Origin of the sequence: Chitinophaga rupis (assembly GCF_900109685.1) — a bacterium.
Taxonomy (GTDB): domain Bacteria; phylum Bacteroidota; class Bacteroidia; order Chitinophagales; family Chitinophagaceae; genus Chitinophaga; species Chitinophaga rupis.
Genome location: NZ_FOBB01000003.1, coordinates 1 through 230,686 on the forward strand (window position 1 = coordinate 1; position 230,686 = coordinate 230,686).

The following is a 230,686-nucleotide window of genomic DNA, read 5'->3' on the forward strand; positions in this document are numbered from 1 at the left end:
TTCCTTTAATTGTTTTTCCTTATCTGTATTGGAGGCTCCTGCTTTTAGGTCCGGTGAGCCAACTGCTGGAGCATTTTTAACTACTGGCAGCTGATCCTGGCTGTAATGCCTTTCGTACCAGGACACCATACTCCTAACGACCTCTCTGTTTTTAAGGCCGTACTTCTTTGCCAACTCCCCATAGCTTTGATCTGTCGATAGATATTCCCGGGCAACGCTGATTTTCAAGGTCTCGGCGTAGATAGGAGGTGGTCCTAATGATTTTCCTTTCATGTTAGTAATTTAATTAATCCTTAATTAACCCCCAACATGTAAAGTCAATTCTGAATCAATACAGATCCATCACCAGCAGGCAGCCAGGAGATCAGCTCTTTATGCAGCATCAGGAGGCACCCTTTTCAGTTAATGCCGGCATTCTGCGCAGCTCCATCTTCAGCCATTCTATGGCCTGGTTCTGTAAAGTGTTACCGGCCTGGCCCTGCATGAGCTTTAGCCCCAGCTTTTTACCCGCATGTTCAAACAGGGGCTTATCGCTGGTAATGCGCCATAAAACATGCGGTTTGGTGCAGATCAGGAACTGGCAGTCCCAGGTAAGATAAAACGGCTGATAGGCGTGGTTGGCAAGGGCGCCGGAGCTATCCGGTTCCTGGGGCAGATCTTCTTTCTTTTGCAGGGGCTCTGCAAATAACCAGTACCAGATATTCTGCAGCTCATGAATGTATTCCACCACCCGCACCTTGTCGTACCCTGTGAATTGCAGTATATAGCGGTTATTGGCAGCAGCTTTCAGGAAAACGGGCAGGCCATGGTGTACTTTGGTCCAGTTATTAAAATCCTGGGGCCGTACCAGGTTAAAACCCAGCTTGCTCAGGCGGGGAGCCTGTAAGCGTAAAGGTTGCAGCTGATCACACAATGCCGTCAGTATAGGATAGTGATGTTCTGAGATCCTGATCACCTCCTTTCCCAGGGCAAAATAATTGCCCATTCTAACCTCCTCTAATTCAACTGGCATAGCCCTTCTTTTTCTGTAAAGCTAATATTTTTAGCAAAAAACTAAAAAATATAGTTTCAAGGTATGATGGGCGCTGCTCCAGCGGAGCTTAAACAAATAAAAAACGGGAAGCTTTTGAAGGCTTCCCGTTTTGGTGGATGAAGCGTGTTCATCCTTTATTCAGCATTATCAGAATCCATATCTTACACCTATCTGTACCTGGTAAGGATTACCACTTAAAGCAGAAACACCTGCATTGGTATTAACCGCATACTTGTAGGTATTTGTAGTGGCATCAAAGCTCTTGATCGTGTATAAGCTGGTTGCGCCAACATTATGGTTTACACCCCAGTCCCTGTTCAGCGCATTAGCCACGTTAAACATGTCCATAGATACCTCCAGGTATTGTTTTCTGAAGGTCTTTATCTTTTTTGCCAGCCTTATATCAAACACACCATAGAAAGGATTTACGCCGCCATTCCGCTCAGCTATCTTGCCAAAGCTTTTCCGGATATAATCTTTTGTGCCCTTTTCTACAGTGGGATTTGCCAGAATAGCATTTATACCATCCTTCAGGTATTGCGGCGTACTGGCGGAATTGGGATCGTATACATAAGCCAGGTCGTTAGTGGCAACAAAGTCGCCGTTCACATTCCCGTTAACTACCAGGGAATAACGGGTGCCGCCAATGCCGGAGAAACGAACACCGGCGCTGATACCCCAGAAGGTAGGCGCTGTTCCGTAAACCACTATCTTATTTCTGAACTGGTTATCGGAATAGGTTGTTTTGCTCAGATCGCGCGGATCGTCTTTTATGTACTGTACCAGCGTTGCGGTATTTGCTACGTTACCGTTATAGGAAGTATTGTCCTTGGTCTGGTTCCAGGTGTAGGAAAAAGCAATTTCCCCATCTCTGAAATAACGATAGCTACCGTCTACTACAAATGCCATCTGGTTTACCTTTCCGGTGCTTACCAGCTCCAGCACACGGCCTACCTGTGTTGTTTTACGGCTCTGGGTCCAGTCGGCAGAACCATTTATAGTATTGATAGTAGATGCGGGTACATATACCCCGCGGTTATCTTCTGCAGCAATACGGAAGTAAGGCTGCTCCACCATGTTACGGTCTACATACGTGTAATTGTTACGGCCAAAGGTCAGGTAACCGTTCACACTCATCCTGAAGTTTTCATTAAAGAAATGCGAATAGGACGCGTTAGCCTTATAAACGGTAGGTACTTTAGCATCTTTACCATTCATATTGATGGTGGCCAGTTTTGGAATATTGGGATTATTCAGCAGATCCATACCGGGGGCAGATGCAGGATCCTTACGGTAGGATACAAAATTCGGGCTGGGCACCATTGCGCCGGTAAGATCAACGCCAACGATATGTGAGCCATCGAACAGCATATTGTTGATCATGGAATAAGGGTTCAGCGCAGAGCCTAAGATACCACCACCTACTCTGATGATATCACGTTTGTTCTGTCCTACATCCCAGGTGGCCTGGATACGGGGCTGTACCTGCAAAGTCCTCAGCTTATTAGCGGTATTTAGACCAAGTGTATTGAACACGGTTTCGTTATAGTTCGCCTGGTTCAGGTATGCGGTATAATCCACCCGTACACCGGCAGTGATATCAAAGCCGGGGAACAGGCTGGTTTGCATTTGCGCATAGATATTCGGCGCCAGGATATTAAACTTGACGTTATGATCATCTGTTAAATAAATATCCCTTGCAAAACGGTAAGGCGTAAGGTTATCAAAATTATTCAGGCCGGTAAAATAAAAGCGGCCATTGGTTTCGCTTCCGTAAATGGAATTCTGATTGGTAAACGTAACGCCACCTCCAAAGGTAAAGCGGGTCTTATCTGTATTCCAGTATACATTATCTATCAGCTGTACCAGGTTATTATTGAAATAGTCGCCACCATAACGCTGACCGCCTAACTGAATGGCAGTGGTTACCGTTGAGCTGTCGCTGGCCTTGGATTGAATATTCTGTACAATGGCCCTGGGAATGTTAGCTGCCGGCAGCTGATCGTTGGCAAACAATTTATTGTATTCCCAATAGTGCTGCAGTTTCAGCTCATTGGTCAGGTTAGAGCTGATGGAAGTACGCAGGGAGGCGATCAAACTATTGTTTAAGCTTTTGCGGGAGCTGTACACCTCATAGATGTTAATAGCAGTATTATCCCCATCTGACTGGTTATCCATATCATAAATAAAGTTGTCCCTGACAGTCAGCAGGTTCTTCTGGTTTAACTGCCAGTCGATCCTTCCGAAAACAGCATGGGTATTTTTCTTTTTATCAAACTGGCCAAACTGGGGGGTGGCGGCAACGCCATATTTGGCCCTTGCAATAGTCAGGAACTGATCCAGCGTAGCCTGCGTTACATTAAATCTTTTTTCATCGGCCGCTGACTGGATGTTGGCTATATATAAAGGATGAGAATCTTCCTGGTGATCCCAGGCAAAAAAGAAATGCGCTTTATCTTTAATAATAGGCCCACCTATTGAGAAGCCATACTGATAGGTAGAAAAGGGCTGATTACGTTTCTGTCCGTTCAGGCCGTACTGGCTGGATAGCCAATCCGTACGCAGAAAGGTAAAGGCGCTTCCTGTTAACGTGTTGGTACCTGATTTGGTAACCGTACTTACAGTACCGCCGCCTGCATTCCCATACGTAACATCATATTGGTTGGTAACCACCTGAAACTCGCGCACAGCTTCCATAGTAATGGAGTAAGCCCCGGTAGGCTGCCCGCCGGAAATGGTACCCCTGGCCGCCATACCGTCAATGGTAAAGTTGGTGGCGGATGCCAGCTGCCCGGATAAGTTGGTGCCGCTGCTTAAAGGAGAAAGATCCATGAGCGAGGTAAAATTACGGCCGTTCACCGGCAGCTTTGCTATATCCCTTGCCGTTACAGCAGTGGATGCACCTATATTTTCAATCTTATTTTTAAGGGATCCTGCGGTAACAACAACGGCCTGCAGGTCGGTCAGTTTCTCCGCCATGCTGAAAGTAACCTTCAGCAGATCGCCCTGGTTCAATGCATAACCGGTTTGTTTCTGGGACACCATTCCCATTGCTTCCACCGTAATGGAATAGGGAGCGCCCAATGGCAGCTCTTTCAAAAAAAACTCACCTTTATCATTGGATACAGCTCTTGTCTGAAATCCTGTTGACTCATTTTTTACCAGTATGAATGCACCTGGTAATGGTGTGTTGTTTGTTCCGCTTACTTTACCGGAAATGCCTGCCAGGTTGGTTTGTGCTATTGAATAAATAGCAAACAGACACAGAATAATACTAAAGAATGATCCTCTTAAAAGATTCATCATGACGGTTTTAAATTTGCATTTAGGAAGGTGCAAATATTAAAACCGTATGTTAAGGCCGCTTTAACAAAGTATTAACGTTGTATAAAGGATTTGCTACTGGAATGAGTATTTACTCCGCCCGCAAACTATTTACCGGGTTAGCAATGGCTGCTTTTATTGTTTGGAAAATCACAGTCAGTAAAGTTATAAGAATGATGGAGGCTCCTGTTACGATGAACAGGACCCCATTTATGGTGATATGATAGGCAAAGTTCTGCAGCCATTGATCAGCAGCCCACCAGGATATAGGTATAGCTATTAAAAATGCCAGCAGCACCAGCTTGAAGAAGTCTGCTGATAACATTGTTGCAATATTAAGAACAGAGGCACCGATCACCTTGCGGATGCCAATTTCCTTTTGCCGTTTTTGAGCAGAGAAGGCAACCAAACCAAACAAACCAAGACATGAAATAACAATAGCAATTCCTGCGAAGTAGCGTGATAGTATGGCAACCCGTTCCTCAGAGGCGTATAACACGTGATAATCATTATTCAGGGTGCTATACTCAAAAGGAAGTCCCGGGTTAAATTTATTATATACCCGCCCGATCCGGGTGAGCGTTTCTTTTTCAGCTCCTGCTTTGACCTTAACAAGAATATTGCCGGCACCCGTTTGATAGCTTAAAAAGAAAGGGCCCAGCTTTTTGTGCAACGATTCAAAATGAAAGTCTTTTACCACGCCAATGATATGCTTCTCATTTCCCCAGAGCTTTACGGTTTGGCCTACAGGATTCTTCAGCTTCATAGCGGCAATGGCTGTTTCATTAAAAATAACGCCGGTACTGTCGGAACTGATTTTCCTGGAAAACATACGCCCTTCTTTCATGCTCAAACCAATGGTTTCCATCAGATCATAATCAACATACAGGCCGCTAAATTCAATACGTCCTGTTTTCCCCGGCCAGTCTATACCGCCACCGCCGCTGTGATTGCCCAGCATATCCCCCTCTACATCCGATGCATTTATAACACCCGGTGTATTTTTAAGCTCCGAAAGAAAGGAAGAGAGATCCTCCTGGATCTTTCCCTCATTTGTAATACGGATGATATTATCTTTATTATACCCCAGATTTTTAGTTTGTATGAGCTTCATTTGCCAATAAACAACCAGCACCGATACGATCAGCACAACAGAAATAGTGAATTGGAACACCACTAATCCTTTTCTTATCCAGGATTCACCTGCAGCGGTATTTGATCCGCCTTTTAATACCCTTAAAGGTTTGAAGCCGGAGAGGTACAAAGCAGGATAGCTGCCTGCTATAAAACCGGTAGCCAGGGTAATGCCTGTAAGCGAAAGAATAAAGCTGGCATCGAAATGCAGGGTAAGATCCTTTCCTGTAATGCCTTTAAATGCAGGTAAGGAAATAATAACCAGCAGCAGGGCTATGACAAGTGATAAAAGAGCCATCAGTGCAGATTCACCCAGGTACTGGAGAATAAGGGATCTCCGGCTGGCGCCAACCACTTTTTTTATTCCCACTTCTTTTAATCTTTGAGAAGCTTTGGCAGTGGAAAGGTTCATAAAATTAATACAAGCTATGATCAGTATAAAAAAGGCTATGATGGAAAATAGCTTTACATATTCTATTCTGCCGCCTGAGACCTTACCATTTTCATAATGGTTATATAAATATTTACCGGAATAATGCTGGAGAAATAAAGTGCCATCCGATTCAGCACCATTTTTTGACCTAATAAAATCCTTTATCTTTTTATCGACCTGCTGCGGATCGATCCCTTTTTTCAGGACAACATAAGTGGATGGATCGCTGCTATACCAGTTTATATCCTGCCGGGTGGTTGCAACATATAATGGATGGCTGAACAAAATATCAAACTGAAGGGTTGAGTTGGAAGGGGGTGCTTCAAAAATACCGGAAACCATATATGTTCCATTTACAGGATCTCCTTTACCCCTGTACCAGGTTATTGTTTTACCTGTTATATTCCTGAAGTCATGAAATAATTTTATTGCTATATCTTTTGATAAAAGCACATCAGACTTGTTTGAAAAAGCCTGCTCTTTATTTCCTTCAATGAGATGATAGGAAAAAATATTGAAAAAATTGCCGGTTACAAACAGGCCTCTTGCTTTGATGCCCGTGTTACTTACAGAAAGTAATCCTTTAGGGTTCTCCGTTTCATCAGGCGACTGTGTCATTGCTACGTCTTCGATTCCGGGTACTTCCTCCTTCAGTGCTTCAGCTAAAAGGTCTGGTGTATGTTCAGTGGTCATAATACCGCCATCGGCCAGCGGTACGTTTTGCATTACCTGGTAAAGGCGGCTATCTTTCTCATGAAAATTATCGACCTGTAATTCATCATTGACCCACAAATAGATCAGCACAGCACAAGCCAGGCCCGTAGAAAGTCCTAATAGATTAAGGAAACTGAACTGACGGTCTTTTACAAGGTTGCGCCAAATGAGTTTGAAGTAAATTTTAGACATAAGGAGCTCTTTTTCTTATGGACTAAGACTGTTGTTGGAACGAGACCTGTTCCGGGTAGTTTTTACATGCAAAACAATGAGGGGGCAAGGATGATGCCGGTTCCTATAGTAATTGATTATGAATTGGTTGTATAGAATTATCCTTCTTAACTGTCCGAATATGCACATTAAGTGTGCATTTTTAAGTAAGCCGGATCTATCTGCCATTGCCCATACCCTTTGGTGAGGTAAGCCAATTTTCGCGCGCAATACAGTGAAATAAAAGAAAAAGGGCCTCTGTTACCAGAAGCCCTCTCAAATTTCGGGTGGATGATGGGGTTCGAACCCACGACCCCTAGAACCACAATCTAGTGCTCTAACCAGCTGAGCTACAACCACCGTTTCATTTTGCGGACTGCAAAGATAAGTGAAATCATTCTCAATTTCCAAATAGCTGCCTAAAAAAATTCTATCCTGCCAGTCCACCTTAACAATCCGCCGCTATTTGCTCATTTTTCCCTTTCTTTGCGCTCTTTAAAACTGTGAGTTTACAATGTCTATCTACCTGATTCCGTTCATCTCCGCTTTCATAGGATGGTTCACTAACTGGATCGCCATTAAAATGCTGTTCCATCCCCGGCAGCCTATGAACCTGGGTTTTATGACCCTGCAGGGCATCTTTCCCAAACGGCAGCAGCAGTTTGCCCAAAAGCTGGGCAAGCTGGTAGCAGATGAGCTGCTATCCTTTGAAGACATCCGCGAAAAGCTCACCGATCCCGAAAAGATCAAAAATATTATCCCCCTGGTTGAAGATCACCTGGAACATTTCCTGCGTGTAAAACTGCCGGATGCTATGCCCGTGCTTTCCATGTTCATTGGCGACAGCACCATTAAACAGATCAAGGATGTGCTGGTAAAAGAGCTGGATACCCTTTTCCCCATGATGATAGCCCAATACCTGGACAATGTAAAAGACGAGCTGGACCTGGAACGTATTGTGACCGACAAGGTAGCTGCTTTTTCTTCTGATAAGCTGGAACAGATCCTGCAGGGAATTATGTCGCGCGAGTTCCGTTTCGTAGAGATCATTGGCGGTGTGCTGGGTTTCCTGATCGGGTTGCTGCAGCTGCTAATGGCGTAAGCATATCAATACCGCGCATTACAGCGCTTATCCCTATTTAAATACTGCGGGATGGCTGCTTCCGGCAGCCCGGCACCAGCTGATTGTTAATTACTGTTAAGACCTTTTACCGCTGTTTTTATTGGTTTCCTCGGCTAAAATACCCCATTCGTCATATTAGGCAAAGCGGCATATAAATTACCAATAATTTTGTGCCCGGCATCGAACCCAAATCACCTGTTAATATTTTCACACTACAATTAAGATCAACGAATATAAGAGCGATGAAACAATGGTACGTTTTACTGGCCGCGGCCCTGTTAGGGCACGCATCCTTACATGCGCAAATACCAATTATGCCCGCTACCGGCGGCAAACAGGGAGCAGCAGCAGGCGCCCGTGGCGGCGCTAACGGCCAGCGGCAAATGCCCCAGATCGGACATGTTTATGGTAAGCTGGTAGATGCTGACACCAAAAAGCCTATTGGTTATGCGGCAGTAGCCCTGCTGAAACTGCGCGATTCCAGCGTGGTAACCGGTATGCTCACCAAAGAGAACGGCGAATTTAACTTTGAGAACCTGCCTTTTGGCACCTTTAATATGCGCATTACCTTTATGGGTTATGGCAGCATTTATAAAAAGGTGGCCATCAGCCCCCAGACCATGGACCAGGACCTGGGCAACCTGAAAATGCGGCCGGATTCCAAACTACTGGGCACCGTGGAAGTTACCGGGCAAAAAAGCGCCTTTACCATGGGTATTGATAAAAAGGTGTTTAACGTAGACCGTAACCTGGTAAGCGTGGGCGGCACCGCGCAGGATGTGCTGAAGAACGTGCCTGCCGTGAATGTGGATATTGACGGGAATGTAACCGTACGTAATGCCTCCCCCACCATTTTTGTGGATGGTAAACCCTCTACCCTTACCCTGGACCAGATACCGGCAGACGCTATTGAAAGCGTGGAGCTGATCACCAACCCCTCTGCCCGGTATGATGCGGAAGGCATGTCCGGCATCCTGAACATTGTGCTGAAAAAGAACCGGCGTGCAGGCATTAACGGTATGGTAACCGCAGGTATTGGCACCGGCGATAAATACAACGGCGGCGGCAACATTAATGTGCGCCAGGGAAAGGTGAATGTATTTGCCAACTACATGGTGAATGCCAACCGCAACTGGGGCGATGGTACTACGGACCGTACCAACTACCTGAATGGCGATACCAGCTTCCTGCACCAGCAAAGCAACAGCCGCAGCACCCCTACTTTCCAGTTTGGCCGGGTAGGTTTGGATTATTATCTGGATAACCGCAACACCATCTCTGTTTCACAGAATATTGTAGACGGTAATTTTAAGAACTACGAGGACCTGCGCAGCACCTTTAATAAAGGCGATTCCCTGAGCAACCGTATTAATAACAACAAGTTCGGTTTCCGCAACTACACTACTGCGCTGGATTTCAAACATACTTTTGCAGAACCTAACCGGGAATTGTCGGCCAGTGTTAACTATAACTACAGCACCAATAACCGCAACGGTGATTTTAATACACAGCCGCTTACGCCGGACGGGTTGCCTACCGGGCAGGCTGCTTTGCAGAACAACCACTCCGACGGTAAAACCACCTTTATTACCGCACAAACGGATTATACCGATCCTATTGGTAAGAATGGCAAGCTGGAGCTGGGCTTAAAGACCACCCTCCGTAATTACAGCAGCATTTACAATGTGTATGACCAGGATTCCATCACAAAGGGTTACACGTTTAACGATCTGCTGTCTAACGACTATAAATACAAAGAACAGATCTATGCAGGATATGTCAACTACTCCGGCACCGTTGGTAACTTTGGCTACCAGGGTGGCTTACGTGTGGAGCAGTATGTTTACTCCGGTGAGATCCCCAGCGAAGGAATGAAGTTCAAGCCTACCAAAGCCACGCCGGGTTTCTTCCCCAGCATATACCTGTCGCAGAAGTTCAAGAACGACCAGGAGCTGCAGCTGAACTACAGCCGCCGCGTAACCCGTCCCAACTTTTTTCAGCTGATACCTTACCGCGATTATACTGACCCGCTGAACCAGCGCGAGGGTAACCCGAACCTGAAACCGGAGTATACCAACAGCCTGGAATTTTCTTATGCCAAGAACTGGAAGAACAGCAATTTCCTGGGCTCCATTTACTACCGGAATACCAATAACCTGCTGTCTACCATCAGCGTGCCTTTAGGGAAAGATACCCTGCTCACCACCTTTGTGAATGCGGATAAGAATAACTCTTACGGCGCGGAGCTGACCGGTAAAAAAACCTTCTTTGGTATCTGGGATGTAACGGCCAACGTTAACCTGTACCGCACGGAAATTTCTGTAACACAGGATAAAGAAGTATTTAAGAACAGCAACTTTAGCTGGAATGCAAAGCTCAATTCAGAGACCAAGCTTCCGGCTAACTTTACACTGCAGATCAGTGGTAACTACCAGGCGCCAACCATAGCCCTGCCTAACAACAGCGCCGGTGGCGGTGGTGGTGGACGCGGCGGCGGAGGCGGTGGTTTTATGATGGTGCCCACCTCTGCCCAGGGTACTATTAAAGGCTTCAGCAGTATGGATATAGGTTTGAAAAAGGATTTCCTGAAGAACAAAACAGCCTCCCTTACCCTGGCCCTTTCCGATGTATTTAATACCCGCCAGTATGAGCTGAACCAGGTAGCGCCGGCTTTCTCGCAGGACTATATCCGTAAGCGTGAGTCGCGCATACTGCGCCTTACTTTTGCTTACCGCTTTGGCAAGTTCGATGCACAGATCTTCAAACGTAAGAACACAAAAGCAGAGCGCGAGAATATGCAGAATATACAGGGCGAGCAATCGTTCTAATTACGAATTATTCAATTACGAATTACGAATTGGGTACTTCATAAAGGAAGTCCTGCACCAGGTGCAGGACTTTTCTATTTATAAACGGGCTCCTGTTTGTTGAACTGGGATACGCGCTATAGTTATATTTATTTGATCCCGTTTTTACTCCGCTGCATTCAATTATTCATAACCGTAATTATTTTCAATGGCATTCATGTCCCACTTCGGCGGGATCGTAATTCGTAATTGAATAATTCGTAATTCTCCACCCCATCCACCGCTCATCATAAATCACTCCCGGTTCCCCCTTAGATGAATATTTTTACGGTATTAATGCTATCATTCCACCTGATCATGAACAGTCGCTTACTACTCGTATGCGTATTGTTGTGCGGCTATTACCATGCTTTAGCGCAGGACAATACCCCCAATGCAACCATTAAAGTTTCCGGCAAGGCGCTGGACGGGGCCACCGGCAAACCGGTAGAGTATGCGTCTGTAGTACTCCTGCATAAAGCCGATTCCACCGTAGCTTATGGCATGTACACCCAGCCTACCGGCAACTTCAGCTTTACAGCTGTAAAACCCGGCGACTACGTGCTGCGCATTACCTTCATGGGATATGAGAAAATGGAGAAAGAGGTACGTGTTACAGCGCTGAAACCATCCACCACAGTAGGTACCCTGCGTTTGCATACAGCCGGCAAAGTATTATCTGCCGTGGAAATAAAAGCAGAAAAACCGGCTTTCAGCATGCAGATAGACCGGCAGGTATTTGACGCCGGCAGCATGGTAACCGCAGACGGCGGCACCGGTACCGACCTGTTAAAGAACGTGCCCGGCGTTGATGTGGATATTGACGATAATGTAACCCTGCGTGGCAAAAGCGTAACCATTTATGTGGATGGTAAACCCTCTCCCTTTGGCGACGCCAAAACAGCCCTGCAAATGATACCCGCAGAAACGGTAGATCATGTGGAAGTGATCAGCAACCCATCCGCCAAGTTTGAAGCCCAGGGCGGCGGCGGCATCATTAACATTGTGCTTAAAAAAGATAAGGCTGTTGGTTATAACGTGATGTTCAACGGCGGGGTAGCCACCCGCGGGCAGCTGAACGGCAGCGTGAACGGCAGCCTGCGCATACGGCGCTTTAACTTTTTTGCCAATTACTATGGCCGCTACGGCTCACAGGCAGGCAGTGGTTTCAGCAACCGCCATAACCTGGTGCCGGATAGCTCCAACACCGCCTACTTTACACAGGCTAACAACAGCCATAACAGCGATGGCTCGCATGGCGGACGCCTGGGCCTGGATTATTACCTGGATAAATACAATACCGTATCCATTTCTGAAGGTATTAACTTCAGCAACGGAAATAATGAAAATCATATCCTGCTTAATTACCTGGATGCAGATAAACAAAACCTGCGCTCCGGCGACCGTAATAACAGCAGCCATTATTATAACCCGAACAATAATACCAACTTTAACTTCCGGCACACCACCAATAAGGAGAACGAGGAGCTGACCGCTTATGTAAGCTACAGCAACAACAAGGGCAATAGTAACAGTGACTACTATACGCTGTACCAGAAACCCGGCGGTGCCGAAGATCCGGACCGGCAATCCAACACCGGCCTTAATCACAACCAGTTCTGGAATGCACAATCGGACTATACCACGCCAATGGGTAAAAAAGGTAAGTTTGAAGCGGGTGTAAAAGGTACTTTCCGGAAAATAGATAATGATTACACAGCCCTGCTGTTTAATTATGATACGGACCAGTTTGAGAAAAGCAACAGCCTCTCCAACACATACTCTTACAAACAAAATATCTATGCGGGTTATGTGAATGTGTCCAGCGCTATTGGTAACCTGGGTTACCAGGTAGGCGCCCGTATAGAGCAGGCGCAGTTAAAAGGATTCTCTTACAGCCAGAATGCTGCAGTGGATAACAGCTTCTTTAACGTATTTCCCAGTGTGTTCCTGAAGTATAATCTACCCCATAACCAGGACCAGAGCCTGGTGTTCAACTACGCTACCCGCGTGGACCGGCCGGATTTTAATGACCTGCTGCCTTATATTAATAACTCCGACCCGCAGAACATACGTACCGGTAACCCGGACCTGCAACCTTCGCTCACGCATAAGTTTGAAGTAAACTATTCGCAATACTATCCCAAATCGCACGACTTCCTGAACACGGGTGTATATTATTCACAAGCTAATGATGATATAGACCGCCTTAGCATACTGGATACCATTACCGGCATTACCACCACCAAACCCATGAACCTGGCCAAAGACCAGGACTGGGGCGGCAACTTCACCTACCAGCTGCACCTTTTCCGCTGGTGGGATGTAACCAGTAACCTGAACCTGGAATATAGCAAGCTTACAGGATCCGGCAGCTTCAGCACCCTTACCAATGAATACCTGACCTACGGCGTGAATGTAAACAGCACGCTTCGTTTACCATCCCACTTTAATGTACAGCTGCAGGGGCACTACCGCTCTCCCCGCGTATCGCCGCAGGGCACTACCAAAGCTATGAACGGTATAGACCTGGGCCTGCGTAAGGAGTTCCTGAAGAATAATGCGCTGGCTATTTCCCTGAATATTTCCGACCTCTTAAATACACAGCAATTCAGCAACCACTACGAAACGGAGGCTTTTATACAGGACTATGAGCGCAAACGCACCACACGTTTCATTCGCCTGAACCTGCGTTACCGGTTTGGAAAGATGGACCCGAATATGTTTAAGAAAAAGAAGCAGGTTGAAGAACCGGAAGAGCCCATCATTCACAATTAGGATCTTTTTCCGGAGAGCATCGGTACAAAAGAGAAGTTATCAAAGGTTTCCTGCTCATAATCATTATCGCCTGTTTTGGTGATGCGGATCATGCGCTGGATCTCGCTGCCGCCTACCGGCACCACCATCTTACCCCCGATCTTCATTTGCTGCAGCAGCTTGGGAGGTGTCTGCGGCGCCGCCGCAGTGATCAGTACCTTATCAAAAGGGGCAAAAGTGGGTAATCCTTCATAACCATCCCCATAAAAGAAGCGGATGGTGGGGTAACGGGATTTAAAAGGGAATTGTTTTACCTGGTCAAACAGCTTTTTTTGCCGCTCTATGGTGAACAGGTTGGCCTTTAGCTCGCCTAATACGCAAGCCTGGTAGGCACTGCCTGTACCTATTTCAAGTACTTTTTCAAAAGGTTTTACTTCCAGCAATTGGGTCTGGTAAGCCACCGTATAAGGCTGGGAAATGGTTTGCCCCTCGCCTATCGGGAATGCCCGGTCCTCATAAGCAATGCCTTCAAACGCGGTGTCTAGGAAATAATGCCTGGGAATGTTGTTGATAGCCGCTAGTACATTTTCGTCTGTGATGCCTTTCTGCCGAAGTGTGTCTACCAATTGTTTCCGCAATCCTTTTTGCTTGTAGGAATCGTCGTACCGCCTCATAGCCGCAAAATTAACCAAACCGGTCAATTTTCAATGCGGTGTGGATTACTTGTTTGAGCCGAAAGCAGAAAGCAGAAGGCAGAAAGCTAGTGCAGCGGAGTGTTTGGACTGCTTTTTGCTTTCTGCTTTCGGCTTTCAGCTTTTTTACTAACATAAGGAATGTCCACAGCAGGGGAAATACGTTTTTTCCTCTTTATATTTGGACCTCAAATAAAACAGGAACATGGATACTAATATCGAGAACAAGGTAAACCAGTGGCTGCAAGGCGGTTTTGATGCCGAAACCGTGGCCGCCGTTCAGCAACTGCAGCGCGGCAACCCCGATGAGCTGGCCGACGCTTTTTACCGTAACCTGGAGTTTGGCACCGGCGGCTTACGCGGCATTATGGGCGTAGGCACCAACCGGATGAACAAATATACCGTAGGTATGGCCACCCAGGGTTTTGCCAACTACCTGAAAAAAGCTGTAAAAGGTGAGATCAAAATAGCCATTGCCCATGACAGCCGTAACAACAGCCGTTATTTTGCGGAGGTAACAGCCAATGTAATGGCCGCCAACGGCATTAAAGTGTTCCTGTTTGAAGCCTTGCGTCCCACCCCGGAGCTTTCTTTCACCATCCGCCACCTGAAATGCCAGGGCGGCATAGTGCTAACCGCCTCCCACAACCCCAAGGAATACAATGGTTATAAAGCCTATTGGGACGATGGCGGCCAGCTGGTGCCCCCGCACGATAAAAATGTAATTGCAGAAGTAGAGAAAATAGCCGGTATAGATGAAGTGAAGTGGAGCGGCGGCGAAGCCAATATTACCGCTATTGGTAAAGACCTGGACGAAGCCTACCTGCAAATGCTGAAAAGCCTGTCCATTAACCCGGACATTATAGCGGCCCAGCATGATATGAAGATCGTGTACACGCCCATTCACGGTACCGGTATAACCCTGGTGCCTGAAATACTGAAACGCTTTGGCTTTACCAATGTACAGGTGGTACAGGAGCAGGCCACGCCGGATGGTAACTTCCCTACCGTGGTATATCCTAACCCGGAAGAGTCAGAAGCCATGAGCATGGGCCTTAAAAAAGCCAAAGAGCTGGATGCAGCTATCTTATTAGGTACGGATCCTGACGCAGATCGTGTAGGCATTGCCGTAAAAGACCTGAAAGGGGAATGGATCCTGCTGAACGGGAACCAAACTGCCGTGCTGCTGTTCAACTATATTATTGAAGGCCGTAAAAAGAAAGGCCTGAGCGGACCTACTGACTATGTGGGTAAAACCGTGGTAACCTCTGACCTGATAGATGTATTTGCTGCTAAGAACGGCGTACGCTGCTACAATGTGCTCACCGGCTTTAAGTGGATTGCCGACATGATCCGCGAAAAAGAAGGTAAGGAAAAGTTCATTTGCGGCGGGGAAGAGTCTTACGGATATATGATAGGCGACAACGTGCGCGACAAGGATGCCATTGCATCTGTAGCCATGATCTGCGAAATGGCGGCCTATGCCCGTAATGAAGGCCGCTCCCTGTACGAGCAGCTGATAGACATTTACGTGAAATACGGTTTCTATAAAGAGCAGCTGATCTCCATCACCAAAAAAGGTATGAAAGGCGCTGATGAAATTGCCGAAATGATGCGCAGCTACCGGGATGCACCGCCGGCTACCATTAACGGCTCGCCCGTGGTAAAGCTGTACGATTACCAGTTGCAGCAGGTAAAAGACCTGAAAACCGGCGCCACAGAGGCTATCAATCTGCCTAAGTCTAACGTACTGCAGTTTATACTGGAAGATGGCAGCAAGATCTCTGCACGTCCTTCCGGTACGGAACCTAAGATCAAGTTCTACTTCAGTGTGCAGCAGCCTTTGGCAGCTGCTAAAGACTTTGACCAGGTGAATACCCAGCTGGATGAGCGGGTGCAGAAGATAATAAAGGATATGAAGCTGAAATAAGCTGAAAGGTAAAAGCAAAAAGCATAAAGCTATGTGCGCGGTTCGCTGCATTGGCTTTATGCTTTTTGCTTTATGCTTTTACCCTACACCAGGTACGCAGAAAGGATCTCCTCCCCTTCCACATCTACCATGATCATATCCTGCAGGCTGGTGGAAAGTAAATAACCGGTAAAATCCACGGTTAATGGATAAGATTTATGCTTGCGGTCTACCAGCACCGCGGTCTGGATCTTACGCGGCAGGTATTGCAGAAAGGGTTTCAGGGCATATAACATGGTGCGGCCGGAGTTGGCCACATCATCTATTAATATAATTACCTTATCGTTCAGGTCTATATTTTCAGACAGCTTCACCTCCAGCGGGTGTTGTTTATCCAGGCGCAGCTCTATCAGCTTGATCTTAAACGGCGCGATCTTTTGCAGGATCCCGGCTATTTTTTGTGCCAGTATCATACCCCGGTCCCATATACCTACCAGTATCACTTCCTGCTCCGTGCTGTTGTGCTCATATATTTCATAAGCAATACGTTCCAGTTTCTTTTGAATAATGTCCTGGGTAAGGATCACATTTTTTGTTGCCATATGGATGCTTTGATGAGTGCAAAAGTAATAAAAATTGGGGTCCATGGTCGATGGTCCATAATCCATGGCGTTTAGCGCAAAAATATGCATTACGTGCTTAGGCAGCTGGCAAATCACGAAGTACTACCAAATGGTAAAGGCCACGGACCATCGACTATGGACCATCGACCATGGATCATCGACTATCAAAAAATTACTTACATTGCCAATAAACCGTAAATTAGAAAGTCAAATCTGGAATATGCATTTAGTACAGCAGCTTTTATTTGTAATGGTATTAGCAGCAGCCGTATACCTGTTTGCCCGTAAAGTGCGGGAGATCAGGCGTAATATACTGCTGGGGCGCGATGTATCCTTAAATGATAACCCCGGGGAACGCTGGCGTAATGTATTATTACTGGCCTTTGGACAAAAGAAAATGTTCCGCAACCCGCTGGTAGCTGTACTACACTTTTTCGTATATGCGGGCTTTATTATTATTAATGCAGAGATCCTGGAGATCATCCTGGATGGGGCAATAGGCACACACCGACTGTTTGCATCACCCCTAGGCAGCTTATACCCGGTGCTGATAGGCTGTTTTGAGATCCTGGCCGTGCTGGTGCTTAGCGGCTGCGCCATCTTTTTAATACGCCGTAATATCCTGAAACTGAAACGTTTTATTGGTCATGACCTGGACGGGTGGCCCCGCTCCGATGCCAATTATATCCTGATCACGGAAATAGTGCTGATGGTATTATTCCTTACCATGAACACCGCCGACCAGGTGCTGCAAAGCCGTGGCTCAGAGCACTATATAGCTACCGGCAATTTCTGGATCAGCGGCCTGCTAACGCCTTTATTGAACGGCCTGTCTGACAGCAGCTTAATGGCGCTGGAACGCGGTTGCTGGTGGCTGCATATTTTAGGCGTGCTGGCTTTTCTGAACTACCTGCCTTTTTCAAAACATTTACATATCATCCTGGCATTTCCCAACGCCTATTACGCCGATCTGCGGCCGAAGGGTAAAATGGAGAACATGCCTGCTGTACAAAAAGAAGTACAATTAATGCTGCAACCGGAGCTGGCCGCCAGCGAGCCGCCGGCAGAGGGTATTCCTAAGTTTGGCGCCAAAGACGTGCAGGACCTTACCTGGAAAAACCTGCTGGATGCCTATAGCTGTACAGAATGCGGACGTTGTACCGCCGCCTGCCCCGCTAATATTACCGGCAAAAAGCTCTCGCCCCGTAAGATCATGATGGATACCCGCGACCGGGCAGAAGAAGTTGGCCGCGCGCTTAATAAGCAAGGTACTTTCCAGGAAGATGGCAAAGCGCTGCTGCGCGATTATATTTCTGAAGAAGAGCTGCGCGCCTGCACTACCTGTAACGCCTGTGTGCAGGAATGCCCGGTAAGCATTAACCCGCTGCATATTATTTTACAGCTGCGCCGCCATTTGGTGATGGAAGAATCCAGCGCACCGGCAGAATGGAACATGATGTTCGGCAATATTGAAAATAATATGGCGCCCTGGAAGTTCTCACCGGACGACCGGGACCAGTGGGTAGTTGGCAGTTAGTAGTTGGCAGTGGGCAGTTATTGAAGCAAAGAATATTTATTATTTAAAGTACGTTTCATCCAATGGGTAGCCACAAAGACCTGATTGTTTATCAAAAGGCATTTGATGTAGCGATGAGGATATTTGAGATGACCAAACAATTCCCCAAAGAGGAAAAGTATAGTCTTATTGATCAGATCAGAAGATCTTCCAGGGCTATTTGCGTAAACCTGGCAGAAGCTTATAGAAAAAGAATATATAAAGCGCATTTTATTGCCAAATTAACGGATGCTGATATGGAAAGTACAGAAACACAAACCTGGTTGGATTTTGCTTTGAATTGTAATTATCTCAGCAGGCAGGATTATGAATATTGCATGCAACAGATGTCAGAAATTGGCAGGTTATTACATTATATGCAAACCTATCCTGAAAAATATCAACCTAAATAATAAACTATTACAATAGGTTGCAGTTTTGCATGGCGACTGCCAACTGCAAACTGCCAACTGCAAACTAGTATGGCATGACGATTAAAACAATGGCCGAATACGCCGCCAGCGGTGAAACACCAGAAGTGCTCTTTTGGGTGGGATGCGCAGGCAGCTTTGATCAGCGGGCACAAAAGATCACCAAAGCTTTTGCAACCATCCTGGATAAAGCAGGCATCCGCTTTGCCATCCTGGGTAAGGAAGAAAGCTGTACCGGCGATCCAGCCCGCAGGGCAGGCAATGAGTTCATATTCCAGATGATGGCGCAGAACAATATCCAGGTGCTGAATGGCTATGGCGTAAAGAAGATTGTTACGGCCTGTCCGCACTGCTTCAACATTTTCAAAAATGAATACCCGGAGCTGGGCGGTAACTATGAAGTGCTGCACCACACCTCTTTTTTACAACAGTTAATAGACGAAGGCAAAATAAAAATGACAGAAGGCGGCACCTTCAAAGGCCGCCGTATCACCTACCATGACTCCTGCTACCTGGGCCGGGCCAATAACATTTACGAAGCTCCGCGCAAAGTGCTGGAAGCGCTGGATGCCGAGCTGGTGGAAATGAAACGCTGCCGCAGCAAGGGACTCTGTTGCGGCGCCGGTGGTGCGCAAATGTTCAAGGAAGAAGAAAAAGGCATTACCCGTGTGAACTTTGAACGTGGCCGCGAAGCCGTGGACACCGGCGCTACCGTAATTGCCGCCAACTGCCCCTTTTGTATGACCATGCTTACGGATGGCGTAAAAGAGCAGGGCAAGGAAGACAGCGTACAGGTGCTGGACATTGCCGAGATAGTAGCCAAACAGCTGGGCGATTAATGTGAATATCGTAGCTTTGCAGTATTATGACGATAGCAGCAATAAAACAATTATTACCCGCGGATTTTGCACCCGACTCCCGCGTATGGATATACCAGAGCAACCGCCCGTTCAATGAACGGGAAACCCTTGAAATTAATGAACAGCTACACCAGTTTGCCACACAATGGCAATCGCATGGCACGCCGGTAAAGGGTTTTGGACAACTGTTCTTTAACCAGGTGATCGTGCTCATGGCCGATGAAAATGCCACTGGTGTAAGTGGCTGCAGTACCGATAGCTCTGTGCGGGTTATCAAAAGCCTGGAACGCCAATACGAAGTGAATCTGTTTGACCGGCTGCTGCTGGGGTTTGTGGTGAAAGATCAGCTGCAATTATTGCCCATGGCACAATTGCCCTATGCTTTTGAAAAAGGCTTCATTGATGAGAACACCCTGTACCTGAATAATACAGTGCTTACCAAACAGGAGCTGGAAGAAAAGTGGCTGCTCCCGGTAAAAGACAGCTGGGTAATGAAGAAAGTAGCCAGCGTTTCAAAATAATCTTTACATTTGACACCCGGTTTATTCTTTGGATAAACCGATAAGCGGGAATAGCTCATTTGGTAGAGCGACGGCTTCCCAAGCCGTAGGTGGCGGGTTCGAGCCCCGTTTCCCGCTCCTCTCTCTTACTGATTTATAGAACGGGGTAGGCGCCCGATATTTGTTGCCCTGGCAAATAGAAAAAATCTATGAGCCGTTAACAAATTTTTCCACGCATTAATTATATTTTTATCCGGTAAATCCACGCTCATGTTCACATTTAAATCAAGCCCATTCAAAATACAGGAGGAATTACTTTTATCCTCCAAGGCTTTTGTACGGCTATTTGAAAGGAACAGATCGGCTATAATATCTGCACGCTTTGTTCCCGCAAAGCTGGGTAGCCGCGAAATCGGAGGATACGTACGGGTAAAATTAAGACCTGGTACATCTTATGCCTCAAAACCCAATTCCGCAACCAAATAACAAGAATGCTTCTTTAACCGAACAATCCGTCCGGGATTTCATTGATCTTCAAAAAGAAGAATTACGGCTCCGGCACCAGGAGAATACCCTCAGACAGCTGGAGCTGCAGCATAGTTATGAGCTCTCCAAAGAAAGCCTTAAACAGCAAGGTGAATATTTAAAAGCAGCGCCGAGGCACGATTTTAAAAATCGTACTATCCTGATCGCATTTTTCATTATCATCTTCCTGATAGTGGCAGGTGTACTGGTGTACTGCATTAAATTAGGCAAGGAAGAAATTGCTTTACGCATACTGGAAATCGTATCCACAGCTATTATCAGCGCAGGCGGCGGATATGCATGGGGAAAAAATAAGGGCCAGCAAAAAGAACAGTCAAAAGTAGAAGTGGTGGAGTAACCCAACGCCCAAATTCATCCTCGAACATATATAACCACAACATAACCTTTCTGCTGCTGCCATTCTGTCATTTTTCCATTTAATTTATTACTTTTGCTATTCTAAAATTTTCTGACAGAACGATGCTGGAACAGGTTACAAAAGTGCATGATGAAAGCCGCCAGGGTGAAGCCTTCGCCCCGCAACCGGCTGTTGACCAAACGTATCACAAGAAATTCTACATAGAAAGTTACGGTTGCCAGATGAACTTTAACGATAGTGAGATCGTGGCTTCCATCATGAACCAGGAAGGTTTTGGGGCTACCCGTAACTATGAGGAGGCCGATTTGATACTGCTCAATACCTGCTCTATCCGCGAGAAGGCAGAACAAACCGTGCGTAAGCGCCTGCAGGAGTTCCGCAAGCTAAAGCAGAGCAATCCCGGTATGCTGGTAGGCGTATTAGGCTGTATGGCTGAACGCCTGAAAGCCAAGCTGCTGGAAGAGGAGAAGCTGGTGGACCTGGTAGTGGGACCGGATGCCTATCGTACCCTGCCGGCACTGGTGGAAGAAGCAGAAACCGGCCAGAAAGCAGTGAATGTGCTTTTAAGCCGGGAGGAAACCTATGCAGACATTAACCCTGTAAGGCTGGACAGTAACGGCGTAACTGCCTTTGTATCCATCATGCGGGGCTGTAATAATATGTGCACTTTTTGCGTGGTGCCCTTTACCCGTGGCCGGGAACGCAGCCGCGATCCCTATTCCGTTATCCAGGAAGCAGCGGCCCTGTTCAACAATGGCTACCGTGAGGTAACCCTGCTGGGGCAGAACGTGGATTCCTATTACTGGGTGGGCGTTTCACCGGAAAGCGCACAGGAAGAGATCATTACCTTTGCCGGCCTGCTGGAAAAGGTAGCGCAGATCAGTCCCCTGCTGCGCGTACGTTTCAGCACCTCTCATCCCAAAGACATTACGGATGAGGTGCTGCACACCATGGCTAAGTACGAGAACATCTGCAATTATATTCACCTGCCCGTGCAAAGCGGCAGTACCCGTGTGCTGCAGCTCATGAACCGCACCTATACTCGGGAATGGTACATGAAAAAAGTAACGCGCATCCGTGAAATACTGCCGGACTGCGGCCTTTCAACCGATATTATCACCGGGTTCTGTACTGAAACGGAGGAGGACCACCAGGACACCCTGAGCATGATGAAGTTTGCGAAGTATGACCTGGCCTACATGTTCTTTTACTCCGAGCGCCCGGGTACCCTGGCCGCCCGCCGTTACCAGGATGATGTACCGGAAGAGGTGAAAAAACGCCGGCTGGCCGAAGTAGTGGAGCTGCACCGCAGGCAGGCCCTGGAAAGCATGCAAAAAGACCTGGGCAAAACGTTTAAGGTGCTGATAGAAGGCACTTCCAAACGCTCAGAAAATGATCTCTTTGGAAGAAATGATCAGAACAAGGTGATCGTTTTCCCCAGGGGCAATTACGAAAAAGGACAGTATGTGCAGGTAAAGGTGGTAGATTGTACCGCCGCTACCTTAATAGGCAAGGTAGTATAGCCCATACCTGTTGATATAAAAAACATTAAGCCGGAGGCAGATGCTATGGAAATACAGTCGATAAAGAACAGATTTGGCATTATTGGAAATTCACCTGCACTGAACTATGCGCTGCAGGTGGCGGCGCAAGTGGCCAACACCGACCTCACAGTGATGATCTTCGGGGAAAGCGGTGTAGGTAAGGAAGTATTTTCTACCATCATCCATGCATTAAGCGCACGTAAGCATAACCCGTTCATAGCGGTGAACTGTGGCGCTATCCCGGAAGGCACTATTGATTCGGAACTGTTCGGCCACGAAAAAGGCTCTTTCACCGGCGCGGTAGACAGCCGTAAAGGATATTTTGAAACCGTGAGCGGCGGCACTATTTTCCTGGATGAAATTGGCGAAATGCCACTAGGCACCCAGGCCCGCCTGCTGCGGGTGTTGGAAACCGGGGAGTTCATCCGCGTAGGTTCTTCCAAAGTACAGAAAACAGATGTACGGGTAATAGCCGCCACTAACCGCGATCTGCTGGAACAAACGCAGCACGGCAAGTTCCGCGAGGATCTCTATTACCGTTTAAATACAGTGCCCATTCGCGTGCCCTCCCTGCGGGATCGTAAGGAAGATATTCCCCTGCTGTTCCGTAAGTTCAGCGTGGATTTTTCAGAGCGGTATAAAACCCCCTCTATTCAGCTGGATGATGAGGCGCGCAATATACTGGTTAATTATCCCTGGCGGGGTAATGTGCGGGAGCTGAAGAACATGGCAGAACAGATCTCTGTACTGGCGAATGATAAGCTGGTGACCGCACAGGAGCTGCAACGCTTTTTACCGGAAGTGCCCCAAACCTCGCGCCTGCCTATGCTGGCCTTGCCACAACAGGGCAGCAGCGATTTTGCAAGTGAAAGGGACATTCTTTACAAACTGTTCTTTGACATGAAAAAAGATGTTACAGAACTGAAGAAAATGTTCTTTGATATCCTGCAAAATCCAAACATAGCGCATGCTGCAGCTTACCAGGAAAATAATCATGAGCATGTGCTGCATAATTTTGCACCCGCAGAAAATAATAATGTGCTGCCGGCGCCCTCACGTATTATTTTGCAGGATCATGATATAGACCATCATGAGGAAGTGGAGGAAACCCTTTCTATTGCCGATAAGGAAAAAGAGCTGATCGTAAAAGCGCTCAAAAAACACAAAGGGAAAAGAAAAGATGCGGCCCTGGACCTGGGCATTTCAGAGCGGACCTTATACCGTAAACTGAAAGAGTATAACATTGGTGATTGATTACCTTTGTGAACACCATCCATTAAATCATACATTCTTATAGAGAGATGATCAGATTATTGAAAGTGAGCATAACCGCCGTAGTCCTGTTAGTTTTGGGCGGATGCTCTGTAAAATATTCCACCTCCGGCGCCAGCATAGACCAGGGAGCAAAAACCGTAAATGTGCGTTTTGTGGAGAACAGGGCGCCTATTAACAACCCAACCCTGAGTCAGCGGGTATCGGAAAAAATACGCAACAAGATCCAGGCCCAAACCAAGCTAACGCAGATCAACGAGGATAATGCGGACTATGAATTTAAAGCCACTATTACCGGTTATAACTTCTCCAATGCCGCGGTAACCAATGTGGATAAGGCGGCCACCTCCCGCTTAACCGTAACCATTAACGTAGTGTTTATTAAACGGGTAGGCGATAAAAAAGGCTGGACACAACCTTTTTCACAATCGGCCGACTTCCAGGCAGATCAGCTGCCAAGCCAGGTGGAAAACCGTTTGCTGGATGAAACCATCATTCCGCAGATCACGGACGCCATCTTTAACAGGGCTTTTGCAAACTGGTAGGATACAGATATAAATAATATTCATATATTAGCAGCAATATGACCGCAAACAGGATCATTCAGCATATTTTCCAGGAACCGTCACTGCCGCAGGTGTCTGAAGCTGCATTGGAGCAGATGGTGACGGACTACCCGTATTTTACCGCCGCCCGCCTGTTGCTGGCGCAGAAAAGTTACGACCGGTACCTGAACCTGCATGCACCTGCTATTAAAAAGGCACAGCTATACAGCAATAACCCGCACTACTTTTTCCAGTTTGTAACGGGTGAGCTGGAAAAAAGTATTACGCCATCGGTTACGTCCCTGATAGATTCGGCATTTACGCCTACTACCTATACACCGGCAGATCCAACGCCCCTGGCCAATCTGGAGCTGCCGGAAGTGGAAGCGCCGGCAGCAATTGCACCGGCAGATGAAACGACCGAGGTACCTACTGAAATAGTGGCCGGTACAGGCATTACGCCCGGCGTGGCCGATGAAATTGAAACCGTGGTGGATGAGTGGGCTGAAGAACCGGCTGCAGGTACAGCCACCCCTGCCCCATCGGAATTTGAATCGGTGGTGGATGAATGGGGTAAACCGGTAGAGCTGGATACCACCCCGCCGCCCGATGCGGTATTGGAGGAAGAGTGGGCAGAAGAGGAGGACGAGATTGAAGCGCCGCCCACCAAACCATCAGATGCCCTGTGGGCAACCTCAGAGCAGCAGCAGCTGGATATTTTAACTGAAAATGACGATACAGAGGCGCCGGCAGCCGCTCCGGAAGCAGCTGCGCCTGAAACATATGCCGCACCTGCCGCTGAAAATGAGCCGGCTCCTGCAGCCGCAGCGCATACGCCGGCCTCACCTGAAGAAGAGCCGCTGAAGATCTTTCCTTTTGAAAGACAGGAGGGAACGGAAACCACGCTCACCTTCCAGCCTTTATACACCGATGATTATTTTGCCTATAAAAAGCTGAAAGAGCCCGAGCAGGCAGATGATCTCAATGAAAAAGGCGCCGCAGAAATGCGCAGCTTTACCGACTGGCTGCGGGAAATGAAACAGGGTTTTGCGCAAAAAGCCAATAAAGACTGGTATCATGAGCAGCTGACCCGCAGCTATACGGACACAGACCCGGAAGTATCTGAAACAGTGGAGAAAATGGCCATGGAATCCATTACCCTGAATGATGATATTGTTTCCGAAACGCTGGCAGAGATCTGGGCGCGCCAACGCCAGTACCAGACGGCCATCCAGATATATCAAAAATTAAGTTTGCTTAATCCCAACAAAAGCACTTATTTTGCGCAAAAGATCCAGGAACTGCAATTACAGCAAATGCAAATGCAGTCCGGCTCAAATAAAAATTAACAGGAAATACTGATATACTTATGTTATTACTCTTTGGTATTGTGATCATTCTGGCTTGTGTGCTGCTGGGTTTCTTTGTACTGATACAAAACCCCAAGGGTGGCGGTTTATCCGGCTCTTTCGGCGGTTTTGGTAACCAGGTAATGGGCGTACGCCAAACAACAGATGTGCTGGAAAAAGGTACGTGGGTGCTGGCTGCCATCATTGCAGTACTGTGTCTGACCTCTTCTTTCTTCGTTGACAAGAACGCAGCCGTACAGCAGCAGTCAAAAACCATTATGGAACAGAATGCAGGCCGTCCTGTACCACAGCCTACTGCACCGCCGGCTACCTTGCCTGCTACGCCGCAACAGCAACCGGCTCCTAACAAAAAATAAACGTTTGTTTATAAATCCATTTCCGGACCTCGCCGTTAAAACGCGAGGTTTTTTTATGTAAAACCACTATGGCAACTACTAAGAGAAACAACGCTTCTAAAAAGACAAAAACAAAAAAGGCTTCCTGGATCCGGCGGGCAGTAGTGATTGTTTGTGCAATCATTGCAGGCGTGCTGGTATTTATAGCCTATCGTGTATTTGGCCCAAATACCAGTGCTTTTGCCGATAAAAAATACTTTTATATACGTACCGGCAGCACCTACGCCAATGTACTGGAAGGGCTGGAAGAGCAGAATATTGTAAGCAGCCGTAACAGCTTTGACTTTGTAGCGCGGCGGCTGGGCTACCCTTCCCGCGTAAAAGCCGGCCGCTATCAGATCAAGTGGGGCATGAGCAATTTTGAGATCGTAAAGCTGCTGCGCTCCGGCAAACAAGCGCCGGTGCAGCTGGTTATTACCAAGCTACGCACCAAGGATGATTTTGTAAGAAAGATCTCCAACAACCTGGAGGCCGATTCTACTGCCCTGCGTTTGCTGCTGCACGACCAGGTATACCTGCGCCAATTCGGTCTGGACTCCAATACCGTGATGTGCGCAGTAGTGCCTAATACGTATGAATATTACTGGAACACCTCTGCCGAAACCGCCTTTGAAAAGCTGGAAAAAGAAAGGGAAGAATTCTGGAATGCAGAACGGAAGGCCAAAGCCCGCAACCTGGGACTGAGCATGAATGAAGTGACCATACTGGCGGCCATTGTGGAGGAAGAGACTAATAAAAATGATGAAAAACCGCTGATCTCCAGCGTGTATCTGAACCGTTATAAAAAAGGCATGCGCCTGCAGGCCGATCCTACCGTGAAATTTGCCCTGCAGGACTTTGGGCTGAAGCGCATCCGTGAAGGACATACCCAGTTCGATTCTCCGTATAACACTTACCGTTATGGCGGGTTGCCACCGGGCCCTATTTGCACCCCCTCTGTGAAAACGCTGGATGCCGTGCTGAACACGCCGGAAACAGATTATATCTATTTCTGCGCGCGGTCTGATTTTTCCGGTTACCATGCCTTTGCAGCCACTTACCAGGAACATTTGGAAAATGCACATAAATACCAGGCAGCGCTGAACAAGGCGGGATACTAAACGCATTTCGGGTATGCTCAATCTCAAAAAACTGTTACGCAATACAAGGCCTTACCGCAAGCTGATAGGCATTAGCCAAAGGCTGGTGCTGCCCGGTTTCCAGGGTTTGCCGTTGTATGATGTGCTGAAGTTTTTTCTGAAAGAAACCAGGAGCAAAAGCCTGGGCGATCGTGCGGCGGCTATTTCCTTCAACTTCCTGCTGGCTATTCCTCCCTTTTTTATTTTCCTGTTCACGCTGGTGCCGTTCATTCCTATGAAAAACATAGAACCCACGCTGTACCGGCTTGCGGAGGATGTTACACCCAACTACAACACGTATATGATCGTGCGGAACATGATCCATGATTTCCTGTACACCAACCGCACGGGCCTGTTGTCTATCTCATTTTTAATGGGCTTCTTTTATTCATCTAACGGGTTAATGGGCATCATGCGCTCTTTTAACAAAGAGCAGCCGGGCTTCCGGCGGCGCAAGTGGTGGCGTACCAGGCTGCTGGCTTTACAGCTAACAGCGGTGCTGGTGCTGCTGCTGTTAATTACAGTAGTGCTGATCATTGCGCAGGGCACCATTTTACGTTACGTTTTTAACCTGCTGAATATTCACAGTACATTCATCCGTTCCAGTATCGATGTTATCCGCTGGCTGCTGATCATCCTGTTGTTCTTTTCCATCCTGGCGGTTATTTACCGTTTTGCGCCGGCCAGAACCAAACGCTGGAAGTTCATTACCGCCGGCTCTACCTTTGCCACGGTGCTGATGATACTGGTAACGCTGGGGTTCTCTTATTTTGTGAACAATTTTGCCAATTACAACAAGATCTACGGCTCCATTGGCACCATCCTGATACTGATGCTGTTCATTTATTTTAACTCCTTTATATTGCTGGTAGGCTTTGAGCTGAATGCCAGTATCAGTACCCTGAAAGAACTGGCTGCCGAGCCAGGGGAAGATTAACCTGTTGAAATACAGCGGCTTTTATGACCGGGTAATTTGATCGTTGCTATTTAATTGATATCATCCTGATTTGCAAGCTGTTAACGGCAACCTCTTTACAACCATCTGCACATCCCCCATTGACCCACCGCCGATCAAATAAATTAATAAATTCATACATATTACATTACCTTTATATTAAATATCAGACCCTATAACTGACGACCGAATACCGAATACCCAAATCCTGTAACATGAAAAGCACCTGTCTTTTTCTTGTGCTCTATACCTTACTGGCATTCCGTTCCGGCGATAACAACCTGGAAATAGGCGCACCTATTCCCAAAGCGGAGGTACAACTGCGAGACATCAGTGGCCGGGAAGTTACGCTGAATGCCGCCCGTGGCAGCAACGGCTTACTGGTAATGTTCTCCGCTAATCATTGTCCGTATGTAATGCGTAACCAGGACAGAACCAACAGCGTTTGTGCCTATGCGTTAAAGAACAGCATAGGTGTAATACTGGTAAATTCCAATGTTGCGCTGCAGAATGATGAAGAATCGCTGGATGCCATGAAGGCCTATGCAGCCTCACAGCAATACAATTGGTTTTATGTGATCGATAAGAAGGCGGAGATTGCCGATGCCTTTGATGCCGGCCATACACCGGAGTGTTACCTTTTTGATAAGAACGGCCGCCTCTCCTACAAAGGCGCTATTGATGATAACCCGGGTAATGCTGATGCCGTGAAGGTACGGCACCTGTATAATGCCATCAATGAAATGCTGGCTGGGAGCGCTGTTAAGATGAGCAGCACTGCTTCAATGGGATGCAATATCAAAAGATATTAGATTTTAGATTTACGATTTTAGATTTGGGAAAGTCCCCGCTTCGACCAAATCTAAAATCTAAAATCGTAAATCTAAAATACCAGGAATACGGCATTACTGAATAACAGCTTACCATTTTCCCAGAAGCTGCGGAACAGCGGATCATCTGCCAGCATGATCAGCTTACCATTCCCAATATCCTTTACGCCGAATAACAGGCCATCTTTCAGGTGGGCACGGGTATCTACGCCTACAAAGCCACTCAGGTAATTATCCTTTTTCAGTACGCCTACATTCCAGCCGTTATCATCATCATCCATAAATTCATAGATATGATCATCCTGCTTCAGGGTGTAGTAAGTATCAGGATAGCCTAACGCTAACGGATGTGTGTTATCCAGCTGTACTTTGTAAATGGCGCCGGGTATGAACTGCTTTACGCTCTCCCGCTCGCGGTTGGCGTATGATTTCAGGGGGGCATAAATATCTTTATCAGTGGTGGTATCGCTTTCTTTCTTCAGGTGAATGCCCCAGTCGCCGCCTGCCAGCTGGGCCAACGCACCCTGCAGTGCAATAAGGCGGCCTCCGGCGCTCACCCAATCTTTGAGGCGGGCTACCTGCGTTTTGTCTTCCAGGAAACTGTAATCTCCATCCGGTAAAATGAGCACATTAATATTCTTCCAGTTTATCCGGCTGAGGTTCTTCTCATTAACCAGGCTAACGGGATAGCCTATCTGCTGTTCAAAGAAATGCCAGATCTCGCCGGCGTTCAGGGATGATACATTATCTCCCACCACCATGGCCACTTCTGTGGGTTGAATGTAGCGCACTTTATCAGAACCAAAGTCGGTACCCTTTTCCACAAACCCGGTTGCTACGGCGTCCAGGTTCACTTTCACCTCATTGGCCAGGGAAGTGATATAGGTATCAAAGCGGCTGCCAATGTGCTCATTCCCGGAACGGGGAATAATGAGCGTACCGGCAGGGAAGGTACGTCCGCCGGTGGTAAAGGGCGCTCCTGCATAACGCACTTTTACCTGTTGCCGCAGCAGGGCTGTCAGCAAACGTACATCTTTAACGCTGTTCCAGCGGGCCAGGTAAGCATATGGATGCGTGGCGGCCAGGTAACTATTGTTATCTGCTGCCACTGAATCGGTGGCAGGGCTTAACTGCTGGCGTATGGCATAAGCCGGTAAGCCGTAAGCATATGGAATAGCCCAGGCAGTAATATCGTAAGTAACGGAATCGCTTAAACGGGATTGTGGTTCAAACAATACCTGCAACAGGTTGGAGCGTGGCTGGAAGGCGCTGATGACCATATCTTCCCGGGTTATGTCCACATTCTCTGTTTTGCCCGTAAAATAATTAAGGCCGCTGGCCTTTGGTGTTTTTGAGCCATAGCCGAACGTAATATTGTTCCGCTTCAGCAAAGCGGCCAGGTTAGCCAGCTTTTCTGCATTACCGGCTGCCTTTATCACATAGCTCTTATACACCCCTTCCGGTGCGGTGGCTGCATTATGAAAATACCGGCTGAACTCTTCTGTGATCCTTTGCGCCTGCTGGGAGGCTATTTCAATGGTAGACAATCCCGTAGTAACATGATGGGCTATACGATCTGTGAGGGTAAGCGTATCATTATCCTCTTTCAGCACGGCCAGCCCGCCGCGGCCGCCCCCACCCTGCTCGTAGGTCATGCCGATGGCGCCGTTATAGGTTGGGTAGGTATCGCCGTAGCTGGGATAGAACAGGTCAAATACTTCTTTGGTGAAGTATAGCCATCCCTGTTCATCAAAATATTTTGCGTTATTCTTTCCAATGAGCACCTGCATTTCCCGCTGCCAGGGTTTTATTACTTCATGCAGGGGTTCTGCTGCCGGGGCAAAGTAATAAGGCGCATCAATACCCTGTTCATGAAAATCTACATGGATCTGCGGCATCCACTTGTTGTACATGGCTACCCGCTGCTGCGATTCGGTTTGCGTTTGCCAGGCCCAGTCACGGTTCAGGTCAAAATAGTAATGGTTGGCGCGCCCGCCGGGCCAGGGTTCATTATGCTCCCGGGAATAACGCTGCACGTCGGGTACCAGGTTATGCACCTGGTTATAAAAGCTTACATAACGTTCACGTCCGTCGGGGTTCAGGCAGGGGTCTATGATCACCACCAGGTTGCGCAGCCAGAGCTGCGTTTGCGCGTTACCTTTATCGGCCAGCAGGTATAAAGTGCGCATAGCGGCTTCTGTAGATACGGCTTCATTACCATGCACATTATAACTTAACCACACAATTACCGGCTGGTCTGCGCTGCCGCGGCCTTTATCATTTGCCCTGTCCAGGTTCTGCTGCTGTATATCCTGCAGCCGGCCAAAATTCTCCGGCGATGCGATGATGGCCATCATCAGCGGCCTTCCCTCATAGGTAGTACCGTATTGCTGCAGCTGCATATTGGGCGTAGCTGCGGCCACGGCTTTGAAATACTCCAGCACCTTATAGTGCGGGGTAAACCGGGTACCCAGGGGGTAGCCCAGGAACTGGTCTGGTGTTAGGAGGGTTTGTGAAAAGCCGTGCTGAAATATTAATAAAAGGCATATAACCGGCAACAAGCATTTGCGCATACTGTATGTAAGGATTTATATGCCTAAGATAGTGAATTCAGTTGCTATAAGATACAGCCTGCTCCATTATCTACGTAATATTCAATACTCTGGCTCCCATCAGACCAACGCCAAACGTAGTAACATCTCCATATATGCGTGGTCTCGTTCAATACGCTTCTGGTCCAGACCTGCACCCCTGTTTCACAGATACCGTTCACTACTTTTTTATTCACACCGGTACATTGAGCAGTGGGTACCAGCTCCTGCCACAGGGGCATACGCCCGTTTGTTGGTAGCTTGGTCTCATCGAGGGTAAGCCAGGCCTTTGCTTCTGCTACGGTAATACAAAGATTGTCGTCCGGCACAGTAACCGATACTTTTTTTATAAAAAAGCCTTCCTGGATCTTCTGCAGGATCTCATGATGTGATACCAGGTAGTTGGTGGTTACCAGCCTGGGGCTAATTACATTGCCCGTTGATAACTGCTTTATACCTTCAGCAGTTATCACATAATTATTGCCGGTTAGCTTTGCAGATAAAATTCCCTGCGCAGGCAGCGACTGATAAAATAATATCGCTGCTATCAATAAAAAAAACTGTTTCATTTAGTTGTTCCTGGTTTATTGTTGCTCAGCTTTTGACTTCAGCTGCTGCTTCATTTCGTTCACTTCTTTCTGTAAGGCTTTGTTCTGTTCCATTAGTTCCTGTACGGCTTTTACCAGCAGAGCCACGGTGCTGGCCTGGTCTACCCCGTTGCGTTTGGGGGTGGCCATTTCATCCGGTACTTCATCTGCAATGAAACCGATGTTGGTTTTAGCTTCAGGATCGGCTTTGAACTTAAACGTACGCACCTGTACTTTTTCAAATACGGCTAATGCAGATCTGTCAAAGGGCTGAATATCCTTTTTCAGGCTTCTTAAAGATGACTGGAAAAAAGAGGTTGCCTGTACCTGGCCGGCTAATGTTAAATTACCAGTTCCATCCAAGCGGGCAATCTGGGTGGTACCGCCATACCATTTGAAGCCGTTGGCTGTTGTATTTTGCGGCACACTGCTCCATATATGGGAATTTTCTATACCTATGTCCCATCCCCCAACTGTAGACGACAGTGCTGAATTCCACAGGGAGATCTTAGCGCCTATACTGCGGGTTGTAAAGGTAGGAGCGCCTGAACCAACTGCATTTATGCTTAGCAGGTTGGAGGTTGTATTGTTTAACAACAACTGACCACCGTTATAATCCATAGAGGTACCCTGCACATTCAGGTTACCGGTGGTACCATTCAACGGCACCAGCCTTACCCCACCGGCATCAGAAGTAAGATACATATCGCTGTTGCCGGTACTGGCATCACCTACATATCCTTTACGGGTAACACCGTCGCTTTCTGTAAATCTCATGTAAGAGGAAGTAGCAGCACCGGTGCCATCTCCCCTAATAAGGGAAGTATTTGCGAAGTCTGCTATTCCCTGTATGCGTGCGGTACCCACTACATGCAATGTATTGGCAGGTGTGGTTGTGCCTATACCAACGTTACCTGCGGCAGTGATCCGCATTCTTTCTGCCAGGGCAGCACTGCCTGACGGAACGGTAAAGAAGTTAATGTAGGCCGGGTGAGAGGTACCATCTGTCCAGGCGCCTTCGCTGCTGGATTCTATCTGTGCTCCGGTACGGAAAGTAGCGCCGCTTGTATTTGCACCCATTAAAATGCCTCCCAAGCGCTGGCCGGCAGCAGTTGGAACACCGCTATTATAAAAACGGGCAAAACCACCTGATGTAGCACTTAATGTTCCGATGTTCTGCACGGCAAATCCGGAAGTATTTGCTGTCACAATATGCATCAGGTGTTGCGGACTGGTAGTACCTATGCCCACGTTACCATTAGTCAGCAGCCTTATTTTAGGAGTGGGTGTAGTACCTGCGCTAAGGTTTAATGCAGCAGCATCTGCATACATCCGGCCATATTCTGTATTGTCAGCGGCTTTGAACACAACATCCCCGGGATCAGTGGTGGCGCTTTTCATAGTAAGGTCGGCGCTGCCATTCACTACTACAGTTCCGTTCACTTCCAGCTTAGCGCCGGGTGTAGCGGTGCCGATACCTACTTCACCGGTAGCATCAATCCGCATTCTTTCCGGCTGTGCGGTGCCACCGCCGCCGTTACCTGTTCTGAATAAAATTTCACCGGGTGTGGTTGCATTGGCACCTCCTAATAATACAATCTCCCCCCCTCTCGCACTGTTCACGGTTGTTGCACCACCAAAAAGGTTCAGTTGCCCTGCAGAATTATTCGTGTACACAACAGGTGTTTGAATGATGTTGGCCCTTCCTTCTCCATTGATCCAGAAGTTACCGGTTTGCGCTGCGGTTAGCTGATTCTGTATATAGTTACCTGCGCCTGCTTTGGTGGCGTAAGTAGTATCCGCGTAGTCTTTGAATAACAGCTCCCGCCAATTGCTCCAACCGGATTGTGTATCATCCCTTGTTCTTACAAATACGCCGTTGGGACCACGCAGCTCGCCATCCCAGTTCACTGCCAGATCAAAAGCAGTGCTTTCATGCCGCACTACCAGACCATCATAATAAAGTTTGCTTCCTGCTTTACCTGGCGCTGCCTGGTTAGAAAGCGGCGGCATATCCGGGTTATCATAAGCGTAATACCCTACTACCTTTCTTAAAGGCCAGCTTGCCAATGGGAAAGTGGTAGTTGGCACTACTACAAAGTTCGTTGACAACAGATCATAACGGGTATCGCCAAACGAACCAAAGTTCAGATCTACCGTATCCTGGCCGGGTATGGCCAGCTGGCTGGCGCCAATCCTGCTCAGTTGCAGCTTTCGGAATTCTGTACGTCCTCTTCCCTTGTTAAACAAAAAGCCTAACGTATCCTGTGTGCGGTTCTCCAGGATCAATTCTGCGGTATCGCAGGTATTATAGATGCGTACACTATCTGCACGGATCTGGTATACGTGCTGGGCAAAACAAAAATTGGCAATCAGCAATAATGCAACGGCACTCACCAGTGCTTTCATGGTATAGATATTTAGTATTAATTATTCTATTTAAGGCTTATAATATTTATCCGAAATTCCAATATTCCAAAAAGCCCTTTCCTGTAAACTGAAATTGTATAACCAGGAGGCAAATTGTAATAATGAAGCTTACAAAAACCAGTATTATAACATGATAATACCGAACTCTCTTTTTCCTTATTTTGAATATAAGCAACATGAGTAGATACATTACTGAAAATACTATACTGGTCAAAGCCAAATAGACCAGGAAAATAGTCATTAAAGCACTTGTTGTTATACCGGTAAGGAGTGTCATATTATTTCTTTTTTACATTTAAAAAGTAGGTGGTTTTAGTTCCGCCTGATTTCTTTTCTTCTATGGAAAAGGTTTCATACTTCACACCTAGTTTATCAAAATATCCAGCTAATAACTTAATCTGATCTTCTGAAATTGATTGAAAACTTCCATTCCCTGTTTTATAGTGAATAAAAGATTGCAATAGAAAAATATTATTATCCTTTGTCTTGCCAAACCGCTGCACATAAGCAAAAATCATCTTATCCGGGTTATTAACCAATACTTCAGAATTATAAGCAAATCTTGGATCATTAAATACTGATTGTAAATCATCCACATAATTTGCATAAGCAACCCGACGGTCCGCAATATTATCAGCAATTTTACCATGTTCAGGTCCGCCTTGTGCATGTTCAAAAGTAATATCGCCCAGTGCAACACGTGCGCCGATACGTACAAAATCATTGGGATTATTCCTGTTCTTCTTACCATACATTACACGCACTCCTCTCTCGTCTACATAACTGTGCGCCCAGGAATCGCCTAATGTGTGCAAATAGTTCAGGTCTTTATCCTCTAAAATACTATTCTTGGCATTCCTGTTAACATACATTTGCAATCCGCCAGTTAAGCCATGCCATTTCCCCTGTAATTTTGGATCTGCCCATGTTCCCAAACCACCATCTTTTCCCCATGCAAGCCCTGATTTATGAGGATGGATGTGCATACTTAAATCCATGTGCACAAAGTGATCAAAGTATTCTGCTTTGATCGCTATTTCAAAAGCCCTCAGCTTCGTTAATCCCATTGCCACTCCCATTGCATACACGGTCCAAAAATGGCCATCTTCTTCCCAGTTCCCATCCCGGTCAACCACCCTCATCGGGTTATTGAAGGCGAACCGGTAAGGTGTCCAACCAGCAGCCTCTTTCTTAAACTTATCTGCACTTAAGAACCTGCCGACGCGGGGATCATAAACCCTGGCTCCAAAATCCAAACTATTCCCTTCGCCCTTTACCTCATTATCATTCTCCTTCCCATTAAAACCATATCTATAGTTCTCTATATTCCAGTTCCGTCCCGGCTGCAACATACCAAACGGATAATAATCCTGTGCAGAGGTCACTTTAGCCTCATAATGCTCAACAGTATTGCCATCTACAGACATTGCTTTTTTACTATCTGCTACGGTAACCAGCACATTACCCAGATGGTTACTTAATTCAAACAACTTATTACCTCTTATGAAACTGACATTCCTGCCTCTTTCAAAATTGCCTAAACCGGGGCCCTGTGGTATAGTGAGATCCAGTACATCAATAGCCCGGTTACTTATACCTATACGGCTGCTGCCATATAAGTGCACTTCCGTCTGGCTCAACAGGCCTCCATTTATATTATTATCCCCATTCACATAAACACTCATTACACTACCATTTCCATCACGTACGTACCAAGTTTCGATACCGTTCACTGTTTTGCAGATGCGGTTACCAGCAGCATCATAAGTGTAATTAATAGTAGTACCATTTTTCCTGGTGATATTCCGTATCTTACCATAAACGTTCCATTCAATATTAGCGATATCAGCTGCGGAGTCAAACACCATGTTACCAATTGCATCATACCTATAGTTACCAGGCAGCTGACTATCAATATCCGTATCATAATTTCCCGCCCCTACTGAATCATTGATAGCACTTAACCGGTTGGTACCAGGCTCGTAATGATAAGTAAGACTGTCCATTTCTCTGGGTTTGCCCGTCAATGCAGGGCTGCCATTACGTTTGTAGCGTAAGATGTTACCATTAGGATCATAGCTTATACGCTCACCAAAATCGGGTATTGCTACCGGCGTCCAGGTGTTGGCATCAACATTCATTGTATGTAAGGCATCCATACCAACCAGCCTATTTAAGGCATCATACTTATAGGTATATAAGAGCGGTTCCCCTGCTTTGGGTATGTTTATGCTTATGGCAGCAATGTTACCATTGTACACTGGTTTAAAAGAATTACCGGCGGCTGTGATATTTGCAAATGCATTCACCATTGCATTAACCGGTTTATAATCATTATCCCCGAAGTAATGCAATGAGAATCCAAATACATCCTTTGCGGTTATATTACCGGCAGTACCGTCATGGCCCATATCAAATCCGGTTGTTAAGGCTGTACTGTTTATTCCTTTCAGCCACCCTTGCAGGGTATAGGCATAATCAAGTCCTTGCAGCTGCTGCTGGCCAATTACGGCCCTTGCCAGCGGAGCATGTTTATAGTACTGGTAAAAAGCATCATTTTCCCAGTATATACTATCATGGCTGGTTAATACGTTGGTGATGCGGTTCTCTGCATCATAGCTAAAGCGATGATAAAATGCGTCTTTCAGACCGGGTTCATAGCTGACCATATTCACATTTCCGCTGATCAGGTCATAGTTGTACACCAACTTTTTCCAACGGTTATTTTTATTGCGCATGGTGCCCAGCTTAAAGTCCTGCAGCAATGTGTCCACATCTCCATGAATATTATAGCTGTAGAATGTACCTGCTGTATAGCCATTCGTATCTAGCCTGGCTGCATTTTCATATACAGCCATCCATGCTATGCGGTTACGAAGGTTGGTGGCATCCAGTACTCCCTTCCCTTTAAATGCTTCATACGGCAGATCATATACTGTGCGGGTGATCTGTGTTTTGGTTCCGGCTACATTACTGATCCATTGCGACATATTGTTTGCGTTCCTGCTAATATTATCAGACATAGGCACTCCACTGGTAACCTCACCTACTTCAGAAATACGGCCTATATCATCATATAAGGTATAGCTATATTTATTTGTAAGGGCCTGCTGCGCGCTTTGGGAAGCGGCTAACCTCCCCAGGCGATCATACCAGAACAAACTTTTACCGGCATCTAAAGTTTTTTGGCTTATTATCTGATTTAAGGTATTATACCTATAACTGCTCACCATTGTATGCACAGGTATCTTCTGCTGCCCCGCAGCCCTCGCTGCTCTTACCTGCGCCAGCCAGCTGTCTGAACGGTCTTTTACCACACCTGCAGGTGGTACTGTTTTAACCAGGTTACCTGCCTGATCGTAGTAATATAACGTATAGTGATACTCGCTGCTGTTATACGTTACCGCAAACTTTTCCAGTACACCAGCCTGCAGGGCAGTGCGTACATAATTTTGCTCAAAATCATTCCGGAGTGAATCGCGGAGCGCATTATATAATACGGTGCCTGCGCTTACTGCAAAATAGGTACTGTCTGAACAGCTGCTGATATCATCCGGTTCTATTCCCGGGAATACAGCTGCTGCGTTACCACAAAGCAGCGGCCCGTCGGAAACGGTGTAACAGCTATCCAAACCCGGACAGCCTACAATACTGCGGGTGGGGATACAAACGGTTTCTCCGATCACTACCGTGCTGATACGGTCTGTACCCAGCAGGCTGTCTGTCTGCAGCTGCGGATAGAGATCGGTTACATTCACAGTACTTTGTACCGGCAATGTCACAGTGGTATCATTACACCCGGTTTTGCCATTTATGTTTGCCAGCATCAGCATGGCTGACTGGCCATTATAAATACCGCTGCCTGCAAGAGTGCCATCCGGGTTAACGGAGATCCTGCCCAAACGTTCATTGGCCGCTATCCTTACATGGCTGGACCATTGTAAAGCATTCTCATTATTAAACTTATGCCAGTACACATCCTGCTGAGGACTGGATACAGACTGTGTTGCATAGGAACCTTCGTCTGCCGCAGGAATAGCGGTCCAGGTTTGCGGCACCAGGGTTCCGGGGCTATTCAGCCTCATGGGGCTTAAACCAGCATAATCAAAGTTCAGGTCCATTAACATGCCGGCGCCATTACTTTCTATTGCCACGCGGTTAGTGGTGCGCGTTGCTTTAAAGATGCTTGTTACAGCATTGTCTAAATGGTCCAGGTCAAACTGTCTTTTTTCTATCACATCACCTGTCTGGCTCACGATCTCAAATACCAGTGCATCATAAGTATCCTGCGTTTTAACGGATGTACCGGCTAAAAGCAGGGAAGTACTTACTTCATCACTATAAAAGTTTTTAACCTCAGTTAAAACGACCGGTTTTTTATCCCCGGTTATATTAAGCTGCTTCATCCAGCTCATTTCACCTTCTTCTGACAGCACCCCTATTACCCAATCTGTATTATTGCCTGCCATGGTACGAAGGCCGGCAAAGCCATACCGGTGATCCTGCGTTTGAATAACATCCGTGCCTTTACCGCCATGATCCGCAAAGTCTATCACCTTATTCCAGGTTACGGCGCCTGCTGCATCCAGCTTCACGATCATGATGGCTCCCCGGTCATAACAATAAGAGGAGGTGGTACCGATCCCAATGTAACCGCTATCTGCTGTGGGCACCAGGCGGGTAAACTCATCATCCTGCTCTGCACCATAGGTTTTAGCCCACACAACTTCGCCTGCACTATTTGTTTTAATTACATAAGCATCTTTGCCTCCTTTGCTGCATCCGGTAGTAGCGCCGGCCAGCACATAACCATTATCAGTGGTACGGTGAATATCAGTGATAAAATCTGTTCCGCCGTTGGTATAGCTGCTTACCATTTGTTTTGACTGCTCTCCACCGGGCTTGCACACCACTACGCCATTACCCGGCGCGGGCGCCTGGCCGCAATCATTCATAAAGCTGAGATACTCCCAGGCCTGTTTATTGAATCCTAAATGGTTGTTCATGTATTTGGCGAACAGGTCGTTCTTCATTTGCTGAACGGAGTCCACATCACCGGTTAACGGTTCTACACCCGGGTAAGTGCTGAGGAATGTATTATATAAACCGGTTACTTCTGCACAGCTGGCGCAGGCTGCACCAACATTACACTGTATTAAGGCAGGGATAGTTATGGGTTTAGGCAGCCAGGAACAGCTGGCAGTGCCGGTTGTATTACATGCATCCAGCAGCACATCCAGGTCTGTTTGTGAAATATCCACGCCTCTTGTGCGGTGCAGGTAAGCTGATAAATTAGCATCCCCTGGCTTTTTTATGGCCAGGTATTCACGTTGCAGATCTTTCAGCTTGTTACATTCACACTCGTCCGGTTTGGTGTAACTTTTCTTATCAACGAAAGCGGATTGCTTATCGTAAGGCTGGGGAATAGTGATTAGCTGTGTATTACAGGTAAGCGGGTCTGTAATATGATGCTGTTCATTGTATTCGGCCAATACCTGCTCAAAGCTCTTGTAAGCATAGGTGCTGCCCGGCTTTACTGTGCTGGATCCCTGCTGGTGATTAATATCCGCTCCCTGTTTACATATTTCCAACAGCTTGGGCACAATATCATTCTGTACAGATGCTGAGTCGTATTTACAGGGCGCCAGCTGCTGGATCCAGTATTTCACATAAGCGTTACAGTTATCAGCATACAACTGCGCTTCTGCAGCGGAGGCATTATTTTCCGCCTGCTGCTGGTTAGGATTAGGATTGGTTAGATCGCCCAAACCACCCTGTGCAAGGGCATCGGACCCGGTGTTAAACCGCGCTGTTTTTCCGGCTTGTGACAGTACTGCTGGGGTAGGGCTCTTTTTACCGGCGCAGGTGGCATTTGCCAGTGCTGCGTTAATAATATCTTTCTTGATGTTCAGGTATAGCTGGCGGAAACTGCGCCAGGCCATATCACGGTCGCCATCGCATAAATTGATTTCATCAAATGCTTTTGCAGGGCTGTTATACTTAACCGGACATCCTGTTTCATTCTTACCACATTTTACAGAGGCTGTTGCCAGGCTCCATAATGAATAATTACCCTGGTAGTTATTTAACTTGCTATCCAGCGCCGCTTTTTGCGTTTGCGCCAGCGGATCTGTATTTCCCGGAGGGAAAGGTAGACCAGCGATGTTCGTTGGGTTCAGATACCCACCTGCCTTTGCCTGTGCATAATTATCTATTGATTCAAACGTGCGGTCCCAGGTATTGCTGGCCTGATATTTCAGGTACTCCTGCAGCTTGCAATATTCAGGATGGAAGGGCAGCAATACCGAGGCCCAGGAAGATTTAAATTTGGCGGCAAACTGTTCTGCTGTAAGCGCCTGCGGTTTTACATACGTGTTGCTGTTCTCATCATACACCAGGTCCGGCTTACCGGCTTCATCCAGGTAAACCAGATCGTCACGTTTATAAACAGGCACTGTATTTTCATTAGGCCTGTAATAGATAGAATATGTGTTGCTGCTGTCGCTTAGCTGAGCGTATTGCCCGGAGGGCGCAGATACGTCCATCAGCATGGTCTTTTTAATATCATCCGCTTCAGTGGATTCTCCGCATAAAGCCTGGCAGGCTGCTACTGCGGCCTGGTAAGCTGTCCAGGCTTCACCGGCATACAGCGCGGTATCTGCAATATTATTGCCCGCACTTATCACATAACTTACCCGGAAATCATCCCAGGTACCTATACCGGCTTTACAGCTCTGGCAATCAGGGTAACACTGCGTGGTACGTTGTATTGCCTTCTGCTCCTCTATCACTTTTTCCAGCGTGGTACAAACATTGTTCTTCAGGAAAATGCTGTCACGATAGTAATCCATTCCCTGTTTGCTAAGAGAAAGCGACTTGGTAATTTCATAACTGCCTTTTACCAGATAAATATCAAACTCCACTGCAATGGGTGTGGGTGTGCTGCAGGTAGCGATAATGGAATCGGCTTTATAATTATGAATAATGGTATCAAACGGATGGCCTCCTAAATGCAGGTTATAGGCATCGTCGGTTATTTTGATCTCCAGGTCATATAATCCCGGGTAACAAACGTTATTGCTGTCACAATCCTTCTTCTTCATAACCGGCGGCGTAAGCACATATTTAAAGTGGTAGTTACCATCCTGTGCCACCAGCTGCGTTTGTTTGCTTTCCATTACCAGGTCCTTTACGGTATTGGTTCCCGGACCGGAAAGACTATCTGTAACTTCTATTGATTCTTTATTGGGGAGGTCAGAAAGGCTGCTGTTCAACGGTGAACCTGCCAGGGCAGTTGCGATGGTACGGCCATGCATATCCCTATAAGACACTGCATACTGCCCATTCGCATCGCTTACCATGTTCTTGAAGTAGTGCGTTCTGTCACCTGCTTCAGTTCCAAACAGGGCGTCCAGATCCTCCTGGGCCGGCGTTCCATAGAAATATTTAGTTTCATGGTTGCTACCGATCTTAAAAGTTTCTCCTACTTCGCTCTGCTTGCTGATACGGCCGGTATTGTCCTGTGTGTATTGTGTTTCTGTAAAAGCGTACCCTTTTGCAGCCGGTATGTACTGGTTAATGCCGCTATTCTTTTCCGGGTTCAGTGCAGAATAATACTGGTTGGCGCCGCTGGTGCTATCCATTGGCGGAGCACTGGCTGTTAAATAGTCTGCCGGTTTTTCAATGTAGTCGTAATGATCTTTATCATATTCTGCTCCATTGATCTTATTAAGGTTACTCGTATATTTCAGCACATTGCTGAGGGTGGGCGCCGGTAATACTTGTATGGCAGGGCGTCCCTGGTAATCATATTTTGCTTCTGCTACAACGGTGGTATTGGTAATATTATCCTTTGTTACGGTTTGCCGGCTTCTTAAGCTGCCATCAAAGTATTGTACTACTACCTTACGCTTACCATCTTCTGCAAAGCTAATAGATGACTGCCAGTTAAGACTGCGCTGATGCCCGCGGAATCCATATTTGCCTAAACCTGCAGCACCGGCATCAGAGCTCCAGGCAGTTTCCATACGGTTGTAATTCTTTTTTTCCTGAACGGCTCTTACCCGGTAAAATAGCACACCACCATCATCATACAGCAGGGGAATGGCATAAGTATTACCGGTAATGGTTACACGCGTGGTGTTATAGGCAAAAATAAGCTGAGGACTTAAGGGGTTGTCATACCGGTTCAGCGCAGTGGAATCTACATAGGCCCATTCCAGGTCGTACACATCTGCACCGATAGCCGTCGGCCAGGTTACAATAATCTCATCTGTTGAATCCGTGTTGGCAGGATTGTTACTGCTGATCGACTTAACTGCATCGCCAGTACAGGATAATTTATAGGCGGGATGCAGCTCCATTTCATTTTCTACCATCAACGCTTTCAGCACATTAGCAGGGGCTGTAAGGTTCAGGATCTTAACATTTACCCGGTGTGCATTATTAAACACAAAGCTGTTACGCATAGTGTAGGTATGCGCCGTATCGTAATTGATGATAAGATCCTGGTCTATTGAATCAACCGACAGATCCGGTTTGGTATAGTAGATACGTACCCCGGCGGTTGCGCTGAATGTAGCCGGGAGATATACGTTGGAATATTCGTTGATCTTAAACGTAATAATATTCCTTACAGCATAAGGGGTATCCAGCTTGCTCTGGAGGGATGCATCAAAATAAATGCTGTCCTGCACCATCACGGTGGCACCTTTTATTAGCTGTCCGGTGTTACCATCCAGCACTTTTTTGAGCACAATACCTGATCCGGTTTGTGCCTGTGATCTATTTATTATTATCAGCAAGAACGCCAGTAAAAGCCATTTACCAGTCTGTTGCAGCAAAGATGGGTTCATATATTTCTATAGGTTAGGCGATCCTGTAAATATTTTATATTCATTATAGGCAGGGGTTGTTTTGAATTCATTCCCTTCTTTACGAAAGAACTGATCCTCACTAAACGTTCTGCTATCTATTTTGATCTGCTTGTAATGGTCAAAGGAGGTTTGTATCACCGCATATTCTCCGTAGCCGGCATCTGTTGCGGATACACCAGGGTCCATTAGCAGGGCTGTTTTTACTATATAGCGCGTAGCAGTGATATACCCGGAGCTTTTGTCTATGAGCATTTCCATTTGCCGGCAGGCGCCGCCGGGCTGAAAATAGATACGCAATGTTTTAAGATCACCTTGCTCTGCCACACTGCATTGCTTTACGCCGGCCCTTTCCAGCATATCCCTCAGCTGTGCTACCGGATCGCCGGTTACAAAATCGGCGGGTTTGGTGAGATAGATCATTTTCTCCTGCTGGAACAGCGTAATATTATAGCGCTCATTTACTACTGTTTCCATATTGGTCATCCAGTAATGATAACGCTTGCCGGAGAGCTCCATTTTACCCTGTAATGAGTCCAGTACCAGCTCCGGCTGATGTTCGCTCGTATAGGTATATTTAATATCAAATGAAAGCTCATGCGCCTGGTATACCGACTGCAGCCGTTTCATTTCAGCAAACAGCCTGGTAGTGTCGTTTACTGTCTGGGCTTTTGCCTGTACCTGCAGCAGCAATGTTATTGCTGCCATGATCAAAAATATCCTGCGTGTTTGCATATCAGTTACCGGTGTTTGCAGCGTCGTCTTTAATGAAAGCGTTTCTTGTTTCCTTAATTGTTTTCACGCCTCTTTCTGTTTCCTTTTTCACACGTGTCAGCGTACCATCATCATCATATTCATAAAAAGTTGCGTAGTTATTTTCATCCAGCTCCGCCATCAGCCGCATGTTTTTCGGATCATAGACATAGGACTTCATATTAGCGTTATAGGGATGAATGCGGATATCATCAAAATAGGCGGTAGCATCGCCAGTGGCCTGCAGTATTAGCGACAGTGTATCTGTACCTGCCGGTAAGTCTACCACCTGCTCATAACGCTGCCAGCCATCTATAATACTACCGGATGGTTTGGCTATAACGGTTGTATTACCGGCGCCACTTACTATCAGTGTGATCTGGTTGCCGGTATAGGCGGTACATTTGCAATCCTGCGATTCTTTTACCCATGCGCTGAGCAATATCTTTTTGCCTGCGAGCGGCGAGAAAGAAGGCAGCAGCACACTGGTATTGGCACGCACACTTTTTAATACCGGTGAAGGACTACAGGTATTACCGCCCTGGTTAAAGGATGGATTGGTTAACGCCATATCTGTAGCGGACACCGGCACCTTTATGCCGATGCTGTCGCCATCCTGTTTGCGGATGCGCAGGCTATAGCGGCCTGTATGCCATTGTGTACTATCCAGACGGACTTCCGTACCTGGCAGATAAAACCGGCGGCCGGTAGCACAGCCCTGATCACAGCTGCTGCCGTAACCATAATCTTCAAAACCATCAAATGCAATTTCCCGGTAATGACTATTCTGTGCGATGGCTACCGGTGCAGCGTCATCATAACCGTATAAACCACTGTTGTAACGGCCAAATGCATCCCTATTTTCCAGCTCAAAGCCTTTTTTATTAAATATGGTAACTTCTGAGTTCCATACCCAGCGAGTGGTGTCTACCGGCTGGGAGGTCCATCGACTGGTTTGTTTTTTCCAGAAAGCAGAAAAGTCATTAAAGGCACCGTCATGGCGTATGTCTGTTGCCGATGGTGCGGGATCCGACTGTTCACGCAGGCCATAGTAATCATAAGAGCGTACCGGGCGCCAGTTGCCTAACAAGCCGTATGCATAAGGGTTTACACTGGTATCGGTTATAGCGCTGTAGCAGGTTATTACGTAAGGCGCCAGCACAATGGTTATATCGTCTTCAATAGGCTGATGACAGATGTCTGCGCTGATCTTCACATGGTAGTTACCTCCAGTACCACTGGTTACCGGCTTCAGCACCGGGTTTTGGGTGGTATCGAAAATATTACCGTCCGGGTCCTTCCATTCATACCTGATGGCTGTTGTGGGCAGGTTAATTACTTTAAAGTGGATCTCATCTCCCAGGCAGTATTGCGGTTTATCTGAAGAGGCTACCTGCGCGGTGGCAAAATCTATTACCTTGATGGTTTGCACTGCTGCTGCACCACATTCATCTTCTACCCTTACATCGTAATTAAGATTTTTCTTTAGCGTATAGGTGCCACCGGATGATGCCGTACTGAACTTACCAGTGGTGTTAGTGGCGAGGAAAGGCCCTGTGGCACCCTGGCCGGCAGCTGCCAACCTGTAGGTATACACACCGGTGGCTGCTTTACTGCCGTTAATGGCTACTGCGGTTATGTTACCGGAGTCTTCCGGCAGGCCCGGACATACCCACCCCAGGGAATGGTTAACGTCTATGGCTAATGGACGGTATATGAACGTAGCTGATTGCATATTCACATCATTACCCGGATAAGAATAATCATACACACCGGATCCGTTAGCGCCAATTGCAATTTTATATTCTCCTTCCAAAGGCAAGAGCAGTGAAGCGCCTTCTGCTATTATTCTGCCATCAAATGCGCCGGGGCCCTGGGTTATTTTGAAATAAACCGGCAGGCTTTCATCCTGGTACATAGCGGTGCCGGAGGGCGTTATTTTCAGGCCGGTACAGGTTTGCTCTTCTGTAAAACTCCAGGTATAGCGGTAAACATCTCTTTCCTCCACGAGAACGGGCAGGTCATAAGTTCCACATTCGTCTGTGATCCTGAAAGTATAATTACCCGGATAGAAATTATATCCGTTAGACGGTTTGAGCGCAAAATAATAGTCGTTGGGATACCCCTCCGATACTATCTCAGAAAAGATATAATTAGAGGGTGTAAGCAATTGTACATGGGTACCTCCGCTAAAATTGCCAGTAGTCTTATTGAGCTGGAAATAAATCGCGCCATCATTACCATAAGCACCAGCGTTATTATATTTATAAACCGTATATGGATTAGCGTTATTGGGGGCAGATACCTGCCAGTTAGGATTATTTACTATCTGGTAACCATCTTTTGTTGTAATAGTAACAGTATAGCTGCCATAGGGAAGGCCTTTAATGATACGGCTTTGATTTATAACGCCTACTGTATCATACCAAATAGCATTGGTGCTGTTATTCTTTATTGTTGTATAAACCGGGAGGCAAATATTCAGGTTTGGGTCAGGATAAATATAATAGGTAGCATCAAAATTCAGGGCACAATGTGGGGTATATCCCAGGGGTGCATAGGGTGCTGGCAGTACAAGCGAAACCGGCGTTTCCTGCCCGCAGGGCGTTTGTATGTAAAACGTAAGCGCTTTGCCGTAGCTATCCTTAAAAGTTTGTCCTGCAGGCAATGTAATGGCATCCGTGTTAGAGGAGATCATTTGCTTATATGGTTGTTTGGCGCCGCCGTTATAAGCTATTGTATATTTTAATGGTGTATCAAAGTTTGTATATGTAGAATAAAAGGGACTGTTAGAATAGAAAGCCGGTACGCTTACAATAAACTGGTTACAGCCTATCATCGTTAGAGAACCAGTGTATACATCTCCTGCCGGTAACACCGGCAGCTCTTCAATAACCACTGTTTGCGTGGCTGCTGTAGCGCCGCAGGCGTCCGTAATGACCATCGTATAACTTCCCTTTGGTAAGCTGTCAATGGTCAGGTTACCATTTACTGTAAAGGCGGTACGCCCTGTATAAGCGGATGGTTTGGCGGTGATGCTTATGCTGTAAGGCAGCTTACCATTTGCCAGGGATACCAGCACCTGCCCGGTGCTGCAGCTGTTAAGCGTAAGGCGTTGCTGCGTGGCTGCTGCCGTAAAAGGGATATAATTGCCCGGCACTGTAATGGTATAGGAAACCGATACTGCGGCACCATTACATACACCTTCTGCGATGGCCCGGTATTGCCCGGCCGGTACGTTTTCAAATACTGCAGAAGTATTAGGCGATACAGAATAACCACCCCCGCTAAGTGGCTGCAGGCTGTATAGTATATTAGTAATGGAGCCTGCATCCGCACCGGTAAGGGAAGTTGTGATACTTCCGTTTGCCGCACAGGTGGAGGCAGTGGCGGTGGCTGTAAGCCCCCAGCTACACTGGGCCCGCAAACCGGTGGCTGATAGTGTAAGCACCAGCACTGCTACCAGGAAAGCTATATACCTATTGTTACTATGAAAGTTCTGTGTCATTGGATCCTATGATTTTTTCCGGTAGTAACAGGTATATACCTGTTTTACAGCCTGATTCCTGTTATTGTCTTTATAAAAAGATGCCGGCAACAGCAGCACCAGCTCCGATGTTTCCTGTAAACGGTAAGTGTAGGTAATTCCCGGCGCAGGTGGCTGCGCAGCTGATTGCTGCTGCGGAACTGCGCGCTGGAATACCAGCACTCCCTTGCCCTGCAACATATATTTTCCCGATTCTGTACTGTTCTTCCGCTTTATAACAAAATCATGCTCCAGCAGCTGCAGCTGTTGTGGCACCAAACCGCTTACCTTATCTGCATCAGCCGGTAAAGTGATAGTTTTTTCTTCCAGCAGCTGGTTACCCTGCTGACTGAATACCTGCATCTCCACCTTTATAAGCTGCCACTCTCCTTTTAAGCCGGCGGCATCTGATGCCTGCTGTGCATACAGGCTGCCACAGCTCAGCACTGCTACCAGCGCCATTACTATCTTTTGTAAACGCATATATCTGAGTTTTTCCATTTTACAGTTTATTGTTCGTACGCGCAGGTGATCTTTTGCTTTTTACGGTCCTGCACCTGCCAGTTCTGCTTGTACTCTGTAACCGTTGCGTTAATGATCTTTGAGTTCTTATCAATGACCAGGTTGTACTTTCCACCTGTTTTCACCAGCGGATTTACCAGCATATTAACAGAGCCTACCGCTGCAGCCGGCATGTTCTTTCTGCCAGAGCGTACTACCTTCAACGTTACATCGTTACCGGTGAACGGCGCTCCTTCCTGATCCATAAAGAACAGGTTGGGCGTATTGCCATTCAGGGCATTGGCATCTACCACCCATATTTTACCGGTACCCGGGAAAGTGGCCAGGTCAGGAGCACAGGCGCTGCCGCTTACCTTATTTTTTGTGTAAATGAGTATTTCATCGCCGGAAGCAAAATAATCCGCCACCGGAACATCACTGGTGATCTTACCTTCCAGGATGTTCACATGGTCCAGGGAAACGTTAATATTCTTATAGGCCCCGCTCATACCGTCATATACCCAGCCTGCCGGGTAGTTGAATGCGTAAATGGGATCCCCGTATTCATTCTGGGCAGATGTTAACAGCACATCTCCTGTTTCTCCATCATACAGCAGGTTATGGGTAGTTACTTTACTGCCTTTGTCTGAGGTAAGCACACTATCCAGTATACCATGGCGGGTAATAACTTTAGTAGCTGCTGCTGAGCGGAACAGGGTTTCCTCTGACTGGGGAAGGCCCAGGAAAGATACCGCACCTAATACCGGTGGAATGGCAAAAGAGAAAATATCTCCATTGGCGCTGGCATTGGCGCCAATGCTCAGAAAATACTGTTCCCGCATATCCATCATCAGCTCCATATCCTTCCCTATCTGCGCGAGGGTATCTATCTCGCCCTGCGCATTCATAGTAAGTACAGTGTTATTCAGGTGTTTTATTTCGTCATTCAGGTTATCTACGTGGTAGTAATTCTCCGTGTAAGAAATAGGGTTTATACTGTCTGTTTCAGGGTACACAGCATGTGATTTAGGTTTGCCGTGCATATCATTCAGCTCCACTTTAAACCCCTGGCTCATTACCAGGTAATTGGCTGCATTAAAACGCAGGAAGGTGGCCAGCTTGGGTTTATACGTCAGCTTGGTTTGCTTATCCAGCAAAGAGTGTTCTGTAATAACGGGAAAATCGTACGCGGTAAAAAAGCAGGTTTCTTCAAAGCCGCTGGCTGAGCGGGTATTCTTTGAATGAATAGACTTTGTGCGTACTTTACTATACCCCACTGATGCGCCGGGGAAAAATGCTTCGCCCAAAGGCTGCTCTACATATCCCATGTTAGTGGGCGCCAGCGGTGCTGCCTGGTCTTTATATTCTATAGGCAGGTGCCAGGGGTTTTCCTCTCCGCCCATAATAGGCTCATAAGCCGCTACGCCGCTGCTGATCTCTGTATTCACACCATTGATCTTTTTGCTGGTGGTGTATTTATATTCTGTGCCGTATACGGATTCTTTTTCTTTCTGCCCGGTCATGTTCTTCCAGTTGTCATAGATCATAATACGTTTTACGCGCAGGCCACCTCCATACTTTTTATAACCAGGGCTGTTTAATCTTACGAAGCTGCGGCTCAGATCCGCATCCCGCGCCCATCCATTATTGCGGGCAGTACCATCGTAGCTGCTTAAGGCATTTTTAATATTATCTGCAAGGGAGAACAATACTTTTATACCATCTGCAAGGTCCAGGTTATCACCTACATCAGATCCCGGATAGGCTTTGGATGGCAGGTTTAAGCGCAGGAACTGTATTGCTGCTTTGGCAAGCGGGCTTAAGCTGCCACCGGGACTACCCTTGGTATCAATGCCCTGCAGCTTTACCCAGATGGTGTTACTATTAATAATGCCATATGCATCTTTCTCCAGCCGTGCATAACAGGGTACAAACTCGTTCCCTTTACCAAATTTATCTGCAGGCATTCTTACATTCAGCCGGAAATACATGGTATCATTACCTTCCAGGTACTTGCGGTATACTTCTGCTTTAGAGCTAACCGGCTGCGGCACATGAATGGCTACATACAGGTTATCATTATTTCCGCTGTACAAGCGATTACTAATATTTCCTGCAGAAGGCACCCCTGATGAAAAACCGGCTATGCTTAACATCTGCGTTGCACGTTTATTCTGCACATAGGCATAGTCGTCGCTTTCATAAGTGATCTTCATACGTCCGCCCGAAGGCAGCACAATGGAATCCAGTGTCCAGGCTGCGGCGTTCTTGGCTGCTGCTGTACTATCCTGCAAAGCATAGGGATACTCTGCATTGGTAATAAGGTTAGACGCTGAAGATCCGGGATTCTGCAATGGGTCTTTATAAGTACCCCAACGGTCATATGATTTGGTATTATAACCGGGATTGTTGCTGTTGTAGTTAAATACGTAAGCATTCTTACGTCCTTTATTATTACCGTTATAAGTAAACCATACGCGCTTCAGCGTGAGCTTGCCACCGTTGTTCTTGGGTGCATTTATGCCCTGGCATAGCTCATAGGTATAGTCAAAGTGTACGGTTTTTACCGGCCTGGCATTAGTTCCATACCGCAGAAAATCGGCTTTTGTGTACAGGTTAATTTCTTCCAGCCTTTTAGCTACATGGCTGGCGGTATCCTTGTTGCCATTTTCATCAATCGGCACCAGGTCGTTCCGGTCGGCTACCTTGAAGGTGGCGATCATATTTTTGGATTCAATGGAGTTCAGGTACCACAGCTCCTTTTCACCATACACATAACTGCCTTTATCATCGCGCGTGTCTGTTTTCAGGCCTTCATTAAAATTAGCAGTGCTGGCATAAGGCGTCCGCCATTTAAAGGGATTGCCCACCCCGGCTATTTTTGTATAATTGAATTTAATGGCGTCTCCCAGGTCATCACCGGAGATACCATTCCCAGTTACATCTACATAATCCGGGGAAACAATACCTGTTAGCAGGAAAGAGTGTGCATAAGCGGGTATTTCCTCACTGTTAAAATAGTTGTCGTTCCCATTGGTGTTACCGGTGGTATTATCTGATCCCGGGTTATAGGTAACTGTACCTTCTGCTGCATTTCCATTCTCATGTTTAACAGAGAAGGTGGTTTCCTTTTGTTTCAGGTTATATACCGGTAAGCCATACACGTACCTTTTTCCATCGGCATTTAACACATCTATTTCAGATATGTGGTTGCTTTTGCGGAAACTGTTCACTCTTTTTTCCCGGTACAGTATATTGCTTATTACGCTGAAGGTATCTGCTTTTGGCATTTCATACAGGTACTCTGTGGGTATGAACTGCCTGGGCTGCCCGGGATATTCCCAGGCCAGTGTCATCATCACATGACCGCCGTTCTGGTAATACTCCAGCTTCACATCATACATTTGCCCGGCTTCCAGGTACACTGCTTCACCATTATTGGTATAGTTGGAATGATCGTCCCAGTATGCAAGCAGGGGTTTATTATTCAGGAACAGCCTTACACCATCATCACTTTCTGTGGAAAATATATATTTGCCGCTTACGGGGGCTTTAATACGGCCGGTCCAGCGTACAGAAAATTCCGTATTCAGCTGTGCGGCACCGGAGGGCAGGTTCAGGTTGATGTTATAAGGGGAGCCTCCGTCCTTATTAAAACGGATCGAGGGATCTACCCGGCTAAACATGTAGTTCCTTAGCTCCTTCCCGTTGAAATAATCTCCGCGTAATCCTTTACCAGGGCCGCTATTCTCACCATCCGGCAAAGTATTATCACAATTCTGTAATGCGTACTGGTTGGTCCTGTAATTTTCAATATACTTATTCAACCCTACAGTGCCGGCTTCTGCTGCTGAGAGGTAAGAAATAACCTGGGTCCTTTTATCACGTACCTGCCGCGTGGCTGCATTGGCGGTGAGCTTCACATCTCCCAGCTTCTGACCATTTGCATATTTTGTTAAATAGTTAGTGGTACTGATAAAGGGTGAGTTATTGCCCGACTGGTAAAGCTTTGGTATCACCGTGTAGTCGCCGCCGATAGAGTCATAAAAAGCCCTTGTATTAATGGCTTTTTCACCGGGATTCCTGAAATAAACCGCCTCATAATTCTTACTGTTCCCTTTAAATGCAATGGTAGCTGCCAGCGGATTGGAGCCTTGCCAGGGACCGGTTAATGTGTTGGCATAAGTGTAATTAATGTCTATACCACCATGAAAAATATCCCCAAAACCGGCGTCTGCGCTAACACTCCCGGACTGGTCGTTGGTTTTCATGCGATGATCGTATACAAAACCTATATCGCCCCGGTAAGCCCGGAAAGAGCCACCGGTACCTTCCCCGGACATGGTAAAGATATCATACGTGTAGGCCGGTACTGCAATGTTGGGCACTTCCGGTTTGTTGCGGTAAGGAATTTCTTTTTCGCGGTTAAAGTCCAGCAGCGCGCCGGGGTTCCTTGATCCATTCTGATAGTTCAGGTAACCATATGCGGGCAGGTACAGGGTTCTGTCGCCTGCTGCAATCCACTGTTTGGAAATATAACCGCTGATAGACAAGCTAGGGTGCACTATTTTAGTTTCTGCGCCTGCTTTTAACGTTACCGTGTACATACGGCTGGTATAAGGCAGGTTGATAGTGGGCGTAAATGTTGGATAAGCGTAAGAAATATAACTTGAGAATACAGTGCTGGCGCCGGTTTGCCCTACCCAGGGCGCTACGGGGATACCATCTTCCGCGGATTCTTTTTTTGCATTCTTTATAGTATTCTCGTCTTTTACATATTGGGTGATGCCTGCTGAATATTGCAGGGCCTTCATTCCTGAGCGGGTGTTATAGGAAAGACTGGTAGAAACGCTGCCGCCATAACCGCCTTCTTCCTTCACATTTTTTTCCTGCAACGAATAGGATAAACTGGGTGATATTGTAAGCCCATCCTGTGAGCTGTTAGTGAGGGATAGCCCTGCACCTAAACTGCCCGCTGTACCGGAAGCTGCATTAATGCTGGCGCTGATGCCGGATTCAAGGCCAATACCCCTGTAAGAGTTATGCCGGATGCCTAATGAAGCGCCCAGGCTGAGCGGGAAACCCAGGATCTCTATATCACCGGCTGCTGTTACACCAATGGTTTTATTTTCCTTAACCGTGGCTGTTTTCACAATAGAGTCAACGCCGTTGAAATCATCCGGCAGGCCCCGCATGTTACGGGTAATGGTACCGGGGTTAATGTTCCAGCCCAGACCCACCCAACTGGCTTCCTGGTCCATAGAAATACCGCTGCTGTAACCTAAGGCCACCGGGTAACCACCCACATCCAGCAAAGGGATATTGTAGGAAAAATCCCCGCTGAACAGGTCTACCATATTATCGTTACCCACGGAATGGAACGACTGGCTTTCGGGTTGTGTTGGCCCACCGATGCTCACTGCTTTGGCGGCTACCGGCACAACAGGCGGTGTAACAACCGGAGCGGTATTGAACAATACTCTTTCACTTCCTGTTCTTACATTGTTATGAAAAGCAGTATGGTCCGCACCCAGCGCACAGGAGGGGATCACCATTTCCAGGTAGATGAGGGCCAGCATGCCACACGCAATCGTTTTCTTCCCTTTTGCAACAAGAGCCAGTATCATTTCAGCGTTATTTTATAGGTATAAGGCGTTGCGCCAAATTTCTTTTTGTAATGATTAGTTTTCCCGGGTGTAAATGAATTTCATTTGCCAGTATTCATTGCGGGTATTGCGCAAGCGGAACAGGTAACTTTTACCGCTATCCAATCCTTTTCTTTTACTGAGCGGCACTTCCAGGCGGTTATCACCTGGTTTAATGGCTAACGTACCTTTATAAATGATGTTATTATTGTCTTCCAGAGCTACCAGCTCATACTGCACGGTACTGTCGCCGGTTTCATTCTTATACCCGCATTGCAGGCTGCTGCAGCTTACTACGTTACCATCCAGCTCCTTTCTCAGCTGTATATAGGCGCTGTTGTTATCCGTTGCCTTTTTCTGTATACCCTGTACGCGAAAGGTCCAAACCTCCGTTTGCGCGGAGAACAAATTACCATTGCGCGCTATTACGGACCAGGCATACTGTTTAGTGGTATCCAATGCTATAGCGCCTGCAGGATAATTCACAAACATATTCTTTAACCGGGGCGCCCTGTAAATGGCAATATTCTGCTGGATGGCTTCTGCTGCAGACTGCCCTTTGTGCACCTCTGTGAGGATCATCTCATAGTTCAGGTCATTGAACAGGTTTACCGGTGCAGGCGGCAGCCAGGTGAACTGCGGCAGCTTTGTTTCCACAACGCTTTGGTTAACCGGCGTATTTAACATAGGCGGACTTACCGGTTCTACGGTGAAGGGGATGCAGTCTTCACCCGGCTGATTACCGGTTTTATCATTTTCAACTATTAAAGTATAACAAGCCAGGTAATTGCCGGGGGGCAGCATACCATTCACACTCCTGTCTACTACGGCAGACAGGTATTCATACTGCACGGGCATTACATCCTTTACCTGCAGCTGCCGGCCGCCTTTGTTTAAGGCTATGCTGCGGGTAATACCGGTAAGCACCGGCTGATTGGTAGTGGCATCCATTAAACGCAGGGTTATCCTGGCATAGGCTATTTTGTCGGAAGCTGATACCAGCACTATATTCCATAGCTGCGCTTTCAACAGCACGCCTGCCGGTGGCAGCTGCACGGTCATGCTCACCTGGGCGCTTACACGTAGTGACAGCAAGAATAATATCAGGCATAGGGATCGTTTCATAGTATCCTGTTTAAAATATCTTGGTATAGGTTAATCGTCCTGTTTTATTGGCTACCAGCTGCCGGTTAACACCTGGTACAAATCCTTTGTCCGCCATCAATGCTATCTCTCCAACCTTAGGCACATTCACTCTTGCATTTGCAGTATAGCCAGTTTGCTGCAGGTTATATTGCGTTTGATAATTGTATTTTATTCCGCCGCCTACTTCCAGCCAGGAAGTGATCCTGTACTGAAGATTGCCGTCTGCGCCATACAATGCATAATCCTGGTTGGTGGCGGATGACAGGCTTCCATTCACCGTAAACTTTCCCAGGAACACCGTATGGTTCAGCATCAAATTGGTACTGTTGAAATACACAAAGCTGCTATCTGTCTGGTGGTTATAGAACCGGGTACCGGAGAAGATAGTGTTCATGCTAATGCCCCTGTATTCGTAGAAATAGCTGGCTGTTCCAACCATTGTGTAGAACAGGTTCTCTATGAACTTACCTTCTCCCAGCTTCATGAGCTGAGAGCTGGGAAAATAGCCAACAGACACTACGGGCCAGCGCCGGCGGCGGAAAGTGGCCTGCACGCTTTTGAAAACGGTGCTGCTCCTGTAGCTGGCGTTATCCAATATGCTGGTGTACACATTTTGACGCAGGGAAGCGGTGATCATTAACTGCTGTTTAAAAAAGGGCTGATCTGCCTTTAGCAGCCACCCGGTTTGCGACGCCCCGGTGGAGTACAGGCTGAAGGACTGGAAATTAGCCCCCATCCGCTTATACATAGCGCTGAGGCGTGTGCCCGTAACCGGTATGAACGAGTTTGCGGTTACTGCAAATGCTTCATTGGAATGATCATTAAAAGACAGCATGCTGTTGCCTGCTCCCTGATCATGCGTACTACGCATGTAGTAAGGCATGGAGGACTTGGCTACCTCCCCGGTCATATAATGATCTTTGTTCAGCTGCCAGCGGCCTTCCAATGCCAGCCCCATGATGTGATAATCCGGTTTGGTGGTATTACTGCTGTCTGTATTAAAGTTATAGACCTGTTTTTTACCTGTGTAAAAAGAGAGGATAATGTTATTACCTTCCTTCATGCCGGTACCTACCCGCACCATATTCAGGTACTGGCTGATGCGGTTATCATTCACTACAAAATCCCGGAAGCGGTAATCTACCGCGCCTGTAGCTACCGCTACATAATATGAAGGATTATACTCTGCCTGGAAACCGGTAATGCTAATGTTCTTAGCGGTAAGCTCAGAATAATCTACCATTGTTCTGCCAACGCCTACTGATCTTACCGCCAGTAAAGTGCGGTATCCTTTAGGCAGAATAGTGTCCGGCAGATTAAGGGCTTCCAGGTTATTGGCCAACTCCCTGTTATTACGGCTATTTATGAGCACATCTGTAAGCTGTTGCCTGCGTGTTGCAAAGAGCTGCTGTTTTTCCCGGTACAGCTGCTGCCATTTAGCCAGCTGCTGCTGCAGAGAGTCAATACGTTTTGCATTTTCTGTATACCCGTCCTTTATGCGCTGTAGAGCAGTATCTGCCTTTCCAGGCTGCAGGCTATCTGACGGCAGCTTCCCATGTAATGAATCTTTTGCACGGCCATACAATTCCCTTTCCCTGGCCTCTACCAGCTGTTGGATCCGGGAAGGCCCTACAGACCAATCTTTCAGGCGGTTTATTTCATTCACCTTATCTGCTATACGCTTTTTGATAGTATCCAGCTCCCCCCACTGCTGCAGCTGCCCGGCATCCCACTTTTGCGCTTTTTGCAGCAGGGCGTTCTTAAAATCACGGTTGGTGTACTGCAGGTTCATACCGGTAATATTCCTGAACAGGGAAGAATTTCCCTGCTGGGTGCTAAACGCTACCCGTAAAGGATACTGGTCCTTTACTGTAATATCCAGGTACGTTTGCAGCGTATGCTGGTACAGGTCTTTCTCCAGGTAAGGCGTATCTGCATTTGACTGGTAATACAGATCATACATTACGTTGCCATGCACTACCAGAAAGGGTTTGCGCTGCGGCGGAATGCTTACCTGCGTGGGTATAACCCAGCCGTGCATACGAATTCCCTTAACGCCGTTGTAAGGTAACGGGTATGGAGGAATGGGCACCACCAACATTGATTTACATCCTGTACGTGTGAGAAAATAAGTACTGTCCACCATTTGCGGTCCTTTTTCAGGCACCGTATCGTAGGCGGTTATGTAAGCTTCCCCGGGGGGAGCCTGGGCTATTGTATGTTTACTTATTACAACCAGGTAACAAAAACAAAGTAATAGCGTTTTCGCACATAGGCATTGTACTCCAGTATCAAACACTTGTATAGGGACGTTATTATGGTTAACGGGGCGCAATATAAAACGGCCTAAACAATAATTTTTATTTTTTTCTTGCGGGAAAAAATCATATAAAATACGTATTATAATTATTTAATATGATGGTTTATACAAAGGTTAGGTTTATGTTTTATTATGGGGTGTGGATCTCCTTACCAATACACCACTCCCCCACTTAACAAATACCACTTCCCCGTTTTTTTATCCTGCAACACCCTTACTTCGTTCTGGAAATCATGCTGTAACCGGAAAGTATCTATAGCGCCATCTTTTATATTCATAGAAACAGCCTTGTCATTTTCTGCAAAAAAGTAAAACCTGTTATTCAACCTGAAGTACCGTTCTGAAGCCGTTTTAAGACTGTCTATAGTGTATTTAACTGAATCATTCTGCGGATTGTAACACAGCAGCGTTTTATAATCAGTGCTCATGGACATCGCTAACCTTGAGAGAGTAGGATTTGATGATAAGATCACCAATACATTTGCATCATCTATCTTGCAAATGTCATACACCTTAGTGTTGAATGTGTGATAAAACAGGCGGCGGCCACCGGCTTTGCTGATCACTTCAAAAACACTATCATGCTTTACCAGGAAACGGTCTTTAAAATTCAGGCTGGCGATCTGGTCATACATTGTGCCTGCAGCGGCTATCCTCTTTTTCCATAACACGTTCATAGCCGTATCTATGCAATAAAGCTCACTGCTGTCTGGTGTTACTTTTACAGATGCCACCAGGTTGGATGAATAAGATACCGGAAGGGATATGTTGTTCTGGATGTACAAACTGTTACCTGTTTCATGTGGCCGGTAAAGCAGCTTCGTGCTATCTTTCATACTAAGCACTGAAAAACCGTTGCCGCTGTAAGTGGAGTAGGCTATATCATTTATTACCACCATACTTGTCCAGTCGCCGCTGTATATAAATCTTTCATTGTATACAGTATCCAGCTTTTTTGTAAAGATGTTTACCCTCTTGAAATAGTCGTTTTCGAAATATAACAGGTAATCATTGCAGTGATCTATTCCAAAATAAAAACTGCCATCTTTATTCGGCCAGGGGAAATAACCATAATCCTTTTTAGTGTTTAAATCGTGTAAATGGAATCTCGCATTCTGCCGTGTGATCTTATCAAAAACTTCACTGATCAAAAATCCGTTTGATACTTCAATAGCTCCATAATGTACATTGTGAAAATCGTCCAGTATCATAGAGTCGCGCACATCGGACAGGAACTCCTGCTGTAGCGGGTGTGAAGGCATTTCCTTTGTTAGGTACATGCAGCCTGAAAGCAGGCAGGAAATAAGCAGGCAGGAAATAGAAAATAGTTTCATAGGTGATTGGCGGCCGATGCCACAATTTACAGTAAAATTATAATAATATATATCCCGGGAGCCGCCGCGGTTTGTGCCTGCATCATGCATAGTAAACAAAAACACGGATCATAAAGACATTATCATCTTTACGATCCGTGTTAAATTATTCTTTCTTCTTATCTTCTACAAATTCAGCTCCAGCCTCGCAAACAAAAACCTCCCATTATACCCAAACTGTGTAGCGCGGCGGCTATACAGGAACTGGCCATTGGTAGTATTGGCAGGGTTTTCCACTTTCTCCGGGTAAATATCAAACACATTATTAGAACCGATGCTGAGCTTTATAGCCGGTGTGAATTTATACCCTACGGCTACATCTGTTACCACACGCGGATCAAATGTCTGGAAAAAAGCGGGATCATTAGTGGCTTCTTCTACGCTGCCAAAGTATACATTGCGCACAAATACATTAAAACGTTTAATGTTGTACGTTAGGGTAAGGTTGATCTTTTCACGCGGCACACTTCTTTCCAGGTAAATGCGGCTGGCGCGGCTGAAGTAAATATTTTCCTTGCCTGCCAGCTTTGCGGATGCTTTGATATCGCCCACCTGCTGGGTGTAAGAATAAGTACCGGCTAAGTCTGCACGGAAGCTGCCGGCGCCTAAACGGGTACCGTAGGTCAGCACCAGGTCCACCCCTCTTGTTTCAGAGTTGATAGCGTTGGCAAAAAATGCAGCACGGTTGGCGTTAGCGAGTGAAAGCAGCTGGTAGATCTCTTTATCAACCGGCGAAGCGCCGGGTGCATTGCTTCCGGAGAACTGATCGGTATATACAATGCGGTCGTTGATGCGGGTGTAATAACCATCTACTGTTAAGTTAAACTTCCCAAAAGCGCCAGTAAAACCAGCGCTCAGGCTTTTGGATTTCTCCGGTTTCAGCTGTGGAATGCCCAGCAGCTGTGCGGGACGGCTATCATTGGTGAAGGTGCCTACTTCATACGGCAGCCCATCTACGAAAAGTGTAGAGGTGCTGGAATAAAAACGCTGGTGCAAGGATGGTGCACGGAAACCGGTACTGCCGGATGCGCGCAACGCAGTTTTCTCACTCAGCTTGTAACGGGCTGTCAGCTTGCCATTCAGCGTAGAGCCGAAATCGTTATAGTTCTCAAAACGTAAGGCGCCGCCTAACAGGAATGCGCTGCTGAAATTGGCTTCTACATCCGCATAACCTGCAATGGAGCTGCGGGAAGTATTCACTGCATTCTCCGGGCGGAAGCCGGGAAACACCTGCGCGCCACCGGCTCTCGCAGTGCCATCGGGCCCGAATTTAGTATTTATTGCGCCCTTCGGATCAGGTACCAGGATATCCTTACCATCTGCACCCACGCCTATTTTAGTAGCACGGCCATAATCGGTGTAGGAATTTTCTGCGCCTGCTTCCAGCTTGTAATTTTCAAAACGGTATTCTCCGCCAAAGGCTACATCCAGGCCTGCCAGCACATCAAAACGCTGAGAGAAATCCAGGTTGGTGGTGTTCTGCGTGAACACAGGTCCGCCGGCGCTAAAGCGTGTAGGCGATGCTTTTTCCAGCGAAGCGTTCAGGGAGTTCTCCACGCTGAAAATAAACTGGTTCTGCCCAAAGGTATTACTTACATCTACTTTCCACTTACCCAGGTTACCCCGGATGCCAAAGGCCAGCGACTTATCATAAATATCAGAATGGATCTCCGGTAAAAATCCCAGCGGGTAAATGTCCAGCACATTGCGGCTATCGCTGGGCAGGCGGTACACACCGGCTGCCTGGCCATTGCGGTAGCCCAGGCCGCCGAACAAATAAAACTCCGCTTCATTTTCCATGGGTACGCTGGCATTTACAAATAATTGCCCGCTGCGTAATTTGGACTGGCCTACCCGCATGCGGATATCATCGCGGGTAATGTTATTGGCTACCAGAAAGGAATCTGTTTTGTCTACTGCTCCGGGATAGGTGCGGTATATAGGGCCCTGCCAGGGGCCGGAGCGGTTGGTGTAGTTGCGGTAATCATAAGAACCGCCAAAGTTAATGAAGCCGCCACGCTCCCCTACCGGTATACCATAGTTTACGGCAGTTTGCACCGTTTGCCCGTCAATGTTATCAACCGATTTATCCGTTACATTGGCGCCGGTGGTAACGCTTACGTTTAAACGATTTACGCTGTTCTTAAGAATGATGTTGATAACGCCGGCAATAGCATCAGAGCCATATTGCGCAGCGGCGCCATCGCGCAGTATTTCAATACGGTCAATGGCGGCTGTGGGAATGGCATTCATATCCGTGCCTACAGCGCCGCGGCCGAATGTTCCATTTACATTCACCAGCGCGGTATTATAGCGGCGCTTGCCATTTACCAGCACCAGCACCTGGTCCGGACCAAGGCCGCGCAGGGATGCGGGATCAATATGATCTGTGCCATCTGCTACTGTTTGTGTACCGGAGCTAAATGAGGGCGCCACATAGTTCAGGATCTGGTTAATGGATACCTGTGGCGCATCGGCGGCTACCCGTTTAATGTCTATTACATCTACGGGCACCGGGGTTTCTGTTTGCGTGCGCGGTAAAGTGCGGTTGCCCAGTACTACCAGCTCATTCATAGTTGTGCTGGCCGGCAGCTTAAAATCCAGCTGCGTTGTTTGTCCTGCAGTTACCGTAACAGGCTGCCGCTGTGTAGCATAACCTACATAACTAACAATAACGGTGTAACTGCCGGGGGTGATGCTCAGCGTATAAGCACCGGATGCATTCGTATATCCGCCTTTGTTAGTACGTTCTACCTGAACGGTAGCACCTGCTAATGGTGCGCGGCCGTCTGTGACAGTACCCTGGATAGTGCCGGTTTGCGCCTTTACGATCATAATATGAGTGAGCAGGCAGGTTAACAGCAATAAAGTGGGTTTCAACCTAAGAGTGGTCAGTGGGTTTTTCATATGCTACAGATTTTGGTTACTTTAAAATACGAATAAAAACGTTTAGTGGTTGCCGGAACAGGCAGTTCCTCATGATAAGATGCTTTCATTTAAACATGATGCGCGCTGTATGCACCACTACTTGCTACTAACTACTGTAAGTAGTACCTTAGTTCTATAAAATCAAAGCTTTGCCATGCGTTTATTGTTATTACCACTCCTGTTACTATCCGTTGCCGCATGCACCTCTGCACAGTCGCCCACTAAGATCGATCCGTATCATTACAGCATACAAAAACAGGTAGTGGCGGCGCATGGCGCCGTGGTATCCGCACACCCGCTGGCCAGCCAGGCCGGTGCGCTGATATTGCAGCAGGGCGGCAATGCGGTAGATGCAGCTATTGCTACCCAGCTGGCGCTGGCCGTGGTGTACCCTGCTGCAGGCAACCTGGGCGGCGGCGGTTTCCTGGTGGCACATTTAAGCAATGGAAAGAATGTTACTATTGACTACCGTGAAAAAGCGCCGGCCAAAGCGCAACGCGATATGTATCTGGATGCCAGTGGCGCAGCCAACACACAGCTTAGCCAGGATGGTCATTTGGCGGCCGGTGTGCCCGGTTCAGTGGCTGGCCTTTTTGCATCTCTGCGTTATGCCAAACTGCCTATGACCAAATTGATAGCGCCTGCTATTATGCTGGCAGAAAAAGGATTTGTAATAACGGCGTTAGAAGCCCGTAAACTGAATAAATACGCAGCTGATTTCCGTAAGCTGAACACCCGCCCCAACACCTTTGAAAAGGATACGCCCTGGCAGGCCGGCGATACGCTGGTACAGCATGACCTGGCCCAGACCCTGAAAAGGATTCGCGATAAAGGGCAAGCCGGCTTTTATGAAGGGCCTACCGCCAAATTGATCACAGACGAAATGCAGCGCGGCCATGGCCTGATAACACTTGCCGACCTGAAAGCTTATAAAGCCCGGGAAAGAACACCCATGGTTTTTAACTATAAAGGTTATACGATCTTAACCATGCCGCTGCCATCCAGCGGTGGTGTAGGATTACAGCAGATGATGGGCATGGTGGAAAATTACCCGCTCGCTGCCTGGGGTTTTCATTCACCACAGGCTGTTCAACTGATGATAGAAGTAGAGCGCCGCGCTTATGCCGACCGGGCGCAGTTCCTGGGCGATCCTGATTTTGTAAAAGTACCTGTACAACAGCTTACGTCTAAAAAATACCTGCAGGAAAGGATGAAAGATTATGATCCGCACAAAGCCGGTAGCAGCGAAATCGTAAAAGCCGGCAATGTAGCGGCAGAGAGCATGGAAACCACCCACCTCTCCGTTATGGATGACCAGGGCAATGCCGTAGCGGTAACCACTACCTTAAATGGCAACTATGGCAGTAAAGTAGTAACCGGCGGCGCCGGCTTTTTTTTGAATAATGAAATGGATGATTTCAGTGTAAAACCAGGTGTACCGAATATGTACGGACTGCTAGGCACGGAAGCCAATGCCATAGCGCCGGGTAAACGCATGCTCAGCGCCATGACACCTACGATCGTATTAAAGAATAACAAACCTTATGTGGTAACAGGTACGCCGGGCGGATCTACCATTATTACATCTGTGTTTCAAACGCTGATGAATATACTGGAATTTAACCTGCCTGCTGACCGGGTGGTGTTTGAAAGTAAATTCCATCACCAGTGGCTGCCGGACCAGGTGGATGTGGAGCCGGACTTCCCTGCAGATGTGGTCTCCTCCCTGGAGCAGATGGGTTATAAAGTTGTGCGTGGCGATGTTATTGGCCGCACAGAGTTAATCAGGGTAAATGAAAAGGGCCTGCTGGAAGCAGTGGGTGATAAGCGGGGAGATGATAGTGCAGAAGGATATTAGATGTGCAGATGGCTTGGAATGTGCTAATGTACTGATATGCTAATGTGCTGGTGAGATTGATGATGTGATGCAGTACAAAAATGAAGTACCCAATTCGTAATTTGTAATTAAATAATTCGTAATTGATAATTTTATGTCATTCGCTAATATTTATCTGGATAGCGTAAAGAAACGCTTCATCACTCACCGCCTGCTGGGTGAGAAAACGCTGGAACGGCTAAACGAAGCTCAGCTGAACTGGCAGCCGGATGATGGCTCCAACAGCATTTACCTGATCATTAAACACATAAGCGGTAACATGCTTTCCCGCTGGACCGATTTCCTGACCAGCGACGGCGAAAAGCCCTGGCGCAACCGGGATGCAGAATTTGAGAACAGCCAGGCATCCAAAGCAACCATATTGGAGCTATGGAACAAAGGCTGGGATTGTATGATGGGCGCCCTGGACAGCCTGCAGGAGGCCGACCTGGAAAAAACGGTGTACATCCGCACGGAACCGCATGCTGTAGTGGATGCCATTAACCGGCAGCTGGCACATATCCCGTATCATGTGGGACAGATCGTGTATATTGGCAAAATGTTGCTGCAGGAGCATTGGGAAAGCCTGTCTATTCCCAAAGGGAAGTCGGATGATTTTAACAAACATATGTCGGAGCGTAAATAAAATGTTATGATAAAAAGAAGCTGTTACCTGTTATTATTCCTATTCCTTACCACGCTGGCCTGCAACAGCAACAAGGCCAACCGCCTGCTGCTGCATAAAAAGTGGCGGGTATATGATGTGCAGGTACCTGCCGGCGATCCGTATGACAATACACAGATCACACAGGCTACTGATCTTAAAAGAGGCTACTACAGCAACGTATATTACCAGTTCCTGGATAATAATGTATTTATTGCCACTATTGATAATAAACCGGATTCGGGTAAATATTCGCTGCTCAGCAACGGCAGCATTATCAGTGTAACAGCCAGCAATGGCCTGCGCAGTGCGGAAAACCTGGTTACCATTGTACACCTGGATGATCAGCTTTTTGATATGAAGGTAAAATCCGGGGAGTATTATTTTGTGTTGAGGACGAAAGCAGAGTAGGATCCGGATTCAATTACGAATTAGTCAATTACGAATTACGAATTGAGTTGTTCGTGAAGGATATAGATCTAATCATGAATTAGTCAAATACGGATACGAATCGAATAATTACGAATTGGATAACTACTAGAATATAAGCAGATAGGAATTATTTATTAAATCATAAATTAATTCTCAATGATAAATTACTGAATTACGAATTAGATCACCACGAAGAGCTACATTCGTAATTCGTAATTAAATAATTCGTAATTAACTCATGTTCCCCCTTCATACCGATACCACACCTGGCAGAACCGCAATCATTGATGGCAAAAGTCATCTTTTCTTCTCCGGCTTTTCTTACCTGGGCGCGCATGCAAAAACGGCTTTCCGGGAAGTATTTGAAGCTGGCCTCGACCTGTTTGGGCCGGTATTTATTTCCTCTCGGGTTGCCAATATACGCTTAAGTATATACGAAGAGCTGGAGCATGCCCTGGCGGTATTGTTCCGGCAGCAGGCAGCTGCTGCTTTCTCATCCGGGTACCTGGCTGCGCAGGCGGCCATTCATTATGCACAAACCAAAGGAGAAGTATTATATGCGCCCGGCACACATCCGGCGCTGCGCCTGTATAATGCTGTATTGCCGGCAATGGCCCACGAACAATGGGTTCAGCAAACCATTACACTCATCAACAGCAAACCAGATCATACATTTGTAATTGCCGCAGATGGGGTGAATCCCTTAACCAGCACTATTCATGACTTCAGCTGGCTATCGGCCATTGAGCGTAAAGTGATGGTGGTAATTGATGATTCACATGGCGCCGGTATACTGGGGCCGGAAGGGGAAGGCATTGTACATACTTTGCCCCTGCATCCGCCGGTGCGGTACCTGATCACGGCTTCCCTTGCAAAGGCTTACAGTGTAGAAGGCGGGCTGGTGGCAGGGCATGCGGCCGATATTTCCGCCATGAAAAAACTACCCTTTTTTACCGGCAGCACACCCATTATGCCAGCCAACGCTTACGCCTTTTTGCAAAGTAAACCCCTGTACGCTGCAGGGCGTAATAAACTGCAGCTTAACATCCACTATCTACAACAGCAGGTTGCCAAAAGCACGCTTGTACACAACCCTTTCCATTTGCCCGTTTTCCTGTTACAGCCGGCGCCTCATCACCCCTATATTGATCAATACCTGCTGGAACACGATATCATTATTTCCTCTTTTGCGTATCCTAATCCTGACAGCCCTGCTATTCACCGGGTGGTGGTTTCTGCGTTGCATGAAGCATTTGATCTGGAAAGACTTGGCGGGTTAATTACGAATTATTCAATTACGAATTACGAATTATAATGCAGCGAATATTTACAATTACTGTCCGTTATTACTTTCTGTTGATCCTTTAAGCCATTCTATAAAAGGAACCATTGCTATACGGAACCTTTATTCCAAATTCTTTTTTGCCTACCATCTTTTTTGCCTACCATCTTTTTTGACCAATGTATTAGTAATGCTATATCTTCAAAATCTTTGCTACTGCACTTACACGCACTACTACCCCATTGCACAACCCAATTCGTAATTCGTAATTGAATAATTCGTAATTATTCCTTGTCTTTCGCTATTGCTGCTTCTTCATTATCTATGCGCTCGCCGTTATGGTTCATAAGGCGCATGTCGTTCCTTTCTACTGCCAGGTATTCACGGATATGATCTTCATTTGCTTTCAGCAGGGCCTGATCCCAGGCTATTCGTTTGTCGAGGCGGTTGGCTTTTGCGATCTTGCCGTTTGCTTCCGCGCGCTGCTGCCTGGCTTCTATCGTCATGATATCGTCCTCTAAGCTTGTTTTCACCTGTACCAGGTCATAGATCGCCTGCTGCTGATCTGCAATATTTGACTGCAGATCATCATTCTGTTGCTTCTGCTGCTGGATCTCCATTTTATTCAATGCAATATCGTCTGCGTTACCGTTGCCTGCACTCGCAAAAGCACCGGTTGTCATCATGGCTGTTATAGCCATTAAGCTCATCCCGTTCATAAAATCTGATTTGTGGGTCACTTAAAAAAGTTATCGGGTATAAGACGGACGTTTATTTTTTGCGTTTAATACAAAAGTGTATTTTAAGCTCTTCTTAAGTTGTGTTAAAGGAATGCAAATGCCTTATCTTTCCGTAAATTTTGTACATGCGTAAATGGATCACGCTGCTGTTATGCCTGCCCTGGCTGCAGCCACAGGCGCAGCCGGCCCCTGATAAGCCCAGCTCTTCCCTGCTCTGGAAGATCTCTGGCAAAGGCATGATGCAGCCATCTTTCCTGTATGGCACCATGCACCTGCTTTGTGAAAAGGATTTTAGTTTCCCGGCCAGCGTTACCACCGCATTACAGGCCAGCCAGCAGCTGTACCTGGAAATTAATATGGACGATTCCCTGATGCTGCAGCAAATGCAGCAGCTGCTGCTAATGCCCGAAGGATACTCCCTGAAAAAGTTGTTTAAACCTGCCGATTATCAAAAATTAAATGATTACTGTAAAAAGGAAGTGGGATTGGATATGGCGATGTTTGACCGCATGAAACCCATGGCCTTAACCTCTTTGCTGACCATTAAACTGTTCCTGTTCTGCAACGAGCCTTTTTCTGTTGAGAACGAACTGCTGAAAATAGCCAGGGAACAGCAAAAAAGTATTGCCGGGCTGGAAACCCTGCAGGACCAGGTAGCGGTATTTGACAGCATACCTGATAAGGATGAAGCTGCCATGTTAGTGGAAATGCTGGATCATGTTGCTGAAGAACGCGCGCAGTTCGACACCATGCTAAATGCCTATAAGAAACAGGACATTCAACAGCTGTATACTCTTACACAATCGTCTAAAGACATTGGCCCTTTCCAGGATATTTTGCTGGATCAACGGAATGCAAGGTGGATCCCCATCATCACACAGCAGATACAGGCTACTCCCAGCTTTTTTGCTTTTGGTGCGGGGCATTTGGGTGGGCCTAATGGAGTGATTGCGTTACTGAGAAAGGAAGGGTATAATGTAGAGGCGGTGAGATAGTTGGCAGTTAGCAGTTGGCAGTCCGCTGAAGTATTACGCACAATATTAGTAGTGCGTTAGTGTAGTGGGCAGTTTTGGAAGTAGCTATTAGGTGGTAATGCGCACATTAGTCAATTGCATTTATTGTAAGCTATTCAGTTAATATTTTTTGAGCCGGATAAGCGGGTTATGAGCAAAAAAACGTAGCCCTGCCCCAGACTGCCAACTGCCAACTAACGACTGCAAACTGCCAACTTTTTTACTCTTTATAGATCGCTACTTCAATTCTCCCATCCTCCGTTACACTGCCGCGGTACATGCCAGCCGTATTAAAAGGCATAGCAATGTTCCCGTTCTTATCAATAGCTATTAATCCGCCATCGCCGCCCAGGGCAGGCACTTTGTTCATAATAAGCTCGTTGGCGGCCTGCTGCACGGTTTCATTCCTATACTCCATCAGGTCACTAACGGTTTTGGCTACACATAAACGGATGAAGAACTCGCCCCAGCCCGTGCAGGAAATAGCGCAGGTGGCATTATTGGCATAGGTACCGGCGCCAATGACAGGTGCATCACCTACACGGCCATACTTTTTGTTGGTCATGCCGCCGGTGGAGGTAGCTGCGGCCAGGTTACCCTGCTTATCCAGCGCTACTGCGCCTACGGTACCAAACTTATTATCTTTATTTTCTATGCCTAAGCGGGAGGTTTTGCGTGTGGTATCGGCATCATGGTCCAGCTGCGTTTTATTTTCATCTGCCGCCTTTACTTTCTGCAGAGCTTTCCAGCGTTCTTCCGTATAAAAGTAAGAGGGGTCTACGATCTCAAGCCCGGCCTCTTTGGCAAACTTTTCCGCCCCCGGTCCGGTGAGCATTACATGCTGCGACTTTTCCATTACGGCCCTTGCAGCGGTAATAGGATTGCGGATCACGGTTACGCCGGCTACAGAACCGGCGGCCAGTGTTTTGCCATTCATAATAGCGGCATCCATTTCATTTTTTCCTTCATGGGTGAACACCGCGCCTTTTCCGGCATTAAAGAGAGGCGAATCTTCCATTACGCGTATGGCCGCTTCCACAGCATCCAGGCTGCTGCCGCCTTTTTGCAGAATGGTATAGCCGCTGCGCAAAGCCAGCTCCAGGGCCGTTTTATAGGCCTGCTCCTTTTCCGGCGTCATTTGCGACTTCAGAATGGTGCCGGCGCCGCCGTGTATCACCATTACATATTTAGGTTTGGCCGTAACTGTGTCATTAACAGGCAGCGTGCCTGCGGAATGTATACCGGTGGTCATAAGCAAAGCAGTAGCAAGAAAGGTGGAAAGCATGGCTGGAAATTATTGAAGATTGTCCATTAAATCTACAATCATAAATCTAAAATCTAAAATCCGGTTCGGTCTGGCTGAAAATGGTATTTTTGCCGGATAAATGCAGATCGCTGAAAAAAGTACGTAAAATATTAACGATTGTCCTGCTATCACTGCTGGGCATTATTATATTGATAGGCATATTGGTGAACATTCCTGCGGTGCAGCGTTGGCTGGTGCAGGAAACGGCCCGGCGGCTATCAGAACAGCTGCATACAAAAGTGGAGGTGAAAGGGGTGAGCCTGCGGCTGTTTAACAGTGCGCGCCTGGAAGGCACTTATATTGAAGACCGCCATCACGATACCCTGCTGTATGCCGGCGCCATGCAGGTGCGCATTACCGACTGGTTCTTTTTCCAGGAAAAACCCGTGCTGAAGTTCATAGGCCTGGAAAACGCCCAGGTGAACCTGGTGCGCCACCGCAATGATTCGGCCTGGAACTATCAGTTTATTGTAGATGCCTTCTCATCCGGCCCGGATACCAGCACCACGCCCAAAAGCAGCGGCGGGGTGGCCCTGGACCTGCGCCGCATAGACCTGCGTAACATACGCATTAACCAGATAGATGCATGGGTGGGTGAAGATATGCGCATAGCAGCCAAACAGATCTACCTGGATGCCCAGAACCTGGACCTGCAAAAACATAATATAGATATCCAGCAGCTGCTGCTGGATCAACCTTCGTTTATTATTAGCCGTTACCCCGCCTCTCCCCTGCGGCATAAAAAGAGCAAAAGCACCAATTCGTCCTTACCGGCTATAGACAGCACCGGGCAGCTGCGCTGGAACAGCAGTAACTGGAAGCTGCTGGTAAGGGAACTGGCGGTACGCAACGGGGTGTTTGGACTGGAGGACCTGGAAGATACCAGGCCCCTGGGTGCCGGGGCCTTTGATCCGGACCACATCCGCTTTGCGGATATAAACCTGACCCTGCTGAACACCAGCCTTATAAAAGACAGTATTATCGGCGACCTGACCCTGCGCACGAAAGAACGCAGCGGGTTTGAAGTAAAAAAGCTGACAGCGCGTTTTAAAATGTCGCCGGTGGAAATGGAGTTCTCCCAAATGGACCTCATTACCAACCGCAGCCACCTGCGCAACTATTACACCATGCAGTACTCTGATCTTGGCGACATGAGTGATTACGTGGACCTGGTGTTTATGAAAGCGCGTTTTGTGAACAGCACCTTATCTTCTGACGATATTGCCTACTTTGCCCCGCCCCTTGCCAGCTGGAAAAGGGAAATATCCCTGAATGGCGTGGTAGAAGGCCCGGTGAGCAACCTGGATGCAGACAGCGTAAGCCTGCAGGCCGGCAACACCACCCGCCTGAAAGGGCATTTTAAAATGCGCGGCCTGCCGGAGATCAACGAAACCTTTATCGACTTCCAGGCATCGGACCTGGTAACTACCGGTGAGGATGTACAGCGCATTTTCCCTACTATTAAAGATGTGCCGCAGCTGCATATAGACCGCCTTTCCAACATTGCCTTCCAGGGTAGCTTTACCGGTTTTGTGAATGACTTTGTGGCCTACGGTAAATTTCAGACCAACCTGGGGAATGTAAGCTCGGATCTGAACTTTAAGACCAGCAGCGATGTACCGGTGTACTCCGGTAGCCTTACCACCAATAATTTTAACCTGGGCTCCCTGCTGGATGTGCCGCAGCTTTCCACTATTTCCCTCAGCGCAAAAGTGAACGGCGCAGGCTTTAATATAAGAACACTGAAGGCTAACCTGGATGCGGATGTGCAGGCAATAGCCCTCTACGATTATACCTATACGAATATTAAGACCCAGGGCGAAATGAACCGCAAGTTCTTTAACGGCTCCCTGACAGTAAAGGATCCTAACCTGGATATGGACTTTGCCGGTACCATTGACTTTAATGACTCTGTACCAGTGTTCAAATTCAACTCAGAGATCCGCAAAAGCAATCTGAAAGCGCTGCGCCTTACACCGGACTCCATTACCCTGCAAACCAAGCTGGATCTGAATTTTGCCGGTGACAACATTGATAACTTTGATGGTACCGCACGTATATACGACGTATCCCTGTACAAGAACCAGAGCCGAGTGGATTTTGATTCCCTCAACATCAGCACCCATATGGAAAACAATGCCAAGGTGCTGGGCATTGTGGGCAGCGAGATAACCGGCTATGTAAAAGGCACCTATAGTTTTGTGGAGCTGCCGGATGCCTTCCGTCTGTTCCTGAATAAGTATTATCCCAGCTTCTTTTCTTCCCCACCTACAGCTAATATTAAAGAGGATTTTACGTTTGCCTTCCAGTTTGGACAGGTGGATAAGCTGATACATGCCTTTACAAAAGATATTTCCGGGTTTGACCAGGCCCGGATAAGCGGTGGCTTAAATACCATGCAGGGCAGCATTTCCCTGAATGCCTTTGTGCCGCAGGCCGCCTACCAGGGCTACAGTGTGCAGGATCTGCAAGTAAAAGGCAACGGCAATTTTAATAAGATCAATGTAAGCACCAGCATTGGCAAGGTGTACTCCGGTAGCCGTGTATGGCTGCAAAACCCGCTGATACTGGCCAGCTCAGGCCACGATACTTCTTTTATAAAGATGGATGTGCAGGCCAGCCAGGACTCCACCAACATGGATGGTTTTTATGCCCGGGTAGTTACTGTGAATGATGGGGTAAAGATCAACTTCCTGAACAGCTCCTTTACAGTAAATGAGCGGCAGTGGAATGTTACAGCCGGGAATGAAATTTATTGGAGCAAGCATTTCCTTACCGTTAACAACCTGCGCATTACCCGCAATGATCAAAGCGTTACGGTAGAAACCAATGAGTTTAACCCAGATGAATCGCGCTTTATGATCACGCTTAAAAACCTGAACCTGGCCGATGCTATTCCCGCACAGCTGCTGCCCATGCCGGTTGAGGGGCAGGCCAATGGTGTGATCAACATATCTGACCCTACGCGCAACCTGGATATTGATGCAGACATTACGGCCAGCAACTTAAAGCTGAACAATGATTCACTGGGCCTGGTGACCATCAGGGGCGGTTACCGGCAGCAAACCGGCGAATCCAACGTTGAGATAGAATCCAAAAATGCAGGCCGCAACTTTACCATAAAAGGCATTGCCGGCCTTACCAAAGAAAATAACCAGCTTAGCGGCACTGTAGACCTGAACGGCACTTCCATTGACCCGCTGAACCAATACCTGGGCGATTATGTGGACCGCCTTTCCGGCCTGGCCACCGGCAAGCTTACTATTAGCGGCACTACGGATCAGCCATCTGTAAAAGGCAAAGTGCAGCTGGATAGTGTAGGCATCCGTGTATTATACCTGGGTACCTATTATAAAATACCGCGGCTGAATATTAATGTGGATGATAACCTGATAGAGTTCGGCAACTTTAGTATTGTTGATAAGTACAATAACCGGGCAAGCGCCAGCGGTTATATTTCCCACGATCATTTCTCCAAGCTGAATTTTGACTTTGACGTTACCGGCCGCAAGTTCATGTTCATGAACACTACCGGGGCAGACAGCGACCTGTTTTACGGGGATGTGATCGCAGACGGTAAAGTATATTTCTCCGGCCCGCTGAATGATATGCAGCTGCACATACTGGCCCGCCCGGTGAAAGGCACGCACTTTTACCTGCCGATGTCTGACACAAAGGATATTGGTAAATACGACTACATTACCTTTAAGACCTACGGCACAGAAATGGAGCAGCCTAAAAAGAAAAAGAAGGATAATGTGAACCTGAACATACGCCTGGATATTGCCGCCAACCCGGATGCACAGATAGATGTGATCCTGGATGCCACTACCGGCGATGTGATCTCCGCCAACGGTAACGGGAACCTGCAGATCAATGTGAATACCGATGGCGACTTCTCCATGTTCGGGGATTACGAGATCAACAACGGATCTTACAACTTTACCTTTCAGCGCCTTACCAGCTGGAAATTTGATATTACCAAGAACAGCACCATTACCTGGAATGGCGATCCGCGGGAAGCCCGCATGAACATTACCGCCAAATACAGCGTACCCAAAGTAAGCTTATATAACCTGGTAGGCCAGTATAACGCCAACGCCTCTGCGGCCATTAGCAGCGATAAGCTGGCTACCCGCCAGGAAAGGGTGGATGTAGTGATAAACCTGCGCGGTGAAATGATGAAACCGGATATTGCCTACGAGATACAGCTGCCGGATGTAGGCTCGCTTTCCTATGAAAGCGGCGTGGCTGCACGTATACGGGAAATTAACCAGGACCAGAACAAGGCGCTGCTGCAGGTGTATGGCCTGCTGCTGTTTAACCAGTTCATACCAGATGATAATGCGGCTACCGGCAGCGCAGGCATAGTGGGTAAGAACAGTGTGGGCCAGGCTTTATCGGCCCAGGCATCTGCCATCCTGAATAATATTACCGGCGTTATCCTGAAGAACAGCGGTATTGGCGTGAATGTGAATTACCGGGCCTATAACATAGGCAACCAGGATAATACCAACATGGACCGTAACCAGCTAAGCGCTGGTATCACCAGTAACCTGTTCAATAATCGTGTACGCTTATACGTTGGTGGTGATTACGACTGGGGAAGAACGGCTACCAGCGCAACCTCCAACCGCTTTGCCGGTGACTTCCGGGTTGAATACCTGCTGACCCAGGACGGCCGTATCCGTATCAATGCCTTTAGTAAAACAGATTATGACGTATATAACCTGGTGAACCGTAATAAGGCCGGTTTGGGTATTTCCTATGTACGTGAGTACAACCGGCTACGGGAGCTGTTTGAAAGCAGGCGCCCCTCCCGGCGCTTACTGGATTCTATGAGGCGCACGGAAGCGTTGAAGCCGGAGGATACGCTGAAAAGGAAAACGGGGGAAGAGTAATTATCAATTACGAATTAATCAATTACGAATTACGAATGGAATGCAGCAGATGATTGAGTTTGTTGGTTGATTAGTATCGAAGATAATAAGGCATTAAACTATTAAAAAGAACATAAATGAAAAGGCCTGCACATATGTGCAGGCCTTTTTTTATGTAGTACTCAATTCGTAATTCGTAATTGATTAATTCGTAATTCTCCCAAGAATTTCGTGTCCCAACTTATCCCGCTTGGTTTGCAGGTAAAACTCGTTGTGCGGGTTGGGATGGATCTCGATGGGTACATTCTCAACGATCTCCAGTCCATAACCTTTCAGGCCGGCGCGCTTGCGGGGGTTGTTGGTCATGAGACGGATCTTGCTGATGTTCAGGTGGCGCAGGATCTGCGCGCCAATACCATAATCACGTTCATCCATATTAAAGCCCAGCTCCAGGTTGGCTTCCACGGTGTCGCGGCCTTCTTCCTGCAGCTTGTAGGCTTTTAGTTTATTCAGCAGGCCAATACCACGGCCTTCCTGGTTCATATATAATATAAGGCCTTTGCCTTCTTTTTCTACCATGGTCATGGCAGCGTGCAGCTGCTCACCACAGTCGCAGCGCAGGGAGTGCAGGATATCGCCGGTAAAACAGGAGGAGTGTACGCGCAGCAGCACGGGCTCGCCGTTTTCCCAATCTCCTTTTTTCAGGGCCATGTGCATATCGCCGGAGTTCAGCTGCTTAAAAGCTATCAGCTCAAAGTTGCCGTATTTGGTGGGCATTTGCACACGTACTTCTTCTTCTATCAAAGTTTCTGTACGCAGGCGGTAAGCGATAAGGTCTTTTATGGAGATGAGCTTCAGGTCAAACTTAGTGGCTATCTCGCGCAGCTGCGGCAGACGGGCCATAGAGCCATCTTCGTTCATGATCTCTACCAGCACGCCGGCGGGTTCAAAACCAGCTAAACGGGCCAGGTCAATGGTGGCTTCTGTGTGGCCGGCGCGGCGCAGCACTCCGCCTTTTTTGGCTTTCAGCGGGAAAATGTGTCCGGGTTTGCCCAGGTATTCGGGGCGGGTATTGGGATCAATGAGCGCCTGTACGGTCTTGGCCCTGTCGTGGGCAGAGATGCCGGTGGTACAGCCATGTCCTAACAGGTCTACACTTACGGTAAAGGGAGTTTGGTGCAGGGCGGTATTGTCACGCACCATCATTTCCAGGCCCAGCTCCTCGCAGCGCTCCTCTACCAGGGGCGCGCATATAAGGCCGCGGCCATGTATGCTCATGAAGTTGATGATCTCAGGTGTTACGTTGTGAGCGGCCGTCACAAAATCGCCTTCGTTTTCACGGTCTTCATCATCCACTACTATGACCAGCTTTCCTTTTTTAATGTCGTCCAGGGCTGCTTCAATTGTGTCTAGCATATATAAAGATCAGTCAGTTGAAATAATGGGCAAAGTTAGCACAAATTAGGTTGCTATGGGCAGGTAAGGTACCGGGAGGTAAGTGCCTCCCTGCACGTATGAATTGCGGATCCTTATTCCTAAGATGTTGATCCAGGTACAGTTAAAGAAAAACCAGGTGCAGGGGCCCCTGGTTGATGGCATAGTTGTGATTGTCATGAAAAAGCAAAATTAAAATGCGGAACGCTTAACGCGAAACGCTTAACGCTTAATGCGCAGCGCGAAACGCAGCACGTTTGCGCTACTGCTATTTATACGCAGGAAAGGGGGAATAAGTTGCCTGGGGATGGGGAGGCTACGAGGGACTTTCGTGGAAGCCATGAGGTTGCGGTGCGTGGACCAGTGTTTTACGGCCCGGGGCCGCGGCAACGGCCTCCGGCACACGTGGCTTTTTGCGGGTAATGGCTACCGGCTGTTTACCCGGCAAGGCTGCCGGGGGGCGTGACGAGGGCCGCTTTTCCAGCGCCGGTTTGAGCTTTTTCTCCGGCAGCAATACTTCTATTATACAGGACAGCATCCCTGTTTTTTCTGCAGAGGAATAGATCTGACCATTTGCTTCTTCTTTAATAAAACGCAGCTGCAGCACCACTACGGTGGTAAGCCTCTGATCCGGGGGCGATTGCAGCAGGGGTAAAACACCGCTGTGGGAAGCATCCAGCGCTACGCAATCCGTTACGGTAGCCACTTTGCGGCAGGCGCCGGTGGTGGCATCCATAGCCAGGGCAGCTACCTGCACCTGCACATGGGAGGCATAACGGGGGCATTTTAACCGCTGTACCCAATGCTCGGGCAAAAGGATCCGCAGCTGCCCCTTTTCCCGGGTGCAGCTAACCTGGATGTTAGGGACTGCTTTATTATTAAACCGGAAATTCTTCAGGGCCTCCTTTAAAGCAAGGGGCGTAATAACCCGCTGGCCTCTCGGATGCGGATCGGACCGCAGGGCGCTGTACATCGTTTTATTCAGGCGGTTCACCATACCGCTATCCTGTGGTATGGGCCACAGGCCGATGAGCGCCTGGCGGAATAATTTCCCTGCCTTGCTGGCCTGGCCAAACTCGCCGGCGCTTTGCTTACTGGCAGTGGTCATGCTGCCGGGTTTGTAGGCAGGCATGCTGCGGCAGCAGGTTTTATTACCGCGGCGGTAAAAGATCAGGTCTCCTACCCTGCCCTCCAGCTTCATAGGACCTTTTAAGATAGCCATAGGATGAGCTTTTCCTTAATTAACAACGGGTATTTCACTTTGTTCACACGGAGACTACATTAATAATAATAGAGAAACAGGTGGACTTGACGTGGACTTGATCCGGGAGTGAGGCGGGGTTGAGGTGGCATTTTTATTGAAAAAATGAGCGGAAAACGGGCTTATAAAAGCTGATCTCTATACCGAAAATCAGGCTTATGAGCCCGGGCACTGCAAAAACACCGCCACTTTTCCACATTTTTTACATATTAAAAACAAATAGATTTGAAGAATGTTAATTTCTGTGAACAGTCCTTGAATAAATAGAAACGTACAGGCATAGAATTAAATAACCTCCAAGCAGCCTGTAGCGCCTAATAAAAACCATCACACCTTAACAATTTGTTAATTTACCGTTAAAATTTTAATATGATTATTTCTCAATTTTGCGGGGTAAATCAAACTTGCTAGAATTATGGGATTTCACAAATTTCTACTCACTGTTACCCTCGTGCTGAGTACTATTTTTTCCTATGCTCAGGTTACGACGAGTAGCCTTACCGGTGTTGTAAAGGACAATAAGAATGAAGGACTTATCGGGGCTACCGTAAAAGCCACCCACGTACCTACGGGAACCGTTTACGGAACCATTTCCCAGGCAGAAGGACGGTTCAACATCCCTAACATGAAGGTTGGCGGCCCCTATAAAATAGAAGTAACCTTTATAGGATATGTAACCCGTACCTACCAGGATATTTCCCTGCAGCTGGGTGTACCCGCCAAGCTGAATGTTCAGCTGGAGGACAACTCCAAATCGCTGAACGAAGTAGAGGTGATCTATAACAGGAACGCCCTTATTTCCCCCGAAAGACAGGGTACCCAAACCAACTTGTCGCAGCAGCAGCTGCAAACCCTCCCTACTACCAGCCGTAACATTAACGATTTTGTGCGTCTGGTACCACAGGCACAGGCCAGAAGGGACGCCTCTGACGGCTCTACCATGGGTATTTCCTTTGCCGGCGCAAGTAATAAATATAACCAGTTCACTATTGACGGCGCCAATGCTACGGACGTATTTGGCCTTGCAGCCAGCGGCACCAACGGCGGACAGGCCAGCATCAACCCTATACCTTTTGACGCTATTGAGCAGGTACAGGTAGTGCTGTCTCCCTACGATGTAACACTGGGCGGTTTTACCGGTGGTGGTGTGAATGCAGTAACCCGTTCCGGCTCCAACCAGATGCACGGATCTGCCTACACTTTTAACCAGAACCAGTCTTTTGTAGGTAAAAGTGCCGATACCCGTGATAAATATGGTGATTTCCATGACTGGACCTTTGGCGCCCGTTTAGGTGGCCCGATCATTAAAGACAAGCTGTTCTTCTTCGTTAACTATGAAGGACAAAGACGCAGCCGTCCGCTGGACTTCCAGCCCGGCAGCGGCGCTTCTTCCATTGACGCAAATGTGGTAAAGGACCTGAGCGATTTCCTGAAAGATGAGACCAAACACCCCGGCTGGAGCTATGATCCGGGTGCTTACAACAATATTAGCATTCCGAAAGAAGCCAACTCCGTTTTTGCGCGTGTTGACTGGAACATCAATGAAAAGAACAAGCTGACCCTCCGCCACAGCTTTGTAAAAGGCAGCAACCTGATCATCAGCGACTCCCGCACAGCTATGAGCTTCCTGAATAACGGTTACAAGTTCAACTCTACCAACAACTCTACTGTACTGGAGCTGAACTCCAATATATCCAGCAGGTTTTCCAATATGCTGCGTGTAACGTATAATGCTACCCGTGATAACCGCGCTACTCCCGGCGATCCGTTCCCGGCTGTAAGCATTTCAGATAATGGCGCTACTTACCGTTTTGGTACAGAGAACAGCTCACAAGCCAACAAACTGGACCAGAACAACTATACCATTACTGATAACTTAACCATTTATTACGGCAAGCATACGTTCACCGTTGGTACGGACAACCAGTTCTATAATACCAACAACGTATTTATGCAGGGTATATTAGGTAACTATAGCTATAACAGCATAGATTCCTTTAAGGCGAATGTTGCCCTGAACAGCTACACCACCAACTACTCTACCAAAGGTGGTAACGACCTGGCAGCTTCTGTAATGCATGCCGCTCAGTTTGGCCTGTATGTACAGGATGTTTTTGATGTTACTGATAACTTTAAGCTGACCTACGGTATCAGGGCAGACATGCCGGTGTTCTTCAATAAACCGGCTGCCAATGATTTCTTCAATAATTCAGCAATAGCCAAAGCAAATAATGTGGCTACCAATCAAATGCCTAAGTCGCAGATACTGCTGGCTCCAAGAGCTGGTTTTAACTGGGATGTTAAAAAAGACGGTACTACCCAGCTGCGTGGCGGTGTAGGTTTATTTACCGGCCGTGTTCCTTTTGTATGGATCTCTAACCAATACGCAGGTACCGGTGTGACCAGGATCAGCTATTCTGCCAACAATGCCGCTGCGGTAAAAGCTGCAGGTATCACCTTCAATCCTAACAATCCTTACCGTCCGGCCCCCAGCACCGGCGGTACGCCAGCGCCTACTGAAATTGACGTAACAGAACGTGATTTCAAATTCCCGCGGGTGCTGCGTGCTAACCTGGCCATTGACCAGAAGCTGCCTTTCGGCATTGTGGGTACCTTAGAAGGTATTTATACCAAAACCATCCAGGACATCCTGTATCATGATCTGAACCTGGCGCCTTCTACCGGCACTATTAACCTGGGCGATACCAAGCGTCCTTTTTATGGTTCCCTGGTAGACCCGAACTTTACCAAGATCCTGTCACTGGGTAATACCACTGAAGGTTACTCTTATAACATTACCGCACAGCTGCAGAAATCATTCAGCCAGGGTTGGACGGCCAGCCTGTCTTACAGCCTGGGCCACTCTTACGGTGTGAATGATGGTACTTCTTCTACCGCTACTTCCAACTACCGTTTTGCCTATAACATCAATGGCCTTAACAACCTGGACCTGGCCCGTAACAACTACGACCAGGGTTCACGCATTGTGGGTTATGTTGGCAAACGCTTCAGGTATGGTAAGTTCTCTACCAACATTGGTTTAGTGTACACCGGCCAGTCTGGCCAGCCGCTTTCCTATGTTTATTTTGGTGATGTGAATGGTGATGATGGTACCACCCGTACCTCCGCCAACACCAGCAACAGCGCTGACCTGATGTATATACCCAACAGCGCAGCCCAGTTCAGCACCTTAGTAGTAGGTACCGGCGCCAGTGCAGTAACCTATACTCCGGAGCAGCAGTATGCTATGTTCCAGGAATATGTGAATTCCAACAAATACCTGCGCGATCACGTGGGTAAGAATACCGAAAGGAATGGCGCACGCCTGCCCTGGGAAAACCACTTTGACCTGAAAGTGGCCGAAGATTTTGCTGTAATTAAGGATCATACACTGAGCCTTACTTTCGATATTTTTAACGTAAGCAACCTGCTGAACAAGAACTGGGGACGTGCTTACTACCCGGGTAATACTAACCAGGAGCTGCAACCGCTTAACCTGGCTAAAACCACTGCCTGGATAGATCCCAACACGCCTACCTTTACCTTTAACCCGCAATTCGGCACTAACCAGTACACGAAGGAGCCCTGGGCTTATTCCAACTTCCTTTCCCGCTGGAACATGCAGGTAGGTTTGCGTTATAGCTTCTAAGCACAATATTTTCTTCCTGATAAAGAAGGGTGTCTCATATATTGAGACACCCTTCTTGTTTTACAATTACGAATTTTTCAATTACGAATTACGATCCCGCCGAAGCGGAACATAACCTGCCCCGCCCAGCGGGGAATGCCATTGAAAATAATTATGGTTATGAATAATTGGAATGCAGCGGATGCAGAGATGTGCAGTGCAGCGGTAACAAAATCCCACCATTTTTCGCTATTTTTAGTAAGTGACGGAAAACTATTACAAATGGCATTCGCCCTACCTGGGCAAAGATTTTGAAATGCTGGTGTTCGGTGATGAGGGATACCCGCTGATACTGTTCCCCACCTCAATGGGCCGGCATTACGAAAGCAAAGACAGGGGCCTGATTGAATCCCTGCGCTGGTTTGTGGATCAGCAGCTGGTACGCATTTACTGCCCCGATAGCATAGATCATCACAGCTGGTATAACCGGCACATTCCCCCTGCAGCGCGGGCCTATAACCATACCCGTTATGACCAGGCGCTGCTGCACGAGGTGCTGGAACGCGCCGTGCAGGAAACCGGCATTCAGCGTGTAGCCGTGGCAGGGTGCAGCTTTGGCGGGTACCATGCGGCAAACTTTGCCTTCCGCTACCCGGAGAAAGTATCTTACCTGTTTAGCCTGAGCGGTACGTTTGATGTACGTTTCCGCCTGGACGGGCATTATGATGACAACGTTTATTTTAATAACCCGGTGGATTATATGCCGGGCAATAAAGCTGCTGCGCTCTGGCGCATGGGCATCATATTAGGTGTGGCGGAGCATGATGTGGCCCGTGCGCAGAACGAACATTTATCGGCCATACTGGCCAGCAAGCAGATCTCCCACTGGCTGGATGTACGCCCCAATGCAGTGCATGACTGGTCCTGGTGGAAGGAGATGCTGCCGTACTATTTATCCCTGATCAAGTAAGATTGAAACCATGCAAGATCATCATACAAAAAAAATTCAACCATGAAAAAAATAGGTGTGCTCTTTGGCCAGGAAACTATTTTTCCGCAGGCATTAATTGACAGAATAAACCAGCAAAACAATAAAGGCATTCAGGCGGAAGCTGTGGTAATAGATAAGGTGATACAGGGGCAGGATACCGGTTATGCTGTGATCCTGGACCGTATATCCCACCACGTGCCCTTTTACCGTTCCTGGGTAAAGCATGCTGCATTAAACGGCGCGGTGGTGCTTAACAACCCTTTCTGGTGGAGCGCCGATGAAAAATTTGTGAACAATGAGCTGGCCCTGAAGGCTGGGTTGCAGGTACCTAAAACCGTGCTGCTGCCTACTTTTGAGCATCCTGCGCATACTACTTCAGATAGTTTCCGTAACCTGGCTTACCCGTTTGACTGGGATGCCATTTTTGCCTATACTGGTTTTCCCGCTTACCTGAAACCTTTATCGGACGGAGGCTGGCGTAATGTGCACCGCGTAACTTCTGCCGAAGAATGCTTTCACCGCCATGCCGCCACCGGCCACCAGGTAATGCTGCTGCAGGAAGAAATTCACTTTGAAAGCTACTACCGCTGCTTTTATATTGGCGGGCAGGTACGTATTATGCCCTATGATCCGCGCCGCCTGCACCAGCACCGTTATGAAGCTGATTTTACGCCGGATGAGCAGCTGCAGCAAACACTGGTGAAACAGGTAACCAAGCTGAATCAATATCTTGGGTATGATTTTAATACTGTGGAAATAGCTGTGCACCAGGGCGTGCCCTATGCCATTGATTTCTTTAACCCGGCCCCGGAAGCGGATATACATACCATTGGCGAAGCCAATTTTGAATGGATAGTAGCTACCAGCGCTGCTTTTTTAATTGAAAAGGCCCAAGCGGCGGCAGCTAAGAAGGGTACAGCAAAGCTTAGCTGGGGCGGCTTTTTGCAGGAGAATACGCAGGTAGTTGCGGAGAAGAAAGTAACGGAGAAAAAAGCGGTAGAGAAGAAGAGCGTGGAAAAGAAGACGGCGGAGAAGAAAGCGCCGGTTAAGAAAAAAGAGGATGAGCCAGTGAAAGCGAAGAAGGCGAAGGCAAAGGAAGCGTAGGAAGAATTACGAATTGTCAGTTACGAATTACGGCCCCGCAAGACGGGCCATAGCCTGCCTCGCGGGGCGGGGCAGGCTATGGAAAGCAATTACGATATGAGTAATTACGAATTGGAATGCAGTGAAAGCATCACACATATCAAATATTCAGACATTAAATCAGACTGTATAACCCAACATTTACTATAAACCGCGCTGATCCATTCGTAATCCGTAATTTCGTCATTCGTAACTAAACCTTATGCAATTCACGCTTGGCATTGAAGAAGAATACATGGTGATGGACCCGAAAACCCGGGAACTCTGCTCCCATGAGCAAAAGATCGTAGAACAGGCCCATAAGCTGATCCGCGATAAAGTAAAAGCAGAGTTTCACCAGGCCGTAGTGGAAGTAGGTACACAGATCTGCACCAATATTGAAGAAGCCCGGCAGGATGTGGCCCTGCTACGCAAAACCATCTGGACCATTGCCGGCGACCTGGGTTACAGTATTGGCGCATCCGGCACCCATCCTTTTTCTGAATGGGCGCTGCAGCTGATCACCGACCATCCCCGCTATTTTGAGATCGTGAATGAAATGCAGGATGCTGCGCGCTCCAACCTTATTTTCGGTTTACACGTGCACGTTGGCATGGAGAACCGGGAAATGGCCCTGCACATAGCCAACTCCGTACGTTATTTTTTGCCGCATATTTTTGCACTAAGCACTAACTCCCCTTTTTGGGAGGGCCGCAATACCGGCTTCAAATCCTTTCGCACCAAGGTGTTCGACAAATTTCCACGCACCGGCATTCCCGATTATTTTGGCAGCATAGAGGAATATGATAATTATGTGAAGCTGCTTATTAAAACCAACTGTATTGATAATGCCAAAAAGATCTGGTGGGACCTGCGCGTGCATCCGTTCTTTAATACCGTAGAGTTCCGCATTTGCGATATTCCGCTCACGACTGATGAAACCTGTACCCTGGCGGCGCTGTTCCAGGCCGTATGCGCCAAGATCTACAAGCTGCGCGCGCAAAACCTGAACTTCATTATTTATAACCGTGCCCTGGTAAATGAAAATAAATGGCGGGCTTCCCGTTATGGCATTGATGGCAACCTGATTGATTTTGGAAAGGAAATGGAAGTGAATGCCCGCGCTCTTATTTATGAGCTGCTGGATTTTGTGGATGATGTGGTAGATGATCTTGGCTCCCGCCCGTTCATTGAAAATACCAGCCGGATCCTGGAACAGGGCACCGGCGCAGACAAACAGCTGCGTATTTATGAACAGACCAATGACCTGGTAGCAGTGGCAGATTTTATACAGGAGCAGTTTTTAAAAGGGGTATAAAGGCTGGTGAAATAAATCAGCGTGACATTTGAAGAGGATGCTTCTATTGCTGCTATGAATGCTGTAAATGAAGAAGATCCTAATGCCCTTTACCAGCCTATATAATAAAAAGATGTTGCTTAACTTTGCAACATGATGTTACCCGTTAAACAGCAGTGGAAAGTAGCTGTGTTGGATATGTACGAAGGTGTGGCCAATGAGGGCATGCGCTGTATCCGGGAAATACTGGCGGATTATAGCGCCACGCACGGTTTACAGCTGCAGGCAGATGAGTTTGAAATACGTCTTGCAAACGAGGTACCTGATCTTTCCTACGATATTTACATCTCTACCGGCGGGCCTGGCAGCCCGGTAGACAGTGCTGGCAGCGATTGGGAAAAGGCCTACTTTGGCCTGGTGCAGGACCTGATAAAGTGGAATGAAAGCGCGGAGGTAAAGAAGCCCATGCTGTTCATATGCCACTCTTTTCAGCTCATGTGCCGCTATTTTGAGCTGGGGCAGGTATGCCGGCGCCGGTCGCCTGCATTTGGGGTGTTCCCGGTGCATAAGACCCATGCCGGCGAGCTGGAGCCCTTATTGCAGCAGCTGCCGGAACCGTTTTACGTGGTAGACAGCCGCAACTGGCAGGTGATAGGTTTGCAGCCCGCAAAACTGCAGGCTATGGGTGCGCAGGTGCTGGCCATAGAAAAGGAACGCCCACATGTGCCGCTGGAAAGGGCCGTGATGGCCATCCGTTTTAACGCGCACTTCCTGGGCACACAATTTCACCCGGAGGCTGATGCAGCAGGTATGCGCAAATACTTATTACAGGACGATAAAAGGCAGCATGTAGCAGCTACCTACGGGGCAGAGAAATATGAAAGCATGCTGGAACAGCTGACCGATCCGGGAAAGATAACGCTGACGCATAACCGCTTTATTCCTACCCTCCTGAACGATATTATTTTGGGGCCACTGTCCCAGGTTCACACACCGCTGATGACCAAATTATGATACCCTCCTTACGCACATATTATAACGAGCATTTTACTACCGGTAAATACCAGGCTTTCCTGGACAGCCTGGCTGCTGAAGCCGGGGAAGCGCCTGCCTTCCGGGTAGCAGAAACGCCGGTGTTTGTACCGGCCGCCCTTACCAGCAAGCTGGTGCAGGCTTGTGAAGAGGTAGTGGAGGTAATATTACGTCCTGATTTCAAAGACATAACCCGCGACGCTATTCCCAATGCGCTGAAGGTACCGGCAGAAAATACGCATCCGCATTTCCTGATCATTGATTTTGCAGTATGCCGGCAGGAAAACGGGGAACTGGCGCCGCAGCTGATAGAGCTGCAGGGCTTCCCTACCCTGTTTGCTTTCCAGGAAGTAATGGCCCGGCAGTTCAAACATCATTTTAATATACCCGGTACTGTTACTAATTTCTTTAACGGGCTGGATGGAGATAGTTATTTTAAATTACTGCAGCAGCTGATCGTTGGGGACAATGACCCGCAGGAGGTAATATTGCTGGAAGTAGCGCCCCAGCTGCAAAAAACCAGGGTGGATTTTTACTGTACGCAAAAACGCCTGGGCATAAACCCGGTATGCGTAACGGAGCTTATACAGGATGGCTCCAATCTTTATTATAATAACAACGGCAAGCAAACGCCGGTAAAACGTATATACAACCGGGTTATATTTGATGACCTGATCAAACAGCAGGCTACGCTGGGCAGCTATCCCAACCTGTTCCAGCACCTGGATGTGGAATGGATCACACACCCTAACTGGTTTTACCGCATCAGCAAATTCATGCTGCCGCTTATACAAAGCCCCTTTGCGCCTAAAAGCTGGTACCTGCACACCTTGCCGGTAATACCTGCCGACCTGGAAAATTATGTGCTGAAACCCCTGTTCTCCTTTGCAGGGCAGGGCGTGATCATAGATGTAACGCCGGCGGATATTGATAATATTAAAGACCCTGAAAACTGGATACTGCAGCACAAAGTGCAGTACGCCCCGGTAATTTATACGCCCAGCGGCCCGGCCCATTGTGAAATACGGATGATGTATATATGGCCGGACGACAGCCCGCGCCCGCTGCTGGTGCATAACCTGGCGCGTATCAGTAAAGGAAAGATGATTGGCGTGAGCAATAATGCCCAGGATACCTGGGTGGGCGGCAGCTGCTGCTTTTTTGAGCAGTAGCTTAGTCAGAGAGCGGTGTAGTGATCCCCGCTTCTTCTGTAATATCCTGTATCATGAAAATATAACCATTACCGGTCATGCCGTACAAATCAAATATTTCAATCAATATTTCCTTTAATTGATCCTTGCGCGATAATTCCAGGAAGGCTGCGTTCACTTCAAAAACATCATCGTCATTAATACTGAGGAGCGAATCGCTGGTTACCTTGCGTACGGTAACGTCACCTGAAATAAATCTTTTAGCTGCCCTGAATTTATTTGCCACTCCCCGTACCTGAACAATATCGTTTAATGTTGGATAGCTGCCTTCCACAGGTTCCGTAATCTTTAATTCTTCGCTGGCTGCTTTTGCTATATCAAAATAATAACCTGTTTTCCATCCTTCCGTTCTTGCAGTACTCATTCTGTCGTACAGCCCTTCCAGGTCCTGCACCGTTACGCCCAGGCTTTTTTCGGCTATGGCCACACAATATTTTACGGCCATCAGCTGTTCGCCTGGTGTACTTTCAAATCCCTCATACTGGTCAGCAGCCACTTGCCGGACAGCTATCGTATCCTTTCCTAACAGGGAACGCACAAACAATACATAGCTATCTGCATTGGCTATCTTTTCTTCATTAATAATGAAATCCAACATCCGGTCGTCCATGTAGGCATAGTCTTCAGATTTAATGTCCGGCGTGCCGTGGGTAGCTTCATGCAACAAGGTATCCAGGCGGTCCGGCAGCCCTTTTTCCAGGAACCTGGGACGTATGGTAATAATTGCTTCTGCTCCGAATCCCTCGTTCTTAGCCAGGCCGGTACCTGCCTTAGGATCTTTTGCTGTGGTGAATTTATAACGTTCTGCTCCGCGCATTAGTATTAACTGGGCTTCTAACGCAGCCAGGTTATGTATCACCCCCTCTGCTACATCTGCCGTACCAAAGTATTGCCGCAGGGCCTCCTGGTACGTATGGTGGTTTGCCTGCAAACGTTCATGGGCCAGATGCACATCTGTAATGGCTGCTTCCAGCGCTTCCTCATATATTCTCTTTGCCGCTTCTATTTTAGACGGATCTACCAGCTCTACTGTTTCCGGTTCTACGGTCGCCTCTTCTTCCGGCTCAATGGTTACGGAACGCATTAACCTATAGTCGGACCTGCCCAGCATGCCATTGATATTGGCTGATTTTTTCTCTTTTTCGCCGGTATGGCCTTTCATTGTCAGTTCATGTTCCACCGCTTCGCTACGGTCATCTGCAATTGTTTTCAAGGATTCAAGATCATATGTTTCCGGATCTGCTGCTTCCTCTTCGTCCACGGCTACATCTTCCTCCTCATCATCGCTACTATCTTTCTTCTCTACTTTTGCTCTTTTCTTTACACTTTCTTCTCCTGTGAGCTTGCGCTTGGCGCCACTTTCCTCCGTGTCCTCCTCTTTCTTAAGGGCTTCGTCTTCACTGGCATAACCGGTCAGCACTAACTTCGCCTCAGTATCACTGGTAGCAATAGTGGTTATCTTAGGTATTTCTGTGTTCTCAATGGTAACCTCTCCCCGCTCAAAAAACACCCGGTCGGGTTCATTCTCATCATGTAACCCGCTAATAGGATATTGCGTATCCACTACTCTTTGTATAACAGGGACCGGTGGTGGAATATGCGGTATTGGCAGATATGAAGAAAAAAGTTGTACCGGTGGCTTCAGGGCACGTCCGTTACCGTTAGTATTATTGGCAACGGCTTTACCCGGCTCCGTAGCAGGGGTATGGGGATGAGGGAAATGCATATTCCTAATATAGCATTTTTCCGGCGTATTTTGTTATGTAACATATACACTGCGTACTACCCCGCTACCTTTATATCGGAATATTTTTTATAATTTAACCGCAAATCCTGAGAACCCTTATGTTTGGAAATACAGCCCTGGATGTAGCCATTAGCCTGATATTTATTTACCTGCTTTATAGTTTGCTGGCTTCTATTATACAGGAAATAATAGCCCGCATTTTTAACCTGCGCGCCCGCTTTCTGACCAAAGCCCTTCGCCGTATACTGGATAATGATCCCCGTGGTAACCCGCTGGGGTGGCTGGGACAGTTCACCTTTTTTACCTGGTTCTATGAGCTGGGATGGAGTGTGATCTATTTTTTTGCGCCCTTTAAGAACAGCCCTTTCCTGAAAAAGTTCTATACTGAACCGGGCATTCACTCGCTGGGGGAAAGCAAATCGTCCAGCCGCCCTTCTTACATTAGCCCGCAGCTGTTTTCCCAAACCCTTATGCACCTGCTGCGCGGCCCGGGCTATGACAGCAGCACCCAGCAGGAGGCAGCCCTGGTAAAACAAAACCTGGAAAGCGGCCTGCCGCACCTGGGGCAGCCTACACGCAACCATTTGCTTAACCTGCTGGAAGATGCCCAGCGGGATGCAGAACGCTTCCGCAATAAAGTGGAACAATGGTTTGATGAAGTAATGGCCCGCACCAGCGGCTGGTACCGTAAACAGATACAGTTGCTGCTGATCATTATTGGGTTTATTATTGCCTGGCAGTTTAACGTGGATTCCATTGCCATTGCCCGCATACTTACCAAAGACAAAAAAGCAAGGGAGCAGATGGTAACCCTGGCTACCCAACGTTATGAGCTGTACGGCCAGTGGAAAGACAGCCTGAAACGCACCCTGGTAATTAAACAGGACACCATACGCATTGGAGATAGTATCTTTGTAAAGCCGGATACGGTGTACCAGGTAAGCCTGGAAGATGCCATGCTGGATAGCCTGTACCGCAGCCTGACCACCGATGCGGCGGATATACAGAATATATTAGGCATTAACCGTGGTAATTGTAAGGATACTGCTACTACCGATACCGCCTATACGCAAATTCACCAGCGGCTGGATTCTATTGCAGGCAAGCTGCTATCGGGCCCGGAGCTGCAAAAGTACAAGCAGGCCATGCAAACTGTGGCTAAACGGAATGTGGGCTGTTATACGCACCCCTATCAGCAGAACGGCTGGCTGGTATTCCTGGGATGGGTGATCACTGCACTGGCGGTTTCACTGGGCGCCCCCTTCTGGTTTGACCTGCTGAACCGCATAGTTAAGGTACGAACAGGAGGGCCGCAGGTAAGCACTACTACTGTACAGCAAACCAAATAAATATACCGCTTATGCAACGCACTAACTTTTCGTCCGGCGCCCCCTGGGAAAACAAAGTAGGCTACTCACGTGCCGTCAGGATGGGTAATGTGGTAGAAGTATCCGGCACAGTAGCGGCTGATGGTGATAAAGTGATGGGTGAGGGTAACGCCTATGCACAAACCAAATACATACTGGCCCGCATAGAAGCGGCGCTGGTAGCTGCCGGCGCCAGCCTGCACGATGTAGTACGCACCCGTATGTTTGTAACTGATATTTCTAAATGGGAAGAGATCGGACGGGCGCATGGAGAGTTTTTCCAGAGCATAAAACCCGTGACCACCATGGTGGAGGTGAGCCGTTTAATAGATAAACGGTTTTTGGTGGAGATTGAAGCAACAGCGATCGTGAGTTAATTACGAATCATGCTGAACGCGGAACGCGGAACGCTTAATGCTGACCGCCTGCAAAGCGCAACAACAGGTACTGCTACTTAATTACATTACCCTTGACCCTTTAAGTGCTTAATTATAGTAATGCCATTGAACGTAATTATTCATAGTCATAATTACATTCAATGGCATTCCCCGCTGGGCGGGGCAGGCTATGCCCCGCTTTGGCGTGGCTGTAATTAAATAATCCGTAATTAATCCGGCGTTATGCGCCGAATTTCTCCTGCCAGCTTAGCATGCCGCCGGTGAGGTTCTTTACGTTCTCAAAGCCCATGGTTTCCAGCACCATGGCGGCCTGACCGCTGCGGTTACCGCTACGGCAGTATACAATTACTTCTTTATCTTTCAGACCTTCTATTTCGTCTATCTGCATAGCGCGGATATCGCCCAGAGGTACTAAAGTACCGCCTATGTTAAATTCAGCGTTTTCATGCGGCTCCCGTACATCTACTAAATTCAGCTGTTCGCCGCTGTCTAAACGTTTTTTTACTTCTTCTGGTGTTATATTTTCCATGGTTGTAATGTTTTTTTAAGCTGAAAGCGGAAAGCAGAAAGCAAAAAGCTTTGGCAGTGTTTGAAGACCTTTGGCTTTATACTTTTATGCTTGCGCCTTATATTTTATGATTTGTTTTTTAAGGTGAAAGCGGAAAGCGGAAAGCAGAAAGCAAAAAGCGCTTACAGTGATTGAAGACCCTTTTACTTTACGCTTTGTGCTTTATGCTTTATGCTTTACGCTTTTATGCTTTTTGCTTTGTGCTTTATGCTTTGTGCTTTACGCTACTTCGAACTATCTGCCGTAGCAGTATCTTTTACCGGCCGGGTGGCGGCCAGCCATATATCAATGGTTTCGCCGGCCCGTACCCTATTCAGGTCGCCGATGCTATTATGGCGGGGCGGTACCTGCTTGGTTACGAAAGCATTGGCGGTATCTGTTACAGAGGCATCTATCAGCACGGTACCCAGGTTCAGGTTACTGGCGCTCAGGATCTCCCGCGCTTCCAGGTAAGTAAGACCGGATAGATCCGGTACCGGATTCTCTATGCTACCGGTGCCACTGCTCAGCACCAGGGTAATGTTACTGCCTTCGGGGATCATTTTACCTGCCTTTATGAGCTTACCGTTCAGTAATTGCTGTAATACGGTATTGGTGGCAAAATCCGGTTTATAAATAGTGTCTCCTACGTTCAGGCGGCGGCTGTGCAGCGTCATTTCAGCACTGCGGAAGGTAAGTCCTTCCAGGTCGGGCATGGCCACCATAGGGGGTACCACCTTATTTACGGTCAGGTAAATGGTACGGCCTACCTTTACTTCAGCGCCGGTTTCAGGCTGCTGCTCCCATACGCTTAGCGGGGGAATGCTGTCTAAATAAATAGAGTCCCGCACATCTGCTTCAAAGCCGGCTTTTTCCAGCAGCATGATAGCTTCCTTCACATTCTTACGGCGTACATCCGGTACTTTTAAGGTTTCATTATGCCGGGTTATAATGCCCAGCATTGAAAAGAACAGGATACCCAGTACCACCAGCAATCCTATTGCTATTAATAAGTTAAATCTAAAAGAGCGTCTGGTAATTTTTTCAAACACGATTTTTTGTTTTATGTTTTGCTGAAAGCTCAAAGCTGAAAGCATAAAGCACAAAGCACCTACAATAGCTGAAGCCTTTATGCTTTATGCTTTGCGCTTTATGCTTTTCTCAGGCTTTCTTCAATTAACATGCCGTAAAATTCCTGCAAGGTGCGGCCGGAAGCCCTTACCTGCTGCGGAACCAGGCTGTTTTCAGACTGGCCGGGCATGGTGTTCACTTCCAGGAAGAACAGCTTACCGGTGGCCTCTTCCCAAATGAAATCTATACGCACAATACCGCGGCAATTCAGCTTGTCATACAGGACGCCGGCGGTTTGCTGCACGCGCTGCGTGATCTCATCCGGTACCTGCGCGGGCGTAATTTCCTGGGATACGCCGGGTGTATACTTGGCTTCGTAATCAAAGAATTCCTTGCTGCTGATCACCTCTGTAATGGGCAGCACGGTGAGCTGGCCATTTACCTTAAATAAGCCGCAGGTAAGCTCACGGCCTTTAATGAACTCTTCTATCAGCACCTGGCTATCTTCCTTAAAAGCCTTTTCTATGGCGGCGGGCAGCTCCTCTGCCTTTGTTACTTTAGACATGCCAATGCTGCTGCCTCCTTCTGCCGGTTTTACAAATACGGGCAGGCGCAGCTGCTGTAACAGCGCGGCGGCATCATAAGGCTGATCCTTAAAAATATGTGCGGACTTAGATACGTTCACCACAGCCAGCGCGGCAACGATCTTATTGCAATAGCTTTTGTTAAATGTAAGGGCGGAGGTTACCATGCCGCAGCTGGTGTAAGGTATGCCCAGCATTTCAAAATAGCCCTGCAGGCGGCCATCTTCCCCGGGAGTACCGTGTATGCCTATAAAAACAGCGTCAAAAGTAACCTTGCTGCCGTTGAGGGTAAGGCTGAAATCATTTTTATCGATCTCCGCCGTTTTACCATCGGCGCCGGTATAGGTCCAGCTATTGCGGCTGATGGCGATCTTGTATACATTATACTTACTGCTGTCCAGCTGTTTTTCTATTACGGCTGCGCTTTGTACAGATATTACGGCTTCACCGGAATATCCGCCGGCTACCAATGCAATATTTTTTTTCATCTGTTAATGATTCGTCTTTTTATTGGTCTGCTGGAGCTTTGTATTATCCCCCGTGGCGCTCCAATGAAAGCGGCCCGGTTACATAAATACCTTTCCTATAAGCGGGTAAAGATAAAAGAAAAAACCCTTATTTCCCCAAACCTTCGTTACCGCTGTCCAGCACGTATTTCCAGCCGCCGGAGGCACTCTTTTTCCAGATAGTAACGTAGGTTCCCCGGGAGCTGGTATCTGCGGTGGTAAAGGTATAGGTACCATAGGTATATCCCAAGTCCCCTGAGGCTGCCACCTCAACAAAGGTGGGTTCCCAGGTAAGGGTAATACCGCTATCGTTCATACGCTCTATGTACTTCACGGCTTCCGGCCCTACAATAGGGTAATGGTGCTGGCGTAATAATACGGCGGTACTATCTGCATAAGCCAGGAAAGCCAGGCGCATGCCTTTTTCTTTGGAAACACGGGAAAAAGCAATGTCGGCATGCCGTAAGGACTCCTCTGCGCCTGCTTTGTCGCCGGCGGCCGGTGTTTGGCAGGCGGCCAGCCCTAACAGGAATATACTGAATGCTAACAGGGTACGCTGCATATAAACGGTGATTTTCACATGTAAATAAAAGAAAAAAGGAGAAAAGGCATACGCCTCTCTCCTTTTTATTAATTATAAGCTTCCTGTAATAATATATTAAATATGCAGTTTCTCTTTCTTGGCTAACAGCTCATCTACTGTTTCCTGGTACATTTCGTCCGGTACGCAACAATCTACCGGGCAAACGGCAGCACATTGCGGCTCTTCATGAAAGCCCTGACACTCTGTACATTTATTGGGTACAATATAATAAGTATCCACGCTTATCGGAGCATTGGCCTGATCTGCATCTATTGTTGTACCTTCCTTCAGGGTATAGGAGCCCTTTACCGTAGTACCATCTGCAATACGCCATTCAACGCCACCTTCATAAATTGCATTGTTGGGGCATTCTGGTTCGCAGGCGCCACAATTAATACATTCATCTGTTATCTTAATTGCCATAGTATAAACTTTTTGTTTAAGTGGTAAGCCATTAATTTTGTGAACAAAAATAGAACTTCCCGGATTAAAAGTTTAAATATTTCTTACCGTTTCATGAACAACACGCAAAAAACAGCCGCTTTATTACGTTTACGCGAATACCTGACCAGTAATGATGAAGCCCTGCAACAGGTTAAAATACAGGCTTCCCAGGTCAATGGCTGGTTTACGCCTGCTTTCATAGATACTGCCATTCAAAATATCTGCCAATATTACCTGGATGAGACTTTGCTGAATAACTGGCTGGCAGCTTACCCCCAGCCTGCAGGGCAGCTTCCCAAAACCGTGGGCATTACGACTGCCGGTAACATTCCACTGGTGGGCTTTCACGACTGGCTCTGCGGTTTTGTGAGCGGGCACCATGTAAAGCTGAAATTATCGTCTAAGGATACCTTGCTGTTGCAGCACCTGCTGCAAGTGATGAGTAGCTGGTACCCCGAAACTGCCCAACAGACCACAATCAGTGAAATGCTGAAGGATTGTGATGCCTATATTGCTACGGGCAGCAACAACTCTGCCCGGTACTTTGAATATTATTTTTCCCGCTTTCCGCATATTATACGCCGTAACCGTACCTCCGCGGCCCTGCTTACAGGGAACGAAACGGACGCGGAGCTGGAAGCCCTGGCGGATGATATGATGCTGTATTTTGGGCTGGGCTGCCGCAATGTAACCAAGATATTTGTTCCGGAGGGCTACGACTTTACGCCCCTGTTGCAGGCGCATGAAAGAAAGTATGCGTACCTGATGGAACATCATAAGTACCGGAATAATTACGATTATAACCTGGCGCTGTTTCTGTTGAACAGCAGCCCTTACCTGACCAATGGCAGCCTGCTGGTGCAGGAGCATGAATCTTTGTTCTCCGCCATCAGCGTGCTGCATTACGGCTATTACGAGGATGCTGCTACGCTGGCAACCGGCCTGTTAGCCAACCCTGACCTGCAATGCCTGGTGGGCCAGGACTTTACGCCTTTTGGACTGGCGCAGCAACCTTCCCTAACGGATTATGCAGATGGAATTGATACGCTTGCATTTTTGCGGGCCCTATAGGCCGCGCAAAAATGCAAGCGGTCCATGGTCAATGGTCCATAGTCCATTGCCTACTGCAAAATAGATGATTAGCAAGTTATGCTACTTGCAGAATGGCCGAACGAAGTATGCTATGGACTATGGACCATGGACTATGGACAACTAAAACCGAACAGAATGGCGGTTTTAGTTGTTATTATGACAGGAAAAAGCGACACTTTTAACCCAAGCTGGCAGTTTTTTAAACCCCTCAGGGCTATGCCTTTAACTATTCATTAATGATTCATATAAAAATGTGTTAAAGTGATATTTCCCAAAATGCTTTGATTAAACAGGAGCCTTAAATTTGTATCAAAGGCATGTAAATTGATACATACCCTAAGGAAACAATGTCTACTTTAACAATAAATACTCACTTATATGAAATTTCGACAAATTGCTGCGACTGTGCTTATTAGTACGGCCACTGCCTTTGCCAGCATATTTGTTTACAGCAAATACATGCAACCCCGGCAGGCAGGTCCCTATCAAAATGGCTCCAACAACATTCCTGTGAACTACACCAGCTACATGCCTGGTACCGATGCCAAGAACATAGCCCCGCCCACTGATTTTCAGTCGGCTGCAAAGATTGCGCTGCCGGGCGTAGTACACATCAAAACAAAGATCAATCCCAAACAGGTGACCAATAACCTGCAAAAAAGAAGAAGCATTCTGCAGGACCTTTTTGGCGATGATTTCTTTGGCGATGAATTCCAGGGTGAAGGCGGCGGACGCCGTTATTATGTGCCCGGGCAAATGGCTTCCGGCTCCGGTGTGCTGATCTCCGACGATGGTTATATTGTTACCAACAACCACGTGGTAGACCAGGCGGATGAAATTGATGTAACACTGAACAACAACCGTAATTACAAGGCCAAGGTAGTGGGCGTTGATCCCAACACTGACCTGGCGGTAATTAAAATAGATACTAAAAACGCTCCTTACTTATTATACGGTAACTCTGACGATGTACAGATCGGTCAGTGGGTGCTGGCAGTTGGTTACCCCTTAAACCTGGAAACCACCGTAACTGCCGGTATTGTGAGCGCCAAAGCCCGTACTATTGGTATTAACAAACGTAACCGCCGTTCTGCCATTGAATCCTTTATTCAAACAGATGCTGCGGTGAACCAGGGTAACAGTGGCGGTGCGCTGATAAACACGGCTGGTGAGCTGATAGGCATTAACTCTGCCATTGCCTCCCCCACGGGCGCTTACGCCGGTTACTCCTACGCCATACCCGTGAACCTGGTAAAGAAAGTAGTGAATGACCTGATGAAGTACGGCAATGTACAACGCGCTTACCTGGGTATTAACTACATTGATCCCATGGGCCTTTCTGAAGATGAGCTGCGCGAGCGCGGTTTACGCCGGGATATTGACGGTGTGCTGGTACAGGATGTGCCTACCAGCGGCGCTGCGGCTACTGCCGGTATTCACAAAGGCGATATTATTACGAAGATAAATGGTATTGCTACGCCTTCCATCCCGGAAATGACCGAGCAGATCGCCCGCTACAAACCCGGTGATAAGATCAGCATCAGCTACCTGCGTAACGAGAAGGAATATACGGTGAATAACGTGCTGCTGAAAAATGAGGATGGCACCACTGAGATCATTAAAACCAGCGTGCTGGATAAATTGGGCGCTGACCTTATTTCCCTGCAAAAAACCGATGCGGCCCGTTTAGGCATACGTGGCGGGGTGTTTGTAAATGATGTGGGCAACGGCCTGCTGAAAAAACAAACCAATATGAAAGCAGGTTTTGTGATCCTGAAGGCCGGCGGCCAGCCTGTAGCTTCTGTAGATGACCTGAAGAAGGCGCTGCAGAAACAAGGTAAGCTGCAGCTGGAAGGTATGTACCCTGACTATACCGGCGTGTATTATTACAATGTAGACCTGGCTGGCGGGGAAGAATTCTAATGGATCGTTTTTATTGTTCTATATAGGTTTTATAGGTTAAGGAAAAACCCGGCATTGCTGCCGGGTTTTTTAGTTGGCAGTGAAATAGTTGGCAGTCTGCAGTGGGCAGTTGGCAGTCGGGGGCAAGTACGTACACAGCATGTGTGCGTACAGGCAATAAGTTTAAGTTATTGAGGTTTTGTTTGTTAAATGTATTGCGAGGTGGAGGTATATGCAAAAAAAATGCAGCCCTGCCAAGGACTGCCAACTGCCAACTAACGACTGCCAACTTATAGGTTAATCACCCCTTTCAGCTGGGCAAAGAATTCGTCCTTTTTACGGGAGGAGATGGGAATATTCTTCTGATCGCTCATGACCACGGCGGTACCCAGGCCTTTGATGATCTTTACAATGTGGTGAATATTAATGAGAAAGGATTTATGCACGCGGTAAAATCCTTTGTCGGACAGCATTTCCTCATACTCCTTCAGGGATTTGGAGATCAGGTGCGATACATTGTTGATCAGCTGGATCTTGGTGTAGCTGTCAAAGGCTTCGCAGTAAATAATGTCTTTCAGGTCAATTACGTTATACCCGTCGTTCACCGGTATTACGATCTTGGAGAAGGCATTATCATTATTCTTCACATAATCTTTCAGGATGGATGCCAGCTCATTGAGCCTGCCTTTTTTGCTTTTTTTCACTTTTTCCAGCGCATCTTCCACCTCGCTTACCTTAATAGGTTTCAGCAGGTAGTCCAGCGCAGCAAACTTTATGGCTTGCAGGGCATATTCCTGGAAGGCGGTGATAAAGATGACTTCAAAGTTCAGTATCGGAAACATTTCCAGCAACTGGAAACCATTGTGAGGGGGCATTTCAATATCCAGGAACAGCACGTCAATGGGGTTGTTCTTGATCATTTCAGCCGCTTCATGTATATTCTGTGCTTCCCCGACCACTGTAACATCCTTACAGTAATTCTCTAAAATATTGCGTAAAATATGGATGTTGCGGACTTCATCGTCTACAATCGCAGCTTTTATATTACTCATAACATCTTAACAATGGGAATCAGAATTTCTACCAGCGTACCTTCCTTGTTTCCAAACCCAGACTTAAATTTATCAATTATTTCTAACTTTCCAACACTTCCATTAAAAGATTTTATAATCTGCAACCGCTCCTTAATGACGCTCAAAGCAGTGGATTCGTGCTTTACCAGGCGTCCTGTTTTAATACTATTGGAGTGTTCCCAGCCTATTCCATCATCGTCTACGGCGCAGTAAAGCAGGTCGTCCACCATTTCCAGCCGGATCTCCAGGTGACCGGCGCTGTTCTTAGGCGCCAGGCCATGTTTAATGGCATTTTCCACAATGGGCTGTATGATCATGGGCGGAATATATACCGTATAATCCTTTAATTCAGGCTCAATACCAAAGTGATAGGTAAAGCTATGGGCAAAACGGATCTTTTCCAGCTCCAGGTAGCGGGTAAGGAAGGCTATTTCCTCCTCCATGGATATGTAAGACTTCCGGGAGTTGTTCAACATTTGCCGCATGAGGGTGGCAAAATCGGCCAGGAAGTTCAGCGCCTGCTTTTCCTCTTTTTCCAGGATCAGGTGCTGTACCGAGTTCAGGGAGTTAAAAATGAAGTGCGGGTTCATCTGGTTGGTGAGCGCTTTGGCTTCCAGCTCGGCAATGCGCCGGTTATATTCTGTTTTCCGTTTTTCTGCCAGCTTAATGCGCCTTACAATGTAGCGCAGGATGGCCAGCACGCCCAGCATACCTATTAAAATAAGGATGCCCCTGGCCCACCACTGCTGGTACCACTGCGGCAGTATGCTTACGGAGATGGTTACCGGCTGGCTCCAGTCGCTTTTATATTTGCGGGCCCTTAGCAACAGCTTGTAGTCACCGGGCTGCAGGTCGGGGAAGGGAATAATGTTACTCATGGTGGTGGTCCAGCCACTGGCGGTATCACTGGAAAAGTTGTACTGGTACTCCACCAGGTCCGGCAGGTCAAAGGCTATAGCGCCAAACTCCACCTCAAAAGAAGTTTTGCGTTTGTACAGGTGTACAAAGTTATTGCGGGGCAGGTAGGTGGTATCGCTGTAGCGGATGGCGCTCAGGTACACAGTGGGTGGTATGGTATCTACCGGCATATTATGGTCGTTGAAATAACAGAGCCCGTTGGAGGTGGCAATGTATAACATGCCCTGCTGGTAGTATACGCCCCGGGTATCGTCCGACATCAACCCATCATTAGAGGTAATATTGCGGATAATGGTCTGCTTTTTTATATCTATAACGGATACGCCCCGGTTGGTGGATACGTATAGCCGTCCAATGCCATCATAATACAGCTGCTGGCAAATGTCGCTGGCCAGGTTATCGGCAGAAGTGATGTGTTTTTCTACCTTATTATTACGTACTGCATAAATACCCTGGTCGCTGGTGCCCACCCATAAATAGCCATCCACCCATTTCAGGTCTTTAATGCTTTGCTTCTGCAGCTCCCCATCTACAGGGGCCAGGTGCAGGTTACGGCGGGTATCGGTGGCATAGTACAAACCGTTGTTGGTGCCCAGGTAATAGGCTGTATCGCCGCTGCAGGCTATTGAAGTGATGAGGGGCTGGGACTCCTGCCAGGGAATGGTATAACCGTCCAGGAGCGTGATCTGGTCTTTAGCAGCTACCCTTACTTTTCCGGAAGCAGAAATATCTACGTCCTTCAGGTTCTTAAGCGGCATTAACAGGGCGGTCTTTTGCCGGGTGGTGTTAAAGGTGTAAAGGCCATTGTCGGCTCCTATTAATACTTCATCATTCTTGTAAGGTAAAATACAGAGTATGCTGTTACGGCCACTGGAGGTATCCAGCGTATACTGGCGGAAGCGGCGGCTGGCATCCCGGGTATTTAACACGCCTGCACTTAGTACGCCTGCATTTTGCCCTACCAGCAGCATACCTGTTTTTTTATCGCGCAGAATGCTGAAGATGGAATGGGAATAGAGGCCGTTGGTATTATCCAGGTAATTGAAGTAAAAGTTTTTGTAAGGAATGTTATACACTCCATCTCCAAACGTGGTGATCCAGATATTACCGTCCCGGTCCTTCAGCAAACCGGTAATGTAGTGGTTATCCAGCAGCTTGGTTACATTCCGGGCGCCCCGGAAAAAGTCTTTCAGGTAAAACAGGGCCCGTTGGGTACCTACCCACAGGTTATCGTTATCCAGGCAAAGGCTGGTAATTTCGTCTGTTATGCCCCAGTCGTGGCCATTGAAGAAGCAGATCACCTCTTTAGGCGTGTAGCTGTATACGGTATTCTTTAGAATAAGCACCGGGTTACCGCGGATGCGTGCTACAAAAGTCTCATCATCCAGCGGGTAAGGCGAGATCGGAAAGCTCTTTTGATCCTTGCCAAAATCGTCGTCTTTAACGTAGCTTACATGAAAATAGGGTTCCAGGGGCCTAAAGAGATCATTATGCCATAGAAAGTAGAAAAGGTTTGTTGGCAGGCGTTTGTACTTGTATTCGATCTTTTTATTATCATACAGGGAAACGCGGTTATCCGAGTTCTGGAACCAGACCATGTTGACTGAATCCTCAAAGGCATGCTGCATGTAATGCCCGTAGTTGTTGAAGATCAGGGAAGAATCGTTGCTTTCAGTGTGAATGGTATAGTTGCCATAATAAGAGGGCTTACCGTTTAATGTGAAGAACCAAACGCGTCCCCTGGTATCGGGAACCAGCTTGATCACATCATTATCGGTAAGCCCATCTTTTTTGGAATAATTGCGGAAGCGTTTACCATCAAACTTACTAACGCCGGTAGGGGTTGCGAACCAGATAAACCCGTCCCTGTCCTGTACGGCGGTGTATACGGTGGCATTGGCCAGCCCTTCTTTTACGTTGTAGTTACGGATGATGAGCCCCTGCGCCAGGACATACTTTCCCGTGCATAATACACTTAGTAACAGTAAAAGTATCGTGCGGGCGCGGCGTGTTCCTTCCAGTGTTGTATGGTAACGCCGGCCCTCTGATTTCTGGCTATTCATTATACAGATGCCTTAATAAGCGCGTGCAAACAATACCCGTTGTGTTGATGGCTTGCCTGTAAGAATACAGGTGCCTGCTTCGGGTTTATTGTTTAGTGGAATGCAGCGTATGGTAGCTTTTGTGCGTTCCTTGATCTGCTCTTCTGTTTCGGTTGTACCGTCCCAATGTGCTGCAATAAATCCTCCTTTTTCGTCCAGCAATTTTTCAAATTCTTCAAAGGTATCGGCAGGTGTAATGTGGTCGTCGCGGTAAGCTTTTGCTTTGTTGTATATGTTCTGCTGGATCTCTTCCAGCAGGTCTTTAATACGCTGTGCAAGACCGTCCAGCGAAAGGCTCATTTTTTCTTTAGTATCGCGGCGGGCTACTTCGGCTACATTATTTTCCAGGTCCCTGGCGCCCATGGCTATACGTACGGGCACGCCCTTCATTTCATACTCAGCAAATTTCCAGCCAGGTCTGTTATTATCGTTATCATCATATTTAACGCTGATGCCTGCACGTTTTAGCTCCTGCATAAGGCTGTCCACTTTCTCATCAATTTTAGCCTTTTGCTCATCATTTTTGTAGATGGGTACAATCACTACCTGCAGGGGGGCTATGCGCGGGGGCAGCACCAGGCCATCATCATCGCTGTGCGCCATTACCAGCGCGCCTATGAGGCGGGTAGAAACTCCCCAGGAGGTAGCCCATACATATTCCAGCTTATTCTCTTTATTGGAGAACTGTACTTCAAAGGCTTTGGCAAAGTTCTGTCCCAGGAAATGGGAAGTACCGGCCTGCAGGGCTTTACCATCCTGCATCAATGCTTCAATACAATAAGTATCAATAGCACCGGCAAACCTTTCTGCGGGTGATTTTACACCTTTAATAACGGGCATGGCCATATAATTCTCCGCAAAATCGGCATATACATCCAGCATGCGCAGGGTTTCCTCTACGGCCTCGTCTGCGGTGGCATGGGCGGTATGCCCTTCCTGCCACAGGAATTCTGCGGTACGCAGGAACAGGCGGGTACGCATTTCCCAGCGCACTACGTTGGCCCATTGATTAATGAGCAGCGGCAGATCGCGGTAAGAACGGATCCAGTCCTTATAAGTGTTCCAGATAATAGTTTCGGAGGTAGGGCGAATGATCAGCTCTTCTTCCAGCTTTGCTTCCGGGTCTACTATTACGCCGCCGCCATTGGGATCATTCTTTAAACGGTAGTGGGTTACTACGGCACATTCCTTGGCAAAACCTTCTACGTGGTCTGCTTCGCGGCTTAAAAAGCTCTTGGGAATGAATAAGGGAAAATAAGCGTTCTGGTGGCCGGTGTCCTTGAACTTTTTGTCCAGCACATCGCGCATGCCTTCCCATAACGCAAAACCATATGGTTTTATCACCATACAGCCTCTTACAGGTGAATAATCTGCTAAACCGCCTTTTAAAACCAGGTCGTTATACCATTGGGAATAATCTGCTGAACGGGACGTAATTTCTTTACTCATAAAACGTTAGATACGCTGATGGGCCGCTGATCTCCCGCGAATGTAATCACAGGGCCTTTGGCTTAGTTTTTGCTATAATATTAAAAGGAAAAATCTTACAAACCTACATGAAAATCAGAAAGCCGCAAACAGTTCGTTAAAAATAATGGATGTATGTAAGCAGGGACACAGGATTGTAACATTTTATAGCCCATTACCGTTTATACTTTTATATTGTTTTGTTTCCGTTAAAATAGAGTAAATTTACTATATAATTTGTTGATTAAATCAGTTTCAAAATGAAATCCACACTATATGCAGCCGGAGCCGCTTTGCTTATATTGAGCAGCTGTTCTACCGCGTATAAGTCCGCCCGTACCCCGGATGATGTTTACTACTCACCCAAGTCCGAAAAGACCTATGCGTCCAACAGCAACAACAGGCAGAACCAGGGACAAACGAGCGTAGCGGCTGCCGATGACCAGGACGGTACCTATGTTACCTACGATGATGAAGACCAGGGAGATTATGCACGCAGGTTAGACCGTTTCAACAACCCATCTTACAGTGGTTCCTACTATAACGATGGCGCTCCCAATATTTACATGAACAATTATTACGGCAGCGGTTTTGGCTATGGTTATAGTCCTTACAGCTACTGGGGCGGTGGCTTTGGCTCCCCCTACTATGGCAGCTACTGGGGTCCTTCCATCAGCATTGGCTTAGGCTTTGGCTGGGGCAGCGGTTTTGGTTATGGCTACAGCCCCTGGGCTTACAACCCATGGTATAGCCCCTGGTACTCACCGTACTACGGTGGTTATTATGGCGGCGGCTATTATGGCCACTACCCGGGCGCATATGGCGGCGGCTACTATTCTGCTCCAAGCCGTGGGTACCGTACCCGTAACAGCTTTGGCGGCACCGGCTATACCGGCAACCGTGTAATTGGAAGCAATGGTAATACCAGCGGCGATTACCGCCCGCGCAGGATCTTCTCCAGCCCGAATAATAACGGCGGCTTTAACAACGGTGGCAGAACCAGTGGTAATAATGGCAGTGGCTACCAGCCCCGCCGGATCTTCCGCTCCTCTCCCAGCGAAACCCCGACCGTAAACCCGGGTAACAACGGCGGTGGCGGCAGAAGGATCTTCTCCGCTCCTGAAAACAATTCTCCTGCTCCGCAACGTACCTTTAGTGCACCCAGCCGTAGCTTTAGCGCGCCTTCTGCACCGTCTAACAGCGGTGGTGGCGGCGGAGGCGGTGGCCGTACTTTCCGTACCAGAAACTAAATACCACCTTCTTTCCTATAGAGAAAACAAATACCCTGGCATCAAACACCAGGGTATTTTTTAATTCAGCTATACTATCTCAAAACGTTAAAAGAATGATTAAAAAAGTTGCGTTGACCTTTGCAATGACCGGGATCTGTTATGCCGTGAGCGCGCAAACCATTACGGATGCATTGCGTTACAGCACCACCAATCCAACCGGTTCATCCCGCATACTGGCTACCGGCGGCGCGGCCGGCTCACTGGGCGGCGACTACAGCTCCATGTTCATTAACCCCGCAGGTGTGGCTTTCTTTAAGACCAGCGAGGCTGGTTTTTCACTGGGTTTCCAGAACTCGTCGAACACCGGCACTTACCTGGGTACCAAGGGAAGCGATAACCGGGGTAACCTGTATGTGAACAGTGCGGCGTTTATATTTGGCGGCAGTAAGAAGAACCCCAACAGCAAATGGGAGAACTTTTCCATTGGCCTGGGCATTACCCGTACCAATAACTATAACGACCAGGTATATTACCGGGGCGTAAACAAAGAATCGTCTTTTTCAGATAACTACCTGATACAGCTGCGCGGCGTTACAGACCCGAACCAGCTAAGCAGCGACGGGCAGTATGCGCATGGCGCCGACCTGGCCTATAAAACCGGCCTGATAGGCCCCCATACTACCAATGGGCAGCCGGATGGCGCCTGGGAAAGCATTGTTCCGGTAACCAGCGGCATTACCCAGGAAAACACCTTCCTTTCCAAAGGCAGCGCCAATGAGATCAACCTTTCTGTGGGCGGTAATTACAGCGACCAGTTCTATATTGGCGGCAGCTTAAACATTCCGCAGTACCATTATGAAAGCACCCGCACTTTCCGGGAAACGAACACTTCCAGCACACAGAGCCCGCTGAACTACTATGATGTAGTGGAAGACCTGACCACTGACGGGGTAGGCTTTAATACGAAGATCGGGGTTATTTACCGGCCTGTAGCGCCTTTACGGATAGGCCTTACCTATGTATCGCCTACCTGGGCATCTTTCACGGACAATTATATTACCAGCATGGTAACCGATACCAAGGATTTTGGCGTGCAGGTGGCCAACTCAACGGAAACCAATAATGGTTATTCCGATGAGTCCAAATATAACGTTACCACGCCTATGAAGGGTATTGCCAGCTTAAGCTATGTATTTCGCCCGGCAGGCGGGGATATGACCAAGCCTTCCGGTTTCATTACGGCGGACTATGAGTATACGAACTTTTCTTCCATGAAAATGAAGATGAAGAATGGCGGCCCTAATGACCAGGCGGATTCTCAAACGCTGAACCAGGCTATTGATAATACATACCAGGCGGCTTCCAACTTCCGTGTTGGCGGTGAGCTGAAGCTGAATATTTTCGCTGTCCGCGCAGGTTTTGCCTATTATGGCAATCCCTATAAGATCAGCGGTATAGATGGTTCCCGTACTTACTATACTGGTGGCGTAGGCTACCGTAACCATGGCCTGTACATTGACCTGGCGCTGGTTTATGGCAGCAATACCCGCCAGGATCAGCCTTACACAGTGCTGCCTAACCAGGAGAATGTACCATCACCCAAACCGGCAGAGATCAAGAATAATATTGCGAATGTAACGGCGACTATAGGGTTCAAGTTTTAATTACGAATTGTATTCCATATAAAAAAAGTCCTGCACTGTCATGCAGGACTTTTTTTATATGGATAGCTTTTGCGTATACAGTATTGATGGCCGGTGTGGTACTACATCCGCTATTATTAATTATTCATTCTTCATTATTAATTAAACAGTGTGCTGGAGATGCTGCAGTACTGCGTGATGGTCGCGGGCATCAAACCAGGTGATCTCTGCATCTTTACGGAACCAGGTAAGCTGGCGTTTGGCGTATTGGCGGGTATGGGTTTTAATGAGGTCTATGGCGGTATCCAGGGAAGTGGCGCCATCCAGGTGATCGAATATTTCCTGGTAACCCACAGTTTGTAAAGCGTTGTGATGCCGGTAGGGCAATACATGCTGCACTTCTGCTACCAGGCCGGAGGCTATCATATGATCTACCCGGGTATGGATGTTCTGATGCAGGAGCTCTTTAGGTAAGGTGATGCCTATTTTAATAATGCGGAAATCCCTTTGTACGCGGGGCGCCGTTCTGAAGGTGGTAATGGAGCGGCCTGTAGCCCTGAGCACTTCCAGCGCGCGCATTAAACGCATGGGGTTTTGGATCTCTGCATTGGCATAAAAGCCGGGATCCTGCTCCTGTACCTGCTGCTGCAGCCAGGGAAGCCCTTTCTGCTCATATTGAGCGGTAATTTGCTGCCGGATGGCTGCAGGGATGGGCGGCATATCATCTATGCCTTCGCAAAAGGCTTTTATGTACAGGCCTGTGCCGCCGCACATCACTGCTACCTCATTGTTTGCAAAGATCTGTTGGGTGTATTGCAGGGCCAGTTTTTCAAACAGACCCGCGCTTACTTCTTCTTTTATGGAATGGGAATCAATAAAATAATGTGGAACGGTTTGTAATTCCTGCGGGGAGGGTTTGGCTGTGCCAATGCTTAACTCCCTGTAACACTGACGGCTATCCGCAGAAATAACAGCCGTTCCAAATGTTTGCGCTATCCGTATAGCCAGGGCGGTTTTGCCGGAAGCGGTAGGACCGGAGAGGATGATGACAGTGCGCATGGGAGGAATTAAAACGCTTCTTCGTCTCCGGCTACTTCTTCTTCATCATCCTCCGCGTTTTCGTCGTCTTCGCCTTCTTCGCCGAAACCATCTTCACTCATGCCTTCTTTATTAAGATCGTATTTTTCTTCCATTTCCACCAGCTTATCGCCTATGAGGCCTTTGGTGCCGTACTGGCTGGGGGCCAGGCCTTCTTTGCGTACGCAGAAGGGGTACATCATTTTGGCATTCTCCTCTTTGGAAATGCCGATCAGCTCAACCAGGAACGTCCAGTTCTTGGCAAAGTCATAGAGGTATATAAACTTCTGGTTAGGGGCCTTTACAGCTGCTGCAATAGGGGTATCCGACATCAGCAGGGGTTCTGCTTTGCGGGGCACATTATCAGCTTCCAGTATGATCTCACGTCCGCGCTGCCAGTTATCGTTGCTACGGTAAAAGGTGGCTTTATGTTTAGTGTCAAACTCAAAAGATTGTAAAATGCTCTGATGAAATTGTAGAAAGGTTTGATTTGGCTTTATGGCTATATCCCTGTAAACGCTTTCATCTTCTTCCCAGTAAACTCTGAATTTCAAAACCGGCATGACAAATATATGTTATAGGTTTTAGTAATGTTTTAGTAACAATGTGGCATTTACCGCCGCAAAAATGATGCTTGATTCAAGATCGATCCTTTAACCACGTAAATTTACCACTTTTATTTAACCGGGTGCAAATCCATAGCGCCGGCTTTTTCCAGCATAAATGCGTAAGCCGCTTCGTAGGTGTTGGGGATCTCCCCGTCCAGGATAGCCTCACGGATAGCGTTTTTAAGGTCGCCCACCTGCTTACAGGGCTGCAGCCCGAATGTTTCCATAATTACTTCGCCAGTTACCGGTGGCTGCCAGTTGCGGATACGGTCACTTTCCTCTACTTCCTTTAGCCGTTGCCGTACCAGCTCAAAGTTCTCCAGGTAGCGCTTTACTTTTGCGCGGTTCTTTGAGGTGATGTCTGCTTCGCACAGCATCATCAATGCATCAATATCATCCCCGGCATCAAACAGCAAACGCCGTATAGCCGAATCCGTAATACTTTCCTTTGTGAGGCTGATGGGCCGCAAGTGCAGCTCTACCAGCTTTTTTACCAGGCGCATTTTTTCATGCTGCGGCAGCTTCAGGCGTGCAAAGATACGGGGCACCATCTTCCCTCCCACCGCATCATGCCCGTGAAAGGTCCAGCCATGGGCCGGCTCAAAGCGTTTGGTAGCGGGCTTGCCAATGTCGTGCAGGAGCGCGGCCCAACGCAGCCACAGGTCTTTGGTATGGCGGGAGATATTATCTACCACCTGCAAAGTATGATAAAAATTATCCTTATGCCCTTTGCCTTCCACCATTTCCACGCCTACCAGGTCTATCATCTGCGGAAAAATAATCTTCATTAAACCGCCGCGGTATAACAGGTCCAGCCCTACGGAGGGCTTGGTGGATAACATGATCTTGTTAAACTCGTCGGTTATACGTTCCTGTGATACGATCTTGATCCGGTGTGCATTTTCCTGGATGGCTGTAAAGGCGTCAGGATGAATCGTGAACTGCAGCTGGGAGGCAAAGCGGATGGCCCGCATCATACGCAGGGGATCATCGCTGAATGTTTGCGAAGGTTCCAGCGGAGTGCGGATCAGCTTCTGATCCAGGTCTGCCAGGCCATTGAAGGGGTCCAGCAGGCTGCCGTAATCATCTTCCTTAAGGCTTACGGCCATGGCGTTAATGGTGAAATCGCGGCGCAGCTGATCATCCTGCAGGGTACCGGCTTCTACTTCCGGGTTACGGGAATGATCGCGGTAACTTTCTTTACGGGCGCCTACAAACTCTATTTCCAGCTCGTTCCATTTTATTTGCGCGGTGCCATAGGTTTTAAAGAAATTCACCGGCACATTCTCCCCTATGATAGACGCTACTTTATGGGCAAGGGCAATGCCATCGCCCACACATACCACGTCCATATCCTTGGTATTGCGGTTCAATAATTTATCACGCACAAAGCCGCCGATCAGGTAGCAGGGCACACCCAGCTCCCGGGCAGCCATCGCTATCTGCTCTAACACTTTACGTTCCTGCAAGGTACAGGGAATGTCTATAGGCTTCCTGCTGATCATACTAGAAAAAGATATAAAAACCGCAAAAGTATTCCTTTAATTAATAATTCAGAATTAATAATGAACAATAACACGTAACCCTACTCAGAATGAGTTACTTGTAATTATTGCGCCTGCTTATTCGCGTATCACATCTATACTGCCATTATTATGCAGGCGGATAATGCGGGAGGGCGGTTTTACTTCCGTATCATCCTGCCGGTATTGCACCACATAATTTACGCCATCCTTTATAAGCGGGTCAATGGCTGCAAAAGTGGCCGGGGTGGGCTGTCCGCTGAGGTTGGCGGAGGTAGATACCAGGGGTTTGCGCAGGCGTTTAATAAGGTGGCGGCAAAATTCATCCTGTACAATACGTATAGCCACGCTGCCATCTTTATGCACCACATTCGGGGCCAGGCCCAGCGCGCCTTCATAAATAACAGTGGTGGGGCGGTCAAAACCTTCGAGGATGTTGGCAAGATCCGGATGCGGGTGGGCAATGTATTGCATGAGGTCGCGTACATCGGCCAGCAGTATGACCATGCTTTTAGCTTCATCCCGTTGTTTGAGGGTGAATATATCCTGCACAGCGGTTTCATTGGTGGCATCGCAGCCAATGCCCCATACAGTATCTGTTGGGTATAGAATAAGGCCGCCTTCGCGGAGTACGCGCAGTGCGGGTGTTATGTCGTTTTCGTAAGGCATTTTTCCTTGAATGTTTTTGAAATAGGAAGTAAGATGTTTGAAGCGGATCACTTCTTACCTTTTACTTTTTTATTTTTTACTTTTTACTTCTTTATAAACGTCCATCATGGCGGCGGCGCATTTATCCGCAGTAAAACGTTGTGCGTGGATCCAGCCTTTTTCACGCATGGCCTGTGCCAGCGTGGCATCTTCCAGCACCTGCGTAATGGCATGGGCAATGGTTTGCGGCTGCAATGGATCAACATACAAAGCTGCATCCCCGGCGGTTTCTGCAAAGCAGGAGCCCTGCGATGTTATGACCGGTGTACGGCTCCATAATGCTTCCAGGATGGGAATACCAAACCCTTCAAAGATGGAGGGATAGACCAGCGCCTGTGCGCCCTGATATAACAGGGGCAGATCCGTGTACGCGGGGCGGCGCTGTTCATTCAACCATATAACCTGCTGCTGCAGAGCGTTTGCGGCTATAAAGCTCTTTACTTTCTTTTTATAGGAGCCGCCATCGCCCAATACCACCAAAGGTATTTTTAATTGCTGCTGCCGTAATGCCTGCACTATGCCTAACAGGTTCTTACGCTCGATCACTGATCCTACATACAATAAATACACCGGCGGCAGGCCGTACTGCTGCCGCATTTCCTGCAGCTCCTCCCCGGTGTGCGCTAGGGCAAACATGGGATCACAGCTTTGATATACCACGGCTATTTTCTCCGGCGGTGTATGATAATAAGTGACCAGGTCTGCTTTGGTTTGCTCACTGATGGCCACTACCCTATCGGCCTGCTCACAGGCATACTTTGCCTTACGGCGATAGGTTTGTACATCAATAGGATTATACTGGCCGGGATAACGTTCAAAGATCAGGTCGTGCATAGTAACCACACTTTTTATGCCACTGCGGTGAATGCCAAAAGGTATTTCGTGGCTCAGGCCGTGGTAAAGATCTATCTTGTGCGCCAGCAGGTCGCCTACCACATACCTGCTGCGCCAGGCAGCGCGGAACCAGCGGTGCAAGGGCTTTTGCGGAAGCACTGCCGGCAGGGTGGTGTTGAACATACCTGTTTGCTTTGGCGCAAAAAGGTAGTAATGATGTTCCGGGAAATACGTGGCCAGGGCACTGATCAGGGACCGGCTGTAGTTGCCCAGTCCTGTGTTATTCTGAAAAGCCCGTTTGGCATCGAAGGCGATGTTCAACTTTAGTGGTTTTGGTTTGATGGGTACCTTTTTAAGAAGGACCAGGGGCCAAAATAAGGAAAATTTTGTTGGAGGTGGCTGTGGAGTAAGAGATCGCATTAATTTCGGGTGTTTTGCAACTTTATACTGCAGTAACCGTCATATCAGCTATTAGTGAGCTACAACGAACTACAACATCAAACAGACCGGCAACTGGTAGAAAGGGTGCTGCAAGGCGACAGACACGCCTTTGGCGCCATTATAACCGGTACTGAAAGGCTTGTTGCACAAATTGTACAGCGCATGGTATTCCGGGCAGAAGACCGCAAAGACCTGGTACAGGATATTTACCTCAAGGTATTCCGTCACCTGGGTGGCTTCAGGTTTGATGCAAAACTATCTACATGGATAGCCAATATTGCCTATCATACCTGTATTAATTTCCTTGAGAAAAAGAAAATACTGCTTACCGGTGAAAATTATGAACATATACCTGAAACCGGGGCGGCTGAACAAAGCCTGCAGGGAAAAGAGCTGTCGGGGATTATAAATGCTGCCATAGATGAGCTGCCACCGGTATACAAAACTATCTTTGTATTGTTCCATAAAGAGGAGCTGAGTATCAGCGAGATATGCAATATAACCTCCATGCCTGAAGGCACGGTGAAAAGCCATCTTTTCCGGGCCAGAAAGCAATTGAAACAGATCATATTGTTGCGACATAAAAAAGACAGCTTATGAATACAGAACATGTGAACGAAGAAACGCTACAGGCGTATGCGATGGACCGGCGTAGCTGCGATGCCGTTGTTGCTGATCATATTGAGCATTGCCCGGCGTGTAAAATAGCTGCGGACAATTACAGGCTGTTATTTAGCCTTACGGCAAACCTGCCCGATGCGGCGCCGGAGTTTGACACGGTGCAGCTTGTAATGCCAATGCTGAAGGAACGCAAGTGGTTTGACTGGGTGCTGGCGGGTATTGTTGCAGTAACCGTCGCGGCTACCTTTTTCCTTTTCGGGGCCTATGGCAAATACCTGCTGGGCAATGTAAGCGGCCTTCCGTTATACCTGGCGCTGGCGGTAACCGCTGGTGTTATATTGCTGCAGGTAATAAAAATGATGAAAAATTTCCGGCAGTCGTGCAACCTTATTACGGGCGGGCTGTCTGCTTAAATGAAAACAATAATAATGATGAAAAAGAAGATCATATTATGTAGCGCTGCATCGCTGGCTGCTATACCAGCCAGCGCCCAACCTAGTAATGAACCGCTCATAGACCGGGCGCTGGTATTTGATGTGGTAAACATTTGCGGGATCATCCTGGCCCTTTATGTAGTGTCCAGGTTTATAGTAACGCTGGTGCAGCTGTACCTGGATAACCGGCTTAAAACCCGGATACTGGCTGCGGGCACGCCTGAAACGGTGATAATGCAGTTGCTGCAGCAAAAACAGGGCAATAGCCTGAAAGCAGTGCTGCAATGGGGCTGTGTACTGGCTTCGCTGGCTGCGGGCCTGGCCATTATTTATTATATGGGCCCTGTTACCTTATTATCTGTAGCTGTGCTGGCCGGCAGCATTGCCGTGGGCTTGCTGGCATATTACTTACTTTCAAAAAGGGATGTATGAAACTGGCTTTTTTCCTGGCAGCCTTTTGCCTGATCTTTTTCCGGGTATATTTTAAGAACTGGTGGCACGGGCCTCATGTTCCGGGCAAAGTGAGTATTACGGTAAGGGTCGATGACGATTATGAACGGATACAATACGCTGGCAGGATCAGCTTCTCACCTGATGAAAAGCGCATTGAGCATATGTCGCCCGGCGCTTATATACGTTACCGGCACAATGACACCAGATTCTCGGCTGAAAGCGATCTAAAAGGAGCGATCACATATGATACTCCGGGCAAGGATAATATGGCGGAAGCTATTCATGAAATGATCGCCTTCGGTTATGATGCAAAAGCAAGAATGGAGAGGGTATTTGAACGCGGCGGGGATAGCGCCCTTTTACAGGCAATACCCCAGCTCAGATCTTCAGCGGCATCAGAACTATACTTTCAGCAGCTGTTACGCAACGAAGTTTTAACAGACCAGGTGTTCAACGGTATCCTATCCTATATTGACCGGCAGCAGGGGGATAATGAAAAAAGAAAATTGCTGGAGCTGCTGATGAACAAAGCCTGTTTAAGTCCCGGTCAATGGCCGGCCGTTGAGCAAACCATCTCCCGGATCCACTCCACACCTGACCGCTTAGCCATGGAATCCCTGGCTAAAGAAAAACAACAACTGAAATAAATACGGATGAAAAAAATACTTCTGGCCTTATGTCTTACCATAACGGCCCTGCAAACTATTGCCCGGCAGGTAAAAAACCATTCTTTGGTACATACAAAGCTGGATGTAAGTTTCGACTATAAAAAATGTTACCTGTACGGCAGGGAATGGGTAAAGCTCAGGTCTTATGCTTATGCCGCCGATTCCGTGCGGCTGGATGCCAAAGGCATGATCATACGGGAAGTAAGCCTTGTAACCGGTAAAGGCAAGCAGGCATTACATTATTCTTACGATGGCACAGTACTGGCAATAAGCCTGGGCAAGCCATACAGCCCTGCAGATGCCTATACCCTGTATATTGATTATACCGCCAGGCCCAATGAGCTCAAAGGACGGCGCAGGGAAGAAAAGGGATTGTATTTTATTAACCCGGACAGTAGTGAGGACAAGCCGGTGCAGATATGGACGGAGGGAGAACCGGAGAATGCCTCTGTCTGGTTCCCTACGATCGATAACCCGAACCAGCGCACAACATCGGAGATCAGCATGACCGTGCCTGCAAAATATACTACCCTTTCCAATGGCTATCTTGCCGCGCAAAGGAACAATCCCAACGGCACCCGCACCGATACCTGGAAAATGGATAAACCGCATGCGCCCTACCTGTTTATGATGGCTGTGGGCGACTTCCGGATATACAAAGACTATTGGCATGGAAAAGAGATCAGCTATTACCTGGAGCCTGACTATGCCCCTTATGCCAGGGATATTTTCGGGCAAACCCCGGAATCCGTTGATTTTTTTTCAAGGCTGCTGGGTATTGATTTTCCCTGGAACAAGTACGCACAAATTGTGGTGCGCGATTACGTTAGCGGCGCAATGGAAAATACTACTGCTACCATGACCGGGGAAGCAGCACAAGGCACCACCCGGCAGCTGGCGGACCGGTATTATGACACCGGGATACAGCATGAGCTGTTTCACCAATGGTTTGGCGATTATGTGACGGCAAAGAACTGGGCGAATCTTTGCATGAACGAATCTTTTGCAGACCTGGGTGAGCTGTTATGGCTGGAATACAAATACGGGGCAGATGCAGCCGGCGAACATTGGTACCAGGGCCTGAAGGGATACCTGGACGATACTGCCAATGCCGCCAAACCACTGGTAAACTATGCTATTGAACACCCGCGTGAGATCTTTAACGCGGTTACCTACCAGAAAGGAGGACGCATCCTGTACATGCTGCGCAACTACCTCGGGAACGATGTATTCTATAAAGGACTGCACCTGTACCTTGTTCAAAACGCCTATAAGAACGCTGAAGCGGCACAATTACGTTTAGCCATGGAAGAAGCCAGCGGCATTGATCTTCACTGGTTCTTTAACCAGTGGTTTTTCGGCGCAGGCCATCCTGTGCTGGATATACGTTATGAATGGGATGCCGCTTCACGTACAGCGACCGTATTCATTGACCAGCTGCAGCCGGGGCATACCTTCCGTTTACCCCTGGCTGTGGATATTTATGCAGCAGACGGAAAACAGCGTAAACAGCTTTGGCTGTACAACCGGAAAGATACTTTTCATTTTAAAGCAAACCAGGAACCGCTGCTGGTGAATGTAGATGCGGACAAGGTACTGGTATTGCGGAAACAGGATCATAAAACCATGCAGGCATTCGCTCACCAGTTCTTTCACGCGCCGCTGTTCATGGACCGCTGTGAAGCGCTGGAAGCAGCGGCCGCAGCCCCGGGCAACGACACTGCACAACAGATCATTACAGCTGCGCTGAAAGACCGTTTTCCCGGCATCCGTAAAAAAGCATTGGCTATCCTTACCCAAAAGCAGGAAGACATCCGTAATATGGATCAGGCCTTACAGCGCAGGGTTATGCCTTTAATAGCCGGTATTGCAGCATCTGACAGCAATACGCTTGTACAGGCCAAGGCAATCACAACGCTGGCTGTGTTGAAAGACAGCGCTTACCTCCCGGTATTTGTAAAAGCATTATCCAGCATCTCTTACCAGGTACAGGCCGCGGCATTGACTGCCATTGCCCAAATAAACCCGCCTATGGCTATACAGTATGCTAAAAGCCTGGAGAAAGATAGTCCTGGTGTGCTTAGCAAGGCTATTGCCGGGGTTTACAGTTCATTCGGCGATGAAAGCCAATGGCCTTTTATGTATAACCGGCTCCTGAATGGCTCATTGCGGGATAAGGCGCAACTCACTCAAAGCTTTGCTGTTTTTGTTGGGCGCATCCCTGATCCCGCGCTGGCACAACAGGGCATTGAGCTAATGAGGCAGATTGCCATCCGGTATAAACAAAAAGGCGCCGGCACCTTTATATCCGGCTTGCTTGTAAAAGTGAAAGAGCAGCGTACCGTCGCGCACGATGAAGCTTCCGCCGCTGCTGCAGAAAATGCGATACAGGCAATTGCTGCCGCGCTCTGAGAAGGCGAACGATGCCTACTCTTTTTCTGAAACCAGCCGCATCCGGAACAAAGCCCTACCCTATTAACCAAATGGCGTTTATATTTGTGGAAAATTTCAACAATGGAACTAAAAGAACAAATACTGACCGCCTGGAACGACCGTAACCTGCTGGAAGACATGCAATATAAAGACGCCATCAGGGCGGTTATAGAAGCTGTAGATAAAGGCAAGTTACGTGTAGCGGAACCTACGGCAGACGGATGGCAGGTAAATGAATGGGTGAAACAGGCTATACTCCTATACTTCTGCATTCAGCCTATGCAAACCATTAGCCTGGCGCCTTTTGAGTTCTATGATAAAATGAAGCTGAAAAGTAATTTCAAAGACCTGGGCGTACGCGTGGTACCCCATGCTATTGCCCGTTACGGCGCTTTTATAGCTAAAGGCGCTATCCTGATGCCTTCTTACGTGAACATTGGCGCGTATGTAGATGAAGGCACCATGGTAGATACCTGGGCTACGGTAGGCTCCTGCGCGCAGATAGGCAAACATGTGCACCTGAGCGGCGGCGTAGGTATTGGCGGCGTACTGGAGCCATTACAGGCCAGCCCTGTGATCATTGAAGACGGCTGCTTTATAGGTTCCCGTTGTATTGTAGTGGAAGGCGTGCGTGTTGAAAAAGAAGCGGTATTAGGCGCTAACGTGGTGCTGACCCAATCGACCAAGATCATTGACGTAACCGGCAGCGAGCCTGTGGAGCTTAAAGGCCGCGTACCGGCACGCAGTGTGGTGATACCCGGTAGTTATACCAAGAAATTCCCGGCCGGCGAATACCAGGTTCCCTGTGCGCTGATCATTGGACAGCGCAAGGAATCAACAGACCTGAAGACAAGTTTGAATGATACGCTGAGGGCGTTTAATGTGGCGGTGTAGTTTGGTATTGTTGATGGCTTTGATTGAAGATATTTCAGTGATAGCGTAAAATTTTCTGCTGGGAAAATGATATTGTGAGTTGATTGAAAGATGAAGAAGCGGGAAAGAAAAAATTTGTGAAGGGATGAAATTTAAGCGGGGTGGGCATTTCAATTTTTTTGTAGAATTTTTGTTTCAAAAAATTTGGAATTTTTAAAAAAGTGCCTACCTTTGCCATCCCTTAACACGGTTGCCCAGATGGCGAAATTGGTAGACGCACTGTGTTCAGGTCGCAGCGTTCGCAAGGACGTGCTGGTTCGAATCCAGTTCTGGGCACCAAATGGCGAAAAGCCGGAGATTGATCTCCGGCTTTTCTTGTTTTATGGGTGTATTATCGTATTACGGATCAAGTTGAAATGGGATCAAGTTAAAATCTTGGGGAAGTTGAAGATAAAAATAAATGCTCAATAGCGTTACGTAGCGATGACTATTGGCTGATCGAATTACTCCTGCTAAATTTTCTTCCGTCCAGCCACGCTTTTAGCAATGCTTTTGTTGGTGGCAGCCTATTGAATGTGAGATTCCAGCCATTTTATCGCGGCTTTTACTTTTTCATCATTTGCTATATCATTGAATTTGTCAACACTTGTAATTTTTATGTCTGGTTCAAGAGCCTCTTTGTATATTTTTCCATTTCTATCAGCACCATATCCAATTGAAAGATTCATAAATGCTGTGTCGTTTATTGATATGCCTGTATTTACGGTAACCCAACCTGCAGTTTGAGAACCCAATAGAATTGTGTTTTTTCTACCCTTAAAAGCCATGAGAAAGAACTCTCCAGAACTTCCAGTGCCAGGTCCAACAAGTATAACAACTGGAATTTTCTGAGCATTTAGCTCACATTTAGGTTTCACTTCAGTTAGAAGAGTTGTGTCAATGAAAAAACCATTGCTTTTAATAAACCAATCTTCTTTTTTCTTTGTTCTAAAAGAGCCAAGAAATCCTTGCGATAACAACTGCTTCACACCCAAAATCATTGGAAACATAGCCCCGCCGCCATCTAATCTTGCATCCAGTATAATTCCCTTTATATTTTTAGTCAGCAAAATACAAAGGCTGTCATTTAACATCTGTGCTTTACTGTCATAATCTTCTTTTGAACCGCCCGGCATTGATGGTATTCGTAAGTATCCAATATTTTTGTCAAGAACCATTGTAATACTTTTTACACCTTTTTTCCATTCGTTCATTATACTATCTGAAATGGCGGACTCACCATGACGCCATTGAAACGTACTATCTTTCCAAAAAAAAGCACCATGAAAATCATTGATTGATCTATACAAATATCTCATTGTTGAACCAAGTTCATATGGATTATCAATATTTTTTGCTTGCATTAATGCATTACTTCTTAGTGTATCCCAATTAACTGTATTTGCATTGACAGCATTATTTTTCATTATTGATATAGTAGTGTCAATAAGAAATTTCACCTCATCTGATTGAGCATGAATTGAAGTTGGCTTTGCCAAAAAGGATAATAAAAAAAATATAAATATTGTTTGCTTCATAATTTTTAGGGCGTCAATTTTAGGTTGCCACTAATGGCCGGGCTTTCTGCTGTGCTGATATTCCGTGATTCCCGGAACCGAAGATGAGTAAAGTTAATGTAGTGGATACTATATTCTGTAACCCGGTTATTCTTGCCTACATTAGCCTTTCGTTATGATGATATGCGTTGCTTGTTCTCCTTCTATTCTTTGTATGTTGTTGAATCCCAGGTTGAGCATATCAATGCCAGAGAATAGATGTTCTCCTGAACCGAGGAAAAGAGGTGATATGGCAAGATGTATTTCATCAACATAACCCGCTTGCAGGAATTGACGGATAGTTGACACCCCTCCTCCAATTCGTATATCTCTTCCATCCGCTGCTTTTTTTGCTTCTTCCAATGCCGATTTTACTCCTGTGGTAACAAAATGAAATGTCGTGCCTCCTTTCATCTTAACAGGTTTTCTTTCATAGTGCGTTAAAACAAAAACAGGAACATGGTATGGTGGATCTTCGCCCCACCAGCCCTTCCACTCGTCATCTGTCCAATTCCCACGAATTGGTCCAAACATATTCCGTCCCATAATCCATGCACCTACATTTTCAAATGCTTTTTCCACAAAATCGTTGTCAATACCTTCAGTCCCATCATTTTTACCGCCCATTGCACGAAACCTTTTTGTTGGGAACATCCATGTGTGAAGCTCCTCTCCTCCTATGCCCAGCGGTTCCTTCATGCTTTGATTAGTTCCTGCTCCGAATCCATCCAGGGAGATTGTAAAATTTGTTACTTTAATCTTGCTCATAAGAATCTTAATTTAAAAGATTGCGGTCACTCAGGCCTTGCCGCTAACGGCTACGGCTTGCGATGTGGCGGTATTTGAAAATCGTCAGCCCGTAACCGAAGCTAAATTTATAACTAAAAGTTCATTGTTGATTCTATTGCCCGGTGTTATTCACCGGCTGGAGCTGAAGCCGAATAGCGAACAAAAAGCTGAGCATATATTCGTCACCCCGCCATATTGCCAAACTGCCTGTTAGCGGCTGGCATATTTGCAGGCAATATTATTTCTGTCTTGAATAACATAATAAAACTACACCACAAGCGAAAGGTTTGCACTTCGCAAGTGTCAACTGCAAATTATTTTTCAATGGATTAAAAATTGGTTGTTCGCTACCAATTGCAACAGGATTTATAAGTAAATAATACTCGTCAATCAAATTATGTTCTATTAAAGACGATACAAATGATTCACCGCCATAAACAATGATGTCCTTTCCATTCTGACTTTTTAAATCTTGTATTGCGTCCTTAATATTGCCTTTTAGAATTGTTGTATTGTCCCACTTGCTTTCCTTGAGCGTATTTGAAAAAATAATATTCGGAATTTCGCTGAACCGCTTACCAAGTTTATGTTCACTGTCATTTGCATTGTTTGCTACATCAGTCCAATATGGAATAAATCCTTCTCCTGTTTTTCGCCCATGTAAAATGCAATCTACATTATTGAGGTTCTCAATACTAAAGTCGGACATTCCGCTATCCCATTTGTTGTCAAGGGCAATGTTCATTTGTAATTTTAACTTTCTCATTTTTTAGTTTTTACAAAGGTAGTTTGGCGCCTTACAACCAGAGTAGGCAAATGCGACATTGTAAGAGTTATTTGCGACAAATAATGTGGCCGTTTGATGCTTGCCGTTAACAATCCTGACAGTATTTACTTATAACTTATTGATATTTAACCACCTGGAAGTTCAGTTCTGGGCACCAAATGGCGAAAAGCCGGAGATTGATCTCCGGATTTTCTTGTTTTATGGGTGTGCTAATGTTTTGCGGACGGGTTTATAAACCTTTGGCCCATTTGAGGGTCATAGCCACAATGCTACATAATCTTATCTTCGGTCAAACTGCTTTTCAATTACTTTATTTTATCCGAAGAAAGTTTGTTGCTTGATGTTGTTAGTCCACAACTTAATAGAGCAAAACATACCGGTAGGCAAAAGGGAAACAGTTTTAAATATTTCATTTGCTTAAGTTTTTTTAAATTATATACGTTCAGCCGCTATTGCACAAAACCGGTGTTAGCGGTTCGGATTTTGCCTGCTGGTTTGCCCAAATCATTTTTTACAATCCCCAGTACATGACCAGTCGTATCCTTGAAGTCTTTAAACCTTACTAAGTCAAATTGCTTGTTGTCCTCATTGAATTTTGACGGTCGTATGACTGCAAATTTGTAAAAGGCATCTTCGTGTCCGCCCAATTCAACATTTTCAAAATAAATCGTGTCATGCACAATTTTGTAATTGCCCTTAATTTCAGTCACACCAAAGCAAACACGTTTCTCTCTGAATGTATGATTGTCTTTTAACTTGAAAGTAGTCATACAATTTGCAACTCCTTCTCTTTGAGCAACTAATAAATCGTCACCACTCAGTTTATCAAAATCGATTATTCCAAAAGGAAAAATGAATGTTAAGCATAAAACAATCGCCATTAAGCTAAGCATTATTAGACCAGTCCTGTCAACAAGCTTTTCTTTGACGGCGAAGTATAGTTTTCGAACAAAGGCTATTGCAAGTCCAAAGTAAACAAGTACTAAAATCAAGAAAGCCAGTATCGCAAAAAGACCGAGCTTACCTTCCCAGAAATACGCCGTGTTAACAGTCAGGAAGAAAGCAATCGTCGTTATGATTAGTCCTTTATTTTTCATTTTTGAATGTAGGTATAGGTTGGCCAATTGTGATTCTGGCTTTTTATACGCCTGACAGCAATTTGACAACTACCCTTTACAATAGTATTGATTTTTAGTACCTTGAGAATACGGTATTGAGTACTACACTAAAGCCGATTACGATTTAATGCAGATTGTTCTTTCGTTAAGCGCTGCTAATTGCGATACTTTTTGTTGGCTGCCGTTTACTTTTTGTCTTCTGTCTGCAATAGATCCGCTACTCCAAATGCAATCCCATACGCATCTGTATTTTCAGAATTAGTTAAAATAATTATTGCCGTTTTATCCTGAATGTAACGAAAATAAACAGACTTAAAACCAGGCAATGAACCTCCGTGATGTATGAATGGTTTCCCATTTACTTTATTTGTCATCCAGCCATAACCATAATAGATAGCTTCATTGTCCATTGTAAGAGGAGTTTTGATTGTATCGTCCCACATTTGATCCCAATTTTTTTGTGTAAGCAATTTGTTATGCTGCATGTCCATTTCCCATTTCAATAAATCATTTATGTTTGAAAGGAAAGCCCCGCTAGGACGTAAAGCAATATAGTTTGGTGCATTTAATATTGAATCGTTCGCATTTTTTATGTACCCATCTGCTCTGTCGGGAACGATTGCTTCCAATGATGTTGTCCTGGTATTGCTCAAACCTCCTTCATCAAAAATACATTTCTTCATATATTCAGGAAATGACAAGCGGGATGTAATTCTAATTATATCAGCTAATATAAAATAGCCAAAGTTGCTATACTCGTATTTTGAGTCTGTTGGGAATGCCAAACTATCCGTAAATGCGGTTTTAATATAAACAGAATCTGCCTGCTCTTTCATTCCATCAAAGCCCGGAGGGTCCACCGGTAGTCCTGAAGTATGGTTAAGTAAATGGCGGATAGTAATATTATTCCATTTTACAGGCGCGCCTTTTATGAATTTTGTTACCGGGTCAGATACTTTTAATTTGCCTTCCTGCACCAATTTCATGATGCCAACCGCGATGAATTGTTTGCTAATGGAGCCTATCTTATAAACAGTTTTTTCGGATGCAGGAACATTCAATTCAATATTAGCCCATCCATAGCCCTTAGCCTTAATTACTTTCCCGCTTTTTACAATTCCTATTGATAGTCCAACAATCCCTTGTTGTTTCATTTGACTGGTTATAAAAATATCAATACTGTCTTGCTGTGCGATTGAAGCAAACGGTAAAAAAGAGCATGTTATGAATAGAATGAAAATAAACGGTCTCATAATGTAGTATTGAGTGTCCCGAATAGCAGTCATCGTTAAATGTAGCGTGGAAGCCAAAGCCAGCCAATCTATTTGCAATCTCTTTGAAAAGCTTGGTGTCTAAAGAAAATAGCACCCGGCAACTAATATACGCAATTCTTATGTACAGGATGTACAGGATCTCCAAAAACTACAGTACCCCGCTAACGTCGAAGCAGCTCCAACTTTTGCTTTACCTGCGGATCATCAGGTTCTATAGCCAAATACTTATCATACTGCCTGATGGCCTGGGCCGTATCGCCTTTCAGCCGAAAACTTTCGGCAAGGTTGTAATACCCGCTGGCAGACTGGGGGAAACAGGTGATGCTGAACAAAAAGATGTTTACCGCATCGCTGAATTGCTTGTTGAATAATGCCACTGCACCTAAACGCTCGAGCACTGATTCGCGTAGTTGTATATTGGCAGGCTTCATTCTAAACTCATCTAAGGCCGCAGACAGTCCTTTTTCATGAATTATGCTGACGATGCGCGTTGTGTAAAAATAACCTGCAGTGGCGGCCGATGGCCCGGTCAGCATGTCTTTGATGGTATTGCTGATCTCCCAATAATCTTCTACTTCTCCATTAGTAAGTATGATCACTGTATAATCAAGATCTTCATAGATCATCAGTTCATTGGCAATACCGAAATGTCCGCCAGTGTGGCCCAGGACATGGTGTGCATTGATTGTATCTGAGCTAAAGCCATACCCGTAAAATCCCTTGCCGTATTTTACCCGCCCCTGAAGATAGGTTGCTGTATATTGTTTATTGAGCAGCTTATATTGCAGCAATGCATTAGAGAATTGCAGCAGGTCCCGGGCGGTGGAATAGCCGCCACCTGCCGGCGTACCTTTTATTACGTTTTGCCATGTATTGTTCTTCCAGTGCCCTGGCCGTTCCGGATCCATTATGTAACCCGTGGCCAGTCCTATATTTATCTCATCGAGGGCATAAGCACCCGTATGTTTCATGCCTGCAGGGATGTAAATATGTTCATTCACATAATCATCATAGGATTGATGGCTGACGGCTTCTATAATAAGTCCAAGCAATATGTATCCACCATTACTGTAAAGGAAGCCGGCGCCCGGCGTAAAGGCCAGCGGTTTGTTGATGAACAGGGGCAGATAGTCGGCCGCTGTCCGGTATTTCTCTTTGGCCGCTCCTGCATGTTCTTCCCAGAAATTACCGACTCCTGAAGTATGGGTCAGCAGCTGGTGAATGGTAACCGAATCTCTGATGGCCTTATTGGAAAGACCGGGCAGGTATTTACCTACTTTATCTTCCGGACTAAGTTTACCAGCCTGGTACAGTTGCATAATCGACAAGCCGGTAAACATTTTGTTCATGGAGGCAAGATTAAACTTCGTTGCCATTGTATTTTTTCTGCTGTATTCACGGCTGGCCCAGCCATAAGCTCCCTGAAAAATGGGTTGCCCCTGCCGGGCTACAAGTACTACCCCGCTTAAATGCTGGCTGCGTTCCATCTCTTTCAACTTGTTAGTCAATAGGCGTCGGATCGTAGCCGCGTTCTGCCCATGCGCAACCAGGATAAGTAATAGCAAGAGCCCCGTTCCCCAACATGCTTTTCTCCTCATAGAACTTAAGTTATACTGTATTATGGCGCAAAGTAAAGGCAGGAAGCTGAAACGGAATTGTACAAATGTAAAGCGGTTATAATCCCCGCTTAAAGTGATGCATTTTGGGCTATAGCCGTGGGGGGGAAAGGAACATCCAGCTAATATATTCGGGGTCAATATGGGCAATATCACGGAAGAATTTTTTTGGCGGCATACCCGTCAATGCTCTGAATTCCCTGGTCATGTGAGACTGATCAAAATAATCGAGCGCGTAAGTGAGATCGCTCAGGCGGTTACCGGGCTGCTTTTTCTGTTCACTAATACTTTTCCGGAGGCGTATAATCTTTTTGAAATGGCCAGGTGTTAGGCCAAGATGTTTACGAAACTCGTTAGTTACCGTTACCCGGGATACGCCCAATACAATTGCCTGTGCGGTAACAGAAGCCATCTCTCCTGCCTCTGAGAATGCATGAACCAGTTGCGGCAGAAAAGGATGCTCAAACCTTTTCAGTTTTCCCAGCCAGTAGCTCTCGAGAGCTTTTATTTTATCAGCTTGTTCTGTGATGGACAAGATACGCTGCATCGATCTTTCATAGTCAGGGAAAGGTTTGAAATCGGTATAATCTTCCTTTTGAAAGGTGCTTAGTGGTTCATCCAGGAAAGCATTCAGGCCGAGTGGTTTAAAATATGCCGTTATTTCGTTAGCTGCTCCCACATAACGCACCAAAACCGGTTTGTTGAAGTTAGCCACCAGTTTGGTCTCAAGCGGTGTTTCCGGATCGTATGTTATGGTCAGCTGCTGTTTATGGTGAACGGTCCGCGTATGCTGACTGATCACAACAATGGAAAAAACGGATGGAAAAGTAAGATAGTTTATGGGCTCCTCCTGTGCGGATCGCTTTAGGATGTAAAAGCATTCAATATATTTCTGCAGCTCACTGCTGCCGGGCTTTAAAAGGGATACTTGCATAAGTGAAATCTACAGATTAATTTATCAAAACTAACTGTTCAAAAAAATTTGGTAAAGCAAGTTCTATTCCTATCTTTGCACCCCTGAAACATTTTAATTGCCCAGATGGCGAAATTGGTAGACGCACTGTGTTCAGGTCGCAGCGTTCGCAAGGACGTGCTGGTTCGAATCCAGTTCTGGGCACCCAATGGCGAAAAGCCGGAGATTGATCTCCGGCTTTTCCTGTTTTATGGCTGTAGCAATGCTATGGGATAGGCTTCAACGCTTAGTTGTCATCTACCAAACGTATATAATACACTGGCGATGTTGATGCGCCGTTCAAAGCCTTAAATTTTACGCGTATCTGGTCTTTGTTTTTCAACAGGGCGGCGGGAATACGGTATTCAATATCAAAAAACCTTGATTGATTCCACCTGTTTGTATTGTTCTCTGCAATCAGCTTTTGATCATCAATATAGATCTCAAAGTTCCTGTTACCCCATTCAGCGCCCCAATAGCGAACCATTAAACTAAGGCTGGTGTCGTGGTTGGTGGCAAGGCTATAGCTGAAATAACCGCCGTCAAACGCCTCCCGGTAAAACTGGTCCTGCGCTGTTCCTTTTCTTGATCTCTCAGCCTGCATCGCATGATCAGCTTCGGGCTGCTGCTCACCGGCGGCAACAAAGCTTACCGTACGGTTTTCAAGCGCCAGTTTTTCTTTTTCAACTGCGGTAAGTGAATCCAGGTAAGCATGGTATTGTTTGTTGGATAAAGCCATCCAGTAGATCATATAACGTGCGTCATGTATCTGGTAAAAAGGTTGGAGTTCCGTGCCGGCTGCATTAATCATTTTTACTCCCGGCATAGTAAAATGCAACGGCGCATCTTTCACCGGAACAAGGCTGGCCGTGATCGCCGGCAGATCATCCTCAATAACAATGGGGGCTTGATCTACGGGCAGCTTTTTGCCGCTGGCTATATGCCCCCAGCGGCTGTCATCCGCAATCAATCCTTTCATATCCTGTGTACCTGTTTTTGCGCCAAGCAAAACAGGACCGTGCATAATGGCAATATAAGCAGGCACATTTGGCAAATGCTCAATGGTATTATGCATTGGCAGCTTTACTTCAACTACATCGCCTTTCTTCCAGCGGCGGTTAATGGCGACATATGAAGATGGCTGCCCCTCAAAGGGGACAGGTTTTCCATTCACTGTAATTTTCAATGCACCAGCTGCTACCCATCCCGGATAACGTATCATCATTGGAAATGAAGATGCGCCCCCTGTAATAACCAGCCTGGTTTGCTCTTCATACGGAAAGGCTGTTTCCTGCCGCAGTTGTATAGCCTTTTCTTTCCAGTTTAAGGCAGATGCCACAAACAGGTTTACGTATAGCGAATCGTGCGAGTGCGTGTAAATAAACTGGTTATACTTGCCGTGGTTCTCCATGCCTGTTCCGACACAGCACCACATGGCTTCATTGGGAGCGGAATATACCCGGTAGCTGCGGGGGCGAACGGGCGTGAAGTACACATAACCACCTGTTTCGGGATTTTGCGTTGATAGGATGTGATTGAGCATTGTTCTTTCGTAGTAATCAGCATACCTAGCTGCGGGCGTCATCCGGAACAGATCTTCCGTAAGCTTAAGCATATTGCTGGAATTACACGATTCAGGACCTTCCACGTCATTGATAAAATCAGTACATGCCTGCGCGCTTGGAAAAAACTCGCGCCGGCTGTTGCCTCCAAAAGCGAGCGTGCGGTTTGCCGTAACAGTTTGCCAGAAAAATCTGCCTGCTCCTTCGTATACGGAATCACCGCCTAACTCACCGATCCTGGCAAAGCCAATTGCCTTAGGCACCTGCGTATTCGCATGTTTGTTATCAAGGTTATCGATACCCTCAGCCATTGAATTGAGCAACATTCTATGCGAAAACCTTTTAGCCGCAGCCAGGTATTTTTCATCACCGCTAAGCTGATATGCATCTGCCAGTACTTCATTCATCCCGCCCTGCTCTGTATCAAGCATCGCCTGCATTTGATCCTCCGTTAACCCGGCGGTTATGCTTACCGCCCAGCCGCAAAACTTAAGAAAGATATTCTTTGCATCCTCATTGCCGGCATATACCCAGGCATCCCTTAAGCCGGCATACATTTTATGTACATTGTACCATGGTACCCATGCTGCATGAAAGGCTTTAAAATCGCCCTGCTTAACAGACAGCCAAACGGCCTTGCTATAAGGTACGCCGCCCACATAGCCTGTGCCCCAGTCCGCGTGTTGTTTTGTATTGGCATCCTGGCAGGTCTTTAATTCCGCGATCATATAGTTCAGGCGCTGCCGGCAGCCTGCATTGCCGGCAGCAGCATTTATAGCCATTGCAGTTAAATAATGGCCGCCGATATGGCCATCTAATCCATCCCAGTTTGCATAACTTGAGTCTTTCGGCGTTAAGCCTGCTTCTTTGCGGTAAGGCGCCAGCAAACGGTCAACATTATACTGCATGAGCGTTTTAATGTTCAGGTCTCTGGCCTGTTTAAACGGACCGGCCAATAGCTCAACGTCACTCAACGGAAATTCGTTGGGATAAAGCCTTGATTGCGCCACAACACCAAGGCAGCATATATTGCAGAGTATGTAAAAAAGAACGATCTGTTTTTTTATACTATAGCTGGTGGGGTAGAATAATATTTTCATAACGCAAATCCCTCTTTTATTTGTCAGAATGACATTTAATAACATCTCCGAAAATATTGCGGCCTGTAAATGCCGCATGTATGTGTTTACAACACTAAAGTATTGAAAAAATCCCAAAATGCAACCGGCTCCATCTCCACCATCTTCCGGCATCAAGATAAGTGCCTAATTACATTTTAAGGAATTATTACATATATAAGCACCATTTGCCGGCGGCAAAAAACCGGCAATTTTTGGTTTTTAATATTTATGTTTATATTCGAAATGCTTTCTCATTCCACGATGTCCACGAACCAAATAAAAAATTTAAGCGAAGATGAGTTATTAGAGGGGTTGCTAAATGGTGACACCTACGCTTTTGATTATATTTTTCATAAATTTTACGGTGCGTTGTGCTTATTTGCCACCCGGTTAACTTCGGATAAATTTACAGCGGAGGAAATTGTTCAGGACATTTTTTGTAAGCTATGGAGTAAACGTACTGACTTTCACAGCCTGAACTCCATTAAAGCCTTCCTCTATATAAGTACCCGCAATGCTTCCATGAACGCCTTAAAAAAACAAAGCCGTAAAATGAAGCATGATCTGGAATTTGCTTTTTTTACAGATGGGTTTGAGGAGCCGTTCATCAATGAAATCATTTACATTGAAGCCCTTCGTGAAATTTCAGCTGAGGTCAATGCCTTACCGGAGCAATGCGGGAAAATTATTAAAATGATCTTTGAAGATGGGCTACAGCCTAAAGAGATCGCAGATAAACTTGATATTGCCATCAGTACGGTTTACAATCAAAAAATGCGTGGGCTTTCCATTTTAAGGAAGCGCCTCTCAGACAGAGGATTTGCCGTTTTAACATCTTTAATATTATCTATTTATTTCAAGTAAGCCCTTCCCTCCCCCATTTCCTCTATCCGGTATACCCTCCCCCCTCCCATCTATACATCACCTTTTTACCGCCGGGTTCGCGACGCCGCCGGAAAAAAATTTTTTAAACCTTTTAGAGGAAACGGGATAGTAAGTTGTTTCTATATTAACACCAAATTAATTGTCATGTCCGATAAAAAGTCATCTGATCCATTTCATGTAAGCAGCCTGTTGGCACGCAAGCTTTATGGTACCCTGACGGCGCCTGAGGAAGCTGAGCTGGAAGCATGGCTGAATGAAAGCGCTGATAACAGAGCGGTGCTTGAAAAGCTTTTGAGCGAAAGCATCCGGAAGCAGGAAATTGAGCATTTACATGAATTTGATGAGGAAACTGCGTTAAAGAAGGTCTGGGCCAGGATCGGGGAGCCCGAAAACACCGGCAGCAATACTTTGAAGGGTTATATAATAAAGATTGCCGCTGCAGCAGCCATTGTTATAGCGCTTTCTGTTAGTTTTTGGATATATAAAGCTAAATCACCTACAGAGCGGTTATCATATCAGGCAAAAAGCACAGAGATCCCGCCTGGCGCCAATAAAGCAATATTGATCCTGTCTAATGGTGCTAAAATAGATCTTCAGGCGGCCCAAAGCGGAAAGATCGCTTATCAGGCGGGGGCGGTTGTGAGCAAGCGGGCAGACGGTAAAATAGATTATGCTGCTACTGCTAAACCAGGTACAGCAGCTGCGTTAAACACTTTATCGGTTCCCAAGGGCGGGCAATATGAACTGACGCTTCCGGACGGTACCCTTGTCTGGTTAAACGCCGCCTCGTCATTAACATTTCCCGTTGCCTTTACCGGAAAAGAACGCCAGGTAAAGTTAACCGGGGAGGCCTATTTCGAAGTAGCTAAGGATCCCGGCAAACCATTTCTTGTGAATGTAGATGGTAAGCAAACCGTGGAAGTGTTAGGGACACATTTTGATATTAAGGCGTATAATGATGATCCCGAGATCAGGACCACTTTGCTGGAAGGCTCGGTAAAGGTAAGCTGTAAAAACAGCCATGCCATTATAAAACCCGGGCAAATGGCTGTTAATGATCTGAAAGCGCCTTTGTCTGTCAGGAATGCAGATCTGGACGAAGTAATGGGCTGGAAGAACGGATTGTTTGTGTTTAATGATGAGCGTATGGAAGACGTGTTAAGAATAGCTGCAAGATGGTACGACGTGGATGTAGAATACCAAACCGATGTTAGTCAAAAGAAATTAAGGGGCATAGTATCTAAATACAACAACATCCGGGAACTACTGGATAATATAACAATTACATCCGGGATCCACTATAAAATAGAAGGAAGGCGGGTCATCTTAATGAATTAATCTTACTAAAAAGAAATTACCGCAGAAAAAACCAGGGGCGTTGCAACCGCCCCTGGCGAAACACAGCCCCGGGAGCTGTGTGCGCAGGTAATCATTATAGTCGCTGTTATCAACCAATTATTTAATTAACCTGACATTCAAATGTATAGAATTTATCCTGCATTTGGACGCGGATGTCCATTCCATGTCCAGCCTAAACTGTGGAGCGTTATGAAACTTTCTTTTTTAATCTGCCTTATCGCCTTTATGCAGGTAAGCGCATCTTCAAAAGCTCAGAAAATTAATTTAAATAAAAAGAATGCCCCGTTATGGGAAACGTTAAATGATATCCGACAGCAAACCGGTTACAGTATTCTTTGTGACCCTGATATTTTGGGCGCTGCAAAACCTGTTACTATTAGCATAAAAGACGGATCACTGGAAGATGCTTTAAAAATATGCTTTCATAACCAGCCCCTTAATTATGTGATTAATCAAAAAACTATATTAATCACACCTGTGAAATCGTCCGCCCCCATAGCTGATCAATCTACCAGCACTATCCGGATAACGGGAAAGGTGACCGATGAACAGGGTAGCCTGCCGGGGGCAAGCATCAAACTGAAAGATTCCAATACCGGTACGGTATCAGACGCCAAAGGCAACTACTTCCTCAATGTTCCGGATAACAAGGGGACGCTTGTTTTTAGCTGTGTTGGTTATTTAACACAGGAGATTCCGATCGAGGGGCGCACTACCATTAATGTTCAGCTAAAGGTGGAATCAAAAGGATTGAACCAGATAGTGGTGATCGGTTATGGCACGGTCCGTAAAAAAGATCTGACCGGCTCAGTTTCCTCCATAGGATCAACTGAAATAAAGTCGCAGCCTATTAACTCTTTTAACCAGGCATTGCAGGGTAAAGTATCAGGTGTACAAATTACACAGGCATCCAATTCACCGGGTGGAGGGATAACTATTCGCGTGCGCGGCGGCAACTCTATTTCCGCCAGCAATGATCCTTTATACGTTGTTGACGGGTTTCCGATCTCCGTACCAACTGCCGCAAATGGGGCAAGCGGAAGCGGCGCCAGCTATGCCAATCCACTGTCTACTATTAATCCAAATGATATTGAATCAATAGAAGTTTTGAAAGATGCTTCCGCTACGGCAATATATGGTTCAAGAGGAGCTAACGGCGTTGTGCTGGTAACTACCAGGCGTGGAAGATCCGGTCAGCCGAATATTGAGTTTGAAAGCTACGCAGGTGCGCAGGAAGTTGTAAAACAATTGAAGCTGGGGAATGCTATGGATCATCTGAATTTAAAAAATGAGCAGCTTTCCAATCTGGGTTATGCTTTAAGGTTTGGAAATCCTGACGGGCCTTATCCCAAACCCGTTGCGTCCTACGGTGAAGGTACCGACTGGCAAAAAGAGATCTTCAGGAGAGCGCCGATGCAGAGCTATCAGCTGTCTATTACCGGAGGCTCCGACAAAGTGCGCTACCTGGTAAGCGGAAACTATCTCAACCAGGATGGGATCGTTATTGATAACAACTTTAAACGTTATGCTTCCAGGATCAATTTAGATGCTACTTTGAGTGACCGTATCAAAATAGGGACCAACCTTACCGCATCACGCACCATCAATAACGGCGTTTCTGAAGGCCTTGTTGCCGGCCCTATATATGAGGCCCTGACCATTTCGCCAGCCAGTCCGGTTTATGCTGCTGATGGCAGCTACCAGTTACTTAACCTGGGCCCGGGTACCGGCTTTGCGAGCACTCCTAATCCCGTTGCCATGCTGCATACTTCTACCAACCTGCTTACAACAGATAGGCTACTGGGGAATGTATTTGGAGATTTCAGCATCCTGGAAGGCCTGAGGGCGCACATTAGTTTTGGAGCAGATGTTCAAAATTCATTCAGGAATGTATTCTTTACGCCGCAAACACTTGCAGGCAGCGGCCGGAATGGCTATGGAAGCAATGGCACTTCGGAAAATATCAATACTCTAAATGAAAACACACTTACCTATACAAGGAAAATAAACAGTGATAATGCCTTTGATGTACTGGCCGGTATAACATTTCAAAGCAATAGAATGCAGCGTACCTACCAGGAAGCGGAGAACTTTCCCAACTATACCCTGGGAGCTAACAACCTGTCGGCAGCTACTACACTGGATATCTCCAGCAGCAGCTTAGAGAAATGGGGGCTAAACTCTTACCTGGCCAGGATAAATTACCGCTTTAAGGATCGATATCTGTTCACCGTCAGCGCCCGCGCAGACGGCTCATCACGTTTCGGCGCTAATAATAAATATGGATTTTTCCCTTCCGGTGCATTTGCCTGGCGTGTATCCGATGAAAATTTCTTAAAAAACAGCCGCATCATAAGCGATCTGAAACTAAGGGTTAGTTATGGTATTACCGGTAATGATGGCATTGGCCTTTATAACTCCCTTTCGCAATACACTATCGGGAAAACGGTCTTTAACGATGTTGAGGTGCTTACCAACCAGGTTTCGCGCATTGAAAGCCCGGATCTGAAATGGGAGAAAACTGCCCAGCTGGATATTGGTTTTGACGCCGGTTTTATGAATAACAGGATCACCGTTATTGGCGATTATTATCTGAAAAAAACCAGCGGCCTGCTGCTCTACGTGGATCTGCCGGCAACTACAGGCGCCACCAGCGTGCTGCGAAATATTGGGAGTGTACAAAATAAAGGCTTTGAGCTTGCGGTTAGCACGGTAAATATCGACCAGGGTGCAAACGGATTTAAATGGACCACGGCCGGCAATGTATCCTATAACCAAAACAAGGTAATATCCCTTGCTAATGGCGTGGATCATTATTTTTCCGGATTAACCATTATAGAGGTTGGAAAGCCCCTGGGTTCGTTCTATGGTAACGTATTTGACGGTATATGGCAAACAAAAGAAGAGATTGATGCTGCAGGTCCGTTAGCGCAGGCCGGCAGCTTGCCCGGCGCGTACCGCTGGAAGGATATAAACGGCGATGGCATATACAATGAGTCCAGCGACCGCAAAGTGCTGGGCAATGGCCTTCCTAAATTTATTTTCGGTCTAACCAATAATTTCTCTTACAAAGGGTTTGACTTTTCCTTTTTCCTGCAGGGTGTGCAGGGTAACAAGATCTATAACAATTACACTACCCTGATCGATGCACAATATAACCACCTGAAATCATATTATGCGGATCACTGGACTGCCACGAATCCCAGCAACTCAGCCGGCGCTATACGTCAATGGGTTTTACCGGCTGTTTCTGATTTTGCAATAGAAGATGGCTCATTTGTGCGGCTAAAAACTGTCACTTTGGGTTACCAGCTGCCCGGTTTTACGAAAGCCATAAGAAGAGCCCGCGTTTACGTTAGTGTACAAAACCTTCTTACATTCACTAACTACAAAGGCTATGATCCTGAAGTGAACGGCGATTTCAATAGCAATACTCAATATGGGGTGGATAACTTCAATTACCCACCGTCCAGGATCTACATTCTTGGTTTGTCCATTACTTTATAATTAAAATCTGACAGATGAAACTACAATATAAGCTATCGAACAAAGCGCTGTTGGCAGGCAGTTTTCTGGCTATCGCAATAATGCTTGGGGGAGGCTGTAAAAATAACCTTGTTGAGGTTCCCTATTCGTTCCTGGGAGAAGAAAACTCTTTCAAAACAGCAAGTGATGCCACCGTTGCGCTTGATGCGGTATACGACAGACTGCGTAATATTTATAACATGACGATGATCAATCTTGCAGATGTAAATTCTGAAGAGCTGACCGTTCAATCAAACGTTGGCGCAAGCACATTAGAGCTCGATAATAATCTTTATTCAGCATCTAATCCTTCTTTTGATGCGTTTTATACAAACTGCTACCTGATGATCGACCGGGCAAACAGGGTTATTAAGAATGTGCCTGGAATTACGATGGATGCAGCCGCTAAAGGGCAGATCATTGGAGAAGCGAAGTTCCTGCGGGCATTGATCTATTTTGATCTTGTACAGGCTTTCGGGGATGTGCCACTGGTCACCGCTCCTACTTCCGATGTGGTGAATGTCAGCATAAAACGCACACCTGTGGATGACGTGTATTCCCAGATCATAGCTGATCTGAAAGATGCTGTGGCCGCGAACCTGCCGGCAAAATATACTACCCCGGGAACGATCGGGCGGGCAACCAGCGGCGCTGCGAAATCACTGTTGGCAAAGGTTTATCTTACCCGTAAAGATTATACCAATGCGGCGGCTGTTGCCAAGGAAGTGATAGACTCAAAGGTTTACAGCCTTTTTCCTGATTACAAAAACATCTTTCCTCCTGAAAACAGAAATGGCCAGGAGCATATTTTTTCGGCTCAGTACAGCTGTATAAAAACAACCTACGGCAGTACAATGGCCGAATCTTTTGCCATTTATTTTTCGTACCCGATTAACCAGGGCGGAGGAGCTTACCAGGCAGATTCCAATTATGTAAGATCTTACCTGCCCGGCGACTACCGGAAACAGGTTACGATCATTACACAAAAGGTGAACCCTGCAAATAACGCATTAGTGCTATCGCGTACCGGCCCCGCAGTTGATAAGTACTGGGACCCGGCGCCCTGTGCCGAATTTGCCGCCCGGAACAACTTCATGATCATTCGTTATGCCGATGTGCTGCTTATCTATGCCGAAGCAGTTAATGAGATCAACGGACCCACTCCGGATGCTTATGATGCAATAAACCAGGTGCGGACCCGTGCGAGAAATGGCGATCCATCCGCGAATCCGCAAAACCTGGCAAACTTATCACAGGGCCAGTTCAGGGATGCCGTTTTAGTGGAAAGGGGCTGGGAGCTATGCTTTGAAGGACACCGCCGCTGGGATCTGCTGCGGACCGGCAAATACATTAGTACCCTTCAGGCAGCAGGAATACCTGTTTCACAAAAAAACCTGCTTTATCCTATTCCACAGCACCAGATAGACGTAAATGAGGCGCTTACGCAAAACCCAGGCTATTAAAATTTAAAAATGAAAAGAAAATATATAATCATGGCTATCCTGATGCTTTACGCATTAGGGAGCCATGCTTCCGGTGAACCCACGGTGATAGTGTATGGAGCTACACCGGGGGGCATATCAGCTGCAGTGGCGGCTGCACGGCAGGGCGCCAAAGTTATTCTGATTGAGCAAACCCGTCATGTGGGAGGTATGAATACCAGCGGGATCGGTACCGCCGAAACTGAACACATGATCGAGGAAACCATTTCGGGCATTCCATTGGAGGTTTATACCCGCATTGGCAAATCTTACGGAAGCAATAAACCCGCCTTTTATTTCGAATCGCATGTGGCCGAAAAAATATTCCTGGATATGCTTGGCGAACAGCATATATCCATCATCTACCAGGCCTACGTAGATAAGGTGAATAAAAAAGAGAACGCTATTCAAAGTATTGTATTGTCAAACGGAAAAACAATCCGTGGCGATGTATTTATCGATGCAACCTATGAAGGCGATCTAATGGCAAGAGCGGGGGTATCTTATACTTATGGGCGCGAAAGCAGATCTCAATACAATGAATCGCTTGCCGGGATCCGTCTTTTAGATAAACCGATCGACGTTTCGCCGTATGATGACAACGGACATTTACTGCCCGGATTTGTAGAGGCAAAAAACTTAACCAACGGCGAAGCCAATAAAAGGATTATCAATTACAATTTCCGGGTAATGATGTCTACCAACGCTGACAGGGTACCCTTCCCGGCGCCCCTGCATTATGATCCGAACCGCTTCATTACGCTTAAACGGCTGTTGACCGCTCAGCCCAATATGAAGCTGACAGATATCATTGATATCTATTCCTGGAACTATCCACCAGGAAAGTATGAAACCAATAACAAACAAAATGCAGTGATCTCATTAGGGCTTTTTGGTGGTAATACCGGGTATCCGGATGCAGACTACCAAAAAAGAAAACAGATCTACCAGGACCACAAGGATTGGACCCTGGGTTTACTTTATTTTTTGCAGCATGACCCATCCGTACCCAAACCATTGCGTGATGAGGTGAACCACTACGGCCTGGCCCCGGATGAATTTAAAGACAATCATAATTTCCCCTATTATTTATATGTGCGGGAGGCCCGGCGCATGATTGGCAGCTACCTACAAACCCAGCGGGATATTTTTGATGAGCCAAAGAAACCTGACGCTATTGCTTTGGGATCACATTTTGTAGATTGCCATCATGTGCAAAAGGTAGCTATCTCCAAAACGCAATACATTAATGAAGGCCGTATCTGGGTTAAAGTTGAACAGCCGTATGAACTTTCCTACCGTATTATTACGCCCAAACAAAATGAATGTACAAATTTACTGGTACCCGTTTGCGCTTCAGCTTCTCATGTCGGCTTTTGTTCTATCAGGGTTGAAGTTACCTGGATGCAGCTTGGCCAGGCCGCAGGTGTTGCCGCAACAATGGCAGCTAAAAATAAAAAGCCGGTACAGGAAATAGATGTAAAGCGGTTGCAGGAGACTTTAAAAGAAGCGGGCGTGCTGCTTAACCGCGATGAGCAGCATTGGATCAATAACGACAAATCCTGATGTTAGACAGGCTTTATTGCAGGCACATAAAACCCGCGGCTATCGCGGGTTTTATTATTTATACAACTTTTCAACTCATTACTTCGGCTTTCCAGGATCATCTGCAGGGTTTACATACGTTACTCCTGAAGGACCGTATCCTGTTATCTGAACTATAACGGCTTCGCTCCTCGTCATTGCAAAATGGTTCTGATCCGGAATTTCGGAGTAAATACTTCCAACAGGCAGCTTTTTCAATTTACCAGCATCAAATACGTCGCCGTATCCAAAATACCAGGTTCCTGCTACCACAGTACACATCCTGTCATCCGGGTGCAGGTGGGCCGGAATTTTTGTGTTTGCCGCCACCTTTAACAAAATAGTGTAAAGCCCAAGTTTGGAAGGATCGCCATGAATAACGATGACCTGTACAGCGCTTAAGTTGGAAGAACCCGGAGCAGATACTCCGGCTGCTTTTGTATTGATAATTTCCTGCTGCGTCATTCTCAGCTGCCCGCTGGCGTCAGACTGTGCGTTTGCCGAAGTAACAAACAGCAATAACAGGAATAACATGCTTAATTTAATGGTGTGCATAAATTTCATTTGTTATTGATTACTGAAAACTCATTCTTTTGCGAGCAAAAATCCAAGCAGATCCTGTTGTACCTGCGGGGTATTTTCCTGCACGATCCAATGCCCTGCTCCTTTAATGATGGATGATGTTACATGCTCCGCAACCAGCCTGCAATGCTCCGGCAAAAAGGCGCTTGCGTATTCGCCGGCCATTGCTAGCAAAGGCATTTTTAACTTATGCTTCATGAACTCCTTGTTATCCAAAGCATCATCGTTAAAAGCGGCAAACCAATGAAAAGCGCCGTATGTTGATCTTGGGGTGCGGTAAGCACGTATAAACTCATCCGTTTCTTCTTTAGTAAATGCATTTTGTACATGTCCTACAACCGGCCAAAAACCTATTAGAAACTCTTTTTCCTTACCGGCAACAACCTCCGCGGATGCAGGCAGGGCAAAAAAGCCGAACCACCATGCCTTTGCTCTTACTTCGCTCCAAACAGGTTCCACGCCGGGCAGCAATGCATCCAGCAGCGCCACTTTTTTCACCTCGTTACTGTACTGCGCAGCATATGCATAGGCTACCATCAAACCAATATCATGCCCCACTACATCTATGTTGCTGTAACCAAGCTGCTTTACAAGCCCATGCAGATCCTGTGCTAATTGTTTTTTTGTATAACCGCTATCCGGCTTACCGCTTTCACCAAGGCCCGGCAGGTCAGGTGCAATAACTGTAAAATGTTTGGAGAGCTCCGGCAATAAACGGTTCCACATATACCAGTTTTGCCCGAATCCATGGATCAGCAATAATGGCTCACCTGAACCACCTATAACATAGTGTATGCCGGTACCATTAATATTGACCGTTGCGCTTTTAAAGTTGGCCGGTGGCTGCGCAGGCTGCAACGTTGCTGTAATGGTATCTGTATTAACAGGGCCGGCGGCTTTGAGATCCGGCTGGGGGTTATTACAGGCCGCAAACAGAAGGCCGGCAACAAGAACGATTGTTAATTTCATAGCAGAAAATTTTATGTATTTATTTAAATTTGGTTCCGTTATGGGGTTTGTTCACTATCACTACTTTGCCTGCTTCTCTATCCATTCAAGAATATAATCAGCATCCTGCTTCCAGGTTGATTGGCCCAGAACAAAGTGATTGCGCCCTTCAAACTCCTTGTAATCGGTAACAGAATTACTGTGCCTGTACTTTCTGTAATTGGCGTAGTTGAGCGAAGCAGGTATGGTATGATCAGCGCTGCCTGAAGTAAGCAGCAAAGGGGCATGCGGGTTTTCAAATTTTATTCTTGCAGCCTTTGTTATGGTGTCTCTCACAATAAGCTTTGATTCCGGTATAGCAAATTTGTAGTAGGCCTCTTTTTGTTCATCAGGGCTCATTCCATTGGTGAATGCATATTGCCACTGCTTAAAGGACATTAAGAATGTTCTTTGGGCTGAGGTAAAAAAGCCAAGCGGCCCCCAGCCAGCTTTTAAAAATGATAGTTTAAAAGTAAAGATGCCCTGTGGCGGAACGGAGTGAATGGCAATCCCCAAAGCACCCAGCCCCTCCTGTAATAAAAGCTGAACGATGAGCCCTCCTATTGAATGGCCGATCAATATGGGTTTTTCCGGCAATGCTTTTACCATGGAAGCATAATGGTCAATTAATGCCGGTAACCTGATGGAGGCTATCTCTGGGTTAGGATGACTATTACGCAAAGCTTCAGGAGATGCATTTTTATGAGGCCATGCCGGGGCAATGGTTTGGTAACCCTTCTGCCCGTAATAGCGCCGCCACTCATCCCAGCAATTGTTGCCTACAAAAGCGCCCGTAATAAAAACTATTGTTTTTGGAGGAATATTTTGCACGATCTATTTTTTGGTTAATAATTGTTTACCAACACCAAACAAAGTGCCACCAACCTAAATGAGTATCAATCAGATACTTGATGAAAATGAAGTAGAAAACCACCGCGAAATATCGCGGTCCTAAAACAATACCACGAAATAGAACGGCATTAATTGTATCTTTAAAAGGATAGCAAAAGCAACGTATATTTAGCTCCCCAAAAACATCCCGGGCACATGCGAAGGCAAATTAAATATGTGTTTATGCTGGCGGTACTGATCTATTCTGCGGTTGCTGCGCAGCAACCAGATCACAGCGCCGATGGTTTGCTATTGCAATTAAAAAAAAGTAAAGAAGACACCGTAAGCGTAAACCTGCTTTTGCAATTAAGCGAACACTATTTTAAGAAAGCATCCGGCGGCACAAAATATCTTGATAGCGCGCTGGTATATGAACATGCTGCCGAACAGCTTAGTAAAAAGCTGAATTATCCCAAAGGCATTGGAAATAGTTACGAACAGCTCTCCAAGATCCTTCATGTACAAAATAATACGGCCCAGGCCAGGCAATTTGCGGATAAGGCTATAGAGATCTTTAAGGCACACAACTTCTTTTTAGAGCTGGGTTATGCTTATTATGACCTCTCAGGCTACTATTCAATAAATAATGCTGATGAACTAACAGAAAGGATCCGCATAGTAGAGGAGCTTTCTTTCCCTGCATTTCAAAAGTCCGGCAGCACCTTAAAAGAAGCTGATATCCTGAAAGAGCTGGGCGACCTGGTGCAGCTAACGGGGAATTATTCAAAAGCCTTATCTGTGCTGCATCGTTCCCTTCAGTTATACCAATCAATTAAGCATCCCAATCTTGAAGATATTTGTGACCTTTTAGGCACTGTTTACAGCGTTACCGGGAATAATGAACAAGCTTTAAAATATGGATTGCTTGCCGTAAAAGCTGCAGCATCCATTAATGACACCACTATTCAACTGGCCACCATTTTCAACCGCATAGGCTCAACCTATAGCCGTATGAAAAAATATAATGCTGCCTATGATTATTTTCAAAAAGCGTTATATGTGGCGAAAAAATATAACAGCACTGAAACCATTGTTTTACTAAGCTCTAAGATCTCAAGAACGCTTATCGCATTAAACAAACCACAGGAAGCGCTGGAAATTTTGCAGGAGGCGCAACAAAAATACCCGTCAAAGGATATTTATTCACAGCTATATCTCACCGCAAGTTTTTTGATCACTTATAAAGAATTAAGGCAATACCAGCAAGCTCAAAAATATTGCGATCAGCTCTTAGCTATTTCCAAAAGGCTCGATAAATATGAGCCGGACCAGAGTGAGGCCCAATACCCGGTGACAGAATTTTACCTGGCAACGCATCAATATGAGCTTGCCCGTAAACATCTTGCCGGAACAGACACTTTTTACAAAGCCATTCAAAGCCCTTTAGAATTAAACCACAATCATTATTTATGGTTTAAGCTGGATTCCATACAAGGCAATTACCTTGGCGCCATTACCCATTACCAGCTCTATAAAATGTTAAGTGATTCTTTATTAAATGAAACTACCAGCAATCACATCGAACAGCTGCAGATAGCGTTTGAAACCCAGAAGAAAGACCAGGATATTAAGATGCTTGAAAATGCAAGCAAGCTGCAGCAAAATAAGCTATCACAGGCCAATCAAACCCGCAACTGGGTTATTGGTGCTGTGATACTGCTGCTTATTATCATAGGCCTGCAGGCCAATAATTCATGGATCAGGCAGCAGGCTAATAAAAAACTGAAAGCTCAGCAAAAGGAGATCGAAAAGAAGAACCTGGCGCTTCAACACCTGGTTACAGAAAAAGAATGGCTCATAAAGGAGATCCATCACCGGGTAAAGAACAATTTTCATACGGTATCAGGCCTGCTGGCAACACAATCACAATATCTCAAAACAGATGAAGCTATTGAGGCTGTAAGTGAAAGCCATCACCGGATCCAGGCCATGTCGCTCATTCATCAAAAGCTGTATCAGTCAGAGAATTTATCCGCCATCTATATGCCGGATTATGTATATGAGCTGGCAGATTACCTGCGGGATAGCTTTAATATCCGCAAGTCGGTTCAATTCAATTTACAGATCGAGCCCATCGCATTAAATCTTTCACATTCCATTCCGCTTGGGCTCATTCTGAATGAAGCTATTACCAATTCAATTAAATATGCTTTTCCGGGTAATAAGAACGGCACGATCAATATTTCATTAAAGTATAAATCTGAGCGCAATTTATTATTAACTATCAGCGATGATGGAGTGGGGCTGCGGCAGGATCCCGCTACCCCAGTTCCTCAGTCAATGGGCATGAAGCTTATGTACGGATTGAGCGAGGATATAGACGGAAAATTCAGCATCAGCGGTTACAATGGAACCGCAATAAGCCTGGAATTTATTTATGATGGCTGACAAAGACCTTTGCTATCATAAATAAGACTAAAAACATTTATTCCATATGAAAGAGAAAATATTAATTGTTGAAGATCAGTTTGTGGAAGCTGATTATCTCAGGCTGATGCTTACGCAGGCAGGTTATATTATTACCGGCATTGCACGGTCGGTTTCACAGGCGGAGCAGCTCATAAAAAGTGAAAAGCCCGATTTTGTGCTGGTAGATATCTTTTTAAAAGGTAAGCAAACAGGGATTGACCTGGCCAAACAGCTCTCTGCTGATAATATTCCGTTTGTTTATTTGTCGGCCAATTCAGATGAGGAGGTACTGAATGCAGCCAAAACCACTGAACCTTATGGCTTTTTGGTAAAGCCTTTCAGGGAAAAAGATCTGCTTGTTGCGCTTGAAATTGCACACTACCGCCACAAACACAACCAGGAATCGAAATGGCGCAGTGAAAAACAGCTGACAAAAGATCTGTATACTATTGAGAAAGAAGAAGGGAACTGGAATACAAAAGTTATTGAAACGGCTAAAGTGCTTCAAAAGCACCTGCCATTCGATTGTGTGGACGTGAAATTCAAACCCCTGGAAAGCAGGCATTACAGTGGTTTTGCTTTTATGCGGGCCGGGTTTAGTGAATACCAGACCATTGACCTTAACAGCCTCTCAAATATGTCAGGAAGGCCCATGGAAGAAATTAAAGACCTGCTTGAGCATAACTCCATTGACAATACAGCAAAGTGGTATAACGGTGATGATTTTAAAAAGTTATTTCCCGTTCATCCCATGAAAGCGTTGTTTGCAAAAGTGTTTGGTTTTTCTTCCAATATTGTTTTGCCGTTCATAACTTCCGACAGCTATATGTTCTCGCTTAGCTTCTTCCGCCGCCTGGAAGAAGGTTATAATGCAGAACATCTTGACCTGCTTTTCCGGCTGCAACAACCCTTGATCGCTGTTATGAACAGTATTTCCGCTAATGAAAAAAGATCCGCATTATCCATACACCATGAGCTTACCAGCATTCCCCATCGTAAGGCACCTGATCCCAATCCGGATTTTGGAACTATTATCGGGAAAAGCCCTGCGCTGTTGAATGTAATGGATCTGATAGAGCAGGTAGCCTATTCAGATACTTCTGTTCTATTGCTTGGGGAAAGCGGTACCGGGAAAGAAAAAATTGCCGATGCTATTCATAATTTATCTCCCAGGAAAAACAAGTCCTTTATAAAAGTGAATTGTGCCGCATTGCCTCCCACCTTAATTGAATCTGAACTATTTGGCCATGAGAAAGGGGCCTTTACCGGTGCGAATGATAAACGTATCGGCAAGTTTGAAAAAGCTGACCATGGGACTATTTTACTGGATGAAATTGGAGAAATGCCCCTTGAACTGCAGGTAAAATTACTAAGGGTATTGCAGGAAAAAGAAATAGAAAGAATAGGCGGCAGGGATACCCTGAAAATCAACGTAAGAATTATTGCAGCAACGAATAAAAACCTGGAAAAAGAAGTTGCAGAAGGGCGTTTCCGGCTTGACCTGTATTATCGTTTAAATGTTTTCCCCGTCCGGCTCCCGCCCTTGCGTGAACGTAAAGAAGACATTCCTGCGCTGGCCTATCACTTCATGAATTATTACAATCACAAATCCGGGAAAAAGATCAGTGGTATTTCAGACAACGTTTTAAAAAGCATGATGGCTTATCACTGGCCCGGCAATATCCGTGAACTTGAACATCTGGTAGAAAGAAGTATTTTGCTTGCCAGGGGCAGCCTGATAGAAGAAATTCAACTACCGGCTATTCCAAAAACATCAGCAGCAGGCATTGAAAGCTCGTACATAAAGACCATTCATGAGAATGAGCGGGATTACATTATTTCAATCCTGAAAAAATGTAATGGAAGGATCTGGGGTGCTGGAGCGGCCGCTGAAATTCTAAATATTCCCCCTTCTACATTAAAATCAAAGATGAAAAAGCTGGGAATTAAAAAGGAGTTCATTCCATAACAATATAGATGAGCTGCTGCCGGCAATTACTTTTTAATCAATATGCTTATATTTGTTTTTGGCAGTTGAAAAAAAGCTAAAAGTTCTGAACGGCCGCAAGCGCATGAAACAGCTATCCCTTACATTGATCGCCTTATTTTTATTATCCAGCCTGGCCTCATTTTCCCAATCCAGCCTTCAACTGGGCGCATCAGGCGTTTTCTCAAAAACGAAAGGTTATGGAGCAGAGATCGTTGGCAATGCTCAGGTGGCAAAAAACCTTTCCATCGGCTTAGGCATCAAACCCATGAAATTTGAGGAACACAGTAAATTATACATACCCGTTTTTGCCACGCTAAAATATTATTACCCGCTATCAAAATGGAGGCTTTATGCCAGTGTGGACCCTGGTTATGGCATTTACCCCATGGAATATCTTTCGGGCGAATTTTATAATATTCGCAGGAATGGCGCAATATATCTATCCGGCGGTTTTGGTATCATGGGGGCTTCTGCATTAGCGCCTTACGCGTCCATTCATTTTACAAAATTCGGGTTTACGGAGCATATCGGGCTTTCTTCGCAATACAGGCCTATCAGTACTTTAACCTTTACTGCCGGAATAGCGCTGAATAAGCTGGCTTCAAAAAATGTATTTGACCGAAGCACCCCTTCCCCTTTGCGCAGCCAGGACTACTATGAAAAAAGAAGTAAAAACCAGAAAACGGCTGCCTGGATTATATTGGGGAGCGGCGTTGCACTATTTGCCGGAGGTATCATTGTTGCCTCCCAACACAATGACGATGGAGCTGAAGCAGCGGTCCCACTTGTTTTCATGAGCGGCACCGGTATTGTTACCTCTCTTGTAAGCATCCCCTTTTTTATCTCTGCGGGTAGTAATAAAAGGAAAGCAATGCATCTTTCTTCCCGTTTCGAAATGCAGAAAAGCCCTGTTAAAATGCAAGCGGGGGTATTGAGCAATTCCAATCCGGCGCTGGCGGTAAGATTAGATTTTTAAATACGGCCGGCCCATTATGATCATCCGCCACACCGGAATATTACTGAGCTATGTGGAAGCGCTGGCAGGATGAAGGACTTTTTTCGTTTATGCGTGCCCATGCTGATTTTGTCGTTTTTTTCCAAACAGGCAATAATAGCCGTTTTATACCTTTGCAAAAAGCATACAATCTATGGCAGACACTTCCAAAAGCAAATTGAAACATGAGCAGGTACAGTATGTTGAGTTCCTGTCAAAAGACATTAGCCGCGCCAAAGAATTTTATACAAAGAGCTTTGGCTGGAAGTTTACCGATTACGGGCCCGACTATACGGCATTTGAGGGTACATATGTAGATGGCGGATTCACTTCCGGAAAACCGGTAAAAGGTACTGTTTTAGTTATCCTCTATTCAAACGATATTGAAGCTACCCGACAGAAGATCGTTGCGGCAGGCGGCACCATAGTAAAAGACATCTTTAATTTCCCCGGCGGCAGGCGTTTTCACTTCACAGATCCGGATGGTTATGAGCTGGCGGTTTGGTCTTTGGAGTAAGTCCGGCAGCGTACACCGCATGTCCGTAATCGGACAGCCTGGCGCAAGCAATGTTTCACAAAACATTAAAAAACAACAAATTATCCTTTGGCATAGGCATTGACGCGAAAAGGCATTTTCAATGCCTATGTTTAAGAACTACTTTAAGATCGCCCTCCGCAATCTTGCCCGCAATAAAGTATATGCTTTCATTAATATCGCGGGGCTGGCCATTGGCCTTGCCTGCGCGATGCTGATCCTGCTCTATGTAAAAGATGAGGTTAGCTTTGACCGTTTTCATCATAACGGCCCTAATCTTTACCGGATTGCGCTAAAATCAGTTCATCACGGCTCTGAATACCAGGATGGCAATACCGGCCTTTTACAAGGGCCCCGGTTTACACAAAATGTTACAGGCATTAAATCATTCGTACGCATTCAAAGCGGCAGCAGGGATTTTAAGAAAGGCACGGAAGTGGAAAGCAGGGACCTGCTTTATGTAGATTCAAACTTCCTGTCGGTATTTACATTTCGTTTAACCGATGGCGATGCAAAAAATTGTTTAAGGCAGCCCCATTCAGTGGTGCTTACCAGGGATGAGGCGAAAAAACAGTTTGGCACTACAGCGGCTGTTGGCAAATTCCTCCTGCTCAGGGAAGACAGCCTGTTTGTGCCTTATAAGGTGACTGCCGTAACCGATAACTGCCCGCAAAACTCATCTATCCAATACAAGATACTGCTACCCTTTAAGGAGAACGAAGCAGATGCAAAGAACAATGATAACTGGTTTAGCTTTTTCCTTAACACATTTGTGCTGCTGGATGACCATGCGAATCCGCAAACAGTATCGGCCCAGATGCAACGGTTCTATGAAAAGGATGCAGCGGAGGTTTTTAAAGCCATCAACATTAAATACGGCACCAGTGAAAGTGAAGATGCCCAAATGGGCACCTACTTCCTGCAACCCTTCCGCGAAATGCATATGAGTACAACGCTGCCGGCCCAGAACGGATTGCAGAACGCCAGCAACCCGATGTATGCCTACATTCTTTCCGGAATAGCCTTGTTTGTGCTGCTCATTGCGTGTATTAACTTTGTGAACCTGACGGTGGCCCGTTCTGTAAGGCGCGCCAAAGAAATAGGCATCCGTAAAGTGGTGGGGAGTGAGCGGCGGCAGCTTGTGATCCAGTTCCTGGGAGAGTCTTTCTTGTTATGCGCGATTGCCTTTATCCTGGCCATACTGCTGGCACAGATAATACTGCCGTTCTTCAATGAGCTGTCGAATAAAAAGCTTGCGATCGTTTACTTACTTGATGCCAAACTTATTGCTGGTTATATTGCATTGTTCCTGCTAACCGGCCTGCTGGCTGGCTTTTATCCTGCCCTGGTATTATCCGGTTACAAACCGGTTGAAACGCTTTATAGCAGATTTAACCTGAAAGGTAAAAGCTACCTGCAAAAATCGCTGGTGGTTTTACAGTTCACCCTTGCTTCCTTTTTAATCATTGCCACTTTTACGATCTATTCCCAATTCAATTACCTGACAAAAACAGACCTGGGTTATGACGACAGCAATATTGTGATGGTCAATAAGGATAACCTGGCGCACCAACGGGCAGCCATCTTTAAGGCGGAGCTGCTCAAATATCCGGATATTGAGTATGTTGCTCCTAAAAATAGCGGTTCGTGGATGACGGGTGCAAAGCTGGATAATGATTCTTCCATCAGCTTTGCATGGGAGACCGTGGATGAATCCTATCTTCAAACCTTAAAGATCCCCTTGCTGCAGGGCAGGAATTTTTCTGCTGATTTCCCGTCTGATTCCGTTAATTCAGTGCTGGTCAATGAAACATTTGTAAAGAAAGCGGGATGGAAAAACCCGGTTGGCAGATCCGTCATTTTTAACTACCAAAATAATAAGGTTTACCAGGTCATTGGCGTGGTAAAAGATCATCATTTTGCTGCGCTCAATCAGAAGATAGCTCCGCAGCTGTTCACCATGAAGAATTCCAACCCATACGGGACTTTTTATATTAAGATCAGGCCCAACACGGCTGCAAGAAGCCTGGAATATATCCAAAAAATATTCAAGCAGTTCTTTCCTTTAAGCCCCTACAGTTATGTATTTAAAAATGAGCAGAACCTGAGAAGCTACGAATCGGAAGCCCGGTGGAAACAAATAATTTTGTTTGGGGCCGTGCTTACGATCTTTATCTCCTGCATTGGTTTGTTCGGCCTCTCTGTTCTATCTGCACAAAAGCGCACCAAAGAGATCGGCATAAGAAAGGTATTGGGAGCTTCTGTTCAAAGCATAGCTGCCGCCCTTTCTAAAGACTTTATAAAGCTGGTTATGATCGCGCTGATCATTGCTATGCCCCTGGCCTGGCTGGCAGCGGGTAAATGGCTGGAAAGCTATCCCTACCGGATCACCTTGAGCTGGCCTATTTTTGTTTCAGCGGCGGTCCTGGTGGTAATGATAGCGCTTTGTACAGTGAGCTTCCAGGCAATTAAGGCGGCCTTTGCCAACCCGGTAAAAAGCTTAAGGACGGAATAAATAATTTCTTTCTCTTTGATAGGCCTGGATATTGGTCATAAATCTACCCATTTATGGGTATTGATTATCAGCAGCTATTGTTCTAACTTTAGTTACATGCTGAACAACCCCTCCATGGCATTGCACCCTCAAGCTAAAGACAGGAGAGGATGATTTAATACTATCCAAATATGAAAAAGACCACGAACCCAAAAAAGCTCCAGCTGATGAAGATCAAAATTTCAAATCTCAGTAAATCAAAACAGGCGGCCCTGAAAGGAGGCGGTATTTGTGTGACCTCCTTTGAGGAAACCTCCTGCACTACATGCTCCCGTAAGGAAACCCTTTGCGATTGCATTTGACAGGTAAATGAACAGTGTCAAAGGTTATCACTGTGAACCTTTGACACTGTTGATAGTTTTATGGATCTTGGGGGTATGGCGCGTTTATTACACTTTTCCACGTTAACAGTTAATCCACTTCCTCCATGAAAAAAAATGCTATCCATTTGATTGCCTGGTTATGCCTTGCACTTTTTTCCGCCTGTAAAAAAACAACCCCTGATAAGCTAATTGCTAATGATGCCAATATGCTTCATGGTGCTACTGCACTGAATGAGGCAAATTTCACGATTGAAAACACGTTCACAAATCCGCTGATACCGCGCGGTGCTGATCCCTGGGTGGCCCAAAAGAACGGCATGTATTATTTCACGTACACACAGGGAAGTAAATTAGTGCTTTACAAAACCAGCGCTATGACCGAGCTGGCATTGGCGAAACAGTACGATGCATGGATCCCTCCGCAGGGAATGCCGTACTCAAAAAACATCTGGGCGCCGGAGCTTCATGAGATCGACAATAAGTGGTACTTCTATTTTGCCGCCGATGATGGCTCTAACGCCAATCACCGTATGTATGTGGTTGAAAATAGCTCTGCCGACCCCACACAGGGCACCTGGGTATTCAAAGGAAAGGTTGCCGATCCTGCGGATCAATGGGCGATAGACGGAACCGTTTTTAAATATAACGGGCAAATGTACATGTTATGGTCTGGCGGCAATGCAGGCGCTGCACCACAACGTATCTACATTGCCCAAATGAGCAATCCCTGGACAATTACGGGCGCGGGAGTGGTCATCTCCAGCCCCACCTATTCCTGGGAAATGAATGGAAACGCAATTAACGAAGGCCCCCAGGCGATCATTAACCCGGACGGACGCCTGCTCATAGTGTATTCGGCCAGCGGTTACTGGGTGGATACTTATTGCCTGGGCTTACTAAGCCTTAACCTGAACGGTGATCCTATGAATCCTGCTGATTGGGTAAAAGCATCCAATCCTGTTTTTTCAATGAACGCAGATAGCGGCGCTTATGGCCCGGGCCACAATGGTTTTTTCAAATCACCTGACGGTACGGAAGATTGGATCATTTACCATGCACGCAGTGCAGCTGGCGGGGGTGGCCGCAATGCACGCATACAGAAATTTACATGGAATGCAGATGGCACGCCTGATTTCGGTGTACCGGTAAAGATCGGTTCTCCTGTGCAAAAGCCTTCCGGTGAACCGATACGGAAGATGTATACAAAAGAGAACTGGTCAATTGCCGGATTCAGCTCAGAAGAGCTTAACAATAGCAGGTTAGCGATACGGATAATAGACGGCGATCCCACTACGCACTGGATAGCACGTTATTCCACCGCTGCTACCAATTACCCTGATCATTGGATCACGGTAGACATGGGACATATTTCTCCCGTAGATGGTTTTGTTTTCATTCAGAAAACCGGCGACCGGAAAATAAAGGAGCTGCAGGTATTGGTGAGCAATGACAACCAGACATGGGAAGATCTTGGTATCACTGAGCTGCTTAATCTCTATCCTGATAAGCAATATTTTAATCTTCCTGCAAGGAAGCAATTCAGGTATTTTAAGCTGGTACCCATATCGGGGCTTGACAGTCAACCTCAACCCGGCCTGGCGGAAGCCGGCACCTTTATCCTGGATAATTGAGTTTTGCCTGGGGTTGGCCTAAAAGTAAAAGAAGCTTTCAGGCTGGCCCCATTCCGTACCTACTCAATAATCCGTGATCTGGTGCAGGCCTTTATTCTTCAGCTGCTGTAAAATATGAGCCGGCAATTCAGGACTGCTTAAAGGCAGGTCCACCGACAGCTTCTCAAAATCCTTTGCAGGTACCCGGTCAAATATTTCGTTCAGCGCTACCGGATCTTCATTAAAACTAACGCAGGTACTTACGAAATTCATTTGATTCACACTGTAACCTTTTTGCTTCAGCTTACCGGTTGCATCTTTCAGCCGGCCGATAAAATGTCTTTGGCGGATAAAAGTAGTGCTGTTCATGATGATGAAAATGTAATCGGCATAAGCGGTGATCTTGCCGTAATACATATGATTGTCCTTGCCGCTGCGTTCCACCAGGTATTCATCGCCGGATCGATATATTTCCATAGCTGAGCGCCTTACCCTTTCCTCTTTAGTACCAGGGCCTGTTAAGGGCAGGTTACTGTTGTAGCAATACCAGCATCCTGTAAGGTGATCCAGTAAAGCAGTGTTGACCACACCCAGCGGAATATTGATCTTAAGTTCATGGAAGCTGAAAACCGCTGCGGCATTTGTGAGAAAATCCATATAGCTGTCGTAACCCAGTATGCCGGCTATAATATTCATTTTCCCAAAATTGGGGCTGCTGATGTCTGACAATGCTTTCCCCGCCTTTGCAGCCTTCAGTCTTTTGATGATGAGATGCTCGTAGAAGTAGTTATCACCCAGGAAGGCGGTTTCCTGCTGCGGGTGCTTTCCTTTCTGCATTAACTTATTGAACTCTCCTGAAATATACAGCCACTCTGCCTTTGACACATCCTCCCACCTGTTCTTCCTGATAAAATGATGGGCAATGTAATTCATTAACCGTTCAAGTTGTGCCAGCTCGTCCTTACTCATAATACGATTTTAATACGAAAATAAGTCTTCAAAGGATAATTCCAATACGTCCATCTTCCGGGATAGCGGCAGCTTTGTATCAGCATGAAAAAACAAACAGTTATGAAACAAACAACAGCAGCGCTTATCAGCAGGGAAGAACAGGACCAGCTCTGGCAAAAGATCGCGGCCTTTCCCTTTGATGACCCTGGCGCCAAATTCCCCTTTTCACGCAGACTTGCCAGGGAAAATAAATGGGACTATGATTTCGGGCTACAAGCCATAGAAGAATACCGGAAATTCATTTTCCTCTGCTGTATTTCGCCACAAGGCGCCTCTCCTTCTAAAGTGATCGATGAGGTATGGCATTTACATCTGATCTACACGCAGAACTACTGGGAAGAATTTTGCGGCAAAACATTGAACCGAAATATTCATCACTATCCTTCAACAGGCGGATCACCCGAAAAAGAAAAACACAAAAACTGGCGGGCAGATACGCTTGCGCTCTACCGCGATACTTTTCATACAGCGCCCCCTCCGGCTTTCTGGGACGATAGGTATTTTCCTTCCCAAGGCCGCTTCAACTTTCTTTACCGGTTCTTAAAAAGAAGATCTCTCCTTCTCCTTCCATTACTGATGCTTGCGGCCTGCAACGGACCTTCCAGCGGGTATGCCCCCTTTATCATTATCATCGCAATAATAGTCTTTGGATCGATCGCGACCGCCTCGCAGGGAACATCTGCAGATAAAGAAAGAAAACGGGATGAAAGCAGCGGCAGTAGTTGCAGCAGCGGTGGATGCAGCAGCGGGTGTGGAAGTGGATGCGGAGGCGGGTGCGGAGGTTGCGGTGGTTGTGGAAGTTAATTAAATCAAAAACAAACTTATGAGATTAAAACATGTAATGCTTTTGCCGGCAATGGCTGGCTACCTCTTACTCCCCTGTTTGTATGGCGGATTATTCCTGTCCAGCTATATCCCGTATCATTTAGCCGGCAAACAATTCCTGGTTTGGTACCTTGTGCACATGGCAAGCGGGCATTTGCTCCTGTATCTTGCTGACAGGTATACTTCCCTCAAAGCAAATAGATTATCCAATATTTTCCTATGGATGACCCTTATAATATCCGTGAGCCGGATGTGCCAGGGCTTGTATCATCATAAACCCATCCTGTTTTTGTGCCTGCTTACAGGGGTTAATACCCTGCTGCTGCTTTTATGGAAGAGGAATGGAATGGTTGCTTGATGTCCATTTTTTGTTAAGGATATCTTTTCTTCGTTCTGCATTCAGCCGTAATGTTCAGCATTAAATAATAATTTGTTTTTTGTCAATCAATTTACTTGTTTAGCTTTCTCCCGGCTTTAATGCCCAGAATATATGACCACGCGGCAAGATTAATAACATAATCCTCGGTTAGCCTATACTTTCTGTAAACGATAGCCCCCAGAATTGTTGCCAGTAACCAGCTTACTATTGTAGGCCATAAAAGTGGGGATGCAGACTTCAAATCATATGAACGAAAAAACCAATCGTATATGAGTAAGCGGAATAAAACAATTGGAATAAGGCAGACAACTGATAAGCATAATATAAACAGCGGAATCCATATCTTATTTTGAGCAATTCTATATTGAATCATAATTCCTTTTATAAAAAAAATAAGACAAACCATTATGTATCCAACACCAAAAAGATAAAGCAGGTACTCCCATGTTCCAGTTTTATCGGTGACTCCCAAGCTCTTTAACAATAAATGAGACAGAATTAGGCTTCCGCTGAAAATAATACAGTAATATAAAAATTGCAGAAATAATAAGAGAAAGGCAAAAAGCATGTTGATAAAAGCACTCGTATTTTCCGCTGTACGTTTAGCAGACTTGCCATCATAGTAGCCTTGTTGATAACCGTCATCGTAACTCATAAAAAGGATTTTTGGATTTTGTATTGATGGAAGCTCTGAGGGTCTTGTAATAGTTAGGCTGATTCTTAACAAATTAAGAAAATAACTTGAATTTACGAATTGCAGAGTTTGATGAACATGTGTTTATATAATAATTTATTTACTTTTAATTATACAAGGGACTTTAGAAAAAGGAGAGTTTCAACAAAGAACCATTTAGTTATTTATATTTGATACAAACGAATCATCCATTCTACATTATATGAACAATCAATCCAATTTATACATAACTCCTGAAGCCCAGCTGGCAGACAGATTTTTGCTCTGTATTCCCAGAGCGGAAAAGATAGATGAAGCAGAATTGAAACATATCGTTAATTGGAATGATTCTCATGATAAAGACCTCTATGATAAATATCACGTTATTGCCCTGGATATTCTGATAAACGAAGGGTATTTAACTAAGCATCCAGGGGTAGGTATAAACAACCGTAGTACTCAATATAGTTTAACACACGCTGGACGGAAATTGAAAGATGAGGGGGGATATGTTTTAGCATTGAGAAAGAAAAATGAAAAAGAATCCTTCTCTAATAAAATAAATAATGCAGAAGGGAAGAAGAAAATCTTCGACAACAAGTTTAAGTTTTTTTTACTTTTACTTGCATGTATAGCTCCACTTATTGGCGTAATAAGTTTCTGGAAAAAATATTCTTCTACCTCGGATATTCTTCAGTCGCAATCGCAGTCATTGCCTACAGTTGATACAACATCAAAATATATTCAAACTCCCCAAAAACCTTATATTAAAAAGGCAGGGCGTTCTGAAAATCACCTTAATCAAATACCGGAACAATCAACGCCGTTACAGGCAACACTGCAGTCTGACAAGCATGTTGAAGCCCCTGTAAATATGCCCACTGTTACAAACGAGCCAATCCAAACCACCACATCAGATAATATTGAATTCAAGCTTATGAAGGCAGAAGGCAACTCTAAAGCACAATCTATCAAATTAACTATGGTCCTCACGACGAGTGCAGCCAATTGGTATATCATGTCGGCTGTTAAATCCATTATTGATCCCGAAGGCAACGAATACAGGCTAAAGTCTTTTACAATTGGAGCCTCGGATTATATTACAAGTATTGATTTAAAGACGGGTGTCCCTATAAAATGTACTTATACTTTCGGAGGCGTTTTGCCGGATGTAAAAAAAATCAAGCTGTTTAATTACAGCTATACCCATTCTTGGGGGGAACCTTTTGCTGTGGAGTTCCGAGATATTCCAGTTGATTGGAAATAAGGACGAGGTTAAATTCAATATTCAACTTTAATAGGATTAGCGTCCGGCAGATTTGCTGAATACAAAACGACCCTTACCTTCCGGCAATAATAGCCGCCTTAAGGTTTCCCTGCGATCAGCTTCAGCACATACTCCATCTGCGTATCACGGTTTTGCATAAAATCGCTGAAAGCAGGCCACACCGTATAATCGGGAATAATGCCCCGGCCTTCCGGTTGATCCGGCTTTACAGGCGCATCCTGTACTACATAAACAATAGAAAGCTTCGTTTTTATTTTTGAATGCGGCAGCTCGTATATCAATGACATATGCCCATTATGGCCATAATATCCCCCAACGGTTTCTACTCCCACGATAGTGACATTACGTGCATAGGCTTTTACGAGGGAAGCCAGGTGTGATGCTGCTGAAGCCACATCTTCATCAATGAGCAGATACAATTTCCCTTTGAATCCGGGACTTTTAGGGTGATACACCGGGTTGTATTTAGGATTCTGCATATTGCGGCCATTGTGTAATGCCGGGAAATAATCTTTCAGCATCTGTTTTCCCGCAACTTTCTCTGCAGAATCCATCTTTACTGCGGTAGAAATACCCCAAAAATATTCCTCATATGGAATGCCATTATCAAAGATGGTATAGGCCAGTGTGTTCTCTTTAAAGCTCGAATCTGTCAGGTACATCATGGGCTGTTCAAAAGTGGGATCACTGCCACCGGGGTTGCTGCGGATGTCCAGGATGAGGTTGGGTATTTTATTATTGTCAAGCACCCGGAAGATGCTATCCATAAACGCTACGTATACCGGAAAGGCCGGATCGTCTGCGTCATTAGCCATGGTGAAGATCCGCAGGTTCAATAAGCCCGTGGTGGGATTCAGCATCTTAAAACTATACTTGGGCTGCACTTTGTAATCGGTCACACTGTCTACCGGCGCACTGTGACGCAATAATAAGTTAGCCTCCCGCTCGGCCAGCGATACTGCCGGCACTGTTACTGTTTGCTGCTGCGTGCTGCCCGGCGCTGTGAAACGGATCGCAAAACTATCCCTGATCCCGTACTCATACAGGTAACGCAATCCATAGCTCCTGTTTACGCTGCCCGATAGCTTTTGTGTTTGGGTAAAACCATCTGCCGTATAGTATTTGTAAAAGGATTGCATCAGATCCTTGTCTGCAACACCATTTATGCTTAGCACCCGCGATCCTACAGGGATCTGCTCTGTTTTGCTATTGAAGATCATCTGGCCCTCAATATATTTAAGCGCAAAAGGAAAGAAACCGCGTTGCTGATTGAGATACTTAACAAGGCGGGCATTGGGCTCTGTATAATTATGGCAGCTTCCTTCAAAATCAGTCAGCTGTAAAATGATCTTAAAAAAAGCGATCGTAGACATGGGCTGGCGTACCTGTGTAAAGGCCCATTTATAAATGCTGTCGATCTGCTTTTTGGTACGGTAGCGATACAGGCCGGAGTTGGTTTTTTTACGGATGTCGAGGAACACCTGCAGGTCCTGCTTCATTTCGCCGGGAGCAAGCTGCCGGTTGTAGATAGACAGGCTGTCAACAGGTTTCTTAGCCTGTAGGGATGGCTGCGCCCATCCCTGATGCGCCAGTAGCAGAAAAAACAATACTTTTCTCATGTAATCTCAGGGTATCTGGCCCTAATCTACGAAATCCTGTCAGAATATTTAATCTACACACTTTGCCCAATATATCTTTCCTTTGTTGAACAGTAATAAAACTATGGAACAGATCCAGGAACTTATACAAGCCGGAAAAATAGGAGAAGCCATCCGGGAAACAGAGGCAAAGCTTAAGCAGCTGCCGTCATCAGACTTTCAACAGGTAATAGGCAAAGACCTGCTGCACCTGCAGCCTGCGCTGACGCAGTTTCTTGACTATTTTTATGAGGCAATGACCGTTGAAGAGGAGCTTGAAATTAAGGCTATGTATGTTGAAATGAATAGCTTTACTACTCAATACGAGCGCTGGTTCCTCCATGCATTGGCCTATGAATCGATACCTCGCCTGGGTGACCTCAGCTGGCTGACGGATTTCAGCGGAGAATCCGAAAAAACCTTCACCATCACAGGTTATGAAGCGCTGCAGAAAGCCAACGAGAAATATATGAAATCAGAAGGGTACCGCGATGACCAGCTGAGACAGGCCTGTGAGCTGCATGAATACCTGGTGATCCTGCGGGTACAGGAACTGGTTAAGCATACGCTAACTGCAAACAAAGGCAAAGCTGCGTGGGCTGATGTTCCCGTGTTTGTATCCGCACACGATTATGAAGACCTGATGCTGATCGTGCAATAAGCAGGTAAAGCTCACTTTATAAATTTTTTCACGATCCTGTTTTTGCCGATGGCAAATGCTATATCAAAAAAGAAGGGCATCCTGGCCAGCATTTTCAGCGCCCCTGCCTTTCTTTTCATATCGGCCCCCACTGCTTTATAAAGCTGCTGCTCATAATTTTTCATAAATGCAGCCCTGAAGCTGCCTGCTGCAAAACATTGTATTGCCTGTTCTGCTGCCAGCTTAGCGCTTAGAATGGCATTACCGATCCCATCTCCGCTCATGGGATCTATCAGGGAGGCGGCATCACCTGCCAGCAAAAAATGATCCCCGCTCATAACCACCCATCTTGATCCTATGGGAAGGCCGCAGCCCTGCATTGCACCTAAGGGCTGCGCATCCCGGAACTTTTCTTTCAATATTGCTGACCGCTCAATAAAATTGTGAAAAGCATCTTTAACATTGATCTTTTTCTTCGCTACTTCATCAGACAAGATGCCCATTCCTGCGTTAACGGCACCTCCTTTAATGGGGAATACCCAAAAGTATCCCGGCAGGTATTTCCTGTCAAAATAGATTTCCGTACAGGTATCATCCATACCGCTAACACCGTTATAGTAAGCTCTAACCCCTGCCACATGGTGCTTTCGGTCCATTTCGCGCAGCGCCAGCTTTCTGGCGGTAACGCCGTTAATACCATCAGCGCCAATTAACAGGGTGCATTGATACTGCTGGTTATCTTTCGTTATTACCGTATATCCCTCAGGGTTACTGATAATATCATTTACTGCAATACCTTCCAGTGCGTGAATGTCAGGATGGTTCCTGATCCCGGAGAAAAGGAAGTTGTCAAAACATTCCCTGGTAGCGGTATAGGCCTCCAGGCTCCATGAAAAGTTGATCATTTTATTGTTGTAATAACAGACCGTCCGTTTGGTGGGCAGCTTTTCACTGAAAGCGGCTAACCTCTCTGCAAACTGTGGATCTATCTGGTGCAGCACTTTAATGGCCAGGCCAGGAATGGCGTCGCCGCAAACCTTATCGCGTGGAAAGTGGTGTTTGTCCATGATGGCTAGGCGCAGGCCGGAATCCCTGAGGGCCATAGCGCAGGCACAGCCGGCAGGGCCCGCGCCGATGATGATTACATCGTAATGCTGAATACCTGGGGTGGTAGGCATGGGGCTCAATTATTGTATTAAGGTAAGGAAATTTACGGGGTCTCCATCAAACCGTATTATTGGGCGGTTTTTGCTCATCACTGGCTGTTTGTTATTGATACCTTAAATTTGAATATCCTGCCTCTTTAGGTTGCAGATATTGCGTAGTTTCATGTCAATTAAATAGATATGTCAAAGAATAAGATCAATCCTCTAAACAGACGACTTAAGAAAATCGTCTGGCAGGAAATAGCCGGTTTAAACCCTTGCAAAGAAGTTGAAAAACATTACTAATACGCAAACACCAGCACATATACCATGACACATCAAGACAATGATTGGGAAATAAGATCTTTGCAGTCCCAATATAAAGAGACAATGGGAATCGAGTTAACCGGCCATCAAGCTGAAAAAATACTTTTATATGAAGCAGAAAAAAGCGCCGGCACCTCTTCTTTCTTTTCAGCCTGGGAAGAACTGGACTATGAGCAGGATCAATTCCAGGAAATTTTAACCCCGGCACAATTTGAAGATTATTTATCAGGGAAGCCGGCGCGCATAAAACAAATTGAAGAAAGTCTAATTGAACACGACAAACAATACTTACCTCAATTAAGCGCTGCTGAAGACCGGATAGTTTATTACCAGGAAACACTAATCCCGGCGTTACAAAAAAACTTAATGTTATTTAGTCCGGTTTTTTATTCCGTGCAGGAGAAAATAGATTTTCTGAAATCCGAATATAAAAAGCATTTGGCTTACTCAAAAAAGCGAATGCTGGTTAAACATTATCGTCATAGCAGAACCTTTCAACCTACTGTTTTAAAGATTGCACTTTTACAGCATAAGCAGGCCTGTTTATGTCCAGACTATTTCTCCTTTAAATCCAAAATGGATGTCCCTACTAAAGCTGTTGCCGATTATTTGCTTGAACGGCTTTCAGCGATCTCTGAAAATTTGCTGGATGCTTTAAAGGACACGCTAGACCAATTAAAAGATTTTAATACCCGCAATACGGCAAAACATCTCGGCGAATTAAGAGGCTGGCATACAACTTTGACAATCCCTAACAATATAGAGGAACTTATGCTTACAATTCTTTTTGACCCGGGAAAATACACCTGCTAATATAGTATTGCTTTATTCGCTATTCCCTGTAACAAACCGGTATAGGAAAGGCGCTTTATGCGCTTTTCCCGTATACTGCTTTTCCAGGCGCTCCAGCACATTCAGGCTAAGCAGCTTTCGCTGGAAATTGGTACGCACAAACTTCTTTTGATGCACCGCCTCATACAATTTCTGCAATTGCCCCATGGTAAAGGTTTCACTCATCAGGTTAAAGCCTACCAGTTTTTCATCAAGGTCTGACTGCAGCCTGCTCAGCGCTTTTTTGATAATAAGATCATGGTCATACAACAGCTTGGGCAGCTTATTCACATCAAACCATTTAAATTCTGTAAAGAAGATCTCTGTTTCAGGCTTCACTTTTGTATCATCTATCAGGGCATAATAGCATACGGACACAAAACGCTGATCGAACCAGTTGCTCCACTGCGCTTTGCCGATGATCTTCTGCAGCTCCTCTTTTGCAACCGTTTCTTTTGAGCGGCTGGTATTACCGGAAGTATAAAACTGTTCCAGGTAAATATCCTGCAGGCCTGTTCTTTCCTGCAATATGCGCAGGGCTGCATCGTCCAGGTTCTCTTCTTTCTTAATAAATCCCCCCGGCAATACAAAGTAAGGCGTATTGGCAAAACGCAGCAAAAACACTTTCAGCTTATCGTTGTGAAAGCCAAAGATCACCGTGTCCACGGAAAGACCGGGCATATAAATAGCAGGAGCGGCTTCCATAAACTCCCTGATCCCTTCTTTTAACCCATTGACGTCCCCTTTATTCTGATTCCCCATATTCAACCATCATTTACATGAACATTACTTAACTCCCACTAAATTAAGGTAAGTGAAAATATTTTTTTGAAAAAAACATAAAATCCTTATTATTGTATCAAAGTGATACAATATAGGTTGTATTTGTTGTTTCGCAGCCATTGATTGCCACCTGAGTTCCACGTACAATCATGTACCTGTCCTATATTCACTGACTACCCACCAGGCCTTCCTGTTAACAATTAAATAAACCCTTCTGATAAACCATAAATTAACCAAATGAAAAAGACAGCTATTATTGTAACCGGGATCCTTCTCCTGGGTGTATTAAATGCAGGCGCGCAATCTAAAGCCGGGGCTGATTATTTTGCCGGTAAATGGAGTGTGCTTTTCAAAGGCACGCCCAATGGCGATGCCCGGATGCTGTTCCTCCTGGAACAAAAGAACGATTCCATTGCCGGCGTGGCACAGGACACCACCGGTGCAGAAATATCAAAGCTTACTGATGTTACACTAAAGGATAATGAGATTGCCTTTAGCTTTACTGCACAAGGTTATAACGTAAACCTTCTTTTAACGCGTAAAGATGAAGACCATGTAACCGGAAGCCTTATGAATATGTTTGATGCGGAAGGCGAACGCCGGAAATAACATGCCGGTAAAATAATCCACTAACCACAATAGCCTGATTACCACGTTCAAAATAACAGTTATGAAACTACCTGGTGCAGTAAAAAAGACCGTGCCCGCTTTTACCGTTGCGCTGTCATTACTCCTTTTCCTGGCAAACACCATCAATGCGCAAACGCAGCGTGTGCTGGTGTTCTCCAAAACAGAAGCGTTCCGGCATCCATCCATTGACGCAGGAAAAGCAGCTTTTTCAAAAATGGCAGCCGAAAAAGGTTTTGCAGTAGATTTTACGGAAGACGCAGCACAACTCAGTACAGCCATCCTGAAAAAGTATAATGCCGTAGTGTTCTTAAGCACTACCGGCGACGTATTGAATGATGCCCAGCAGCTGGAATTTGAACGGTACATACAGGCTGGTGGTGGTTACCTTGGCATACATGCCGCAGCAGACTGCGAATATGAATGGCCCTGGTACGGAAAGCTGGTAGGCGCTTATTTCCTGGACCATCCCATGCCGGATAATGTGCAGAAAGGGAAATATTATGTAACAGACAAGAACAGCTTTGCTACCAAAGGAATGCCGGAGCAGTTTGAACGCAGCGATGAGTTTTACAGCTTCAAACAAATTGACACTACCATACATGTGCTGGTAAAGATCGATGAAAGCTCTTACCGCGGCGGTAAGAACGGGGCTAACCACCCTATGAGCTGGTATCATGATTTTGACGGTGGCCGCTCTTTTTACACCAACATGGGGCATACGAATGAAACCTATACTGAACCGCTGTTCTTAGATCATTTATGGGAAGGATTACATTATGTAATGGGTGGCGACAAGCCTGCTGCATTGGATTATTCAAAAGCCAAACCGGAAGAAAACCGCTTTTCAAAAGTGGTGCTTGCCGAAAAGCTGAACGAACCCATGGAGCTGAGCGTGTTAAACGACGGGCGCATTTTATTCATTGAAAGGCATGGCGCTGTAAAACTTTATAATTTAAAGACCAAACAGCTTAAAACCATTGCAACCATTGCCGTAAGCACAAAATATAAAGACAAAGAGGGCAAGGTGTCAGAGGCGGAAGATGGCTTGCTGGGATTAAACAAAGACCCCAATTTTGCCAGGAACCACTGGATCTACCTATATTACTCCGACCCTGTAAAATCTGCCAACGTTTTAACACGTTACACACTGAAGGGCGATGTGCTGGATATGCAGTCGAAGAAAGTAATGCTGGAAGTACCCACCCAGCGGGAACAATGCTGCCATACCGGCGGTTCTATTGCCTGGGACAAACAAGGAAATCTTTACTTATCCACAGGTGATAATACCAGCCCACGGGCCACAGCCTATGCCCCCATTGATGAACGGCCAGGAGCATTTCCCTGGGATGCACAAAAATCATCCGCCAATACCAACGACCTGCGTGGCAAGATCTTACGCATTACGCCACAGCCCGAAGGTACTTACACAATTCCTGAGGGCAATCTTTTCCCAAAAGGAACCGACAAAACAAGGCCGGAAATATTTGTGATGGGTAACAGGAACCCCTTCAGGATCTCTGTTGATCAAACATCAGGTACACTCTACTGGGGAGAAGTAGGCCCTGACGCAAATGACCCGGACCCATTAAAAGGCCCTGCAGGACAGGATGAAATAGGGCAGGCAAAAAAACCAGGCAATTACGGATGGCCCTATTTTGTAGGAGACAACAAACCCTACAACCATTTTGATTTTGCTGCCAATAAACCCGGCGAAATATTTAACCCGCTAAAGCCGGTCAATAATTCACCCAACAACACCGGCTTAAATGAGCTGCCGCCGGCACAAAACGCTTTTATCTGGTATCCCTATGGCGTCTCCAAAGAGTTTCCGCTGGTAGGTACAGGAGGCCGAAGCGCGATGGCCGGCCCGGTATTTTACAGCGATGCATTTAAAAATGCAGCGCATGCTTTTCCGGCTTATTATAATGGAAAATTACTGATCTATGAATGGATGCGTGGCTGGATCATGGCCGTAACCATGGATAAAGACGGGCATTATGTTTCTATGGAAAGGGTGATGCCCAGCTATAAATTCAGCAATCCGGTGGATATGGAGTTTGCGGACAATGGGGACCTGTACATGCTTGAATATGGTACCGGCTGGTTTACAGCCAATGACGATGCAAGGCTGATACGTATTGAATACAATGCAGGCAACAGGAAGCCGCAAACAATCATCAATGCCGACAAGATGGGCGGCGCGCTTCCCTTTACGCTAAGCCTTTCTTCCAAAGGAACAACAGATGCGGATGGAGACCCCTTACAATATTCCTGGAAGATCACTTCCAAAAACGGTTATACGAAAACCAGCAGCGACCCGGATGTAAAGCTTACCCTTACAAAGCCAGGGATATATAAGGCTACGCTGAATGTGTCTGACAATAAGGGCGGCCGGTCCTCACAATCTATGGAGCTAACCGCAGGTAATGAGCCACCGGTAGTATCCTTTGATATTGGCAAGAGCAATAAGACCTTTTACGTTCCCAACAAAACTTATCACTACCAGGTAGAAGTAAAGGATAAGGAAGATGGCTCCCTGGCCAATGCGAAAATAAAACCATCGCAGGTAGTGGTGAATATAGATTACCTGGCGGAAGGTTTTGATAAAGCAGAAATTGTACAGGGGCACCGCACTGCAGATGAAGCCGTGAATGTGAGAAAAGGCCTGAAGCTTATCCAGGCCAGCGATTGCCGGACCTGCCATGGAGATTATAAAAAATCCATTGGCCCCTCCTATTTCGCTGTGTCCACGAAATACAAGGGCAATACAAATGCAGTAGAAAAACTAACCAGGAAGGTGATCTCCGGCGGAAAAGGCGTTTGGGGCGATGTGCCGATGGCGGCGCATCCACAGCTTGCTGCGGAAGACGCTGCAGAAATGGTGAAGTATATCCTGAGTCTTTCACAACCCAAACCCAAAGTTAGATCGCTGCCAGTGGAAGGTACCTATACCACCAAACAGCAACCCAATGACAAAGGACAGGGTATGTACCTTTTCCGTGCAGCCTATACGGATAAAGGTTCCAATGGCCTGCCCGGTATCCCGGCTGAAGGGGCGTTCACCTTGCGCAGTCCGGATATTAATCCTACAAAATATGATGTAGTAACAGACGCCACCAAGATGAGCTATGAAGGTAATAACTTTGTTATTCCCTCAAAATCCGGCAGCTATATCGGCTTAAAACAAATTGACCTTACTGCTGTTAAACGCATTGATATAACTGCTATGGCTCCCAAAGCGCAGCTGAATGCAGCAGGGGGTATTATTGAATTGCATGCAGATGCCCCCAACGGGAAGCTGCTTGGCCAAACAGCGTTTATAGGCGATGCAGGCAGCGGCGCGCTAAGCTTTGCAGGGAAAGCAGTACCGCTGGAAGTTACACCTACGGAAGGCGTACATGATATATACCTTGTATTCAGCAACCCGAAAGCCCAGCAAGGCGCATCGTTAATGATCGTGTTGAATACCTCGTTTAAAACGGAAGACGCCACCAGTGATCAAAGCGTGAACCCGGCTCCTAAAGCCGACCTTAACGATTATATAGGGAAATATAAGATGACAGGGCTGCCATTCCCCTATATTGAAATAAGCACGCAGGATGGAAAGTTGCTGATGAAGGCTGGCGAACAAGGCGGCGCTATTACCCCCATGCAGGAGGCTGATAAATTTGATGCAGATGGAAAAGCAACCCTCCTGTTCATACGCGATGAAAAACAAAAAGTGACGGGGTTGAAGATGGAAGCCATGGGCTTTCAATTTGCAGGGCAGAAAGAATGACAGTAAGAATTACGAATTATCAATTATGCAATCAGAAGCTTGTAGCACCTCATTCGTAATTGATAATTCGTAATTCGTATCTTTAAAGCCATGCATTATTTCAGCTTTACTTTTCTTTTCACCATCCTGAGTATTACCATGGCAATAGGACAGCAGCAGCTACCGGTTGCCGTCAATTTTAAAAAGGCTTACCTGCAACACACCCGGGATGCCAATGGGTCTCCCGGCAAAGCCTATTGGCAAAACAAAGGAAGCTATACGATCAGGGTAACCTTTGATCCAATTACAAATGCACTGTCAGGAAATGTAGGTGTTGACTACACTAATAATAGTCCCGATACCCTCAGGCAGGTAGTCTTCAAGCTCTATCCCAATCTCTATCAGGCTCAAGCCATGCGCAATGTTCCCGTATTGCCTGAAGATCTGACCAATGGTGTTGAAATAAAAACAATGCTTGTTAACAACACTGCCATTGACAGCAAAAAGCTGGTGGTCAGGGGTACTAATATGTATTTGAAAGGTGTAACGATGCTTCCGGGACAAAGTACCCATTTTGATATTGATTATGGCTACCAGGTAAATAAAACTTCCTTTGTACGCACGGGCCAGGTTGACTCAGGCGCCTTTATGATCGCCTATTTTTTCCCCCGCATTGCTGTTTATGACGATATAGATGGCTGGAACGAATATCCCTATGTAGGTAAGGAGGAGTTTTATAACGACTATTGCGATTTTAAGGTCAGCATCACTATCCCCGGCAGCTACCAGGTTTGGGCCACCGGCGAATTGAAGAACCCTGCGGAGGTATATGCACCTGAAATAATCGAAAGAATAACTACTGCGGCACAAAGTGATGGGGTGACAGATATTATTACCAGTGCCGGTCTTGCAGCACATAACATCACGCTTAACCATCCTGCCAATACCTGGATCTTTGAGGCGGATAATGTTACAGACTTTGCTTTTGTTGCCAGTAATCATTATGTATGGAAAGCATCCAGCCTGGTGGTTGACCCCAAAACAAAAAGAAGGACCCGGGTGGATGCTGTTTATAATCCCCGGCACAAAAGCTTTGAACCGGTTGTAAATTATGCCCGGAAAACCGTAGAACTGATCAGCTATAAAACGCCGGGCCTGCCCTTTCCGTACCCGCATGAAACTATTTTTGAAGGCCTGGATGCCATGGAATATCCGATGATGGTGAATAATTTACCATTTGAGGGCACTGAAGCTGTTGAGTTTACGGCGCACGAAATTTATCATACCCTGTTCCCCTTTTTTGTGGGAACCAACGAAACCAAATACTCCTTTATGGATGAGGGCTGGGCTACTTTTTCTGAATTTACGCTGCAAAAAGAAATTACGCCTGATGTTGTGGATGTTTATGACCTGAGTTCTGTGAACAGCAGCGCCGGTATCGACCAGGATGTACCCATCATGACCCTTACTCCCCAGCTTTATGGCAAGGCACGGTTTTCAAACAAAGACCTTAAACCCGCGCTGGGCTTTCATTATGTAAAGGAAATGCTGGGAGACAAGGTGTTTTATAAAGCAATGAATTACTACATCAGCCAATGGCAGGGTAAGCATCCAACACCCTATGATCTTTTTTATTGCATGAACAAAGGCGCCGGGGTTGATCTTAACTGGTTTTGGCAAAACTGGTTCTTTGAAAAAAATGTTCCTGATCTTGCCATAGAGAAAGTTTCTCATCAACAATCTAAATATACCGTAGTCATTGTCCGCAAGGGCCAGGGAATGATCCCGGTGCACCTCGCCGTATTTTATAAAGACGGTACCACAGAAACCATCAGCAGGGATATAGCCTGCTGGAAAAAAGGCAATAGTTCTACCACCCTGGATTTCACTGCAAACAAAGCGGTTAGTAAGCTAATGCTGGGGAATGCCTATGACGCGGATGCGGATAACAGCAATAATACCTGGAATAGCGCTCAAAAATAAGCAGTGAAAAGCCCGGATTATTCAATATGGTTAACCTTAGCTGCTATGGTCTGATGTTTGTGATCAAAGTTTATATTCAAAATTAAACCGCTGATCATGGCAACAGCAAACGAAGCACATTACCTGCGTTATATCAGTTTTCTGAATGAGCGCCGCCTGGATGATCTTAGTGAATTTGTTCAGGAAAAGCTGACCTATAATGGCAAAGCAATGACACGTACTGACTATCAAAACCTCATTGCCGGGGATATTGCTGCGATACCGGATCTATACTATAATGTACACCTCCTTGTTGTTAAAGATGATACCATTGCATGCCGGATAAAATTTGACTGCACACCTCAAAGCGAATTTCTTGGCTTCCACCCTAACGGCAAAAAGATCTCTTTTTCAGAACATGTTTTTTACCAGCTGAAAGACGGAAAGATCGCTGAAGTCTGGTCCCTGATCGATACCAGGAGCATTCAATCCCAACTGGAACAAAAACGAACTTAAGCCCGTTAATGTGAATTTCGGAATTGAGATCAGCGGAGAATTGTACTCCAGTAATACAGGCATTTTACGAAAAATATGCAACCGATTGCGCATTTTTCCAAATTATTTCTACATTAGCCTAATAACTCTCATAACAGCTCATATGACAAATGGGAAAGAAGATAAGGAAATAACGATCTATGATATTGCCAAAAGACTGAAGATATCCCCGGCTACGGTGAGCCGCGCCCTGCAGGACCATCCCAGGATCAGCGCCAAAACGAAAAAGAAGATCTTTGAGCTGGCCGACGAAGTGGGCTACCGCCGCAATCACTTTGCCGGTAACCTCCGCAGCCAGAAAACACAGACCATTGGGGTGATCGTTCCCCGTCTCAACAGCCATTTTATGTCATCCGTGATCGCGGGCATTGAGCTGATGGCTAACGAGCATGGTTACTCGCTGTTAATCAGCCAGTCATCAGAATCGGCCCGTAAAGAAGCAGACAGCGCCGAAGCCATGTTTAACAGCCGGGTTGACGGACTGATGGTATCCCTGGCCTACGATACAAACACGCTTGACCACTTTGATAAATTCTTCCGGAAAAAAACACCGGTTATCTTTTTCGACCGTGTAAAACCGCACCGGAGCGCCACCAGCATCCTGATAGATAATTACCAGGCTGCTTATGATGCTACCAAACACCTGATAGAGCAGCACTGCAAAAAGATCGTTCACATTACGGCTCCCCCCATGCAAAACGTGTACAAGGACCGTCTGGCGGGCTACAGGAGCGCCCTTGAGGATGCGAAGATCAAGTTCAGGGAAGAAAATGTGATCGTTACCAATCTTACCCAGGAGGCGGGTTATGAGAGCGCTGAAAAGATCCTGAAAATGAAACCGCTGCCGGATGGCATCTTTGTAGCCAACGACAGTTGCGCAATTGGTTGCATGATAGCGCTTAAGGAAAAGGGCATACGCATCCCGGAGCAGATAGCTTTTGTAGGTTTTAACAATGATCCCATGTCAACGGTGATAGAGCCGAAGCTGACCACGATCGCCTACTCAGGCTTTGAAATGGGCGAGGTGGCCGGCCGGCTGCTGGTGAACCATCTTAACAGCACCTCGCAAATAAATAATACGACTACCATTATCCTCCGGTCTGACCTGATTGTACGGCAGTCGTCACTTAAAAGTCCGGCAGGTCATTGATCTATAAAAAATTCCACATGAAACGATGGTCCCTTCTTATTTTCCTGCTGCTATATTTCCGCGCCGCCATAGCTGAAGATGGCTACAGGCTTTGGTTACGTTATGATAAGATTGTTAACTCAAAGCTATTGTACACCTATCTTAACCAGGTGAACACTATTTATTTCCCGGCCGGTACTCCTGTACTGGATGCTGCCAGGCAGGAACTGCTATCGGGCCTGGAAGGCCTGCTGGATAAGAAGATAAATACGGATAATAATGCATCCGCCAGCTCCCTGCTCATTTTTACTAAAGCGCATGCCCCGCTTAACCTGCCCGCCCTGGCGCTTAAATATGAAGACCTTGGAAAAGAAGGTTTTTATATCAACAGTACAAAGCGCAGCATCATTATAACAGCTAATACAGACACCGGCATATTGTATGGCGTATTTCACTTTCTGCGCCTCTTACAAACAGGCCAAAGCCTTGAACATCTTGATATTACAAGCGTTCCGCGGATCCAGCACCGGATCTTAAACCATTGGGATAACCTTAACCGATCCGTGGAAAGAGGCTATGCAGGCATTTCCATATGGAACTGGCATACGCTGCCGGAGTATATTGATCAACGTTATATTGACTATGCCCGGGCCAATGCCTCCATTGGCATCAATGGAACGGTACTGACCAATGTAAATGCCAATGCGCTGGTGCTCACGAAAGATTATTTATTAAAAGTAAAAGCACTGGCCGATGTGTTCCGCCCTTATGGAATTAAGGTATACCTCACAGCCAGGTTCAGCGCGCCTATTGAGATTGGTAAGCTAAGCACCGCAGATCCGTTGAACGATACTGTGAAGGCCTGGTGGAACGCAAAAGCAAAAGAGATCTACCAGCTGATACCGGACTTTGGCGGCTTCCTGGTGAAAGCCAATTCAGAAGGACAGCCAGGGCCGCAGAGCTACCAGCGCACGCATGCAGATGGCGCCAATATGCTGGCTGATGCAGTAGCACCTTATGGAGGCATTGTAATGTGGCGGGCATTCGTATACAGCAATGCATCACCGGAAGACCGTTTTAAGCAGGCCTATAATGAATTTAAACCGCTGGATGGGCAATTCCGCGCCAATGTGCTGCTGCAGGTAAAGAACGGACCTATTGACTTTCAACCCAGGGAACCTGTTTCACCGCTTTTCGGCGCTATGCCAAAAACGCCGCTCATGATGGAGTTTCAGATAACGCAAGAGTACCTGGGACAATCCACACAGCTGGTATATGAAGCGCCCCTGTTTAAAGAAGTGCTGGAAACAGATACCTACCAGGGCGGCAAAGGCGCTACCGTGGCCCGTGTAATAGATGGCGACCTGCATCATTACCCACAAACCGGCATTGCAGGTGTGGCAAACATAGGCAACGACCGTAACTGGACCGGGCACCCGTTTGGGCAGGCTAACTGGTATGCATTCGGCAGGCTGGCCTGGAACTATGAGCTTAGCGCCGCACAAATAGCGGATGAGTGGATCAAACAAACCTTTAGCTGTGACACCATGCTGGTAGCCACTACCCAAAAAATAATGCTCTCCTCATATGAAGCGATGGTGAATTATATGACACCGCTTGGCCTTCATCATATTATGGGAACAGGGCATCATTATGGCCCTGCGCCCTGGATCACCAATGCAGGAAGGCCCGACTGGAACCCGGTATACTATCACCGCGCAGATACGGTGGGGCTGGGCTTTGACAGAACAGCCTCCGGCAGCAATGCGCTGGCGCAATATGCACCGGGTATGCAGCAAAGATTCATGGACGTTCATACAACGCCGGAAGCGTTCCTGCTTTGGTTCCATCATGTTCCCTGGAATTTTAAAATGAAGTCCGGCAGAACACTGTGGGAGGAATTATGCTACCGCTATAATTCCGGGGTTGCGGCTGCAAAGGTTATGCAGCAGCAATGGAATACGCTGGAGAGACGGGTGGATAAAGAACGCTTTAAACAGGTGCAGATGTTATTGGCCATACAGGTAAAAGAAGCCAGCTGGTGGCGCAATGCCTGCCTGCTTTACTTCCAGACCTTCTCCAAAATGCCCATCCCCCGCCAGTATGAGCAGCCTGACCATACACTGGAATACTACAAGGGGCTGCATTTTCCATATGCGCCCGGGAATGGATAAACAGGCGCAGTTTCCACGTAATACAACACAAAACGAGCATGAATACACAATCAAAGATTGCAATTGTAACAGGCGGCGGGTCCGGTATTGGCCTGGCCATCGCAGAAAAATTCGTACAGCAAGGCATCCACACCATTATTGTAGGCAGGAATACCCAGAAATTGAACGCAGCAAAAGAAAAGCTGGGCCCTCTGTGCGAAGCCCTTACCTGCGACCTGGACGATTTTGCCGCGATCCCCAAGCTGATAAGCGGTATTATTGAAAAGCATGGCCGGATCGATATCCTCGTGAACAATGCCGGCATTAACATGAAAAAGGAATTTACCGATGTAACGGATGAAGACTTTCAAAATGTGCTGCACACCAATGTTACGGCTGTTTTCATTATTTCAAGAGAGGTGATCCGGCACATGCTGGAAAACAATATAAAAGGCAGCGTCATTAATATCAGCTCCATGGCTTCGCAGTACGGTATTCCAAAGGTAATTGCCTATACGGCCTCCAAGTCGGCCATTGAAGGTATGACCCGGGCCATGGCTACTGAGCTTTCACCCAAAGGCATCCGTGTTAACTGCATTGCACCCGGTTTTATTGCTACTGAGATGAGCGCCAAAGCACTGAACACTGATCCGGAACGAATGGGAAAAGCAATGGGCAGAACTCCCATGGGCGAGCTGGGCCAGCCTTCTGATATAGGAGCAGCAGCCCTATTCCTGGCTACAGATGCGGCCCGGTATATTACCGGGATCGTAATGCCGGTAGATGGCGGCAATTCGATTGGCTTTTAAAGCATACGCTCTATACCGGGGATGGACATGTGACGGATCAGAACCTGGGCGTTTCAGGCGGCAGTACCGGCAATACCTGGTCGCTGGGTGGCGGTTATTATAAAGAAACAGCTGGATGCCATCAATGATCCTGATAAACAACACTACCAGAATCCAGGGTATTAAAAAACCTGCTGCTATCGCATGCAGCCGCCATTACGGTGACTGCATGCGATAGTTTTATACATTTGTGCTAATTATCCATTAGCATATGATTGCCGGCATTTTGAAATCCACCGGGCTTTACAACCCCGACGAGGTAGCGCTGTTTGAGCGCTGTACAACCATACGGAGCATGTCAAAAGATGAGATAGTGGTTAACCGTGGTGAAATATGCAGGGCTGCTTTTTTTAACATAACAGGCGCTTTTTACCAGTTTAACTATAAAGACGAAATTGACTTAAATATAATTGACCTGCATTGTGATAATGAATGGTTTTTAAATCATAGCAGCTTCATCTCCCAAAAGCCATCTGATAGCTTTATAAAAGCCTATACAGATGGTCAGATGCTGGAGCTGGATATTGAATCCTTACACTTCCTGATCGGCAGATCACCCGCTTTTCTGCAGCTGGCAAAGATCTTTGACCAGGCCAGCTTACGGATCCATTTTTTTGATAACCGTTTAACGCCCCTTGAAAAGTATCAGTATATCTTAACTCACCGGCAACAGCTGATACAAAAGTTCCCGCTTAAGCTCCTTGCATCCTATCTGAAAATAAGCCCTGAAACTTTAAGCAGGGTGCGGGAAAGCCTGTCTAAGAGAAATTAATTTCTTGATCCCGGTCAAGTAATATAATTTTTTACATACTTTATGTTTGCATTTAATTAAAGAAACACCCATGCAGCATAAAGCATTATCCATCCGGCCCTTTATCGGCTCCAAAAACTTTGAAGTGTCCCGGAGCTTCTACCGGGACTTAGGTTTTACAGAAAAGGTTTTAACGCATAATTTATCCTTATTCAAAACAGGGGAATTAGGATTTTATTTGCAGGATGCTTATGTTGAGGACTGGATAAACAATACCATGATCTTTTTAGAGGTGGAAGATGTGGATCAGTACTGGAACGGGCTTTTAGCATTGAACCTTACGGATAAATACAAAGATGCAAAGCTAACGCCCATCAGAAAAGATACCTGGGGCCGGGAATGCTTTTTACACGACCCATCCGGCGTTCTCTGGCATTTCGGAGAGTTTTCTAAATAATCTTAACAGCACGCTTCATTATTCTGCCCCGGGACGCTAAGATCATAGAGGAGCATTAAAAAGTCTCGTTCAAATTCAGGAAAAAGCCTTTTGAACCATGCATGCCAAATGCATAATCCAAACACAGGTTGGTACGGGTAGATTTATTGAACAGGATGCGCAAACCGGCGCCGGCAGCGGGCCTCCATACTTCAAACAATTGGGTGCCTACCCGGTCGTTAGCGGTTTGCACATTCACGAAAGTAACGCCGCTGAATAATTTATTTCTTGTAATGGGAAAGCGGTATTCTGTTTCAGAGTAAAAAAACTGCGTGCCTTTATAATAACCGGACACATACCCGCGGCCGCTGCGGAAGCTGGGATCACGGCCCGTTCCGGGCAATTCAAAATAAGGCACAGCACCGGTAAGCACCCCGGAGCCCCAGCTCCAGAATGCAAGCACATGTTCCGGGTTACGCGCTGAAAGGCTGAAGTATTTCCGGAAATCAACTGTTACCTGCGTTGCATTCCGGGAACTGCCTATCCAGGTTTGATTCACCCGTATGCCCGCATCCAGGTACATGCCTTTATAGGCCCTGTTGGGGTTGTCGCGGGTAATATATTCCACATTAAACAGGAATCCGTTGGCAAAATAATGATCCTGTGAAAACCCAAACCGCTGATTATAGATCTTGTAAGGCACCTGTATGGAATCGTACTTGGCATTAGTGAGCTTTCTTCTAATATCGAACTGTACACCGCCGCCCAGAAACAAGTTATGCTTTACCTCCCTGTACACTTTTTCAAAGAATTTATAGTATTGTGAATGCCATACAAAAGGTTTGCGGTCGGGGTTTGCAAGTATCTTGTCGTCTTCACTTCCATTGGAGGTCTTGCCAATGCCCAATCCAAAGTCGGGCGTAACGGACTTTGAGGCTACCAGGCTCCCCTGGATATTCCACTTATTGCCCGGCGTAAATACATTATGCGTGAAGTAAAAATAAATAATGCCTTTGGTGGTAATGGAGGCAGATGTAGCGGCCACGGACATATAAGTGTTGGGCTTGTTGCCTAATACCTTACCGGCTACGGCTTTTATGCCAAACTGAAAACCAATGGTAGGGTTGGCTGCTATATTGGGTACTACGGTAATGGCCGATCTTTTACGCAAAGAGTCATCTTTCCGTTTGGGATGCAGCACATCGTTGATCATGTCGCCAATATCGTATTGTTTATGGAAATCGTTAGCCGGGCCTTTTTCCTGTACCCTGGTATTGGGAACTATTGTTTGAGAAGTATCGACAGGGGAAGCAACCTGGCTATAGGCATAACCGTGAAATGCTACCAGCAGCGGCACCAGCAAAAATTTGAGTAGCGAATAAGGCCATTTCGTTCTATTCGTCATTTCCATAATATGTTGAATCTGTTATCCGGATTGAAGATGCAACAATTGGCATATCCTATTGTTGCGCCTGGTACCATTGTGCCCCTACAGAAATAGGTTCGTTACCTTAACCCAAACGGCATGCCAGGGTGGAGGAATTATTGCCCGCGCTTTTCTTTTGATACATCATCGTTATTAATACCACGTTCTGTTTTACGGATGCCTTCTTTCAGCTTGCCGAATTTATAATTCGCACTGATGCCAAATGACCTGAAATATTCGCGGGTATCATTGGTCTCATAAAACCCCGGGCCGGAGGTGCGGGTAATATTATTCCTGTATTTTGAGAAGGGGTTACTGGCAGTTGCTGAAAAGGTAAGCTTATTGGCGATCACCGTTTTATTTACTCCAAAGCCTGTATTCACATAGGCATTGGTATTACTTTGCAATGTTACAATGTTACGGCTGTTAATGGTAACATTGGCAAAAGCATTCCATCCTTTGCGAAAGCTGTAGTTCGCAGAAGGCGCCAGCATGCAGATAAGCCAGTCATTGTTCACCAGCGTGCCATCTACCAGGCCTTTAATACGGAAATAAGCAATATCGCCGTTCATGCTCAGGCTTAAGCGGCTGGTAACCGGGTAATTAATGTAAAAGTCGGTGGCCAGGCGGTAACCTTTACCAATGTTCTCAAACGTAGAATGGGTAATGTTGGTAGCGGTATCAACCACCGTTATACGCAGATCCAGGTTATTAAAGAATGTGTAGCTGAGCGCTATGTTTGCGGATACTTTCTTTGAAATGTTATAGCTCAGCTGTATATCATTTAATAAAACCGGCCGCAGGGCGGGATTACCGGTGGTTATATAATTGGGATTAGAGCGGTCTGCAAAAGGGTTAAGCCGGTTAATACTGGGGCGCCCGATGCGTTGTACATATCCCAGTGTCAGCATCCTGTTATCCTTTAACTGTTTACCAATGGCTACAGAAGGTATCAGGTTTAAATAATCCTGCTTTATTAACGTGTCTGCCGATCTGAAGTTTGCTGCTATCCTGGTTTGCTCCAAACGCATACCGGCACTCAGTTCCCAGGTTTTCAAACGGTAACGGTAAGCATTATAGATACTCAATACCCGTTGCGTATTATCAAAGCGGTTACTTTTATCCGGGTCCTGTTTAAAATCACCGCTCACCTTATCAAGGGCCAGGTAACGGAAATCGCTTTGGTTATTGCGCCAGATCCCTTTTACACCAGCCTCTATGCGCAAGCCCTTTACGGGGTGCACATAGTCGGCCTGCACGGTATTTTCCCTGGCAGATTCGTCGTTCTCCTGCCGGTAGTCCGGTGTATCAAAATTAATTTTTTGAGAAAAAGCGATCTGGTCATGCAATGAGCTTTCATACTTATAGTACTGGTAAGAGAGGGTTAGCAAACGGTCTTTACGTTTTTTAGAATTATGCTGGAAGTTCAGGCCTGCATCTATACCATCCCTGTTCCCATACAGCCCATTTTGCAGCTGGTATTGCTGCTCAATGTTTCCTGTGGAGGAAGTATGCTGATCATTACGGCCATCCCATTTGCCACCGCTTACATTAAACTGGCCTGCAACCAGGTTAATACTATCCAGCTCATAACTAAGCTCTGTGCCTGCAAACCCGTCCCTGCTATCTGATCTGCGGCTGCCATCCTGATCCAGGAAGCTTGCCGGGCCGCCGGCAGCTCTTTTTATAGAGTAGTCTGTTAACGGCTTATAATTCAGGCTGCCGCCGGTTAATACCGTGATCCCTAATTTTCCCGGTTTTATATTTAAAGCGCCGCCAATATCCGGCCCTCCCATGGGAAACCTCTCTGAAACATTCATGGAGCCATTATATCCCTGGTCTATTTTCCGGGTAGTAATAATATTAATAATACCGGCCAGCCCTTCCGCATCATACTTAGCCGGCGGAGTGGTGATCACCTCTACTTTCTGAATGCTGGAAGCAGGCATGCTGCGCAATATATTTTTGAGATTATGTTGCAGCATACCGGAAGATCTGCCATTGATCAACACCTTGTAACTGGTATTGCCTTTCAGCAGCACATTCTCATTTGCATCTACGGACAGGAAAGGTATTTTGCGCATCATTCCCAGCAGGTTGCTGGATTTGCTTTCCGGATCCGCCTGTATGTCGTATGTAATACGGTCTACCTCCCGCACTACCAGCGGGGCAGCGCCTTTTACTGTTACTTCTCTTAATTGTTTGGTTGAATCACGGACCGGAATGGTATCCGGCGCCGGTGCTGCTGATTGTGCAACTGTTATGGCAATAGGAGTTAGCAGCGCTGGTAAAACCAGTGCTAACATAAATATAATTTTCATACCGCTATTTATGTGGTGGTTAAGGGATGGAGGATGGTAGAGGTGGGGGCAATCTATTTATCAGCATGAGGCTTTTTTACCAGGAAGTAATACGCCAGGAAACCGGCTGCCAGGAAAACGGCTTCCACGCCATAGGGCAAGGGGGATTCATCTGCATGGTATGGCACATACTCCAGTACAATAAGACCTATACCGCCGGATAATAATATCAGGCCCCATTTCAGGGGGTCTGATCCACCGGAGAGCTTATTCATGATACGCTGCACATTCTCATTCATGCCGCCATTTTCCAGGATCTGCTTTTTAAGCCGGTAGTTATACAGGCTGGAGATCAGTATTGCAACAATGATGAGTATAGCTATAATAGCCAGGAAAGGCATGATCTGTTTCATATTTTGAACGTTATTTGTGTAGTAGTCAGCACCGGTTCAAAAAAAGTTGCAAAAAAACGGAAAGTTTGTAACTTTTATTTATAAAGCATTGTCTACTGTGTATGTTTAATGAGCAGGAAGACATTCCGAAGATCCTTAAAGGCGACCTGGCCGTTTTTGAATTATTGGTAAAACAATATGAACGGCTCGTATTTACGGTGGTGAGTAGAATGCTAAACCAACAGGAGGATATTGAGGATGTTTGCCAGGAAGTGTTCATTAAGGTACATCGCAGCCTGCGGAGCTTTAAGTTTGCCTCCAAGCTCTCCACCTGGATTGCACGTATTGCCTACCTGTCGTCCATTAACTACCTGAAAAAGTATAAGCGATTTAACACGGCTTTTCCACCGGAAGATCTTGAGCAGCTGCATTTCACGGAAGAAAATCCTGAAACAGCGGCTTTAAGCAAAGATGCGAGCGCATATATAAACCGGCTGATGAACGAATTGCCGGCAGTGTACCGCACGGTATTAACACTCTATCATTTACAGGAATTTTCCTACCAGGAAATAGCGGCTATTACCGGTATGCCGGAAGGCACGGTGAAAAGCTATCTTTTCAGGGCCCGGAAAATGATGAAGGAAAAATTAGTTGCTTACCTGAAAAAAGAAATTGTATGACAGATATGAATGATGAACAGCTGCAACGGATGCTGGAAGAAGGCGCGCCTATTCCTCCTGATAGTGAAGAACTGCAGGCTTACAAAATGTTATTCAACGCGCTGCAGCAACCGCTTTCCGTGCATGTCCCTAACCGCTTTGCCAGCAGGGTAAGCATGCGTATACAGGCAAAAAGGGAGCGGGTCAGCAATTTGCGGTTTTACCTGCTGATAGCTGCTATCATATTTTGCAGCGCTGCCGTTACTGCTGGTATGCTACTGGCTTTTGCGCCCGCTACTGCCGTCAGCATCCTGGGTGTTATCATTGCAAAAAAATGGCTCTTTATATTCTCTGCAGGCGCCTTAACGGCTATACAGCTGGCAGATAAATGGCTATTGAAAAAAACTACTGCTAAGCTTATGGACGAATATTAACTATTTTATTATACGCAACGTGTACGCCGGTACACTGCTCAAACTTTAAAAATTTATCCATTCCCTTTGCACCGGCCGCCTGAATAGTATTGCCCCTGAAATCTATATTCGCCGTGCTTTTTGCAGCCAGCAGTGCTTTCCCCTGCAGCTGAAAAGTATTGTGGGTAACCGTAATATTGTTATGCACGGCAGCCTTACCGCTCATTGTATTTTCCGGGTGTATGTTTATTACCGGTTCTCCGCAATTATTAAAAGTATTGCTGCTGATACTTACATCTTTCACCATGCCCGATTCATACCAGCCAGCGGCATCGTCATTAATAAGGATAGCGCTCATATGCGTACGCTCAAAAGTATTATGATCAATGCACACTTTGCGCCGGGTGGTAACCAGCAGGCCCCTGGTCGGGATCCTGGTAAGAGTGGTATTATGCACCCATACCTGTGGCGTAGCGCTTATATTTTCCACCACATCACCGGTAGTAACAGTGGCGGGCATATTATTCTTCAGCGTAAGCAGGTACTGCTTATCATTCAGCTTTGTCACATTTACTATAACATTTTCGCCTGTTGAAAGCAGGCTTTCCGGATGAACGTATGCAATGCTATCGCCAGGCGCAAATGCATTAAATCCAAAAGTTTGCGGATGCATGAATGCCACCAGCAGCTTGTTGGGCGCTGTTATCTTCATAATTTTCAGATAGGTGCCGTGTACATTAATGGCATCATCATTAGCAGCCGACAGGTAGGAATTATTCACCTCTATGGCGCCACTGCATCCTGAAAAATGAAGAATGTCGGCCCAGGCAGCGCAGGTTCTTCCGCTGCCTGCTGCCGGCCTTACGGCGATGCTATCCATTTTTATGTTCCGGCAATACTGACTTACTACGCCCATGCCATGCATAAAGTTTATGTGAATGTTCCTGAGCGCAATATTGCTGCTGTACTGCATAAAGATACCGGCGCAATCCCTGGTTACATCCCGGTTCTGGTAGGTACAGCCTTTTTTAAATCCCGGATCTCTTTTGAAAAAGATGCGTACGTTACCGTTATCCTGCAAAACAAAGCGCAGGCCCTCCGGATCTATTTCCATACGCGAAAGGTCATTTGTAACCGGATCAAACACCTGCCAGTAGCTACCGGGCCGGTAATGCCAGCCCTCGCCTATCCAGGTAAGCAGGCTATCCTGTATGCTGAACTTTGAATCGGGATGAATGACCGCATCTGCATAACCATTGCTTACGGCTGTAACCGTAAGCTCTGAAACAGTAGGCCGCTGGTAATCATAGGTAAGCCCGTTGATACGTATATCCTTGCTGTAGTTGACAAAGGTTTCTATCATCTTACCACGGAGCATACAGGTTGCCCCCTGCGCATCTACCTGTACGTGCTCACAGCTGTCAAACACCAGGGCCATGGCTTTGGGCTCATAAGGCTGATCGTTGGTATTGGAAATATGTAATGCTTTTTTAAAGGCGCTGTCGGGAAAAAAATCGTAGCGGCCCGGAGCAAACTTTACTTTCACCGGCTGCCTTGCTGTACCTTTTGCCCTTAGCACCAAGGATCCGTGAAATGCGCCTGCTGCCAGCACTTCCACCTCATCGCCGGGTTGCAGGATCAGCTGGTTAATATGATTAAATGTTTTCCATGCCTGTGCAGGATGCACACCATTATTTGCATCATTACCCTGGCCGGGGTGAATATAATAGGTGGTTCTTTGCGCGGTGGCGGCTGCATAGCAAAACAATAAGATCATCAACAACAAACGGCGCCTCATGGTATACTATCCTGTTTAGTAAAATAAAAAAGATCTGCTTCCCTGAACTGAAAAGCAAGGAAGCAGATCTCTAAATATAAAGTTATCCGGTCAATAATTATCGTTCTGTATAAGCACCGGCGCATTGCGGTCTACTTCTATCTGTGGTAAGGGCCAGTAATCGAACTGCGGGCGGTAAATGGTTTTGATATTGGGTGTTAAGGGATTTTGCACAAAACCATTTAATTTCTGCTGTGCAATGCCCCACCTGCGCAGATCAAAATAGCGCAGGCCTTCCAACGCAAACTCCACGCGCCTTTCATGCCGGATCCTTTCCCGCATATCCCCCTGGCTAAGCCCTGCCGGCAATGCCGCCAGCGCCACACCCGGCCTTGCACGCACTTCATTTACCTGCTGGTATACACTGGCATCAGGTCCTGCTGTTTCATTCTGCGCTTCGGCATACATCAGCTTTACATCTGCATACCTTAACCAAACATAATCCTGGTCATCCAGCATGCCGGGCTGCGGATCAACGTTCTTGGGATCCAGCCATTTTTTGCCGGGGTAAAACCCGCGGGTCCAGTTGTTAACGCCCGGAGTGCCTACTGTACCGGGATAAGGCCAGCCCTGTGCAGGCGTATCGCCAGGAAAAAAGAAGGTCATGGTTTTCCGGGCATCACCGGCTTCATATTCATCGATCATATTTTGCGTGCCCTGCAGGTCTTTATATCCTGCGCCAATAATAGCGGTGGTGATCGCAAAATCATGGGGCACGGCCGGCGCCTGGAACTGTACAGAGAACATGATCTCCGGACTGGAGCGCTGATCCGGTTTGTAAAAATTGCCGGCATAATTGCTGTTCAGCGAAAATAAGCCGCCATCAATAATTGCTTTGGCCAGTACGGCTGCTCCTGCGTATTTCTTTTCAAATAACAATACGCGCACCTTCAGCCCCTGTGCCGATGCTTTTACTACATGCCCCGTGGTATACTTAACATCCGGCAGCCCGGCTATGGCTGCATCCAGGTCGCTTTCAATGAGCTTGAGGATGTCTGCCCGCGGCGATTTGGTTACCTTGGTCTTGAAGTCAAGCGTCAGCGGATCGTCCGTGATCAGCGGTACATTACCATAGGTTTGCGCTAACATAAAGTAGTGAAAGGCCCGCAGAAAAGATGCTTCTCCCTTATACTGGTTCAGCTTATCTCCTTCCAGCACTTTACCAACATTGGCTAAAAAGCTGTTGGCAGCTGCAATACCCTTGTAAGAAGTAATGTACAGGCTTTGGTCATTAGAGGTTGGAAAACCTCCAATGGTTGGTGTTAAGCCTGCTATTAATGATTGCTGCGCGCCACCCTGGTTGTTCTGACTGTAGGAGTTATCACTGAAGTTCTCCCACCACATGGGCGCATAAGCGGTGATCTGACCATTGGCCGCTGTTAACGTGGAATATAATCCGGTAAGCGCCAGATCCGCATCCCCCGGTGTTTTCCAGAAGATGCCGGTTGATAATTTATCCGGCGGTGTAACATCCAGCTTTTTACAGGCGGTGAAAAAAACTGCTGCTATCAGAATAAAGTGGTAATATCTTTTCATATACTTTATGCTTATTAGAATTGAACAGATGCACCTAAGGTGAATGTGCGGTTTTGCGGGTAGTTGGCAAAGCCATACCATGCATCCGGTTTGTTATTGATATCGAGCCTTTCAGGATCCGTTGCTATTTTCAACGGGGTAAAAAGCGCCAGGTTGTCAACAGCGGCATACACGCGGATCATTCTTATGCCTTTTACCAGGGATTGTGGCAAAGTGTATCCTACCTGTAAATTCTTGATGCGCATAAAGCTGGCATTAAACAGGTAATAGGAAGAAGGTACGTTGGTTATTTTGGGATACCCGTAAAAACCCATGTAGATCTTGGGTTTGGTGGCAGATGGGTTTTCCGGTGTCCAGCGGTCCAGCCAGTCGGTGGTTGGCATAGCGCCTTGCGCAAACGGATCTACGCCCCATTTATACAGGTACAGCTTATTGCCGTAGGAGCCATACAACTGTATGCTGGCATCAAAATTTCCCCAGTTGGCGCCCATGGTATAGGAGTATTCAAACTTTGGATATTGTCCTTCAAATACAGATCGGTCGTTAGCATCTACTCTCCCATCTCCGTTTACATCCTTGTACTTAATATCGCCGGGAGTGGGCACACCACCCAGGGATGACTGGTCAGGGGATTTGTTGATCTCTTCCTGGCTCTGGAAAATGCCGTCCATGGTTTGCAGGTAAAAGGAGTTAATGGGATAACCGTTACGCATAATCGTTTGCCCATCGGGCCCGCCAATTTCATCAGCTCCAAAGGATGCCAGCTTGTTGCGGTACACCTGGAGATTGGCTGCTGCATAATAGCTGAATTTTTTGCTAAGCTTGTCCTGGTAACGTACGCCAAACTCAACGCCCTTATTGCTTACCGCGCCATTGTTAACAATTGGCGCGCTTACGCCCAGGGCCTGTGGTACCTGCGACTGCCTTAAAATATCGTAGGTATATTTGGAGAACCAGTCAAAGGTGAAGCTCAGCCGGTTATTAAAGGCAGTCATGTCCACACCTATATCTGTCATGCGTGTGGTTTCCCAGGTCAGGTTAGGATCTACCAGCATATTGGGTATAAAGCCGGAAAGGATACCGCTTGCATAGGCATAATTTGTTTGCGCCAGGGTCGACTGGTAAGGATAGGTGCCTATGTTCTGGTTGCCCAGGCGGCCCCAGGATGCGCGGATCTTCAGATCATTCAGCCATTTAACATTTGCAAGAAAACTTTCTTTGGAAATACGCCATCCGCCTGAAACAGACTGGTATAAACCCCAGCGGCTATCCGCAGGCAAACGGGAAGTACCATCGTAGCGCAGGCTTACACCCAGCAGGTATTTATCTTTAAAATTATAGTTCATGTTGCCATACAGTGAATGGATCACCCATTCTTCAGAGGTGCCGCCGTTTGTTTGCCCGCTTACTGCACCGGCATTCAGCTCTGTGAGCTGGTTGGTGGGATAGCCAATGCGGTTGGCATCCATATAGCTTTTATTATCTGTTTCCTGCTGCACGCCGGCTAAAACTGTAAGGTCATGGCTGCCGAACAGCTTATGATAATTCAGCTGGCTGTAGATGGTGGAATGCGTTTCGTCATGATGATCCATCGCAAGGCCCGGCGTACCCACATCGGCATTACGGCTATAGGAAAGATCGCTGTACAGGTACACGGGGATCACCGGCCGGAAGGTTTTCATTTTGTAGTACTCAAAGTTAATACCGGCGCGGTTCTCCCACTTCAGGCCTTCTGCTACATCTACATCAATGGAAATATTTCCCTGCCCGTAGTAATCAGGATTACTGGTTCTTAAAGTAGATGCGAGCACGGGATTCTTATTCCCCAGCTCCCGGTCATATGCCTTGGTGATCCACAACCCGTCTGCTGTTTGTGCCGGGTATAAAGGCGACTGCGCCAGGGTGGAGATATACAGGTCGGTGGCATTGTTGTAGGGAAATTGCCTGTCGCCATACCGCGCCTGGATGTTGGTGCCCAGCGTTACGCGTTTATGTACCCTGGAGGTTAAGCCCAGTGCAACGGTGTACTTCTTGTATTCAAAACCCCTCATTGTTCCCGGCTGGTTCGTAAATCCCATTCCCAGGCTATAGGTGGTTTTCTCAGTACCACCGCTTAAATTAAGATAGTGGTTCTGTACCGTCGCAGTGCTGAACATATCTTTCAGCCAGTCGTGGTTGGGATACTTTACGCGGTCGGTTGCATTCTGGTACAACGCTATTTGTTCATCCGTATAAATGGGCGCATTGCCGGAATTGGCCTCTGCTTCATTCAGCAGCGTCATATACGTAGCTGAATTGGTAATGAGCTTTGGCAGACGGGTGGCTTTTGCAAAACCAATATTGTAATTGTATGACAGCGTAAATTTTCCCGGGTTACCTTTCTTGGATTTCACCACTATTACACCGTTGGCGCCCTGTGAGCCATAGATAGCGGCGGCTGATGCATCTTTCAGCACGTTTACGGATTCAATGTCGTTGGGATTAAGCGCGCTCAGATTCCCCGGCACGCCATCCACTATCACCAGCGGGTTATTGCCTGCGCCGCTGAAGGTGCCTACACCTCTTATACGTAATTGTATGGTTTCATTGCCTGGTTCCGCAGAGTTCTGCACTACAGAGAGGCCGGGCAGCTGCCCTTGCAGCAGTGAAGTGGCATCGGTGGCTACCCTTTTGGTAAGGTCCTCACCATTGATGGTGGCAATGGCGCTGGTTAAGGTATGCCGGCTTTGGGTGGTATAGCCGGTTACTACTACTTCTGTTAGCTTACGGTCGTCTTCCATCAGCGTTACATTGATCAGGTTCTTTCCATTCACTGCTATCTCCTGTTTTGCAAAGCCTATAAAACCAAAGGTAAGTGTACCGTTAGCATCGGGCAGGTTCAGGCTATAGGTGCCGTCTGCCAGGCTGGCTGTGCCTGTGGTAGTGCCTTTCAGCTGTATGCTAACACCCTGTAAGGGTACGCCTTTATTATCCGTTACGGTACCATGAACTGTGAAAACAGCAGGTGGCAGCACCGGCTTATTCTTAAGCGTTACGGTCTTTTTATTAATGATATAATCCAGGGGCTGTTTATCAAAAATGATCTTCAGCGCTTCTGTAACTTCCATGTTCTTCAATGAAAGCGATACCGGCGTGGCCGACCGGATGAGCTGTGTGCTGTACAGAAAATCATAACCGGTTTGCTGCTGAATGGTGTACAGCACATCTTCCAGCGAGGCTTCGTGCACTTCAATGTTCACTCTTTGCGCATAGGTGCGTGCGCCTAACTGCAAGGCGGTTGTAAGTAATAAGATACAGCTGAATTGCAGGATGCGCCTGTATCTGGCAAGGGCATGACGTGGCCTCCCGAACATTTGTTCAGTAAAATTTCTATACATGTGAATGTCAGGTTTAATTAAAGTTTTTGTATCACAGACAATTTTAATGGTGCAGCAATGACGTGTTATGGCATAACGATGACGTTCCTTCCTTCTATCTTAAAATGTACCAGCCCGGTAAGCTCAAGGCCATTCAATAGCTCCGGCAGATCTTTTCCTTTTGAATAAGTGCCGCCAAATGTTCCTGCCGGCAGCCCGCCCCTGTATGTTATTTCTACATCGTACCAGCGGCTGATCTGCCGCATAATATCCCCGATCGTGTTATTCCTGAAAACAAAGTAGCCGGCCTTCCAGGCTATTTCCTGGTTTACATTCACGCGCTTTTTTTCAATGCCCGGGCGCGATCCGGTAATAAGGCCCTGCTCACCGGGCGCCAGCAGTACGGAAGCAGTGGCAGCGGATAAACGGACAGCCCCTTCCAGCAGGGTGGTTTTTAGTACGCCTTCATCATTATAGGCGTTAATATTAAAGTGCGTGCCCAGTACATGCACATCTGCCCGGTCCGTATGTACAATAAAGGGCTGCTGCTCATTTTTACTTACCTCAAAATAGGCTTCCCCGCTTAGCACCACCTTACGCTCTGCCCCGGCAAATACTTCGGGGTAGGTAAGTGATGAGCCGCTGTTCAGCCAAACCCGGGTACCGTCTGAGAGGGTTACGGCGTATTGCCCTCCCCTGGGCACATGCATGGTGTTCAGGGCATTTTCATTTACCGCCCCATTACTGTTAGCGGTATAGGAAAGCTGGCCCTTTGCTTTTATGATGGCTGTGCTGCCGGTTTGCGCCACTACCCCTTCAGGCGCATCATTCAAGGTTATTACAGAACCATCTGCCAGTGTAAGGGTGGCAGTGTTAGTGCCGGGCTTAATGGGTTTGGGCGCTGCTGCCGGCGTTTTACTTTCTTTTACGGCCAGCTGCTTTTTAATATTATTCTTAGTAAACAGGGCGCCTAATCCCAGGGCCAGCAACAGCACCGCGGCAGCAGCCCGCCACCAGCTTGCAAGCCGGGCAACTTTTTTACCGCCGGTGGTTTGCATTATTTTGCCATAAATACGATCCTTCAGCTGTTCGTCCACTGCTGCAGCCTGTATTTCCTCTTCTTCCAGTAAATGAAAATTATCCCGGTACTGCATGAGCTGCGCAGCTTCTTCGGGCGTGCAGGTTCCGTTCCGGTACTTCTCGTATAACAATATATATTCTTCTGGCGTCATAAGGTGGAATAAGCGATAAAATTGGCTGTTGGCTTTATATTAGTAGGCCCACTCCTATATATAGTGTGTAAAACGGAACCGGCACACACATACTTTTTAAAATTTTTTAGAAAATATTCCGGGTTTATGGATTATTATTATTTTTATGGCACCACATTATGAATAACGATTTCTCTGACCATGAATTATGGGAGGGTGTTGTCTCTGATAACAGTAGAGCCTTTGCGCTGCTATATGACCGCTATTGGAAAAAATTATATACCACTGCCCGGTACTATTTAAAAGACGAAGCTGCTGCCGAAGAAATTACGCACGATGTATTTGTATCGCTCTGGGAAAAACGCAAATCCAGCAAAATAGAGAATTTTCAGCATTACATACAGGCCACCGCCCGCTACCATGTATATAAATATTTAAAAGCGGCAAAAATAAACTGTGTTGAATACCTGGACCAGTTTGCAGAATTAAACACGCCGGTAGTTTACAACTTTGCGCCGGAAAAACTGGTGTATGAGAACATGGAAGGACAGCTGGCGCAGCTGCTGAAAGACCTGCCACGGCGTTGCCAGGAAATTTTCTGGTTAAGCCGCATTAACCAATTAAGCAACCAGGAAATAGCCGACCGGCTGCATATTTCAAAACGTACGGTTGAGAACCAGATAACGCTGGCATTGAAAGTGCTGCGCATTGCTTACCCGCAGTTCCTGCTGGCAGCAGCTATCGGTGATTTTATTTTACATTCCCCGCTTTAATCCCACAATACCCGCTACTATCAGCGCCAGGTAAATAAGCTGCATGGGCTGCCAGGGCTCTTTAAAGAGCGTAACATCTACCAGCTTCACGCCTATCAGCGCTACGCCCATCCATACTGCCAGCGCGGTTGAGGTGGGGATCTGTTTTACAGAGAGCGAGAAAAAGAACACATTGGCCAGGCCAAAAACAATATATCCCAACAGGGGCATTAACAACAGCAGGTTTTGCCGGCTGCTGAAAAATGCCGGCCAGCGGATAGCACCGATCTTTTTAAAGTCAAGGAACTTCAGGGAGAAGGTCCAGGCAATTTCAAAAACCGATGCAATCAAAAGATAGATCCAGGCCATAACATTTATTTTGAAATAGCAGGTTCGGGATTCCGCTGTGGTGGCTCCGCTGATCTGCGTCCCATCTTCCCTAACCATTTTATTAAGCCGGGGCGTAAATGATAATATTTATTGAACAGCTTATGCTGCAGCAGGTCCTGCTCTGAAATCCTTTTTACTGCATGCACATGCTGCACAAAGTAATCTTTTGGATAGGCATATGGTAATCCAAAAGTATCCGGCTTTTTATCCGGCAGGTAAGCGGTGCCGAACAGCCAGTCCCACAGCGCAAACTTGGTAGAGAAATTAGCATAGAACACTTCCCTTGCATTGGCATGGTGCCACTGGTGCATTTCCGGCCCGTTGATCACATATTGCAGCTTGCCGCTCCTTACATTGATGTTGGAGTGGATATACATGCCCCACACCGCATCTATCAATGCTTTGATGGGCACCACCAGCGGGTTGGCGCCTAACAGTATAATGGGCGCAAACTCAATGGTCTGGTTAATCAGGATCTCCAGGCTATGCGAACGGGAGCCGGCCAGCCAGTCCACTTCCCTATTGGAGTGATGGGCTTCGTGTGTGCGCCACAGTAATTTGGAATGGTGCTGCCAGCGATGGAACCAGTAGATATACAGGTCGTGCGTGATGAGGAAGAACACCACCTGTACCCACAAAGGCCAGCCCGTAACCAGGTGAAGGGCCGACAAGTGCCAGGCCCTGTCAACAGGAAGAATAACGTAATCGAAGATCAGAATCTTCAGGAAATAGCTTTGTATAAAGGTGTACCAAACCAGGTCCACCCAAAAACCTTCCCTGAAAAGGGAAAGTCCTTTGGTATAGGGATATTTTCTTTCCAGCAATACCAGCACCACTACGCTTAACAGCAAAATGCCGGTAGTGTAATACACTATATGGTTCATGCAAGCGGCTTTAACTCCTCCTGTTGTGGTGTAATAACCCGGCGTAATCTTTTCAATACACCCATTTCGCTTTCGTATACACGTTTAATACCATCGCCCATAGCGGTTTCTATATCGCGGATATCACGCACCAGCTTGTGCATACCCTGCGGCTCTACAGATGCAGCATGGTCAGATCCCCACATGGCGCGGTCCAGTGTAAAATGTCTTTCTACAAAATAAGCGCCCATTACCACTGCTGAAAGTGTGGTGGCTAAACCGGTTTCATGACCGGAATAACCGATGGGTGTTTGCGGGTACAGCTCCTGCAGGGTATGGATCATTTTCAGGTTCAGCTCCGCAGGCGGGCAGGGATAGGCGGAAGTAGAATGTGCTACCATCAGGTTATCTGTACCAAATTTTTCAATGGTGCTTTCAATCTCGCGCATAGTAGACATGCCGGTTGATAAGATATAAGGTTTGCCGGTAGCTTTTACTTTTTCTATCAGTGCATAATCCGTAAGAGAGGCGGATGCAAATTTGTACACACCCGGGTTAAACTGTTCTATGAAATCTACGGAAGGCTCATCCCAGCAGGATGCAAACCAATCAATATTTTTATCGCGGCAGTGCTGGTCAATAGCGGCATATTCATCGTACCCCAGCTCTACCTTATGCCGGTAGTTAATGTAGGTCATGCGGCCCCAGGGGGTATCCCGCTGCATATGCCACTGGTCTTTGGGTGTGCAAAGCTCAGGAGTGCGTTTCTGGAATTTCACCGCATCGCAGCCTGCTGCTGCTGCTTCGTCAATGAGCTTTTTTGCAATTTCAAGGGAGCCGTTGTGATTGATGCCAATTTCGGCAATAATATAGGTGGGCTGGCCCTGACCAATACTTTTCCGGTTACTTACCGCAATTGTTTTCATATAGATTTTTGTTTGTTGTGGATATGCTGTCACGATCGGAATGCGATCAGCCACTCTGCAAACTCACGGAAGGCGCCTTCGCCGCCCTTTTGCGTACAATGAACATCTACTATCGCAGCTACCTGCGGCATGGCGTTTGCCGGACAGGCAGAAAGGCCTGCCAGCTGTATAATGCTGATGTCGTTAACATCATCGCCGATAAAGGCAATTTCTTCCGGCTGCAGTCCGCTGCGTTCCAGTATCACTGCCAGTAAGCCGCCTTTGTCTTTGATGCCCAGGTGCAGCTCAGTAATGTTCAGCTTTTCTGCACGTTTTACCACAGAGCCGGATGTTTCACCTGTTACTATGCCGGTTTCAATACCACACAGCTTCCGCAGCCGCTCAACGCCCATCCCATCACGGATGGAAAAACGTTTCATTACTTCGCCTGCTTCTGAATAATACACGCCATTGTCCGTTAATACACCGTCTACGTCCGTGAGCAGTAATTTGATCTTTCCTGCTTTTTCTTTTAATGTTTCGTTCATGTTGATGTTTGTTGAAATTTTAGATAGCTGTCCAACCGCCATCTACAACCAGGTTGGCCCCGGTCATGTAAGCGGATGCATTGCTCGCTAAAAATACAACAGCTCCTTTATAATCAGCGGCCGATGCCATTTTTCCTAATAATGTTTTGGCCGCGTAATTCTGTATGAAGTGATCATCCTGGCTGTTCTCCACACCACCGGGGGAAAGCGCGTTCACCCGCACATTTTTATTGCCCCAGTAAGCGGCCAGGTAACGGGTAAAGCCCAGCACCGCTGCTTTGGTAACAGGATAGGCCGGTGATTTATAAAAGGTTTGCTCCCCCGCTGCATTACGGTAAATGCTTTGATCCGGCGCTACTACGCCGTAGGTGGATGATATGTTGATAATGCTGCCGCTGCCCTGCTGTACCATTGCAGTACCCATTACCTGCGAGCAGAGGAACATACCGCTTACATTCACGTTCCAGGAACGGTTCCATTGTTCCAGCGGGTAGTTTTCAAACATCGATTGCTCTTTTGCCAGCAGGGGGTTTTCAAACATATCGTTGATGGCGGCGTTATTCACCAGCACGTCTATACGCCCGTAACGTTCCAGTATGCTGTTCTTTGCATTTTCCAGGGAAGCAGGGCTGGTAACATCCATTACCACTGCCAGGTGCTGCGGCCCTAATGCAGCGGCCAGGTTATTACAGGCGGCTTCGTTCAGGTCAGCTACCACTACCTGGGCACCGGCTTCTGCCAGCGCATGGCAATGCTGCACGCCCAATAACCCGCAGGCGCCGGTAACAACCGCTACTTTACCTTTTAAAGAAAAAAGATCCATGTTGTTTTACAGGGCTTTTACAACCGGTTTAGTATTAAAGTTGCTCACCTTTCTGAACACGGCTTCTACCGGCTTTCCTTTCAGCAGGCTGCTTACCCCGTTATTGGCTATTGCCTGCTGCAGCAGGGGCAGCACCTCGCGGTAAGCCGCCAGCGTATGCGCAATATCTGCATCCGTGTGGGTGAAGCACATGTTATGAAAACCGGACCACAGGATGCCTCTTTTAAATAGCTCCTGCTGTACAAATGATTTCATGTGCAGCGGATCCTGGCCAGGTGCATTGAAGCTTACCAGTGAGCGGCAATCGTAGCCGGTGCAGCTGGTATACTGCTGCATGCCTGTTTCTGCTGCTACCTGGTTATAGCCTTCCCGCAGCAGCTTACCTTTTGCTGCAAGCACCGCAGGCACATTCTGATCTATCATTTCCTGTATGGTGGCTACTGCTGCGGCCAATGACAGGGCTTCACCACCAAACGTGGTAAAGAAGAACACTTCTTCATTAAACAACTGCATCACCTCTTTACGGCCTGTTAACAGGGAAATGGGCATGCCATTGGCAAAAGCTTTGGAATAGCAGGCCAGGTCGGCTTTTACGCCAAAGTATTCCTGCGCGCCGCCTACAGCTATCCTGAAGCCGGTCCACATTTCATCAAAGATCAGCAGGGTGCCGTTGGCTTCACAAACGGCTTTCAGCTGTTGCAGGAAATTATCTTTAGGAGCTGCAAATACAAAGGGTTCCAGTATTACGCAAGCTGTATCTGCATCCAGCGCCTGCTTTACAGATTCAATATCGTTGTATTCAAAGGTGGCGCTGAGCGCGGCTATTTCTTCAGGGATGCCGCTGTTACGGCTTGTAACGGAAATGTACCAGTCGTGCCAGCCATGGTAGCCGCAGCAAAGCACTTTCTTTCTGCCGGTAAAGGCACGAGCTACGCGTATAGCCGCACTGGTTACATCAGCCCCGGTTTTGCTGATACGGATGGCTTCTGCGTTGGGTATAACCCGGTGCACCAGCTCTGCCAGCGTTACTTCCAGCTCATGCATCATAGAAAAAGTGATACCGTCTTTCAGCTGTGCGCTAATGGCTGCATCCACACGCGGATAACAATATCCCAGGGAAATAGGGCCTATGCCCATATTGTAGTCTATAAACTCATTGCCATCCACATCCCATACGTGCGCATCCTTCCCTCTTTTCAGGTACTTGGGGGCCACACCGGTAATATACTGGCCGGGGCCTTTGGCCAGGGTTTGGGTTACAGGCGTCATAATATTTACAGCGCGTGCATATAAATTATCTGATTCAGTAATTACAGGATACTGTTCGTTAAATGCTATGGTGTTAGGCATTGTATTGTTTTTTACAGTTGTTTTAAAATGGTGGCTGCTATGGCGTTGGGCGTAAATCCTTCAAAGGCCAGTACTTCGTTTAATGAACCGGGCCTGAACCAGCGCTCTTTCAGCGCCATCGGGAAGATGGTGGCCTTATGCGGCTGGTTCACCAATGTTTCTGCTACTATGGAATACAGGCCGCCGGTTTGCAGGTGATCTTCTATCGTTACCAGCAGCTTGCTGTTGGCAGCACAGCGGATAATACAGGCTTCATCCACCGGCTTTAAGGAACGCATGTTCACCAGACCTACGCTCAATCCTTCTTTTTCCAGCAGCTGTTTTGCTTCCAGCGCATTGTTGAACAAAAAGCCATAGGTAAGCAGCGTTACATCTGATCCTTCGCTGATAATCTCTGCTTTTCCTTTTTCAAAATCCGTGTGCGTATAATTGCCTTGTTTATGATTGATGCGTACATAAGAAGGTGCATCTGATTGCCAGATGGCCGGCAGCATGCGTACCAGGTCATCTTCATCAGCCGGGCAAAATACTTCCATGCCGGGTATGCCGCGCATAATGGCTACGTCTTCAATGGCCTGGTGCGTAGGGCCATTGCCGTCCGATAAGAAACCGGGAATATACCCGCTGAGCTTAACCGGTAAATGGGCAATGCCCACATCCGTTCTTATAAATTCATAAGCGCGCATGGTCAGGAACGGCGCCAGCGCATGCACCACCGGTATGCGGCCGCGCAGGGCCAAACCGGCCGCCATGCCTATCATGGTTTGCTCGGTAATGCCGGTATCAATGAAACGTTTTCCCAGCAGCTTAGGTGCGCTGCGTACCAGCGCCCTGTTCTCTGCCGTCATTACAACAAAACGTTCGTCTGCACTGGCTGTTTGTACCAGTAATTCTTCGTAGTTCATTAGCGTACCGTTAAGCTTTCCGATTCAATAATTGCTTCCTTATTGCCATGCAGCTCTTCCAGCAGCTGCAGGATCTCATTATCATTAAATGCACAGAACCAGCGGTCCGCACGGGCTTCAATACTGGGTAATCCTTTGCCGCGCACCGTGTTGGCTATAACAACATTCACCTTGTTATCGCTGAAAGGCAGTGTTTTGAACGTTGCTTCCAGCTGGCTCAGATCATGCCCGTCCACAGTTCTTACGGCACATCCAAATGCAGCAAACTTATCGGCCAGCGGTTCCAGCGGAATTAATTCCTCTGTTCTGATATTGGCCTGGAACTGGTTACGGTCTACGATAATGGTGAGGTTGTTTAACTGGTAGGCATTGGCTACCAGCAGGCTTTCCCAGACAGAACCTTCATTCAGCTCCCCATCGCCGGTGATCACCATTACCTGGTTAGGCTGGTCTTTCAGCTTACAATCCAGCGCAACACCGGCTGCCACTGCAGGTAAATGCCCCAGTGAGCCGGAATGAAATTCCACGCCGGGAATATTCCTGTTAGGGTGCCAGTAAACGCTGTCCGCTGCCAGCAGATGCTGCTGCAGCCGTGCTGTTTCAATAAAGCCCAGCTCAGCCAGCGTGCCGTATAATGCGGGTACATCATGTCCTTTGGAAAGGAACAGGTAATCACGCGCAGGGTTTTGCAGATCATCTGCATCAATATTCAACAGCTCTGAATACAGGTACACCATTAGCTCTACGCAGGACAATGAAGCGCCTATAAAACAGCCGCCGCCTGCCGTCATGCGTATTATGTGCTCCCTTACTTTCAGTGAGCGGGCCATCAGCTCCGCCAGTTTATTTTTTGTCATACTTCTGTTTCAGTTTCAGTTTCCGGGATCTTTGTCTGATCCGGTGTAATGGTTTTCAATTCATCCAGGTGATGGCGATACCAGTTTACGCCGGCCCATTGCTGGTTAATAAGAAAAATATCTTTGCGCTCTTCCAGCAGTGTAAGAATATCTGTTACAGAGAAAAAAGGATTGTGTTCGTACAAAGCTTCGTACACTGCTTTTATAAAGTGATAGTCTTCTGCGTAATCAATCGTGAACCGGTGGTTCATCGAATGGTCCACCTCCCCTTCCATCACTACATTCCCGATGCGGAACTTTTCGGGATGCTCCCATATATAAGGGGTGGTATGCTCTCTTTCCAGGAGCCGGTGTGCATGCTTCCAGGCATTTTCCAGCACGGCAAAAGGCATGATCTCCACATCATTCCCATCCGGATAAGTGGCGGGGTGCAGGTTGCTTACATAATCATACCGGTGTATGTTCTGCAGGTAATAGCCGATCACCCGGTCAATCACTGCAGGGTCTATGAGCGGGCAGTCACTGGGGATCTTGATCACTACATCTGCCTGGTATTGCAGCGCTGCCTGGTAATGCCTGTCCAGCAGGTCTGTGGCATGTCCGCGGTAACAGGGAATATCTTCACTGATACAGGTTATTTCAATAATATCATCCGTAACATCAGTAGTAGTAGCTACTACAATTTTCCCAACCAAAGCAGCTGCGCGCATACGCTGCACCTGCTGTACAAACAGCGGTTTGCCCATAAGCGGCATCAGTGCCTTACCGCGCAGGCGGCTTGATCCCATGCGGGTTTGTACTACTGTTACAATGTTCAGGTTGTGGTGTGTATTATGCATATTGCAATTCCGGTTGTTGCAAAAAATCGGCTCTGCTGCCTTTGTGCTCTATATAACCGCGGCAAATGGCTGCTATGTTATGTGCGGATGCACCGCCGTTCTGCAGGGGTGTTAGCCGCTTCAATGCTGCTACATCAAAATAGGAATGTACCTTTTTACCCAGGGCAATACCCATATATACCAGTGTTGAATACTGCGTGATCAGCTCCTCACAATTGGCTATCATATGCCCTGCATTTCCTTCTGTATATACCAATGCCTGTGGGGCATATTGCTTTATTTCTGCAGTAGCCCGTTCCCGGTTCTCGTTAGGGTGCAGCTTAAAAATAAGCTGCCGCCCGGCCGCGGTTTGCACACACCTGCCAATGAAGGCTGCCCTGTCGTCACGGCCGCCCAGCTCGCGTATGTCTGATGTAGCTACCATCACATAATCATGGTAAGGGAAATCATTGTTATTATGTATGGCTACATTATCGTAATTAGGAATGCCGGTAACAAAGATCCTTTCAGCGGCTGTTCCGTATTTTATAAACTGCTGCCTGTACCCTTCGGAAGCAGCGCAATAAATATCACAAATGTTATTGCTGCCATTGAAAGCCGTATTCATGGCCAGTACTGGCGGCAGCTTTAACGCGCGCACTATTTTACCCCAGGAGGTAACGGGGTCTGTCATTCCTTCCTGTACAAATACTGTTTTTATTTTCCGCAGGCCTCTGGGTATCACAAGGTCTGTGCAGCATACTGCCAGGTCATAGTTATTATGATAGATACTGCAGGCATAATCATTCCGTAAACCATGTTCGGCTATATACTTATCGGATTGCTTTTTAAAAACGCCGCCAAAAATGGTATGATTCAGCCATCCTCTTTTTACAAGCCATTTGATCATCGCATCATCGCTATAGATCTGGCTAAAGAAACAATCGTATTCCGGAAGCGCGTCGGCTATCTGGTGCATTTGTGTGGTCTGGTTCAACGAACCAATCAGGAACAGGATCTTCCTTCTTGACATATTATAGGTTCTTTCACCCTGCCAGTTCAGTTATAGGTAAAGCGGCAGGTCGTACATTGCTCCATTTTAAACAATGACTCAAACGTAGGAATTTTCATTAATCTGTATAACGGGCGGAAAGGAAGATCACAATAAGTTAATATTGGCAGGAATGCCTGAAAGGGGGTATTTATGATGATAAAGCAATTCGCCTTTCTGAGGAGGATTCAGCGCAACGTCATTTGCTGCAATCGCTTTGAAGTACCTGTCTTTTTTATCGCAGGAAAACAGGAAGCATGTTATTGTAAAAAGTAAAGCTATTCTCATAATGAATGATCAACCCACTACTTCCTTTTTCTTCTCTTCCTCTTCTACCATCCATCGCGTTAATTTATATTTCGGGAATATTTCGTTCATCTTCTTTCCAAGCCACTTGGAAACGATCTCAAATACCAGGAAGCCGATCACAATGGAGATCACCCATTCCATAGTGCTGTAGGTATGTTTATCCACTACTGTTTTGTGGGCTGCAAGTCCCCATAAATTGCGGATGCTGCGGGTGGTGAAGAAGTGCGAAACCAGCCGGGTAGACGCCATCCCGATCGCGAACCCTAAAAAATTACCAATGTAGTTGTTACATACATATTCCACGAACTTCCTGGCTACCCTGCTTTTCATATAAATAAATTTTTACATACCAATCTACTACTTATTTCTGAAAATAGCAGTACGCGAAAAAAATTATTTGACTGCATCCGGCTCTTTTCAACCCGGCAGCTGCAATTTGCTACCTTATAATATCCCTTTAAAAATACCGCTGTAAATATTTACAATAAAACAATCCAATTATATATTTACAATCTCCTATCTAAAATTTCATTTTGACAGCTCAAAAAAAAGTAGCTACCTTTAAAACACTCAGATAATCATCCGATAAGAAGCTTAATACAAAATAACTATTCGCACCACGTAACTATGAATACCCTGTAATGCCATATCAGTATTACAGCCACACATTTGATTTTCACTCCAAAGCAATTATTAACCAAATACGACCCTCAATGCAACGCAACTACGAACGTTATCTTGGCCCTGTTTTCAAGAGAGCCGAAATTAACAATTTAAAGGCCGCGCGCATTAAAGCTGCCGCTGATAATGGAAACCTGAAAGGCATAAAAACAGTGAATTATGCCGCCACTGCCCTACAGGAAACAGCGATCAATGAAGATGAATTTCTTCCCGTTCCCCCTGAATTTAATGGTAAGGATTATGTAAGCTTCCTGTTATGTATTGATGCTGAAATAGAGCATGGGCTTATGCTGCAGTATCTTTACGCAGCCTACAGCTTAGGCGGGCCGCAGGTTCCGCCGGAATTCCAGGATAAGGTACGCAGCTGGCAGGAAGTTATTTTAGGTATTGCCAAGGAAGAAATGGGGCACTTTGTATCTGTACAAAATGTGTTAAAGCTTATTGGTGCGCCACTACATTTTGAAAGACAGGATTATCCGTGGGATACGCCTTTTTATCCCTTTCCTTTTAAGCTGGAAAGATTAACCCTGGATTCCCTGGCCAAATATGTGTATGCAGAAGCGCCGCAAAAATGGCTGGATGAAGGTAGTGAGCTTGCAGAAGAGATCAAGGCGCGCGTGCAGCTGCAAACGCCACACCCCAACACAGTAGGCGCTTTGTTTGAAGTGCTGCTGAAATACATTAACGATCCTGCCATTATTCCTGATGAAGCTTTCCAGGCGGAAACATATCCGTTACAGGCTAAGTTCGATGAATGGGGACGCGGTTACGCCGGCGGACAGCGGGGTAATGCCATGCATGGAAGTCCTAAAGGAAGCCCGGATGTACTGGTAATGCCGCTGGCCAGCAGGGATGATGCATACAACGCCCTTGCTGAAATAGCAGAACAGGGCGAGGCTACTAACCAGGAAAGCCCGCAGCCATCACATTTCCGGCGCTTCCTTGACGTGTATACAGATATGCGGGATACCATAAAGGACGAAAATAGATGGTACCCTTCCCGGAATGTAGCTACCAATCCTGAAATACAAAGCGGCACCAATGACCCGGATGCATCCCCATCAGAAGGACAGGTAGCTGATGAAGATATTGAGCACATTACCAACCCGGAAGCAGTGAACTGGGCACATTTGCTCAACATCCGCTACCGCATGTTATTAAACTTTCTTACACACAGCTTTCTGCTGGATAGCGGCGCCAATAATGTAGGCGCTATCTCACCCCGTGGTATGATCATCAATTCTACCTTCGGTGAAATGTATAACCTGCGGAGCATATCTTCTGTATTGGTACAGCTGCCGCTTACCCGCCAGGATACCGGTAAATTTGCAGGTCCTCCCTTCCTCACCCCATATACCCTTACATTACCCATGGGTGAGCATAACAGGTGGCGTGCCCACAAAGATCTGATACAGGCATCTGCAGCTGTGATTGCAACATTGTTGTCCACTACAAAAGAGCACCACCACCGTTACCTCTATTCACTGCTTGAAGCAGATCAGCAGCTTTTGCAGCTGATAAATGAACTGACTGAAGCCACTGTTTGTCATTAACTATTCTAAAAAAAATTTATGCAAATCAAAGAACTCCGCATACTGCCGCCGGTAGCTATTGGCCGGCTGGGCTCCTCTCCCATTCCGGTAGCTGCTTATGACCTGGTTGTTCCGAAGAATAAACCGGTTGGTTTCCGGGAGATCCGTCCCCTGCAAACATTTACCATAGATGAACATACACATCAGGTAACAGCAACTATCCCTGCAGAGATCATCTTCAAAGATGCTGCTTCCACGGCCTCCAAGAACGGCACCATACGCCCGGTAGCGCCTTTCCTGGAATTGTTTGCTATTACGGATGATGCGCCGGATACACTGGTACCGGTAACCGCTGCGCTGCTTGAAGCAGCAGGGTATACCCTGAAAGATATCAGGTGGAGTGTGATGGTAGGCAACTTAAAGCTGTTCCGCAGAACCGGTGATGAGAAGGATAAGATCCATGCAGAAGTAATTAACATCCGGGATAATGATGTACATCCGCTGCTGGCTACCTGTGAAAATTTTTTACCCGGAAAAACCCTGCCCCTGGGCACGGTACAGGCCATTGCACCATCCAATGAATTTCCGGGATTAAGATTCCGCTTCACACCTGCCGGCGGGAAAGTATATGGCTCCTCTTTAAAAAGGATTGAAACGGCAGGCGCAGATCCGGTAGATGATCCTATTATCAATGATCCCTCGCTGATCCTTTATGATAAACATAAAGGGAAATGGATGGGATATAAGGAATCCTCCGCCTTTAACGCCACCTACACCATGCCTGCGCAGATCTTTGCCGGGTATGATGATGCAGCCGGCAACCATATCAGCTGGGGTTACCTGGATGATGAATGTGATGGCAGCGTAATGGCCGTGCTGGCAAAGGATGATGATGATGCAACGCCCGAACGTGTTTCCATCGTACATATCTGCGCAGGGCCTCCGGCCTTTGCCCCGGATATACTGCCCATTCGCGCCGTGTCTGATGAGCTGGAGCAAATACTGCAGGGTACTGACATTGATGGTGAAGTGCCTATTGAAGAAGCAGAAGAGATTGTGCGCCGTGCATTTGAATCCATTACACTTATGAACACAGCTGTAATGAATGGCAATCCCATTAACGGCAGGGAAAATGTAGCCAGCACCATGGTAAGGCAGGATACGAATGACCTGGGCCGTTTGTTTGAGCCTATTATGGCCGGCTCCCTGGTAGATAACCTGGCACTGCGCACCTTACATGAAAGAGTGTTTAACGGTTTAAGCACCGGTGCGGCTGCCTGGTTTGCCGATGCACTGCGCCGGCCTGATAAGATAGGCGACCTTTCTGATACAGAGCGCCGCAAAATGCCGGGCCTTATGCGGGGCGCAGATGGCAGGGCGCTTACTCTTACTTATCGTACGATCAATACCGTTATAAAGGCCGCAGCAAGCGCCCTGTTCCAGGATAATGAAAGTATAAAAAACAATTACGCCGGCCTGGGCGATCCTTTAAAGGCTGATAATCTTACAGCGCAGCTGTTTTACCGTGGCGCAGGCAACCCTTACAGCGTGCTGCCCAGGGCCGCTATCTCCAACTGCTTCCCAGGGCTGGAATTTGATTTCAGGAATTTATGGCGGCGCACCTTTAAAGAGATCACGCTGAGTGAGAACGATAACTATGTGCTGGCGGATACTACAACTAATAATTTAACAGGCCGGAGGCTGGTGGCCATTAACGGGCATCGTACTATGGTACGCGGAGTAGGCCCCGTATTTCCCGGGGGCGAAAATGTGCCTTTAGCCACCTCCGCTAATCCCAGCGGCGCAGTGTTCATGGAATGGTCTAACCTCATTGCCGGACTAAAGCTGCAGCCCGGAGATATTGTGCAGGCACAATTCACCAGTGGCCCCGCACCACTGCCGGTAATGGTTACAAAAAAAGACCTTGCACATAAAGACAAGTATCCTGTATTTGAGCTTACTGTAAATAATTTTTTCCGCGCAGGCAGGGCGGAAATTTCAGAGCTCATGGTAATGCCCGGTGAGCTTACCCATGGCTTATGCGCGCCCTGGCAAAATGATTACCGCGAATGTGCCTGTTATTACTGGGCTGCCAGCCGGCCGGATTATGTGAATGTGGAACCCGGGGAGAACGGACTTAGTAAAGGCGATATGTGGCTCTCAAAACGGCGTACCGGCAATTATGTACCGGATAACCGGGTGGATACCCGGCTGGTTTCATACGATGATCTTTTCAAAAACTGGGAAGGTGAGCTGAATTTTATTATCAACGGGCGCGATGCACTGGCAAGCAATCCGCTTCCTGAAGTTATTACATCCGTAGCATCAAATGGAAATGGCCATGACGTTGGTAACGGTAAGCATACTGCGCCCGGCGCTCACATTACAGGCAACCCGGCAGCCGAACGCCCGGTATCCGCTTCCACCAAATCAAACGGAAATCAATGACACCTACACTTTTGCAAGCTGATTCACTGGCCGTAATGGCCGGTGAATTAGCTTACCATGCAGCTACGCATTCAAAGCCTCATTCACCACAGATGCACCTGGTGCCTGCCGGAAGCGCTACACAGCTGTTCCTTGCCAATGGCAGCCGCCTGCATAGTATAAGCGATGAAACAGCAGCCACGTTAAAACAATTACAGGAACAAAAAAATGAAGCAGCCATTACAGCTACCCTGGCTGCGCTGGGCCTGGATGCCCCGCCGGCCATTGATGATACGCCTTTAAAAAACCCGAAGACCTACGCGCTTTCCCTGGCCATTGCCCAGAAATGCAATATGGGCTGCGCCTATTGCTATGCAGACCAGGGCGATTTTGGCGGTCCTATCAAGAACATGCCGCTGACCACTGCTAAAAGATCCATTGATCTTTTACTGGCTGATTGCACTGCAGGCAGCAAAGTGCAGCTCACTTTTTTAGGCGGTGAGCCGCTGGTGAACCGTAAAGCGCTGCGGGAAGCCACACAGTATGCCAGTGAACAGGGCAAACTAAAAAATGTGCAGGTTAATTTTTCCATTACTACCAACGGTACACTGCTGAAAGCAGATGATGCCGCCTTCTTTGAGCAGCACGGGTTTGCAGTCACTATCAGCCTGGATGGCATAGGTGAGCAGCACGACCGCTTACGGCCTTTAAAGAACGGCAGCGGCACCTACGCGCAAATAATAGAAAACATACAGCCCCTGCTGCAAATGCAACGGAAAATGCAGGTATCTGCACGGGTAACCGTTACACCGCTGAACATGGATCTTGCACAAACCCTGCAGGAATTTATTGGTATGGGCTTTCACAGCGTAGGGTTTTCACCGTTATTAAGGTCCAGCAACGGGCAGGGGGAAATGACGCAGCAAGACCTAGAGCAAATGCTGCAGGGCATGATAGCCTGCGGGCTTTTATTTGAACAGCATGTGCTGGCAGGCAAACGCTTTCCCTTTCTGAATATGGTAAATGCCCTCAAAGAAATAGCCAAAGGCACGCACCGTCCATATCCCTGCGGCGCCGGCGCAGGGTATATGGGCGTATCTGCAGACGGTGAGCTGGCAGCCTGCCACCGCTTTGTAAATGAGCCCGCCGGCCGTATGGGCAGCCTGGATAACGGTGTAGACCATACGCTGCAGAACAACTGGCTGGCTACACGCCATGTGCATCAGCAGCAACCCTGCAACCAGTGCTGGGCAAGATACCTTTGCGGTGGCGGCTGCCATCACGAAGTGCTGGAAAAAGGCCGCACCGCCTGTGACTACATACGCGGCTGGCTGCACTATACTATACAGGCACATGCAAGAATTACAAGATTAGCTCCCCATTGGTATAAATAGCTATGGTTCTCCAAACATTTGATGTACTGATCCTTGGCGGCGGCCCTGCGGGTACCTGCGCCGCCTTACGCCTGCTAAGCCTGGGCTACCGGGTAGCATTAGTAGAAAGAGAAAGCTTTCCGAGGCCGCAGATAGGAGAATCATTATCTCCCGGTATCCGGAACATATTTGAATACCTGCATGCAAGCCATTTACTTACCCGGCACAATTACCTGCAACAGCTGCCGGCTAAAGTAATATGGGAAACCAGCACAGCACAAACCATCAGCCCACAACAACGCGGTCCGGGTATAATGGTTGACAGAGGTTTGCTGGATAAAGACCTGTTGGAGCTGGCCGTTGACCGGGGCCTGCACCTGTTTCAGCCAGCCTCGCTTCATGGCCACGGGATTATGAAAGATGGCAAATGGTGGGCGCATATACGAATGGACAAGGCTTTTCATGTGCTTATGGCTACCTTTCTGCTGGATGCACGCGGACGTGATGGTACAGACCATGCGCACCGGATAACTACCGCCCCGCCCACGCTTGCGTTATGGGCCTATACCCCCGCACAGCAAATGCCCAATGAAACATTGATAGAAGCCAGGGATGACGGCTGGACATGGGGCTCCCCTATGCCGGATCAGCGGTTCAGGATCATATCATTTATGAACCCGGTTAAGATCAGGCCCGGCGCCATTGCAGATGTATTTGGCCAAACGTTGGATAAAACGCAGCTCTTCCGCTCCGTTATTCAAAACTGGCAACCACGGGACATAGCAGCCTGCGTGGTATCCAACTACGTGCATGCTGTTCCCTGGGATGAGCGTTACATTCGTTTAGGTGAAGCTGCCTTTTCCTTAGATCCGCTATCCTCCTCAGGTGTAGAGAAAGCCATGCGTTTTTCGCTGCAGGCAGTAATTGCAGTGAATACCATATTACAATCTGGCGATGAACAGCTTGCGCGATGGCTCTATGAAAGAAAACTAATAGATGCGGTGGTTACCCATACACGCTGGACTGCTGATTATTATGCGCGTGCCTGGACGAACGATCATCCTTTCTGGAAAGAACGGGCTACGCCGTTTATTTCAGATAAAAATATCCATACAAACTTTCATCAAACCTTATACAGCAGTTTTACCCAGACGCCTGTACAAAAAGCAACTTCCAGGAAACACGGTTCCTATGAAGAAGAAGATATATGCCGGCTGTGGGATGAGCCGGTGCAGCTGTCACCTGCCCTTACTTACCAGGATTGGCCCTGCATTGTAGATGATATTGTGCAGATTAAAAAAGGGATCTTTCACCCCAACCTGGAAGAAGGAATTGCCTACCTGGCAGATGTCGAAATATCGCCATTACTGATCAATATCCCCGGCAATGCTACTCTTGGCGGCATTATAGATGAGTGGAGCAAAATAACAACCTACAAGGGTGCAGCCTCAATGGCCTTGTTCCTCTGGGAAAAGGATATCCTTATTCAGCGGCAATGCTGACCAGGTGTATGTTATACTGTAGCAGTTCAAACCGTTACCGTCCCCATTAGCCTGCAGGTTTGCCGTATTTACAAACGGCGCCTGTGCGCTGGCAGCAGCACCGGTGCTGTCAGCCTTTACGCCTTCCAGGTCAAGATTAGCGGCCGGGATGTTTACTTTAATGCCCGTTACTTTTTCGTTGCTGCGCAAAAAGGCTATCTGCCCGCCGTATTCATCCACCGAAAACGTATCGGCCTGCTGACGGGTAAGGGTAGCAGAACCTAAGGTAGAGCTCACAAACAGCTTACCATCTTTCACCTCCACCAGGGATTCCGTTATGCTGCTACCTGCCGGAAAAGTGTACTTTCCGGTGTACACAGTTAATGCGGTATCCTGCGCCCATACTGAAAGCGAAAGAACAAGTCCGGCAAACAAAAAAAGATACTTCATATACTGCTGGTTTATTTTTAAGCCGGTAAATTACCCTGGCTATACGAGCGCTACAAGAAAGACCCGTAAAATTATTGTTAAACTATTGGTCCGTTTTCTTCACCACACTATTCCTGATAAGCACAAAACCTACCGCAGCCCCTGCAAAACCCAGCAAAGCTGCTATACGCATAATTTTGCCGTAAGCCGCTATAAAACTCTCATGGTAAGACTTCTGTACCTTTTCTTTATCACTGCCCTGCAGCGCGGCCGGCGCCTTTGCATTGCCCAGCTCCATGGCTTGCTGCATAACCGCTTGTTTTGACTGATCGCTCAGCTGCACCTGTGCAAGCTCCTTTTGTAAGGCGCCTGAAAAAAGCACCACGGCCAGCGCTCCGAAAATGGCATTGGCAAAAACGCCGGAAATACGCGACAGCGCATTATTTACTCCTGAAGCAGTACCGGAAAAATGAGGGTTTACCGCTCCCATCACTGTAGCAGTAAGCGGTGCCACAGTAAACGACATACCCAAACCTAAAACAAGGATCCCGGGAAAGAACGTAGTAAAATAAGCAGATGGTCCGGCCGTTTGTTTCACAAAAGATAACAACAGCAGGCCCAGTCCCGCCAGGGCCGGCCCAATGGTAAGCAGTAAACGGGGACCATACTTATCAGCCAGGCTGCCGGCAAAGCGGGCCACGAATACCATTAAAATAGTAAAGGGTAAAAAGGTTAACCCGGATTGCAGCTGGTCGTACCCCTGCACCTGTACCAGGTTCAGGGAAAGGAACAGCATACCCGCGCCCAAACCGGCATACAGAAAAAAGGTAAGCAGGTTAGCGCCTGAAAACGTAAGGTTGGCAAACAAGCTTAGGGGCATCATGGGGTGTTTGCTTTTCTGTTCAATAATAATAAATACCACCAGCAATAACAGCCCTACTCCCAGCGATGAATATACCTGCCAGTGCAGCCAGCCCACGGCAGGCATCCGCAGAAAACCAAAGGTGAACAAGGCCAGCCCCAGCATAATAGCCACAGCGCCCGCATAATCCAGCGTATGATCTGCCGCCTGCTCGCGGTTCTCTTTTACCAGCTTCCAGAGAATGATCAGTGCCGCAATGCCAATGGGGATGTTAATAAAAAAGATATAGCGCCAGTAACCGGCATCCGCCAAAGCCCCACCCAGCACCGGCCCGCCAATGGTTACCACCGTAGTAAAGGCCGACCAGGTACCAATAGCCTTGCCCCTCTCCTTTTCATGAATGGAGGAAGAAATAAGCGAAAGGCTGCCCGGTATCATCAGCGCACCGCCAATGCCCTGTATCATCCTGAAAATGATCAGCAGTGTTACAGTTCCCGAAATGCCACAGGCAGCTGACCCGGCTATGAAAATAAAAATACCGGCCATGAAGATCTTCTTACGCCCCAGCTTATCGCCCAAAGAACCGCCGATCAGCATTAAGGCCGACAGCATTAAAAGATAGGCGTTCAGGATCCAGAACAGGTCTGTACCGCTGGCATCCAAACTTTTTTGAATGGAAGGCAATACCACGTTTAAGGCCGTAGCATCAATAAAAGCCATTGCAGAAGCCATGATGGTTGACACCATGATCCACTTGCCGGCCGGGCTGGAGAGAGATACTGTTTCCATGGGAAGTTTTTAGCGGGTATCTATAAAGTTAACGTGCTTATGATATAAAACAACTTCTCTTGATAACATTAGATCCCGGGGTATTTAAAAAATATTTTCCCGTTTATGTCCAATTCGTCTTTTCCCGGTCATTATTCAGGTATAAACACAATCAATAACCTTTAAATCAATACAAATGGAACAACGTATCAATGCATTTGCAAAAGGACAGGCAGCTATGAAATCTTTATATGGCATAGGCATCTACCTGGCAAAATCGTCCATAGAAGAGCGGCTGCGGAATTTAATTTACTTCAGGGTATCGCAGGTGAATGGCTGCGCCTATTGCCTGGATATGCACTCCAAGGACCTGCGTGCAGCCGGTGAAACAGAACAGCGTTTATACATGCTGGATGCCTGGCGCGAATCGCCGGTGTACACCCCGCGTGAACGTGCAGCCCTGGCCTGGGCAGAATCCGTTACCAGCCTGCATGAAGGACATGTTCCGGATGAAGTGTATGAACAGGCGCATGCAGAATTTTCTGAAGAAGAGCTGATAGACCTTACCCTGGCCGTGATAGCCATTAACAGCTATAACCGCATTAATGTAGCCTTCCGCACCGCCGCAGGATCTTATGAACCCGGACAGCACGCAGTAGCTGCGAAATAGTATTTAATTGTATATTCAATCACCTGTTAAAAATAAACCAATGAAAGATTTCATGTTAATTTTCCGCCAGCCCAGCTATGACTATAGCAATCTATCGCCTAGTGAGATGCAAACCCTTACCAAAAAATGGCAGGACTGGGTAGGCGGTATTGCCGCACAGGGAAAGCTAAAGGCCACCGGCCAGCGCCTTTCTTCAGAAGGCAAAGTGCTGAAAGCTGGCGGTGTGGTTACCGACGGTCCTTTTGTGGAGATCAGGGAACGTTTAGGCAGCTTCATGATCGTAAAGGCCGATAACACGGACGAAGCCACTACCCTGGCTCATGGCTGTCCTGCCCTGGAAGCCAATGGCAGTGTGGAAATAAGGGAGATCGTTTAACCTGTATCAATACTACAGTGGAGTAGACTAAAGAAAATGTAAAATGTAAAATGTCGCGGTACCAGTACATACATGTTCGCGGCATTTTACTTTTACATTTATAACTATCTTGTTCATAAAGTCTTTTTAATGGTCTCTATGAACCTCCTTCGCCGGCTTTAAATTTTACATTTTATATTTTTTTGGCTCCGCCTCGTGCTTTATGGAAAAAGAACACACGCCGTTAAAACATTTATTCCAGCAGGAGTTTTCCAAAATGGTAGCTGTTATCAGCAAACTGTTTGGCCTGCAGCATATTGAAATAGCGGAAGACATTGTAAGCGAAACCTTTTTGCAGGCCACGGAAACCTGGGGTGTTAAAGGCATACCTCCCAACCCCACTGCATGGCTGTATGCCGTAGCCAAACAAAAAACGCTGTACCATTTCAGGCGCAATAAAATATTTGAAGAAAAGGTAATGCCGGTACTCAGCGCCGCACAGGAAACCACACAGGAAATGGATGCACCGGACTTTTCGCAGCAGAACATACAGGACAGCCAGCTGCAAATGCTGTTTGCCATCTGTACGCCGGCCATTGCCAGCGAAGCCCAGATAGGGCTGGCCTTACGCATCCTTTGCGGTTTTGGGATAGATGAAATTGCAGAAGCATTCTTATCAAATAAAGAAACCATTAACAAACGTTTATTCCGCGCCAAAGAAAAGCTGCGCGCAGAAAACATAAAGATGGAGCTGCCGCCGGAAAATGAAATTGTACAGCGGCTGGATAATGTGCTGCATATTATTTACCTGCTTTTCAGCGAAGGGTATTATTCCAAAACGCGGAACCAGATCCTGCAGAAGGACCTTTGTTTTGAAGCACTGCGCCTGGGCGTTATGCTCACTGCTTATGAGCGTACCAATCTGCCCCAAACCAATGCGCTGCTGGCGCTCATGTGTTTTCATGCCTCCCGCTTTGAGGCCCGTGAAACAAATGATGATACCGTTATACTCTACGAACAGCAGAATGAAGCCCTGTGGGATACGGCCCTCATTAACCAGGGCATCCATTTTTTACACCTGGCCGCACAGGGGAATGAGCTCAGCTCTTACCACCTGGAAGCCAGCATTGCCTACTGGCACTGTACCAAAGAAGATACCCCGGAAAAATGGGAGAACATCCTGCAATTATACAACCAGCTGCTAACCATCAACTACTCACCCAGTGTAGCCCTGAACCGCACATTTGCCCTGTACAAGGCCAATGGCGCAGCCGCAGCCATTGCAGAAGCGGAAAAACTACGGCTGGATAATAACCACTTTTATTTCCTGCTATTGGGCGAGCTGTATAAGCATACAGATCCCGCAAAAGCCATCACCCATCTCCAAACGGCATATACATTAGCCAAAACACAAACGGAAAAACAGGGCATCCGGGAAAAAATAGACGCCCTCCGCTAACCATTACATATCCGGATAAAGCGCTTATCTTAGCGCATAACAAACCTGCACCACGGGGTTTCTAAACATTTATCCATTACAAAATGAAACGCTACGTCATCATCATTACAGCGGCTGTTTTAGGCGCCTGTCAACAGCCTGCGGGCACACCGCAACAACCGGAACATCCAACAGCACTGAACCTTAGCGGCCGCAAAGTAACGGTATATACTACCGCAGACAGCACCGGCTACCGTATCACGGCCACGGGTACACTGAATTTTGAGGATCTGCCTCAACCGCTTGAAACACAGCCCTGCATTTTTGTAGATCCGCAAACTACCTTCCAGCAATTTGAAGGTATTGGTGGTGCGCTTACAGATGCAGCAGCAGAAACCTTTGCCAAACTACCCAAACCGGCGCAGGACTCCCTGCTGGCGGCGTATTACGATCCTGCCAAAGGTATTGGCTATACCCTTGGCCGCACCAATATTCACAGCTGCGACTTTTCCAGTGATTCCTATACTTATATCAAGGAAGGCGACAGCACCCTGAGCACCTTTAGCCTGGCGCATGATGAGCAGTTTAAAATACCGCTTATTAAAAAGGCCATTACCGCAGCAGGTGGCAAGCTACCCTTGCTGGTAAGCCCCTGGAGCCCGCCGGCCTTTATGAAAGATAATAACAGCATGCTGGGTGGCGGTAAGCTGCTGCCCGCTTACCGGCAAAACTGGGCTAACTATGTAGTAAAGTTCATTAAAGCCTTTGAAGAAAAAGGCATACCGGTGTGGGGCCTTACCGTGCAGAATGAGCCCATGGCCAAACAAAAATGGGAATCCTGCATTTTCACTGCCGAAGAAGAAAGGGATTATATTAAAAGCTTCCTGGGCCCCACGTTACAAAAGAATGGGCTGGAAAGCAAAAAGCTGATTGCCTGGGATCATAACCGGGATCTTATTTTCCAGCGCGCCAGCACTATCCTGGAAGATGAAGAAGCCGCCAAATACGTATGGGGCATAGGTTTTCACTGGTATGAAACCTGGACCGGTGGCGACATGCAGTTTGATAACCTGCGGCTGGTGAACCAGGCCTTTCCCGGCAAACACCTTGTATTTACCGAAGGCTGTAAAGAAAAATTCAGCATGGACAGCGTGAATAACTGGAGCCTGGGCGAACGTTACGGCCATTCCATGATCAATGATTTTAACAATGGCACTGTAGCCTGGATTGACTGGAACCTGCTGCTGGATGAACATGGCGGGCCTAACCATGTAGGCAATTTTTGCTTTGCACCGGTACATGCAAATACGCAGAACGGTAAGCTCATTTATACCAATGCTTACTGGTACATTGGGCACTTCTCTAAATTCATACGCCCGGGCGCTAAACGTATTGGCGCTGCTGCCAGCCGCTGGCTGCTGCAAACAACAGCCTTTCAGAATACAGATGGCAGCATAGCCGTAGTAGTTATGAACACCTCCTCCCAAAAGATCCCGTTCCAGCTATGGATCAAAGGGAAAGCAGCCGGTACGGAGAGTTTACCGCATTCTATTATGACGATGGTGTTGTAGTATGGTACGATTTTTCCGCACATACTCACATAAACACCAACACCATGAAAAATTCCCCCAAAGAATACGCAAAAATAGCCGGCGCCAGCGCCATTGCCGGCTCAAGAACCATGCTGGCGCCGGCTTTGGCCAACCCGGATAACAAGCTGCTAACCGTGATGGCTGTTATGGAATTGTGTGGAGATAAAGTACCGGGTGTGGGCGACCGTATTGCTATGCCCGGCCTTATAGGCCGTAGCATTTCCGGCGCCATTACTGGCGTTACGCTCAGCCGCCGCAGGCATAAAGATCCCTGGCTGGGCGGCCTGTTAGGCGCTGCCGGGGCATTGGCGCTAACATATCTTACCTTTTATGCCCGCAAACAATTAGTGAAGAGAACGGGCCTCCCGGACCCATTGGCAGGGCTGCTGGAAGATGTGCTGATGATAGCTGCCGGGAAAAAATTGCTGGCCAAATAAGATCGTATTACATTTATCTTACGATTATACTTATCTTAGGCAAAATAATCTACAGCTTATGTCACTACTGAATAACAACAACAAAAAGGGAAAAAAGGACAAAAAGCAAACGCCCAACGCCATTCCCGGGGCTACCAATTTCATGAAACCTAATAAAGCTGCCGGTAATGCTAAAAAACCAATGCGCACCGGCGGCACCCGTGGCAGCTGATTGTACTATCACGCCCAACAGCCCGTTTGGCAAAGGATACAAAGGAAAAGGCCGGAATCACTTCCAGCCTTTTCTTCTTTATAAAACCTATTATGCAGGAGGCATCAGTTCTGTAGTATCCACTGGCTGCTCTCAAAAAAATCCGGCACTGCCGTACATTGTGCAAAGCCGCCCTGGTTTTCCACGTTCAGGTAAGTATTCTGCCATTCATTCTTCAACCGTACATTACCGTTATAGCTTTCCAGCTTCCAGTAGCTGCTGTAGTATGTATTAGGCACATCCGTGCTTTCTGCATAGGGGTACAGGTGCTCAATATTTAAATAGTGACTGGTAGCCAGGTTCTTAAACCGGATATGCCCGTTCACTGTTTCCTGTACCCACCGGTACTGGTTGCCGCTATTGCCGGCGCTGTATTTCACCTGGCCGTTATCTTCATACAAATAGGTGCTTAGCCCATTTGTTTTTGATCAGCACACCGGTACCGGTTGGCGGGGGATTACTGCCACCCAGGGTATTGAGCAGGTTCTCCGCATTGCCCGTTTGTAAATTGGCCAGGTAGGTAAATACCTGGTTCAGCTGCTGCTGTACGCTGCCATTACCGGCGTATTGCTTGCGCGCATTATACAGGCGGGTTACCAGCTCCAGCTCATGCTGGCCATAAGGTACGCCCAGCTTTTGCTGCATAATGGTAAGAAAAGAATAGCCGTATTCGTCCGTAGGTTCTATGATAGTACCTTCTCCGTAATCGTTCCAGGTAGCAAATTGTATGATGTTCACGCCGGAGCCCAAAGCCTTATCCAGCATAGTAGAGAAGGTGCCCGTTCCGTTAAAGGGAATTTGCCAGGTGGGGCCATCGGCGCCACCGGCTGCGTAAAAGGAATTGAAACCGGGATACACTACGCCAATGGATAAGGGAAAACTGCCGGCCTGCGCATAATAGTTGTTCACCACCGTGGGGTGATCCTGGTAGATCCAGGGGAACTCGCCACCGGCATTATTGCTGCCTACCTGGCTGGTAAAACCATATAAGGGTATCACTTTCGGGCGGGGACTTAACCCGTTCAGGATCACATCCCATTCAGCAGGCTGGTGAAAGGTAATAGGCCCAAAGTTCAGCACCACCGGCGCATTATTGGTTTTCAGGTAATTGCTTTGGTTAAAATAATTGCTTTGCATATAGGTAAAATCGCCATGCGCATCGGCCGCCATACCAGGGTCCCAGTTGCGGTCCTCATGCACAATACCAAACTGCAGCCCCACAGCGCCCAGCTTATTGATCAGGGCATTGGAGTTGGCAAGGTTATCCGGATAGTCGTACCGCTGGCGGGTACCCGGCCAGTCAATAAATACACCGTCTGCACCGGCATACTTCATTAAAAGCAGCTGGTATTCAATAATATCCGGATCGCCGGAAGCATAAGGCCCTGTTTTAGGATAGTAGTAGGCTGCAATTTGCCTTTTCCCGTTTACGATCACATCCGGATTGCGGGTATTCATTTTCCAATGATAACCCCAGGCGCCGCGGGAGGCCGGCGTTTCAAACCAGGGCATCCAGTGAATGAATATTTTTTTAGCGGTGCTTTTAGGAATAGCTACCGCAGTGGCAGATACATCGGTTAGCGCGCCGCGGCCTGCTAAAAGATCATTTTGCTGCAGGGATTTATTACAACCGAACAGCAGTAGTGCACAACAGCAGAAATAGATAAGGGTTCTCATGTAAAAAGATATTTAGTTAGTGGAATAACGGCGCAGCCGCCATTGAATAAGTGAACAGGTTTTCAGATATGTATGAATAGGTTTTCAGGGATGGAAAATAGGCAGATGCCGGAAGCCTGCATAATTATATGTGAAAAATATAATGGTAAACGGAGTAAGAAGGTGAAGGAACAGCTAGCAATCAACTGGTTGAATAAAGGCAGGTATAGAAAAAATATAACGGGTTAAACAGGGTCAGGGCGCGGAGGCGGCCGCACCCTGACCCGCAGGGTATGCACCGCTACTCGCTCCAGGGCGAATGCAGGATCTCATCGCAAAAATCCTTACGCTTAAAGCCGGGGATCATGAAAGCGCATACATCGGCCTTAATATTCCCATAAGTAGTATCTGTTTTATGTGCAAACCCGCTGAAGAAAGTGGGAATGATCTTTTGCTTAAAATTATCACGCGGGAAAGCGCTCACAATAGCTTCCCTGTTCTCCGCAGATAAATGTTCATACCCCTTTCCCACTACATCCAGCCCCACACCGGCATTTAACAGGGCCACTTCCGGCTCCTTATACTCTGCAATACCAATAGTGGTATGTAACGCAATGCTATCCCATACCAGCTGCAGGGAAGCCGGCGCCAGGCCATGTCCTTTCAGGAAATCGCGGGCCGCATTGGCGCCATCTACTTCAAAACGTTTATCAGGGCTGCTGTAATGCGGCACCAGGCCCAGGTCGTGAAATACGGCGCTTACATATAATAGCTCCGCATCGTATTTTAATCCACGACGCTGCCCGTTGAGCGATGAAAATAAGAATACCCGTAAAGAATGGTTGTAAATAAATTCCGTACCATGTTCCAGTAACAATTCCGTGGCTTGCTGCGCGATGGTGCTGTCGGGCAGGGTGATACCCGCTATAGACCGATGTTTCAAAACTGACATAATATTGATTTTTGCATTCAAAATTATACCCCTTCCGCCCGCAGGTAAATATCAAAAACAACGTATCAGATACCAATTTCTGCAAACTGCTTTTTATAGGCAGCAGGCGACTGGCTGGTATTTTTCTTAAAGAAGTTGCTGAACTGGTAAGGGGTGGCAAAATTCAGGGAAAAGGATATTTCCTTAATAGGTTGTTCGGAAAATTGCAGCAGGCGCTGGGCTTCCACTATCAGCCGGTGGTTGATCAGCTCCTTGGCGCCTTCGCCGCCATACTGTTTACATACTTCCGTAAGCTTGCGCGTGGTAAGGCCCAGCTTTTTCGCATAGGCCGCAACGTTATGCTGTTGGTGATATTCCTGGTTCACCAGCTCAAGGAAACGCTGGTACAGCCGGTAATCATGGTTATGGGTGCTGATGGTTAACAGGGACCTGAGGTTAGCTGCCTTAATAATAATGATCTTTAAAAAAGCCGCCAGCACATCCGGCTTGTTGGAGTAGCTATCGGCTTGGTATTCTTCCAGCAGGTGCTGCATAAGCTTAGTGAGGGAGGCGCCGGCATCATCATCCAATACCAGCAGCTGCTGCAGCCGGGCGTTATTAAACAAAGTGGCTTTACAGTTGCGCGCGCTGGCAGGTGTTCTTTCCCAAAAGGCATCGCTGAAACTTAATACATAACCCCGCAAAAGATGGTTGTTCAGCACCTGGTACATTTGCCCGGCAGCCATTAACAGCAGCTGTCCGGGAGCAATGGTATAAAGCGTGCCGTCAATATTCATAACGCCTTCGCCGCCGGTTACCCATACCATCATGTGGTAAGGATTGCGGTAGCTGTTATTAAGCATAAAAATTTGGGCATGCAGTTCCCGTATATCAAAGGCCAGGTCCTGCATATGCCTGGCAGCTGCTAACTCCTGGATTCTCATGTTAAGATTTCTCCTACAAAGTTACAACCCTTCATCCTCTTTAGCCAGGCGTAATAATTTCTCCAGGCTGATGATGGCAATTTCTTTATCGGTGATGGTAATAATACGGTCCTGCACCAGCTCACTCAGGGTACGGAACACCGTTTCATAGGTGGTGCCGGTATAGGCGGCCAGGTCGTTCCGGCTGATCTTCATATTCAGCACACCGCTGGTATTAAAGCCAAACTTGCCGTGCAGTAATAATAAGGCATTGGCCACGCGCCCTTTTACAGACATATGCGCCAGGTTGCGCATGTGCCTTTCAGACTCCTGCAGCTCGCTGGCATAAAACAGCATCAGCTCATATAAAAAGGTATGGTTCACCTGCAGGCTGGATTGGAAAAAGGCCATATCCACATAACAGATGGTCACCGGTTCCAGCGCGGTGGCGGATATAGGGTATACCAGCTCCTGTCCTACCCCGCGGTGCCCTACAATATCGCCCTTTTGCGCAAACCGTACGATAAGCTCCTTATCCTTACCCCAGTGTTTATGCACCTTTACCTTCCCTGCATATACGAAATAAATACCGGTTACCTTATCGCCTTCCTTAAAAAGCATTTCCCCTTTTTTAAGGGAAAAATTGTGGCGGTGCGCTTCCACGGCGGGCGTCCATTCCTTCAGGCAAAGCCGGCATAACATGCAGGTGGTAAGATCACAGCCTTGTTTGTCTTTCTTCATTTGGGAGATTGTGCTGCAAATTTGCAGTTAAATGCTGGATATTGGAAGCCAGCATAGAAGGATGCAGCCGTACCACTTCCCCTACAACTATCACGGCCGGGTTGGAAAGTCCCTCGTATTGCGCTTTCCAGGTTATGTTCTGTACTGTGCCTATTACGATCCTTTCTTTTTCCGTAGTGCCTTCCTGTATGATGGCCACCGGGGTGTTGCTTTTGCCATGGGCGGCAAAAATATCCATAATAGCCTCCAGCTTGCTCATGGCCATTAATATAACAATGGTGGCGGTTGAGCGGGCAGCCAGCTGTATATCCTCAGAAATATCACCGTTACGCGTAGTGCCGGTGGTAACCCAAAAGCTTTCCGCCACCCCACGGCAGGTAAGCGGTATCATTTGGCTGGCCGGTACTGCCAGGGCGCTGGATATGCCCTGCACCATCTGCACCGGTATGCCTGCGCTGCGGGCAGCTTCCATTTCTTCTGCCGCCCGGCCAAATATAAAAGGATCGCCCCCCTTTAGCCGCACCACATGCCCATAGGCCAGCGCATCTTCCACAATCAGCTGGTTAATTTCCTGCTGGCTAAGGGCATGGCAGCCATACCGTTTGCCGGTGAAGCGGATAATGGCATCCGGCGCGGCATATTCCAGCAGGGCTTTATTTGCCAGCGCATCGTACAAGATCACTTTAGCCTGCCCGATGGCGCGCATGGCTTTTACCGTTATCAGCTCCGGATCACCGGGTCCTGCCCCTACCAGGGTCAAAAGTGGATTGACCATAAAATTCATATTAAATAAATAATTATATGATTCATATCATGAAACTACTATAAAATTAAATTATAAATCCCTAATTTCATGATACGGATCACAAAAACACTTCAAATTTTTACAACTTTAGCGAATTAACATCATATATAATTTTTATTAATACAAAGGAAGCTTTTTATCTCTTATTCTCTAAATATCCCGGGCAATGAAAATTGTAATTATAGGTAACGGCATGGTAGGTTACAAGTTTTGTGAAAAAATGATAGCCAAGGCTACCCCCGGCACGGTAGAACTGGTTGTTTTTGGTGAAGAGCCGCGTCCTGCCTACGACCGGGTACACTTAAGCGCCTTCTTTTCCGGGAAAACAGCCCAGGACCTGGAGATGGCCCCCGCCAGCTGGTATATAGATAATAATATACGCCTGCACCTGGGCGATCCCGTACAATCCATAGACCGCGAGCACAAAACCGTTCATTCCCATAAAGGCTTTACAGAAACTTATGACTACCTGGTAATGGCCACCGGTTCCGCCGCTTTCGTACCCCCCATTCCAGGGGTAGATAAAAAGGGCGTATTTATATACCGCACCATTGAGGACCTGGAACTAATGCTGGACTATGCCCCCAAAGCCACTACCGGCGCCGTAATTGGCGGCGGCCTGCTGGGTCTGGAAGCAGCCAAAGCATTGCTGGACCTGGGCCTGCAAAAAACGCACGTAATAGAATTTGCCCCGCGCCTGATGCCCCGGCAAATTGATGACAACGGCTCCCGCCTGCTGCAGGGCAAGCTGGAAACCCTGGGCCTGCAGGTACATACCAGTAAACAAACCACCGCTATAGTAGGTGATGATGTGATCACCGGCCTGCAGTTCGCTGACGACAGCATACTGGAGGCAGATATGCTGGTAATATCTGCCGGCATACAGCCCCGCGATGAGCTGGCCCGCCTCTGCGGCCTGGAAATAGGCCACCGGGGTGGTATTGTAGTGAACGACCAGCTGCAAACCACCGATCCCTTCATTTATGCAATTGGCGAATGCGCCTTATATAATGGTATGATCTACGGGCTGGTAGCCCCCGGCTATGAAATGGCAGAGGTAGTAGCCACCCATATCCTGGGCGACCACAAAGCTTTTACCGGTTTTGATATGAGCACCAAGCTGAAGCTGATAGGTGTGGATGTAGCCAGCTTCGGCAACCCCTTCACCCCTGCCGACCAATGCCGCAGCATTGTGTTTGAAGATACCATGAAGGGCATTTACAAACGCATTAACATCACCCCCGACGGGCAGCACCTGCTGGGAGGTATATTAATAGGTGATGCAGATGCCTATAATATGCTGCTGCAAACCGCCAAGAATAAAGTGATACTGCCGCCCAACCCGGAAGATGTGCTGCTGGGCGCACGCGGCGGACAGGAAGCTGCCGGGGCCGGCGTATTGGGCCTGCCGGATGATGCCACCATTTGCAGCTGCGAAAATGTGAGCAAAGCCGCCATTTGCAACGCAGTAATAGATGGCCACGAAACCCTGGATGCAGTAAAGAAATGCACTAAAGCAGCTACCTGCTGCGGAGGCTGCGCCCCCATGGTAAAGGACCTGATCACCAGCACCATGAAGTCGCAGGGTAAATACATCCGCAACGTGATCTGCGAACATTTTGACTACTCCCGCCAGGAGCTGTTTGACCTGGTAAAAATAAAAGAGCTGCGTTCCTTTGATACCGTGCTGGATCATTACGGCCATGGCGAAGGTTGCGAGATCTGTAAACCCACAGTGGCCAGCATACTGGCCAGCCTGTGGAATGAGATGATCCTGGCCAAAGGCAATGATACCGCGCAGGACTCCAACGACCGTTACCTGGCCAACATACAAAAAGGCGGCACCTACTCTGTAGTGCCCCGCGTGCCCGGTGGGGAAATTACCCCGCGGCAGCTGATGGTAATAGCGCAGGTAGCAGAAAAATATAATCTCTACACCAAAATAACCGGTGGTCAACGTATAGATATGTTTGGAGCGCATGTAAGCGACCTGCCGCTGATCTGGGAAGAGCTGGTGGCGGCAGGTTTTGAAAGCGGCCATGCATACGGCAAAGCATTGCGTACTGTAAAAAGCTGCGTGGGCAGCACCTGGTGCCGCTTTGGCCTGCATGACAGTGTAAGCTTTGCCATACAGATAGAGCAGCGCTACCGCGGCTTACGCGCCCCGCATAAATTAAAATCTGCCGTAAGCGGCTGTATCCGTGAATGCGCGGAAGCACAGTCAAAAGACTTTGGCATTATTGCCACGGAAAAAGGCTGGAACCTGTATGTATGCGGCAATGGCGGCTCCAAACCACAGCACGCGCTGCTGCTGGCCGGTGATGTGGACAGCGCTACGTGTATCCGTTACATTGACCGCTTCCTGATGTTTTACATTAAAACTGCAGATCCTTTAACCCGCACTGCTACCTGGCTCAATAAGCTGGATGGTGGTATAGAATACCTGCGTAATGTAGTGGTGAATGATAGCCTGGGCATTGCCGCCCAGCTGGAAAGTGAAATGCAGGTACTGGTGGATAATTATAAATGCGAATGGAAAGAGGTGGTCGATAGCCCTGAGCTGCGTAAACGCTTCTCCCACTTTGTAAATGCACCGGAGGAAAAAGATCCTACTGTACAATTTGAAAACTTACGTGAACAAAAGAAAGCCGCCAACTGGGCTAAATAATTACCAACCAAAAAACACCTTATATGTCATTACACAACACAGCAACCATTAACTGGTTCTTTGCCTGCAAAGTAGAAGATGTGCCGGCCAACGGCGGTGTATGCGTAAAGTACCTGGATGAACAGATCGCGCTGTTCCACTTTCCCCGGCGGAATGAGTGGTACGCCACGCAGAACCTTTGTCCGCACAGGCAGCAAATGGCCCTTAGCCGCGGCATGACTGGCACACAGGGAGGCGAGCCTAAAGTAGCCTGCCCCTTTCATAAAAAATCATTTTCGTTGGTAGATGGGCGTTGCCTGTCGGACGATACTGAATGCGCGCTCAATACCTACCCGGTAAAGATTGAGGATGACCGGGTATACATTGGTATTGTAAACGGGCGGGATACTGAAACCGTAATGGCATAGAACATATAAAGACGAAACCCGGTAGCTGGCAGGCTCCGGGCTTCTGATTTTAAAATGATTGGCATCACATTTAAAACCAACCAAAGTTAATGAAAAAAATGTTCCTTAATGGCGCGTCTTCACTTCTTTTAGGCGCCTGCTGTTACCAGCCTTGCCATGCACAGCTGGCTATCAGCGCCCAGCTGCGAACGCGCACAGAATTACGCGACGGCCAGGGCGCCCCGCTACCTTCCGGCGCCACACCCGCCATATTTACTTCCCAGCGTACCCGCTTAAGCGCAGGCTTTACTACGTATCGCATCCAGTTTGGGCTAACCCTGCAGGATGTACGTGTTTGGGGACAGGACGCTTCTACCATTAACCGCACTACCACCGCCAACAACAATGGCCTGATGCTGCATGAAGCCTGGGCCGAAATACTGTTGACGGATACCACTTTAAAAGATCAGAGCCTTAAGCTGAAAATAGGAAGGCAGGAGCTGCTGTATGATGACAGCCGCCTGCTGGGCAACCTGGACTGGGCACAGCAGGCCCGCCGCCACGATGCTGCCGTATTAAAATATGAGCGCAAAAACTGGATGTTACATGCCGGCGGCGCATTTAACCAGAATAAGGAAAATGCATCCAACACCATTTATGATCCCACACCGGCCGGTAATTATACCGGTAACACCAATGGGGGCAATAGTTACAAGAGTTTAGAGTTCTTATACGCCGGTAAAAAGCTGGCTGCAGGCAATGTTTCTTTCCTGTTCCTTGCCGACCAGTTTTCCCGCTACCATACTGACAGTGTGAACAATGCACCCGTGAAAACCTGGGAAGGGCCTACTTATAACCGCATGACCAGCGGCCTGTATTTCAACAATGCTTTTCAGCGCCTTACGCTCACCGCAGCTGCTTACTACCAGTTCGGTAAAAATGCAGATGGCCGCAACCTGAGCGCCACCCTGCTTTCCGGCGCTTTCCAGTATGCGCTTACCAGCACTTTTAGCGCAGGCGCAGGAGTTGACTATACTTCCGGCGGCGGCAGCGGCAATACCAGCCATGCGTTTGATCCGCTGTATGGTACCCCGCACAAGTTCTGGGGCAATATGGATTATTTCTACGTAGCCAGCGGTTTTGGCAACCGCGGTTTGCAGGACTATTATGTAAAAACAAAATGGAAGCCTAACACCAAATGGCTGGTAATGGCCGATGCGCATGAATTTCTCAGCGCCACTGCCATTCCGGTTGCAGAAACTAAACCGGCGCTTTCCCGTCAGCTGGGCACAGAAGCCGACCTGACCGCTGTTTTTACACTTACGCCCATGATCTCTTTTGAAGGAGGTTACAGCCATTACTGGAGCACCAACTCCTTAACAGCTGCCAGCGTAAAAAATATATTAAATGCCAAAAGCAATAGTAACTGGGCTTATCTGATGATCAACATCCGGCCCTCGTTCCTGTTCAAATAATCAACCTTTAAAAAAAATATTTATGGCGAATGTACCTAACGCACAACCGCTGCAAAAAATAAAACTCTTTAGCCTGGATACGCTGCAAATGCGCACCTTTCACATCACCTGGCTGATGTTCTTTGTATGCTTCTTTGGCTGGTTTGGCCTGGCGCCTTTAATGCCCACCATCCGTGCAGACCTGGGGCTTAGCAAGGCGCAGGTAGGCAACATTATCATTGCTTCTGTTTCAGGCACCATCATAGCCCGTTTGATCATTGGTAAGCTGTGCGATACCTGGGGGCCGCGCAAAACCGCTGTGCGCCTGCTGCTGGTAGGCGCCATACCGGTGTTCCTGGTAGGTTTGGCAAAGGACTATACTACGTTCTTACTGTTCCGTTTAGCCATTAGCGTAATAGGCGCTTCTTTTGTGGTAACGCAGTTCCATACTTCCATGATGTTTGCGCCCTCCATTAAAGGTACTGCCAATGCTATTACCGGTGGATGGGGTAACCTGGGCGGCGGTATTACCAACATGGTAATGCCCCTGATCTTTGCCGCTATTGTTGGTTTCGGGTATACGAAGGAAGAAGCCTGGCGCTATGCCATGATAGTACCTGCCATTATGATGCTGCTGGTAGCTTTCCTGTACTACCGTTATACTAAAGACACCCCTGCGGGTAACTACGATGAGATTGACCGCACTGCCAGGAAAGGCAGCACGGATTGGTCTGTACTGGCTGACTGGCGCATATGGGCGCTTACCATGGCCTATGCCATGTGTTTTGGTATGGAGATCACTTTTGATAATGTAGCCTCCCTGCATTTTGTAGATACATTTCATTTATCGCAAAGCAGCGCAGGCTTATGGGCCGGTGTATTTGGCGCCATGAACATTTTTGCCCGTGCGCTGGGTGGCATCGTGTCTGATAAAGTAGGCGCCAAAGCAGGCATGAAAGGCAAAGGGCGTTTGCTGGCGCTGGTGCTGCTGGCTGAAGGCGCCGGCCTGCTGGTTTTTGCACAGGCCAACTCCCTGGTACTGGCCATTGTAGCTATGCTGGGTTTTGCCCTGTTCCTGAAAATGGCTAATGGCGCCACCTACGGTATTGTACCTTTTATCAATGAAAAAAATGTAGGGCTGGTAAGTGGTATTGTAGGCGCAGGCGGTAACCTGGGTGGTATGCTGTTCGGCTTTTTATTTAAGTCAGAGCACATCACCTACGTGCAGGCGTTCACGTATATCGGTTACATTGTAATAGCCGTATCCGTAATAGTAATGATCACCAGCTTTGCAAAAAGCAGCGTTGCTAAAACCGCACCTCTGGGGCGGCAGGTAGCGCTGGCGGAATAATTCTTAACCCGGGGCCGGCTCAAGCCGGCCTCCCCAATTAACACGTGCATGCCGGCATCTTTTAAAACAACCTGTTGTTATTGCGGCGTAGGCTGCGGCATAGTAGTACAGCAGAACAGGCAGGGTAAACTGGAGGTGAGCGGGGATAAAGATCACCCGGTGAACCGGGGCATGTTATGCTCCAAAGGCATGAACCTGCACTACACGGTTATGGATACCAGCGACCGGCTGCTGTATCCGGAGATGCGATACAACAGGCAAATGCAACGGCAGCGCGTAAGCTGGGACCAGGCGCTGGAACGCACCGCCGCAGTTTTTAAAACCATTATTGCGCAGCACGGCCCGGAATCGGTAGCTTTTTATGCCAGCGGTCAATGCCTTACCGAAGAATATTATGTGATCAATAAGCTGATAAAGGGCTTTATTGGCAGCAATAATATAGATACCAACTCCCGCCTGTGCATGAGCAGCGCAGTAGCCGCCTATAAGATGGCTTTAGGGGAAGATGCGGTTCCCGTGTGTTATGATGATATTGAGCTGGCCGACTGTATTTTTGTGGCCGGCGCCAACCCAGCCTGGTGCCATCCTATTTTATGGCGGCGGGTAGAAGCCGCAAGGGCAGCCAATCCCAACCTGAAGATCATTGTAAGCGACCCGCGTGCCACACAAACCTGCGCACAGGCCAATGTGCACCTGCAGCTGCGCCCCGGTACCGATATTGTATTACACCACGCAATAGGACGTATACTAATTGAGAACGGTTATACAGATGCATCATTCATAGAACAGCATACAGAAGGTTTTGCCGCTTACTGGGAAACAGTAATGCAGCGCACTGTAGCAGAAGCAGCCGCTATCTGCGATGTGCCTGAAAGCGCCATCCGCGAAGCAGCCCGCTACATGGGGCAGGCCAAAGGTTTTATTACCATGTGGACCATGGGCCTGAACCAAAGCGCTGTGGGAGTGCGCAAAAACCTGAGCCTTATTAACCTGAACCTTATTACCGGGCATATTGGAAAACCTGGTAGTGGTCCCTTTTCATTAACAGGGCAGCCCAATGCCATGGGTGGCCGCGAAGTAGGCGGCCTGGCTAACCTGCTGCCCGCACACCGCCTGCTGGATAATCCGCAGCACCGTGCAGAAGTGCAGGCTTTCTGGAACAGCAACCCTATCTCCCCTAAACCAGGGTTAACGGCCACGCAAATGTTTACCGCGCTGAATGAAGGGAAGCTTAAAGCCATCTGGATCGTAGGTACTAATCCGTTAGTGAGCCTGCCGGATGTACGCTTTGCAGAAGCAGCCCTGCAAAAGGCAAAGTTTGTAGTGGTGCAGGAAATATCCAATAAACCGGAAACACTGCGCTATGCAGATGTGGTATTACCTGCTGCTGCCTGGGCAGAGAAAGAAGGCACCATGACAAATGCAGAACGCCGCATCAGCTACCTGCATAAGATCACAGATGCACCGGGACAGGCCCTGCCGGATGCGGAGATCATTTGCCGCTTTGCACAAAAAATGGGCTACCACGGTTTTGATTTCAATTCCTTTTCAGAAATATATGAAGAACATACCCGGCTCACAGCCGGCACCCGTATAGATATCAGCGGGCTGGATTACAATACCCTGCAGGTAAAACGCAGCGTACAATGGCCTTACCCTAAAAGCAGCGCGGGCAAAGGCACCCCCAGGCTGTTTACGGATCACCGGTTTTATACGCCATCGTCCAAAGCAATTATTCATTCCTTTGAAGATGGTAATAGCTCTGTACCAACGGATGAAACTTTACCGCTTATACTCACCACCGGCCGTATCCGCGACCAATGGCATACCATGAGCAAAACCGGTAAAGTGAACCGGTTAAAGCAACATATAGCTAATTCATTTTTGGAGATCCACCCGGAAGATGCCCGCCAGCGGCACATTGCGCAGGACGATATTGTAGAAATATTCAATGGTAACGGCAACGTACGTGTGAAAGCCAAGCTAAGCACGGACATAAAAAAGGGCGTGGTATTCCTGCCCATGCACTGGGGAAAAGTATTACAAAGTGATCTGAACCGGGCTAATAACCTTACTCACGCATTGGTAGATCCTATCTCCGGGCAGCCGGACCTGAAATTCTCTGCCGTGCAGGTACAACGCTACCGCAAACCCGCACAAAAGATCGTGATCATAGGCGCAGGCGCCGGCGCCAGTGGTTTTGTACGGGCATACCGCACCATGAACAGCACCGATGAAATAGTTGTGTTCAGCAAAGAGGACCAGCCTTTTTACAACCGGGTAATGTTACCGGATTACATTAGCGGTACGCAGCAATGGCAACAGCTGGTAAAAATGACGGACGATGAAGAAGCCCGCTTAAACATTACCTTACACCGCGGCGTCAGCATTACCCATATTGATCGCTCACATAAAATAATTACCGACAGCCAGGGCAACACACACACCTACGATGTGCTGATCATGGGCACGGGCAGCCGGGCCGCCACCTTAAAGGATACCCCGCCGCTGAAAGGCATTTTCACCATGCGCAACCGCTATGATGCCGATGCCTTCATAAAACACCTGGATCCTGAAAAAGGGAGAGTGCTGATTGCAGGCGCAGGCCTGCTGGGTATAGAGCTGGCTGCTTCCCTGCGTGAAATGAATATAGCCGTTACTGTTATACAGCGTACTTCCCGCCTTATGGACCGGCAGCTGGATGCGCTGGCCAGCCAACTGGTATACGAAGAGCTGACCGACCGTGGCATAGAAATCATATACAACGACGAAATAGAACGTTTCATTGGCCTGCATGCCCTGGAAGGCATACAGCTGAAAAGCGGGCAGCAGATAGCCTGCCAGGCCTTTGTAGCTACGATAGGCACCGTACCTAATACAGAGCTGGCGCAGGCCTGCCACCTTGCCTGCAAACGCGGTGTAGTGGTGAATGAATACCTGCAAACCAGTGATCCGGATATTTTTGCCATTGGCGAAATAGCAGAGTTCAACGGCACGCTGTATGGTATTACCGCAGCAGCTGAACAGCAGGCAGCCGTAGTGGCCCGTTACCTGTGTGGCGACATTAGCAGCTACTACCAGGGATCCGTGTTCATGAACATTTTAAAAATGCATGGCACCGACGTTTGCTCACTGGGTATGGTGAATACCCCCGACGATCCGGCTTATGAGGAAGTAGTGTTTATAGATAAGGCCAAACGTTATTACAAAAAGTGCATTATCCATAACGACCGGCTGGTAGGCGCTATACTGATAGGCGATAAATCTGAGTTCGTTGAGTTCCGGGAGCTGATGCAAAACAATATGGAGCTGAGTGATAAACGCCTGGAACTATTACGCTCCGGTAAAAAGGCAGAACCGGTTATTGGCCCGCTGGTATGCTCCTGTGGCAATGTAGGAGAAGGCAACATCTGCAATAAAATAAAAGAAGGGCATACCACGCTGGAAAGTGTTTGCAAAGCATCCGGTGCAGGGCAGGGCTGCGGCAGCTGCCGGCCGGAAATACAGGCCATCCTGGACAGCACATTAAAGGCGCCGGCCGCCACTACTAAAAAACAACTGGTAAAAGCAGTTATCTGATGGGCAGAACACGTACCATACATATCAATTTTACGGGCGGTATCATCTCGCCCGGGCATTTGCAGGAAGCGCTGCAAATAGCTGCCGGTGCCGGTGTTACCGATGTACGCTTTGGACTGCGGCAGCAATTGCTGGTAGATGTACCTGTGAAAAATTTTAAACAGTTCAGCACCCAGTGCAAACAACAAAGGATCACTTTTTACGGAGAAGAGGAAGGGCCTAATATTACCAGCTCTTACCCTGCTGCCGGTATTTTTATTACAGACGGCTGGCTAAGCGAAGGCATTTATAAAGATGTGTTTGACCTGTTTGATTATACACCGGCTTTAAAACTAAACATCTGCGATAGCCGGCAAACCTTTGTGCCTTTTTTCACCGGGCATATTAACTGGATTGCCTCTGAGCATGCGCACTACTGGCATTTGTTTGTGCGGTTCCCCGGTACAGATCATCTGCTGGCCTGGCCGGAGCTGGTATACACCAACCACATTGCCCGGGTAAGCCGGCAGGTGGAAACGCTGGTACAAAACGGCGAAACTAACCTGTACGAGCAAACGAAAGCTACCCTGGAATACATGGGCCGCCCCCTGAGCAAAGAATTGGAGCTGCCCCGTTTTCACCTGCCGTATTATGAAGGTTTTAACCGTTATAATAATGGCTACTGGCTGGGCATTTACCAGCGGGATGAGCTTTTTCCTCTTTCCTTCCTGCAGGATATTTGCGCCATTTGCCTGGAAACCCGCACCGGGCAGCTCTACGCTACCTCCTGGAAAACCATCATCATTAAAAATATAGATCCGGCGCACCGCAACCTGTGGGATTATACGCTGGGCAAGCACCGCATTAATGTGCGGCATGCAGCCAATGAGCTGAACTGGCAGGTAGAAGATAATTCAGCGGACGGGCTGGTGCTGAAACGCCATATCATCCGCCATTTTGATATAGAGGATGTGCGCACCTACGGGCTTTGCTTCAGCATACGTATGGAATCTGCTTCCGGGCAGTTCGGATCTGTAGTGATCCGCAAGCTGGAGAATAAATATAACAGCAGGCTAAAATACCTGCAGCGCTATGATATCCTATACACGCCCGGCTTTAATCCAAACACCTCTACCCTGCTCATGTACCGGGAGCAGGTAGCTAAAGAGCACCTGGGCCCTTACTTGGTATCCTTATGTAAAGAGTTTTATGAGCAGGGCAGCGAAACCAATATTTTGCAGGCCTTTGTAAGCAGTAAGGAAGCAGCTACTCCCCTGCAGCAGCCTGATAAAAAACTGCACCAGTGCACTCAATGCCTGAGCGTGTATGATGAAACGTTAGGAGAAGCGGAGCAGGACATTGCACCGGGTACGCCGTTTGATGCTTTACCGGATTCTTTCAGCTGCTCCCTGTGTGGCGCTGCTGCCAGTGCTTTTGAAGAGATCAGTGAAAGCACCCTGGGTGTTAAGCTTTAAAATGGTGTAATTACATCCAGGTAAAAGGATCGCCGGAAACAATATGCGTAACCGGCACACCAGGGATCTTGGGTTTTAACCAGTCTACCAGCCAGTCCATACCCGGTTCTTCACTTACGGAATGGCCTAATACTATCAATGCGGTTTTGCCGCCCATTTGCCGTGCATCGCGGATGTATTCTGCGGTTTCCCATTCATGCACCTCCCCTACTATCAGCACATCGGGCTGCTCTTTTTCCACAATGGCGATCTGTGTTTGCCCGCCGGCAGCACCGGGCAGTAAGGCAATGCGGGCGCAGGTTTGCGACAGGTCGCCTATCACCCTTACATGTTTAATAGCCAGGGTTTGTTCCAGGTGCGCCACCAGCTTTTCTAAAGTAATGGGCGGCATTTGCAGGATCCGTTGCCCGGGTTTGTAGTATTGCACCCAGCCTGCTTTTTTCAGCACACCGTAACCAATACCATCCGGCTCTACGGAATGCCAGTAATCATGAAAACGCCATACGGTAATATTATACTTTTTGAGCAGGGCCTGTTTTTGCTGTACCACCCGGTTGTTGGCTACATAGTTCACATCATCCAGGTGATTATAAAAGGTAGGTTCATGGGCAATAATGAAATTAGCTTTCAGCTTTGCGGCTTGCTCAATTACCTGCACCGTGGCAAACATGGTGGTAACAATACCAGTAACGGTCTGCTGCTCATCACCGCTCTTAAGCGTATCTACCGTTGTTTTAAAAGGCGCGCCGGGTACTTCTTTTAAGATAATATCCATTACTTCCTTAATGGTATATTTCTTTTGCTGCAGGGCCATCGCAAAACCGGGTATATTCAGCAAAGTAGCGGCGGCAGATGCTTTCAGGGCATTGGCAATAAAGGTCCTTCTTCCTGGATCATTTTTCATACGGGAATGTTTATAGATCTTAGATTTACGATTTTAGATTTAAAAATGCGGTCTTCGCTCCAATCAAATCTAAATCTAAAATCGTAAATCTAAAATCAGGTATATTTAATAATGCCGTTCTCTTTGCAAAAGGTAAGCACTTCCTCCATATTCCCGGCCTGGAATTTACGCAGAATGTTCAGGCGGTGCGCTTCTACTGTACGTACGCTTACATTTAATGATTCGGCAATTTCCTTGTTGCTCAGATCTTCATCTATCTTCTTCAGGATCTGCTCCTCTCTTTTGGAAAGGGATATTTCCACGTTTGCAGCTGTTTTAAGGCCGGATGTTTTTTGCAGGTCCTGGTATTTTTTCACCAGCACATCCGATACATCGCCAATGAAATAGAACTTGCCTTTATGCACGGTGCGGATGGCATGCAGGAAGATCTTGTTGCTGGTATCCTTTAAAATGTAGCCACTGGCGCCCATTTCCAGCGCTTTGGCCACATAATCGGGGCTATCATACAAGCTAAAGAAAAGAATGCGGCTCAGCGGCTGCTGTTTTAAAATGGCCTGGCTGGTTTCAATACCATTAATACCCGGCATGCGGATATCCATGATAATTACTTCCGGCGTTACAGAAGCAAGCGACTGCAAAGCCGTTTCTCCATCGCCGGCCTCCCCTACTACTTCCATGTCCTGCTCACTGTCTATCAGCTGTTTTAGCCCGTTCCTGAATATTTCATGGTCATCTACCAGGAAAACTTTTATGCGCGTGGTCATAGTCATACTAAAGGAATTTCCAGTTGAACAATAGTGCCTTTTCCTGGTTGGGCGTTTAAGCTAAAGGTACCGCTTAGTAATTCCGCCCGCTCTTTCATGCCGCGTATACCATTCATTTTCTTAGCCAGGTTCTTTAAATGTAATTGTTGGTTATCAAAATAAAAACCTTTGCCATTATCCTTTATCATCAGGTTCAGGTAATGGCCGGAGGTATCAATAAATATTTCCACACGGGAGGCCTGTGAATGTTTGATCACATTATTCAACCCTTCCTGCAAAATGCGGTACACGCTTATTTCCAGCTCTCTTGACAGCGGGCCGGGATGTATGTTGGTATCCAGCAGGAAATCCATTTTACGGTTGGCATCCTTACAGGTGGTCACCAGGTCTTCAATGGCAGAGAGCAGGCCAAAGTCCTCCAGCACGCTGGGGAGCAGGTCTGAGCAGATACGCCGCGTTTCTGTGATCAGCTTTGCCAGCATCATATTCACCATAGCTACTTCCGGGTCGGGCGTAGTGGTACGGTCCTGGATCTGTTCCAGCTTCATACGCAGGCTGGTAAGCATTTGCCCAATGCCGTCATGGATCTCTGCCGTGATGCGCTTACGTTCTTTTTCTTGCCCATTGATAATGGCGTAGGATCTTATTTTTTGCTCCACGCCTTCCCGCCGGATCTTTTCTTCCATCAGCAGCTGGTTTTCCCGCTCTGTATTTTTACGGTTGGTAATATCAGTTCCTATCAGCAGGTATTGATACAAATTGCCGGCATTATCAAATACCGGCATCAACGTAACATCCAGCCAAAAGCCCGTACCATCGGATGCATTATCGAATATTTCATCCTGCCATACTTCCGTTTGTTTTTTACTGTTACGTATGTGCTCATAGATCACACTTTCATGGCCGCCCATGTTATTGTAAAAAACCGGTTTGCCGCGCAGCTCCTGTATGCTGTATTTGGTAACATGGCAGTACTTATCATTGGCATATACAATATTCCCTTCAGGATCTGTTTTTACCAGGTAGGTGGCTTTGTCCAGCGCATAGTTCATTTCCCGCAGCTCCTTATAAGATTCCTCCATGCGGGCATTGGCAGCTTGCAGCTCTTCTGATAAGCGTTTGGACTTTTCTTCTGATGATACCAATCCTACCACTACTTTTTTAATGTGAATAGCCAGCGGGTAAAAAATAAAAATGGCTTCCAGCGCCAGTGTGAACAGCACCAGGGCCAGCATCAGGTAATCGATCTGTTTCAGCTGGCTGATACGCTCTTTGGAAAAACGGTCGTAATCAAACACGATCAGCTCCATGCCCAGCAGGTAGGATTGCTCATAATCCAGGATGGTTTTTACATAGGGGCGTATCAGCTGGGGATTAAATACTTTGGAGGTATCCAGCACTGCTACAATATGCTCTGCAGCATTCATCATTTCCTTGCGGGGGTGGCTGATAAGGTCAAACATGGTATTGATCTCCTCCATGTTTTCCGTAGGCAGGTTCAGGAAGCGGCTGCCCATTTCCAGGCCTTCCTGCGCTTTTTCCCATTGTTTAAGGGTATTTACAAACTCTTTACGGCTAATATCGTATTCATAACCATATTCCAGCATTAACGCAGTTTTGCTCAGCGTTTGGCTGTAGGTACGCAGGCGGGCGGCAAAATTAATCACATGGGAATCGTCCATGGAACGGTTCAGGTGCTGCTGTATGCGCACCTGGCTCACCACGGACAACACGGCGATAAAGGTTAACGCGATGCCATACCGGATAGTAAAGTGCTTAAAGATCTTATTGCCTTCTGATATGATCATAAAATCACTTTTCATTAAGTAAAACAGATTGCCCCTTAAAATATCAAATCTGCCGGTCAAATTCAAATGCAGGCGCCGCCTTTATTTTGGGGTTATACGGCAATATGTTCCTGCAGCTCATTAAAGTCGAACGTAGCAGCATTGCCTTCTTTCACCATTTTGCCCCTTTCCATAAAATAGAAATAATCGGTTACATGCTTGGCAAAGTCTATTTTCTGCTCTACCAGTAATACGGCCATTCCCTTTGTGGTAACCAGCTGCCGCAGAATATCGCCTATTTCAATGGCTATGGAAGGCTGCAAACCTTCCGTAGGTTCATCCAGCAATAACAGGGCGGGGCCGCTGATAAGGGTGCGGGCAATGGCCAGCTGCTGTTGCTGCCCTCCGCTTAAATTACCACCGGCGCGGCGGCGGAACTCTTTCAGGATGGGGAACAGCGTGTAAATTTCTTCTTCCGCCATACGGGGTTTATAGTCCGGCGTGGCTTCCAGCCCCAATTGCAGGTTTTCCTGCACCGTAAGCTTAGGAATGATCTCCCGCCCCTGCGGTACATAACCAATACCTGCGCGCGCTATTTTATAAGGCGCCAGGTTAGTAATGTGCTCTCCTTTAAAAGTCACCTGTCCTTCCCGCGCTTTCTGCAGGCCCATAATAGTTTTAAGCAGGGTGGTTTTACCTACGCCGTTGCGGCCCATTACCGTGGTAACGGTACCTTGCAGCACCGATAAGTTCACGCCCCACAAAATGGTGCTCTGGTCATATGCCGTTATAATGTTGCTGGCTGTTAGCAGTGTTGTTGGCTCCATATCCTATAGTTTTTCCAGTTGTGCATTGACCCTGCCCAGGTAACAGTCAATTACCCGCTGATCATTTTTCACTTCTTCAAAAGGCCCTTCCATTAACAGCTTACCATTTACCAATACGCTTACCAGCTTAGTGGCGATCTGTTTTACAAAATGCATATCATGCTCTATTACAATAACGCCATGCTGTTTGGACAGCTCCAGCAGCAGCTCGCCGGTTTTTTCCGCTTCCCTGTCAGACATACCGGCCGCCGGTTCATCTATCAATAACAAACGCGGATCCTGCAGCACTACAATAGCTATTTCCAGCCACTGTTTTTGCCCGTGGGAAAGGGCGCCGGCCTGTTTATGTAACGCAGAAGTAAGCCCTACCCGCTCTGCCATCGCCTCAATCTTTTCCTGAACGCCTGCCGGCATCCTGGAGAATAAGGAAGTAAATACATCCTTTTTCATGCGCGTGGCCAGCAGCATATTCTCATACACACTAAGGCCGGGAAATACGGATGGCTTCTGGAACTTGCGCCCGATGCCCATTTCCGCTATCTGCACTTCTGTTAAGCCCCTGGTGGGCTTTCCGTTAAATACAATGCTGCCGGTATCCGGTTTGGTTTTGCCGCAAAGGATATCCATAAAGGTAGACTTACCTGCGCCATTAGGGCCAATGATCACCCGCAGCTCCCGGTCTTCCAGCTGAAAGTGCTGCAGGTTCAGGGCCTGCACCCCGCCAAAAGAAACCGCCAGCTCATTTACTTCCAGTAGCATACCTTTCACTATTTGTTTTAATACCTATTTTAGAACCTATCTTTTCAAACAGGCCCAGGAACCCTTTATCAAAATACAGGACGGTAAGTATGTACAGCATTCCCAGTATAAACAGCCATCCCTGCGGAAATACGCTGGTGCAATAGCTATACACACAGTTCACCAGCAGCGCGCCTATTACCGCTCCCTTTAAATTACCACGGCCACCCAGGGCTACCCACATCAGCATTTCTACAGATGCTTTTACATCCATACGGCCAGGCGTAATAATGCCGGTTTGCGGTACATATAACATACCTGCCAAACCACCCAGCGCAGCTGCCACCACAAAGGCCGCCAGCTTATAATGCAGCACCCGGTAGGCGGTGTAACCTACCCGCGGCTCACTATCGCGGATGGCCTGCAGCACCTTACCGAATTTGGAGTGTACTATTTTGTAACAGCAGCCGTATGCCACGCATAACATGGCCAGGGTTACCAGGTACAAACCCAGCTTGGTGCCCGGCTTATGCAGCTCAAAACCCAGCAGGGTCTTAAAGTTTGTGAGGCCGTTGGTGCCGCCCAGGTTCGTCTCATTCCGTAAAAAAAGCAGGTACATGGATAAGGCCAGCGCCTGTGTAATAATAGCCATGTACACGCCTTTAATGCGGCTCCTGAATATAAAGTACCCGATCACAAATGCAACGGCAGCAGGCACCAGCAAACTCAATACCAGAGCTGGTACAAAACCATGAAAAGGCTCCCAGAACCAGGGCAGCGTAGTAATATCATTCCAGGTCATAAACTCCGGTAACAGCTGCTGCTGCAGGGCCGTGGCTTTCAGCAGCAGGTGCATACCCATGCAGTAACCGCCCAGGCAAAAGAAAAAAGCCTGGCACATAGACATAATACCGGTATAGCCCCAGATAAGATCAATGCCTAAAGCTGCAATGGCAAAACAAAAATATCTTCCCCACAGGGAAATGCTGTTAACGGACACAAGCCCCAGCATGTTCCCCACAGGCAAGACCACTGCAAAGAACAGTATAAATAATATGTTGATCAGCTTAGCAGGTTTCAACTGCATGGTGTGGATTTTAGATTTACGATTTTAGATCTACGATTTGATTGGTGCGTTTGTTTGCAATTGTTTTCAATCTGCCGCTGTTCTGCCTTTATCCGGGAAAATACCCCGGGGCTTGAACTGCATAAACAGCATAATAAGCAATAGTATCAGCACCTTGCCATACACTGCTTCAAAAAAGGCTTCCAGCACTTTGGAAAAAATACCGATGCCCAAACCCGCGGTAATGGTGCCTAACAGCTTGCCTACCCCGCCTATTACCACGGTAAGGAATGCATCCACAATATAGGTTTGGCCCATATCCGGCACTACGTTGCCTATCAGCGTCATGGCGCAGCCGGCCAAACCTGCCAGACCGGAGCCTATGAAAAAGGTCATGGCATCTATACGTTTGGTATTAATGCCCAAACAGGCGCTCATGCTGCGGTTTTGTGTTACGGCCCTTATCTGCATACCTAAACGTGTAGCCGTAAGCGTTCGGTACAGGGCTATGATCACTACAATGGTTAATGCAATAATGAATAAGCGGTTATACGGCAACACCAGGTTCTCATTTACCCGCCAGCCGCCTGCCAGCATTTCCGGCAGCTTTACCGCCGTAAGGTCGCCAAACAGGGAACGCGCGGTCTGGATCAGGATCAGGCTTACCCCCCAGGTAGCCAGCAGGCTTTCCAGCGGCTTGGCGTACAGGTGGCGGATAATAAGCCTTTCCAGTAAAAGCCCCGCCAAACCCGCTACAATAAAAGACACCGGCAGCGCTGTTATAAAAAACCAGTTGCTGCTTTGTACATGCAGCACATTTGTAAAAAATACCTGCACACTGTAGGTAGTATAAGCGCCGATCATTAAAAACTCCCCGTGCGCCATATTAATAATGCCTGCCAAACCATATACAATGGCCAGCCCCAGGGATACCAGTATTAAAATGCTGCCCAGGCTAATGCCGCTGAACAGGTTTTGCACATAGGTACCGCTGCTGTCTGTAGCCACACGCACGGCAAAAAAAAGAACAGCGCCCGCCAGTATCACCGGCCAAAGCCATTTTGGCCCTGTCCATTTACCACTTTTAATTCCGTTGATCTTTAATAATAGCTCCATCACTTACGATTGAAGGGACTAAAAGAATGTAAAATTTTAAATCTTAAATGTAAAAGCAGAATGCCGGAAGATAGGTTCATAGAGCCTTTTAAATGGTCTCTATGAACCTCCTTCGTCGGTTTATGATTTTACATTCTTTTTGGTTCGCCCCATTTGAAATAGTATCGAACGTTTATTGTTTATTCAGCGTAAAGAAAGGTTGCGGATCAATCAAGCCCTGTGATTTCCAGATCACGCTAAACTGCCCGTCGGGCTTAATTTCCCCTATCAGCACCGGTTTGGCCAGGTGGTTCACTTTATCATCCATCTTCACAGTACCGGCAGGCGAATCAAAGGTTAAACCATGTAAGGCGGTGCGTACTTTATCTACATCAAAAGACTTCGCTTTTTCTGCGGCTTTGGCCCACAGGTACACATCTGTATAAGCCCAGCAAATAGGATCGTCGGTTACCCTTTTAGCGCCACCAGGTAAATTCTTCTTTTCACAAAAGGCTTTAAAGCCGGCTACAAATTTTTTGTTCTCCGGCACATCAACAGACTGGTAATAGTTCCAGGCAGCCAGGTGGCCCACTAAGAACTCCGTATCCATGGCCCGCAGCTCATCTTCCGCTACGGAAAAGGCCATAATAGGGCAGGTAGCAGCGGTAAGGCCCTGGTTGGCAAACTCTTTATAAAAAGGAATATTGGAATCACCGTTGATGGTGGAAAGCACACAGGCCTTACCCCCTACTGCAAACTTTTTAATCTTGGATACAATGGTTTGGTAGTCCTGGTGGTGGAACGGCGTATATTCTTCAATGATATTTTCTTTAGGAATGCCTTTGGAAAGTAAATACGCTTTTAAGATCTTATTGGCAGTTCTGGGAAATACATAATCTGTACCCAGCAAATAAAACCTTTTATACCCGCCGCCTTCTGCGCTCATTAAATAATCAGCGGCCGGTATCAGCTGCTGGTTGGGCGTTGCGCCGGAATACACTACGTTCTTG

At 47.1% G+C, this 230,686-nt stretch carries 172 protein-coding genes, 4 tRNA genes and 1 pseudogene (1 of these 177 cut by a window edge); 89 read left to right on the forward strand and 88 right to left on the reverse strand.

The window, feature by feature from the left end; genetic code table 11:
- The 5 genes from BMZ54_RS13165 to BMZ54_RS13185 form a co-directional block, all read right to left on the reverse strand.
- A partial coding sequence (locus BMZ54_RS13165; protein ID WP_143081002.1) for a transposase occupies positions 1 to 273 on the reverse strand: 273 nt, incomplete at its 3' end.
- A gap of 109 nt (positions 274 to 382) precedes the next feature.
- Positions 383 to 1,012, reverse strand: a complete 630-nt coding sequence (locus BMZ54_RS13170) for a hypothetical protein (protein ID WP_089912009.1) — start codon at positions 1,010 to 1,012, stop codon at positions 383 to 385.
- Positions 1,013 to 1,180: 168 nt separating this feature from the next.
- Positions 1,181 to 4,339, reverse strand: a complete 3,159-nt coding sequence (locus BMZ54_RS13175; protein ID WP_089912012.1) for a TonB-dependent receptor — start codon at positions 4,337 to 4,339, stop codon at positions 1,181 to 1,183.
- A gap of 109 nt (positions 4,340 to 4,448) precedes the next feature.
- On the reverse strand, positions 4,449 to 6,830 hold the full coding sequence (locus tag BMZ54_RS13180) for an ABC transporter permease (RefSeq protein ID WP_089912015.1): 2,382 nt from the start codon (positions 6,828 to 6,830) through the stop codon (positions 4,449 to 4,451).
- Between the two features lie 304 nt (positions 6,831 to 7,134).
- A tRNA-His gene (locus BMZ54_RS13185) sits at positions 7,135 to 7,208 on the reverse strand.
- 154 nt (positions 7,209 to 7,362) lie between these two features.
- Here BMZ54_RS13185 and BMZ54_RS13190 point away from each other — a divergent pair.
- The 3 genes from BMZ54_RS13190 (at position 7,363) to BMZ54_RS13200 (ending at position 13,595) form a co-directional block, all read left to right on the forward strand.
- Positions 7,363 to 7,950: a DUF445 domain-containing protein gene (locus tag BMZ54_RS13190; RefSeq protein WP_089912018.1), complete on the forward strand. Its 588-nt coding sequence runs from the start codon at positions 7,363 to 7,365 to the stop codon at positions 7,948 to 7,950.
- Between the two features lie 263 nt (positions 7,951 to 8,213).
- Entirely contained in the window at positions 8,214 to 10,799 is a 2,586-nt protein-coding gene (locus tag BMZ54_RS13195) for a TonB-dependent receptor (RefSeq protein ID WP_089912021.1), read from the forward strand.
- Positions 10,800 to 11,135: 336 nt separating this feature from the next.
- Positions 11,136 to 13,595 (forward strand): TonB-dependent receptor, encoded by a 2,460-nt coding sequence (locus BMZ54_RS13200; protein WP_162277530.1) that lies wholly within the window; start codon positions 11,136 to 11,138, stop codon positions 13,593 to 13,595.
- Here the strand turns inward: BMZ54_RS13200 and BMZ54_RS13205 are convergent.
- On the reverse strand, positions 13,592 to 14,248 hold the full coding sequence (locus tag BMZ54_RS13205) for a protein-L-isoaspartate(D-aspartate) O-methyltransferase (RefSeq protein ID WP_089912025.1): 657 nt from the start codon (positions 14,246 to 14,248) through the stop codon (positions 13,592 to 13,594). The two genes, BMZ54_RS13200 and BMZ54_RS13205, sit on opposite strands and share 4 nt — an antisense overlap.
- Positions 14,249 to 14,471: 223 nt before the next feature.
- Between BMZ54_RS13205 and BMZ54_RS13210 the strand changes: the two genes are divergently transcribed.
- Positions 14,472 to 16,196, forward strand: a complete 1,725-nt coding sequence (locus BMZ54_RS13210) for a phospho-sugar mutase (protein WP_089912027.1) — start codon at positions 14,472 to 14,474, stop codon at positions 16,194 to 16,196.
- 83 nt (positions 16,197 to 16,279) lie between these two features.
- Here BMZ54_RS13210 and BMZ54_RS13215 read toward each other — a convergent pair whose 3' ends face one another.
- Positions 16,280 to 16,777, reverse strand: coding sequence for a phosphoribosyltransferase family protein (locus BMZ54_RS13215; RefSeq protein WP_089912030.1), 498 nt, complete (start codon positions 16,775 to 16,777; stop codon positions 16,280 to 16,282).
- A 241-nt stretch (positions 16,778 to 17,018) separates the two neighbouring features.
- Here BMZ54_RS13215 and BMZ54_RS13220 point away from each other — a divergent pair, with 241 nt between their 5' ends.
- From BMZ54_RS13220 to BMZ54_RS13285, 14 genes are all read left to right on the forward strand, one after another.
- Entirely contained in the window at positions 17,019 to 18,335 is a 1,317-nt protein-coding gene (locus BMZ54_RS13220; RefSeq protein ID WP_089912034.1) for a 4Fe-4S dicluster domain-containing protein, read from the forward strand.
- Between the two features lie 62 nt (positions 18,336 to 18,397).
- Positions 18,398 to 18,766 (forward strand): four helix bundle protein, encoded by a 369-nt coding sequence (locus BMZ54_RS13225; RefSeq protein ID WP_089912037.1) that lies wholly within the window; start codon positions 18,398 to 18,400, stop codon positions 18,764 to 18,766.
- A gap of 74 nt (positions 18,767 to 18,840) precedes the next feature.
- Positions 18,841 to 19,623, forward strand: coding sequence for a (Fe-S)-binding protein (locus BMZ54_RS13230; protein ID WP_089912040.1), 783 nt, complete (start codon positions 18,841 to 18,843; stop codon positions 19,621 to 19,623).
- A 26-nt stretch (positions 19,624 to 19,649) separates the two neighbouring features.
- Positions 19,650 to 20,165 (forward strand): hypothetical protein, encoded by a 516-nt coding sequence (locus tag BMZ54_RS13235; protein WP_089912043.1) that lies wholly within the window; start codon positions 19,650 to 19,652, stop codon positions 20,163 to 20,165.
- Positions 20,166 to 20,209: 44 nt separating this feature from the next.
- A tRNA-Gly gene (locus BMZ54_RS13240) sits at positions 20,210 to 20,282 on the forward strand.
- Positions 20,283 to 20,598: 316 nt separating this feature from the next.
- Complete coding sequence (locus tag BMZ54_RS13245) at positions 20,599 to 21,027, forward strand: hypothetical protein (protein WP_089912048.1); 429 nt, start codon at positions 20,599 to 20,601, stop codon at positions 21,025 to 21,027.
- Between the two features lie 122 nt (positions 21,028 to 21,149).
- The gene (gene miaB / locus BMZ54_RS13250) at positions 21,150 to 22,571 is read left to right on the forward strand and encodes a tRNA (N6-isopentenyl adenosine(37)-C2)-methylthiotransferase MiaB (protein ID WP_089912051.1); all 1,422 of its coding nucleotides are present in this window, start codon (positions 21,150 to 21,152) and stop codon (positions 22,569 to 22,571) included.
- A gap of 45 nt (positions 22,572 to 22,616) precedes the next feature.
- A complete protein-coding gene (locus BMZ54_RS13255) occupies positions 22,617 to 23,846 on the forward strand; it encodes a sigma-54 interaction domain-containing protein (protein ID WP_089912054.1) in 1,230 nt (409 codons plus the stop codon).
- A 47-nt stretch (positions 23,847 to 23,893) separates the two neighbouring features.
- On the forward strand, positions 23,894 to 24,409 hold the full coding sequence (gene lptE, locus BMZ54_RS13260; RefSeq protein WP_089912057.1) for an LPS assembly lipoprotein LptE: 516 nt from the start codon (positions 23,894 to 23,896) through the stop codon (positions 24,407 to 24,409).
- A gap of 38 nt (positions 24,410 to 24,447) precedes the next feature.
- Positions 24,448 to 25,758, forward strand: a complete 1,311-nt coding sequence (locus tag BMZ54_RS13265; protein WP_089912061.1) for a hypothetical protein — start codon at positions 24,448 to 24,450, stop codon at positions 25,756 to 25,758.
- Positions 25,759 to 25,778: 20 nt separating this feature from the next.
- The gene (gene secG, locus BMZ54_RS13270; RefSeq protein WP_089912065.1) at positions 25,779 to 26,135 is read left to right on the forward strand and encodes a preprotein translocase subunit SecG; all 357 of its coding nucleotides are present in this window, start codon (positions 25,779 to 25,781) and stop codon (positions 26,133 to 26,135) included.
- Between the two features lie 68 nt (positions 26,136 to 26,203).
- Entirely contained in the window at positions 26,204 to 27,274 is a 1,071-nt protein-coding gene (gene mltG / locus BMZ54_RS13275) for an endolytic transglycosylase MltG (RefSeq protein ID WP_089912068.1), read from the forward strand.
- 13 nt (positions 27,275 to 27,287) lie between these two features.
- Positions 27,288 to 28,229 carry a YihY/virulence factor BrkB family protein gene (locus tag BMZ54_RS13280; protein WP_089912071.1) on the forward strand — a complete coding sequence of 314 codons (942 nt, stop codon included), beginning with the start codon at positions 27,288 to 27,290 and terminating at the stop codon, positions 28,227 to 28,229.
- 233 nt (positions 28,230 to 28,462) lie between these two features.
- Positions 28,463 to 29,059 (forward strand): redoxin domain-containing protein, encoded by a 597-nt coding sequence (locus BMZ54_RS13285; RefSeq protein WP_089912074.1) that lies wholly within the window; start codon positions 28,463 to 28,465, stop codon positions 29,057 to 29,059.
- 71 nt (positions 29,060 to 29,130) lie between these two features.
- Here BMZ54_RS13285 and BMZ54_RS13290 read toward each other — a convergent pair whose 3' ends face one another.
- The 12 genes from BMZ54_RS13290 to BMZ54_RS13350 all read right to left on the reverse strand — a co-directional run bounded on the left by BMZ54_RS13290 (position 29,131) and on the right by BMZ54_RS13350 (position 61,729).
- A complete protein-coding gene (locus tag BMZ54_RS13290; RefSeq protein WP_089912077.1) occupies positions 29,131 to 31,650 on the reverse strand; it encodes a M14 metallopeptidase family protein in 2,520 nt (839 codons plus the stop codon).
- A gap of 44 nt (positions 31,651 to 31,694) precedes the next feature.
- Positions 31,695 to 32,237: a hypothetical protein gene (locus BMZ54_RS13295; RefSeq protein ID WP_089912079.1), complete on the reverse strand. Its 543-nt coding sequence runs from the start codon at positions 32,235 to 32,237 to the stop codon at positions 31,695 to 31,697.
- Between the two features lie 15 nt (positions 32,238 to 32,252).
- Positions 32,253 to 34,664 (reverse strand): tail fiber domain-containing protein, encoded by a 2,412-nt coding sequence (locus BMZ54_RS13300; RefSeq protein ID WP_089912082.1) that lies wholly within the window; start codon positions 34,662 to 34,664, stop codon positions 32,253 to 32,255.
- 299 nt (positions 34,665 to 34,963) lie between these two features.
- The gene (locus BMZ54_RS13310) at positions 34,964 to 43,540 is read right to left on the reverse strand and encodes an RHS repeat-associated core domain-containing protein (RefSeq protein ID WP_089912088.1); all 8,577 of its coding nucleotides are present in this window, start codon (positions 43,538 to 43,540) and stop codon (positions 34,964 to 34,966) included.
- A gap of 6 nt (positions 43,541 to 43,546) precedes the next feature.
- Positions 43,547 to 44,266 carry a LolA3 family protein gene (locus tag BMZ54_RS13315; RefSeq protein ID WP_143081003.1) on the reverse strand — a complete coding sequence of 240 codons (720 nt, stop codon included), beginning with the start codon at positions 44,264 to 44,266 and terminating at the stop codon, positions 43,547 to 43,549.
- A 28-nt stretch (positions 44,267 to 44,294) separates the two neighbouring features.
- On the reverse strand, positions 44,295 to 47,819 hold the full coding sequence (locus BMZ54_RS13320; RefSeq protein WP_089912094.1) for a hypothetical protein: 3,525 nt from the start codon (positions 47,817 to 47,819) through the stop codon (positions 44,295 to 44,297).
- 6 nt (positions 47,820 to 47,825) lie between these two features.
- Positions 47,826 to 48,320, reverse strand: coding sequence for a hypothetical protein (locus BMZ54_RS13325; RefSeq protein ID WP_089912097.1), 495 nt, complete (start codon positions 48,318 to 48,320; stop codon positions 47,826 to 47,828).
- A 26-nt stretch (positions 48,321 to 48,346) separates the two neighbouring features.
- Positions 48,347 to 53,965, reverse strand: coding sequence for a PA14 domain-containing protein (locus BMZ54_RS13330; protein ID WP_089912099.1), 5,619 nt, complete (start codon positions 53,963 to 53,965; stop codon positions 48,347 to 48,349).
- A 54-nt stretch (positions 53,966 to 54,019) separates the two neighbouring features.
- The gene (locus BMZ54_RS13335) at positions 54,020 to 55,108 is read right to left on the reverse strand and encodes a hypothetical protein (RefSeq protein ID WP_143081004.1); all 1,089 of its coding nucleotides are present in this window, start codon (positions 55,106 to 55,108) and stop codon (positions 54,020 to 54,022) included.
- A gap of 10 nt (positions 55,109 to 55,118) precedes the next feature.
- Complete coding sequence (locus tag BMZ54_RS13340; RefSeq protein ID WP_143081005.1) at positions 55,119 to 57,170, reverse strand: hypothetical protein; 2,052 nt, start codon at positions 57,168 to 57,170, stop codon at positions 55,119 to 55,121.
- Between the two features lie 428 nt (positions 57,171 to 57,598).
- The gene (locus tag BMZ54_RS13345; protein WP_143081006.1) at positions 57,599 to 58,783 is read right to left on the reverse strand and encodes a hypothetical protein; all 1,185 of its coding nucleotides are present in this window, start codon (positions 58,781 to 58,783) and stop codon (positions 57,599 to 57,601) included.
- Positions 58,784 to 58,948: 165 nt separating this feature from the next.
- Positions 58,949 to 61,729: a TonB-dependent receptor gene (locus BMZ54_RS13350; protein ID WP_089912112.1), complete on the reverse strand. Its 2,781-nt coding sequence runs from the start codon at positions 61,727 to 61,729 to the stop codon at positions 58,949 to 58,951.
- Positions 61,730 to 61,904: 175 nt separating this feature from the next.
- Between BMZ54_RS13350 and ggt the strand changes: the two genes are divergently transcribed.
- The 4 genes from ggt to BMZ54_RS13370 all read left to right on the forward strand — a co-directional run bounded on the left by ggt (position 61,905) and on the right by BMZ54_RS13370 (position 66,037).
- A complete protein-coding gene (gene ggt, locus BMZ54_RS13355) occupies positions 61,905 to 63,608 on the forward strand; it encodes a gamma-glutamyltransferase (protein WP_089912115.1) in 1,704 nt (567 codons plus the stop codon).
- A gap of 133 nt (positions 63,609 to 63,741) precedes the next feature.
- Positions 63,742 to 64,272: a DUF1572 family protein gene (locus tag BMZ54_RS13360; RefSeq protein ID WP_089912118.1), complete on the forward strand. Its 531-nt coding sequence runs from the start codon at positions 63,742 to 63,744 to the stop codon at positions 64,270 to 64,272.
- A gap of 6 nt (positions 64,273 to 64,278) precedes the next feature.
- Positions 64,279 to 64,701, forward strand: coding sequence for a hypothetical protein (locus BMZ54_RS13365; protein WP_089912120.1), 423 nt, complete (start codon positions 64,279 to 64,281; stop codon positions 64,699 to 64,701).
- A 259-nt stretch (positions 64,702 to 64,960) separates the two neighbouring features.
- Positions 64,961 to 66,037 (forward strand): pyridoxal phosphate-dependent aminotransferase family protein, encoded by a 1,077-nt coding sequence (locus BMZ54_RS13370; protein WP_089912123.1) that lies wholly within the window; start codon positions 64,961 to 64,963, stop codon positions 66,035 to 66,037.
- A gap of 251 nt (positions 66,038 to 66,288) precedes the next feature.
- Here BMZ54_RS13370 and BMZ54_RS13375 read toward each other — a convergent pair whose 3' ends face one another.
- Positions 66,289 to 66,723: a hypothetical protein gene (locus BMZ54_RS13375; RefSeq protein ID WP_089912126.1), complete on the reverse strand. Its 435-nt coding sequence runs from the start codon at positions 66,721 to 66,723 to the stop codon at positions 66,289 to 66,291.
- 146 nt (positions 66,724 to 66,869) lie between these two features.
- Between BMZ54_RS13375 and BMZ54_RS13380 the strand changes: the two genes are divergently transcribed.
- Positions 66,870 to 67,739: a TraB/GumN family protein gene (locus tag BMZ54_RS13380; RefSeq protein ID WP_089912129.1), complete on the forward strand. Its 870-nt coding sequence runs from the start codon at positions 66,870 to 66,872 to the stop codon at positions 67,737 to 67,739.
- 238 nt (positions 67,740 to 67,977) lie between these two features.
- Here the strand turns inward: BMZ54_RS13380 and BMZ54_RS13385 are convergent, their stop codons facing one another.
- On the reverse strand, positions 67,978 to 69,042 hold the full coding sequence (locus BMZ54_RS13385; RefSeq protein ID WP_089912132.1) for an isoaspartyl peptidase/L-asparaginase family protein: 1,065 nt from the start codon (positions 69,040 to 69,042) through the stop codon (positions 67,978 to 67,980).
- A gap of 89 nt (positions 69,043 to 69,131) precedes the next feature.
- On the opposite strand from BMZ54_RS13385, the gene BMZ54_RS13390 reads away from it, so the two are divergent.
- Complete coding sequence (locus BMZ54_RS13390) at positions 69,132 to 73,964, forward strand: translocation/assembly module TamB domain-containing protein (protein WP_162277531.1); 4,833 nt, start codon at positions 69,132 to 69,134, stop codon at positions 73,962 to 73,964.
- A 183-nt stretch (positions 73,965 to 74,147) separates the two neighbouring features.
- On the opposite strand, the gene BMZ54_RS13395 is transcribed toward BMZ54_RS13390, so the two are convergent.
- The 3 genes from BMZ54_RS13395 to BMZ54_RS13400 all read right to left on the reverse strand — a co-directional run bounded on the left by BMZ54_RS13395 (position 74,148) and on the right by BMZ54_RS13400 (position 76,599).
- Positions 74,148 to 75,359: a bifunctional 3,4-dihydroxy-2-butanone-4-phosphate synthase/GTP cyclohydrolase II gene (locus BMZ54_RS13395; protein WP_089912138.1), complete on the reverse strand. Its 1,212-nt coding sequence runs from the start codon at positions 75,357 to 75,359 to the stop codon at positions 74,148 to 74,150.
- 45 nt (positions 75,360 to 75,404) lie between these two features.
- Entirely contained in the window at positions 75,405 to 75,557 is a 153-nt protein-coding gene (locus tag BMZ54_RS32940; protein WP_156093015.1) for a hypothetical protein, read from the reverse strand.
- Between the two features lie 136 nt (positions 75,558 to 75,693).
- A complete protein-coding gene (locus BMZ54_RS13400) occupies positions 75,694 to 76,599 on the reverse strand; it encodes a hypothetical protein (RefSeq protein ID WP_089912141.1) in 906 nt (301 codons plus the stop codon).
- A 454-nt stretch (positions 76,600 to 77,053) separates the two neighbouring features.
- On the opposite strand from BMZ54_RS13400, the gene BMZ54_RS13405 reads away from it, so the two are divergent.
- From BMZ54_RS13405 to BMZ54_RS13430, 6 genes are all read left to right on the forward strand, one after another.
- Positions 77,054 to 80,287 (forward strand): TonB-dependent receptor, encoded by a 3,234-nt coding sequence (locus BMZ54_RS13405; protein ID WP_089912144.1) that lies wholly within the window; start codon positions 77,054 to 77,056, stop codon positions 80,285 to 80,287.
- A gap of 241 nt (positions 80,288 to 80,528) precedes the next feature.
- The gene (locus BMZ54_RS13410; RefSeq protein ID WP_089912147.1) at positions 80,529 to 81,236 is read left to right on the forward strand and encodes an esterase family protein; all 708 of its coding nucleotides are present in this window, start codon (positions 80,529 to 80,531) and stop codon (positions 81,234 to 81,236) included.
- A gap of 42 nt (positions 81,237 to 81,278) precedes the next feature.
- On the forward strand, positions 81,279 to 82,361 hold the full coding sequence (locus tag BMZ54_RS13415; protein WP_089912150.1) for a hypothetical protein: 1,083 nt from the start codon (positions 81,279 to 81,281) through the stop codon (positions 82,359 to 82,361).
- 241 nt (positions 82,362 to 82,602) lie between these two features.
- Positions 82,603 to 83,697 carry a carboxylate-amine ligase gene (locus tag BMZ54_RS13420; RefSeq protein WP_089912153.1) on the forward strand — a complete coding sequence of 365 codons (1,095 nt, stop codon included), beginning with the start codon at positions 82,603 to 82,605 and terminating at the stop codon, positions 83,695 to 83,697.
- A gap of 132 nt (positions 83,698 to 83,829) precedes the next feature.
- The gene (locus tag BMZ54_RS13425; protein ID WP_238386576.1) at positions 83,830 to 84,690 is read left to right on the forward strand and encodes a type 1 glutamine amidotransferase; all 861 of its coding nucleotides are present in this window, start codon (positions 83,830 to 83,832) and stop codon (positions 84,688 to 84,690) included.
- Positions 84,687 to 85,880, forward strand: coding sequence for a hypothetical protein (locus BMZ54_RS13430; protein WP_089912156.1), 1,194 nt, complete (start codon positions 84,687 to 84,689; stop codon positions 85,878 to 85,880). Before BMZ54_RS13425 ends, BMZ54_RS13430 begins: the two co-directional genes overlap by 4 nt.
- 1 nt (position 85,881) lies before the next feature.
- On the opposite strand, the gene BMZ54_RS13435 is transcribed toward BMZ54_RS13430, so the two are convergent.
- The gene (locus BMZ54_RS13435) at positions 85,882 to 87,645 is read right to left on the reverse strand and encodes a M35 family metalloendopeptidase (protein WP_089912159.1); all 1,764 of its coding nucleotides are present in this window, start codon (positions 87,643 to 87,645) and stop codon (positions 85,882 to 85,884) included.
- Positions 87,646 to 87,764: 119 nt separating this feature from the next.
- On the opposite strand from BMZ54_RS13435, the gene BMZ54_RS13440 reads away from it, so the two are divergent.
- Positions 87,765 to 89,015, forward strand: coding sequence for a hypothetical protein (locus BMZ54_RS13440; protein WP_089912162.1), 1,251 nt, complete (start codon positions 87,765 to 87,767; stop codon positions 89,013 to 89,015).
- A gap of 11 nt (positions 89,016 to 89,026) precedes the next feature.
- Positions 89,027 to 89,410 (forward strand): RidA family protein, encoded by a 384-nt coding sequence (locus tag BMZ54_RS13445; protein ID WP_089912165.1) that lies wholly within the window; start codon positions 89,027 to 89,029, stop codon positions 89,408 to 89,410.
- Positions 89,411 to 89,651: 241 nt separating this feature from the next.
- Here BMZ54_RS13445 and BMZ54_RS13450 read toward each other — a convergent pair whose 3' ends face one another.
- The 5 genes from BMZ54_RS13450 to BMZ54_RS13470 all read right to left on the reverse strand — a co-directional run bounded on the left by BMZ54_RS13450 (position 89,652) and on the right by BMZ54_RS13470 (position 93,145).
- A complete protein-coding gene (locus BMZ54_RS13450; RefSeq protein ID WP_089912168.1) occupies positions 89,652 to 89,960 on the reverse strand; it encodes a rhodanese-like domain-containing protein in 309 nt (102 codons plus the stop codon).
- Positions 89,961 to 90,223: 263 nt separating this feature from the next.
- Positions 90,224 to 91,030 carry a PASTA domain-containing protein gene (locus tag BMZ54_RS13455; RefSeq protein WP_238386577.1) on the reverse strand — a complete coding sequence of 269 codons (807 nt, stop codon included), beginning with the start codon at positions 91,028 to 91,030 and terminating at the stop codon, positions 90,224 to 90,226.
- 98 nt (positions 91,031 to 91,128) lie between these two features.
- Positions 91,129 to 92,121: a D-alanine--D-alanine ligase gene (locus tag BMZ54_RS13460; RefSeq protein ID WP_089912174.1), complete on the reverse strand. Its 993-nt coding sequence runs from the start codon at positions 92,119 to 92,121 to the stop codon at positions 91,129 to 91,131.
- Positions 92,122 to 92,248: 127 nt separating this feature from the next.
- Positions 92,249 to 92,701 carry a DUF4440 domain-containing protein gene (locus tag BMZ54_RS13465; protein WP_089912177.1) on the reverse strand — a complete coding sequence of 151 codons (453 nt, stop codon included), beginning with the start codon at positions 92,699 to 92,701 and terminating at the stop codon, positions 92,249 to 92,251.
- A gap of 96 nt (positions 92,702 to 92,797) precedes the next feature.
- Positions 92,798 to 93,145 (reverse strand): 4Fe-4S dicluster domain-containing protein, encoded by a 348-nt coding sequence (locus BMZ54_RS13470; RefSeq protein WP_089912180.1) that lies wholly within the window; start codon positions 93,143 to 93,145, stop codon positions 92,798 to 92,800.
- 93 nt (positions 93,146 to 93,238) lie between these two features.
- Between BMZ54_RS13470 and BMZ54_RS13475 the strand changes: the two genes are divergently transcribed.
- Together BMZ54_RS13475 and BMZ54_RS13485 are read left to right on the forward strand one after the other, a co-directional pair.
- On the forward strand, positions 93,239 to 94,237 hold the full coding sequence (locus tag BMZ54_RS13475; RefSeq protein WP_089912182.1) for an acyl-CoA reductase: 999 nt from the start codon (positions 93,239 to 93,241) through the stop codon (positions 94,235 to 94,237).
- Positions 94,238 to 94,636: 399 nt separating this feature from the next.
- Positions 94,637 to 96,181 (forward strand): trypsin-like peptidase domain-containing protein, encoded by a 1,545-nt coding sequence (locus tag BMZ54_RS13485; protein WP_089912189.1) that lies wholly within the window; start codon positions 94,637 to 94,639, stop codon positions 96,179 to 96,181.
- A gap of 269 nt (positions 96,182 to 96,450) precedes the next feature.
- Here BMZ54_RS13485 and BMZ54_RS13490 read toward each other — a convergent pair whose 3' ends face one another.
- From BMZ54_RS13490 to proS, 3 genes are read right to left on the reverse strand one after another with little or no spacing between them, the layout of a single operon-like run.
- Complete coding sequence (locus tag BMZ54_RS13490; RefSeq protein WP_089912192.1) at positions 96,451 to 97,212, reverse strand: LytR/AlgR family response regulator transcription factor; 762 nt, start codon at positions 97,210 to 97,212, stop codon at positions 96,451 to 96,453.
- Positions 97,209 to 100,214 carry a sensor histidine kinase gene (locus BMZ54_RS13495; RefSeq protein ID WP_089912195.1) on the reverse strand — a complete coding sequence of 1,002 codons (3,006 nt, stop codon included), beginning with the start codon at positions 100,212 to 100,214 and terminating at the stop codon, positions 97,209 to 97,211. The genes BMZ54_RS13490 and BMZ54_RS13495 overlap by 4 nt, the downstream gene beginning before the upstream one ends.
- Positions 100,215 to 100,226: 12 nt before the next feature.
- Positions 100,227 to 101,702 (reverse strand): proline--tRNA ligase, encoded by a 1,476-nt coding sequence (gene proS, locus BMZ54_RS13500; RefSeq protein ID WP_089912199.1) that lies wholly within the window; start codon positions 101,700 to 101,702, stop codon positions 100,227 to 100,229.
- A 278-nt stretch (positions 101,703 to 101,980) separates the two neighbouring features.
- On the opposite strand from proS, the gene BMZ54_RS13505 reads away from it, so the two are divergent.
- Positions 101,981 to 102,970 (forward strand): hypothetical protein, encoded by a 990-nt coding sequence (locus tag BMZ54_RS13505; RefSeq protein ID WP_089912202.1) that lies wholly within the window; start codon positions 101,981 to 101,983, stop codon positions 102,968 to 102,970.
- Positions 102,971 to 103,065: 95 nt separating this feature from the next.
- Positions 103,066 to 104,616, forward strand: a complete 1,551-nt coding sequence (locus tag BMZ54_RS13510; RefSeq protein WP_143081007.1) for an OmpP1/FadL family transporter — start codon at positions 103,066 to 103,068, stop codon at positions 104,614 to 104,616.
- A 141-nt stretch (positions 104,617 to 104,757) separates the two neighbouring features.
- On the opposite strand, the gene miaA is transcribed toward BMZ54_RS13510, so the two are convergent.
- The 5 genes from miaA to BMZ54_RS13535 form a co-directional block, all read right to left on the reverse strand.
- Positions 104,758 to 105,654, reverse strand: coding sequence for a tRNA (adenosine(37)-N6)-dimethylallyltransferase MiaA (gene miaA, locus BMZ54_RS13515; RefSeq protein WP_089912208.1), 897 nt, complete (start codon positions 105,652 to 105,654; stop codon positions 104,758 to 104,760).
- A gap of 8 nt (positions 105,655 to 105,662) precedes the next feature.
- On the reverse strand, positions 105,663 to 106,235 hold the full coding sequence (locus BMZ54_RS13520; RefSeq protein ID WP_089912212.1) for an IS1096 element passenger TnpR family protein: 573 nt from the start codon (positions 106,233 to 106,235) through the stop codon (positions 105,663 to 105,665).
- Between the two features lie 113 nt (positions 106,236 to 106,348).
- On the reverse strand, positions 106,349 to 107,785 hold the full coding sequence (locus BMZ54_RS13525; RefSeq protein WP_089912215.1) for a CCA tRNA nucleotidyltransferase: 1,437 nt from the start codon (positions 107,783 to 107,785) through the stop codon (positions 106,349 to 106,351).
- A 117-nt stretch (positions 107,786 to 107,902) separates the two neighbouring features.
- Positions 107,903 to 108,472, reverse strand: a complete 570-nt coding sequence (locus BMZ54_RS13530; RefSeq protein ID WP_089912218.1) for an L-threonylcarbamoyladenylate synthase — start codon at positions 108,470 to 108,472, stop codon at positions 107,903 to 107,905.
- A 69-nt stretch (positions 108,473 to 108,541) separates the two neighbouring features.
- A complete protein-coding gene (locus BMZ54_RS13535; RefSeq protein ID WP_089912223.1) occupies positions 108,542 to 109,666 on the reverse strand; it encodes a glycosyltransferase family 4 protein in 1,125 nt (374 codons plus the stop codon).
- 153 nt (positions 109,667 to 109,819) lie between these two features.
- Here BMZ54_RS13535 and BMZ54_RS13540 point away from each other — a divergent pair, with 153 nt between their 5' ends.
- From BMZ54_RS13540 to BMZ54_RS13575, 7 genes are all read left to right on the forward strand, one after another.
- Positions 109,820 to 110,386 carry an RNA polymerase sigma factor gene (locus BMZ54_RS13540; protein ID WP_089912225.1) on the forward strand — a complete coding sequence of 189 codons (567 nt, stop codon included), beginning with the start codon at positions 109,820 to 109,822 and terminating at the stop codon, positions 110,384 to 110,386.
- Positions 110,383 to 110,820 carry an anti-sigma factor gene (locus BMZ54_RS13545; RefSeq protein WP_089912227.1) on the forward strand — a complete coding sequence of 146 codons (438 nt, stop codon included), beginning with the start codon at positions 110,383 to 110,385 and terminating at the stop codon, positions 110,818 to 110,820. Before BMZ54_RS13540 ends, BMZ54_RS13545 begins: the two co-directional genes overlap by 4 nt.
- Positions 110,821 to 110,835: 15 nt before the next feature.
- Positions 110,836 to 111,273, forward strand: coding sequence for a hypothetical protein (locus tag BMZ54_RS13550; RefSeq protein WP_089912230.1), 438 nt, complete (start codon positions 110,836 to 110,838; stop codon positions 111,271 to 111,273).
- The gene (locus BMZ54_RS13555; RefSeq protein WP_089912233.1) at positions 111,270 to 111,941 is read left to right on the forward strand and encodes a hypothetical protein; all 672 of its coding nucleotides are present in this window, start codon (positions 111,270 to 111,272) and stop codon (positions 111,939 to 111,941) included. The genes BMZ54_RS13550 and BMZ54_RS13555 overlap by 4 nt, the downstream gene beginning before the upstream one ends.
- Before the next feature lie 6 nt (positions 111,942 to 111,947).
- Entirely contained in the window at positions 111,948 to 114,374 is a 2,427-nt protein-coding gene (locus BMZ54_RS13560) for a M1 family metallopeptidase (protein ID WP_089912236.1), read from the forward strand.
- 102 nt (positions 114,375 to 114,476) lie between these two features.
- Positions 114,477 to 115,289 carry a 2,3,4,5-tetrahydropyridine-2,6-dicarboxylate N-succinyltransferase gene (locus BMZ54_RS13565; RefSeq protein ID WP_089912239.1) on the forward strand — a complete coding sequence of 271 codons (813 nt, stop codon included), beginning with the start codon at positions 114,477 to 114,479 and terminating at the stop codon, positions 115,287 to 115,289.
- 231 nt (positions 115,290 to 115,520) lie between these two features.
- Positions 115,521 to 115,607 (forward strand) — tRNA-Leu (locus BMZ54_RS13575).
- Between the two features lie 227 nt (positions 115,608 to 115,834).
- Here the strand turns inward: BMZ54_RS13575 and BMZ54_RS13580 are convergent.
- From BMZ54_RS13580 to BMZ54_RS13610, 7 genes are all read right to left on the reverse strand, one after another.
- Positions 115,835 to 116,845: a S41 family peptidase gene (locus tag BMZ54_RS13580; RefSeq protein ID WP_089912244.1), complete on the reverse strand. Its 1,011-nt coding sequence runs from the start codon at positions 116,843 to 116,845 to the stop codon at positions 115,835 to 115,837.
- Positions 116,846 to 116,986: 141 nt separating this feature from the next.
- Positions 116,987 to 117,631, reverse strand: coding sequence for a dihydrofolate reductase family protein (locus BMZ54_RS13585; protein WP_089912246.1), 645 nt, complete (start codon positions 117,629 to 117,631; stop codon positions 116,987 to 116,989).
- A gap of 259 nt (positions 117,632 to 117,890) precedes the next feature.
- A complete protein-coding gene (locus BMZ54_RS13590; protein ID WP_089912249.1) occupies positions 117,891 to 118,418 on the reverse strand; it encodes a dihydrofolate reductase family protein in 528 nt (175 codons plus the stop codon).
- A 470-nt stretch (positions 118,419 to 118,888) separates the two neighbouring features.
- Positions 118,889 to 119,536, reverse strand: coding sequence for a hypothetical protein (locus tag BMZ54_RS13595; protein ID WP_089912252.1), 648 nt, complete (start codon positions 119,534 to 119,536; stop codon positions 118,889 to 118,891).
- A gap of 206 nt (positions 119,537 to 119,742) precedes the next feature.
- Entirely contained in the window at positions 119,743 to 120,810 is a 1,068-nt protein-coding gene (locus BMZ54_RS13600) for a serine hydrolase domain-containing protein (RefSeq protein ID WP_162277532.1), read from the reverse strand.
- Between the two features lie 182 nt (positions 120,811 to 120,992).
- Positions 120,993 to 122,318, reverse strand: coding sequence for a serine hydrolase (locus tag BMZ54_RS13605; RefSeq protein WP_162277533.1), 1,326 nt, complete (start codon positions 122,316 to 122,318; stop codon positions 120,993 to 120,995).
- 220 nt (positions 122,319 to 122,538) lie between these two features.
- Positions 122,539 to 123,381, reverse strand: coding sequence for a helix-turn-helix domain-containing protein (locus tag BMZ54_RS13610; protein WP_089912262.1), 843 nt, complete (start codon positions 123,379 to 123,381; stop codon positions 122,539 to 122,541).
- Between the two features lie 99 nt (positions 123,382 to 123,480).
- On the opposite strand from BMZ54_RS13610, the gene BMZ54_RS13615 reads away from it, so the two are divergent.
- Positions 123,481 to 123,564: transfer RNA gene (locus BMZ54_RS13615), tRNA-Leu, on the forward strand.
- An 82-nt stretch (positions 123,565 to 123,646) separates the two neighbouring features.
- Here the strand turns inward: BMZ54_RS13615 and BMZ54_RS13620 are convergent.
- Positions 123,647 to 126,061 carry a glycoside hydrolase family 127 protein gene (locus BMZ54_RS13620; protein WP_089912265.1) on the reverse strand — a complete coding sequence of 805 codons (2,415 nt, stop codon included), beginning with the start codon at positions 126,059 to 126,061 and terminating at the stop codon, positions 123,647 to 123,649.
- Between the two features lie 282 nt (positions 126,062 to 126,343).
- On the opposite strand from BMZ54_RS13620, the gene BMZ54_RS13625 reads away from it, so the two are divergent.
- The 6 genes and pseudogenes from BMZ54_RS13625 (at position 126,344) to BMZ54_RS13645 (ending at position 134,898) form a co-directional block, all read left to right on the forward strand.
- Positions 126,344 to 126,946 (forward strand): RNA polymerase sigma-70 factor, encoded by a 603-nt coding sequence (locus BMZ54_RS13625; RefSeq protein WP_162277534.1) that lies wholly within the window; start codon positions 126,344 to 126,346, stop codon positions 126,944 to 126,946.
- A 165-nt stretch (positions 126,947 to 127,111) separates the two neighbouring features.
- Entirely contained in the window at positions 127,112 to 128,305 is a 1,194-nt protein-coding gene (locus tag BMZ54_RS13630) for a FecR family protein (protein ID WP_089912273.1), read from the forward strand.
- A 246-nt stretch (positions 128,306 to 128,551) separates the two neighbouring features.
- A pseudogene (locus BMZ54_RS33570) lies at positions 128,552 to 128,791 on the forward strand (STN domain-containing protein); the annotation flags it as partial.
- 12 nt (positions 128,792 to 128,803) lie between these two features.
- Entirely contained in the window at positions 128,804 to 131,833 is a 3,030-nt protein-coding gene (locus tag BMZ54_RS13635) for a SusC/RagA family TonB-linked outer membrane protein (RefSeq protein WP_162277535.1), read from the forward strand.
- 14 nt (positions 131,834 to 131,847) lie between these two features.
- Complete coding sequence (locus BMZ54_RS13640; RefSeq protein ID WP_089912279.1) at positions 131,848 to 133,314, forward strand: RagB/SusD family nutrient uptake outer membrane protein; 1,467 nt, start codon at positions 131,848 to 131,850, stop codon at positions 133,312 to 133,314.
- Between the two features lie 9 nt (positions 133,315 to 133,323).
- Positions 133,324 to 134,898, forward strand: a complete 1,575-nt coding sequence (locus BMZ54_RS13645; protein ID WP_089912282.1) for an FAD-dependent oxidoreductase — start codon at positions 133,324 to 133,326, stop codon at positions 134,896 to 134,898.
- Between the two features lie 78 nt (positions 134,899 to 134,976).
- Here the strand turns inward: BMZ54_RS13645 and BMZ54_RS13650 are convergent, their stop codons facing one another.
- From BMZ54_RS13650 to BMZ54_RS13660, 3 genes are read right to left on the reverse strand one after another with little or no spacing between them, the layout of a single operon-like run.
- On the reverse strand, positions 134,977 to 135,471 hold the full coding sequence (locus BMZ54_RS13650) for a cupin domain-containing protein (RefSeq protein WP_143081011.1): 495 nt from the start codon (positions 135,469 to 135,471) through the stop codon (positions 134,977 to 134,979).
- A 30-nt stretch (positions 135,472 to 135,501) separates the two neighbouring features.
- The gene (locus BMZ54_RS13655; RefSeq protein WP_089912287.1) at positions 135,502 to 136,467 is read right to left on the reverse strand and encodes an alpha/beta fold hydrolase; all 966 of its coding nucleotides are present in this window, start codon (positions 136,465 to 136,467) and stop codon (positions 135,502 to 135,504) included.
- A 60-nt stretch (positions 136,468 to 136,527) separates the two neighbouring features.
- Positions 136,528 to 137,316: an alpha/beta hydrolase gene (locus tag BMZ54_RS13660; RefSeq protein WP_202909241.1), complete on the reverse strand. Its 789-nt coding sequence runs from the start codon at positions 137,314 to 137,316 to the stop codon at positions 136,528 to 136,530.
- Between the two features lie 216 nt (positions 137,317 to 137,532).
- Here BMZ54_RS13660 and BMZ54_RS13665 point away from each other — a divergent pair, with 216 nt between their 5' ends.
- The 7 genes from BMZ54_RS13665 (at position 137,533) to BMZ54_RS13690 (ending at position 147,812) form a co-directional block, all read left to right on the forward strand.
- Positions 137,533 to 139,764 (forward strand): histidine kinase dimerization/phosphoacceptor domain -containing protein, encoded by a 2,232-nt coding sequence (locus BMZ54_RS13665; RefSeq protein WP_089912290.1) that lies wholly within the window; start codon positions 137,533 to 137,535, stop codon positions 139,762 to 139,764.
- A gap of 46 nt (positions 139,765 to 139,810) precedes the next feature.
- Positions 139,811 to 141,754 (forward strand): sigma 54-interacting response regulator, encoded by a 1,944-nt coding sequence (locus BMZ54_RS13670; RefSeq protein ID WP_089912293.1) that lies wholly within the window; start codon positions 139,811 to 139,813, stop codon positions 141,752 to 141,754.
- 58 nt (positions 141,755 to 141,812) lie between these two features.
- Positions 141,813 to 142,751, forward strand: coding sequence for a hypothetical protein (locus BMZ54_RS13675; protein WP_143081012.1), 939 nt, complete (start codon positions 141,813 to 141,815; stop codon positions 142,749 to 142,751).
- A 172-nt stretch (positions 142,752 to 142,923) separates the two neighbouring features.
- Positions 142,924 to 143,286: a VOC family protein gene (locus BMZ54_RS13680; protein WP_089912299.1), complete on the forward strand. Its 363-nt coding sequence runs from the start codon at positions 142,924 to 142,926 to the stop codon at positions 143,284 to 143,286.
- A 127-nt stretch (positions 143,287 to 143,413) separates the two neighbouring features.
- Positions 143,414 to 145,819, forward strand: a complete 2,406-nt coding sequence (locus BMZ54_RS13685) for an ABC transporter permease (RefSeq protein WP_089914130.1) — start codon at positions 143,414 to 143,416, stop codon at positions 145,817 to 145,819.
- 170 nt (positions 145,820 to 145,989) lie between these two features.
- A complete protein-coding gene (locus BMZ54_RS32945; RefSeq protein ID WP_156093016.1) occupies positions 145,990 to 146,160 on the forward strand; it encodes a hypothetical protein in 171 nt (56 codons plus the stop codon).
- Positions 146,161 to 146,285: 125 nt separating this feature from the next.
- The gene (locus BMZ54_RS13690) at positions 146,286 to 147,812 is read left to right on the forward strand and encodes a family 43 glycosylhydrolase (RefSeq protein WP_089912302.1); all 1,527 of its coding nucleotides are present in this window, start codon (positions 146,286 to 146,288) and stop codon (positions 147,810 to 147,812) included.
- A 63-nt stretch (positions 147,813 to 147,875) separates the two neighbouring features.
- Here BMZ54_RS13690 and BMZ54_RS13695 read toward each other — a convergent pair whose 3' ends face one another.
- On the reverse strand, positions 147,876 to 148,760 hold the full coding sequence (locus tag BMZ54_RS13695; RefSeq protein ID WP_089912305.1) for a hypothetical protein: 885 nt from the start codon (positions 148,758 to 148,760) through the stop codon (positions 147,876 to 147,878).
- 102 nt (positions 148,761 to 148,862) lie between these two features.
- On the opposite strand from BMZ54_RS13695, the gene BMZ54_RS13700 reads away from it, so the two are divergent.
- Complete coding sequence (locus BMZ54_RS13700; RefSeq protein WP_089912309.1) at positions 148,863 to 149,606, forward strand: glycine-rich domain-containing protein; 744 nt, start codon at positions 148,863 to 148,865, stop codon at positions 149,604 to 149,606.
- Positions 149,607 to 150,076: 470 nt separating this feature from the next.
- Here the strand turns inward: BMZ54_RS13700 and BMZ54_RS13710 are convergent, their stop codons facing one another.
- The gene (locus BMZ54_RS13710; RefSeq protein ID WP_089912315.1) at positions 150,077 to 150,661 is read right to left on the reverse strand and encodes a hypothetical protein; all 585 of its coding nucleotides are present in this window, start codon (positions 150,659 to 150,661) and stop codon (positions 150,077 to 150,079) included.
- Positions 150,662 to 150,902: 241 nt separating this feature from the next.
- Between BMZ54_RS13710 and BMZ54_RS13715 the strand changes: the two genes are divergently transcribed.
- The gene (locus BMZ54_RS13715; RefSeq protein WP_089912318.1) at positions 150,903 to 151,946 is read left to right on the forward strand and encodes a hypothetical protein; all 1,044 of its coding nucleotides are present in this window, start codon (positions 150,903 to 150,905) and stop codon (positions 151,944 to 151,946) included.
- Positions 151,947 to 152,044: 98 nt separating this feature from the next.
- On the opposite strand, the gene BMZ54_RS13720 is transcribed toward BMZ54_RS13715, so the two are convergent.
- On the reverse strand, positions 152,045 to 153,586 hold the full coding sequence (locus tag BMZ54_RS13720; RefSeq protein WP_089912321.1) for a S41 family peptidase: 1,542 nt from the start codon (positions 153,584 to 153,586) through the stop codon (positions 152,045 to 152,047).
- Between the two features lie 103 nt (positions 153,587 to 153,689).
- On the opposite strand from BMZ54_RS13720, the gene BMZ54_RS13725 reads away from it, so the two are divergent.
- The gene (locus tag BMZ54_RS13725) at positions 153,690 to 154,265 is read left to right on the forward strand and encodes a hypothetical protein (RefSeq protein ID WP_089912324.1); all 576 of its coding nucleotides are present in this window, start codon (positions 153,690 to 153,692) and stop codon (positions 154,263 to 154,265) included.
- 11 nt (positions 154,266 to 154,276) lie between these two features.
- On the opposite strand, the gene BMZ54_RS13730 is transcribed toward BMZ54_RS13725, so the two are convergent.
- Entirely contained in the window at positions 154,277 to 155,422 is a 1,146-nt protein-coding gene (locus BMZ54_RS13730; protein ID WP_089912329.1) for a geranylgeranyl reductase family protein, read from the reverse strand.
- A gap of 297 nt (positions 155,423 to 155,719) precedes the next feature.
- On the opposite strand from BMZ54_RS13730, the gene BMZ54_RS13735 reads away from it, so the two are divergent.
- Positions 155,720 to 156,529, forward strand: a complete 810-nt coding sequence (locus BMZ54_RS13735; RefSeq protein WP_089912332.1) for a hypothetical protein — start codon at positions 155,720 to 155,722, stop codon at positions 156,527 to 156,529.
- Positions 156,530 to 156,541: 12 nt separating this feature from the next.
- On the opposite strand, the gene BMZ54_RS13740 is transcribed toward BMZ54_RS13735, so the two are convergent.
- Complete coding sequence (locus tag BMZ54_RS13740; protein ID WP_089912335.1) at positions 156,542 to 157,309, reverse strand: NUDIX hydrolase; 768 nt, start codon at positions 157,307 to 157,309, stop codon at positions 156,542 to 156,544.
- A 258-nt stretch (positions 157,310 to 157,567) separates the two neighbouring features.
- Between BMZ54_RS13740 and BMZ54_RS13745 the strand changes: the two genes are divergently transcribed.
- The 9 genes from BMZ54_RS13745 (at position 157,568) to BMZ54_RS13785 (ending at position 169,572) form a co-directional block, all read left to right on the forward strand.
- Positions 157,568 to 157,939 (forward strand): hypothetical protein, encoded by a 372-nt coding sequence (locus tag BMZ54_RS13745; RefSeq protein WP_089912338.1) that lies wholly within the window; start codon positions 157,568 to 157,570, stop codon positions 157,937 to 157,939.
- A gap of 61 nt (positions 157,940 to 158,000) precedes the next feature.
- Positions 158,001 to 161,738 (forward strand): ThuA domain-containing protein, encoded by a 3,738-nt coding sequence (locus BMZ54_RS13750; RefSeq protein ID WP_089912342.1) that lies wholly within the window; start codon positions 158,001 to 158,003, stop codon positions 161,736 to 161,738.
- A 90-nt stretch (positions 161,739 to 161,828) separates the two neighbouring features.
- Positions 161,829 to 163,700 (forward strand): M1 family metallopeptidase, encoded by a 1,872-nt coding sequence (locus BMZ54_RS13755; RefSeq protein ID WP_089912346.1) that lies wholly within the window; start codon positions 161,829 to 161,831, stop codon positions 163,698 to 163,700.
- 96 nt (positions 163,701 to 163,796) lie between these two features.
- Complete coding sequence (locus tag BMZ54_RS13760; protein WP_089912347.1) at positions 163,797 to 164,195, forward strand: ester cyclase; 399 nt, start codon at positions 163,797 to 163,799, stop codon at positions 164,193 to 164,195.
- 142 nt (positions 164,196 to 164,337) lie between these two features.
- A complete protein-coding gene (locus BMZ54_RS13765; RefSeq protein ID WP_089912350.1) occupies positions 164,338 to 165,384 on the forward strand; it encodes a LacI family DNA-binding transcriptional regulator in 1,047 nt (348 codons plus the stop codon).
- 17 nt (positions 165,385 to 165,401) lie between these two features.
- Entirely contained in the window at positions 165,402 to 167,537 is a 2,136-nt protein-coding gene (locus BMZ54_RS13770; protein WP_089914133.1) for an alpha-glucuronidase family glycosyl hydrolase, read from the forward strand.
- Between the two features lie 38 nt (positions 167,538 to 167,575).
- On the forward strand, positions 167,576 to 168,325 hold the full coding sequence (locus tag BMZ54_RS13775; RefSeq protein WP_089912353.1) for an SDR family NAD(P)-dependent oxidoreductase: 750 nt from the start codon (positions 167,576 to 167,578) through the stop codon (positions 168,323 to 168,325).
- A 250-nt stretch (positions 168,326 to 168,575) separates the two neighbouring features.
- Positions 168,576 to 169,136: a Crp/Fnr family transcriptional regulator gene (locus tag BMZ54_RS13780; protein ID WP_089912356.1), complete on the forward strand. Its 561-nt coding sequence runs from the start codon at positions 168,576 to 168,578 to the stop codon at positions 169,134 to 169,136.
- A gap of 70 nt (positions 169,137 to 169,206) precedes the next feature.
- On the forward strand, positions 169,207 to 169,572 hold the full coding sequence (locus BMZ54_RS13785; protein WP_089914135.1) for a VOC family protein: 366 nt from the start codon (positions 169,207 to 169,209) through the stop codon (positions 169,570 to 169,572).
- Between the two features lie 55 nt (positions 169,573 to 169,627).
- Here the strand turns inward: BMZ54_RS13785 and BMZ54_RS13790 are convergent, their stop codons facing one another.
- The 3 genes from BMZ54_RS13790 to BMZ54_RS13800 form a co-directional block, all read right to left on the reverse strand.
- Entirely contained in the window at positions 169,628 to 170,956 is a 1,329-nt protein-coding gene (locus BMZ54_RS13790; protein WP_089912359.1) for a BamA/TamA family outer membrane protein, read from the reverse strand.
- 137 nt (positions 170,957 to 171,093) lie between these two features.
- The gene (locus tag BMZ54_RS13795; RefSeq protein ID WP_162277536.1) at positions 171,094 to 173,283 is read right to left on the reverse strand and encodes an outer membrane beta-barrel protein; all 2,190 of its coding nucleotides are present in this window, start codon (positions 173,281 to 173,283) and stop codon (positions 171,094 to 171,096) included.
- 68 nt (positions 173,284 to 173,351) lie between these two features.
- The gene (locus BMZ54_RS13800; RefSeq protein ID WP_089912366.1) at positions 173,352 to 173,690 is read right to left on the reverse strand and encodes a DUF6249 domain-containing protein; all 339 of its coding nucleotides are present in this window, start codon (positions 173,688 to 173,690) and stop codon (positions 173,352 to 173,354) included.
- A gap of 101 nt (positions 173,691 to 173,791) precedes the next feature.
- Between BMZ54_RS13800 and BMZ54_RS13805 the strand changes: the two genes are divergently transcribed.
- Complete coding sequence (locus BMZ54_RS13805; protein ID WP_089912368.1) at positions 173,792 to 174,349, forward strand: RNA polymerase sigma factor; 558 nt, start codon at positions 173,792 to 173,794, stop codon at positions 174,347 to 174,349.
- On the forward strand, positions 174,346 to 174,762 hold the full coding sequence (locus tag BMZ54_RS13810) for a hypothetical protein (RefSeq protein WP_089912371.1): 417 nt from the start codon (positions 174,346 to 174,348) through the stop codon (positions 174,760 to 174,762). The genes BMZ54_RS13805 and BMZ54_RS13810 overlap by 4 nt, the downstream gene beginning before the upstream one ends.
- Here the strand turns inward: BMZ54_RS13810 and BMZ54_RS13815 are convergent.
- The 4 genes from BMZ54_RS13815 to BMZ54_RS13830 form a co-directional block, all read right to left on the reverse strand.
- On the reverse strand, positions 174,746 to 176,539 hold the full coding sequence (locus BMZ54_RS13815) for an alpha-1,3-galactosidase-related protein (protein WP_143081013.1): 1,794 nt from the start codon (positions 176,537 to 176,539) through the stop codon (positions 174,746 to 174,748). The genes BMZ54_RS13810 and BMZ54_RS13815 overlap by 17 nt on opposite strands.
- A 90-nt stretch (positions 176,540 to 176,629) precedes the next feature.
- Positions 176,630 to 178,114 (reverse strand): RagB/SusD family nutrient uptake outer membrane protein, encoded by a 1,485-nt coding sequence (locus BMZ54_RS13820; RefSeq protein ID WP_162277537.1) that lies wholly within the window; start codon positions 178,112 to 178,114, stop codon positions 176,630 to 176,632.
- A gap of 14 nt (positions 178,115 to 178,128) precedes the next feature.
- Positions 178,129 to 181,491 carry a TonB-dependent receptor gene (locus BMZ54_RS13825; RefSeq protein ID WP_089912379.1) on the reverse strand — a complete coding sequence of 1,121 codons (3,363 nt, stop codon included), beginning with the start codon at positions 181,489 to 181,491 and terminating at the stop codon, positions 178,129 to 178,131.
- A gap of 65 nt (positions 181,492 to 181,556) precedes the next feature.
- Positions 181,557 to 182,702 (reverse strand): FecR family protein, encoded by a 1,146-nt coding sequence (locus BMZ54_RS13830; RefSeq protein WP_089912381.1) that lies wholly within the window; start codon positions 182,700 to 182,702, stop codon positions 181,557 to 181,559.
- Between the two features lie 158 nt (positions 182,703 to 182,860).
- Here BMZ54_RS13830 and BMZ54_RS13835 point away from each other — a divergent pair, with 158 nt between their 5' ends.
- Complete coding sequence (locus BMZ54_RS13835) at positions 182,861 to 183,454, forward strand: RNA polymerase sigma-70 factor (RefSeq protein ID WP_089912383.1); 594 nt, start codon at positions 182,861 to 182,863, stop codon at positions 183,452 to 183,454.
- Here BMZ54_RS13835 and BMZ54_RS13840 read toward each other — a convergent pair.
- From BMZ54_RS13840 to BMZ54_RS13895, 11 genes are all read right to left on the reverse strand, one after another.
- Positions 183,437 to 183,802 (reverse strand): DMT family transporter, encoded by a 366-nt coding sequence (locus BMZ54_RS13840; protein ID WP_202909243.1) that lies wholly within the window; start codon positions 183,800 to 183,802, stop codon positions 183,437 to 183,439. The two genes, BMZ54_RS13835 and BMZ54_RS13840, sit on opposite strands and share 18 nt — an antisense overlap.
- Positions 183,803 to 183,807: 5 nt before the next feature.
- On the reverse strand, positions 183,808 to 184,707 hold the full coding sequence (locus tag BMZ54_RS13845; RefSeq protein WP_089912398.1) for a sterol desaturase family protein: 900 nt from the start codon (positions 184,705 to 184,707) through the stop codon (positions 183,808 to 183,810).
- Positions 184,704 to 185,612 carry an N-acetylneuraminate synthase family protein gene (locus tag BMZ54_RS13850; RefSeq protein WP_089912401.1) on the reverse strand — a complete coding sequence of 303 codons (909 nt, stop codon included), beginning with the start codon at positions 185,610 to 185,612 and terminating at the stop codon, positions 184,704 to 184,706. Before BMZ54_RS13850 ends, BMZ54_RS13845 begins: the two co-directional genes overlap by 4 nt.
- 29 nt (positions 185,613 to 185,641) lie before the next feature.
- A complete protein-coding gene (locus tag BMZ54_RS13855; protein WP_089912403.1) occupies positions 185,642 to 186,139 on the reverse strand; it encodes a KdsC family phosphatase in 498 nt (165 codons plus the stop codon).
- Between the two features lie 19 nt (positions 186,140 to 186,158).
- Positions 186,159 to 186,962: an SDR family oxidoreductase gene (locus BMZ54_RS13860; protein ID WP_089912406.1), complete on the reverse strand. Its 804-nt coding sequence runs from the start codon at positions 186,960 to 186,962 to the stop codon at positions 186,159 to 186,161.
- 6 nt (positions 186,963 to 186,968) lie between these two features.
- Positions 186,969 to 188,312 carry an aminotransferase class III-fold pyridoxal phosphate-dependent enzyme gene (locus tag BMZ54_RS13865; RefSeq protein WP_089912409.1) on the reverse strand — a complete coding sequence of 448 codons (1,344 nt, stop codon included), beginning with the start codon at positions 188,310 to 188,312 and terminating at the stop codon, positions 186,969 to 186,971.
- A gap of 11 nt (positions 188,313 to 188,323) precedes the next feature.
- Positions 188,324 to 189,217, reverse strand: coding sequence for a transketolase family protein (locus BMZ54_RS13870; RefSeq protein ID WP_089912412.1), 894 nt, complete (start codon positions 189,215 to 189,217; stop codon positions 188,324 to 188,326).
- On the reverse strand, positions 189,217 to 190,074 hold the full coding sequence (locus tag BMZ54_RS13875; RefSeq protein ID WP_089912415.1) for a transketolase: 858 nt from the start codon (positions 190,072 to 190,074) through the stop codon (positions 189,217 to 189,219). Before BMZ54_RS13875 ends, BMZ54_RS13870 begins: the two co-directional genes overlap by 1 nt.
- Positions 190,071 to 190,913, reverse strand: a complete 843-nt coding sequence (locus BMZ54_RS13880) for a cytidylyltransferase domain-containing protein (protein WP_202909244.1) — start codon at positions 190,911 to 190,913, stop codon at positions 190,071 to 190,073. Before BMZ54_RS13880 ends, BMZ54_RS13875 begins: the two co-directional genes overlap by 4 nt.
- A complete protein-coding gene (locus BMZ54_RS13885) occupies positions 190,906 to 191,925 on the reverse strand; it encodes a UDP-N-acetyl glucosamine 2-epimerase (protein WP_089912417.1) in 1,020 nt (339 codons plus the stop codon). Before BMZ54_RS13885 ends, BMZ54_RS13880 begins: the two co-directional genes overlap by 8 nt.
- A gap of 315 nt (positions 191,926 to 192,240) precedes the next feature.
- Positions 192,241 to 192,582 (reverse strand): hypothetical protein, encoded by a 342-nt coding sequence (locus BMZ54_RS13895; RefSeq protein ID WP_089912423.1) that lies wholly within the window; start codon positions 192,580 to 192,582, stop codon positions 192,241 to 192,243.
- Positions 192,583 to 192,965: 383 nt separating this feature from the next.
- Between BMZ54_RS13895 and BMZ54_RS13900 the strand changes: the two genes are divergently transcribed.
- Genes BMZ54_RS13900 through qhpG form a run of 4 tightly spaced genes read left to right on the forward strand, consistent with a single transcriptional unit; the run spans position 192,966 to position 199,767 of the window.
- Positions 192,966 to 194,486: a ferritin-like domain-containing protein gene (locus BMZ54_RS13900; RefSeq protein WP_089912425.1), complete on the forward strand. Its 1,521-nt coding sequence runs from the start codon at positions 192,966 to 192,968 to the stop codon at positions 194,484 to 194,486.
- 18 nt (positions 194,487 to 194,504) lie between these two features.
- Positions 194,505 to 196,913, forward strand: a complete 2,409-nt coding sequence (locus BMZ54_RS13905) for a hypothetical protein (RefSeq protein WP_202909245.1) — start codon at positions 194,505 to 194,507, stop codon at positions 196,911 to 196,913.
- Positions 196,910 to 198,286 carry a radical SAM/SPASM domain-containing protein gene (locus BMZ54_RS13910; protein ID WP_089912428.1) on the forward strand — a complete coding sequence of 459 codons (1,377 nt, stop codon included), beginning with the start codon at positions 196,910 to 196,912 and terminating at the stop codon, positions 198,284 to 198,286. The genes BMZ54_RS13905 and BMZ54_RS13910 overlap by 4 nt, the downstream gene beginning before the upstream one ends.
- 2 nt (positions 198,287 to 198,288) lie before the next feature.
- The gene (gene qhpG / locus BMZ54_RS13915; RefSeq protein WP_089912431.1) at positions 198,289 to 199,767 is read left to right on the forward strand and encodes a flavin-dependent monooxygenase QhpG; all 1,479 of its coding nucleotides are present in this window, start codon (positions 198,289 to 198,291) and stop codon (positions 199,765 to 199,767) included.
- Here the strand turns inward: qhpG and BMZ54_RS13920 are convergent.
- Positions 199,714 to 200,196: a type 2 periplasmic-binding domain-containing protein gene (locus BMZ54_RS13920; RefSeq protein ID WP_089912434.1), complete on the reverse strand. Its 483-nt coding sequence runs from the start codon at positions 200,194 to 200,196 to the stop codon at positions 199,714 to 199,716. The two genes, qhpG and BMZ54_RS13920, sit on opposite strands and share 54 nt — an antisense overlap.
- Positions 200,197 to 200,278: 82 nt before the next feature.
- A complete protein-coding gene (locus BMZ54_RS13925; protein ID WP_089912437.1) occupies positions 200,279 to 201,826 on the reverse strand; it encodes an MFS transporter in 1,548 nt (515 codons plus the stop codon).
- A gap of 175 nt (positions 201,827 to 202,001) precedes the next feature.
- Between BMZ54_RS13925 and BMZ54_RS13930 the strand changes: the two genes are divergently transcribed.
- From BMZ54_RS13930 to BMZ54_RS32950, 6 genes are all read left to right on the forward strand, one after another.
- A complete protein-coding gene (locus tag BMZ54_RS13930) occupies positions 202,002 to 202,475 on the forward strand; it encodes a carboxymuconolactone decarboxylase family protein (RefSeq protein ID WP_089912440.1) in 474 nt (157 codons plus the stop codon).
- A gap of 40 nt (positions 202,476 to 202,515) precedes the next feature.
- The gene (locus BMZ54_RS13935) at positions 202,516 to 202,851 is read left to right on the forward strand and encodes a YciI family protein (RefSeq protein ID WP_089912443.1); all 336 of its coding nucleotides are present in this window, start codon (positions 202,516 to 202,518) and stop codon (positions 202,849 to 202,851) included.
- 202 nt (positions 202,852 to 203,053) lie between these two features.
- On the forward strand, positions 203,054 to 204,289 hold the full coding sequence (locus tag BMZ54_RS13940) for an RNA polymerase sigma factor (RefSeq protein WP_089912445.1): 1,236 nt from the start codon (positions 203,054 to 203,056) through the stop codon (positions 204,287 to 204,289).
- 83 nt (positions 204,290 to 204,372) lie between these two features.
- Positions 204,373 to 205,839 (forward strand): glycoside hydrolase family 30 protein, encoded by a 1,467-nt coding sequence (locus BMZ54_RS13945; RefSeq protein ID WP_089912448.1) that lies wholly within the window; start codon positions 204,373 to 204,375, stop codon positions 205,837 to 205,839.
- 44 nt (positions 205,840 to 205,883) lie between these two features.
- The gene (locus BMZ54_RS13950) at positions 205,884 to 206,297 is read left to right on the forward strand and encodes a DUF4126 family protein (protein WP_089912451.1); all 414 of its coding nucleotides are present in this window, start codon (positions 205,884 to 205,886) and stop codon (positions 206,295 to 206,297) included.
- A 58-nt stretch (positions 206,298 to 206,355) separates the two neighbouring features.
- Complete coding sequence (locus tag BMZ54_RS32950; RefSeq protein WP_156093017.1) at positions 206,356 to 206,508, forward strand: hypothetical protein; 153 nt, start codon at positions 206,356 to 206,358, stop codon at positions 206,506 to 206,508.
- Positions 206,509 to 206,612: 104 nt separating this feature from the next.
- Here BMZ54_RS32950 and BMZ54_RS13955 read toward each other — a convergent pair whose 3' ends face one another.
- The 6 genes from BMZ54_RS13955 to cobA form a co-directional block, all read right to left on the reverse strand.
- Positions 206,613 to 206,948, reverse strand: coding sequence for an RICIN domain-containing protein (locus BMZ54_RS13955; RefSeq protein WP_089912455.1), 336 nt, complete (start codon positions 206,946 to 206,948; stop codon positions 206,613 to 206,615).
- Entirely contained in the window at positions 206,941 to 208,224 is a 1,284-nt protein-coding gene (locus BMZ54_RS13960) for a glycoside hydrolase family 99 protein (RefSeq protein WP_089912458.1), read from the reverse strand. Before BMZ54_RS13960 ends, BMZ54_RS13955 begins: the two co-directional genes overlap by 8 nt.
- A gap of 280 nt (positions 208,225 to 208,504) precedes the next feature.
- The gene (locus BMZ54_RS13965; protein ID WP_089912461.1) at positions 208,505 to 209,155 is read right to left on the reverse strand and encodes an HD domain-containing protein; all 651 of its coding nucleotides are present in this window, start codon (positions 209,153 to 209,155) and stop codon (positions 208,505 to 208,507) included.
- 65 nt (positions 209,156 to 209,220) lie between these two features.
- Positions 209,221 to 210,078, reverse strand: coding sequence for an AraC family transcriptional regulator (locus tag BMZ54_RS13970; RefSeq protein WP_089912464.1), 858 nt, complete (start codon positions 210,076 to 210,078; stop codon positions 209,221 to 209,223).
- A gap of 21 nt (positions 210,079 to 210,099) precedes the next feature.
- The gene (locus BMZ54_RS13975) at positions 210,100 to 210,798 is read right to left on the reverse strand and encodes a Crp/Fnr family transcriptional regulator (RefSeq protein ID WP_089912467.1); all 699 of its coding nucleotides are present in this window, start codon (positions 210,796 to 210,798) and stop codon (positions 210,100 to 210,102) included.
- Positions 210,773 to 211,573, reverse strand: coding sequence for a uroporphyrinogen-III C-methyltransferase (gene cobA / locus BMZ54_RS13980; RefSeq protein WP_089914141.1), 801 nt, complete (start codon positions 211,571 to 211,573; stop codon positions 210,773 to 210,775). The genes BMZ54_RS13975 and cobA overlap by 26 nt, the downstream gene beginning before the upstream one ends.
- Positions 211,574 to 211,769: 196 nt before the next feature.
- Here cobA and nirB point away from each other — a divergent pair, with 196 nt between their 5' ends.
- The 6 genes from nirB (at position 211,770) to BMZ54_RS14010 (ending at position 222,495) form a co-directional block, all read left to right on the forward strand.
- On the forward strand, positions 211,770 to 214,271 hold the full coding sequence (gene nirB, locus BMZ54_RS13985) for a nitrite reductase large subunit NirB (RefSeq protein ID WP_089912469.1): 2,502 nt from the start codon (positions 211,770 to 211,772) through the stop codon (positions 214,269 to 214,271).
- 23 nt (positions 214,272 to 214,294) lie between these two features.
- The gene (gene nirD, locus BMZ54_RS13990; protein WP_089912472.1) at positions 214,295 to 214,678 is read left to right on the forward strand and encodes a nitrite reductase small subunit NirD; all 384 of its coding nucleotides are present in this window, start codon (positions 214,295 to 214,297) and stop codon (positions 214,676 to 214,678) included.
- Between the two features lie 89 nt (positions 214,679 to 214,767).
- Positions 214,768 to 216,132 (forward strand): alginate export family protein, encoded by a 1,365-nt coding sequence (locus BMZ54_RS13995; protein ID WP_089912475.1) that lies wholly within the window; start codon positions 214,768 to 214,770, stop codon positions 216,130 to 216,132.
- A 22-nt stretch (positions 216,133 to 216,154) separates the two neighbouring features.
- On the forward strand, positions 216,155 to 217,462 hold the full coding sequence (locus tag BMZ54_RS14000; RefSeq protein WP_089912477.1) for a NarK family nitrate/nitrite MFS transporter: 1,308 nt from the start codon (positions 216,155 to 216,157) through the stop codon (positions 217,460 to 217,462).
- A 48-nt stretch (positions 217,463 to 217,510) separates the two neighbouring features.
- A complete protein-coding gene (locus tag BMZ54_RS14005) occupies positions 217,511 to 221,041 on the forward strand; it encodes a nitrate reductase (RefSeq protein WP_089912480.1) in 3,531 nt (1,176 codons plus the stop codon).
- Positions 221,041 to 222,495 carry a rubredoxin gene (locus tag BMZ54_RS14010; protein ID WP_089912484.1) on the forward strand — a complete coding sequence of 485 codons (1,455 nt, stop codon included), beginning with the start codon at positions 221,041 to 221,043 and terminating at the stop codon, positions 222,493 to 222,495. The genes BMZ54_RS14005 and BMZ54_RS14010 overlap by 1 nt, the downstream gene beginning before the upstream one ends.
- Positions 222,496 to 222,505: 10 nt before the next feature.
- Here BMZ54_RS14010 and BMZ54_RS14015 read toward each other — a convergent pair whose 3' ends face one another.
- From BMZ54_RS14015 to urtA, 8 genes are all read right to left on the reverse strand, one after another.
- Complete coding sequence (locus BMZ54_RS14015) at positions 222,506 to 223,399, reverse strand: Nif3-like dinuclear metal center hexameric protein (RefSeq protein WP_089912487.1); 894 nt, start codon at positions 223,397 to 223,399, stop codon at positions 222,506 to 222,508.
- A 95-nt stretch (positions 223,400 to 223,494) separates the two neighbouring features.
- On the reverse strand, positions 223,495 to 224,163 hold the full coding sequence (locus BMZ54_RS14020; RefSeq protein WP_162277538.1) for a response regulator transcription factor: 669 nt from the start codon (positions 224,161 to 224,163) through the stop codon (positions 223,495 to 223,497).
- Between the two features lie 2 nt (positions 224,164 to 224,165).
- Entirely contained in the window at positions 224,166 to 225,971 is a 1,806-nt protein-coding gene (locus BMZ54_RS14025; RefSeq protein ID WP_162277539.1) for a PAS domain-containing sensor histidine kinase, read from the reverse strand.
- Between the two features lie 92 nt (positions 225,972 to 226,063).
- Positions 226,064 to 226,777, reverse strand: a complete 714-nt coding sequence (urtE, locus tag BMZ54_RS14030) for an urea ABC transporter ATP-binding subunit UrtE (protein ID WP_089912496.1) — start codon at positions 226,775 to 226,777, stop codon at positions 226,064 to 226,066.
- Between the two features lie 3 nt (positions 226,778 to 226,780).
- Positions 226,781 to 227,536, reverse strand: a complete 756-nt coding sequence (gene urtD, locus BMZ54_RS14035; protein WP_089912499.1) for an urea ABC transporter ATP-binding protein UrtD — start codon at positions 227,534 to 227,536, stop codon at positions 226,781 to 226,783.
- Entirely contained in the window at positions 227,517 to 228,602 is a 1,086-nt protein-coding gene (gene urtC / locus BMZ54_RS14040) for an urea ABC transporter permease subunit UrtC (RefSeq protein WP_089912502.1), read from the reverse strand. Before urtC ends, urtD begins: the two co-directional genes overlap by 20 nt.
- Before the next feature lie 66 nt (positions 228,603 to 228,668).
- The gene (gene urtB / locus BMZ54_RS14045; protein WP_089912504.1) at positions 228,669 to 229,697 is read right to left on the reverse strand and encodes an urea ABC transporter permease subunit UrtB; all 1,029 of its coding nucleotides are present in this window, start codon (positions 229,695 to 229,697) and stop codon (positions 228,669 to 228,671) included.
- Between the two features lie 172 nt (positions 229,698 to 229,869).
- Positions 229,870 to 230,686, reverse strand: partial view of an urea ABC transporter substrate-binding protein gene (urtA, locus tag BMZ54_RS14050; protein WP_238386578.1) — the 3' portion only. Its footprint extends 455 nt past the window's final position; only the last 817 of its 1,272 coding nucleotides appear in the window; the start codon falls outside the window, past its right edge; the stop codon is at positions 229,870 to 229,872.

What these genes read in the sequence shown, in the direction of transcription:
- BMZ54_RS13170 (WP_089912009.1), bottom strand. Translation starts at nt 1,012, where the DNA reads ATGCCAGTTGAATTAGAGGAGGTTAGAATGGGCAATTATTTTGCCCTG.
- BMZ54_RS13175 (WP_089912012.1), bottom strand. Translation starts at nt 4,339, where the DNA reads ATGATGAATCTTTTAAGAGGATCATTCTTTAGTATTATTCTGTGTCTG.
- BMZ54_RS13180 (WP_089912015.1), bottom strand. Translation starts at nt 6,830, where the DNA reads ATGTCTAAAATTTACTTCAAACTCATTTGGCGCAACCTTGTAAAAGAC.
- BMZ54_RS13190 (WP_089912018.1), top strand. Translation starts at nt 7,363, where the DNA reads ATGTCTATCTACCTGATTCCGTTCATCTCCGCTTTCATAGGATGGTTC.
- BMZ54_RS13195 (WP_089912021.1), top strand. Translation starts at nt 8,214, where the DNA reads ATGAAACAATGGTACGTTTTACTGGCCGCGGCCCTGTTAGGGCACGCA.
- BMZ54_RS13200 (WP_162277530.1), top strand. Translation starts at nt 11,136, where the DNA reads ATGAACAGTCGCTTACTACTCGTATGCGTATTGTTGTGCGGCTATTAC.
- BMZ54_RS13205 (WP_089912025.1), bottom strand. Translation starts at nt 14,248, where the DNA reads ATGAGGCGGTACGACGATTCCTACAAGCAAAAAGGATTGCGGAAACAA.
- BMZ54_RS13210 (WP_089912027.1), top strand. Translation starts at nt 14,472, where the DNA reads ATGGATACTAATATCGAGAACAAGGTAAACCAGTGGCTGCAAGGCGGT.
- BMZ54_RS13215 (WP_089912030.1), bottom strand. Translation starts at nt 16,777, where the DNA reads ATGGCAACAAAAAATGTGATCCTTACCCAGGACATTATTCAAAAGAAA.
- BMZ54_RS13220 (WP_089912034.1), top strand. Translation starts at nt 17,019, where the DNA reads ATGCATTTAGTACAGCAGCTTTTATTTGTAATGGTATTAGCAGCAGCC.
- BMZ54_RS13225 (WP_089912037.1), top strand. Translation starts at nt 18,398, where the DNA reads ATGGGTAGCCACAAAGACCTGATTGTTTATCAAAAGGCATTTGATGTA.
- BMZ54_RS13230 (WP_089912040.1), top strand. Translation starts at nt 18,841, where the DNA reads ATGACGATTAAAACAATGGCCGAATACGCCGCCAGCGGTGAAACACCA.
- BMZ54_RS13235 (WP_089912043.1), top strand. Translation starts at nt 19,650, where the DNA reads ATGACGATAGCAGCAATAAAACAATTATTACCCGCGGATTTTGCACCC.
- BMZ54_RS13245 (WP_089912048.1), top strand. Translation starts at nt 20,599, where the DNA reads ATGCCTCAAAACCCAATTCCGCAACCAAATAACAAGAATGCTTCTTTA.
- miaB (WP_089912051.1), top strand. Translation starts at nt 21,150, where the DNA reads ATGCTGGAACAGGTTACAAAAGTGCATGATGAAAGCCGCCAGGGTGAA.
- BMZ54_RS13255 (WP_089912054.1), top strand. Translation starts at nt 22,617, where the DNA reads ATGGAAATACAGTCGATAAAGAACAGATTTGGCATTATTGGAAATTCA.
- lptE (WP_089912057.1), top strand. Translation starts at nt 23,894, where the DNA reads ATGATCAGATTATTGAAAGTGAGCATAACCGCCGTAGTCCTGTTAGTT.
- BMZ54_RS13265 (WP_089912061.1), top strand. Translation starts at nt 24,448, where the DNA reads ATGACCGCAAACAGGATCATTCAGCATATTTTCCAGGAACCGTCACTG.
- secG (WP_089912065.1), top strand. Translation starts at nt 25,779, where the DNA reads ATGTTATTACTCTTTGGTATTGTGATCATTCTGGCTTGTGTGCTGCTG.
- mltG (WP_089912068.1), top strand. Translation starts at nt 26,204, where the DNA reads ATGGCAACTACTAAGAGAAACAACGCTTCTAAAAAGACAAAAACAAAA.
- BMZ54_RS13280 (WP_089912071.1), top strand. Translation starts at nt 27,288, where the DNA reads ATGCTCAATCTCAAAAAACTGTTACGCAATACAAGGCCTTACCGCAAG.
- BMZ54_RS13285 (WP_089912074.1), top strand. Translation starts at nt 28,463, where the DNA reads ATGAAAAGCACCTGTCTTTTTCTTGTGCTCTATACCTTACTGGCATTC.
- BMZ54_RS13290 (WP_089912077.1), bottom strand. Translation starts at nt 31,650, where the DNA reads ATGCGCAAATGCTTGTTGCCGGTTATATGCCTTTTATTAATATTTCAG.
- BMZ54_RS13295 (WP_089912079.1), bottom strand. Translation starts at nt 32,237, where the DNA reads ATGAAACAGTTTTTTTTATTGATAGCAGCGATATTATTTTATCAGTCG.
- BMZ54_RS13300 (WP_089912082.1), bottom strand. Translation starts at nt 34,664, where the DNA reads ATGAAAGCACTGGTGAGTGCCGTTGCATTATTGCTGATTGCCAATTTT.
- BMZ54_RS13310 (WP_089912088.1), bottom strand. Translation starts at nt 43,540, where the DNA reads ATGAACCCATCTTTGCTGCAACAGACTGGTAAATGGCTTTTACTGGCG.
- BMZ54_RS13315 (WP_143081003.1), bottom strand. Translation starts at nt 44,266, where the DNA reads ATGGCAGCAATAACATTGCTGCTGCAGGTACAGGCAAAAGCCCAGACA.
- BMZ54_RS13320 (WP_089912094.1), bottom strand. Translation starts at nt 47,819, where the DNA reads ATGACACAGAACTTTCATAGTAACAATAGGTATATAGCTTTCCTGGTA.
- BMZ54_RS13325 (WP_089912097.1), bottom strand. Translation starts at nt 48,320, where the DNA reads ATGCGTTTACAAAAGATAGTAATGGCGCTGGTAGCAGTGCTGAGCTGT.
- BMZ54_RS13330 (WP_089912099.1), bottom strand. Translation starts at nt 53,965, where the DNA reads ATGATACTGGCTCTTGTTGCAAAAGGGAAGAAAACGATTGCGTGTGGC.
- BMZ54_RS13335 (WP_143081004.1), bottom strand. Translation starts at nt 55,108, where the DNA reads ATGAAACGATCCCTATGCCTGATATTATTCTTGCTGTCACTACGTGTA.
- BMZ54_RS13340 (WP_143081005.1), bottom strand. Translation starts at nt 57,170, where the DNA reads ATGCACGGCTGGGTTATACCCACGCAGGTAAGCATTCCGCCGCAGCGC.
- BMZ54_RS13345 (WP_143081006.1), bottom strand. Translation starts at nt 58,783, where the DNA reads ATGAAACTATTTTCTATTTCCTGCCTGCTTATTTCCTGCCTGCTTTCA.
- BMZ54_RS13350 (WP_089912112.1), bottom strand. Translation starts at nt 61,729, where the DNA reads ATGAAAAACCCACTGACCACTCTTAGGTTGAAACCCACTTTATTGCTG.
- ggt (WP_089912115.1), top strand. Translation starts at nt 61,905, where the DNA reads ATGCGTTTATTGTTATTACCACTCCTGTTACTATCCGTTGCCGCATGC.
- BMZ54_RS13360 (WP_089912118.1), top strand. Translation starts at nt 63,742, where the DNA reads ATGTCATTCGCTAATATTTATCTGGATAGCGTAAAGAAACGCTTCATC.
- BMZ54_RS13365 (WP_089912120.1), top strand. Translation starts at nt 64,279, where the DNA reads ATGATAAAAAGAAGCTGTTACCTGTTATTATTCCTATTCCTTACCACG.
- BMZ54_RS13370 (WP_089912123.1), top strand. Translation starts at nt 64,961, where the DNA reads ATGTTCCCCCTTCATACCGATACCACACCTGGCAGAACCGCAATCATT.
- BMZ54_RS13375 (WP_089912126.1), bottom strand. Translation starts at nt 66,723, where the DNA reads ATGAACGGGATGAGCTTAATGGCTATAACAGCCATGATGACAACCGGT.
- BMZ54_RS13380 (WP_089912129.1), top strand. Translation starts at nt 66,870, where the DNA reads ATGCGTAAATGGATCACGCTGCTGTTATGCCTGCCCTGGCTGCAGCCA.
- BMZ54_RS13385 (WP_089912132.1), bottom strand. Translation starts at nt 69,042, where the DNA reads ATGCTTTCCACCTTTCTTGCTACTGCTTTGCTTATGACCACCGGTATA.
- BMZ54_RS13395 (WP_089912138.1), bottom strand. Translation starts at nt 75,359, where the DNA reads ATGCTAGACACAATTGAAGCAGCCCTGGACGACATTAAAAAAGGAAAG.
- BMZ54_RS32940 (WP_156093015.1), bottom strand. Translation starts at nt 75,557, where the DNA reads ATGACAATCACAACTATGCCATCAACCAGGGGCCCCTGCACCTGGTTT.
- BMZ54_RS13400 (WP_089912141.1), bottom strand. Translation starts at nt 76,599, where the DNA reads ATGGCTATCTTAAAAGGTCCTATGAAGCTGGAGGGCAGGGTAGGAGAC.
- BMZ54_RS13405 (WP_089912144.1), top strand. Translation starts at nt 77,054, where the DNA reads ATGGGATTTCACAAATTTCTACTCACTGTTACCCTCGTGCTGAGTACT.
- BMZ54_RS13415 (WP_089912150.1), top strand. Translation starts at nt 81,279, where the DNA reads ATGAAAAAAATAGGTGTGCTCTTTGGCCAGGAAACTATTTTTCCGCAG.
- BMZ54_RS13420 (WP_089912153.1), top strand. Translation starts at nt 82,603, where the DNA reads ATGCAATTCACGCTTGGCATTGAAGAAGAATACATGGTGATGGACCCG.
- BMZ54_RS13425 (WP_238386576.1), top strand. Translation starts at nt 83,830, where the DNA reads ATGATGTTACCCGTTAAACAGCAGTGGAAAGTAGCTGTGTTGGATATG.
- BMZ54_RS13430 (WP_089912156.1), top strand. Translation starts at nt 84,687, where the DNA reads ATGATACCCTCCTTACGCACATATTATAACGAGCATTTTACTACCGGT.
- BMZ54_RS13435 (WP_089912159.1), bottom strand. Translation starts at nt 87,645, where the DNA reads ATGCATTTCCCTCATCCCCATACCCCTGCTACGGAGCCGGGTAAAGCC.
- BMZ54_RS13440 (WP_089912162.1), top strand. Translation starts at nt 87,765, where the DNA reads ATGTTTGGAAATACAGCCCTGGATGTAGCCATTAGCCTGATATTTATT.
- BMZ54_RS13445 (WP_089912165.1), top strand. Translation starts at nt 89,027, where the DNA reads ATGCAACGCACTAACTTTTCGTCCGGCGCCCCCTGGGAAAACAAAGTA.
- BMZ54_RS13450 (WP_089912168.1), bottom strand. Translation starts at nt 89,960, where the DNA reads ATGGAAAATATAACACCAGAAGAAGTAAAAAAACGTTTAGACAGCGGC.
- BMZ54_RS13460 (WP_089912174.1), bottom strand. Translation starts at nt 92,121, where the DNA reads ATGAAAAAAAATATTGCATTGGTAGCCGGCGGATATTCCGGTGAAGCC.
- BMZ54_RS13465 (WP_089912177.1), bottom strand. Translation starts at nt 92,701, where the DNA reads ATGCAGCGTACCCTGTTAGCATTCAGTATATTCCTGTTAGGGCTGGCC.
- BMZ54_RS13470 (WP_089912180.1), bottom strand. Translation starts at nt 93,145, where the DNA reads ATGGCAATTAAGATAACAGATGAATGTATTAATTGTGGCGCCTGCGAA.
- BMZ54_RS13475 (WP_089912182.1), top strand. Translation starts at nt 93,239, where the DNA reads ATGAACAACACGCAAAAAACAGCCGCTTTATTACGTTTACGCGAATAC.
- BMZ54_RS13485 (WP_089912189.1), top strand. Translation starts at nt 94,637, where the DNA reads ATGAAATTTCGACAAATTGCTGCGACTGTGCTTATTAGTACGGCCACT.
- BMZ54_RS13490 (WP_089912192.1), bottom strand. Translation starts at nt 97,212, where the DNA reads ATGAGTAATATAAAAGCTGCGATTGTAGACGATGAAGTCCGCAACATC.
- BMZ54_RS13495 (WP_089912195.1), bottom strand. Translation starts at nt 100,214, where the DNA reads ATGAATAGCCAGAAATCAGAGGGCCGGCGTTACCATACAACACTGGAA.
- proS (WP_089912199.1), bottom strand. Translation starts at nt 101,702, where the DNA reads ATGAGTAAAGAAATTACGTCCCGTTCAGCAGATTATTCCCAATGGTAT.
- BMZ54_RS13505 (WP_089912202.1), top strand. Translation starts at nt 101,981, where the DNA reads ATGAAATCCACACTATATGCAGCCGGAGCCGCTTTGCTTATATTGAGC.
- BMZ54_RS13510 (WP_143081007.1), top strand. Translation starts at nt 103,066, where the DNA reads ATGATTAAAAAAGTTGCGTTGACCTTTGCAATGACCGGGATCTGTTAT.
- miaA (WP_089912208.1), bottom strand. Translation starts at nt 105,654, where the DNA reads ATGCGCACTGTCATCATCCTCTCCGGTCCTACCGCTTCCGGCAAAACC.
- BMZ54_RS13520 (WP_089912212.1), bottom strand. Translation starts at nt 106,235, where the DNA reads ATGCCGGTTTTGAAATTCAGAGTTTACTGGGAAGAAGATGAAAGCGTT.
- BMZ54_RS13525 (WP_089912215.1), bottom strand. Translation starts at nt 107,785, where the DNA reads ATGATCAGCAGGAAGCCTATAGACATTCCCTGTACCTTGCAGGAACGT.
- BMZ54_RS13530 (WP_089912218.1), bottom strand. Translation starts at nt 108,472, where the DNA reads ATGCCTTACGAAAACGACATAACACCCGCACTGCGCGTACTCCGCGAA.
- BMZ54_RS13545 (WP_089912227.1), top strand. Translation starts at nt 110,383, where the DNA reads ATGAATACAGAACATGTGAACGAAGAAACGCTACAGGCGTATGCGATG.
- BMZ54_RS13550 (WP_089912230.1), top strand. Translation starts at nt 110,836, where the DNA reads ATGATGAAAAAGAAGATCATATTATGTAGCGCTGCATCGCTGGCTGCT.
- BMZ54_RS13555 (WP_089912233.1), top strand. Translation starts at nt 111,270, where the DNA reads ATGAAACTGGCTTTTTTCCTGGCAGCCTTTTGCCTGATCTTTTTCCGG.
- BMZ54_RS13560 (WP_089912236.1), top strand. Translation starts at nt 111,948, where the DNA reads ATGAAAAAAATACTTCTGGCCTTATGTCTTACCATAACGGCCCTGCAA.
- BMZ54_RS13565 (WP_089912239.1), top strand. Translation starts at nt 114,477, where the DNA reads ATGGAACTAAAAGAACAAATACTGACCGCCTGGAACGACCGTAACCTG.
- BMZ54_RS13580 (WP_089912244.1), bottom strand. Translation starts at nt 116,845, where the DNA reads ATGAAGCAAACAATATTTATATTTTTTTTATTATCCTTTTTGGCAAAG.
- BMZ54_RS13585 (WP_089912246.1), bottom strand. Translation starts at nt 117,631, where the DNA reads ATGAGCAAGATTAAAGTAACAAATTTTACAATCTCCCTGGATGGATTC.
- BMZ54_RS13590 (WP_089912249.1), bottom strand. Translation starts at nt 118,418, where the DNA reads ATGAGAAAGTTAAAATTACAAATGAACATTGCCCTTGACAACAAATGG.
- BMZ54_RS13595 (WP_089912252.1), bottom strand. Translation starts at nt 119,536, where the DNA reads ATGAAAAATAAAGGACTAATCATAACGACGATTGCTTTCTTCCTGACT.
- BMZ54_RS13600 (WP_162277532.1), bottom strand. Translation starts at nt 120,810, where the DNA reads ATGAGACCGTTTATTTTCATTCTATTCATAACATGCTCTTTTTTACCG.
- BMZ54_RS13605 (WP_162277533.1), bottom strand. Translation starts at nt 122,318, where the DNA reads ATGGAACGCAGCCAGCATTTAAGCGGGGTAGTACTTGTAGCCCGGCAG.
- BMZ54_RS13610 (WP_089912262.1), bottom strand. Translation starts at nt 123,381, where the DNA reads ATGCAAGTATCCCTTTTAAAGCCCGGCAGCAGTGAGCTGCAGAAATAT.
- BMZ54_RS13620 (WP_089912265.1), bottom strand. Translation starts at nt 126,061, where the DNA reads ATGAAAATATTATTCTACCCCACCAGCTATAGTATAAAAAAACAGATC.
- BMZ54_RS13625 (WP_162277534.1), top strand. Translation starts at nt 126,344, where the DNA reads ATGTCCACGAACCAAATAAAAAATTTAAGCGAAGATGAGTTATTAGAG.
- BMZ54_RS13630 (WP_089912273.1), top strand. Translation starts at nt 127,112, where the DNA reads ATGTCCGATAAAAAGTCATCTGATCCATTTCATGTAAGCAGCCTGTTG.
- BMZ54_RS13640 (WP_089912279.1), top strand. Translation starts at nt 131,848, where the DNA reads ATGAAACTACAATATAAGCTATCGAACAAAGCGCTGTTGGCAGGCAGT.
- BMZ54_RS13645 (WP_089912282.1), top strand. Translation starts at nt 133,324, where the DNA reads ATGAAAAGAAAATATATAATCATGGCTATCCTGATGCTTTACGCATTA.
- BMZ54_RS13650 (WP_143081011.1), bottom strand. Translation starts at nt 135,471, where the DNA reads ATGCACACCATTAAATTAAGCATGTTATTCCTGTTATTGCTGTTTGTT.
- BMZ54_RS13655 (WP_089912287.1), bottom strand. Translation starts at nt 136,467, where the DNA reads ATGAAATTAACAATCGTTCTTGTTGCCGGCCTTCTGTTTGCGGCCTGT.
- BMZ54_RS13665 (WP_089912290.1), top strand. Translation starts at nt 137,533, where the DNA reads ATGCGAAGGCAAATTAAATATGTGTTTATGCTGGCGGTACTGATCTAT.
- BMZ54_RS13670 (WP_089912293.1), top strand. Translation starts at nt 139,811, where the DNA reads ATGAAAGAGAAAATATTAATTGTTGAAGATCAGTTTGTGGAAGCTGAT.
- BMZ54_RS13680 (WP_089912299.1), top strand. Translation starts at nt 142,924, where the DNA reads ATGGCAGACACTTCCAAAAGCAAATTGAAACATGAGCAGGTACAGTAT.
- BMZ54_RS13685 (WP_089914130.1), top strand. Translation starts at nt 143,414, where the DNA reads ATGTTTAAGAACTACTTTAAGATCGCCCTCCGCAATCTTGCCCGCAAT.
- BMZ54_RS32945 (WP_156093016.1), top strand. Translation starts at nt 145,990, where the DNA reads ATGAAAAAGACCACGAACCCAAAAAAGCTCCAGCTGATGAAGATCAAA.
- BMZ54_RS13690 (WP_089912302.1), top strand. Translation starts at nt 146,286, where the DNA reads ATGAAAAAAAATGCTATCCATTTGATTGCCTGGTTATGCCTTGCACTT.
- BMZ54_RS13695 (WP_089912305.1), bottom strand. Translation starts at nt 148,760, where the DNA reads ATGAGTAAGGACGAGCTGGCACAACTTGAACGGTTAATGAATTACATT.
- BMZ54_RS13700 (WP_089912309.1), top strand. Translation starts at nt 148,863, where the DNA reads ATGAAACAAACAACAGCAGCGCTTATCAGCAGGGAAGAACAGGACCAG.
- BMZ54_RS13710 (WP_089912315.1), bottom strand. Translation starts at nt 150,661, where the DNA reads ATGAGTTACGATGACGGTTATCAACAAGGCTACTATGATGGCAAGTCT.
- BMZ54_RS13715 (WP_089912318.1), top strand. Translation starts at nt 150,903, where the DNA reads ATGAACAATCAATCCAATTTATACATAACTCCTGAAGCCCAGCTGGCA.
- BMZ54_RS13720 (WP_089912321.1), bottom strand. Translation starts at nt 153,586, where the DNA reads ATGAGAAAAGTATTGTTTTTTCTGCTACTGGCGCATCAGGGATGGGCG.
- BMZ54_RS13725 (WP_089912324.1), top strand. Translation starts at nt 153,690, where the DNA reads ATGGAACAGATCCAGGAACTTATACAAGCCGGAAAAATAGGAGAAGCC.
- BMZ54_RS13730 (WP_089912329.1), bottom strand. Translation starts at nt 155,422, where the DNA reads ATGCCTACCACCCCAGGTATTCAGCATTACGATGTAATCATCATCGGC.
- BMZ54_RS13735 (WP_089912332.1), top strand. Translation starts at nt 155,720, where the DNA reads ATGACACATCAAGACAATGATTGGGAAATAAGATCTTTGCAGTCCCAA.
- BMZ54_RS13740 (WP_089912335.1), bottom strand. Translation starts at nt 157,309, where the DNA reads ATGGGGAATCAGAATAAAGGGGACGTCAATGGGTTAAAAGAAGGGATC.
- BMZ54_RS13745 (WP_089912338.1), top strand. Translation starts at nt 157,568, where the DNA reads ATGAAAAAGACAGCTATTATTGTAACCGGGATCCTTCTCCTGGGTGTA.
- BMZ54_RS13750 (WP_089912342.1), top strand. Translation starts at nt 158,001, where the DNA reads ATGAAACTACCTGGTGCAGTAAAAAAGACCGTGCCCGCTTTTACCGTT.
- BMZ54_RS13755 (WP_089912346.1), top strand. Translation starts at nt 161,829, where the DNA reads ATGCATTATTTCAGCTTTACTTTTCTTTTCACCATCCTGAGTATTACC.
- BMZ54_RS13760 (WP_089912347.1), top strand. Translation starts at nt 163,797, where the DNA reads ATGGCAACAGCAAACGAAGCACATTACCTGCGTTATATCAGTTTTCTG.
- BMZ54_RS13765 (WP_089912350.1), top strand. Translation starts at nt 164,338, where the DNA reads ATGACAAATGGGAAAGAAGATAAGGAAATAACGATCTATGATATTGCC.
- BMZ54_RS13770 (WP_089914133.1), top strand. Translation starts at nt 165,402, where the DNA reads ATGAAACGATGGTCCCTTCTTATTTTCCTGCTGCTATATTTCCGCGCC.
- BMZ54_RS13775 (WP_089912353.1), top strand. Translation starts at nt 167,576, where the DNA reads ATGAATACACAATCAAAGATTGCAATTGTAACAGGCGGCGGGTCCGGT.
- BMZ54_RS13780 (WP_089912356.1), top strand. Translation starts at nt 168,576, where the DNA reads ATGATTGCCGGCATTTTGAAATCCACCGGGCTTTACAACCCCGACGAG.
- BMZ54_RS13785 (WP_089914135.1), top strand. Translation starts at nt 169,207, where the DNA reads ATGCAGCATAAAGCATTATCCATCCGGCCCTTTATCGGCTCCAAAAAC.
- BMZ54_RS13790 (WP_089912359.1), bottom strand. Translation starts at nt 170,956, where the DNA reads ATGACGAATAGAACGAAATGGCCTTATTCGCTACTCAAATTTTTGCTG.
- BMZ54_RS13795 (WP_162277536.1), bottom strand. Translation starts at nt 173,283, where the DNA reads ATGTTAGCACTGGTTTTACCAGCGCTGCTAACTCCTATTGCCATAACA.
- BMZ54_RS13800 (WP_089912366.1), bottom strand. Translation starts at nt 173,690, where the DNA reads ATGAAACAGATCATGCCTTTCCTGGCTATTATAGCTATACTCATCATT.
- BMZ54_RS13805 (WP_089912368.1), top strand. Translation starts at nt 173,792, where the DNA reads ATGTTTAATGAGCAGGAAGACATTCCGAAGATCCTTAAAGGCGACCTG.
- BMZ54_RS13810 (WP_089912371.1), top strand. Translation starts at nt 174,346, where the DNA reads ATGACAGATATGAATGATGAACAGCTGCAACGGATGCTGGAAGAAGGC.
- BMZ54_RS13815 (WP_143081013.1), bottom strand. Translation starts at nt 176,539, where the DNA reads ATGAGGCGCCGTTTGTTGTTGATGATCTTATTGTTTTGCTATGCAGCC.
- BMZ54_RS13820 (WP_162277537.1), bottom strand. Translation starts at nt 178,114, where the DNA reads ATGAAAAGATATTACCACTTTATTCTGATAGCAGCAGTTTTTTTCACC.
- BMZ54_RS13825 (WP_089912379.1), bottom strand. Translation starts at nt 181,491, where the DNA reads ATGTATAGAAATTTTACTGAACAAATGTTCGGGAGGCCACGTCATGCC.
- BMZ54_RS13830 (WP_089912381.1), bottom strand. Translation starts at nt 182,702, where the DNA reads ATGACGCCAGAAGAATATATATTGTTATACGAGAAGTACCGGAACGGA.
- BMZ54_RS13835 (WP_089912383.1), top strand. Translation starts at nt 182,861, where the DNA reads ATGAATAACGATTTCTCTGACCATGAATTATGGGAGGGTGTTGTCTCT.
- BMZ54_RS13840 (WP_202909243.1), bottom strand. Translation starts at nt 183,802, where the DNA reads ATGGCCTGGATCTATCTTTTGATTGCATCGGTTTTTGAAATTGCCTGG.
- BMZ54_RS13845 (WP_089912398.1), bottom strand. Translation starts at nt 184,707, where the DNA reads ATGAACCATATAGTGTATTACACTACCGGCATTTTGCTGTTAAGCGTA.
- BMZ54_RS13850 (WP_089912401.1), bottom strand. Translation starts at nt 185,612, where the DNA reads ATGAAAACAATTGCGGTAAGTAACCGGAAAAGTATTGGTCAGGGCCAG.
- BMZ54_RS13855 (WP_089912403.1), bottom strand. Translation starts at nt 186,139, where the DNA reads ATGAACGAAACATTAAAAGAAAAAGCAGGAAAGATCAAATTACTGCTC.
- BMZ54_RS13860 (WP_089912406.1), bottom strand. Translation starts at nt 186,962, where the DNA reads ATGGATCTTTTTTCTTTAAAAGGTAAAGTAGCGGTTGTTACCGGCGCC.
- BMZ54_RS13865 (WP_089912409.1), bottom strand. Translation starts at nt 188,312, where the DNA reads ATGCCTAACACCATAGCATTTAACGAACAGTATCCTGTAATTACTGAA.
- BMZ54_RS13870 (WP_089912412.1), bottom strand. Translation starts at nt 189,217, where the DNA reads ATGAACTACGAAGAATTACTGGTACAAACAGCCAGTGCAGACGAACGT.
- BMZ54_RS13875 (WP_089912415.1), bottom strand. Translation starts at nt 190,074, where the DNA reads ATGACAAAAAATAAACTGGCGGAGCTGATGGCCCGCTCACTGAAAGTA.
- BMZ54_RS13880 (WP_202909244.1), bottom strand. Translation starts at nt 190,913, where the DNA reads ATGCATAATACACACCACAACCTGAACATTGTAACAGTAGTACAAACC.
- BMZ54_RS13885 (WP_089912417.1), bottom strand. Translation starts at nt 191,925, where the DNA reads ATGTCAAGAAGGAAGATCCTGTTCCTGATTGGTTCGTTGAACCAGACC.
- BMZ54_RS13895 (WP_089912423.1), bottom strand. Translation starts at nt 192,582, where the DNA reads ATGAAAAGCAGGGTAGCCAGGAAGTTCGTGGAATATGTATGTAACAAC.
- BMZ54_RS13900 (WP_089912425.1), top strand. Translation starts at nt 192,966, where the DNA reads ATGCAACGCAACTACGAACGTTATCTTGGCCCTGTTTTCAAGAGAGCC.
- BMZ54_RS13905 (WP_202909245.1), top strand. Translation starts at nt 194,505, where the DNA reads ATGCAAATCAAAGAACTCCGCATACTGCCGCCGGTAGCTATTGGCCGG.
- BMZ54_RS13910 (WP_089912428.1), top strand. Translation starts at nt 196,910, where the DNA reads ATGACACCTACACTTTTGCAAGCTGATTCACTGGCCGTAATGGCCGGT.
- qhpG (WP_089912431.1), top strand. Translation starts at nt 198,289, where the DNA reads ATGGTTCTCCAAACATTTGATGTACTGATCCTTGGCGGCGGCCCTGCG.
- BMZ54_RS13920 (WP_089912434.1), bottom strand. Translation starts at nt 200,196, where the DNA reads ATGAAGTATCTTTTTTTGTTTGCCGGACTTGTTCTTTCGCTTTCAGTA.
- BMZ54_RS13925 (WP_089912437.1), bottom strand. Translation starts at nt 201,826, where the DNA reads ATGGAAACAGTATCTCTCTCCAGCCCGGCCGGCAAGTGGATCATGGTG.
- BMZ54_RS13930 (WP_089912440.1), top strand. Translation starts at nt 202,002, where the DNA reads ATGGAACAACGTATCAATGCATTTGCAAAAGGACAGGCAGCTATGAAA.
- BMZ54_RS13935 (WP_089912443.1), top strand. Translation starts at nt 202,516, where the DNA reads ATGAAAGATTTCATGTTAATTTTCCGCCAGCCCAGCTATGACTATAGC.
- BMZ54_RS13940 (WP_089912445.1), top strand. Translation starts at nt 203,054, where the DNA reads ATGGAAAAAGAACACACGCCGTTAAAACATTTATTCCAGCAGGAGTTT.
- BMZ54_RS13945 (WP_089912448.1), top strand. Translation starts at nt 204,373, where the DNA reads ATGAAACGCTACGTCATCATCATTACAGCGGCTGTTTTAGGCGCCTGT.
- BMZ54_RS13950 (WP_089912451.1), top strand. Translation starts at nt 205,884, where the DNA reads ATGAAAAATTCCCCCAAAGAATACGCAAAAATAGCCGGCGCCAGCGCC.
- BMZ54_RS32950 (WP_156093017.1), top strand. Translation starts at nt 206,356, where the DNA reads ATGTCACTACTGAATAACAACAACAAAAAGGGAAAAAAGGACAAAAAG.
- BMZ54_RS13960 (WP_089912458.1), bottom strand. Translation starts at nt 208,224, where the DNA reads ATGAGAACCCTTATCTATTTCTGCTGTTGTGCACTACTGCTGTTCGGT.
- BMZ54_RS13965 (WP_089912461.1), bottom strand. Translation starts at nt 209,155, where the DNA reads ATGTCAGTTTTGAAACATCGGTCTATAGCGGGTATCACCCTGCCCGAC.
- BMZ54_RS13970 (WP_089912464.1), bottom strand. Translation starts at nt 210,078, where the DNA reads ATGAGAATCCAGGAGTTAGCAGCTGCCAGGCATATGCAGGACCTGGCC.
- BMZ54_RS13975 (WP_089912467.1), bottom strand. Translation starts at nt 210,798, where the DNA reads ATGAAGAAAGACAAACAAGGCTGTGATCTTACCACCTGCATGTTATGC.
- cobA (WP_089914141.1), bottom strand. Translation starts at nt 211,573, where the DNA reads ATGGTCAATCCACTTTTGACCCTGGTAGGGGCAGGACCCGGTGATCCG.
- nirB (WP_089912469.1), top strand. Translation starts at nt 211,770, where the DNA reads ATGAAAATTGTAATTATAGGTAACGGCATGGTAGGTTACAAGTTTTGT.
- nirD (WP_089912472.1), top strand. Translation starts at nt 214,295, where the DNA reads ATGTCATTACACAACACAGCAACCATTAACTGGTTCTTTGCCTGCAAA.
- BMZ54_RS13995 (WP_089912475.1), top strand. Translation starts at nt 214,768, where the DNA reads ATGAAAAAAATGTTCCTTAATGGCGCGTCTTCACTTCTTTTAGGCGCC.
- BMZ54_RS14000 (WP_089912477.1), top strand. Translation starts at nt 216,155, where the DNA reads ATGGCGAATGTACCTAACGCACAACCGCTGCAAAAAATAAAACTCTTT.
- BMZ54_RS14005 (WP_089912480.1), top strand. Translation starts at nt 217,511, where the DNA reads ATGCCGGCATCTTTTAAAACAACCTGTTGTTATTGCGGCGTAGGCTGC.
- BMZ54_RS14010 (WP_089912484.1), top strand. Translation starts at nt 221,041, where the DNA reads ATGGGCAGAACACGTACCATACATATCAATTTTACGGGCGGTATCATC.
- BMZ54_RS14015 (WP_089912487.1), bottom strand. Translation starts at nt 223,399, where the DNA reads ATGAAAAATGATCCAGGAAGAAGGACCTTTATTGCCAATGCCCTGAAA.
- BMZ54_RS14020 (WP_162277538.1), bottom strand. Translation starts at nt 224,163, where the DNA reads ATGACCACGCGCATAAAAGTTTTCCTGGTAGATGACCATGAAATATTC.
- BMZ54_RS14025 (WP_162277539.1), bottom strand. Translation starts at nt 225,971, where the DNA reads ATGATCATATCAGAAGGCAATAAGATCTTTAAGCACTTTACTATCCGG.
- urtE (WP_089912496.1), bottom strand. Translation starts at nt 226,777, where the DNA reads ATGGAGCCAACAACACTGCTAACAGCCAGCAACATTATAACGGCATAT.
- urtD (WP_089912499.1), bottom strand. Translation starts at nt 227,536, where the DNA reads ATGCTACTGGAAGTAAATGAGCTGGCGGTTTCTTTTGGCGGGGTGCAG.
- urtC (WP_089912502.1), bottom strand. Translation starts at nt 228,602, where the DNA reads ATGCAGTTGAAACCTGCTAAGCTGATCAACATATTATTTATACTGTTC.
- urtB (WP_089912504.1), bottom strand. Translation starts at nt 229,697, where the DNA reads ATGGAGCTATTATTAAAGATCAACGGAATTAAAAGTGGTAAATGGACA.